The 216,479-nt window shown below is 72.2% G+C and carries 188 protein-coding genes and 2 riboswitches (1 of these 190 cut by a window edge); of the genes, 117 read left to right on the plus strand and 71 right to left on the minus strand.

The window, feature by feature from the left end:
- Nucleotides 1–1,207, minus strand: the 5' portion of a protein-coding gene (gene glnA, locus IF20_RS15560) for a type I glutamate--ammonia ligase (protein WP_052865748.1). It extends 203 nt beyond the left edge of the window; only the first 1,207 of its 1,410 coding nucleotides appear in the window; the start codon lies at nt 1,205–1,207; its stop codon lies off the left edge, out of view.
- Between the two features lie 307 nt (nt 1,208–1,514).
- On the opposite strand from glnA, the gene IF20_RS15565 reads away from it, so the two are divergent.
- Nucleotides 1,515–1,982 carry an RDD family protein gene (locus IF20_RS15565; RefSeq protein ID WP_199896617.1) on the plus strand — a complete coding sequence of 156 codons (468 nt, stop codon included), beginning with the start codon at nt 1,515–1,517 and terminating at the stop codon, nt 1,980–1,982.
- Nucleotides 1,983–2,255: 273 nt separating this feature from the next.
- On the opposite strand, the gene IF20_RS15570 is transcribed toward IF20_RS15565, so the two are convergent.
- The 4 genes from IF20_RS15570 to lipB all read right to left on the minus strand — a co-directional run bounded on the left by IF20_RS15570 (nt 2,256) and on the right by lipB (nt 5,529).
- Nucleotides 2,256–2,954, minus strand: coding sequence for a DUF4191 domain-containing protein (locus IF20_RS15570; RefSeq protein WP_052865749.1), 699 nt, complete (start codon nt 2,952–2,954; stop codon nt 2,256–2,258).
- A 10-nt stretch (nt 2,955–2,964) separates the two neighbouring features.
- The gene (locus IF20_RS15575; protein ID WP_052865750.1) at nt 2,965–3,201 is read right to left on the minus strand and encodes an SCO2195 family GlnR-regulated protein; all 237 of its coding nucleotides are present in this window, start codon (nt 3,199–3,201) and stop codon (nt 2,965–2,967) included.
- 457 nt (nt 3,202–3,658) lie between these two features.
- Nucleotides 3,659–4,609 (minus strand): lipoyl synthase, encoded by a 951-nt coding sequence (gene lipA / locus IF20_RS15580; RefSeq protein WP_052865751.1) that lies wholly within the window; start codon nt 4,607–4,609, stop codon nt 3,659–3,661.
- A 137-nt stretch (nt 4,610–4,746) separates the two neighbouring features.
- Nucleotides 4,747–5,529, minus strand: coding sequence for a lipoyl(octanoyl) transferase LipB (lipB, locus tag IF20_RS15585; protein WP_052865752.1), 783 nt, complete (start codon nt 5,527–5,529; stop codon nt 4,747–4,749).
- Nucleotides 5,530–6,306: 777 nt separating this feature from the next.
- Here lipB and IF20_RS15590 point away from each other — a divergent pair.
- Nucleotides 6,307–7,800: a hypothetical protein gene (locus IF20_RS15590; protein ID WP_052865753.1), complete on the plus strand. Its 1,494-nt coding sequence runs from the start codon at nt 6,307–6,309 to the stop codon at nt 7,798–7,800.
- Nucleotides 7,801–8,299: 499 nt separating this feature from the next.
- On the opposite strand, the gene IF20_RS15595 is transcribed toward IF20_RS15590, so the two are convergent.
- Together IF20_RS15595 and IF20_RS15600 are read right to left on the minus strand one after the other, a co-directional pair.
- Entirely contained in the window at nt 8,300–9,829 is a 1,530-nt protein-coding gene (locus tag IF20_RS15595) for an NAD(P)/FAD-dependent oxidoreductase (RefSeq protein ID WP_052865754.1), read from the minus strand.
- Nucleotides 9,830–10,112: 283 nt separating this feature from the next.
- Nucleotides 10,113–11,024, minus strand: coding sequence for a TIGR01777 family oxidoreductase (locus IF20_RS15600; protein WP_052865755.1), 912 nt, complete (start codon nt 11,022–11,024; stop codon nt 10,113–10,115).
- Nucleotides 11,025–11,062: 38 nt separating this feature from the next.
- Between IF20_RS15600 and IF20_RS15605 the strand changes: the two genes are divergently transcribed.
- On the plus strand, nt 11,063–11,572 hold the full coding sequence (locus IF20_RS15605) for a GNAT family N-acetyltransferase (protein ID WP_199896618.1): 510 nt from the start codon (nt 11,063–11,065) through the stop codon (nt 11,570–11,572).
- Between the two features lie 146 nt (nt 11,573–11,718).
- On the opposite strand, the gene IF20_RS15610 is transcribed toward IF20_RS15605, so the two are convergent.
- Nucleotides 11,719–12,246: a DUF4240 domain-containing protein gene (locus IF20_RS15610; RefSeq protein WP_052865945.1), complete on the minus strand. Its 528-nt coding sequence runs from the start codon at nt 12,244–12,246 to the stop codon at nt 11,719–11,721.
- Between the two features lie 351 nt (nt 12,247–12,597).
- Here IF20_RS15610 and IF20_RS15615 point away from each other — a divergent pair, with 351 nt between their 5' ends.
- Nucleotides 12,598–13,545: an SDR family oxidoreductase gene (locus tag IF20_RS15615; protein WP_052865757.1), complete on the plus strand. Its 948-nt coding sequence runs from the start codon at nt 12,598–12,600 to the stop codon at nt 13,543–13,545.
- A 60-nt stretch (nt 13,546–13,605) separates the two neighbouring features.
- Here the strand turns inward: IF20_RS15615 and IF20_RS15620 are convergent, their stop codons facing one another.
- The 6 genes from IF20_RS15620 to IF20_RS15645 form a co-directional block, all read right to left on the minus strand.
- Nucleotides 13,606–14,670: a helix-turn-helix transcriptional regulator gene (locus IF20_RS15620; RefSeq protein ID WP_110944194.1), complete on the minus strand. Its 1,065-nt coding sequence runs from the start codon at nt 14,668–14,670 to the stop codon at nt 13,606–13,608.
- Nucleotides 14,671–15,122: 452 nt separating this feature from the next.
- Nucleotides 15,123–17,810 (minus strand): pyruvate dehydrogenase (acetyl-transferring), homodimeric type, encoded by a 2,688-nt coding sequence (gene aceE, locus IF20_RS15625; RefSeq protein WP_052865758.1) that lies wholly within the window; start codon nt 17,808–17,810, stop codon nt 15,123–15,125.
- A 241-nt stretch (nt 17,811–18,051) separates the two neighbouring features.
- Nucleotides 18,052–18,675 carry a GntR family transcriptional regulator gene (locus tag IF20_RS15630; RefSeq protein ID WP_052865759.1) on the minus strand — a complete coding sequence of 208 codons (624 nt, stop codon included), beginning with the start codon at nt 18,673–18,675 and terminating at the stop codon, nt 18,052–18,054.
- Between the two features lie 145 nt (nt 18,676–18,820).
- Nucleotides 18,821–20,554 carry a 2-oxoglutarate dehydrogenase, E2 component, dihydrolipoamide succinyltransferase gene (gene sucB / locus IF20_RS15635; protein WP_052865760.1) on the minus strand — a complete coding sequence of 578 codons (1,734 nt, stop codon included), beginning with the start codon at nt 20,552–20,554 and terminating at the stop codon, nt 18,821–18,823.
- Nucleotides 20,555–20,608: 54 nt separating this feature from the next.
- Entirely contained in the window at nt 20,609–21,997 is a 1,389-nt protein-coding gene (lpdA, locus tag IF20_RS15640) for a dihydrolipoyl dehydrogenase (RefSeq protein WP_052865761.1), read from the minus strand.
- Between the two features lie 306 nt (nt 21,998–22,303).
- Nucleotides 22,304–23,833 carry a leucyl aminopeptidase gene (locus tag IF20_RS15645; protein ID WP_052865762.1) on the minus strand — a complete coding sequence of 510 codons (1,530 nt, stop codon included), beginning with the start codon at nt 23,831–23,833 and terminating at the stop codon, nt 22,304–22,306.
- 428 nt (nt 23,834–24,261) lie between these two features.
- On the opposite strand from IF20_RS15645, the gene IF20_RS15650 reads away from it, so the two are divergent.
- Complete coding sequence (locus IF20_RS15650; RefSeq protein WP_052865946.1) at nt 24,262–25,047, plus strand: endo alpha-1,4 polygalactosaminidase; 786 nt, start codon at nt 24,262–24,264, stop codon at nt 25,045–25,047.
- Between the two features lie 45 nt (nt 25,048–25,092).
- Here IF20_RS15650 and IF20_RS15655 read toward each other — a convergent pair whose 3' ends face one another.
- The 5 genes from IF20_RS15655 to IF20_RS15675 all read right to left on the minus strand — a co-directional run bounded on the left by IF20_RS15655 (nt 25,093) and on the right by IF20_RS15675 (nt 29,955).
- Nucleotides 25,093–25,908, minus strand: a complete 816-nt coding sequence (locus IF20_RS15655) for an adenosylcobinamide-GDP ribazoletransferase (protein ID WP_052865763.1) — start codon at nt 25,906–25,908, stop codon at nt 25,093–25,095.
- Nucleotides 25,905–26,666, minus strand: coding sequence for a hypothetical protein (locus IF20_RS39195; protein WP_234426666.1), 762 nt, complete (start codon nt 26,664–26,666; stop codon nt 25,905–25,907). The genes IF20_RS15655 and IF20_RS39195 overlap by 4 nt, the downstream gene beginning before the upstream one ends.
- A 108-nt stretch (nt 26,667–26,774) precedes the next feature.
- Nucleotides 26,775–27,863 carry a nicotinate-nucleotide--dimethylbenzimidazole phosphoribosyltransferase gene (locus IF20_RS15665; RefSeq protein WP_052865764.1) on the minus strand — a complete coding sequence of 363 codons (1,089 nt, stop codon included), beginning with the start codon at nt 27,861–27,863 and terminating at the stop codon, nt 26,775–26,777.
- 187 nt (nt 27,864–28,050) lie between these two features.
- Complete coding sequence (locus IF20_RS15670) at nt 28,051–28,635, minus strand: hypothetical protein (protein ID WP_052865765.1); 585 nt, start codon at nt 28,633–28,635, stop codon at nt 28,051–28,053.
- A 63-nt stretch (nt 28,636–28,698) separates the two neighbouring features.
- The gene (locus IF20_RS15675; RefSeq protein WP_052865766.1) at nt 28,699–29,955 is read right to left on the minus strand and encodes a bifunctional adenosylcobinamide kinase/adenosylcobinamide-phosphate guanylyltransferase; all 1,257 of its coding nucleotides are present in this window, start codon (nt 29,953–29,955) and stop codon (nt 28,699–28,701) included.
- 173 nt (nt 29,956–30,128) lie between these two features.
- Between IF20_RS15675 and IF20_RS15680 the strand changes: the two genes are divergently transcribed.
- Nucleotides 30,129–30,356 (plus strand): hypothetical protein, encoded by a 228-nt coding sequence (locus IF20_RS15680; protein ID WP_052865767.1) that lies wholly within the window; start codon nt 30,129–30,131, stop codon nt 30,354–30,356.
- 205 nt (nt 30,357–30,561) lie between these two features.
- On the opposite strand, the gene IF20_RS15685 is transcribed toward IF20_RS15680, so the two are convergent.
- On the minus strand, nt 30,562–31,305 hold the full coding sequence (locus IF20_RS15685) for a methyltransferase domain-containing protein (RefSeq protein WP_110944227.1): 744 nt from the start codon (nt 31,303–31,305) through the stop codon (nt 30,562–30,564).
- A 50-nt stretch (nt 31,306–31,355) separates the two neighbouring features.
- Nucleotides 31,356–31,955 (minus strand): DUF3043 domain-containing protein, encoded by a 600-nt coding sequence (locus IF20_RS15690; RefSeq protein WP_052865768.1) that lies wholly within the window; start codon nt 31,953–31,955, stop codon nt 31,356–31,358.
- 268 nt (nt 31,956–32,223) lie between these two features.
- On the opposite strand from IF20_RS15690, the gene IF20_RS15695 reads away from it, so the two are divergent.
- From IF20_RS15695 to IF20_RS15715, 5 genes are all read left to right on the plus strand, one after another.
- Entirely contained in the window at nt 32,224–33,009 is a 786-nt protein-coding gene (locus tag IF20_RS15695; protein WP_052865769.1) for a PspA/IM30 family protein, read from the plus strand.
- A 55-nt stretch (nt 33,010–33,064) separates the two neighbouring features.
- Nucleotides 33,065–33,343, plus strand: coding sequence for a PspA-associated protein PspAA (gene pspAA / locus IF20_RS15700; protein ID WP_052865770.1), 279 nt, complete (start codon nt 33,065–33,067; stop codon nt 33,341–33,343).
- 151 nt (nt 33,344–33,494) lie between these two features.
- Nucleotides 33,495–34,784: a sensor histidine kinase gene (locus IF20_RS15705; protein WP_052865771.1), complete on the plus strand. Its 1,290-nt coding sequence runs from the start codon at nt 33,495–33,497 to the stop codon at nt 34,782–34,784.
- A complete protein-coding gene (locus tag IF20_RS15710) occupies nt 34,781–35,458 on the plus strand; it encodes a response regulator (protein WP_052865772.1) in 678 nt (225 codons plus the stop codon). The genes IF20_RS15705 and IF20_RS15710 overlap by 4 nt, the downstream gene beginning before the upstream one ends.
- A 170-nt stretch (nt 35,459–35,628) precedes the next feature.
- The gene (locus tag IF20_RS15715) at nt 35,629–38,787 is read left to right on the plus strand and encodes an efflux RND transporter permease subunit (RefSeq protein WP_052865773.1); all 3,159 of its coding nucleotides are present in this window, start codon (nt 35,629–35,631) and stop codon (nt 38,785–38,787) included.
- A gap of 58 nt (nt 38,788–38,845) precedes the next feature.
- Here the strand turns inward: IF20_RS15715 and nadA are convergent, their stop codons facing one another.
- Nucleotides 38,846–40,054, minus strand: coding sequence for a quinolinate synthase NadA (gene nadA / locus IF20_RS15720; RefSeq protein ID WP_052865774.1), 1,209 nt, complete (start codon nt 40,052–40,054; stop codon nt 38,846–38,848).
- Between the two features lie 313 nt (nt 40,055–40,367).
- Here nadA and erpA point away from each other — a divergent pair, with 313 nt between their 5' ends.
- A complete protein-coding gene (gene erpA, locus IF20_RS15725; protein WP_006606077.1) occupies nt 40,368–40,721 on the plus strand; it encodes an iron-sulfur cluster insertion protein ErpA in 354 nt (117 codons plus the stop codon).
- 109 nt (nt 40,722–40,830) lie between these two features.
- On the opposite strand, the gene IF20_RS15730 is transcribed toward erpA, so the two are convergent.
- Together IF20_RS15730 and IF20_RS15735 are read right to left on the minus strand one after the other, a co-directional pair.
- The gene (locus tag IF20_RS15730; RefSeq protein WP_052865775.1) at nt 40,831–42,465 is read right to left on the minus strand and encodes a hypothetical protein; all 1,635 of its coding nucleotides are present in this window, start codon (nt 42,463–42,465) and stop codon (nt 40,831–40,833) included.
- A 166-nt stretch (nt 42,466–42,631) separates the two neighbouring features.
- Nucleotides 42,632–42,865, minus strand: a complete 234-nt coding sequence (locus tag IF20_RS15735; protein WP_199896631.1) for a hypothetical protein — start codon at nt 42,863–42,865, stop codon at nt 42,632–42,634.
- Nucleotides 42,866–43,006: 141 nt separating this feature from the next.
- Between IF20_RS15735 and IF20_RS15740 the strand changes: the two genes are divergently transcribed.
- Nucleotides 43,007–43,981 carry a carbohydrate kinase family protein gene (locus tag IF20_RS15740; protein ID WP_052865777.1) on the plus strand — a complete coding sequence of 325 codons (975 nt, stop codon included), beginning with the start codon at nt 43,007–43,009 and terminating at the stop codon, nt 43,979–43,981.
- Nucleotides 43,982–43,996: 15 nt separating this feature from the next.
- Here IF20_RS15740 and IF20_RS15745 read toward each other — a convergent pair whose 3' ends face one another.
- Nucleotides 43,997–45,391 carry a cysteine desulfurase/sulfurtransferase TusA family protein gene (locus tag IF20_RS15745; protein ID WP_052865778.1) on the minus strand — a complete coding sequence of 465 codons (1,395 nt, stop codon included), beginning with the start codon at nt 45,389–45,391 and terminating at the stop codon, nt 43,997–43,999.
- A gap of 345 nt (nt 45,392–45,736) precedes the next feature.
- Here IF20_RS15745 and ctaC point away from each other — a divergent pair, with 345 nt between their 5' ends.
- The 4 genes from ctaC to IF20_RS15765 all read left to right on the plus strand — a co-directional run bounded on the left by ctaC (nt 45,737) and on the right by IF20_RS15765 (nt 50,230).
- A complete protein-coding gene (gene ctaC / locus IF20_RS15750; RefSeq protein WP_052865779.1) occupies nt 45,737–46,699 on the plus strand; it encodes an aa3-type cytochrome oxidase subunit II in 963 nt (320 codons plus the stop codon).
- Nucleotides 46,696–48,429: an aa3-type cytochrome oxidase subunit I gene (ctaD, locus tag IF20_RS15755; RefSeq protein ID WP_052865780.1), complete on the plus strand. Its 1,734-nt coding sequence runs from the start codon at nt 46,696–46,698 to the stop codon at nt 48,427–48,429. Before ctaC ends, ctaD begins: the two co-directional genes overlap by 4 nt.
- Nucleotides 48,426–48,824: a cytochrome c oxidase subunit 4 gene (locus IF20_RS15760; RefSeq protein ID WP_052865781.1), complete on the plus strand. Its 399-nt coding sequence runs from the start codon at nt 48,426–48,428 to the stop codon at nt 48,822–48,824. The genes ctaD and IF20_RS15760 overlap by 4 nt, the downstream gene beginning before the upstream one ends.
- A 140-nt stretch (nt 48,825–48,964) precedes the next feature.
- Nucleotides 48,965–50,230, plus strand: coding sequence for a L,D-transpeptidase (locus IF20_RS15765; protein WP_052865782.1), 1,266 nt, complete (start codon nt 48,965–48,967; stop codon nt 50,228–50,230).
- Between the two features lie 82 nt (nt 50,231–50,312).
- Here the strand turns inward: IF20_RS15765 and IF20_RS15770 are convergent, their stop codons facing one another.
- Nucleotides 50,313–50,714 carry a response regulator transcription factor gene (locus IF20_RS15770; protein ID WP_052865783.1) on the minus strand — a complete coding sequence of 134 codons (402 nt, stop codon included), beginning with the start codon at nt 50,712–50,714 and terminating at the stop codon, nt 50,313–50,315.
- A 287-nt stretch (nt 50,715–51,001) separates the two neighbouring features.
- On the opposite strand from IF20_RS15770, the gene ctaE reads away from it, so the two are divergent.
- The 6 genes from ctaE to IF20_RS15800 all read left to right on the plus strand — a co-directional run bounded on the left by ctaE (nt 51,002) and on the right by IF20_RS15800 (nt 58,451).
- Nucleotides 51,002–51,622 carry an aa3-type cytochrome oxidase subunit III gene (ctaE, locus tag IF20_RS15775; protein ID WP_052865784.1) on the plus strand — a complete coding sequence of 207 codons (621 nt, stop codon included), beginning with the start codon at nt 51,002–51,004 and terminating at the stop codon, nt 51,620–51,622.
- An 80-nt stretch (nt 51,623–51,702) separates the two neighbouring features.
- On the plus strand, nt 51,703–52,512 hold the full coding sequence (qcrC, locus tag IF20_RS15780; protein WP_052865785.1) for a cytochrome bc1 complex diheme cytochrome c subunit: 810 nt from the start codon (nt 51,703–51,705) through the stop codon (nt 52,510–52,512).
- Entirely contained in the window at nt 52,509–53,570 is a 1,062-nt protein-coding gene (qcrA, locus tag IF20_RS15785) for a cytochrome bc1 complex Rieske iron-sulfur subunit (protein WP_052865786.1), read from the plus strand. The genes qcrC and qcrA overlap by 4 nt, the downstream gene beginning before the upstream one ends.
- Nucleotides 53,567–55,207, plus strand: coding sequence for a cytochrome bc1 complex cytochrome b subunit (qcrB, locus tag IF20_RS15790; RefSeq protein ID WP_052865787.1), 1,641 nt, complete (start codon nt 53,567–53,569; stop codon nt 55,205–55,207). Before qcrA ends, qcrB begins: the two co-directional genes overlap by 4 nt.
- Nucleotides 55,208–55,365: 158 nt before the next feature.
- Nucleotides 55,366–56,430: an anthranilate phosphoribosyltransferase gene (gene trpD, locus IF20_RS15795; protein WP_052865788.1), complete on the plus strand. Its 1,065-nt coding sequence runs from the start codon at nt 55,366–55,368 to the stop codon at nt 56,428–56,430.
- A 259-nt stretch (nt 56,431–56,689) separates the two neighbouring features.
- Nucleotides 56,690–56,807: riboswitch (SAM riboswitch) on the plus strand.
- A 216-nt stretch (nt 56,808–57,023) separates the two neighbouring features.
- Nucleotides 57,024–58,451, plus strand: coding sequence for an aminotransferase class V-fold PLP-dependent enzyme (locus IF20_RS15800; RefSeq protein WP_052865789.1), 1,428 nt, complete (start codon nt 57,024–57,026; stop codon nt 58,449–58,451).
- A 55-nt stretch (nt 58,452–58,506) separates the two neighbouring features.
- Here IF20_RS15800 and IF20_RS15805 read toward each other — a convergent pair whose 3' ends face one another.
- Together IF20_RS15805 and IF20_RS15810 are read right to left on the minus strand one after the other, a co-directional pair.
- Complete coding sequence (locus tag IF20_RS15805) at nt 58,507–58,788, minus strand: Lrp/AsnC family transcriptional regulator (RefSeq protein ID WP_052865790.1); 282 nt, start codon at nt 58,786–58,788, stop codon at nt 58,507–58,509.
- Nucleotides 58,785–59,534 (minus strand): rhomboid family intramembrane serine protease, encoded by a 750-nt coding sequence (locus IF20_RS15810; RefSeq protein ID WP_199896620.1) that lies wholly within the window; start codon nt 59,532–59,534, stop codon nt 58,785–58,787. The genes IF20_RS15805 and IF20_RS15810 overlap by 4 nt, the downstream gene beginning before the upstream one ends.
- A 191-nt stretch (nt 59,535–59,725) precedes the next feature.
- Between IF20_RS15810 and IF20_RS15815 the strand changes: the two genes are divergently transcribed.
- From IF20_RS15815 to IF20_RS15840, 6 genes are all read left to right on the plus strand, one after another.
- Nucleotides 59,726–59,965, plus strand: coding sequence for a hypothetical protein (locus IF20_RS15815; RefSeq protein WP_030256686.1), 240 nt, complete (start codon nt 59,726–59,728; stop codon nt 59,963–59,965).
- 21 nt (nt 59,966–59,986) lie between these two features.
- Nucleotides 59,987–61,354 (plus strand): NYN domain-containing protein, encoded by a 1,368-nt coding sequence (locus tag IF20_RS15820; RefSeq protein ID WP_234426683.1) that lies wholly within the window; start codon nt 59,987–59,989, stop codon nt 61,352–61,354.
- A 317-nt stretch (nt 61,355–61,671) separates the two neighbouring features.
- Nucleotides 61,672–62,694, plus strand: coding sequence for a C40 family peptidase (locus IF20_RS15825; RefSeq protein WP_052865792.1), 1,023 nt, complete (start codon nt 61,672–61,674; stop codon nt 62,692–62,694).
- 258 nt (nt 62,695–62,952) lie between these two features.
- Nucleotides 62,953–63,996, plus strand: a complete 1,044-nt coding sequence (locus IF20_RS15830) for a C40 family peptidase (RefSeq protein WP_052865793.1) — start codon at nt 62,953–62,955, stop codon at nt 63,994–63,996.
- A 129-nt stretch (nt 63,997–64,125) separates the two neighbouring features.
- Complete coding sequence (locus IF20_RS15835; RefSeq protein WP_234426667.1) at nt 64,126–65,400, plus strand: hypothetical protein; 1,275 nt, start codon at nt 64,126–64,128, stop codon at nt 65,398–65,400.
- A gap of 72 nt (nt 65,401–65,472) precedes the next feature.
- Nucleotides 65,473–66,615 carry a glycosyltransferase family 4 protein gene (locus tag IF20_RS15840; protein ID WP_052865794.1) on the plus strand — a complete coding sequence of 381 codons (1,143 nt, stop codon included), beginning with the start codon at nt 65,473–65,475 and terminating at the stop codon, nt 66,613–66,615.
- Nucleotides 66,616–66,687: 72 nt separating this feature from the next.
- On the opposite strand, the gene IF20_RS15845 is transcribed toward IF20_RS15840, so the two are convergent.
- Nucleotides 66,688–68,481, minus strand: coding sequence for an AMP-dependent synthetase/ligase (locus IF20_RS15845; protein ID WP_052865795.1), 1,794 nt, complete (start codon nt 68,479–68,481; stop codon nt 66,688–66,690).
- A gap of 264 nt (nt 68,482–68,745) precedes the next feature.
- Here IF20_RS15845 and IF20_RS15850 point away from each other — a divergent pair, with 264 nt between their 5' ends.
- The 6 genes from IF20_RS15850 to IF20_RS15875 all read left to right on the plus strand — a co-directional run bounded on the left by IF20_RS15850 (nt 68,746) and on the right by IF20_RS15875 (nt 74,008).
- Complete coding sequence (locus tag IF20_RS15850; protein WP_052865796.1) at nt 68,746–69,507, plus strand: metallophosphoesterase family protein; 762 nt, start codon at nt 68,746–68,748, stop codon at nt 69,505–69,507.
- 197 nt (nt 69,508–69,704) lie between these two features.
- A complete protein-coding gene (locus IF20_RS15855; protein ID WP_052865797.1) occupies nt 69,705–70,175 on the plus strand; it encodes an SRPBCC family protein in 471 nt (156 codons plus the stop codon).
- On the plus strand, nt 70,175–71,377 hold the full coding sequence (locus IF20_RS15860; protein ID WP_052865798.1) for an ArsA family ATPase: 1,203 nt from the start codon (nt 70,175–70,177) through the stop codon (nt 71,375–71,377). Before IF20_RS15855 ends, IF20_RS15860 begins: the two co-directional genes overlap by 1 nt.
- Before the next feature lie 155 nt (nt 71,378–71,532).
- Nucleotides 71,533–72,048, plus strand: a complete 516-nt coding sequence (locus IF20_RS15865; protein WP_052865799.1) for a DUF5304 domain-containing protein — start codon at nt 71,533–71,535, stop codon at nt 72,046–72,048.
- 122 nt (nt 72,049–72,170) lie between these two features.
- Nucleotides 72,171–73,112: an ROK family glucokinase gene (locus IF20_RS15870; protein ID WP_052865800.1), complete on the plus strand. Its 942-nt coding sequence runs from the start codon at nt 72,171–72,173 to the stop codon at nt 73,110–73,112.
- Nucleotides 73,113–73,264: 152 nt separating this feature from the next.
- On the plus strand, nt 73,265–74,008 hold the full coding sequence (locus IF20_RS15875) for an endonuclease/exonuclease/phosphatase family protein (RefSeq protein WP_052865801.1): 744 nt from the start codon (nt 73,265–73,267) through the stop codon (nt 74,006–74,008).
- 30 nt (nt 74,009–74,038) lie between these two features.
- Here IF20_RS15875 and IF20_RS15880 read toward each other — a convergent pair whose 3' ends face one another.
- Both IF20_RS15880 and IF20_RS15885 read right to left on the minus strand, forming a co-directional pair.
- Entirely contained in the window at nt 74,039–74,761 is a 723-nt protein-coding gene (locus IF20_RS15880) for a hypothetical protein (RefSeq protein ID WP_052865802.1), read from the minus strand.
- Complete coding sequence (locus IF20_RS15885) at nt 74,748–75,533, minus strand: alpha/beta hydrolase (protein ID WP_052865803.1); 786 nt, start codon at nt 75,531–75,533, stop codon at nt 74,748–74,750. The genes IF20_RS15880 and IF20_RS15885 overlap by 14 nt, the downstream gene beginning before the upstream one ends.
- A gap of 215 nt (nt 75,534–75,748) precedes the next feature.
- Here IF20_RS15885 and IF20_RS15890 point away from each other — a divergent pair, with 215 nt between their 5' ends.
- From IF20_RS15890 to IF20_RS15910, 5 genes are all read left to right on the plus strand, one after another.
- On the plus strand, nt 75,749–76,477 hold the full coding sequence (locus IF20_RS15890) for a lysophospholipid acyltransferase family protein (protein ID WP_052865804.1): 729 nt from the start codon (nt 75,749–75,751) through the stop codon (nt 76,475–76,477).
- A 138-nt stretch (nt 76,478–76,615) separates the two neighbouring features.
- The gene (gene macS, locus IF20_RS15895; RefSeq protein WP_052865805.1) at nt 76,616–77,932 is read left to right on the plus strand and encodes a MacS family sensor histidine kinase; all 1,317 of its coding nucleotides are present in this window, start codon (nt 76,616–76,618) and stop codon (nt 77,930–77,932) included.
- Nucleotides 77,929–78,600, plus strand: a complete 672-nt coding sequence (locus IF20_RS15900; protein WP_052865806.1) for a response regulator — start codon at nt 77,929–77,931, stop codon at nt 78,598–78,600. The genes macS and IF20_RS15900 overlap by 4 nt, the downstream gene beginning before the upstream one ends.
- Before the next feature lie 169 nt (nt 78,601–78,769).
- Nucleotides 78,770–79,798 (plus strand): 6-phosphofructokinase, encoded by a 1,029-nt coding sequence (locus tag IF20_RS15905; RefSeq protein ID WP_052865807.1) that lies wholly within the window; start codon nt 78,770–78,772, stop codon nt 79,796–79,798.
- Nucleotides 79,799–79,914: 116 nt separating this feature from the next.
- Nucleotides 79,915–80,931, plus strand: a complete 1,017-nt coding sequence (locus tag IF20_RS15910; protein WP_052865951.1) for a 2-hydroxyacid dehydrogenase — start codon at nt 79,915–79,917, stop codon at nt 80,929–80,931.
- Here IF20_RS15910 and IF20_RS15915 read toward each other — a convergent pair.
- Both IF20_RS15915 and IF20_RS40900 read right to left on the minus strand, forming a co-directional pair.
- On the minus strand, nt 80,897–82,777 hold the full coding sequence (locus tag IF20_RS15915; RefSeq protein WP_052865808.1) for an anthranilate synthase family protein: 1,881 nt from the start codon (nt 82,775–82,777) through the stop codon (nt 80,897–80,899). The two genes, IF20_RS15910 and IF20_RS15915, sit on opposite strands and share 35 nt — an antisense overlap.
- Before the next feature lie 107 nt (nt 82,778–82,884).
- On the minus strand, nt 82,885–82,941 hold the full coding sequence (locus IF20_RS40900) for a trp operon leader peptide (RefSeq protein ID WP_110944229.1): 57 nt from the start codon (nt 82,939–82,941) through the stop codon (nt 82,885–82,887).
- A 100-nt stretch (nt 82,942–83,041) separates the two neighbouring features.
- On the opposite strand from IF20_RS40900, the gene IF20_RS15920 reads away from it, so the two are divergent.
- Together IF20_RS15920 and IF20_RS15925 are read left to right on the plus strand one after the other, a co-directional pair.
- Nucleotides 83,042–84,391, plus strand: a complete 1,350-nt coding sequence (locus IF20_RS15920; protein ID WP_052865809.1) for a class II 3-deoxy-7-phosphoheptulonate synthase — start codon at nt 83,042–83,044, stop codon at nt 84,389–84,391.
- Nucleotides 84,392–84,532: 141 nt separating this feature from the next.
- The gene (locus IF20_RS15925) at nt 84,533–84,790 is read left to right on the plus strand and encodes a (2Fe-2S)-binding protein (RefSeq protein WP_052865952.1); all 258 of its coding nucleotides are present in this window, start codon (nt 84,533–84,535) and stop codon (nt 84,788–84,790) included.
- Nucleotides 84,791–84,824: 34 nt separating this feature from the next.
- Here the strand turns inward: IF20_RS15925 and bfr are convergent, their stop codons facing one another.
- The gene (gene bfr / locus IF20_RS15930; RefSeq protein ID WP_052865810.1) at nt 84,825–85,313 is read right to left on the minus strand and encodes a bacterioferritin; all 489 of its coding nucleotides are present in this window, start codon (nt 85,311–85,313) and stop codon (nt 84,825–84,827) included.
- A 156-nt stretch (nt 85,314–85,469) separates the two neighbouring features.
- Between bfr and IF20_RS15935 the strand changes: the two genes are divergently transcribed.
- Nucleotides 85,470–86,093 (plus strand): sulfite oxidase-like oxidoreductase, encoded by a 624-nt coding sequence (locus IF20_RS15935; protein ID WP_052865811.1) that lies wholly within the window; start codon nt 85,470–85,472, stop codon nt 86,091–86,093.
- A 13-nt stretch (nt 86,094–86,106) separates the two neighbouring features.
- Here the strand turns inward: IF20_RS15935 and IF20_RS15940 are convergent, their stop codons facing one another.
- The 5 genes from IF20_RS15940 to thiO all read right to left on the minus strand — a co-directional run bounded on the left by IF20_RS15940 (nt 86,107) and on the right by thiO (nt 91,422).
- Nucleotides 86,107–86,997 (minus strand): deoxyribonuclease IV, encoded by an 891-nt coding sequence (locus IF20_RS15940; RefSeq protein WP_052865812.1) that lies wholly within the window; start codon nt 86,995–86,997, stop codon nt 86,107–86,109.
- Between the two features lie 48 nt (nt 86,998–87,045).
- The gene (pknB, locus tag IF20_RS15945) at nt 87,046–89,031 is read right to left on the minus strand and encodes a Stk1 family PASTA domain-containing Ser/Thr kinase (protein ID WP_052865813.1); all 1,986 of its coding nucleotides are present in this window, start codon (nt 89,029–89,031) and stop codon (nt 87,046–87,048) included.
- 56 nt (nt 89,032–89,087) lie between these two features.
- The gene (locus tag IF20_RS15950; RefSeq protein ID WP_110944196.1) at nt 89,088–89,942 is read right to left on the minus strand and encodes a thiazole synthase; all 855 of its coding nucleotides are present in this window, start codon (nt 89,940–89,942) and stop codon (nt 89,088–89,090) included.
- Nucleotides 89,943–89,950: 8 nt separating this feature from the next.
- Nucleotides 89,951–90,196 (minus strand): sulfur carrier protein ThiS, encoded by a 246-nt coding sequence (gene thiS / locus IF20_RS15955; protein ID WP_199896622.1) that lies wholly within the window; start codon nt 90,194–90,196, stop codon nt 89,951–89,953.
- Nucleotides 90,193–91,422 carry a glycine oxidase ThiO gene (gene thiO, locus IF20_RS15960; protein ID WP_234426668.1) on the minus strand — a complete coding sequence of 410 codons (1,230 nt, stop codon included), beginning with the start codon at nt 91,420–91,422 and terminating at the stop codon, nt 90,193–90,195. The genes thiS and thiO overlap by 4 nt, the downstream gene beginning before the upstream one ends.
- Nucleotides 91,420–91,533: riboswitch (TPP riboswitch) on the minus strand. It overlaps the preceding gene by 3 nt.
- 197 nt (nt 91,534–91,730) lie before the next feature.
- Here thiO and IF20_RS15965 point away from each other — a divergent pair.
- The 5 genes from IF20_RS15965 to IF20_RS15985 all read left to right on the plus strand — a co-directional run bounded on the left by IF20_RS15965 (nt 91,731) and on the right by IF20_RS15985 (nt 96,310).
- The gene (locus IF20_RS15965) at nt 91,731–92,912 is read left to right on the plus strand and encodes an NAD(P)/FAD-dependent oxidoreductase (protein WP_052865955.1); all 1,182 of its coding nucleotides are present in this window, start codon (nt 91,731–91,733) and stop codon (nt 92,910–92,912) included.
- Between the two features lie 87 nt (nt 92,913–92,999).
- On the plus strand, nt 93,000–93,365 hold the full coding sequence (locus IF20_RS15970; protein ID WP_052865815.1) for an Rv2175c family DNA-binding protein: 366 nt from the start codon (nt 93,000–93,002) through the stop codon (nt 93,363–93,365).
- A gap of 82 nt (nt 93,366–93,447) precedes the next feature.
- Nucleotides 93,448–94,098 (plus strand): thiamine phosphate synthase, encoded by a 651-nt coding sequence (gene thiE / locus IF20_RS15975; protein WP_052865816.1) that lies wholly within the window; start codon nt 93,448–93,450, stop codon nt 94,096–94,098.
- Nucleotides 94,099–94,293: 195 nt separating this feature from the next.
- Entirely contained in the window at nt 94,294–95,211 is a 918-nt protein-coding gene (metF, locus tag IF20_RS15980) for a methylenetetrahydrofolate reductase [NAD(P)H] (RefSeq protein WP_052865817.1), read from the plus strand.
- A 34-nt stretch (nt 95,212–95,245) separates the two neighbouring features.
- Nucleotides 95,246–96,310: a hypothetical protein gene (locus tag IF20_RS15985; protein ID WP_052865818.1), complete on the plus strand. Its 1,065-nt coding sequence runs from the start codon at nt 95,246–95,248 to the stop codon at nt 96,308–96,310.
- Nucleotides 96,311–96,365: 55 nt separating this feature from the next.
- Here the strand turns inward: IF20_RS15985 and IF20_RS15990 are convergent, their stop codons facing one another.
- Both IF20_RS15990 and IF20_RS15995 read right to left on the minus strand, forming a co-directional pair.
- Complete coding sequence (locus IF20_RS15990; RefSeq protein ID WP_052865819.1) at nt 96,366–97,910, minus strand: phytoene desaturase family protein; 1,545 nt, start codon at nt 97,908–97,910, stop codon at nt 96,366–96,368.
- Nucleotides 97,911–98,413: 503 nt separating this feature from the next.
- Nucleotides 98,414–99,067: a TetR/AcrR family transcriptional regulator gene (locus IF20_RS15995; RefSeq protein ID WP_052865820.1), complete on the minus strand. Its 654-nt coding sequence runs from the start codon at nt 99,065–99,067 to the stop codon at nt 98,414–98,416.
- Between IF20_RS15995 and IF20_RS40515 the strand changes: the two genes are divergently transcribed.
- Nucleotides 99,066–99,200 carry a hypothetical protein gene (locus IF20_RS40515; protein ID WP_267881133.1) on the plus strand — a complete coding sequence of 45 codons (135 nt, stop codon included), beginning with the start codon at nt 99,066–99,068 and terminating at the stop codon, nt 99,198–99,200. The two genes, IF20_RS15995 and IF20_RS40515, sit on opposite strands and share 2 nt — an antisense overlap.
- On the opposite strand, the gene IF20_RS16000 is transcribed toward IF20_RS40515, so the two are convergent.
- The gene (locus IF20_RS16000; RefSeq protein WP_052865821.1) at nt 99,190–101,400 is read right to left on the minus strand and encodes a YhgE/Pip domain-containing protein; all 2,211 of its coding nucleotides are present in this window, start codon (nt 101,398–101,400) and stop codon (nt 99,190–99,192) included. The genes IF20_RS40515 and IF20_RS16000 overlap by 11 nt on opposite strands.
- Nucleotides 101,372–102,253, minus strand: a complete 882-nt coding sequence (locus IF20_RS16005; RefSeq protein ID WP_052865822.1) for an ATP-binding cassette domain-containing protein — start codon at nt 102,251–102,253, stop codon at nt 101,372–101,374. Before IF20_RS16005 ends, IF20_RS16000 begins: the two co-directional genes overlap by 29 nt.
- Before the next feature lie 196 nt (nt 102,254–102,449).
- Between IF20_RS16005 and IF20_RS16010 the strand changes: the two genes are divergently transcribed.
- The 3 genes from IF20_RS16010 (at nt 102,450) to IF20_RS16020 (ending at nt 105,475) form a co-directional block, all read left to right on the plus strand.
- Nucleotides 102,450–102,941 carry an SAV_6107 family HEPN domain-containing protein gene (locus IF20_RS16010; protein ID WP_052865823.1) on the plus strand — a complete coding sequence of 164 codons (492 nt, stop codon included), beginning with the start codon at nt 102,450–102,452 and terminating at the stop codon, nt 102,939–102,941.
- Nucleotides 102,942–104,015: 1,074 nt separating this feature from the next.
- On the plus strand, nt 104,016–104,771 hold the full coding sequence (locus tag IF20_RS16015) for a methyltransferase (RefSeq protein WP_052865824.1): 756 nt from the start codon (nt 104,016–104,018) through the stop codon (nt 104,769–104,771).
- A gap of 290 nt (nt 104,772–105,061) precedes the next feature.
- On the plus strand, nt 105,062–105,475 hold the full coding sequence (locus tag IF20_RS16020; RefSeq protein WP_052865825.1) for a DUF3040 domain-containing protein: 414 nt from the start codon (nt 105,062–105,064) through the stop codon (nt 105,473–105,475).
- A 289-nt stretch (nt 105,476–105,764) separates the two neighbouring features.
- Here IF20_RS16020 and IF20_RS16025 read toward each other — a convergent pair whose 3' ends face one another.
- From IF20_RS16025 to IF20_RS16040, 4 genes are all read right to left on the minus strand, one after another.
- Nucleotides 105,765–108,356: a transglutaminaseTgpA domain-containing protein gene (locus IF20_RS16025; RefSeq protein WP_052865956.1), complete on the minus strand. Its 2,592-nt coding sequence runs from the start codon at nt 108,354–108,356 to the stop codon at nt 105,765–105,767.
- On the minus strand, nt 108,353–109,930 hold the full coding sequence (locus IF20_RS16030) for a DUF58 domain-containing protein (protein WP_110944199.1): 1,578 nt from the start codon (nt 109,928–109,930) through the stop codon (nt 108,353–108,355). Before IF20_RS16030 ends, IF20_RS16025 begins: the two co-directional genes overlap by 4 nt.
- A complete protein-coding gene (locus IF20_RS16035) occupies nt 109,930–110,928 on the minus strand; it encodes an AAA family ATPase (protein ID WP_052865826.1) in 999 nt (332 codons plus the stop codon). Before IF20_RS16035 ends, IF20_RS16030 begins: the two co-directional genes overlap by 1 nt.
- A gap of 283 nt (nt 110,929–111,211) precedes the next feature.
- The gene (locus IF20_RS16040; protein WP_052865827.1) at nt 111,212–111,769 is read right to left on the minus strand and encodes a beta-class carbonic anhydrase; all 558 of its coding nucleotides are present in this window, start codon (nt 111,767–111,769) and stop codon (nt 111,212–111,214) included.
- A gap of 472 nt (nt 111,770–112,241) precedes the next feature.
- Between IF20_RS16040 and rsmH the strand changes: the two genes are divergently transcribed.
- From rsmH to IF20_RS16120, 16 genes are all read left to right on the plus strand, one after another.
- Entirely contained in the window at nt 112,242–113,204 is a 963-nt protein-coding gene (rsmH, locus tag IF20_RS16045) for a 16S rRNA (cytosine(1402)-N(4))-methyltransferase RsmH (protein ID WP_052865828.1), read from the plus strand.
- Entirely contained in the window at nt 113,201–113,716 is a 516-nt protein-coding gene (locus IF20_RS16050) for a septum formation initiator family protein (protein ID WP_052865829.1), read from the plus strand. Before rsmH ends, IF20_RS16050 begins: the two co-directional genes overlap by 4 nt.
- 69 nt (nt 113,717–113,785) lie before the next feature.
- Nucleotides 113,786–116,017 carry a peptidoglycan D,D-transpeptidase FtsI family protein gene (locus IF20_RS16055; RefSeq protein ID WP_110944200.1) on the plus strand — a complete coding sequence of 744 codons (2,232 nt, stop codon included), beginning with the start codon at nt 113,786–113,788 and terminating at the stop codon, nt 116,015–116,017.
- Between the two features lie 8 nt (nt 116,018–116,025).
- The gene (locus IF20_RS16060; RefSeq protein WP_110944201.1) at nt 116,026–117,726 is read left to right on the plus strand and encodes a UDP-N-acetylmuramoyl-L-alanyl-D-glutamate--2,6-diaminopimelate ligase; all 1,701 of its coding nucleotides are present in this window, start codon (nt 116,026–116,028) and stop codon (nt 117,724–117,726) included.
- Nucleotides 117,727–117,788: 62 nt separating this feature from the next.
- The gene (locus IF20_RS16065) at nt 117,789–119,210 is read left to right on the plus strand and encodes a UDP-N-acetylmuramoyl-tripeptide--D-alanyl-D-alanine ligase (RefSeq protein ID WP_052865831.1); all 1,422 of its coding nucleotides are present in this window, start codon (nt 117,789–117,791) and stop codon (nt 119,208–119,210) included.
- Between the two features lie 5 nt (nt 119,211–119,215).
- On the plus strand, nt 119,216–120,280 hold the full coding sequence (gene mraY, locus IF20_RS16070; RefSeq protein WP_030616760.1) for a phospho-N-acetylmuramoyl-pentapeptide-transferase: 1,065 nt from the start codon (nt 119,216–119,218) through the stop codon (nt 120,278–120,280).
- Nucleotides 120,277–121,704, plus strand: coding sequence for a UDP-N-acetylmuramoyl-L-alanine--D-glutamate ligase (gene murD, locus IF20_RS16075; protein ID WP_052865832.1), 1,428 nt, complete (start codon nt 120,277–120,279; stop codon nt 121,702–121,704). Before mraY ends, murD begins: the two co-directional genes overlap by 4 nt.
- Before the next feature lie 63 nt (nt 121,705–121,767).
- Nucleotides 121,768–123,060, plus strand: a complete 1,293-nt coding sequence (gene ftsW / locus IF20_RS16080; RefSeq protein ID WP_234426669.1) for a putative lipid II flippase FtsW — start codon at nt 121,768–121,770, stop codon at nt 123,058–123,060.
- A gap of 6 nt (nt 123,061–123,066) precedes the next feature.
- Entirely contained in the window at nt 123,067–124,158 is a 1,092-nt protein-coding gene (gene murG / locus IF20_RS16085) for an undecaprenyldiphospho-muramoylpentapeptide beta-N-acetylglucosaminyltransferase (RefSeq protein ID WP_052865834.1), read from the plus strand.
- An 80-nt stretch (nt 124,159–124,238) separates the two neighbouring features.
- Entirely contained in the window at nt 124,239–125,087 is an 849-nt protein-coding gene (locus tag IF20_RS16090) for a cell division protein FtsQ/DivIB (RefSeq protein ID WP_052865835.1), read from the plus strand.
- Nucleotides 125,088–125,371: 284 nt separating this feature from the next.
- On the plus strand, nt 125,372–126,592 hold the full coding sequence (gene ftsZ, locus IF20_RS16095) for a cell division protein FtsZ (RefSeq protein WP_052865836.1): 1,221 nt from the start codon (nt 125,372–125,374) through the stop codon (nt 126,590–126,592).
- Nucleotides 126,593–126,606: 14 nt separating this feature from the next.
- On the plus strand, nt 126,607–127,356 hold the full coding sequence (gene pgeF, locus IF20_RS16100; RefSeq protein WP_052865837.1) for a peptidoglycan editing factor PgeF: 750 nt from the start codon (nt 126,607–126,609) through the stop codon (nt 127,354–127,356).
- A 3-nt stretch (nt 127,357–127,359) separates the two neighbouring features.
- The gene (locus IF20_RS16105; protein ID WP_052865838.1) at nt 127,360–128,079 is read left to right on the plus strand and encodes a YggS family pyridoxal phosphate-dependent enzyme; all 720 of its coding nucleotides are present in this window, start codon (nt 127,360–127,362) and stop codon (nt 128,077–128,079) included.
- Nucleotides 128,080–128,203: 124 nt separating this feature from the next.
- Nucleotides 128,204–128,824 carry a cell division protein SepF gene (locus IF20_RS16110; RefSeq protein WP_052865839.1) on the plus strand — a complete coding sequence of 207 codons (621 nt, stop codon included), beginning with the start codon at nt 128,204–128,206 and terminating at the stop codon, nt 128,822–128,824.
- 64 nt (nt 128,825–128,888) lie between these two features.
- Nucleotides 128,889–129,185, plus strand: coding sequence for a YggT family protein (locus IF20_RS16115; protein ID WP_052865840.1), 297 nt, complete (start codon nt 128,889–128,891; stop codon nt 129,183–129,185).
- A 49-nt stretch (nt 129,186–129,234) separates the two neighbouring features.
- On the plus strand, nt 129,235–130,350 hold the full coding sequence (locus IF20_RS16120) for a DivIVA domain-containing protein (protein ID WP_052865841.1): 1,116 nt from the start codon (nt 129,235–129,237) through the stop codon (nt 130,348–130,350).
- A 282-nt stretch (nt 130,351–130,632) separates the two neighbouring features.
- Here the strand turns inward: IF20_RS16120 and ileS are convergent, their stop codons facing one another.
- Nucleotides 130,633–133,794: an isoleucine--tRNA ligase gene (gene ileS / locus IF20_RS16125; RefSeq protein WP_052865842.1), complete on the minus strand. Its 3,162-nt coding sequence runs from the start codon at nt 133,792–133,794 to the stop codon at nt 130,633–130,635.
- 603 nt (nt 133,795–134,397) lie between these two features.
- Here ileS and IF20_RS37780 point away from each other — a divergent pair.
- The 4 genes from IF20_RS37780 (at nt 134,398) to IF20_RS16150 (ending at nt 138,942) form a co-directional block, all read left to right on the plus strand.
- Complete coding sequence (locus IF20_RS37780; protein WP_110944203.1) at nt 134,398–135,411, plus strand: TraR/DksA C4-type zinc finger protein; 1,014 nt, start codon at nt 134,398–134,400, stop codon at nt 135,409–135,411.
- A 147-nt stretch (nt 135,412–135,558) separates the two neighbouring features.
- Nucleotides 135,559–136,161 carry a signal peptidase II gene (gene lspA / locus IF20_RS16140; protein WP_052865844.1) on the plus strand — a complete coding sequence of 201 codons (603 nt, stop codon included), beginning with the start codon at nt 135,559–135,561 and terminating at the stop codon, nt 136,159–136,161.
- 128 nt (nt 136,162–136,289) lie between these two features.
- Nucleotides 136,290–137,231, plus strand: a complete 942-nt coding sequence (locus IF20_RS16145) for an RluA family pseudouridine synthase (protein ID WP_052865845.1) — start codon at nt 136,290–136,292, stop codon at nt 137,229–137,231.
- Nucleotides 137,232–137,367: 136 nt separating this feature from the next.
- Nucleotides 137,368–138,942 (plus strand): Na+/H+ antiporter, encoded by a 1,575-nt coding sequence (locus IF20_RS16150; RefSeq protein WP_407702514.1) that lies wholly within the window; start codon nt 137,368–137,370, stop codon nt 138,940–138,942.
- Nucleotides 138,943–138,994: 52 nt separating this feature from the next.
- On the opposite strand, the gene IF20_RS16155 is transcribed toward IF20_RS16150, so the two are convergent.
- Nucleotides 138,995–140,074 carry a mechanosensitive ion channel family protein gene (locus IF20_RS16155; protein ID WP_052865847.1) on the minus strand — a complete coding sequence of 360 codons (1,080 nt, stop codon included), beginning with the start codon at nt 140,072–140,074 and terminating at the stop codon, nt 138,995–138,997.
- 55 nt (nt 140,075–140,129) lie between these two features.
- On the opposite strand from IF20_RS16155, the gene IF20_RS16160 reads away from it, so the two are divergent.
- Nucleotides 140,130–140,759 carry a dienelactone hydrolase family protein gene (locus IF20_RS16160; RefSeq protein ID WP_052865848.1) on the plus strand — a complete coding sequence of 210 codons (630 nt, stop codon included), beginning with the start codon at nt 140,130–140,132 and terminating at the stop codon, nt 140,757–140,759.
- A 49-nt stretch (nt 140,760–140,808) separates the two neighbouring features.
- Here the strand turns inward: IF20_RS16160 and IF20_RS16165 are convergent, their stop codons facing one another.
- From IF20_RS16165 to IF20_RS16185, 5 genes are all read right to left on the minus strand, one after another.
- Nucleotides 140,809–142,461: an alkaline phosphatase D family protein gene (locus IF20_RS16165; RefSeq protein ID WP_052865849.1), complete on the minus strand. Its 1,653-nt coding sequence runs from the start codon at nt 142,459–142,461 to the stop codon at nt 140,809–140,811.
- Between the two features lie 125 nt (nt 142,462–142,586).
- Nucleotides 142,587–143,432, minus strand: coding sequence for a thioredoxin domain-containing protein (locus tag IF20_RS16170; protein WP_052865850.1), 846 nt, complete (start codon nt 143,430–143,432; stop codon nt 142,587–142,589).
- Nucleotides 143,433–143,559: 127 nt separating this feature from the next.
- Entirely contained in the window at nt 143,560–144,393 is an 834-nt protein-coding gene (locus IF20_RS16175) for a thioredoxin domain-containing protein (RefSeq protein ID WP_052865851.1), read from the minus strand.
- Between the two features lie 125 nt (nt 144,394–144,518).
- Nucleotides 144,519–145,181, minus strand: a complete 663-nt coding sequence (locus tag IF20_RS16180; RefSeq protein WP_052865852.1) for a hypothetical protein — start codon at nt 145,179–145,181, stop codon at nt 144,519–144,521.
- 89 nt (nt 145,182–145,270) lie between these two features.
- Nucleotides 145,271–146,617 carry a DUF2252 domain-containing protein gene (locus tag IF20_RS16185; RefSeq protein WP_052865853.1) on the minus strand — a complete coding sequence of 449 codons (1,347 nt, stop codon included), beginning with the start codon at nt 146,615–146,617 and terminating at the stop codon, nt 145,271–145,273.
- Nucleotides 146,618–146,797: 180 nt separating this feature from the next.
- Between IF20_RS16185 and dnaE the strand changes: the two genes are divergently transcribed.
- On the plus strand, nt 146,798–150,340 hold the full coding sequence (dnaE, locus tag IF20_RS16190; RefSeq protein ID WP_052865854.1) for a DNA polymerase III subunit alpha: 3,543 nt from the start codon (nt 146,798–146,800) through the stop codon (nt 150,338–150,340).
- Between the two features lie 76 nt (nt 150,341–150,416).
- Here dnaE and IF20_RS39205 read toward each other — a convergent pair whose 3' ends face one another.
- On the minus strand, nt 150,417–150,587 hold the full coding sequence (locus IF20_RS39205; RefSeq protein ID WP_199896623.1) for a hypothetical protein: 171 nt from the start codon (nt 150,585–150,587) through the stop codon (nt 150,417–150,419).
- A 275-nt stretch (nt 150,588–150,862) separates the two neighbouring features.
- On the opposite strand from IF20_RS39205, the gene IF20_RS16195 reads away from it, so the two are divergent.
- From IF20_RS16195 to IF20_RS16210, 4 genes are all read left to right on the plus strand, one after another.
- Entirely contained in the window at nt 150,863–152,194 is a 1,332-nt protein-coding gene (locus tag IF20_RS16195) for an NYN domain-containing protein (RefSeq protein ID WP_052865855.1), read from the plus strand.
- A gap of 115 nt (nt 152,195–152,309) precedes the next feature.
- Complete coding sequence (locus IF20_RS16200; RefSeq protein WP_052865958.1) at nt 152,310–153,284, plus strand: ABC transporter ATP-binding protein; 975 nt, start codon at nt 152,310–152,312, stop codon at nt 153,282–153,284.
- 43 nt (nt 153,285–153,327) lie between these two features.
- A complete protein-coding gene (locus tag IF20_RS16205; RefSeq protein ID WP_407702515.1) occupies nt 153,328–154,146 on the plus strand; it encodes an ABC transporter permease in 819 nt (272 codons plus the stop codon).
- A gap of 77 nt (nt 154,147–154,223) precedes the next feature.
- Nucleotides 154,224–154,919, plus strand: coding sequence for a DUF2567 domain-containing protein (locus IF20_RS16210; protein WP_052865857.1), 696 nt, complete (start codon nt 154,224–154,226; stop codon nt 154,917–154,919).
- A gap of 243 nt (nt 154,920–155,162) precedes the next feature.
- Here IF20_RS16210 and ybaK read toward each other — a convergent pair whose 3' ends face one another.
- The 3 genes from ybaK to IF20_RS16225 all read right to left on the minus strand — a co-directional run bounded on the left by ybaK (nt 155,163) and on the right by IF20_RS16225 (nt 158,126).
- Entirely contained in the window at nt 155,163–155,663 is a 501-nt protein-coding gene (gene ybaK / locus IF20_RS16215; RefSeq protein ID WP_052865858.1) for a Cys-tRNA(Pro) deacylase, read from the minus strand.
- 15 nt (nt 155,664–155,678) lie between these two features.
- Nucleotides 155,679–156,452, minus strand: coding sequence for an LON peptidase substrate-binding domain-containing protein (locus IF20_RS16220; protein WP_052865859.1), 774 nt, complete (start codon nt 156,450–156,452; stop codon nt 155,679–155,681).
- A gap of 75 nt (nt 156,453–156,527) precedes the next feature.
- Nucleotides 156,528–158,126 (minus strand): hypothetical protein, encoded by a 1,599-nt coding sequence (locus tag IF20_RS16225; RefSeq protein ID WP_052865860.1) that lies wholly within the window; start codon nt 158,124–158,126, stop codon nt 156,528–156,530.
- A 214-nt stretch (nt 158,127–158,340) separates the two neighbouring features.
- Between IF20_RS16225 and hisD the strand changes: the two genes are divergently transcribed.
- From hisD to IF20_RS16290, 13 genes are all read left to right on the plus strand, one after another.
- Complete coding sequence (hisD, locus tag IF20_RS16230; RefSeq protein ID WP_052865861.1) at nt 158,341–159,666, plus strand: histidinol dehydrogenase; 1,326 nt, start codon at nt 158,341–158,343, stop codon at nt 159,664–159,666.
- Entirely contained in the window at nt 159,663–160,799 is a 1,137-nt protein-coding gene (locus IF20_RS16235; RefSeq protein WP_052865862.1) for a histidinol-phosphate transaminase, read from the plus strand. Before hisD ends, IF20_RS16235 begins: the two co-directional genes overlap by 4 nt.
- On the plus strand, nt 160,796–161,398 hold the full coding sequence (hisB, locus tag IF20_RS16240; protein ID WP_052865863.1) for an imidazoleglycerol-phosphate dehydratase HisB: 603 nt from the start codon (nt 160,796–160,798) through the stop codon (nt 161,396–161,398). The genes IF20_RS16235 and hisB overlap by 4 nt, the downstream gene beginning before the upstream one ends.
- Nucleotides 161,395–161,559 (plus strand): hypothetical protein, encoded by a 165-nt coding sequence (locus IF20_RS39210; protein WP_052865864.1) that lies wholly within the window; start codon nt 161,395–161,397, stop codon nt 161,557–161,559. The genes hisB and IF20_RS39210 overlap by 4 nt, the downstream gene beginning before the upstream one ends.
- Nucleotides 161,550–162,200, plus strand: a complete 651-nt coding sequence (gene hisH, locus IF20_RS16250; RefSeq protein WP_052865865.1) for an imidazole glycerol phosphate synthase subunit HisH — start codon at nt 161,550–161,552, stop codon at nt 162,198–162,200. The genes IF20_RS39210 and hisH overlap by 10 nt, the downstream gene beginning before the upstream one ends.
- 23 nt (nt 162,201–162,223) lie before the next feature.
- Complete coding sequence (gene priA, locus IF20_RS16255; protein WP_052865866.1) at nt 162,224–162,946, plus strand: bifunctional 1-(5-phosphoribosyl)-5-((5-phosphoribosylamino)methylideneamino)imidazole-4-carboxamide isomerase/phosphoribosylanthranilate isomerase PriA; 723 nt, start codon at nt 162,224–162,226, stop codon at nt 162,944–162,946.
- Nucleotides 162,947–162,959: 13 nt separating this feature from the next.
- Nucleotides 162,960–163,388: a Rid family hydrolase gene (locus IF20_RS16260; protein WP_052865867.1), complete on the plus strand. Its 429-nt coding sequence runs from the start codon at nt 162,960–162,962 to the stop codon at nt 163,386–163,388.
- Nucleotides 163,385–164,155: an imidazole glycerol phosphate synthase subunit HisF gene (gene hisF / locus IF20_RS16265; RefSeq protein ID WP_052865868.1), complete on the plus strand. Its 771-nt coding sequence runs from the start codon at nt 163,385–163,387 to the stop codon at nt 164,153–164,155. The genes IF20_RS16260 and hisF overlap by 4 nt, the downstream gene beginning before the upstream one ends.
- A 100-nt stretch (nt 164,156–164,255) precedes the next feature.
- Nucleotides 164,256–164,474: a hypothetical protein gene (locus IF20_RS16270; RefSeq protein ID WP_052865869.1), complete on the plus strand. Its 219-nt coding sequence runs from the start codon at nt 164,256–164,258 to the stop codon at nt 164,472–164,474.
- Nucleotides 164,471–164,848, plus strand: coding sequence for a hypothetical protein (locus IF20_RS16275; RefSeq protein WP_052865870.1), 378 nt, complete (start codon nt 164,471–164,473; stop codon nt 164,846–164,848). The genes IF20_RS16270 and IF20_RS16275 overlap by 4 nt, the downstream gene beginning before the upstream one ends.
- Nucleotides 164,849–164,887: 39 nt before the next feature.
- Nucleotides 164,888–165,157, plus strand: a complete 270-nt coding sequence (locus IF20_RS40520; RefSeq protein ID WP_052865871.1) for an SH3-like domain-containing protein — start codon at nt 164,888–164,890, stop codon at nt 165,155–165,157.
- Entirely contained in the window at nt 165,150–165,449 is a 300-nt protein-coding gene (locus IF20_RS40525; protein ID WP_052865872.1) for an SH3-like domain-containing protein, read from the plus strand. Before IF20_RS40520 ends, IF20_RS40525 begins: the two co-directional genes overlap by 8 nt.
- Nucleotides 165,446–166,036, plus strand: a complete 591-nt coding sequence (locus IF20_RS16290) for a nitrile hydratase subunit alpha (RefSeq protein WP_052865873.1) — start codon at nt 165,446–165,448, stop codon at nt 166,034–166,036. Before IF20_RS40525 ends, IF20_RS16290 begins: the two co-directional genes overlap by 4 nt.
- Nucleotides 166,037–166,128: 92 nt before the next feature.
- Here IF20_RS16290 and IF20_RS16295 read toward each other — a convergent pair whose 3' ends face one another.
- From IF20_RS16295 to IF20_RS16305, 4 genes are all read right to left on the minus strand, one after another.
- Nucleotides 166,129–166,869, minus strand: a complete 741-nt coding sequence (locus tag IF20_RS16295; RefSeq protein ID WP_052865874.1) for a succinate dehydrogenase/fumarate reductase iron-sulfur subunit — start codon at nt 166,867–166,869, stop codon at nt 166,129–166,131.
- Nucleotides 166,866–168,215: an RNA-guided endonuclease IscB gene (gene iscB / locus IF20_RS37785; RefSeq protein ID WP_234426670.1), complete on the minus strand. Its 1,350-nt coding sequence runs from the start codon at nt 168,213–168,215 to the stop codon at nt 166,866–166,868. Before iscB ends, IF20_RS16295 begins: the two co-directional genes overlap by 4 nt.
- 339 nt (nt 168,216–168,554) lie before the next feature.
- Nucleotides 168,555–170,501 (minus strand): fumarate reductase/succinate dehydrogenase flavoprotein subunit, encoded by a 1,947-nt coding sequence (locus IF20_RS16300; RefSeq protein ID WP_052865875.1) that lies wholly within the window; start codon nt 170,499–170,501, stop codon nt 168,555–168,557.
- Nucleotides 170,502–170,503: 2 nt separating this feature from the next.
- Nucleotides 170,504–171,262, minus strand: coding sequence for a succinate dehydrogenase cytochrome b subunit (locus IF20_RS16305; RefSeq protein ID WP_052865959.1), 759 nt, complete (start codon nt 171,260–171,262; stop codon nt 170,504–170,506).
- 94 nt (nt 171,263–171,356) lie between these two features.
- On the opposite strand from IF20_RS16305, the gene IF20_RS16310 reads away from it, so the two are divergent.
- From IF20_RS16310 to IF20_RS16320, 3 genes are all read left to right on the plus strand, one after another.
- Nucleotides 171,357–172,256 (plus strand): LysR family transcriptional regulator, encoded by a 900-nt coding sequence (locus IF20_RS16310; RefSeq protein ID WP_052865876.1) that lies wholly within the window; start codon nt 171,357–171,359, stop codon nt 172,254–172,256.
- A gap of 245 nt (nt 172,257–172,501) precedes the next feature.
- A complete protein-coding gene (locus tag IF20_RS16315) occupies nt 172,502–173,089 on the plus strand; it encodes a phosphoribosyltransferase family protein (RefSeq protein ID WP_234426671.1) in 588 nt (195 codons plus the stop codon).
- A 296-nt stretch (nt 173,090–173,385) separates the two neighbouring features.
- Nucleotides 173,386–174,303 carry a YggS family pyridoxal phosphate-dependent enzyme gene (locus tag IF20_RS16320; RefSeq protein WP_234426672.1) on the plus strand — a complete coding sequence of 306 codons (918 nt, stop codon included), beginning with the start codon at nt 173,386–173,388 and terminating at the stop codon, nt 174,301–174,303.
- A gap of 86 nt (nt 174,304–174,389) precedes the next feature.
- On the opposite strand, the gene IF20_RS16325 is transcribed toward IF20_RS16320, so the two are convergent.
- Complete coding sequence (locus IF20_RS16325; RefSeq protein ID WP_052865877.1) at nt 174,390–175,022, minus strand: TIGR03085 family metal-binding protein; 633 nt, start codon at nt 175,020–175,022, stop codon at nt 174,390–174,392.
- 220 nt (nt 175,023–175,242) lie between these two features.
- Here IF20_RS16325 and hisI point away from each other — a divergent pair, with 220 nt between their 5' ends.
- The 11 genes from hisI to lgt all read left to right on the plus strand — a co-directional run bounded on the left by hisI (nt 175,243) and on the right by lgt (nt 184,588).
- Nucleotides 175,243–175,653 (plus strand): phosphoribosyl-AMP cyclohydrolase, encoded by a 411-nt coding sequence (gene hisI, locus IF20_RS16330; RefSeq protein ID WP_052865878.1) that lies wholly within the window; start codon nt 175,243–175,245, stop codon nt 175,651–175,653.
- Between the two features lie 78 nt (nt 175,654–175,731).
- Nucleotides 175,732–177,318: an anthranilate synthase component I gene (locus tag IF20_RS16335; protein WP_052865879.1), complete on the plus strand. Its 1,587-nt coding sequence runs from the start codon at nt 175,732–175,734 to the stop codon at nt 177,316–177,318.
- 73 nt (nt 177,319–177,391) lie between these two features.
- On the plus strand, nt 177,392–178,063 hold the full coding sequence (locus IF20_RS16340) for a TIGR02234 family membrane protein (RefSeq protein ID WP_052865880.1): 672 nt from the start codon (nt 177,392–177,394) through the stop codon (nt 178,061–178,063).
- A 120-nt stretch (nt 178,064–178,183) separates the two neighbouring features.
- Nucleotides 178,184–178,420, plus strand: coding sequence for an HGxxPAAW family protein (locus IF20_RS16345; protein ID WP_052865881.1), 237 nt, complete (start codon nt 178,184–178,186; stop codon nt 178,418–178,420).
- A gap of 171 nt (nt 178,421–178,591) precedes the next feature.
- The gene (locus IF20_RS16350; protein ID WP_110944206.1) at nt 178,592–179,044 is read left to right on the plus strand and encodes a DUF2752 domain-containing protein; all 453 of its coding nucleotides are present in this window, start codon (nt 178,592–178,594) and stop codon (nt 179,042–179,044) included.
- A 196-nt stretch (nt 179,045–179,240) separates the two neighbouring features.
- Nucleotides 179,241–180,050, plus strand: a complete 810-nt coding sequence (gene trpC, locus IF20_RS16355) for an indole-3-glycerol phosphate synthase TrpC (RefSeq protein WP_052865883.1) — start codon at nt 179,241–179,243, stop codon at nt 180,048–180,050.
- Between the two features lie 25 nt (nt 180,051–180,075).
- Entirely contained in the window at nt 180,076–180,309 is a 234-nt protein-coding gene (gene trpM, locus IF20_RS16360; RefSeq protein ID WP_052865884.1) for a tryptophan biosynthesis modulator TrpM, read from the plus strand.
- 153 nt (nt 180,310–180,462) lie between these two features.
- Entirely contained in the window at nt 180,463–181,767 is a 1,305-nt protein-coding gene (trpB, locus tag IF20_RS16365; protein WP_052865885.1) for a tryptophan synthase subunit beta, read from the plus strand.
- Entirely contained in the window at nt 181,767–182,591 is an 825-nt protein-coding gene (gene trpA, locus IF20_RS16370; protein WP_052865886.1) for a tryptophan synthase subunit alpha, read from the plus strand. Before trpB ends, trpA begins: the two co-directional genes overlap by 1 nt.
- An 85-nt stretch (nt 182,592–182,676) precedes the next feature.
- Nucleotides 182,677–183,447 (plus strand): DsbA family protein, encoded by a 771-nt coding sequence (locus tag IF20_RS16375; RefSeq protein WP_052865887.1) that lies wholly within the window; start codon nt 182,677–182,679, stop codon nt 183,445–183,447.
- Nucleotides 183,448–183,538: 91 nt separating this feature from the next.
- Entirely contained in the window at nt 183,539–184,588 is a 1,050-nt protein-coding gene (gene lgt / locus IF20_RS16380) for a prolipoprotein diacylglyceryl transferase (RefSeq protein WP_052865888.1), read from the plus strand.
- A 63-nt stretch (nt 184,589–184,651) separates the two neighbouring features.
- Here the strand turns inward: lgt and IF20_RS16385 are convergent, their stop codons facing one another.
- Genes IF20_RS16385 through IF20_RS16400 form a run of 4 tightly spaced genes read right to left on the minus strand, consistent with a single transcriptional unit; the run spans nt 184,652 to nt 189,547 of the window.
- Nucleotides 184,652–186,082 carry an ADP-ribosylglycohydrolase family protein gene (locus IF20_RS16385; RefSeq protein ID WP_052865889.1) on the minus strand — a complete coding sequence of 477 codons (1,431 nt, stop codon included), beginning with the start codon at nt 186,080–186,082 and terminating at the stop codon, nt 184,652–184,654.
- Entirely contained in the window at nt 186,079–187,251 is a 1,173-nt protein-coding gene (locus tag IF20_RS16390) for an ADP-ribosylglycohydrolase family protein (RefSeq protein WP_052865890.1), read from the minus strand. Before IF20_RS16390 ends, IF20_RS16385 begins: the two co-directional genes overlap by 4 nt.
- On the minus strand, nt 187,248–188,492 hold the full coding sequence (locus IF20_RS16395; RefSeq protein WP_052865891.1) for an ADP-ribosylglycohydrolase family protein: 1,245 nt from the start codon (nt 188,490–188,492) through the stop codon (nt 187,248–187,250). The genes IF20_RS16390 and IF20_RS16395 overlap by 4 nt, the downstream gene beginning before the upstream one ends.
- Nucleotides 188,489–189,547, minus strand: coding sequence for an ADP-ribosylglycohydrolase family protein (locus IF20_RS16400; protein ID WP_110944207.1), 1,059 nt, complete (start codon nt 189,545–189,547; stop codon nt 188,489–188,491). The genes IF20_RS16395 and IF20_RS16400 overlap by 4 nt, the downstream gene beginning before the upstream one ends.
- 304 nt (nt 189,548–189,851) lie before the next feature.
- Between IF20_RS16400 and IF20_RS16405 the strand changes: the two genes are divergently transcribed.
- The 4 genes from IF20_RS16405 to IF20_RS16420 all read left to right on the plus strand — a co-directional run bounded on the left by IF20_RS16405 (nt 189,852) and on the right by IF20_RS16420 (nt 197,746).
- The gene (locus IF20_RS16405) at nt 189,852–190,592 is read left to right on the plus strand and encodes a VIT1/CCC1 transporter family protein (RefSeq protein ID WP_407702511.1); all 741 of its coding nucleotides are present in this window, start codon (nt 189,852–189,854) and stop codon (nt 190,590–190,592) included.
- Nucleotides 190,593–190,884: 292 nt separating this feature from the next.
- Complete coding sequence (gene gltB / locus IF20_RS16410; RefSeq protein ID WP_052865892.1) at nt 190,885–195,495, plus strand: glutamate synthase large subunit; 4,611 nt, start codon at nt 190,885–190,887, stop codon at nt 195,493–195,495.
- Nucleotides 195,488–196,948, plus strand: a complete 1,461-nt coding sequence (locus IF20_RS16415; protein ID WP_052865893.1) for a glutamate synthase subunit beta — start codon at nt 195,488–195,490, stop codon at nt 196,946–196,948. The genes gltB and IF20_RS16415 overlap by 8 nt, the downstream gene beginning before the upstream one ends.
- 210 nt (nt 196,949–197,158) lie before the next feature.
- Entirely contained in the window at nt 197,159–197,746 is a 588-nt protein-coding gene (locus tag IF20_RS16420; protein WP_052865894.1) for a Uma2 family endonuclease, read from the plus strand.
- 7 nt (nt 197,747–197,753) lie between these two features.
- On the opposite strand, the gene IF20_RS16425 is transcribed toward IF20_RS16420, so the two are convergent.
- Nucleotides 197,754–198,227, minus strand: a complete 474-nt coding sequence (locus IF20_RS16425) for a PPOX class F420-dependent oxidoreductase (protein ID WP_052865895.1) — start codon at nt 198,225–198,227, stop codon at nt 197,754–197,756.
- 206 nt (nt 198,228–198,433) lie between these two features.
- Between IF20_RS16425 and IF20_RS16430 the strand changes: the two genes are divergently transcribed.
- Complete coding sequence (locus tag IF20_RS16430; protein ID WP_267881134.1) at nt 198,434–200,332, plus strand: propionyl-CoA synthetase; 1,899 nt, start codon at nt 198,434–198,436, stop codon at nt 200,330–200,332.
- A 107-nt stretch (nt 200,333–200,439) separates the two neighbouring features.
- Nucleotides 200,440–201,183, plus strand: a complete 744-nt coding sequence (locus IF20_RS16435; protein WP_052865897.1) for an MBL fold metallo-hydrolase — start codon at nt 200,440–200,442, stop codon at nt 201,181–201,183.
- Between the two features lie 6 nt (nt 201,184–201,189).
- Here IF20_RS16435 and IF20_RS16440 read toward each other — a convergent pair whose 3' ends face one another.
- Entirely contained in the window at nt 201,190–202,065 is an 876-nt protein-coding gene (locus tag IF20_RS16440) for a hypothetical protein (protein WP_052865963.1), read from the minus strand.
- Between the two features lie 303 nt (nt 202,066–202,368).
- On the opposite strand from IF20_RS16440, the gene IF20_RS16445 reads away from it, so the two are divergent.
- The 4 genes from IF20_RS16445 to IF20_RS16460 all read left to right on the plus strand — a co-directional run bounded on the left by IF20_RS16445 (nt 202,369) and on the right by IF20_RS16460 (nt 208,787).
- Complete coding sequence (locus tag IF20_RS16445; protein ID WP_052865898.1) at nt 202,369–203,229, plus strand: S1 family peptidase; 861 nt, start codon at nt 202,369–202,371, stop codon at nt 203,227–203,229.
- A 149-nt stretch (nt 203,230–203,378) separates the two neighbouring features.
- On the plus strand, nt 203,379–206,459 hold the full coding sequence (locus IF20_RS16450) for an endo-alpha-N-acetylgalactosaminidase family protein (protein ID WP_052865899.1): 3,081 nt from the start codon (nt 203,379–203,381) through the stop codon (nt 206,457–206,459).
- 116 nt (nt 206,460–206,575) lie between these two features.
- Complete coding sequence (locus IF20_RS16455; RefSeq protein WP_052865900.1) at nt 206,576–207,769, plus strand: C45 family autoproteolytic acyltransferase/hydolase; 1,194 nt, start codon at nt 206,576–206,578, stop codon at nt 207,767–207,769.
- A gap of 103 nt (nt 207,770–207,872) precedes the next feature.
- Nucleotides 207,873–208,787: a MurR/RpiR family transcriptional regulator gene (locus IF20_RS16460; RefSeq protein ID WP_052865901.1), complete on the plus strand. Its 915-nt coding sequence runs from the start codon at nt 207,873–207,875 to the stop codon at nt 208,785–208,787.
- A gap of 40 nt (nt 208,788–208,827) precedes the next feature.
- On the opposite strand, the gene IF20_RS16465 is transcribed toward IF20_RS16460, so the two are convergent.
- Nucleotides 208,828–210,855, minus strand: coding sequence for a glycoside hydrolase family 35 protein (locus IF20_RS16465; RefSeq protein WP_110944233.1), 2,028 nt, complete (start codon nt 210,853–210,855; stop codon nt 208,828–208,830).
- Nucleotides 210,856–211,152: 297 nt separating this feature from the next.
- Here IF20_RS16465 and IF20_RS16470 point away from each other — a divergent pair, with 297 nt between their 5' ends.
- Nucleotides 211,153–212,043: a helix-turn-helix domain-containing protein gene (locus IF20_RS16470; protein WP_052865902.1), complete on the plus strand. Its 891-nt coding sequence runs from the start codon at nt 211,153–211,155 to the stop codon at nt 212,041–212,043.
- Nucleotides 212,044–212,143: 100 nt separating this feature from the next.
- On the opposite strand, the gene IF20_RS16475 is transcribed toward IF20_RS16470, so the two are convergent.
- Nucleotides 212,144–213,775 (minus strand): MFS transporter, encoded by a 1,632-nt coding sequence (locus tag IF20_RS16475; protein WP_110944208.1) that lies wholly within the window; start codon nt 213,773–213,775, stop codon nt 212,144–212,146.
- Between the two features lie 802 nt (nt 213,776–214,577).
- Here IF20_RS16475 and IF20_RS16480 point away from each other — a divergent pair.
- Nucleotides 214,578–216,182: an aldehyde dehydrogenase gene (locus tag IF20_RS16480; RefSeq protein ID WP_110944209.1), complete on the plus strand. Its 1,605-nt coding sequence runs from the start codon at nt 214,578–214,580 to the stop codon at nt 216,180–216,182.
- Nucleotides 216,183–216,479: the final 297 nt, after the last annotated feature.

Consider the following 216,479-nt stretch of genomic DNA (forward strand, 5'->3'; position numbering starts at 1 on the left):
CCTCGGGAGCCAGCTCGTACAGGTCCTTGTCGATCGGCTCGGCCGGCTCGATCTTGTTCTTCACGCCGTCCAGGCCCGCGAGGAGGAGCGCGGAGAAGGCCAGGTACGGGTTGGAGGACGGGTCCGGCGCGCGGAACTCGACGCGCTTGGCCTTCGGGTTCGAGCCGGTGATCGGGATGCGCATGGCCGCGGAGCGGTTGCGCTGCGAGTACACCAGGTTGACCGGGGCCTCGAAGCCGGGGACCAGGCGGTGGTAGGAGTTCACCGTCGGGTTGGTGAAGGCCAGCAGCGACGGGGCGTGCTTGAGGATGCCGCCGATGTAGTAGCGGGCGGTGTCCGAGAGGCCCGCGTAGCCCTGCTCGTCGTAGAAGAGGGGCTCGCCACCGGACCACAGGGACTGGTGGACGTGCATGCCGGAGCCGTTGTCACCGAAGATCGGCTTGGGCATGAAGGTCGCGGTCTTGCCGTTGCGCCAGGCGACGTTCTTCACGATGTACTTGAAGAGCATCAGGTCGTCGGCCGCGGCGAGCAGCGTGTTGAACTTGTAGTTGATCTCCGCCTGGCCCGCGGTGCCGACCTCGTGGTGCTGGCGCTCGACCTTCAGGCCCTGCTTGTCCAGCTCCAGGGAGATCTCCGCGCGCAGGTCGGCGAAGTGGTCGACCGGCGGGGCGGGGAAGTAGCCGCCCTTGTAGCGGACCTTGTAACCGCGGTTGTTCTCGACCGCGCCGGTGTTCCAGGCGCCCGCCTCGGAGTCGATCTCGTAGACCGAGCGGTTGGCGGAGGTCTCGAAGCGGACCGAGTCGAAGACGTAGAACTCGGCCTCGGGGCCGAAGAACGCGGTGTCGGCGATGCCGGTGGAGGCGAGGTAGGCCTCGGCCTTCTTCGCCACGTTCCGCGGGTCACGGCTGTACTGCTCGCCGGTGATCGGGTCGTGGATGAAGAAGTTCAGGTTCAGGGTCTTGTCCCGGCGGAACGGGTCGACCCGGGCGGTGGAGAGGTCCGCGCGCAGCGCCATGTCGGACTCGTGGATGGCCTGGAACCCGCGGATCGAGGAGCCGTCGAACGCGAGCTCCTCCGTCGGGTCGAACGCCTCCGCCGGCACCGTGAAGTGCTGCATCACACCGGGCAGGTCGCAGAACCGGACGTCGACGAACTTGACGTCCTCATCCGCGATGAACTTCTTGGCCTCGTCGGCGTTCTGGAACATCCAACTCCTCCTAGCCCGGTCACCGGTCGGCGGCTCGGGGTTGCTCCTCGGATCGCGACCATGTGCGGTGGCGCGCTCGCCCGACCTTAGGTAGGCGGGATTTCCCAAGCATGACCCATTTGTTTCGCTCAGGTTAACCGGCGCGCGGTGGCCGCGGCCGGTTGCGGCTTCCGGCCGTGGCCCTTCGTGGCGGCCGTACCACGCACCGGTACGGCCGGGATGTGCCGTACGGCGAGGCGGTCACCGCACCCCGCTCCGGGGCGCCCCGGCCCGCGGGAAATGTATGCGGTCGCAGTACCGTGGACGGGTGGACAACAGGCAAGCAATGGGATCGTGGCTCTCCGGGCCCCGCGCGGCGGCCGAGGACATGGGCATCGACTTCGGTTACCGGGGCCAGCAGCTGGGGCTGCCGGAGCACGGACCCGGCTCGATCGCCCGACCGGGCCGCCGCTTCGTGGCCCTCCTCATCGACTGGGCGCTGTGCATGCTCATCGCGTACGGCCTGCTCAGCGGCGGCAAGGCCAACGCGGCGAGCAACTGGGCCTTGCTGGTCTTCTTCGTCCTGAGCCTGCTCACCGTCGGCACGGTGGGCTTCACTCCCGGGAAGCGGCTGCTGGGCCTGCGGGTCGTCGCCGAGGGCGGCGGCCGGCTCTCGCTGCCGCGGGTGCTGGTGCGGACGATCGCGCTGCTCATCGTCATCCCGGCCGCCATCTGGGACCGCGACGGCCGCGGCCTCCACGACCGCCTGGCCCGGTCGGTACAGGTACGGATCTGAGACGTACGAGTACGACGTACGGGTAGATGTACCGGTGGACGTGACGGTGGACGTACGGGTGCGAGGGGCGAAGGTGCGTCCGCTGTGGCGCGGGCTTCGTCCGCGTGATGCGGGCTTCGTCCGCTGAGACGCGTTCGCGTGTGTCCGCACGTTCGCGCGCGTGGGCACGTTCGCGCGTGTGCGCACGAGAGCGGCCCGGGACCGTGGGGTCCCGGGCCGCAGGCGTGTCGTCAGCTGTGTCGTCACCGTGTCGTCATTAGGACGCCGGAGGCGTCACCGCATCCGGCCGCCCTTCGGCATCCGCATGCCCTTGGGCATCGGCCCCTTCGGCACCGGCATGTTGCTCATCAGGTCGCCGAGCGCCCGCAGCCGGTCGTTGACCGCCGTGACCTCGGAGCCCGGCAGCACGCGCGGCAGCTTCATCAGCGTCGTACGGAGCTTCTTCAGCGGCACCTGGCCCTCGCCGTCACCGACCACGAAGTCGTGGACCGGCGCGTCGGAGACCGTACGGGCCATCCGCTTCTTCTCCGCGGCCAGCAGGCCGCGGAGCCGGTTCGGGTTGCCCTCGCCGACGAGCACGATGCCGGGCTTGCCGACCGCACGGTGCACGACGTCCTGGTTGCGGTTCATCGCGACCGCGGGCGTCACCGACCAGCCTCGGCCGATGTTCTCCAGCACCGCCGCCGCGGCGCCCGGCTGACCCTCCATCTGACCGAAGGCGGCCTTCTCGGCACGCCGGCCGAAGATGATCGCCATCGCCAGGAAGGCCAGCAGGAAGCCCAGGATGCCGGCGTACACGGGGTGGCCGATCAGGAAGCCGATGGCAAGGAGAACGCCGAAAACGACGATGCCCACGCCCGCGACGACAAGACCGACCTTGGAGTCGACCCGACGGGTCATCTTGTAGGTCAGGGCGATCTGCTTGAGCCGCCCGGGGTTCGCAGAGGTGTCTGCGTTTTCCTTCCTCGCCATGTACGGAAGTTTACGTGGCCGAGGTGCTCCGGGTCGCCGCGGCCTCCAGTACGTACTGGGCGGCCCGTCGGTCCTCCGCCCGGCGGCGGTCCTCCAGGACGGCGGTCCAGGCGTTCCGACGGGCGGTGCGCTGCCCGCCTCGCATCAGCAGCGACTCCACGGCGCGCAGCGCGCCGGTGACGGACGGGATCGGCAGAGCAGCCGGGATCGGCAGAGCAGCGGTGTCGCGGACGGGCGCGGCCTGCATGGCGTGAGTCCCCTTCGGGGTGGTGGGAACAACGGGGGTGTGAGCGGTGCGTGCATCCATCGTCACGGAAAGCCTTACGGAACGGTGTTACCAACGGATGACCGCACGGTCAAACGCCCATGAAACGTCGGTGCGGCCCGCACCGCTCCAGCCTGGGAGAAGTGCGGGCCGCACCGTTCGGCGTGTGCCGGGATTCACACCCCCGGGGCCCGAAAAGGCCGCTCGCGAATGCAAAGTTTTTGCGGTTGATCATGCGGATGGGGGACGCCCGAGCGTGATCGACGTGGTGCGACAGCGAGCCGTCCACCATGCGGGCACCGCCCGGGGCTTCCCGATGGTGATCACGTCGAGGGTTCGACGGTGACCGCACAGGGAGTCCGGACGGTGATCAAGCAGGGCCCCGGACGGTGACCGCGCAGGGCCCCGGAGGTGATCACGCCGGGGGCCGGTGGCGCGCTCACACCGCCGGGCGCTCCGCCTCCGCCGCGCGCTTGTCCATCGCCTGCTGGTAGAGCCGGCCGGCCCGGTACGAGGAGCGGACCAGCGGCCCGGACATGACGCCCTTGTAGCCGATCTCCTCCGCCTCTTCCTTCAGCTCGACGAACTCCTGCGGCTTCACCCAGCGGTCCACCGGGTGGTGCCGCACCGTCGGGCGCAGGTACTGGGTGATCGTGATCAGCTCGCAGCCCGCGTCGTGCAGGTCCTGCAGCGCCTCGCTGATCTCCGCACGGGTCTCGCCCATGCCCAGAATCAGGTTCGACTTGGTCACCAGGCCATCCTTGCGGGCCTCGGTGATGACCTTCAGGGAGCGCTCGTAACGGAAGCCGGGACGGATCCGCTTGAAGATCCGCGGCACGGTCTCCACGTTGTGGGCCAGCACCTCGGGGCGCGAGGAGAAGACCTCGGCCAGCTGGTCGGGCTCCGCGTTGAAGTCGGGGATCAGCAGCTCCACGCCCGTGTCGGGCATCAGGCCGTGGATCTGCCGGACGGTCTCGGCGTACAGCCAGGCGCCGCCGTCGTCCAGGTCGTCGCGGGCGACGCCGGTGATCGTGGCGTAGCGCAGGCCCATGGTCTGCACGCTCTCGGCCACGCGGCGGGGCTCGTCGCGGTCCAGCTCCTGCGGCTTGCCGGTGTCGATCTGGCAGAAGTCGCAGCGGCGCGTGCACTGATCACCGCCGATGAGGAAGGTCGCCTCGCGGTCCTCCCAGCATTCGAAGATGTTGGGACAGCCCGCCTCCTGGCAGACCGTGTGCAGGCCCTCGCTCTTCACCAGGCCCTGCAGGTGGTTGTACTCGGGGCCCATTTTCGCCCGGGTCTTGATCCACTCGGGCTTGCGCTCGATGGGGGTCTGGCTGTTCCGGACCTCCAGGCGCAGCATCTTGCGTCCGTCGGGTGCGACAGCGGACACTCCGGCTCCCTAAGCTTCGTTTCTTCGGCGTACCCAGGGTACGCCCGTTGATTCGCACGTCTTTACGTGCTGCGCAACCCGCTACCGCCGGGCTGCATTCCGCCGGGCCCGCTCGTGGGGGACGCCGGCGGGCCGGGTCAGACGGCGCGGGGCAGGAGCTCGGCGTTCTCCAGCACGTCCGCCAGGTGCTTCTCGGCGACCGGCAGCACCTCGTCGATGGTGACCTCGCGGCCCAGCTCGTTCGAGAGCGAGGTCACGCCCGCGTCGCGGATGCCGCACGGGACGATCTTGTCGAACTCGGTGTTGTCCGGGTTCACGTTCAGCGCGAAGCCGTGCATCGTGACGCCCTTCGCCACCCGGATGCCGATCGCGGCGAGCTTGCGGTCCTCGCGGCGCTGTCCGGCGTTGGACGGGGCGTACTCCGGGCCGTTCAGCCGCGGGTCGAACAGCTCGTCGTTCACGCGCGGGTCGAAGTCGAGGTTCAGGCCACCGAGCGCGGCGCGCTGCTCCACGGGGTCGCCCAGGACCCATACGCCGCTGCGGCCCTCGACGCGGGTGGTCTCCACGCCGAACTCCGCCGCCGTGCGGATCAGCGCCTCTTCGAGGCGGCGCACGTGCGCGACCACGTCCACCGGGCGCGGCAGCTTCTGGATCGGATAGCCGACCAGCTGGCCCGGCCCGTGCCAGGTGATCTTCCCGCCGCGGTCCACGTCGATGACGGGGGTGCCGTCCAGGGGGCGCTCGTTCTCGGCCGTACGCCGACCCGCCGTGTATACGGGCGGGTGCTCCAGCAGCAGACACGTGTCCGGAATCTCGTCAGCGAACCGGGCGGCGTGCACCCGGCGCTGCTCCTGCCACGCCGTCTGGTACTCCACGGCGTCGGCGCCGAAGCCCATCCGGACAAAGCGCAGCTCACTCATGGCGGCTCCTCTTATTGCATCCATCGCGCCCGTCACCACTGTACGGCCGTGCCCGAAAAGCACGTCGGGCGGCCGGGTCCGGGACGGTACGGGGGGGGAGACGCGGCGTCCGCACCGTCCCGGCGCAGGGGGACAGGGGCGGCGCTCGTGCCGTCCCTGTGGCGGGTAGCGGGTAGCGGGTAGCGGGTAGCGGGTGGGCGGGTGGCGGGTGCGGCGCTCGCCGTAGCTCTCCGCTCCCGCGTGCACGGCGCTCGCCGCAGCTCCGTTCCCCGCGCGCACGGCGCCCGTCTCGCCGAGAGGCTCCGGGGCGCGCTGCCCCGTGTACCTCTGCGGACGGTCCGGTACGCGTGTGGGTGGACATCGGGCGCTGCGCATACGGGCGGCCGTCCGATGTGCATACGGGGCCGCCGTCCCGTGCGTGCGCGGGCGGGCCGAAGGGGCGACGGAGCCGGGGCCTCAGCGACAGATCGCGCAGGCCGGGCAGTTCGTGCAGGTCGCGCAGGTCGTGCAGGCCGCCAAGGGGAGACCGGGTGGCGGCGTCGGGGGAGGCCGGACGGGGCGTCGGGAGGGAGCACGCACCGGACATCAGGTGTAGACGGCGTGTAGCCGCGTCGGCCTGCGGAGCTGTGCTCACACGATCGGATGAACGCGGATGAATCGTGGCCGGAAGTCAGCCCTGGGCCGCTACATTCACGCCGTTCCAGGAGGGCGAAAGCGCCGGACGGTGTCGACCGGGCCCGGTCGGCGCGGCCCGGAAGGCAGGAGACCGTAAAGCTGATGACGGAACGACCCGACCCAGGCCCACAGCTTGAGGGATCGCCGCAACGCACACCCAACCGCAGACTCGCCGCGCTGATCGCCGAGGCGGGATTCTCCAATGCCGGTCTGGCCCGCCGGGTGGACCAGCTGGGGCTGGAACACGGGCTCGACCTGCGCTACGACAAGACATCGGTGACCAGATGGCTGCGCGGCCAGCAGCCACGCGGCACCACCCCCGCACTGATCGCCGAGGTGTTCACCCGCCGCCTCGGACGCCGGCTGTCGGCGCAGGACCTGGGCCTGGACGCCTGCGCACCCGTGTACGCAGGGCTCGAATTCGCCGCGACCCCCAGCGAGGCGGTCGACATCGTCAGCGGCCTGTGGCGCAAGGACTCCGGCAGCCACGCCGAACTGCGCAAGATCGCCTTCACCCCGGCCGGCCTGGTCGTCCCCAGCCGCGACTGGCTCATCGGCCGCGCCGACGAACGTGTGGCGCGCGGCGAACCGGTCCCCGAGGCGGTGCCGCCCCGCGTCCCCGCACAGATCCGCAGCGGGGTGCCCCGACAGCGCCGCCCCGACCGTGTGGAGCGCCCGGACCCGGCGCACGGCTACCGCGTGTCCGCCGGGGACATCGCCGCCCTGCGCTCCGTCGGCGAGCTGTTCAGAACGCTGGACCACGCCTACGGAGGTGGCCACGCCCGACAGGCCCTCGTGCGCTATCTGGAACACGAGGCCGAGCCCATGCTGCGCGGCTCGTACACCGAGCCCACCGGACGCCGGCTCTTCTCCGCCACCGCCGACCTCACCCGGCTCGCCGGCTGGACCTCGTACGACATCACCGCCCACGGACTCGCGCAGCGCTACTTCGTGCAGGCACTACGGCTCGCCCAGGCGGCCGGCGACCGCGCCTACGGCAGCTACGTCCTGATCACGATGAGTCGGCAGGCGGTCTACCTGGGCCACGGCCGGGAGGCGGTACAGCTCGCCCGCGTGGCCCAGCAGGGCATCGGAAGCGGGCCGCCGCCCCTGGTCCAGGCACTGCTGCACGCCGCCGAGGCCCGCGGCCACGCCGTACTGGGCGAGGTACGCGCCTGCACCGCCTCCCTGGCCCGCGCCGAACGCGCCCTGGAAGCCGCGCGCCCCGGGGACGAGGTGCCGCACTGGGCCCGCCTCTTCGACGAAGCACAGCTCGCGGACGAATTCGGGCATTGCCACCGCGACCTCCAGCAGTACCGCGCGGCCGCACAGCACGCCGAGCGGTCACTGCAGCTCCGCGGTGCCGGCTACGCCCGCAGTCGGCTGCTCTGCCGCATCGTCCTGGCCACCGCCCGGCTCGGCCTCGGCGAATTGGAGCAGGCGTGCACGCTGGGCGCGGAGGCCGCGGTACAGGCCGCGGAGATGCGATCCGTACGGGTGCATGAGTACGTACGGGACTTCGAACGCAGGCTGGAGCCGTACCGGGACGCCGCAGCCGTACGCGGCTACCGGGACAAGGTGACCGCACTGGGCTGAGAGACCCTACGGCCCCGACGGAGACGTACGCAGACGCGCGAAGAGGTGCGAAGAGGTGCGTGGACGTACGAAGACGTACGTGGACGTGCGAAGACGTACGTGGACGTGCGGACAGGTGCGTGGACGTGCGAAAACGCACGGAGACCTGCGGAGACGTGCCAAGACGTACGGAGACATGCCGAGACGTGCGGGGCGGTCGGGGACACCCGGTGACGTGCCGCGCCGGAGGTCCTGGGGAATGGGCCCGTGAGCCCTGGCTGTGGCGGGTCGGGATGCCGCTGGGCCGGGAGGTGACGGGGCCGGGTTGCGACGGGGCCGGGACGGTGATCATGCCGTCCCGGCCCCGCCGTCGTGCGGGTGGGGGCGTGTTCGGGCCGGCGTGGGGGAGCCAGGTGCGTGGGGCGTGGCGGGCTCGGCCGGGTGACTGCCGGAGGGGGCCGGGGCGTGGGCGCGCCGTCGGCCGCCGGACGGCCTGAGTGTCAGGCCCTCCGGCCGGCTCTCAGGCGGCGTCGAACAGGTCGGCGGCGGAGTCGTCCTCCGCCATCGTCATCCCGAAGTCGCCCAGCAGCGCGCGGGCGGCGCGGCGACCGGAACGCAGCGCGCCCTGGACGGTGCCGGTGTCCCGATGGTCGCCGCAGACGTACAGCCCGGCCAGCACGCGTACCGGCCGCAGCGGATCGTGCGGCGCGGGCATGGCCGGCACGGCGTACGGATCGTGGTGCGCTGCCAGCAGCCGCCAGCCGTCGGTGGCGGTGCCGTACAACCGCTCCAACTGCGGGCGGACCGTCTTGTCCAGCGCGCCGGCCGGCAGCGTCGCGGCGGAGCCGAGCACCGCCGTGGTGATCAGCGACCTGCCGGGCGGTGTGCGCGACGGATCGACCGCGCTCGCGACGTAGCTGTACGCCACCGGCCCGTCCGTCGGCAGGAAAAGCGTCGCGTCCTGCGCCTGCGGATAACTCAGGGTGTGGTCGGCGCTGTGGTGCAACATGGTCACGGGATGGAAATCGGGGACCCGCAACCCCGGCAAGAGCTCCGCGGCATCGCGTGCCCCCGTGGCCACGAGCGCGGCGCGGCACCGCAGTTGACGATGATCGGAGGTGGTGACGAGCGTGGTGGAGACGGAGACGGCACGGACGGACGTGCGCACGGTGCCCGGCGGCAGCGAGGCGGCGAGCAGTTCGGGGACGCTCGCCGCGCCTCCCGCCGGAAGACAGAGCCGCCCGGTCGCGAAGGCGTGCAGGGTGAGGGCCGCGCCGAAGCTGGAGCCCTGCAGCGTGGGGTCGCCGAGCAGGGCGGTCAGGAGCGGACGGAGCGCGGCGGCCCGGGGCGAGAGGACGTCCTGCACCGGCTGGTCACGGCCCGGGGTCGCGGCGGACCGCGATGCCCGCTGCGCGCTCGGGGCGGTGCGCAGCGTCTGGTGCCGGGAGGAGCCGAGCGAGGGAAGCCGTGGGGAGCCGAGGCCGAGACCGGGGAGCCGGGGTGCTCCCAGGGACGGCAGCCGGGCGGTGCCGAGTGGCCCCAGCTGCCCGCGCGTGCCGAGCGACCGTATCGGGCCCAGCGGTCCGAGGGCGGGCAGGCGGGATGTGGCGAGTGAGGGGAGACGGGGGTACGGGCTCTGCGGTTCACCGTGTGACGGCAGTCGGGGGCCGGGGAGCGAGGGGATACGGACGCCCGAGCGCGGCACGGGGCGCGCGGAGGCGCGCGCGAGGGCGCGCGCGGTGGCGAGTGCGACCCGTGTGCTCCGTATGGCGCCGATGCGTTGGGCGCGGCGCCCGTTGTGCAGGCAGATACCGGGGGCGAAGGGCCGCAGTGCGAGGTCGTTGAGCGCCGGGGTGCTGCTCAGCTCGGGATAGGAGGTGACCAACAACTGGCTGCCGTGGTCCAGGCGGTAGCCGTCCAGCTCCTCGGTGGTCGCGCGGCCACCGACGCGGTCGGCGGCCTCCAGGACGGCGACCGTGGCGCCGGCGCGGGTGAGGTGGTGCGCGGCGGCCAGACCGGCCACTCCGGCACCGATGATGACGACGTCCACGGTGTCCGGCGGATCGGTCGGTTGGGGCGCCGGTTGCGGTGAGGGGTTTCGGGAAGCGGGGGTGCGCGGCACGTGTCCCTCCCAGGGTCGGCCGGGGTTTCGGCCCACGTCTCATGCCCTTCGCGAGCCTCCCTGATACCCACGCCCGCAGCCGGGCCGACGCACACGGGGTCGCACAACGCCCATGCGCCACGCGCGTGCCAGTGGCAACAACCGGTCTCGGTCGCCGACCTCGGCTTCAGTCTCGGTTCCCGGCCTCAGCTTTCAGTCTCGGTTCCCGACCTCAATCCATCTGGGCCGTCTGGGCCGCCCTGATGGCTGCGGTGATGGTGGGGTGGGTGAAGGTGAAGCCGGAGTCCTGGAGGCGGGTGGGGACGACGCGCTGGCTCTGGAGGACGTCGTCGGCGAACTCGCCGAGGGCCAGGCGGAGGGCAGGGGGCGGGACGGTGAAGAGGGTGGGGCGGCGCAGGACCTTGCCCATGGCGGCCGTCGCCTCGCGGTTGGTGACCGGCTCCGGGGCGGTGAGGTTCACCGGGCCGGACAGCGTGTCGTCGTCGATGAGGCGGCGCAGCGCGCGGACGTGGTCGTGCAGGGAGATGAACGACCAGTACTGGCTGCCGTTCCCGAGCCGGCCGCCGAGCCCCGCCTTGAAGATCGGGAAGAGGCGGCCCCAGGCGCCGCCGGTGCGCGAGACGACCAGGCCGGTGCGGGCGAAGGCGGTACGGATCCCGGCCTCGACGGCCGGTTCCGCCGCGGCCTCCCAGTCGACGCAGACCCCGGCGAGGAACCCGTCGCCGGGCGGGGCGCTCTCGTCCACGCGGCGTGTCCCGGTGTCCCCGTAGTAGCCGATCGCGGTGCCGCACACGAAGGAGCGCGGCGGGGTGTCGAGGGAGGCGAGGGCTTCGGCGATCGCGGCCGTGCCCAGGACCCGGCTGTCGCGGATCTGCTTCTTGTACGCGGCCGTCCACCGGTGGTCCCCGACGCCCGCGCCCGCGAGGTGCACGACGGAGTCGCAGCCCGCGAGCGACGCGGTGTCGACGGTCTGCCGTTCGGGGTCCCACGCCACTTCGTCGGCCGCGCGTGGTGCGCGCCGGACGAGGCGCAGTACCTCGTGCCCGTCTGCGCGCAGTGACCGCTGGAGCGCCGTACCGATGAGACCGGTCGAGCCGGTGATCGCGATCCGCATGGTTCCCATACTGCCCGTGGCGGCGGGCGCGTGGCACAGTGACCCGCATGCCCGAGCTGATCGTACGTACTGCCGTGCCCGCCGACGAGGCAGCGCTGGGGGCACTGGACCGGCGGGTCTGGTCGCCGCTGCACTCCGTCCAGCCGCGGCCGGAACCGCCGTACGATCCGTTCTTCGATGCCTGGCACGTACCGGAGGACTTCCTGGTGGCGGTGACGGTGGCGGATGGGTGGATCGCGGGCTACCTGCGCCTGGCGCGGCCGACGCCGCTGGACTGCAACGCGCATGTGCGGCAGATACAGGGGCTGGCGGTGGACGACCGGGCGCGGGGCCGCGGGGTGGGCCGCGCGCTGCTGGCCGCGGCGTTCGACCGGGCGGTGGCGGAGGGCGCGGAGCGGATGACGCTGCGGGTGTTGGGGCACAACGCGCCGGCCCGGCGGTTGTACGAGTCGGCGGGGTTCCGGGTGGAGGGCGTGCTGCCGGGGGAGTTCCTGCTGGAGGGGCGGTACGTGGACGACGTACTGATGGGGCGGAGCCTGAACGGCACGGACGGCTGAGCCCTGGCCGTCGTGCGGATCGCCCCGGCCATCGTGTTGAGCCCCGGCCACCGTGCTGAGCCTCGATCATCGTGCTGAGCCTCGGTCATCGTGCTGAGCCCCGGTCATCGTGGTGAGCCTCGGATGCCGTCAGGAGGCGCTGAGACTCACCAAGAGCCACCGCGGAACCGTTCCCACAGGGCGGGGAAGCGTTCTTCCAGGGCGGCGTCGTCCTCGAAGTCGATGACGGTGCCCAGGGGCTCCCGAGGCGGGGGCGCGATGCCGAGGTCGGGCATCACGGCGCCGGTGAGGCGCTCGTACGCCTCGTCCGCCGCGTAGCCCAGGTCCTCGGCGTCGCCGTCCTCCTCCTCGTCGAAGTCCGGGAGCAGGTCGGCGAGCCGGTCGGGGTCCTGCAGCGCGCCCTCGAAGACCTCGCGGCCCTGGCCGATCAGCCAGCAGCGGAAGTAGTCGAAGGCGTCGTCGCTCGCGCCGTCCAGCAGGATGGCGGCGGCGGCCCACAGGTCCCAGGAGTAGGCGCGGTTGTACCGGGCCTCGAAGTGCCGGGCGAAGTCGATCACGGCGTCGGGATCGCGCCGCATCAGCCGCTCGACCAGCAGATCGGCCTGCTCCTCGGGGTCGCCCTCGGCGGCCTCGCGGGAGTCGTCGATGAGCTCCCAGAACTCCGTCTCGTCCATCACAGGGTCCAGCATCCAGCCTGCCGCCCGGCGACGCACGCGGAGCGCGGGCATCCGTCCGGGTCGTTACCGACACGGAATTCCACGGAAAACCGGACAGGAGGTGACGGGATGCGGTGAGAAAGTCGCGCCACGCGAAAGAAAGAAGGAGTAGAAGTGGGCGCAAAAGCGACGGGGAGCACCGGCAGGGCGACGGACGACGCGGTAGTCACGAACGGCGCGGTAGTCACGAACGGCGCGGAAGCCACGGACGACGCGGAAGCCACGCAAGCTACGGACGTCGCGACAGCGGCGAAAGCCTCGGAAGCCACGGATGTCGCGGCGGCGAAAGCCACGGGAGCCGCGGGGGCGATGGCGGAACGGGCCGGCAGCGTCACAGGACGGTCCGGGGCGTTGGCCGGCAAGGTGGCGCTGGTCGCCGGGGCCACTCGTGGCGCGGGCCGGGCGATGGCCGTGGAGCTGGGGCGGGCCGGCGCGGTCGTCTACGTCACCGGGCGTACGACACGGGACAGCGTCAGCGAGGTGGGCCGGGCCAGCGAGACGATCGAGGGCACGGCGGAACTGGTCACCGAGGCCGGCGGCACCGGCATCGCCGTACGGGTCGACCACCTGGAGCCGGACCAGGTGCGTGCGCTGGTCGAGCGGATCGAGCGGGATCACGGGCGGCTGGACGTGCTGGTCAACGACCTGTGGGGCGGTGACCGGCACGTCGAGTGGGACAAGAAGGCGTGGGAGCACGACCTCGACAAGGGGCTGCGGGTGCTGCGGCTCGGCGTCGAGAGTCACCTGATCACCAGCCGGTACGCGCTGCCGCTGCTGATCCGGCGGCGCGGCGGGTTGCTCGTGGAGGTCACGGACGGCACGGCCGAGTCCAACCGGGAGTACCGCAAGCCGCTCTACTACGACCTGGCGAAGAGCGCCCCGATCCGGATCGCGCACGACCTCGCGGAGGAGCTGGCGGAGTACGGCTGCACGGCGCTCTGCCTCACGCCGGGGTGGCTGCGTTCGGAGGCCATGCTCGACACGTACTTCAAGGTGACGGAGGAGAGCTGGCGGGACGGTTGCGCGCAGAACCCGCACTTCGCGATCTCGGAGTCGCCGGTGTTCGTGGGGCGTGCGCTGGCCGCCCTGGCCACCGATCCCGACGTGGCGCGGTGGAACGGGCAGTCGCTCTCCAGCGGCGGGCTGGCGGGGGAGTACGGCTTCACGGACGTGGACGGTTCGGCGCCGGACGCCTGGCGGTACATCGAGGAGGTCGAGCGGACCGGAAAGCCGGCGGACGTCACCGGCTACCGCTGACCGGCCGCATGGCCCTGTTCGGCTTGATCGTCCAGCTCGGCCGCACCGGTTCGTTCGGCTTCAGCTCCCGATCGGCCGCACCGGTTCGTTCGGCTTCAGCTCCCGATCGGCCGCACCGCCCTGTCCGGCTTCAGCTTCCTGACCGGCCGCACCGCCGTACAGCTCCGCCATGCGCCGTCCCGCCTCCGCGAACCGTGCGCGTAGCTCCGGCGGGGCGAGGACCTCCGCCTCGGGGCCGAGGCCGAGCAGCTGGGAGCAGGCGACATCGGGGGACTCGACGGCCAGGGTGACCGTGATCCGTCCCTGGTCGTCGGGGCCCGGTGCCGCGTCGAGGGCCTCCTGGGCCGCCACGCGGTCGGTGACGTGCGGCAGCCGGCGGGCGCCGGCCGCGGAGAGCCGTACCGTCACCTCGTCCCGGAGGATCGAGCGGGCGAACTGGGCGGCCCGCTCGGCCCAGAAGGCGGGCAGGTCGAAGTCCGGGTCCCGGACGAAGCGGTCGTCGCCGGGGACGGCGTCGACGAAACGGTCGACGCGATATACGCGGTGGGTACCGCGACCGTCCGTCGCACGCGCCGCGAGGTACCAGACACCCGCCTTCAGGACGAGGCCGTACGGCTCCAGGACGCGGGTGACCTCGGTGCCCTTGCGGTCGTAGCGGGCGGTCAGCACGCGGTCGTCCCAGAGCGCCTCGGCGATCGCGGGCAGCAGCTCGGGCGTGGTCGGTTCCTGGTACCAGCCGGGCGCGTCCAGGTGGAAGCGCTGCGCCGCGCCGGTCGCGGCGTCCCGCAGCTCGGGGAGGAGGGCGGCGGAGACCTTCAGGCGGGCGGCGGAGGCGGCGTCGGCCAGGCCCAGTTCGCGCAGCGCGGCGGGCACCCCGGAGAGGAAGAGGGCCTCGGCCTCGCTGCGGCCCAGACCGGTGAGGCGGGTGCGGTAGCCGCCGACGAGGCGGTAGCCGCCGGTCCGGCCGCGGTCGGCGTAGACGGGGATGCCGGCCTCGGAGAGGGAGAGGACGTCCCGGGCGACCGTGCGCTCGGAGACCTCCAGCTCGCGCGCCAGCTCGGCCCCCGTCATCGAGGGCCGGGACTGGAGCAGCAGCACCATCTTGATCAGCCGGGCAGCACGCATGCGCTCATGATGCCGCCCACCACCGACAGTCAGGACCCACCACAGTCGGGCCCCACCACCGACAGCCGGGCTCCCGCCACCGATACGCACACTCGGGCCGCTCACCACCGACAGCCGGGCCGCTGTCCGTCATCGGCGGAAGCGGTCCGGCTGGAAGAGGTGTCCCGTGCGGAGGTCCGGGCGCGGGTGGTTGCCTCCGCACGGGAGCTGTGGGGCGTACGGGCGCGTGGCCCGTACGCCGAGGGTGGCGCCGGGGCTCCCTCACGGCCCCGGCGCCCACCGGGAGGTACGGTCCCGATGCTGACCGGAGCGCTACGGCCCCGGCGTCCTACGGGTACGGCGCGCAGGCCGTACGGGGGCTACGGCCGACCGGCAGCCGTAGGCAAGTACGACCGACAGGCAGTCGTACGGGGGTACGGCCGACAGGCAGCCGCGCCGCACAGGGATACGGCTCACAGGCCGTACTTCTCGGCGGCCTCCTTGACCGTCTCGGCCTTGACCTCGCCGCGCCGGGAGAGCGCCGCGAGCACCTGGACGACGACGGACTGCGGGTCGACGCCGAAGTAGCGGCGGGCGGCCTCGCGGGTGTCGGAGAGGCCGAAGCCGTCGGTGCCGATGGAGACCCAGTCCTGCTCGACCCAGGGGGCGATCTGGTCGGGCACGGCCCGCATCCAGTCGCTGACCGCGACGACGGGGCCCTCGGCGCCGGCCAGCGCGCGGGTCACGTAGGGCACGCGGTCCTCGCCCCTGAAGCGCGCGGCGTCGCACTCCAGCGCGTCGCGGCGCAGCTCCGTCCAGGACGGCGCGGACCAGACGTCGGCCGCCACGTCCCACTCCTCGGCGAGGATCCGCTGCGCCTCAAGGGCCCAGTGGATCGCCGTACCCGAGGCCAGCAGCTGGGTCTTCGGGGCCTTGTCGGTGGCGCCCTCGGCCTGCTTGAAGCGGTACAGGCCCTTGAGGATGCCCTCCTCCACGCCCTCGGGCATGGCCGGCTGGACCTTGGTCTCGTTGTAGACCGTCAGGTAGTAGAAGACGTCCTCGCCGGCGGGGAATTCGGCCGACCCGCCGTACATGCGGCGCAGGCCTTCCTTGACGATCACCGCGACCTCGTAGGCGAAGGCGGGGTCGTAAGAAATGGCGGCCGGGTTGGTGGAGGCGATGAGGTGGCTGTGGCCGTCGGCGTGCTGCAGGCCCTCACCGGTCATCGTCGTACGGCCGGCGGTCGCGCCGATGACGAAACCGCGGCCGAGCTGGTCGGCGAGCGCCCAGAACTGGTCGGCGGTCCGCTGGAACCCGAACATCGAGTAGAAGATGTAGAACGGGATCATCGGCTCGCCGTGCGTGGCGTAGGCCGTGGCCGCGGCGGTGAAGTCGGCGAGCGCGCCGGCCTCGGTGATGCCCTCGTTCAGGATCTGACCGTTCTTGGCCTCCTTGTAGTACAGGAGCTGGTCACGGTCGACCGGGTCGTAGGTCTGGCCCACGGGGGAGTACAGACCGGCGGACGGGAAGAGGGACTCCATGCCGAAGGTGCGGGCCTCGTCGGGGACGACGGGGACCCAGCGCTTGCCGGTCTCCTTGTCCCGCATCAGGTCCTTGACCAGGCGGACGAACGCCATGGTCGTGGCGATCTCCTGGCTGCCGGAACCCTTCTTGAGCGCGTCGAAGGCCTTGTCCGACGGCGCCGGAAGCGGTTTCGGGGTGACCTTGCGGGCCGGGGCCGGGCCGTCGAGCTCCGCGCGGCGCTTGCGGAGGTACGCCATCTCGGGGGAGTCCTCGGCGGGGCGCCAGTACGGCACCGTGTCGCCCTCCAGCGCGCTGTCCGGGATGGGCAGCTCCAGGAGGTCCCGCATGGCGCGGAACTCCTCGCCGGTCAGCTTCTTCATCTGGTGGTTGGCGTTGCGGGACTCGAAGCCCGCGCCGAGGGTGTAGCCCTTGACGGTCTGCGCCAGGATGACGGTCGGCGCGCCCTTGTGCTCGACGGCGGCCTTGTACGCGGCGTAGACCTTGCGCGGCTCGTGGCCGGCGCGCGAGGTCTGGAACAGCTCGATCAGCTTGGCGTCGGACAGGCCCTGGCCGATGCGCCGCAGGGAGTCGTTCGCGCCGAAGAAGTGGTCGCGGATGTAGGCCGCGTCGCGGGTGGCGTACGTCTGGAACTGCGCGTCCGGGGTCTCCCGGAGGCGGCGGACCAGCGCCCCGTCGGTGTCCTGGGCGAAGACCTCGTCCCAGGCCTGGCCCCAGAGGGACTTGATGACGTTCCAGCCGGCCGCGCGGAACTGGGCCTCCAGCTCCTGCACGATCTTGAAGTTCGGGCGGACCGGGCCGTCCAGGCGCTGCAGGTTGCAGTTGATGACGAAGGTGAGGTTGTCCAGACCCTCGCGGCCGGCCAGCGCCAGCGCTGCGGTCGACTCGGGCTCGTCCATCTCGCCGTCGCCCAGGAACGCCCAGACGTGGGAGTTCGAGGTGTCCTTGATCTCGCGGTGCTCCAGGTAGCGGTTGAAGCGCGCCTGGTAGATCGCGGAGATCGGGCCGAGGCCCATGGAGACGGTGGGGAACTCCCACAGCCAGGGGAGGCGCCGCGGGTGCGGGTAGGAGGGCAGGCCCTCGCCGCCGGCCTCGCGGCGGAAGTGGTCGAGGTGCTCCTCGGTGAGCCGGCCTTCAAGGAAGGCGCGGGCGTAGATGCCGGGGGAGGCGTGGCCCTGGATGTAGAGCTGGTCGCCGGAGCCGTCCCCCTCCTTGCCGCGGAAGAAGTGCTGGAAGCCGGTCTCGTAGAGCCAGGCCGCCGAGGCGAAGGTGGCGATGTGGCCGCCGAGGCCGTCCTTGGAGCCGCGCGTCACCATGGCCGCCGCGTTCCACCGGTTCCAGGCGGTGATGCGGGCCTCCATCGCCTCGTCACCGGGGAACTCCGGCTCGTCGGCGGTGGGGATGGTGTTGACGTACTCGGTCTCCAGCAGGCCGGGGAGGGTGGACCCGTCGGTCTGCGAGGCGTGCTCCAGAGCGCGGCGCATCAGGTAGTCCGCGCGCTGCGGACCCGCTGCCTTGGTGACGGCGTCCAGCGATTCACGCCACTCGGCCGTCTCCTGCGGGTCCCTGTCCGGGAGCTGGTCGAGCTGGCTGTACGCGGGGCGTACGGGATCGGGCATGGGTGGCCCCTTTCCGGACGGAGGGAGGGAGGGTGCGAGGTGGTGCTGGCAGGCAGGGTGTCGCGCCCCGCTGACCGACGATACGCCCCTGATCGATGATCGATCAACGCTCGCAGGCGGAAAAACCCCAGGTCGGCACGGGGTGTCGCCGAATTGGGCACCGCGTGCCAGGCTCAGATGAGCCTCCGGAGGCTCACTCCGGTACGTCCGCCGGACCCCTCCCCGGGTCCCTCCGGCACCCTCAGACGCGAGGTGCGCAGCTCAGGACGTGGGTCCGCAGAATTTCGCCGATCTTGGGGTCGCGCCGCCGGAACGCGTCCACGATCTCCTGGTGGTCCTGGGCGTGCGAGCGCGGGTCGGGCGAGAACCAGCGGATCGACAGCGTCGTCCACACCTCCACGCCCAGCGACTCCCAGGTGTGCAGCAGCACGCCGTTCCGCGCGGCACGGATGATCTCACGGTGGAAGGCCACCGTGTGCCGCACCTGTGCCTCGCCGTCCGCCGCGGCGTCGGCCGTGGTGAGCGCCGCCACCTCGCGCTCCAGGGCCGTGGTGTCGTCCGCCAGCCGGCCGGCCGCCAGCTCCGCCGCGACCTGCTCCAGACCCGCCCGGACGGGATAGCTCTCCTTGAGGTCGGCCGCGGTCAGGTTCCGTACGCGGACGCCCTTGTTCGGGGCCGACTCGATCAACCGCAGGCTCTCCAGCTCGCGCAGGGCCTCCCGTACGGGCGTCTGGCTGACCTCCAGCTCCACCGCGATCCGCCGCTCCACGATCCGCTCACCCGGCTGCCAGCGGCCGCTGACGATCCCCTCCAGGATGTGCTCGCGGATCTGCTCGCGCAGCGAGTGGATGACGGGTGGGGTCATGCGGTGCTCCTTAGCGGCGGACGGGCCGGCGCGCGGGACGGGCAGGCCAACGGTTCATTATCTGCGCGGACGCAACGGGGGACGGCCCCGGTTCGTACGAACCGGGGCCGTCCCCTTCGTCACACCTGCTGACGACCGGGCGGGATCAGAGACCGATCTCGGTCTCGAACTCGGCGGCCTCCAGGATCTGCTTGACCGTGGTCAGGTAGCGGGCGGCGTCGGCGCCGTCCACCAGACGGTGGTCGTAGGAGAGCGACAGGTACGTCATGTGGCGCACAGCGATGGTCTCGCCCAGCTCCGGGTGGTCCACGACCACCGGACGCTTGACGGTGGCACCGATACCCAGGATGGCGACCTGGTTCGGCGGCACGATGACCGTGTCGAACAGCGCACCGCGCGAACCGGTGTTGCTGATCGTGAAGGACGCGCCGGACAGGTCGTCCGGGCTGATCTTGCTCTCGCGGACCTTGCCGGCCAGCTCGGCGGTCTTCTTCGCGATACCCGCGATGTTCAGGTCGCCGGCGCCCTTGATGACCGGGGTCATCAGGCCCTTCTCGTTGTCCACCGCGATTCCGACGTTCTCGGAGTCGAAGTAGGAGATGGTGCCCTCGTCCTCGTTGATCCGGGCGTTGATGACCGGGTGGGCCTTCAGCGCCTGGACGGCGGCCTTGACGAAGAACGGCATCGGGGACAGCTTGACGCCCTCGCGCGCCGCGAAGCCGGCCTTGGCCTTCTCGCGCATCCGCATGATCTTGGTGATGTCCACCTCGACCACGGAGGTCAGCTGCGCCTGGCCGTGCAGGGCCTTCATCATGTTGTCGCCGATGACCTTGCGCATCCGCGGCATCTTGACCGTCTGGCCACGCAGCGGCGAGGCCTCCAGGACCGGAGCCTTCGGCGCGGCGGAGGCGGCCGGGGCGGCAGCAGCCGGGGCAGCGGTCTTCGCGGCCTCGGCGGCGGCGATGACGTCCTGCTTGCGGATGCGGCCACCGACGCCGGTGCCCTGGACCGAACCCAGGTTCACGCCGTTCTCCTGGGCCAGCTTGCGGACCAGGGGGGTGACGTAGGCGCCGTCGGGCTCACCGGCCGGGGCAGCCGGGGCCACCGGGGCGGGCTGGGCGGCCGGAGCCGGAGCCGGAGCGGCCGGCTGCGGGGCCGGAGCGGGGGCCGGGGCCTCCTGCTTCGGCGCCTCCTGCTTCGGGGCCTCCTGCGGGGCGGGCTGCTCGGCGGCGGGCGCCGGAGCCGGAGCGGCCGGGGCCGGCGCGGCGGCCGGGGCGGCACCCTTCTCGCCGATGACGGCGAGCTTGGCGCCGACCTCGGCGGTCTCGTCCTCGCCCACCACGATCTCCAGCAGGGTGCCGGCAGCGGGGGCGGGGATCTCGGTGTCGACCTTGTCCGTCGAGACCTCCAGCAGCGGCTCGTCGGCCTCGACCGACTCGCCGACCTCCTTCAGCCAGCGGGTGACGGTGCCCTCGGTGACCGACTCGCCCAGCGCGGGCAGGACAACGTCGGTGCCCTCGGCGGAGCCGGCGGCGGGAGCCGCGGGGGCCTCGGCGGCCGGGGCCGGAGCGGCCTCGGGCTCGGGCTGCGCGGCGGGGGCCTCGGCGGCGGCCGGGGCCGGAGCCTCGGCAGGCGCGCCCGAGCCGTCGTCGATGATGGCCAGCTCGGCGCCGACCTCGACGGTCTCGTCCTCGGCGACCTTGATGGACGCCAGGACGCCGGCAGCGGGGGCGGGGATCTCGGTGTCGACCTTGTCGGTCGACACCTCCAGCAGGGGCTCGTCGGCCTCGACGCGCTCACCCTCGGCCTTCAGCCAGCGGGTGACGGTGCCCTCGGTGACGCTCTCGCCGAGCGCCGGAAGGGTTACGGAAACCGCCATGGTTCCTGTTGCTCCTAACGAATGGTGCGGATGTGGTCGCGCCCGGACTGGGGGTCAGTCGTGGGAGTGGAGGGGCTTGCCGGCCAGCGCCAGGTGGGCCTCGCCGAGCGCCTCGTTCTGCGTGGGGTGCGCGTGGATGAGCTGCGCAACCTCGGCCGGCAGTGCCTCCCAGTTGTAGACCAGCTGGGCCTCGCCGACCTGCTCGCCCATACGGTCACCGACCATGTGGACGCCGACCACGGCACCGTCCTTGACCTGGACGAGCTTGATCTCGCCCGCGGTCTTGAGGATCTTGCTCTTGCCGTTGCCCGCGAGGTTGTACTTCAGGGCGACGACCTTGTCGGCGCCGTACAGCTCCTTGGCCTTGGCCTCGGTGATACCGACGGAGGCGACCTCCGGGTGGCAGTACGTCACGCGCGGCACGCCGTCGTAGTCGATCGGCACGGTCTTCAGACCGGCCAGCCGCTCCGCCACCAGGATGCCCTCGGCGAAGCCGACGTGCGCGAGCTGGAGCGTGGGAACGAGGTCGCCGACGGCGGAGATGGTCTCCACGTTCGTCCGCATGTACTCGTCGACGAGGACGTAGCCGCGGTCCATGGCGACCCCGGCCTCCTCGTAGCCGAGGCCCTGCGAGACCGGGCCGCGGCCGATCGCGACCAGCAGCACCTCCGCCTCGAAGGTCTTGCCGTCGGCGAGGGTGACCTTCACACCGTTGTCGGTGTACTCGGCCTTCTCGAAGAAGGTGCCGAGGTTGAACTTGATGCCCCGCTTGCGGAAGGCGCGCTCCAGCAGCTTGGAGCTGTTCTCGTCCTCGACCGGGACGAGGTGCTTGAGGCCCTCGATCACGGTGACGTCGGTGCCGAAGGACTTCCACGCCGAGGCGAACTCGACGCCGATGACGCCGCCGCCCAGGATGATCGCGGACTCCGGCACGCGGTCCAGCGTCAGCGCGTGGTCCGAGGAGATGATGCGGTTGCCGTCGATCTCCAGACCCGGCAGCGACTTCGGCACGGAGCCGGTCGCCAGCAGGATGTGGCGGCCCTGGACGCGCTGGCCGTTCACGTCGACGGAGGTGGGGGAGGACAGCCGGCCCTCGCCCTCGATGTAGGTCACCTTGCGGGAGGCGACCAGGCCCTGCAGACCCTTGTACAGGCCCGAGATGACCTCGTCCTTGTACTTGTGGACCCCGGCGATGTCGATGCCCTCGAACGAGGTCTTCACACCGAACTGGGCGGCCTCACGGGCCTGGTCCGCGATCTCACCGGCGTGCAGCAGCGCCTTGGTGGGGATACAGCCGTTGTGCAGGCAGGTCCCGCCGAGCTTGTTCTTCTCGATCAGGGCGACGTCCAGGCCGAGCTGCGCCCCGCGCAGGGCAGCCGCGTAGCCGCCGCTACCGCCTCCGAGAATCACTAGGTCGAAAACGGTGCTGGCGTCGTTCGCCACGTCACGTCCTCCATGCATGGATACGCCGGAGCCGGTCTCCGATGACCGGACGGCGGCTGTTGTTCGGCCGCTTGTCTACTTCGGCCCTGGGTAAGGGGGGCCCTGTCCTGCCAGGCCCCATCTTCGCACTTGTTGAACACGGACGGGACGGCGGGCCGGGCTCCGGGCCCGCCGATCGGCTGCCCGGACCGCGTACCCGGCCGCACGACCGTACGGATTTCGTCGAGAGCGAACAGCGGCGTCCGCGCGCGCGAGAGGCCCCGGGCGCAGCGCCCGGGGCCCCGGAAAAGCTGTCTGCGCCGCAGGTCAGAGCAGGTCGCCCGCCGCGGTGCGCTCGGCCAGCCGGACCAGGGTGCGGACCGCGGAGCCGGTGCCGCCCTTGGGGGTGTAGCCGTACGGCGCGCCCTCGTGGAAGGCCGGGCCCGCGATGTCCAGGTGCGCCCAGGCGATGCCCTCGCCCACGAACTCCTTCAGGAAGACGCCGGCCAGCAGGCCGCCGCCCATCCGCTCGCCGATGTTCTTGAGGTCGGCGACGGGGGAGTCCAGGGTCTTGCGCAGTTCGGCCGGCATCGGCATCGGCCAGGACTCCTCGCCGACCTCTTCCGCGATCTCGTGGATCGAGGTACGGAAGGCGTCGTCGTTGGCCATGATGCCGAAGGTGCGGTTGCCCAGCGCCACGACCATCGCGCCGGTCAGCGTCGCGACGTCGACGATCGCGTCCGGGGCCTCCTCGGAGGCGCGGGTGATCGCGTCGGCCAGCACCAGGCGGCCCTCGGCGTCGGTGTTCAGGACCTCGACGGTCTTGCCGCTGTACATGGTCAGCACGTCGCCGGGGCGGGTGGCCGTGCCGGAGGGCATGTTCTCGGCCAGCGCGAGCCAGCCGGTGACGTTGACCGGGAGGTTCAGCCGCGCCGCGGAGACGACCGCGGCGAACACGGCGGCGGCGCCGCTCATGTCGCACTTCATCGTCTCGTTGTGGCCGGCCGGCTTCAGGGAGATGCCGCCCGAGTCGTAGGTGATGCCCTTGCCGACCAGCGCCAGGTGCTTCTTCGCCTTGGCGTGGGTGTGGCTGATCTTGACGAGGCGGGGCGGGTTCTCCGAGCCCTGGCCGACGCCCATCAGGCCGCCGTAGCCGCCCTTCTTCAGGGCCTTCTCGTCCAGCACCTCGACCTTGAGGCCGTACTCCTTGGCCGCGGCCTGCGCCTCGGCGGCGAAGGTCTTGGGGGTGAGGCCGTTGGAGGGCGTGTTGATCAGGTCGCGGGCGCGGTTGATCTCCGCGGCCACCGCCTGCGCACGCTCGGCCGCGGCCTTGTGGGCCTTGTCGCGCGGCTTGGCGCCCAGGACGGCGACGTCGGCCAGCGGCGCGGACTTGTCGGCCGCACCCTTCTTGGCGTCCCCGTTGCTGCGGTACGCGGTGAAGCTGTACGAGCCCAGGAGCGCGCCCTCGGCGATCGCGGCCACCGCGTCGGCGTCCTCGACCGGCAGCGCGAAGGCGCCCTTCTTGGAACCGGTCAGCGCGCGGGCCGCGGCACCGGCGGCGCGGCGCAGCGCCTCGTTGTCGTAACCCTCGCCCTTGGCCGGAGCCTCGCCCAGGCCGACCGCCAGCACGACCGGCGCCTTGAGTCCGGAGCCGCCCGGGACCTTGGTCACCTCGCCCTCGGCGCCGCTCGCGCCCAGGGTCTCCAGGACGTCGGCCAGCTTGCCGTCGAAGGCCGCGTCCACGGCCTCGGCGCCGGGCGCCAGGACGGGGCCCTTGTCGCCCTTGGCCAGGCCGACGACGACGGCGTCCGCGCGCAGCGTCGCGGCGGAAGAAGTACTGAGGGTCAGTGCAGTCACGGTATTGAAGGTCCTGTTCCGTCCGGGGAATCCATGGGCGCTCGTGGCGCCGCTGGCGCCGAGCCTACGCTCGGGTGCCCTGCCCGGTCCCGCCCGATGCCATACCTTTCCCCGGGCCGACCGGCCGAAATGCGGCCCGTTGCCATGAACTCCGCCGTTTTTACCGTCACTTGGATGACATCGGGGCGGGAAACGGATTCCTGCCGGGGGGCGTGGCGCCGGCCCGGGCAACCGTCCGGTACCGATCACCGTCCCTCAGGACGGACGCGTACCCGCGCGCACGACTGCATCACAGGAAAGTTGAGCACCCCTCAGTGGAACGACCCGCAACCGCCCGAAGACTGTTGTCCCGCCGTCCCCGCCGGCCCGGCCGCACCCGCGTCCGGCGCGGCACCCGCCGGGCGCCCCTCCTGCTCGGCGCGGCGGGCCTGGTGCTCGCCCTCGTCACGGCCTGCGGCACGGCACCGGTCGGGGACGGGGGCGGGGAAGGCGGCACGAAGGACCGGGCGGCGGGGGAGCGGTGGCAGCCGAAACCCGGTACGGACTGGCAGTGGCAGCTGACCGGCCGGCTCGACCGCACCGTCGACGCGCCCGTCTACGACATCGAGGGCTTCGACCACACCAAGGCCACCGTCGCAGGGCTGCACCGCGACGGCCGCAAGGTGATCTGCTACCTCAGCGTCGGCGCCTGGGAGGACTGGCGGCCCGACGCCGAGGACTTCCCGAAGTCCGTCATCGGCCGGTCCAACGGCTGGGAGGGCGAGCGCTGGCTGGACATCCGCCGGACCGACGTGCTGGAGCCGCTGCTCGCGAAGCGCTTCGACATGTGCCGTGACAAGGGCTTCGACGCGATCGAGCCGGACAACGTCGACGGCTACCGCAACCGCTCCGGCTTCCCGCTGACCGCCGCCGACCAGCTGGAATTCAACCGCATGGTGGCCCGCCTCGCGCACGAGCGCGGCATGGCGGTCGGCCTGAAGAACGACCTCGACCAGATCCCGCAGCTGGTGAAGGACTTCGACTTCGCGGTGAACGAGCAGTGCGCCCAGTACGGCGAGTGCGACCGGCTCACCCCGTTCATCCGCGCCGACAAGGCCGTCTTCCACGTCGAGTACGAGCTGTCGCCGGACCGCTTCTGCGCCACGTCCGAGAAGCTGAAGCTCAGCTCGCTGGAGAAGAAGATGGACCTGACGGCCTGGCGGCGCACCTGCTGACCGGCTGACCCGGGCGTCGGCCGGGGGCCGGCGCGGGCACGGCCGTCAGCCGAGGGCCAGGACGACCACGGTCACCAGCCCGGCGGTCTCCGCCAGCCCGCCGAAGACGTCCCCGGTCACCCCGCCGAGCCGCCGCCGGCAGTGCCGCAGCAGCAGCTCGGCGGCGCCCAGGCCGAGCAGCACCGCGACGGCGGTGTGCAGCGCCCCGTACGGCCCGCCGTACGCCCCGAGCCCCGCGGCGGCGGCCACCACGAGCACCAGGACGGCCACGACGGCGGCGACCCGGCCGGGCACCGTCCCGGCGACCGCGGCCCCCAGCCCCTCCGGACGGGCCGCCGGCACGCCGGTGCGGGAGGCGAGCGTGAGGGCCAGCCGGGCGGTGACCGCCCCGGCCACCGCCGCCACCGCGCCCGCCGCCCAGCCGGCCGCGTACAGCTCGGACACGGCGGCGACCTGCGCGAGCAGGGCCAGGAGCAGCACGATCACGCCGAACGGGCCGATGTCGGACTGCTTCATGATGCGCAGCGCGTCCGCCGCCGGCTTGCCGCTGCCCAGCCCGTCGGCGGTGTCCGCCAGCCCGTCCAGATGCAGGCCGCGGGTGAGCGCGGCGGGCACCGCGACCGTGCCGACGGCCGCCAGCAGCGGGCCGCCGCCGAGCAGCAGCAGGACCGTGCCGAGCGCCGCCGCGCACACCCCGACGACCAGCCCGGCGACCGGCGCGCAGAGCATGCCGCCGCGGGCCGTCGCCCGGTCCCAGCGGGTCAGCCGCACGGGCAGCACGGTCAGCGTCCCGAAGGCGAACCGCAGCGCGTCGGCGGCGGTCGGGGGGCCTGCGGGGGGTTCGGTGGGGGCGGTGCTCATCGCGGCAGGCTAACCCGCGGCCAGCGCGCGGCGGCCGCCCGGGCCTCCGCCGCCCCGCAGCCCGCCAGTACCGCCACGATGGCCGCGAGATGCTCCCGGCCCGCGAGGTTGGGCGCGAGGGCGACCTCGGCGACCATCGCGGCCACCACCAGCGCGCCCGTCGTCCACGCCCGGTACCGCCAGCACACCGCCACCGCGAGACCGACCACGGCGGCGGACGGACCGGCGTCGACGACCTGCCCGTCCGCGGCCGGCAGCCCGAACGGGACGTCCGGCCCGAGGGCCACCCCCACGCGTGCGTACAGCGTCCCGGCGAGCGAGGCGGCGTAGGCGATCAGCAGCATCCGGCGCCGCCCCAGTACAACCTCGGCGATGCCGAAGACCACCAGGATCTGGGCCAGCGCGCCCCACACGGGCAGGTCGAGGGCCGGCACGAAGAGCGACAGCGGCGTACGCAGCAGCCCGGTCCACAGCGGCTGGTCCGCGCGTACGGCGCCGAGCTGCTGGACGGCCCGGTAGCCCCAGTGCTGGTGCTGTGCGAACTGGCAGAACGCGGTGAGGGCCAGCGCGGCGAGCGTCATCGGGACAGCGCGCAGCACTCCGGCGCCGAGCGCGGGCCGCAGCGCCGCCAGCAGCGGCCCCCATTCGGCGCGCACGGCGCGTTCGAGGCGATCACGTATGAGCGGGTCGACGGCGCACCACCGGGCGAGGACGTGGGGCGGCACCTCCCCCGCAGGGCGGTACCGGGTCCGCGCCATGCTGCGCCGACCGTAGGACTAGACCGGTCCACGCGGCGGGAGGTTGAGCGGGCCGCTCGTGATCTGCACCTCGGCCCGCCCGGCGGAGCCCGTACCCGTGAGCGGAGGTCAGCCGTCCGTGGCGGCCTGCTCCGGCGCGTCCTCGGCCGCGGGCTCGCGCACCGGCAGCTCCGCCGCCAGCGACGCCGCCGCCTGGGCCAGGGGGAGGGCCAGCAGGGCGCCGGTGCCCTCGCCGGCGGTCACGCCGTGGTCGAGCAGCGGCGTGAGCGCGATCCGGTCCAGCGCCTTGGCCTGCGCGGGCTCGCCACTGGCCTGGCCGGCCAGCCACCAGTCCGGCGCGCGGAACGCGATCCGCTGCGCCACCAGCGCGCACGCCGCGGAGACCACGCCGTCCAGGATCACCGGCGTCCGGCGGACCGCGCTCTGCAGCAGGAAGCCGGTGGCCGCGGTGAGGTCGGCGCCGGCGGTGGCGGCCAGCAGCGCGAGCTGGTCGCCGAGCACCGGACGGGCCCGGCGCAGCGCGTCGCGGATCGCCGCGCACTTGCGCATCCAGGCGAGGTCGTCGATGCCGGCACCGCCGCGCCCGGTGACCACCGAGGCGTCCGTGCCGCACAGCGCGGCGATCAGCGCGCCCGCCGCCGTGGTGCCGCCGACGCTCAGGTCGCCGAGCACGACCAGGTCCGTGCCGGCGTCCGCCTCCTCGTCGGCGATCAGCATGCCCGCACGGAACGCCTGCTCGGCCTCCTCCGCGGTCAGCGCGTCCTCGATGTCGATCCGGCCGGAGCCGCGCCGGACCCGGTGCCGGGTGACGTCCTCGGGCAGCTCGGCGGGGTCGCAGTCCAGTGCCATGTCGACCACGCGCGGCGCGGCGCCGAACCGGCGCGCCAGCACCGCGGCCGGGCTCGTTCCGTCCAGCACGGCGCGCACCAGGTCGGTGGCGCTGCCGGCCGCGCGCCCCGAGACGCCCAGCTCCGCCACCCCGTGGTCGCCCGCGAACAGCACGGTGCGGACCCGGTCCAGGGGTCGGACCGGCACCTGCTGCTGGACGGCGGCCAGCCAGTCGCCCAGCTCGTCGAGGCGGCCCAGCGCGGCCGGCTGCACGAGGCGGCGCTCGCGCCGCTCCTCGGCGTCCCGGCGCCGGCCGCCGTCGGGACGCTCGATCAGGTTCGCGAAGTCATCGAGGTTCAGGGCGCTCATTCGGCGCAGGTTACCGGCAACGCGCCACCTGGCGCGCGGCCGGCCGGGGCACGACCGCGTACGGCCGCCGGGCGGCCCCCGTACGCGGCTGCCCGTACGCCCTGGGGCCGACGGGTGCGAGGTCCGCGGGCGTATGTGCGCGCGGGCGGCCGGGGCGCGACCGTGTACGGCCCGGTGCGGGAGTTGGTCAGCGTCCGAAGCGGAACTCGGTGAGGGCGGGGGCGGCGGCTTCGCGGGCGCCTGGCGGATGCAGGGTCCGGACGCCGGGCCGGTCGTCGACGGCGGCCGCGAGGTGTCGGAGCGGGGCGTCCAGCAGCAGCGTGGAGCCGGGCAGCCGGCGGGCGCACAGCGCGCACAGCTCCTGCAGCCCCTCCGCGGCGGGCGGCGGCCCGAAGGCGAGCACCAGGACCCCGAGGGCGGGGCGGGCGACGGCGGCGGGCCAATGGGGCGCGGTGGCACGCCCGGTGAGGGTGCGCCACCGCGGGCCGTCCGGCAGCAGCATGCGGCGCAGCGCGGCGGTCGCCGGCTCCTCGACGGTCAGCCAGCGCAGCTGCCCGTTGTCCACCCGCCAGAAGCCGGGGTCCAGGCCCTCGCCGAGCGCCACGACCGTGGCCTGCGGGCGGTCGCGCAGGTACCGGCGCACGGCCTCGTCGAACCGGCCGGCGGCCGGGCGCGCGGCCGGGCCGGCGGGGCGGGTGCGCCAGGTCTGCGGGGTGAGCCGGGTGCGCCGGGTGGGGCCCACGGGCGGGGCGCCGTCGGAGGGCGGTTCCATGCCGCCAGATGACGGTACGCGGCGCCGTCCGGCAAGCGGGACACGGGCGGGCGTCCCCGCGCGTCACCCGCGCAGCGTAATGGCCTGGCCCGCGACGACCAGCAGGACGTGCTCGCACTCGGCGGCGAACGCGGCGTTCAGGCGGCCCAGTTCGTCGCGGAAGCGGCGTCCGGCCGGGGTCGCGGGGACCACCCCGGAGCCGACCTCGTTGCTGACCGCGACCAGCGGCCTGCGGGTGGCGCGCACCGCGGCCACCAGCTCGTCCGTCCGCTCCCGCAGCGCCCGTTCGCCGCCGTTCGCCCAGGTCTCGTCGTCCCAGGCACCCACCTCGTCCATGGCGTGCGTGAGCCACAGGGACAGGCAGTCGATCAGCAGCGGGGACGCGGCGCTCTTCTCCGCTCCGGGCCCGTCACCGGCCTCGTCCTCGCCGGCCAGCAGGGGCACCAGGTCGCAGGTCTCCGCGGTCCGCCAGGAGGCCGGGCGGCGCTCGCGATGCGCGGAGACCCGCGCCGCCCACTCCGTGTCGCCGTCCCGCAGCCCGCCGGTCGCGACGTACAGCACGTCGGGGAAGGCGGCGAGCCGCCGCTCGGCCTCGACGGACTTGCCGCTGCGCGCGCCGCCGAGCACCAGCGTCCTGCGCGGCAGGTCGGGCACCGCGTGGTACTCGCCGACCAGCAGCGACGTGCCGTCCGGCACCGCGCGGGCGCCCAGCGCCGCAAGCCGCCGGTGCAGTTCTGCGCCGGGCGGGGTGTCGTGGTCGATGTGCACCGCGAGCACGTCGGTCGTCGCGTCCACGGCGCCGCTCGCCCGCAGCCGGGCCAGCGCGTCGGGCCGCCCGAGCACGTCCAGCACCACCATCTCGTAGGGCCCCTTGCCCTCGGTGGCCCCGGTGACCCCGGCGGCCCCGGCGGGCGCGGCCCCGGGCGGCAGGTACAGCAGCCGCTCGCCGTACGGGCCGCCGATCTCGTACCCGGTGCCCGGTACGTCCACCGCCACCGCCCGCACCCGGTGCCCGTCCAGCAGCGCCAGCTCCCGCCCGTCCGCGACCCGGCCCGGCTGGGGGACGCCGGTGGGGACCTCGACGGCGGGTCCCTCGTGCGGGTGCGTCAGGAGCACTTGCCGCACCCCTGTGAGCGACTGGCCTGCACGGGCCGCGGCGAAGGCGGCCCCCGGGGTGAGGTCGAGGAGCAGGGCGCCGTCCAGGAGCAGTGCGGTGGCCGCCCGCGCCGCGCCGCCCGTGGCGCCGGCGCAGGAGGCGCACGGGCAGCCGGGGCGGGGCAGCCCTTCGGGGGCGCCGGTGCCGAGCAGTGTCAGTTCCACCCGCCGATTTTCTCCTGTCCGTGGCCGCCGGGCGCGCGGGGGGACGTCTCGACACGGCCGTTAGGCTGCTGATCAGTACGACGGGACATGACACCTGAGCGGCAGAACAGGGCATGACCACTGCACGGCACCAGCACGAGCAAGCACGTACCCGGTGGGACCAGGAGGCGGACATGGCGTGGACGTGGCGGTTCGAGAAGGCCGACGGTACCGAGGCCGGTGCGGGGACGGACCCGGAGGACTTCTCCACGCAGGGGGACGCGGAGTCCTGGATCGGCGAGGAGTGGAAGTCGCTCCTGGACTGCGGTGTGGACCAGGTGACCCTCTTCGAGGACGGGGCGAAGGTCTACGGTCCGATGAGCCTGCACGCGGACGAGGGCGCGGAGGCCGCGGAGGCCTGAGCGCCGACACGGCACGGCAGAGGGGCGGTGGGCTTCCGGGCCCGCCGCCCCTCGTCGTCCCCCGTCGTCCCTCGCCGTCCCTCGTCGTCCCTCGGCGCCCCTCGTCGTCCCTCGGCGCCCCTCGTCGTCCCTCGGCGCCCCTCGTCGTCCCTCGTCGTCCCTCGTCGTCCCTCGGCGCCCCTCGGCGCCCCTCGTCGTCGTGTTGTCAGCCGCGTACGCCGCAGACGTGCAGCAGGGCCGCCACCGCACGGTACGGGTCGGTGCGCCCGGCGCGCTCCTCGGCGGCCAGCAGCCGGGTCAGCTCCTCGGCGGGCGGCGGCACCGCGTCGTCGGCCGCGAGGTCGGTGAAGAGCCGTACGCCGTACCAGGCGTGCAGCGGGGCGCCGATCCCGGCGAGGGTGGCGGTGAGCGTCGACAGCCGGTCGGCTCGGGCCGTGAGGCCGAGCCGGTCCTTGTAGCGCGGCGAGTCGAAGGCCTCCGACGCGGTGTCCCAGTCGCCGGAGAGTCCCGGGCGCAGCGCGAGTGCGTCGGCGTTGGGCACCAGGACGGACAGCAGGCCGCCGGGCGCCAGCACCCGGGCGAGCCCGGCCAGCATCGGGTCGGGATCGTCGACGTACATCAGGACGCCGTGGCAGAGCACCACGTCGAAGGTGCCGGCGGGGAAGTGCGCGCCGGTGTCCCGGCCGTCGCCCTCGATCAGCCGGACCCGCTCCTGGATGCCGGCCGGCTCGCCGGCCAGTGAGGTGCGGGCCGCGGCCAGCATCGTGGGGTCGGGCTCCAGGCCGGTGATGTCGTGCCCGGCGCGGGCCAGGCGCAGCGCCTGGGTGCCCTGGCCGAGGCCGACGTCCAGGACGCGCAGCCGCTGGCCCACCGGGAACCGTGCGGAGATCTGCTCCTCCAGTTGGCGGGCGATCAGCTCCTGCCGGACGGTGTTCCGGAGTCCCCCCAGCTTGCCCAGCCAGGGTTCGGCCCCTCCGGCAAAGCCGGAGGAAGCGGTGCTCAGGGCCGCTCTCCCCGCTTGACCTGCGGCTTGGGCAGTCGCAGTCGGCGCATCTGGAGGGTGCGCATCAGGGCGTACGGCTTGACGCCCTTGAGGTTCTCGTTCGGGAAGCGGTCCTTGAGGCGCTTGGTGAGGCCGATCCACACGGCGATCGAGTCCAGCACGATCAGCAGGATCACGACCAGCCACAGGATGAGCGCGATGCTCTGGATCTGCGGCACCCGGACCATGGTCAGCACCAGGATGATCACGGCCACCGGGAGGAAGAACTCCGCGACGCACCAGCGCGAGTCGACGTAGTCGCGCGCGAAACGGCGGACCGGGCCCTTGTCCCGGACCGGGAGGTACCGCTCGTCACCCTTGGCCAGCGCCTCGCGCTGCCTGGCCATGTCGGCGCGGCGGGCCTCCCGCTGGGCCTTGACGGCCTCCTTGCGGTTGGCCGGCGCCGACTGCGCGCGGGCGCGGCGCTGGGACTGCGCCTGACTGCGCTTGGGCGTCGGGCGGCCCTTGGGGGCCTGCGGGTCGCGGGGCTGCTGGGGCTGGTCCGCGGTCACCTTGGAGGTCGCGGCCTGCTCTTCCTTCGAACGGCTTCGGAACACAGGACCCAAGGGTACGCGGTCGCCCTCGGTGGGCCAGAGCCCGAGGGGAACGATCCGGCAACGGCCGGGCGGGGTACATGTACCCCACCTACTCCCTGCGCCTGAGAGAAGGAGCTGCGTGATCGTCCTGCAGGAGGAGCACATCCGGGTCCAAGCAGTGCGGTAATGGAACCGGGGCCCGTACTGTGGGGTCTGTAGATGTGCTGGAGCCGAAGCCCGAAGTAACTCGGTGAGAAGGGGGCGCGCGAGGCCCATGAGCGACGGTGTCATGAAGCGGATGGGGATGATCTTCCGCGCGAAGGCCAACAAGGCCCTGGACCGGGCCGAGGATCCGCGCGAGACCCTCGACTACTCCTACCAGAAGCAGCTGGAGCTGCTCCAGAAGGTGCGCCGCGGCGTCGCGGACGTCGCGACCTCCCGCAAGCGTCTGGAGCTCCAGCTCAACCAGCTCCAGGGCCAGTCGTCCAAGCTGGAGGACCAGGGCCGCAAGGCCCTCGCGCTCGGCCGCGAGGACCTGGCCCGCGAGGCGCTCTCCCGGCGCCAGTCCCTGCAGCAGCAGGTCACCGACCTGGAGACGCAGCACCAGACGCTGCAGGGCGAGGAGGAGAAGCTCACCCTCGCGGCGCAGCGCCTCCAGGCCAAGGTGGACGCCTTCCGTACGAAGAAGGAGACCATCAAGGCCACCTACACCGCGGCCCAGGCGCAGACCCGGATCGGCGAGGCCGTCTCCGGCATCTCCGAGGAGATGGGCGACGTCGGCCTGGCCGTGCAGCGCGCCGAGGACCGGACCGCGCAGATGCAGGCCAGGGCCGGTGCCATCGACGAGCTGCTGGCGTCCGGCGCGCTGGACGACCCGACCGGCATGGCCAAGGACGACATCACGGCCGAGCTGGACCGGATCTCCGGCGGCGGCGACGTCGAGCTGGAGCTGCAGCGCATGAAGGCCGAGCTGGCGGGTGGCAGCGCCGGCGGGCAGCAGGCGATCGAGGGCGGTCAGGGCGGCCAGGCCCAGCAGGCGCCGCAGCAGGACCAGCCGCGCTTCGACAAGCAGTGACCGGCGGACGCGGATAGCCTCATCGGGACGCCGGACCGGACCAGAGGAGACCGTCATGATCGTACGGATCATGGGCGAGGGGCAGGTAAGGGTGGCGGACAGCCACTTCATCGAACTCAACAAGCTGGACGACGAACTGCTCGCCGAGATGGAGCGCGGCGAGCAGGACGCCTTCCGGCGGACCCTGGGCGCGCTGCTCGACGCCGTGCGCCGACTGGGCGAGCCGCTGCCCGAGGACTCCCTGGAGCCCTCCGAACTGATCCTGCCCGGCCCCGACGCCACCCTCGAAGAGGTCCGCGAGATGCTCAGCGACGACGGCCTCATCCCGGGCTGACCCGCCCGGCACACCGGTGATCCGGCCCCGCCCGACGCGGACCGCGACCACCCGGCTTCTTCCAGCAGGCAGCGCCCCGGCACCCGGGCCGCCGTCCGCCGACACCCTCGGCGGGCCGCGGCCGGCGGCCGGGGCGCTACCGTTTCCCCTCGTGACTCCCCTCGCCACCGGACAGGGCCCGCGGCCCGGGCCCGCGCTGCTCGCCCGGCTCCGCGCCCACCCCGTCGCGCTCGACGCGGTCCTGGCGGCGGCCGTCCTCGCGGCCATCCTGATCGGCGCGGCGGCCGGCCCGCACCGCCGGTACTGGCCGCGCTTCGGCGACCGGCCGCTGGAGCCGGCCACCGTCCTCCTCGCCGTCCTGGCCTGCGCCGCGCTGGTGCTCCGCCGCCGCTACCCGCGCAGCGTCCTCGCCGTCACCTGCGCCATGACGCTGACCGAGCTGGTGACCGCCACCAGCCAGCCGCGCGCGCCGATCGCCGCGGCCTCGGTCATCGCGGTCTTCACCGTCGCCTCTCGTACCGACCGCCCCACCACCTGGCGGATCGGCGCGCTCACCGTCCTCGTCCTCACCGCCGCCGCGATGCTCACCGGCAGCCGCCCCTGGTACGCGCAGGAGAACCTGGCGATCTTCGCGTGGACCGGCATGGCGGCCGCGGCCGGCGATGCGGTCCGCAGCCGCCGTGCCTTCGTGGCCGCCATCGAGGAGCGCGCCGAACGCGCCGAACGCACCCGCGAGGAGGAGGCCGGGCGCCGGGTCGCCGAGGAACGCATGCGTATCGCGCGCGAGTTGCACGACGTCGTCGCCCACCACATCGCGCTGGTCAACGTCCAGGCCGGGGTCGCCTCGCACGTCATGGACAGCCGCCCCGACCAGGCCAAGCAGGCCCTCGCGCACGTCCGCGAGGCGTCCCGCTCGGCACTGGAGGAGCTGCGCGCCACCGTCGGCCTGCTGCGCCAGTCCGACGACCCGCAGGCCCCCACCGAACCGGCTCCGGGCCTCGGCGTCCTGGACCAGCTGATCGACGGGTTCGTCCGCGCCGGGCTCCCCGTCGAGCTGGAGCTGCCGCCCGGCAGCCCCGAGGGCCTGCCCGCCTCCGTCGACCTGACCGCGTACCGCATCGTCCAGGAGGCGCTGACCAACGTGCACAAGCACGCGGGGGACGGCGCCCGCGCCACGGTACGGATCGTCCGCTCGGCCGAGGCGCTCACGCTGACGGTGCTCGACGACGGCGGCGGCCGGCCCCCCGCGCCGCGGCCGCGCCCCGGTGACCGGACGGAGCCCGAGGAGCGCACGGACGGCGGCGGGCACGGCCTGATCGGGATGCGGGAGCGGGTGGCCGCGCTGCGCGGCTCGGTGGAGACCGGGCCCCGCCCGGCCGGTGGTTTCAAGGTACGGGTGCGGCTGCCGCTGCAGACCGGACGTACGGGGGAGACGACATGACGATCAAGGTGCTGCTCGCCGACGACCAGGCGCTGCTGCGCAGCGCGTTCAAGGTGCTGGTGGACTCCGAGCCCGGGATGCGGGTGGTGGCCGAGGCGTCGGACGGCGCCGAGGCGTACGAGCTGACCCGCAGCACGGCGCCCGACGTGGTGCTGATGGACATCCGGATGCCCGGCGTGGACGGCCTGGCCGCCACCCGCATGATCAGCGAGGACCCGGAGCTCGCGGACGTACGCGTGGTGATCCTGACGACCTTCGAGGTCGACGACTACGTGGTGCAGGCGCTGCGGGCCGGCGCGAGCGGCTTCCTCGGCAAGGGCGCCGAGCCGGACGAACTGCTCAGCGCCATCCGGGTCGCGGCGGCCGGGGAGGCGCTGCTGTCGCCGGTGGCCACGAAGGGGCTGATCGCGCGGTTCCTGGCGCAGGGCAGCGGGGAGGACGGCGCGGCGGGCCCGGACGCCGAGCGGCTGGCGACGCTGACCGGCCGGGAGCGCGAGGTGCTGGTCCTGGTCGCGGGCGGGCTGTCCAACGACGAGATCGCCGAGCGGCTGTCCGTCAGCCCGCTGACCGTCAAGACGCACGTGAACCGTGCGATGGCCAAGCTGGGCGCCCGGGACCGGGCACAACTGGTGGTCATCGCGTTCCAAACCGGACTCGTCCGCCCGCGGGTGTAGCAGCGGGTGGAGCGGGGCGTACTGCGGACGCGGTACGCCCCGGCCCCGGAAATGGACCTGGGTGCTAGGAAAAACGCGCTCCGCGTGCCGGATGGTGTAAGCGGGCCCGCCATGGGCCGGTGCCGGAAGCGTTCAAGCAGAACTCAGAACAAAAGAGAGAGACCCCACCCATGTTCAGGCTGTCCCGACTCAGCCTCGCACAACGGGGCCTGATAGCACTGATGTCGATCGTGGCGATCGTCTTCGGAGCCATCGCGATCCCACAGTTGAAGCAGCAGCTGCTGCCCTCCATCGATCTGCCCATGGTGTCCGTCGTGGCGCCGTACCAGGGCGCCTCGCCCGACGTCGTCGAGAAGCAGGTCGTCGAACCGCTGGAGGACGGCATCCAGGCGGTCGACGGCATCACCGGCGTGACCTCCACCGCCAGTGAGGGCTCGGCCGTGGTCATGGCCGAGTTCGACTACGGCAACGACTCCAAGACGCTGGTCGCCGACGTCCAGCAGGCCGTCAACCGGGCCCGCGCCAAGCTGCCCGACGACGTCGACCCGCAGGTCGTGTCCGGCGGAACCGACGACCTGCCGACCGCCGTGCTCGCCGTCTCCTCGGACGGCCAGGACCAGCAGGCCCTCGCCGACCGCCTGGACCGCAGCGTCGTCCCGGCCCTGAAGGACATCGACGGCGTCGGCCAGGTCAGCGTCAACGGCGTCCGCGACCGGGTCGTCGCGGTCACCCCCGACGACGCCGAGCTCGCCAAGGCGGGGCTCACCCCGGCGGCGCTCGGCCAGGCCCTCGAAGCGGGCGGCGCCTCCGTACCGGCCGGCTCCTTCGCCGAGGACGGCAAGAGCCGCACCGTCCAGGTCGGCAGCGGCTGGACCTCGCTCCAGCAGATCAAGGACCTCACCGTCTCCCCGGCGGCGGCCGGCGCCGCGGCGGGCAAGGCCGGGGCCGGCGCGCCGGTACGCATCGGCGACATCGCCACGGTGAAGCAGGAGTCGGCCACCCCGACCTCGCTCACCCGCACCAACGGCAAGCCCAGCCTCTCGGTCCAGATCACCATGGACCAGGACGGCAGCGCCGTCGCCATCTCCGACGCCGTCAAGGACAAACTCCCGCAGATCCGCGCCGACCTCGGCAAGGACACGGACGTCACGGTCGTCTCCGACCAGGGCCCGCAGGTCTCCAAGTCCATCGAGTCCCTCACCACCGAGGGCCTGCTCGGCCTGGTCATGGCCGTGATCGTGATCCTGGTCTTCCTGCTCAGCCTGCGCTCGACGCTGGTGACCGCGGTCTCCATCCCGCTGTCCGTCGTCATCACGCTCATCGTGCTGTGGACGGGCGACCTGTCGCTGAACATGCTGACCCTGGGCGCGCTGACCATCGCCATCGGCCGGGTCGTGGACGACTCCATCGTCGTCCTGGAGAACATCAAGCGGCACCTGGGCTACGGCGAGGAGCGCAAGCACGCCATCCTCACCGCGGTCCGCGAGGTGTCCGGCGCGATCACCTCCTCCACCCTCACCACCGTCGCGGTCTTCCTGCCGATCGGCGTGGTCGGCGGCATGGTGGGCGCCCTCTTCGGCGACTTCTCGATCACCGTCACCGTGGCCCTGCTGGCCTCGCTGCTGGTCTCCCTCACCGTCGTCCCCGTCCTCTCGTACTGGTTCCTGCGCGCCCCGAAGGGCGCCGAGGACGGCGACCCGGAGGCGCTCCGCAAAGCCGCCGAGGAGAAGGAGAGCCGCAGCGCCCTGCAGCGGCTGTACGTACCGGTGCTGCGCTTCGCGACCCGGCGCCGGGTCACCAGCCTGGTCATCGCCGTCGTCATCCTCATCGGCACGTTCGGCATGGCCCCGCTGCTGAAGACCAACTTCTTCGACCAGGGCACCCAGGACACCCTCTCCCTCAAGCAGGAGCTGGCGCCCGGCACCAGCCTCGACGCCGCCGACAAGCAGGCGAAGCGGGTGGAGAAGCTGCTCGCGGACACCGACGGCGTGCAGGACTACCAGGTCACCGTCGGCTCCTCGGGCATGATGGCGGCCTTCGGCGGCGGTGCGAGCGCCAACCAGGCGTCGTACCAGGTGAAGCTGGCCGACGCCGAAGACTCCGACCGGGTCGTCGCGGACCTGCGGGCCGGGCTGAAGAAGCTCGGCAAGGACATCGGCGACACCACCGTCTCGGCCGGCCAGTCCTTCGGCAACCAGGACCTGAGCGTGGTCGTGAAGGCCGCCGACGGGGACGTGCTGAAGGACGCCGCCGAGCAGGTACGGAAGAAGGTCGCGGGCCTGGACGACGTCACCGACGTCACCAGCGACCTGGCACAGAGCGTGCCCCGGATCTCCGTCACCGCGAACAGCAAGGCCGCGGCCGCCGGTTACACCCAGGCCACCCTCGGCCAGGCCGTCGCCCAGGCGGTACGCGGCACCACCAGCGGCAAGGCGCTGCTGGACGACGCGGAGCGGGACGTCGTGGTGAAGTCGGCGCACCCGGCCACCACCGAGGCGCAGCTGAAGAAGCTGGCGCTGCCCGGCCCGTCGGGCATGGTGAAGCTCGGGGACATCGCCGACGTGAAGACCGTGGCGGGCCCGGTGCAGATGACCCGCATCGACGGCGCCCGGTCCGCGACGATCACGGCCAAGCCGACCGGTGACAACACCGGCGCGGTCACCACGCAGCTGACGTCCGAGCTGAAGGATCTGGACCTGCCCAAGGGCGCGACCGCAGAGATCGGCGGCGTCTCGGCCGACCAGGACGAGGCGTTCTCCTCGCTGGGCCTGGCCATGCTGGCGGCCATCGCGATCGTCTTCATGCTGCTGGTGGCGACGTTCCGGTCGCTGATCCAGCCGCTGATCCTGCTGGTGTCGATCCCGTTCGCGGCGACCGGCGCGGTCGGCCTGCTGGTCGCCACGGGTACCCCGATGGGCGTCCCGGCGATGATCGGCATGCTGATGCTCATCGGCATCGTGGTCACCAACGCGATCGTGCTGATCGACCTGATCAACCAGTACCGGGCCCAGGGGCACGGCGTGGTCGAGGCGGTCGTCGAGGGCGGCCGCCACCGGCTGCGGCCCATCCTGATGACCGCACTGGCCACGATCATGGCCCTGCTGCCGATGGCCCTCTCGGTCACCGGTGACGGCGGCTTCATCTCCCAGCCGCTGGCGGTCGTCGTGATCGGCGGCCTGATCACCTCCACCCTGCTGACCCTGCTGCTCGTTCCGACGCTCTACGCGATCATCGAGCTGCGCAAGGAGAAGCGGGCCGAGAAGAAGGCGGCCAAGAAGGCCGCGCCTTCGCAGGAGGAGGACCGTACGCCGGAGCCCGCCGGCGTCTGATCCGCACAGCACGTGGGGCCCGTACCGACCTCCGGTACGGGCCCCACGTGTGTGACGGCTACGGCAGCGCCAGCATCCGCTCCAGCGCCAGCTTCGCGAAGTCTTCCGTCTCCTTGTCGACCTCGATGCGGTTGACGACCTTGCCGTCCGCGAGGGACTCCAGGGCCCAGACCAGGTGCGGGAGGTCGATGCGGTTCATGGTGGAGCAGAAGCAGACCGTCTTGTCGAGGAAGACGATCTCCTTGTCCTCGGCGGCGAAGCGGTTGGCCAGCCGGCGGACGAGGTTCAGCTCCGTGCCGATCGCCCACTTCGACCCGGCGGGCGCCGCCTCCAGGGTCTTGATGATCAGCTCCGTGGAGCCCACGTGGTCGGCCGCGGCCACGACCTCGTGCTTGCACTCCGGGTGCACCAGGACGTTCACGCCCGGTATGCGCGCCCGGACGTCCTCGACCGACTCCAGCGAGAAGCGGCCGTGCACCGAGCAGTGCCCGCGCCACAGGATCATCTTCGCGTCCCGCAGCTGCTCGACGGTCAGGCCGCCGTTCGGCTTGTGCGGGTTGTAGACGACGCAGTCGTCCAGCGACATGCCCATGTCGCGCACCGCCGTGTTGCGGCCCAGGTGCTGGTCGGGCAGGAAGAGCACCTTGGTCTGCCGGCGGTCCCCCTGCTCGAAGGCCCACTCCAGGGCCCGCTTCGCATTGGACGACGTGCAGATCGTGCCGCCGTGCTTGCCGGTGAAGGCCTTGATGTCGGCCGAGGAGTTCATGTACGAGACGGGCACGACCTGCTCGGCGATGCCGGCCTCGGTCAGCACGTCCCAGCACTCGGCGACCTGTTCGGCGGTGGCCATGTCGGCCATCGAGCAGCCGGCGGCCAGGTCGGGCAGCACGACCTTCTGGTCGTCCGTGGTCAGGATGTCGGCGGACTCGGCCATGAAGTGCACGCCGCAGAAGACGATGTACTCGGCGTCCGGCCGCGCGGCCGCGTCCCGCGCCAGCTTGAAGGAGTCGCCGGTGACGTCGGCGAACTGGATGACCTCGTCGCGCTGGTAGTGGTGGCCGAGCACGAAGACCTTGTCCCCGAGCTTCTCCTTGGCGGCGCGGGCGCGCTCCACGAGGTCGGGGTCGGAGGGCGCGGGCAGGTCGCCCGGGCACTCCACGCCGCGCTCGCTCTTGGGGTCGGCCTCCCGGCCGAGCAGCAGCAGTGCGAGCGGCGTGGGCTGCACGTCGAGGTCCTGACGGGGCTGGGCGGTGGTCACGACACGCACCCTCTCTGTTTCATCGAAGTACGCGGCGAAGCCGCACCAGTGGGGCCGGTGCTCGCACCGGACGACTTACTTCTCGTCGATATGACGCTATCTATCATAGCCGCTTCACGTCAGTTTGACGATGGGCATTGCGTCGATGTGACGCATCACCCGGGAGGCCGTACCCCGGCAGTCGCTGACCTTCGCGGCAGGGTGTGCGAGCATGAAGAGGGATGGAAAATTCCCCAGAACTTCGAGCCCGCCCGGAATGAATCCGGGGCCCCGTCGGTTACTGCCGAGGGCAAGGGGTCCGTACAACCCGGGAGAGATGTAGATGAGCGTTCAGGACGAGACCACCGTCAGCGACGGCATCATCCTGTCCGACGCGGCCGCGTCGAAGGTCAAGAGCCTGCTGGAGCAGGAAGGCCGGGACGACCTCGCGCTGCGGGTGGCCGTTCAGCCCGGTGGCTGCTCCGGCCTGCGCTACCAGCTCTTCTTCGACGAGCGCTCGCTCGACGGCGACGTCGTGAAGGACTTCGACGGCGTGAAGGTCGTCACCGACCGGATGAGCGCCCCGTACCTGGGTGGTGCCTCCATCGACTTCGTCGACACCATCGAGAAGCAGGGCTTCACGATCGACAACCCCAACGCCACCGGCTCCTGCGCCTGCGGCGACTCCTTCAGCTGAGCCGGCCGGCTCCGGCACACGGAGACAGACGAAGGCGGCGTTCCCCTCGGGGAACGCCGCCTTCGTCATGGCAGCCCGCGGACCTCCGGGGCCCGGCGGCGGCCCGCCGTCACTTCTGCGGCACGGTCTCACCGCTGGAGGCGTCGATGACCTCCCGGCCGTCCAGCGGGGAGTCCAGCGTCACCGTCTCGGTGAACTGCTTGGCGATCTTCACGCAGACCCCGCCCGGCTTCTTCTCCTTGCCGGTGACCTGCGCGGTCACGGCCGTACCCGACTGGTCGGCGCTGGCCGAGTAATCGCTGCACACGCCGCCCCAGAAGCGCAGCGTCAGCTTCTTGCCGTCCTTGGAGACCGCGTACGACTCCAGGCTCTGCGCGCCCTTCTCGCCCTCCTTGCCGCCCTGCGGCGGCTGCGCGGGCCGCTGCGTCGCGGCGTCCCCGGCGTTCCGGTCCACCACGAACTTCGGGTCGACCGCCGGGTGCGCCACCGTCGTACGGGAGTCCTTGCCGCCGGTCGAACCGGGCTGCCGCACCTCGTACATCCACGACGGCACCAGCGCCTGGCTGCCGTTCACGAACTGCACCGACAGGCCGAACCGGGCGCCGGTCACCTCGGCGGGCGAGGGCTTCCCGGGCGCCGGCTCGCACGGCGCGACACCCTTGTCGCCCTTGTCACCCCTGTCGTCGCCCTGCTGGCCTTTCTCGCCTTTCTCGCCCTTGTTCGGCAGCGGTGTGGCGCACTTGTCCTCGCCCCTGCCCGTGCCCCCGGCGGAGCCGGCCCCGCCGTTCAGGTGCTCCAGCGTCTTCGCCGCGCTCAGCACCGGGTACGTGTCGCCCTTGACCGGCCGCGCCAGCTGGCCGCTGCCGCCGACCACCCGGCCGTCCGAGCCGACCTGGAGATCGCTCTGCCAGCCGTACGTGGGCAGGCCGCCGAACACCGGGTTCGCGGAGACGATCCGCACCGCGCCGGACAGCCCGCCGGCGTCCAGCTTCGCGTCCTCCTGGCCGAGCGCGGCGAGCACCGGCTGCACCGCCTGCTTCGCCTTCTCCTGGGACACCGCGCCCTTGCCGCTGCCGTCGTCCTCGGTGCTGGCCTCCCGGCCGCGGTACGAGGGGCAGCCGGGCCCGTCGGAGGAGTGGCCGGTCTTCGCGTCGGCCTCCTTGCCCTTGGGCGCGGCGGGCAGTGCGCAGTTCACGCCGCCCGGCGTGCCGTACTGCGCGAACGTCCACGAGCCGGTGCCGGCCTTGGCGACCTGCAGCACGGGCCCGCGGGAGTCCTTGTCCTGGCCGCCGACCTTCCAGGTGCCGCCCTCGGAGCGGATTTGCCCGGACACGTCCAGGGCCTTGGCGAGCTTGGCCACCGCGGCCTTGCCGACCGGGCCCTGCGGGCGGTAGACGGGGGCGTCGGCCGGGCCGTCCGGCAGGTCGGCGACCGCGCGGTACCCGGCGCCCTGCGGGTTCGGCTCACCCGGCGCGATGCCGCTGTTCCCGCTGTTCCCGCTGTGCGACTGGCCGTAGCCCTCCAGCGCCAGCGGCGGCGGATCGGCCGCAGCGCCGGCGCCGCCCTCGCCGTCCTGGCCGGCAGCGCCCGACGCCCAGTACGCCGCGCCACCGCCGACCAGCAGCACGGCGGCGGCCATCGAGGCGACCACCAGCGGGCCGCGCCCGCGCCGCCCCGGGGTGGTGGGGGTCTCGGTGGAATTCTTCCCGCTGCCGGTGGCAGGGGGAGTGTCCTCGGTGCTCACCGCATCGCTCCTTCGGCTCCGCTGAACAACTGATGCGCCATCCTCCGTGAGGGGGACGCCGATTGGACGGAGCCGGGCCGCGGACGGTTCCGCCCGCGGCCCGAACGGACCGCTGTGGGCCCATGGAAGAGCAAGGGAAGAGCGGTGGAGGAGTGGCTCGCCGTACTCAGTCGCCGTACTCGGACATCCCGTCCAGCAGTTTCGCAGAGGCGGCGGGCACCGTGATCCCCCGGAGCTCGGCGGCCGGCCGGGGCGACGCGTCGTGGAAGCCGTCGGGCCGCCAGTGCGGCGCCATGCGGGCGCAGTCGCCGAGCAGTTGCTCCAGCGAGTCCGGTTCGGTGCCGTCCGGGTGACGGCCGGCGTGGCGATCAGTTGTGACGGGCTTCACATGTGGGGTCATATCCGCACCGTACGCACCCTTCACACCGCGAAAGAAGACCTACTATCGGGTAGTTTCGCCAGGTCGGAAGGGTCGTCCCGAACCGGTAGCGTTGGGTCACGTCCGTCACCGCCCCACGCCTCCCCGCAGGAGCGAATCGCCGTGCGTATCGCAGTCACCGGCTCCATCGCCACCGACCACCTGATGACCTTCCCCGGACGCTTCGCCGACCAGCTGGTCGCCGACCAGCTCCACACGGTCTCCCTCTCCTTCCTGGTCGACCAGCTCGACGTGCGGCGCGGTGGCGTCGCAGCGAACATCTGCTTCGGCATGGGCCAGCTCGGCACCGCGCCGATCCTGGTCGGCGCCGCCGGCAACGACTTCGGCGAGTACCGCGCCTGGCTGGACCGGCACGGCGTGGACACCGCGTCCGTACGGATCTCCGAGGTGCTGCACACCGCCCGCTTCGTGTGCACCACCGACGCCGACCACAACCAGATCGGCTCCTTCTACACCGGCGCCATGAGCGAGGCCCGCCTCATCGAGCTGCAGCACGTCGCCGAGCGCGTGGGCGGCCTGGACCTCGTCCTGATCGGCGCCGACGACCCCGAGGCGATGATCCGGCACACCGAAGAGTGCCGCTCCCGCTCCATCCCCTTCGCCGCGGACTTCTCCCAGCAGATCGCCCGCATGGACGGCGACGACATCCGCACCCTCATGGACGGCGCGGCCTACCTCTTCTCCAACGAGTACGAGAAGGGCCTCATCGAATCCAAGACCGGCTGGACCTCCGAGGAGATCCTCGGCAAGGTCGGCACCCGCGTCACCACCCTCGGGGCCAGCGGCGTCCGCATCGAGCGCACGGGCGAGCCCGTCATCGAGGTCGGCGTGCCCGAGGAGAACGCCAAGGCCGACCCGACCGGCGTCGGCGACGCCTTCCGCGCCGGCTTCCTCTCCGGTCTGGCCTGGGGCGTCTCCCTGGAGCGCGCCGCGCAGGTCGGCTGCATGCTGGCCACCCTCGTCATCGAGACGGTCGGCACCCAGGAGTACGAGCTGCGCCGCAGCCACTTCCTGGACCGCTTCACCAAGGCCTACGGCCACGAGGCCGCCGCCGAGATCCAGCAGTACCTGGACTGAGGCCCGGCCGGCCCCTCAGACGCGGCGCCGCACCACGTACGCGGCGCCGCGCTGCGGGCGCTCCGCGCGTTCCCCCAGGTACTCCTGGCCCTGCGTCCAGCACCACGCGGGGATGTCCAGCGCCGCCACCTCGTCGTCGGACAGCACGGTCACCGTGGTGCCGACCGGGACCTCTGTGATCGCCTTCGCCAGCTCGATCACCGGGACCGGGCAGCGGGCGCCGAGCGCGTCCACGACCACGTCGCCCGACGCGCCCTCCGGGGCCCGTGCCGGCCGCGCAGCCGGCGCGCCCAGCTGCTCCCGCACCCCGGCCACCGCGTCCGGCAGTACCGCCAGGAAGCGGTCCACGTCGGCCTCGTCGGTTCCGGTCGGCAGCGACACCCGTACGTTGCCCTCGGAGAGCACGCCCATCGCCTTCAGGACGTGGCTGGGCGTCAGCGTGCTGGAGGTGCAGGAGGACCCGGAGGAGACGGAGAAGCCCGCCCGGTCCAGCGCGTGCAGCAGCGTCTCCCCGTCGACGTAGAGGCAGGAGAAGGTCACCAGGTGCGGCAGCCGCCGTACCGGATCGCCGACCACCGCCACGTCCGGCACCAGCTCCGGCACCCGGGAGCGGATCCGGTCCACCAGGGCGCGCAGCCGCACCGCTTCGGCCACCGCCTCCGCCCGTACGGCGCGCAGCGACGCGGCCGCCGCCACGATTGCCGGGACGTTCTCGAAGCCGGGCGCCCGGCCTGCCTCGCGTTCGTCGGCCGGGCCCGCGGGCGCGAAGCGGGTGCCCTTGCGGACCGCCAGCAGGCCGACCCCGGCCGGGCCGCCCCACTTGTGCGCGCTGCCCGTCAGCAGTGACCAGGGGCCCTCCACCGCGCCCCAGGCGAGCGACTGGGCGGCGTCCACCAGCAGCGGTACGCCCGCCGCGCGGCACGCCTCGGCGGCCTCGGCCACCGGCTGTTCGGTGCCCACCTCGTGGTTGGCCGACTGCAGGACGGCCAGCGCGGTGTCCGGGGTGAGCGCGGCGGCGAACTCCCCGGCGCCGACCCGGCCCGCACGGTCGCAGCCCACCACGGCCACGGTGCCGCCGGCCGCCGCGTGCGCCTCCGCCGCATGCAGTACGGAAGAGTGTTCGACGGCGGAGTGGACCAGTCGGGTGCCGACACGCCGACGGCCGGCCAGCGCGCCCGCCACGCCCGTATGCACGGCGCGCGTGCCCGACGGGGTGAAGACCAGCTCGTCGGGGCGGCAGCCGACCGCCTCCGCCGCGGTCTCGCGCGCGGCGTCCAGCAGCAGCCGGGCGCGCCGCCCTTCCCGGTACAGCCGGGCCGGGTCGGCCCACCCCTCGTCGAGCGCGGCGCGCAGGGCCTCGCGGGCGACCGGGTGCAGGGGAGCGGAGGACGCGGCATCGAAGTAGGGCACGGCGAAACGCTAACGCGTGCGGGCCGCGGCTCTTCCGGGTGCACCGGGCCGCGGCCCTTCTGGTGCACCGGGCCGGAGCGGGAGCGCCCGGCCGGCGGGCAGGGCGTCAGATGCCGGACGGAAGCGGTGAATCCGGTTGTTCGAGGGGCCCAGTGGGAGGGCTGAGCCACCCCTTCGGGGGGTGACGCGCCGCGTTGGGCACCCTCCCCGCGCGACGCCAAATAGCGTCCAGTAGGGTTTGGTCCGCATAAACATCCAAACCCCTGCCCGTGACGGGCCGGCGACCGACCAGCTGAGACGGCCGCAGCCGGTTTTCTGCGGGCGAGACTCTCGGGAAGGCGCTACGTGAGTCCCAACGGCTCCGACCGCTCGTCGCGGCGCCCGATGCGGCGGAAGCTGCCGCAGGTGCTGGCTGCGGGCCTGGTCCTGGCGACCGCGACCGGTTGCACATACAAGGACTTCCCCCGCCTCGGCATGCCAACGCCCGTCACGGACGAGGCGCCGCGGATCCTCTCCCTTTGGCAGGGCTCCTGGGCCGCCGCCCTCGCAACGGGCGTGCTGGTGTGGGGCCTGATCATCTGGAGCTGGATCTTCCACCGCCGCAGCCGGACCAAGGTGGAGGTCCCTGCACAGACCCGGTACAACATGCCGATCGAGGCGTTGTACACCATCGTCCCGTTCATCATCATCGCGGTGCTCTTCTACTTCACCGCGCGTGATGAGAACGAACTCCTCAAGACTTCCAAGAAGCCGGACCACGTCGTGAACGTGGTGGGCTTCCAGTGGAGCTGGGCGTTCAACTACATGGAGGACGTGGACGGCAACAAGTCGACCACGAACATCGACTCCAAGGAACTCTCCGCGATCCCGGACAAGTGGAAGAAGTCGGCTCCTCAGGGTGCCGAGGGCGTCTACGACCAGGGCACGCCGGGCGAGCGGAACCCGCAGAACGGCAACCCCGGCCCCACGCTGTGGCTGCCGAAGGGCGAGACCGTCCAGTTCATCCTGACCTCGCGTGATGTCATCCACTCCTTCTGGGTGGTGCCGTTCCTGATGAAGCAGGACGTCATCCCGGGTCACACCAATGTCTTCGAGGTGACTCCGAACAAGGAGGGCACCTTCATGGGCAAGTGCGCCGAGCTCTGCGGCGTTGACCACTCCCGGATGCTCTTCAACGTCAAGGTCGTGTCTCCCGAGCGGTACCAGGAGCACCTGAAGGACCTGGCGAAGAAGGGCCAGAACGGTTACCTGCCGGCCGGTATCGAGCAGACCGACCACGCCAGGAACGCGGAGACGAAGAACAAGTGAGCATCCTCAACGAACCTCAGGGTGCCGCCGCCGCATCGGCCACGGCAGCACCACCCGTACGCAGGAAGCAACCCGGCAACGTCGTGGTGAAGTGGCTGACGACCACCGACCACAAGACGATCGGCACGCTCTATCTGGTGACGTCGTTCGCCTTCTTCTGCATCGGCGGCCTGATGGCGCTCTTCATGCGCGCCGAGCTGGCCCGTCCGGGTACGCAGATCATGTCGAACGAGCAGTTCAACCAGGCGTTCACGATGCACGGCACGATCATGCTGCTGATGTTCGCGACGCCGCTGTTCTCCGGGTTCGCGAACTGGATCATGCCGCTGCAGATCGGCGCGCCCGACGTGGCGTTCCCGCGGCTGAACATGTTCGCGTACTGGCTGTACCTCTTCGGCTCGCTGATCGCGGTGGCCGGCTTCCTCACCCCCCAGGGTGCGGCCGACTTCGGCTGGTTCGCCTACTCCCCGCTGTCGGACGCGGTCCGCTCGCCGGGCGTCGGCGCCGACATGTGGATCATGGGTCTGGCCTTCTCCGGCTTCGGCACGATCCTCGGCTCGGTCAACTTCATCACCACGATCATCTGCATGCGTGCCCCCGGCATGACGATGTTCCGCATGCCGATCTTCACCTGGAACGTCCTGCTGACCGGTGTGCTGGTCCTGCTGGCCTTCCCGGTGCTGGCGGCCGCGCTGTTCGCCCTGGAGGCGGACCGTAAGTTCGGTGCGCATGTGTTCGATGCCGCAAATGGCGGCGCATTGCTCTGGCAGCACCTCTTCTGGTTCTTCGGACACCCAGAGGTGTACATCATCGCGCTGCCGTTCTTCGGCATCATTTCCGAGGTCATTCCGGTCTTCTCGCGCAAGCCGATGTTCGGTTACATCGGTCTGATCGCGGCGACCATTTCGATCGCGGGTCTGTCGGTGACCGTGTGGGCGCACCACATGTACGTCACGGGCGGCGTACTGCTGCCGTTCTTCTCCTTCATGACGTTCCTCATCGCGGTTCCGACCGGTGTGAAGTTCTTCAACTGGATCGGCACGATGTGGAAGGGCTCGCTGTCCTTCGAGACCCCGATGCTGTGGGCGGTCGGCTTCCTGATCACCTTCACCTTCGGTGGTCTGACCGGCGTCATCCTGGCCTCGCCGCCGCTGGACTTCCACATCTCCGACTCGTACTTCGTCGTGGCGCACTTCCACTACGTCGTCTTCGGTACGGTCGTCTTCGCGATGTTCGCCGGCTTCCACTTCTGGTGGCCGAAGTTCACCGGCAAGATGCTGGACGAGCGGCTCGGCAAGATCACGTTCTGGACGCTGTTCATCGGCTTCCACGGCACCTTCCTGGTCCAGCACTGGCTGGGCGCCGAGGGCATGCCGCGTCGTTACGCCGACTACCTGGCGGCCGACGGCTTCACCGCCCTGAACACGATCTCGACGATCAGCTCCTTCCTGCTGGGCCTGTCGATACTGCCGTTCATGTACAACGTCTGGAAGACGGCCAAGTACGGCAAGAAGATCGAGGTCGACGACCCGTGGGGCTACGGCCGCTCGCTGGAGTGGGCGACCTCCTGCCCGCCGCCGCGGCACAACTTCCTCACGCTGCCGCGCATCCGCTCGGAATCCCCGGCGTTCGACCTGCACCACCCTGAGATCGCCGCTCTCGACGCGCTCGAGAACGACGAGCAGAAGGACACGGCGCTCATGGGCGGCAAGAAGGAGGCCGGCAAGTGAAGATCCAGGGCAAGATGTTCATCTGGCTCTCCGCCTTCGTCCTCGCCATGGCGATCGTCTACGGCGTCTGGTCGAAGGAGCCGGCGGGCACCACCGCGCTGTTCCTCGCCTTCGGTCTGTGCATCATGATCGGCTACTACCTGGCCTTCACGGCCCGGCGGGTCGACGCGGGCGCACAGGACCGCAAGGACGCGGACGTCGCGGACGACGCCGGCGAGGTGGGCTTCTTCAGCCCGCACAGCTGGCAGCCGCTCTCGCTGGGCATCGGCGGTGCGTTCGCCTTCCTGGGCGTCGTCTTCGGCTGGTGGCTGCTGTACTTCTCCGCCCCGATCATCCTCGTCGGCCTGTTCGGCTGGGTGTTCGAGTACTACCGGGGCGAGAACCGCACGCAGTAAGCGCGGCTTCGCACGGGCGCGTCGGGCCCGGTCACTCCTTGGAGTGGCCGGGCCCGACCCATTTGCAGTCCTTCAACGCGCCGCACCGGCGTGGCGCTTCCTATTTTGTGGTTATGAGCCATATGCCACGATCCCGGACGGTGCTCAGCTCAGCCCTCCTGCTGCTGCCCCTGGCGGCGGGGGTCACCGGGTGCGGCGGGGCGTCGTCGGATCCGCTCGCCGCCCAGCCCTACGACGCGGCCGGCCAGATCGCGGCCAACGCCCCGGCGGGCGAGCAGAAGGCCGATCCGGACGAGCCGCTGGAAGTCACCACCAAGGGCGACGAGGCGAGGATCACCGACGTCACCGCCACGGACGCCGCCGGCCGCTACATCCGCGGCCGCCTGACCGCCGACGGCACCCGCTGGCACAGCACCGTGCCGCTCGCCGCCGGCACCCGCTACACCGTGCGCGTCAGCACCGAGGACGGCGACGGCAAACCCGGCCGCAAGGTCCTGCACACGGAGACCAGGGGCAACGGGGACCGGCGGCTGCGGGTGACCTTCGGGCCCGACAGCGGCACGTACGGCGTCGGCCAGCCGCTCACCGCCGAACTCAGCCGCCCGGTGCACGGCGAGCGGGCCAAGGCGCTCGTGGAAGGCGCCCTGAAGGTCGACAGCAGCCCGCGCGTCGTGGGCTCCTGGCACTGGGCGGACGACAAGACCCTGCACTACCGCCCGCGTTCGTACTGGCCCACGCACGCCACCGTCGAGGCGTACAGCAACCTCCAGGGACTGAAGATCTCCAAGGGGCTGTACGGCGGGCCCGGCAAGCCCGTGAAGATCCGCACTGCCGACCGGGTCGAGGCGCTCACGGACGCCGCGGCCCACCGGATGACCGTCCGGCGCAACGGCAAGGTGATCAAAACCCTGCCCGTCACCACCGGCAAGCCCGGCTTCGACACCCGCAACGGCATCAAGGTCGTGCTGGGCAAGGAGGCCTTCGTCCGGATGAACAGCAACACCGTGGGCATCGCGCGGGGGAGCTCGGAGTCCTACAACCTGCCGGTCCACTGGGCCACCCGGGTGACGTGGAGCGGCGAATACGTGCACGCGGCCCCGTGGTCCGTCGGGTCGCAGGGCGCGGCCAACGTCAGCCACGGCTGCACCGGCATGTCCACCGCCGACGCCCGCTGGTTCTTCCAGCACGTACGGGTCGGCGACATCGTGCAGGTCGTGCACAGCAAGGGCGATCGGATGTCGCCGTTCGACAACGGGTTCGGCGACTGGAACATGCCCTGGGACAAGTGGCGCGCCGGCAGCGCCGTCAGCGCCGGCAGCGCCGTCGATGGCCGCACGAGCGGCGCGGACGGCGGCGAGAAGGCCGCGGGGCCCGCCCCGGCCGCCCGGCTGCGCCCGGGGGTCTGAGAAGCCCGCAGAACGGCGCACAGCGCCCCGCCCGGACTCTCACGCCCGGGCGGGGCGCTGTGCGCCGTGCGGCCGGTGTCGCTCAGGCCTGGGCGAGCTGACGGTGGCGCAGCAGCCCCGCCAGCGCGTCGGCGAACGCCACCGGGTCGATCGGATGGGTCACCGCGGCGTCGGCCCGGCTCCACGTCGCCAGCCAGGAGTCCTGGGGGCGCCCGATCAACAGCAGCACCGGCGGGCAGCGGAAGATCTCGTCCTTGATCTGCCGGCACACGCCCATGCCGCCGGCCGGCGCGGTCTCGCCGTCCAGGACGCAGGCGTCGATGCCGCCCTGCTCCAGAGCCGCGAGGACGGCCGGCAGTGTCGCGCACTCCACAATCTCCACCTGCGGCACGTCGGCGGCGGGGCGCCGGCCGGCCGCGAGGCGTACCTGCTCGCGGGTGCCCGAGTCGTCGCTGTAGACCAGCACCGTGGCAGTCGCCTGCATCGTTCCTCCACGCTTTTGGGGGAGCACCGTTCACGGGAGCACCGCGGGGGCCCGTCCCGTTCAGCGGATGCTACTGCCCGGACGGCCCTCCGCAGGAGGGTTCGTACCGGAAGAAGATCTGCCCGACGGCCCGTCAGGACTGGTCGGGGCGGGGGCGGCAGGGGGCTGCGGAACGTGTGCTTCCCCCCTTCGGAGGACCCTCCCGCTGGACCGTACGGGCTGGGCACGCCCCCTTGACACACCGAACGGCACCCCCCGGAGTGAGCGCAAGATAAGCGACCGACATAATGTCGGTCGTGGCGACAGCAACAGCAGTAGAAACCGGGCACGCGCACCCGTCGGTCAATCGGCCGAACCTCACCAGCGTCGGAACCATCATCTGGCTGAGTTCCGAGCTGATGTTCTTCGCGGCCCTCTTCGCGATGTACTTCACCCTCCGATCGGTGACCGGAGCTGATTACTGGAAGGAATCCGCCGATGCGCTGAATCTTCCGTTCTCCGCGACGAACACCACGATCCTGGTGCTCAGCTCCCTGACGTGCCAGCTCGGTGTTTTTGCGGCCGAGCGCGGCGACGTCAAGAAGCTGCGGGCCTGGTTCGTGATCACCTTCATCATGGGTGCGATCTTCATCGGCGGTCAGGTCTACGAGTACACGGAGCTGGTCAAGCACGAGGGTCTCTCGCTCTCGTCCGGACCGTACGGCTCGGTGTTCTACCTGACCACCGGCTTCCACGGACTGCACGTGACAGGCGGTCTGATCGCCTTCCTGCTGGTCCTGGGCAGGACGTACGCGGCCAAGAGGTTCACCCACGAACAGGCCACCGCGGCCATCGTCGTGTCGTACTACTGGCACTTCGTCGATGTCGTCTGGATCGGCCTCTTCGCCACGATCTACCTGATCCGGTAACAGGTCCCGGTCCGGACCCGCTTTCGGATACAGACACAGCCAAAGCATCGACGCAGAAGATCCTGACACCGGGGTAATCCGTGAAAAAGCTCTCCGCACGACGGCGCCATCCGCTGGCGGCGCTCGTCGTCCTACTCTTCGCGCTGGCGGTCACTGGGGGGCTGTACGCCGCGTTCGCGCCGGCGGACAAGGCTCAGGCCGATGACACCGCCCAGTCTCTTGCCATCAAGGAGGGCAAGAAGCTCTTCGCCGTGGGCTGCGCCAGCTGCCACGGCACCGGCGGTCAGGGCACCTCCGACGGCCCGAGCCTGGTCGGCGTGGGCGCTGCCGCCGTCGACTTCCAGGTCGGCACCGGCCGCATGCCGGCGCAGCAGCCCGGCGCCCAGGTCCCGCGGAAGAAGAACATCTACAACCAGGCCGAGATCGACCAGCTGGCGGCGTACGTCGCGTCGCTCGGCGCCGGTCCGTCCGTGCCCGCCAAGACCGACTACAGCAAGGACGGGGCCGACATCGGCAAGGGCGGTGAGCTCTTCCGTACGAACTGTGCCCAGTGCCACAACTTCACCGGTAAGGGCGGCGCCCTGACCAACGGCAAGTTCGCACCGTCGCTCGACGGCGTGGACCCGAAGCACATCTACGAGGCCATGGAGACCGGCCCGCAGAACATGCCTTCGTTCGGTGACGGCTCCCTCTCCAAGGCCAACAAGAAGGACATCGTCGCGTACCTCGGTGAGGTCAACGGCGACAAGACCGCGAGCCCCGGCGGCATGGACCTCGGCGGTCTCGGCCCGGTCAGCGAGGGCCTCTTCGGTTACATCTTCGGCCTGGGCGCGCTGGTCGCGGTCGCCATCTGGGTCGCAGCCCGGACAGCGAAGGCCAAGAAGTCATGAGTGAGACTGGACGACACGCAGACGTGCCAGAAGAAAACCTGCCCAGTGAGCGCGACGGCGCCCACGGTGACGTGGCGACGAAGGCCAACCCCTTCGCCGACCCAGGCCTGCCCCCCCACGAGCACCGCATCCAGGACATCGACGAGCGGGCGGCCAAGCGCTCCGAGCGCACTGTTGCGCTGCTCTTCGTGGTGTCCATGCTCGCGACGATCGGCTTCATCGCCTCGTACGTGATCTTCCCGATCGACAAGATCGTCTACGTCTGGCCGCTCGGCCACATCAGCGCGCTGAACTTCGCGCTGGGCCTGACGCTCGGCGTGGCGCTCTTCTGCATCGGCGCCGGCGCGGTCCACTGGGCCCGCACGCTGATGTCGGACGTGGAGGTCGCCCAGGAGCGGCACCCGATCGAGGCCGAGCCCGAGGTCAAGGCCAAGGTCATGGCCGACTTCCGGGAAGGCGCGGCGGAGTCCGGCATGGGCCGCCGCAAGCTGATCCGCAACACCATGTTCGGCGCGCTGGCCCTGGTGCCGCTCTCCGGTGTGGTGCTGCTGCGCGACCTCGGTCCGCTGCCGGAGAAGAAGCTCCGCACCACGGGCTGGAAGAAGGGCGTCCGCCTGGTCAACCAGTCCACGAACCTCCCGCTGCGTCCCGAGGACATCGCGGTCGGCTCCCTGACGTTCGCCAAGCCCGAGGGCCTGGAGGAGCACGACGAGGAGTTCAACCAGAAGATCGCCAAGGACGCCCTGATGCTCGTGCGGATCCAGCCGCAGAACATCAAGGACAAGCAGGAACTTGAGTGGTCGCACGAGGGCATCGTGGCGTACTCGAAGATCTGCACCCACGTGGGCTGCCCGATCTCCCTGTACGAGCAGCAGACGCACCACGTGCTCTGCCCCTGCCACCAGTCCACCTTCGACCTTTCCGACGGTGGCCGCGTGATCTTCGGCCCGGCGGGCCACGCCCTGCCGCAGCTGCACATCACGGTGAAGGACGGCTACCTCGAAGCCGTCAGCGACTTCGCGGAGCCCGTCGGCCCGAGCTTCTGGGAGCGCGGATGAGTAACGAAAACGGCGCGACCAACGCGCGCCGCGGCCAGGCGCCGCGGGGCGAGCGGATCGCCGACTGGGCGGACGGCCGGCTGGGCATCTACAGCCTCGCCAAGTCCAACATGCGGAAGATCTTCCCGGACCACTGGTCCTTCATGCTGGGTGAGATCTGCCTCTACAGCTTCATCATCATCATCCTGACCGGCGTCTACCTGACGCTGTTCTTCCACCCGAGCATGGCCGAGGTCGTCTACCACGGCAGCTACGTGCCCATGCACGGCATCCGGATGACGCAGGCCTTCGAGTCGACGCTGCACATCAGCTTCGACGTCCGCGGCGGTCTGCTGATCCGGCAGATCCACCACTGGGCCGCGCTGGTGTTCGTCGCCGGCATGATGGTCCACATGATGCGGGTGTTCTTCACCGGCGCCTTCCGCAAGCCGCGCGAGGTCAACTGGCTGTTCGGCTTCCTGCTGCTGGTGCTCGGCATGTTCACCGGCTTCACCGGCTACTCGCTCCCGGACGACCTGCTGTCCGGTACCGGTGTCCGGTTCATCGAGGGTGTCATCCTGGCGATGCCGCTGGTCGGCTCGTACCTGCAGATGTTCATCTTCGGCGGGGAGTTCCCCGGCCACGACATCATTCCGCGGTTCTTCTCGGTGCACGTGCTGCTGCTGCCGGGCATCATGCTCGGCCTGCTGGTGGCACACCTGATCCTGGTCTTCTACCACAAGCACACCCAGTTCCCGGGTGCCGGCAAGACGGAGAAGAACGTCGTCGGCATGCCGCTGCTGCCGGTCTACATGGCCAAGGCCGGAGGCTTCTTCTTCCTGGTCTTCGGTGTGATCTCGGTGATCGCCGCGATCGCGAGCATCAACCCGGTGTGGGCCATCGGCCCGTACCGCCCGGACCAGGTGTCCACCGGCGCCCAGCCCGACTGGTACATGGGCTTCGCCGAGGGTCTGGTCCGTGTCATGCCCGGCTGGGAGTGGGACATCGCCGGTCACTACACCGTCAACTTCGGTGTGCTGATCCCGATCATCATCTTCCCGCTGGTCCTGGCGGCCATCGCGGTCTACCCGTTCATCGAGTCCTGGGTCACCGGCGACAAGCGTGAGCACCACCTGCTGGACCGCCCGCGCAACGCCCCGACCCGTACCGGCTTCGGTGTGGCCTGGCTGATCGCCTACTTCGTCATGCTGATCGGTGGCGGTAACGACCTGTGGGCCACGCACTTCCACCTGTCGATCAACTCGATCACCTGGTTCGTCCGGATCGCGTTCTTCGTCGGCCCGGTGCTCGGCTTCATCGTGACCAAGCGGATCTGCATGGGTCTGCAGCGGCGCGACCGCGACAAGGTGCTGCACGGACGCGAGTCCGGCATCATCAAGCGGCTGCCGCACGGTGAGTTCATCGAGGTGCACGAGCCGCTCGGCCAGGAGCAGCTGCACGCCCTCACCTCGCACGAGCAGCCCAAGCCGCTGGAGATCGGCCCCGAGGTCGACGAGAACGGTGTCGAGCGCAAGGTCTCGCGCTCGCAGAAGCTGCGCGCCAAGCTCTCCAAGGGCTTCTACGGCGAGGACAACTACATTCCGAAGCCGACGGTGGAGGAGTACGAGGAGATCACCAGCGGCCACGGCCACCACTGATCTCCGCGGGGAAGCGGTGCCCGCACCGTGACCCCGAGCACGTAGCAAAGAACGCCACCCAGAGGGCCCTGTCCGAGCACCGGACGGGGCCCTCCGGCGTATCCCCGGGCCCGATAGGCTCGCCACGAAGCAGTTGACGTGAACCAGGAGTGTGGACCATGAACGTTGTGACCCCGGATGGCGGCGGCAGCGTGGCGGCCCGCACCTGGCCGGGCGTGCTGAACGCCCTCCTGGAAGGCCGGGACCTCTCCGCCGACTCCACCGAGTGGGCGATGGACCGGATGATGCGCGGCGAGGCCAGCGACGCGCAGATCGCCGGCTTCGCGGTGGCGCTGCGGGCCAAGGGCGAGACCGTCGCGGAGATCTCCGGACTGGTCCGCGCGATGTACGAGCACGCCAACCTCATCGAGGTGCCGGGCCCCGGCGTGGACATCGTCGGCACCGGCGGCGACGGCGCGAAGACCGTCAACATCTCCACGATGTCCTCGATCGTGGTGGCCGGCACGGGCGCGAAGGTCGTCAAGCACGGCAACCGCGCCGCGTCCTCGGCCAGCGGCGCCTCCGACGTCCTGGAGAAGCTGGGCGTGAACCTGGACCTGACCCCGCGGCGGGTGGTGGAGGTCGCCGAGGAGGCGGGCATCACCTTCTGCTTCGCGGTGAAGTTCCACCCGGCGCTGCGGCACGTGGGCGCCGCGCGCGGCCAGCTGGGCATCCGGACCGTCTTCAACTTCCTGGGCCCGCTCACCAACCCGGCCCGGGTCCGGGCCCAGGCGGTCGGCGTCGCCGACGCCAGGATGGCGCCCATCGTGGCCGGCGTCTTCGCCGAGCGCGGCCACTCCTCGCTGGTCTTCCGCGGCGACGACGGCCTCGACGAGCTGACGACGACGACCACCTCCCGGGTCTGGGTGGTGCGCGACGGCGCGGTCCGCGAGGAGTCCTTCGACCCGCGGGACGTCGGCCTGGACCTGGTCCCCGTGGAGGCGCTGCGCGGCGCGGACGCCTCCTACAACGCGGACGTCGCCCGCCGCCTGCTGGCCGGCGAGACGGGCCCCGTACGGGACGCGGTCCTGCTGAACTCCGCGGCGGCGCTGGTCGCCCTGGAGCCGACGGATGCGCCGCTCGCCGAGCAGATCGCGGGCGGCATCGCCCGCGCCGCGGAGTCCATCGACTCGGGCACGGCGCGGGCGGTCCTGGAGCGGTGGGTGGCAGCCTCCCACGCGTAGCGCATCCCGCGTCCTCCGTGGCGAGCCCCGTGCGGCCGCCCTGGGACCGACGCGCCGTCGTGCCGCTCGCGCAGTTCCCCGCGCCCCTTCAGGGGCGCGGGGCGTGTCGATGTGCGGCTCCGCCGCGTGAGCGCGCCGAGCCACCGAGGCGCCGCACCCGGCAACGGAGTGAACGGCCCGCCCCGGATGCCGGGCGCGCGTCCGTCATACGGACACCCCTTGCCCCGTGGCCGCGATCATGTGGCAAGATGCTCCCCAAGGTCACGAGCGACAGCGATACAGGCCCCGGCCCGCTGTCCGGCAACCCTCCGTCCGTGGCGGGGTGCCCCGGGTGATGACCAGGTCGCAGGCAGCGAGGTCTGCGGCAAGCGCGGATCCCTCGCCAGGGATCCTGGTTGTCGAGGGAGCTCTTCCGTGATGCAGCGAATGCGCTAGGGCCGCGCGGCCCCTTTTCCACACCCCGCCTGAGGCGCCCCTTTCTCCGTGTGCTTCTTCCGTGTGCGCGGCGCCCGCGGGTTCCTTCCACGCCCCGTGCGTGTCATTCGACTGCTCCGTACGTCTCGTACGGTGCTACGCCTTCGGGAGACTCCGCCATGTCCGTGTGCCCTGACACCGCCCTCGCCACCACCGACACTGCCGCCACCGCCGACACCGCCGACGTCGACCCCGCCTGCACCGCCGCCGCGCCGCTCCCCGTGCTCGGCCGCGACGTGCGCGTCCCGCTCGTCACCGGCGGCGAGGTCACCTACGCCGCGCTGGACTACGCCGCCAGCGCCCCGGCCCTGCAGCGGGTGTGGGACGACGTGGCCGCGTACGCGCCGTACTACGGCAGCGTGCACCGAGGCGCCGGTTACCTCTCCCAGCTCTCCACCGACCTCTTCGAGAACAGCCGGAAGACGGTCGCGGAGTTCCTGGGCTGCCGCGAGGCGGACCAGGTGGTCTTCACCCGGTCCACGACCGACTCGCTCAACCTGCTGGCGGGCGTGCTCCCCGCGGACACCCGGGTGTTCGTCTTCGAGACCGAGCACCACGCGTCGCTGCTGCCCTGGGAGCAGCGGAGCGACCTGACCGTCACCTACCTCGACGCGCCCGGCACTCCGCAGCAGGCGGTCGACACCCTGGAGAAGGCGCTGGCCACTCGTGAGCCCTACGGCCCGGCCCTGGTGTGCGTGACGGGCGCGTCGAACGTGACCGGCGAGCTGTGGCCGGTGCGGGAACTGGCGGCCGCGGCGCATGCGCACGGCGCGCGGATCGTCCTGGACGCCGCTCAGCTGGCCCCGCACCACCCCGTCGACATCGCCGACCTGGACGTGGACTGGGTCGCCTTCTCCGGCCACAAGCTCTACGCGCCCTTCGGCGCCGGCGTGCTGGCCGGGCGCGCCGACTGGCTGCAGACGGCCGAGCCGTACCTGGCCGGCGGCGGCGCCAGCCGCACGGTCGCGCGCCGCGAGGACGGGGGAGTGGCGGTCGAGTGGCACACCACGGCGGCCCGCCACGAGGCCGGCTCCCCGAACGTGATCGGCGTCTACGCGATCGCCTCGGCCTGCAAGGCGCTGACCGAGGCCGGCTTCGACACGCTGGTCGCGCGGGAGCGGGAGCTGATCGCGAAGGTGCGGGCCGGGCTGGCCGAGGTGCCCGAGGTGAAGGTGCTCTCGCTCTTCGGCGACGACGCCGACCGGGTGGGCGTGCTGTCCTTCGTCGTCGAGGGCTGGAACAGCTCGCACTTCGCGGCCGCGCTGTCGGCCGAGTACGGCATCGGCGTACGCGACGGCCTCTTCTGCGCCCACCCGCTGGTGCGGACCCTGCTGGGCAGCGACCCGCAGGACCCGGGTGCCTGCGGTGCACCCGAAGGCCGGGGGACGTCGCTGAACGCCATCCGGGTGAGCTTCGGGGCGGGCACGCCCGATGAGCACGTGGAGCGGTTCGTGCGGGCGGTCGCGGAGCTCGTCACCGATGGCGCGCGGTGGTCCTACCGGACCGAGGAGGGGCGCTGCGTCCCGGACCGCGGCGCGGCGGTCTGAGACCGCGGACGACGGGTGGCGGGGTCCCTTCGGGGCCCCGCCGCGGCGTTGCGTGTCAGGCGTCCAGCCCGATCGCGAACGCCGCTTCCAGGTCGTGCTGGGAGTACGTGCGGAACGCGATGTGGGTCTCGGTGGAGGCCACGCCCGGGACCTTGCTGATCCGGCCGGGGATGACGTCGGCCAGCTCGTCGTGGTCGGCCACCCGGACCATCGCGATCAGGTCGTGCGCGCCGGTGACCGAGTAGACCTCGCTGACCCCGTCGAGCGCCGCGATCTTCTCGGCGATCTCCGGGATCTGGTCCACGCTGGTCTTGATGAGCACGATCGAAGTGATCACGGTTGGCTCTCTCCCTCGGTCGGCCGTTCTGTGGGCTCCACCCTACCGGGGAGCCCCGGCGCGGCCTGCGGTGGAGCGTCCGGTGCGCGGTGGCGCACCCAGGCGTGGACGAAGCCCAGCAGGAAGCCCACGACGTGGGCCAGGTAGGCGACGCCGGGACCGTTGACCGCGCGCTGCGCCGCCAGCCACTGCAGCACGAACCAGAAGATCAGCACCGCCCAGGCCGGGAAGCGCAGCGGCAGGAAGAAGAGGAACGGGAAGAGGCTGGTCACCCGCGCGCGGGGAAAGAGGTAGAGGAAGGCGCCGAGTACGCCGGAGATCGATCCGGACGCGCCGACCAGGGTCTGGCCCGATTCGGCGTGCGCCGCCGCGTAGCCCAGCAGGGCCACGTATCCGGTCAGGACGTAGAAGAGCAGGAAGTGCAGCCGGCCCATCCTGGCCTCGGCCATCCCCCCGAAGACATAGAGGAAGAGCATGTTGCCCAGCAGGTGCAGCCAGCTGCCGTGCACGAAGAGCGCGGTGAGCGGGGTGAGCAGCGCCTTCGGGTCACCGCTCCACAGGTCGCGCGGGATGACGCCCCACCGGGCGAAGTACGCGCTCTGCGCCTGCAGGAGCGATTCCCCCGTGCCGTGTATGCCGTTGAGCCCCGAGGCCGGGCCGATGACGAAGACCACGCAGCAGATGCCGATCAGGACGTTGGTCATACGGGAGAACACGGTTCGCAGGGACGGGATCGAGGCCGACATGAAGTGATCATGCCGTAATAGCCACAAAGGGGACAGAGTGCCTCGCCGTGTTCCGGCACCCGGGCGCGCACGGCGCCGGGCCGCCGCCAGGCCGTAGGGTTACGGGCAGTACTTTCCGTACTTCCGCAGTTCGACGGCGCACCGCGTGAACCCGCTCAACCGCACGACGCTTGACGAAAGAGGACGACACAATGGCTGTTCCCCTGCCGACGGCCGAAACCCGGTGGCGCTGCACGCTGTGCGGCAACCTCACGCGTTTCGACGTGACCCGCCAGTCCAAGGTGGTGGAGTACGTCCACCTCGACCTGGCCGGCGAGCCCAAGGTCGAGGAGCGCGAGGTGCTCAGTGAGAGCATCGAGTCCGTCCGCTGCCGCTGGTGCAACGCGGTCGACCAGATCGAGCTGGTGGACCGGCCCGGCGCGGACGCCTGAGATCGGAGCGGTGCAGCAGTGGTGGAGCGTCCAGCGGGGCATGAGGGGGAAGAGCGCGACCCGGAGGCCGGTGCGGCCGACGAAGTGCTCGACCGGCCCCTGCCCGAGGGCGTGAGGCGCCGTGTCGTGGCGCTCACCGCGGAGTCCTTCGGCGGCCTGACGGTCGCCGAACTTCCACCGCCGCTGCGCCAGTATGCGCGCTTCACGCCGTCCCGGCGGATGAAGTTCGCCGGCAACGCCATGGCCGCGGCCCTGGAGAGCGACCCGGTCTTCCGGCAACGGATCGCGGCCCGGCTCCGCGAGACCCAGCAGGAGCTGGCCGAAGCGCTCCAGCAGGGCACCCCGCCCGCCGCCGCCGACCCGCAGGACGTCGCGGCGGCGGCGTACGTGCTGCGCCCGCCGGGCTGGGTGAAGCTGGTCGCCGCCGCGGGCGAGGAGGTCCGGCGCGCCGACGAGCAGCGGGCCGACGAGGAGACCGAGCGGGAGCTCGCCCGGCTGCGGGAGGAGCTGGCCGAGGCGCGGGCGGCGTCCCGTGCGGAGGCCGACAAGGCGAGAGGCGACCTCGAAACGGCACGCAAGGAGAACGACGCGCTCCAGCGCAAGCTGCGCAGCGCGCTCAGCGACGTCAAGCGCGCCCAGGCCGCGGCGCGCAAGGCGGAGGCCGAGACCGAGTCGCTGCGCTCGGCGGCGGCCACGGAGAAGGCGGCCACCGACAGCGAGATGCGGCGGCTGAAGGCCCGGGTCGCGGAGGCGGAGGCGGCGCTCGAAGCCGGCCGGCGCGCCGCGCGCGAGGGGCGCAGCGTGGAGGACATGCGCCTGCGGCTGCTCCTGGACACCGTCCTGGACGCGGCCCAGGGGCTGCGCAGAGAACTGGCGCTGCCGCCCGCCAACGTCCACCCCGCCGACACCGTCGACGCGGTGGAGCCGGGCCGGATGACGCCCAAGGACGTCGCCACCCGCGCGCTGTCCGAGACGGACCCGGCGCTGCTCGACCAGCTCCTGGCGCTGCCCCAGGCGCACCTGGTGGTGGACGGCTACAACGTCACCAAGACCGGCTATCCGACGATGCCGCTGGACAAGCAGCGGCTGCGGCTGCTGGGCGGGCTGGCCGTCCTCGCCGCGCAGACCGGCGCCGAGATGACGTGTGTCTTCGACGGCGCCGAGCTGGCCGCACCGGTACTGCTCGCCCCACCGCGGGGCGTTCGGGTTCTATTTAGCAAACCGGGCGTAACGGCTGATGAGTTGATTCGTCAGCTCGTACGTGCCGAACCGCCCGGCCGTCCCGTCGTGGTGGTTTCCACCGACCGGGAAGTGGCCGACGGAGTGGCGAAGGCGGGCGCCCGCCCCGTCGCATCGGCCCTGCTCCTCAAGCGACTTGCCCGCACCTGAAGGCGTACCGACCGCCCCGTACGCCGTGTGGGATGGAACACTCCGATTGCCTCTTCTTCGGTGCCTGAGCGTCAATTACCTGCTACGCGCGGTGCGCTATTGGTAAAGGATGCTCGTGTGGCCAAGTTTTTTCCCGTGAAGATTTGAAGCGATCACAACTCGGTTACTAAGGTCAGGCCTCGAACCTTCATGCAGTTGATCATCCAACCGGGATGAACAGTGAAGGAACCGCCGAGTCCGCGGCGTTCACGCGGAGCCGGGGACCCAGCTCCCCCCACCACCCGGTAGGCGGCTGAAGGAAGAAGGAGCTCGCCCCCGTGGCGTCCCACCGTCGACCCAAGCAGCCGAGCCGCACGCGCGTCACCGTGTTCACCGCGACCGCCGCAGCGGCTGTCGCCCTCTCCTCCCAGGCCGCCCAGGCCGCGCCGAAGCCGACCAAGGAAGAAGTCAAGTCCGAGGTCGACAAGCTCTACGAGCAGGCGGAGCAGGCCACCGAGAAGTACAACGGGGCCAAGGAGGACCAGCAGAAGCTGCAGAAGGAGGTCGACCGCCTCCAGGACAAGGTCGCCCGTGGCCAGGAGGAGCTGAACAAGCTCCGCAAGGGCATAGGCACCGTGGCGTCGGGCCAGTACCGCAGCGGCAGCATCGACCCCTCGGTGCAGTTGTTCCTCTCCGGTGATCCGGACACCTACCTGGAAAAGGCCTCCACGCTCGACCAGTTGAGCGGTAAGCAGGCCTCCCAGCTGAAGACCATCGCGGACAAGCAGCGCACCCTGGCCCAGGAGCGCGAAGAGGCTGCCGGCAAGATCAAGGACCTCGCCGACACCCGCAAGGCGCTGGGTGACAAGAAGGACGAGATCCAGGGCAAGCTCGCCAAGGCGCAGAAGCTGCTCAACTCCCTCACCGCCAAGGAGCGCGCGGCGCTCCAGGCGAAGGAGGAGCGCGCCAACCGCGCCAACAGCCGCGTCGACCTGGGCAGCGCCGTCCCCAGCTCGCAGCGGGCCGCCGCCGCGCTCGCCGCCGCCAAGACGAAGATCGGCTCGCCGTACGTCTGGGGCGCCACCGGCCCGTCCTCCTTCGACTGCTCGGGCCTGACCTCCTGGGCGTACCAGCAGGCCGGCCAGTCGCTGCCGCGCACCTCCCAGCAGCAGGCGACCGCCGGCACCCAGATCGGCCGCGACCAGCTCAAGCCCGGCGACCTGGTGCTCTTCTACAGCGACCTGCACCACATCGGCCTGTACGCGGGCAACGGCCAGGTGCTGCACGCGCCCAAGCCGGGTGCCGCGGTGCGCTTCGAGTCGATGGACAACATGCCCTTCATGTACGGCGTTCGCGTCTGACGCCGGGTGACCGCGGCCGGGCCCGACACGCCGGAACCATCCGGACGCGCCGCCCGATCGGGGGAATTGCGGCAGCCGCCGCTGACTTACCGCCTCGCCGGTGACCTGCAACGTCACCGGCGAGGCGGCTTTTTGTGCGGGCCCGGAGGTCGTTGGCCGGGGTGTACCGCCGCCGTTACTGTCTGCCTCCGCAGTCGCCGGTCACCGACCGCCCGCCCCGGGCGGCAGGGGCTGCACGGGAAGGGAGTGCGGCCTCACGTGGCGTCCCACCGCCGTTCCTCGCCGTCGGGTCCGCAGGGCCCGGCACGGATCACGCTGATGTCGGCAGCCGCCGCGGCCGCCGCCGCCGCGCTGACCGCGGTCCCCGCGACCGCCGACCCCGGCACCGGCCGGTCCGCCGGGCGCGCGGAGCTCACCGCGCGGGTCGACGCGCTCTACGCCCAGGCCGAGCGGGCCACCGAGAAGTTCAACGGCGCCAAGGAGCGGACCGCCGAACTGCGCGATGAGGTGGCCAGGTTGCAGGACCGCACGGCCCGGGCCCAGGAGCGGGTCAACCGGCTGCGCGGCCGGCTCGGCGCGATGGCCGCCGCCCAGTACCGCGCGGGCGGCGTGGACCCCTCGCTCGTCCTGATGCTCTCCGCCCACCCGGCGGACTACCTCGACAAGGCGCAGATGCTCCGCCGGATCGGCACCGCCCAGGTGGGGCGGCTGAGCCGGCTGGTGGACGCCGAGCGGGTGCTGGACCGGCAGCGCGGGGCCGCCGCCGGCCGGCTGATCCGGCTGGAGGAGGCCCGCCGGGCCGTGGCCCGCCAGAAGCACGCGGTCGAGCGCAAGCTCTCCGCGGCCCGGCGGCTGCTCGACGCGATGCCCGCGCGGGACCGGAAGGCGTACGCGCGTGCCTCGCGCTCGACACGGTACGGCTCGCTCCCGGAGCTGACCGGGCCGGCGGGCGTCTCCGGCCGCTCCTCGCTGGCGGTGGCCGCCGCGCGGTCCGCGGTCGGCGCGCCGTACGCCTGGGGCGCGTCCGGCCCGCGGTCCTTCGACTGCTCCGGGCTGATGCAGTGGGCGTACGCCCGGGCCGGCGTCTCGCTGCCGCGCACCTCGCAGCAGCAGCGGTACGCCGGCCGGCAGGTGCCGCTCTCCCAGGCCCGCCCCGGCGACCTCGTCGTCTACCGCTCCGACGCCAGCCACGTCGGGATGTACGTCGGCAACGGCCAGGTCGTCCACGCCCCGCACCCGGGCGCCCAGGTGCGCTACGACCCGGTCGACATGATGCCGGTCTCCGGAGTGACCCGCGTCTGACCGCGGCCGCCGCGTCGCCCTGCCCCGCCGCCCCGCCACGGCCGGTCAGGCGTGCGCCCGGTTGCCCGATCCGGTGACCGGCGGCCGGATGTTGCCCGTGGGTATCCGCTCACGCATACGATTTGCCGCGTGGCGGAAAAGCAGCGGCCGTACCGGCGGCAGACGGCGGCGACCTGGGCGGCGGGCGGCCTGGCCCTGCTGCTGGCGGTGCTCACGGGCTGCGGGGGCCGGGCCACCGGGCGGACCGACCCCGCGACCGTGCAGCACGTACTGGACGCCCGCGCGGCCGCCGTACGGGACCGGGACGCGGGCGCCTTCCTCGCCTCCGTGGACCCGGCCGCCGACGGCTTCCGTGCCCGGCAGCGGCGGATGTTCGCGAACCTGCGCGGCGTACCGCTCGCCGACTGGCGCTACCGCCTCGTGCGGACCGGCGCCTTCCCGCTCCCCGCTACGGCGGGCGGCGGCCCCCGGATCGCCGCCGAGGTCCGGCTGCGGTACCGCCTCACCGGCTACGACACCGAGCCCGTCACCGCCGTCCAGTACCTCACCCTCACCCGGCGCGACGGCCACTGGCGGATCAGCTCGGACGCCGACGGCGCGGCCGACGGCAAGCACACGGCACGCCAGTTGTGGGACCAGGGCCGGGTACAGGTGGAGCGCGGCGAGCACAGCCTGGTGCTGGGCACCGGGCAGACCCGGGCCCGCCTGCGCGAGCTGGCCCACCGCGCGGACGAGGCGGTGCCGGCCGTCGCCGACGCCTGGCCGGGGCGCTGGTCGCGCGAGGTGGTGGTCGAGGCGCCGGACTCGGTGCGCCGCATGGCCGAACTGCTGGGCTCCCCGGACGACTCCGCGTACGAGGGGATAGCGGCCGTCACCACGGGCGAGGCGGGCGCCTCGGCCCGGGCCCCCGCGGACCGCGTGATCGTGAACCCGCGCGCCTACGGGGAGCTGAGCGCGCTCGGCCGGCGGATCGTCCTCACCCACGAGACGACGCACGTCGCCACCCGTACCGCGACGACGGCCACCACCCCGCTCTGGCTCTCCGAGGGGTTCGCCGACTGGACCGCGTACCGCAACGCGCGCCGCACGCCGCGGGCCGCGGCGCCCGAGCTGACCCGCGCGGTGGCCGCCGGCCGGCTGCCGGACCGGCTGCCGACCACCGCGGACTTCGGCTTCGACGCGGGCGCCGACCGGCTGAACCGCGCGTACGAGGGCGGCTGGCTGGCCTGCCGCATGATCGCCGACACCTGGGGCGAGGACCGCCTGGTCTCCTTCTACCGGGCGATGAGCGCGGCGTCGAACGGCCCGGAGGCCCTGGACCACACCTTCCACGAGGAACTGCACCTCTCGACGGCGCAGTTCACCGAGCGCTGGCGGACGTACGTGGCCCATGTCCTCGGCTGACCGCCGGGCGCCGTGAGGCGCGCGGGACCGTCGTGCGCCCGTGCGCTCACGTGCCCGGTACTGTCGGCCCCGATGGACAAGACCCTGATCGTCACGAACGACTTCCCGCCCCGCCCCGGCGGCATCCAGGCCTTCCTGCACAGCATGGCGCTGCGCCTGGACCCGGAGCAGGTCGTCGTCTACGCCTCGACCTGGAAGCGCACCGCGGACGGCCGCGCGGCCACGGCGGCCTTCGACGCCGAGCAGCCGTACCCCGTCGTCCGGGACCGCACCACGATGCTGCTGCCCACCCCGCGGGTGACCCGGCGCGCCGTGGAACTGCTGCGGGAACACGGCTGTACGTCGGTGTGGTTCGGCGCGGCGGCGCCGCTCGGCCTGATGGCGCCCGCGCTGCGCAAGGCGGGCGCGCGCCGGATCGTGGCCACCACCCACGGCCACGAGGCGGGCTGGGCGCAGTTGCCGGGCTCGCGCGACCTGCTGCGGCGGATCGGCGAGTCCACCGACACGATCACCTACCTCGGCGAGTACACCCGCTCCCGGATCGCGCGGGCGCTGACCCCCGCGGCCGCCGGGCGCATGGCACAACTGCCGCCCGGCGTGGACGAGAAGACCTTCCACCCCGGCTCGGGCGGCGACGAGGTGCGGGCCCGGCTGGGGCTCGCGGACCGCCCGGTGGTGGTGTGCGTCTCGCGCCTCGTGCCGCGCAAGGGCCAGGACACCCTGATCGAGGCCCTGCCGCGGATCCGCGCCGAGGTCCCGGACGCGGCGCTGCTGATCGTCGGCGGGGGCCCGTACGAGAAGGACCTGCGCGCGCTCGCCGAGGCCCGTGGCGTCCGCGACGCCGTCCACTTCACCGGCGCCGTCCCGTGGGAGGAACTGCCCGCGCACTACGGCGCGGGGGACGTCTTCGCCATGCCCTGCCGCACCCGGCGCGGCGGCCTGGACGTGGAGGGCCTGGGCATCGTCTACCTGGAGGCGTCCGCCACCGGCCTGCCGGTCGTCGCGGGCGACTCCGGCGGCGCCCCGGACGCGGTCCTGGAGGGCGAGACCGGCTGGGTGGTCCCCGGCGGCGCCCCGGCGGCCGCCGCCGACCGGATCGTGCCCCTGCTCCAGGACCCGGCGCTGCGCCGCCGCATGGGCGAGCGCGGCCGGGCCTGGGTGGAGGAGAAGTGGCGCTGGGACCTGCTGGCCGAACGCCTGCGGGAGCTGCTCTGACGCCCCTCGGGGACGCACGGAACCGGCCGGGCCCTCTGCGGGGCCCGGCCGGCTCCGTCGTGCCGGGGTCGCTCAGCCGCGGTACAGCGCCTCGATGTCCTCGGCGAAGTCCTTCGCGACGACGTTGCGCTTGAGCTTCAGGGACGGGGTGACGTGCCCCGACTCCTCGGTGAACTGGGTCGGCAGGACGCGGAACTTCCGGACCGACTCGGCGCGCGAGACCGCCGCGTTGCCGTCGTCCACCGCGCGCTGGACGGCGGCCAGCAGCTCGGGGTCCTCGGTGAGCTCCTCGGCGCTCTTGCCCACCTTGCCGTGCTCGGTGGCCCAGCGCGGCAGGAACTCCTCGTCGAGGGTGATCAGCGCGCCGACGAAGGGGCGGCCGTCGCCGACGACCATGCACTCGGCGACCAGCGCGTGCGCCCGGATGCGGTCCTCGATGACGGCGGGCGCAACGTTCTTGCCGCCGGCCGTCACCAGGATCTCCTTCTTGCGCCCGGTGATGGCCAGGTAGCCGTCCTCGTCCAGGGTGCCGAGGTCACCGGTGTGGAACCAGCCGTCGGACAGCGCGTCGGCGGTGGCCTGCTCGTTGTTCCAGTACGTCGTGAAGAGGTGCTCGCCGTGCAGCAGGACCTCGCCGTCGTCGGCGATGCGGACGACCGAGCCGGGCAGCGGCTGGCCGACCGTGCCGATCTTCTGCCGGTCCCAGGGGTTGAACGCGGTCGCCGCGCAGGACTCGGTGAGGCCGTAACCCTCCAGGACCGTGAAGCCGATGCCGCGGTAGAAGTGGCCCAGCCGCTCGCCCAGCGGCGCGCCGCCGGAGATCGCGTGCGTGGCCCGGCCGCCGAGGACGGACCGCAGCTTGGAGTAGACGACCCGGTCGAACACCTTGTGCTTCAGCTTCAGGGCCATCGAGGGGCCCGCCGCGGTGTCCAGCGCGCGGCTGTAGGCGATCGCGGTGTCCGCGGCCTTGTCGAAGATCTTGCCCTTGCCGTCGGCCTGCGCCTTGGCCCGCGCGGTGTTGTAGACCTTCTCGAAGACGCGCGGTACGCCGAGCACCATCGTCGGCTTGAAGGCGGCCAGTTCGTCGGTGAGGTGTTTGATGTCCGCGACATGGCCGAGCTTGATGGGGGCCATCACGGAGGCGACCTCGACCAGCCGCCCGAAGACGTGCGCGACCGGGAGGAAGAGGAGGACGGAGGAGTCGCCGGTACGGAAGAGGGGCCGCAGCCGCTCGACGATGTTGCCGCACTCGGCGAAGAACGCGCGGTGGCTGAGGACGCAGCCCTTGGGGCGGCCCGTCGTGCCGGAGGTGTAGACGATGGTGGCGGGGGAGTCGGCGTCGGCGAGGGCGCTGCGCGCGTCCACCTCGTCGTCGGGCATCCCGTCGCCCGCGGCGTGCAGCCGGGCTATCGCGTCCCGCTCGATCTGCCAGATGTTGGCCAGCGCCGGCAGCCGGTCGCGTACCGACTCCACCGCGGCCTCGTGCCCGGGCGTCTCCACGACGCAGGCCACCGCGCCGGAGTCGCCCAGTATCCACTGGATCTGCTCGGGCGAGCTGGTCTCGTAGACGGGGACGGTGACCGCGCCCGCGCTCCAGATGGCGAAGTCCAGCAGCGTCCACTCGTACCGCGTGCGGGACATCAGGCCGATGCGGTCGCCCGGCCGGACGCCGGAGGCGATGAGGCCCTTCGCCGCGGCACGCACCTCGGCGAGGAACGTGGCGGCGGTGACGTCCTGCCACTGGCCGGCGACCTTGCGGCCGATGACCGCGACATCGGGGTGCTGCGCGGCATTCCGGCGGATGAGATCCGTCAGATTGCCGTCCGCGGGGACCTCGTACAAGGCCGGAAGGCTGAACTCGCGCAAGACTGCTGCTCCTCGGTGGCCGCCGGCGTCACCACGCGGTGCGTCAGGCCGGCTGCGGTCCATGATCAGGCAGGGGGGATCGGACTGCCCGGACGTTACCCATCGGTATGCCTTCGGGGATAGGGGGTCCCGCCCAGATGTTTTATGCGTCACACATGTCCGGACGGCTGCTCCGCAGCGTAGTCGAGGTGTTCGGTGACTCGGAAGTAACCGCAGGTGGGCGCGGTCTCCCCGCGCCAGCTCAGGGGGCCTAATCTGAGCCGTATGCGCGTACATGTGGTCAGTGACGTACACGGCAACAGCAGGGACCTCGCCGCCGCCGGCGACGGCGCCGACGCCCTGGTCTGCCTCGGTGACCTGGTCCTCTTCCTGGACTACGCCGACCACTCGCGCGGCATCTTCCCCGACCTCTTCGGCACCGAGAACGCCGACCGGCTGGTCGAGCTGCGCACGGCGCGCCGCTTCGAGGAGGCCCGCGAGCTGGGCGCGAAGCTGTGGGCCGGGCGGGACAAGGACGCCGCCATCGAGGGCGCGGTGCGCAAGCAGTACGCCGAGATGTTCGCCGCGTTCCCCACTCCGACGTACGCCACCTACGGCAATGTCGATGTGCCCCGCCTTTGGCCGGAGTTCGCGGGTCCCGGCACCACCGTCCTGGACGGCGAGCGGGTGGAGATAGGCGGTCGGGTCTTCGGGTTCGTGGGCGGCGGCCTGCGCACCGCGATGCGCACCCCCTTCGAGATCAGCGACGAGGAGTACGCCGCGAAGATCGAGGCCGTGGGCGAGGTGGACGTGCTGTGCACCCACATCCCGCCGGACGTCGCCGACCTCTGCTACGACACCGTCGCCCGCCGCTTCGAACGCGGCAGCCGCGCCCTCCTCGAGGCCATCCACCGCACCCGGCCGCGCTACTCCCTCTTCGGCCACGTCCATCAACCTCTCGTCCAGCGCATGCGGATCGGCCGGACGGAATGCATCAATGTCGGGCATTTCAACGCCACTGGGGCGCCGTTCGCGCTGGAGTGGTGACCCGCCGGCGCCCGCCGGTACCCACCGCGCCCGCCGGTACCCGTGCCGTCCCGCGTCGCGCCCGCGGCCCGCGGGTCGGGGCGGCCCCCGCCGCGCGGTAGCCTTCAGCAGCAGGGTCGGCCCCGGTTCCCGCACCGTCGGCCCCGGCCCCCACGAGTCGGCGTACCGGCAGGAATCGGCATGGAGGAGTCACGGCGATGGCCGAACACACCAGCTCTAGCATCACGATCGAGGCGGCGCCCGCCGATGTGATGGGAGTGATCGCCGACTTCGACCGCTATCCGGAATGGACCGGAGAGGTCAAGGAGGCCGAGGTGCTGGAGAAGGACGACCAGGGCCGCGCCCGGCAGGTCCGGCTGGTGCTGGACGCCGGCGCGATCAAGGACGACCACACCCTCGCCTACACCTGGACCGGCGAGCACGAGGTCAGCTGGTCGCTCGTGAAGTCCCAGATGCTGCGCGCCCTGGACGGCTCCTACCGCCTCGCGCCGGTGGCCGGCGGCAAGCACACCGAGGTCACCTACCAGCTCACCGTCGACGTCAAGATCCCGATGCTCGGCATGATCAAGCGGAAGGCCGAGAAGGTCATCATCGACCGCGCGCTCGCCGGCCTGAAGAACCGTGTCGAGGGCGGCGCCACGGGCTCCGACGAGGCCGCGCGCCCCTGATGACACGCACGGTCCTCGTCACCGGTCCCGGCGGCGCGGGCCGCACCACCGTCGCCGCCGCCACCGCCCTCGCGGCGGCCCGGCGGCAGCAGCGCACCTTGTTCCTCACCCTGGAGAGCGGCGTCCCCGAAGCGGTGCTCGGCACGCCGCTCTCCGGGGAGCCCGTCGCGCCGGCGCCCGGCCTCACCGCCGCCCGCGTCGACACCGCCGAACACTTCCGCCGCGAGTTCCTGGGCTTCCAGGAGCGCGCCGCCGCCGCGTTCGACCTGCTCGGCGCGACCCCGCTGGACGAGGACGAGCTCATCGAACTCCCCGGCGCGGAGATCTTCGCGCTGCTGCACGCGCTGCGCGCCGCCCACGAGGCCGGCAGCTGGGACCTGGTCGTCGTCGACCTGCCGCCCGCCGACCGGGCCGTCCGGCTGCTGGCCCTGCCCGAGCAGGCCCGCCGCGGGCTGCGCCGGCTGCTGCCCGCCGAACGCCAGGCGGCCCGCGCGCTCCGCCCGGTGCTCGCCCAGCTCGCCGGCGTGCCGATGCCCGCGCAGAAGGTGTACGAGACCGCCGCGCGCTGGGAGAACGAGCTGGCCGCCGTCCAGGCGGTCATCGAGGCCCCCGGCACGACCGTGCGGCTGGTCGTCGAGCCGGGCCCGGCGGGCGCGGCCGACCTGCGCGCCACCCGCGCCGGCCTGGCCCTCTTCGGCCACCGCCTGGACGCCGTGGTCGCCAACCGGCTGCTGCCCGTGGGCTCCGCCGACCCCTTCCTGGCCGGGCTCTCCGGCCGGCAGCAGGTCGCGCTCAAGGCGCTGCGGGAGGAGTTCGCCGGGGTACCGGTGCACGAGGTGCCGCACCTGGGCCGCGACCCGCAGGGACAAGAGGAGCTGGCCGGGCTGCTCGACGGGGTGCCGGACGAGGACCCGGGGGAGAGCGCGGCGGCCGACACCGCCGACACCGCCGGGACCGTGGAGGACCGCCTCGCCACGGACGGGCTGCTGGTCTGGCGGCTGCCGCTGCCCGGCGCCACCCGCGACGCGCTCGGCCTGGTCCGGCGCGGCGACGAACTGATCGTCACGGTCGGCCCGTTCCGGCGCATCCGCACGCTCCCGTCCGTCCTGCGCCGCTGCACCGTCTCCGGCGCCGGGTTGCGCGACGGCGCGCTGCACGTCCGCTTCACCCCCGACCCGGACCTGTGGCCCCGCGACCGGTGACCGCAGGCGGCCGGCCCTGCCGAACGCCGGTGGGCACGCGGGGCAGCCGTACGCGGGAAAGCCGTGCAGGTCCGGGCTGAGGGGCGTGCGGGTACCGCCATTCCGGTAACGTCGAAAGCACCCGCCCTCCGACGTACCGCCGCCAGGAGCCCGTCATGACCGATGACACCGAGCGCCCCGCCGACCACACCTCCCGGGCGGACGACGACGCCTGGGAGCAGGCCTGCGCCGAGGACCTGGCGGCGGAGCGCGCCCGCCGCCGCGCCGAGCACGGCCGGCAGCCCGGCAGCGCCGCCGAGGAGCTGCGCAAGCTCGCCGAGGCGGTCGGCGACCGCCTCGCGGGCATCCAGCTGCCCGGCGCGGTCGGCGGGGTGGCCGCCAAGGGCGCGGTCAACCACCTCCTCCAGCAGGCCAAGGCCGCCGTCGAGCCGGTCATCGAGCGCAACCCCGAGGTCTTCGACCACCTCGCGGCGGCCGGCTCCGAGCTGCTCGCCGCCTACCGCTCCGCCGTCGAGGCGGGCGAGCGCCGCTGGACCCGCGACGCCGCCGGCGGCCGGGACGCCACGGCCCGCGGCCCGCACGCGGACCCCGCGGAGGGCACCGACGGCGGGCCGCGCGGCGACGACGGCCCGGCGGGCACGTCCGGCAGCGAGCGGATCGACCTCGACTGAGGCCCTGCCGGGCCGGCCGCGCAACGGCAGGAGTCCGGCTGATGATCCTTCGGCCTCCGGTCGCCCCCCGGCTCCGGTACGGTTGTCCGTTGGCGGGGTACGACCGGAAAACTGAGGGACACATGGGACTCACCATCGGCGTCGACATCGGCGGCACGAAAATCGCGGCCGGCGTGGTCGACGAAGAGGGCACGATCCTTGAGACGTGCAAGGTGCCGACCCCGCCGACCTCCGAGGCGCTGACCGAGGCCATCGCCGACGCGGTCCGCACCGTCGGCGCGGACCACCAGGTGGAGGCCGTGGGCATCGGCGCCGCCGGCTACGTCGACGAGAAGCGTGCCACGGTGCTCTTCGCCCCGAACATCAACTGGCGCCACGAGCCGCTCAAGGACAACGTCGAGCAGCGCGTCGGCCTGCCGGTCGTCGTGGAGAACGACGCCAACGCCGCGGCCTGGGGCGAGTACAAGTTCGGCGCCGGCCAGGGCCACAGCGATGTCATCTGCATCACGCTCGGCACGGGCCTCGGCGGCGGCATCATCATCGGCAACAAGCTGCGCCGCGGCCGCTTCGGTGTCGCCGCGGAGTTCGGCCACATCCGGGTCGTGCCCGACGGCCTGCTGTGCGGCTGCGGCAGCCAGGGCTGCTGGGAGCAGTACGCCTCCGGCCGCGCCCTCCTGCGCTACGCCCGGCAGCGCGCCTTCGCCACCCCGGAGAACGCCGAGATCCTGCTCGGCCTGGGCGACGGCACCTCCGAGGGCATCGAGGGCCGGCACGTCAGCGAGGCCGCCCGGCAGGGCTGCCCGGTCGCCGTCGACTCCTTCCGCGAGCTGGCCCGCTGGGCCGGCGCCGGCCTGGCCGATCTCGCCTCGCTCTTCGACCCCTCCGCCTTCATCGTCGGCGGCGGCGTCTCCGACGAGGGCGAACTGGTCCTGGACCCGATCCGCAAGTCCTTCCGGCGCTGGCTGGTCGGCAACCAGTGGCGGCCGCACGCGCAGGTCCTCGCCGCCCAGCTCGGCGGCAAGGCCGGCCTCGTCGGCGCCGCCGACCTGGCCCGCCAGGGATAGGAAGCGCTCGCGCCCGAGGCCGCAAGGGGCAGTGCCCGGGCGGTCGCGTGCGCCGCTGCTGCCCGCCGCGCCTTCCGGGGCGTGGCGGGCAGTGCTCTACTCTGAGCCCGCGCGATCACCGGCCCCCGGCGAGAGGACCTGGCACCTTGAGCATGTTCCCCGAGTCCCGTACCGAGTCCGGCGGATCGGCCGTCGTCCGGGTGCTCAGCTACAACATCCGCTCGATGCGGGACGACCGGGCGGCGCTCGCCAGGGTGATCCGGGCCTGCGCCCCCGACGTCGCGCTCATCCAGGAGGCGCCGCGCTTCTTCCGCTGGCGGAAGGCGGCGGCGGCCCTGGCCCGGGAGTCGGACCTGGTGTACGCCACGGGCGGCGCGACGGCCTGCGGCCCGATGATCCTCACCTCGCTCCGCGCCCACGTGGAGCGCGCCGAGGACGTCCTGCTGCCCAAGACGCCCGGCCTGCACCGGCGCGGCTTCGCGACCGCGGTGCTGCGCATCGGGGGGAGCCGGCTCGGCGTGCTCAGCGCGCACCTGAGCCTGAGCGCGGCGGAGCGGTACGAGCAGGCGGGGTTGCTCCTGGAGCGGCTCACGCTGCTGGATGTGGAGCACGCGGTGGCCGGTGGTGACGTCAACGACCGGCCCAAGGGCCGCAGCTTCCGGCGGCTGGCCGGGTCGCTGACGGACGCCTGGGAGGCCGCGCCGTGGGGCGGCGAGTACACCTCCACCCCGCACGATCCGCACCAGCGCATCGACGGGGTGTTCGCCACCTCCGGCATCGAGGTCCTCGCCTGCGGCGTGCCGATCGACCTGCCCGGTGTCACGGAGGCCGACCTGCTGGCCGCATCCGATCACCTGCCGGTGCTGGCGGCGCTGCGGGTGCCGGCCGCTTCCTGAGCGGCCGGCCGCGGGCGGCGCCCGGCATCCTCAGACGACCGCGCCGCCCCCGGGCCGGGGCTCGTCGTCATCGTCGCTCTTCATACGGGCGACCAGCGTCGCGAAGCCGCCCAGGAAACCGCCGATGCCCAGCGTGGTGATCCACCACGTCACCGGCTGCTGGAAGACCATCACCAGGATGAGCAGCAGCGGGCCGCCGAGCAGCGCGATCCACGCAAACTTGGTCGTCACGTCGGCCTGCGGCAGCGGCGGTGGCTCGGGCGGGGTGAAGTGCCCCTCGTCGTCCTCGTCGAAGTCCTCGTCGGAGGGCTCGGCGGCCGACCAGTCGCGCGGCCCGACGCCCGGCGCGAACACCACGAAGCTGCCGGGCCGGTCGCCGGAGCCGCCGCCGGGCCGGTCGCCGGCACCGTTCTCCGGCCGCTCGGCGGGCGGCGCGTCGCCCGCGGCCTCCTCGGCGCCCGGCCGGGTCTCGGCCGCCGCCTCCAGCCCGGCGCCCGAGCCCTTCTCCGGCTCCGTGCCCAGCGGTCCGTCCGGCTTCTCCACCGGGCCCTTGTCCAGCCCCAGCTCCTTCTCCCAGTTCGCCAGGCCCTTCTCCAGGTCCAGCTCGGTCACCGGGCGATCCGCGTCCCCGGACATCGGCGCGGACGGCCGGTCCTCGGGCGCGGGGAAGGCCGGCTCCTCCCCGTAGGAGGCCACGATCTCGGCCCAGGCGGCGTCCTCGTCGAGAGGATCGCGCGGGTCACGCTCCCCCACTGGTGGTCGTCCCCTCCCTCTTCACGGCCGGTGCGAGGCGCGCGATGAAGTCGTAGGTGTCCTCGAAGATCTGCGCCGCGTCGTGGTCCAGGGTCGCGACGTGGTAGCTGCGCTCCAGCAGCTTCTGCCGCAGGTCCTTGGACGAGACCCGGCTCATGATGCGTTCGGAGTCGGCCGGCGGCACGACGTGGTCCTGCGGGCTGGTCATCACCAGCAGCGGCTGGGTGACCTGCGGCAGCTCGGCGTCGACCAGCCGGAAGAACTGGCGCACGGAGTGCGCGGCGTGCAGTGGGACCCGGTCGTAGCCGGTCTCCATGGCGTTCGCCTGGCAGATGTCGCTGGTCAGGCCCTTGGTGCTGCGGACGAGGTGGCGCAGCACGGGCAGCAGCGGGGCGGCCGCGTCGTGCACCTTGTTCGCGGGGTTCACCACGACCAGGCCGCTGATCGCGTCGCCGTGCCGCGCGGCGAGCCGCAGCGTCAGCGCGCCGCCCATGGACAGGCCGCAGACGAAGACCTGGTCGCAGCGGGCGGTCAGGTCGCGCAGCTCCCGGTCGACCTCGGCGTACCAGTCCTGCCAGGTGGTGATCTGGAGGTCCTGCCAGCGGGTGCCGTGCCCGGGTAGCAGCGGCAGCGAGACGGTGAGGCCGCGCGCCGCGAGGTACTCGGCCCAGGGACGGACGGACTGCGGGGAGCCGGTGAAGCCGTGGCAGACGAGGACGCCGACCTGCCCGCCTTCATGGCGGAACGGCTCGGCCCCGGGAAGGAGCGGCACCGAAGGACTCCGTTCGGTAAAGAGGAAGCGCCGGCCTGCGGCGAGAGCTGGTAACTGCAGGGTACGCAAAGCTCAGCCGCCCGGATAGGTCCGCAGGGCGGGGGTGTGCCGTGCGGGCGCGGCCGCGGTGCCATGCACGGTGAGAGGGGCGGGGCACCGGCCGGGTTAAGGTCTTTGCGTCAGACACAGAAGGAGTGGCGTTGATCTACGGCGCAATGAAGTTTTCCATCGGCAACTCGCTGAAGCTGGCGTTCCGGCCCTGGGTCGAGGGCCTGGAGAACATCCCCGCCGAGGGCCCGGCGATCCTGGCGAGCAACCACCTGTCGTTCTCCGACTCCTTCTTCCTGCCCGCGGTGCTCGACCGGAAGGTCACCTTCATCGCCAAGGCCGAGTACTTCACCTCGCCCGGCGTCAAGGGCAAGCTGACGGCCGCGTTCTTCAAGGGCGTCGGCCAGCTCCCGGTGGACCGTAGCGGCGGGCGCGGCGCGGGCGAGGCGGCGATCAAGAGCGGCATCGAGGTGCTGGAGCGCGGCGAGCTGTTCGGGATCTACCCCGAGGGCACCCGCTCGCCCGACGGCCGGCTCTACCGGGGCAAGCCCGGCGGCCTGGCCCGGGTGGCGCTGGCCACCGGCGCGCCGGTGATCCCCGTGGCGATGATCGACACGGAGAAGGTGCAGCCGCCCGGCAAGGTGGTGCCGAAGATGATCCGGCCCGGCATCCGCATCGGGAAGCCGCTGGACTTCAGCCGGTACCACGGCATGGAGGGCGACCGCTTCATCCTGCGGTCGGTCACCGACGAGGTCATGTACGAAATCATGAAGCTGTCGGGCCAGGAGTACGTCGACATCTACGCGACGGCGGCCAAGCGGCAGATCGCCGAGGCCGCCAAGAAGCAGGCCGAGGCGGAGAAGGCGGCGAAGAAGTCCGGGCCCGGCGACCGGTAGCCCGGCGAGGGGGGCCAGATGACATCGGAGGACCGGATACCCGCGATGGCGGGGCCGGCGAGCACTGCGGCGGACCCGGCGCGGGGGGCCGCGCCGCCCGGGGCCACGGCGCGTACCCGGCAGCAGCGGGTGCTGCGAATGTCCGTCGAACTCCCGCTGTGGCGGGCGTTGACGGGGTACCGCGTGCTCACCCTGGTCTACGCCGTGGTGATCTTCTCGCTCAACTACACCGAGTACGCGCACCCGTTGGGCGGTGCCGCGTACATGGCGGCGCTCACCCTGTGGATGGTGCTGACCTGGCGGTGCACCACTTCCGCCGAGCGCTGCACCCGCCGCTTCCTCTTCGGCGACCTCGCCTTCGCGGTCGCCGGCATCCTGCTGACCCCGCTCGTCGACACCCACGCGCGGATAGCGGGCGGCGCGCCCACGCTGCCGTCGATATGGACGGCCGGCGCGGCGCTGGGCTTCGCGATCAAGGGCGGCTGGCGCTGGGCAGCGGGCGCCTCGTCGGTGGTGGCGGTCGCCAACCTCGTGGAACGCCAGGAGTTCGCCCGGGACACCGTGCACAACGTGCTGCTGGTGTGGGTGGCGAGCGTGGCCATCGGTTACGTCGTCGAGGTGGCCAGGGCGAGTGAGCGCACCCTCGCGCGCGCCCTGCAGATCGAGGCGGCCACCCGCGAACGCGAGCGGCTGGCCCGGGACATCCACGACAGCGTGCTCCAGGTGCTGGCCATGGTGCAGCGGCGCGGCGCCGCGCTCGGCGGTGAGGCGGCGGAGCTGGGCCGGATGGCGGGCGAGCAGGAGGTCGCGCTGCGCACGCTGGTCTCCAGCGGGCTGGTGCCGGCGCGGCGGCCCGCGCCGTCCAAGGAAGCCGCGGCCGCGGCACAGGGGGACGGTGCGGACGCGGCGTACGGAGACGGTGCGGACGCGGCGTACGAGGACGGTCAGGCCGACGGGCCTTCGTACCGCGACAACGGGCCTTCGTACGGCGACAACTGCGTGCCCGAGGGGGAGGAGTTCTCCGACGAGCCGTGCGACGTGCGGGCGTTGCTCGCGCCGCACGCGGGCGCCGGGGTGACCTTCTCCGAGCCGGGTGCCCCGGTGCTGCTCCCGGCGGCCCGCGCCGCGGAGCTGGCCGCGGCTGTCAGTGCCGCGTTGGACAATGTGCGGGTGCACGCGGGCGACGGGGCGCACGCGTGGATCCTGGTCGAGGACGAGCCGGAGGCGGTGATCGTGACGGTGCGGGACGACGGTCCGGGCATCCCGGAGGGCCGGCTCGCCGACGCCGAGCGCGAGGGCCGGCTCGGGGTCGCGCTGTCCATCCGCGGACGGCTGCGAGACCTCGGCGGCAGCGCCGAGTGGATCTCCGTCCCGGACCAGGGCACGGAAGTGGAGCTGACGGTGCCCAAGGGCGGTGTGCCCGAGGGCGGACGACGGGGGAAGGCAGGCGCATGAGCGAACAGCCGGGCGTGAGGGTCATGGTGGTCGACGACCACCCGATGTGGCGGGACGCGGTGGCCAGGGACCTGGCGGAGGCCGGGTTCGACGTGGTGGCGACCGCGGGCGACGGGCCGCAGGCGGTCCGCAGAGCGCAGGCCGCCGCGCCCGACGTGCTGGTCCTCGACCTCAACCTCCCCGGCCTGCCCGGCGTCGAGGTCTGCCGCGAGCTGGTCGGCGGCAACCCCCGGCTGCGGGTCCTGGTGCTGTCCGCGAGCGGCGAGCACGCGGACGTACTGGAGGCCGTGAAGTCCGGCGCGACGGGCTATCTCGTGAAGTCCGCGAGCACGGCGGAGCTGATCGAGGCGGTCCGCTCCACCGCCGTCGGCGACCCGGTGTTCACGCCCGGCCTGGCCGGCCTGGTGCTGGGGGAGTACCGCCGGCTGGCGACCGAGCCGGCCCCGGCCACCGAGGACGAGCCGGGCGCGCCGCGGCTGACCGAGCGCGAGACCGAGGTGCTGCGCCTGGTCGCCAAGGGCCTCTCGTACAAGCAGATCGCCGAGCGGCTGGTCATCTCGCACCGCACGGTGCAGAACCACGTCCAGAACACCCTCGGCAAGCTCCAACTGCACAACAGGGTCGAGCTGGTCCGGTACGCGATCGAGCGCGGGCTGGACACGCCCTGACGGCGGCGGCCGGCGTCCCGCCCCGTCGGGGACCGCTCGTACGAGTGAACGGCCGCGCCCCGGTACCCCGGAAAATCACCGGATTCCGCCCCTCATCCCCCTCCTGAGTGACCTGGATCACCATTAGCGTGACCCGCGTCGGTCCATCACGGGACGAAGGGACGTAGCGATGCGGGTCGGAGTGCTTACCGGTGGCGGCGACTGCCCCGGTCTGAACGCGGTCATCCGGGCGGTGGTCCGCAAGGGCACCCAGGAGTACGAGTACGACTTCGTGGGCTTCCGGGACGGCTGGCGCGGGCCGCTGGAGGGCGACACGGTACCGCTGGACATCCCGGCGGTCCGCGGCATCCTCCCGCGCGGCGGCACCATCCTGGGGTCCTCGCGCACCAACCCCTTCAAGCAGGAGGACGGGGTCCGGCGGATCCGGGAGAACCTCGCCAAGAACGAGGTGGACGCGCTGGTCGCGATCGGCGGCGAGGACACCCTCGGCGTCGCCGCGCGCCTGTCGGGCGAGCACGGCATCCCGTGCGTGGGCGTCCCCAAGACCATCGACAACGACCTCTCGGCCACCGACTACACCTTCGGCTTCGACACCGCCGTCGGCGTCGCCACCGAGGCCATCGACCGGCTGCACACCACCGCCGAGTCGCACATGCGCGTCCTCGTCGTGGAGGTCATGGGGCGGCACGCGGGCTGGATCGCGCTCCACTCCGGCCTGGCCGGCGGCGCCAACGTGATCCTCATTCCCGAGCAGCGGTTCGACATCGAGCAGGTCTGCGACTGGGTGGAGTCCCGCTTCAAGGTCCGCTACGCGCCCATCGTGGTCGTCGCCGAGGGCGCCATGCCCAAGGACGGCCCGATGGTCCTGAAGGACGACACCACCGACTCCTTCGGGCACGTCCGGCTCTCGGGCGTGGGGGAGTGGCTGGCCAAGGAGATCGAGCGGCGTACGGGCAAGGAGGCGCGCACGACCGTACTGGGCCACACCCAGCGCGGCGGCACGCCCAGCGCGTTCGACCGCTGGCTGGCCACCCGCTTCGGGCTGCACGCCATCGACGCCGTGCGCGACGGCGACTTCGGAAAGATGGTCGCGCTGCGCGGCACGGACATCGTCCGGGTGCCGATCGCCGAGGCCACCGCGAAGCTGAAGACGGTGGACCCGAAGCTGTACTCCGAGGCCGGGGTCTTCTTCGGCTGACGCGGCGGCGCGCCCCCGCGGCGCGCCGTCCGCTCCGTGCGGCGGTGACGGGCGGTGGGCCGTATATTCGGCGCATCGCCCGTACGACCGTGAAGCGGTACAAGTGGGAGCGCAGTGTGGAGATCGTGGCCTTCGGGGTGCAGACGGACGAGCGCGCGCTGCTGGAGCGCGCCTTCGACGGCCGTCACCAGGTCCGCAGCCTCGACGTCTTCCTCAACAGCGACACCGCGCCCATCGCGGCCGGCTACGAGGTCGTCAGCACCGCCGTCAACGACGAGCTGACCGCCGGGGTGCTCCAGGAGCTAGCGGTGGGCGGCACGAAGATGATCGCCCAGCGCTCCACCGGCTACAACAACATCGACCTGCGGGCCGCAGCCGACCTCGGCCTCACCGTCGCCCGGGTGTCCGCCTACTCCCCGTACTCCGTCGCCGAGTTCGCCTGGGGGCTCGCGCTGGCGGTGAACCGGCGGATCGTACGCGCCGCCAACCGCACCCGGAACTTCGACTTCCGGCTGGACGGCCTGATGGGCCGGGACCTGCGCGGCCGCACCGTCGGCGTGATCGGCACCGGCAGGATCGGCGAGGCGTTCGCGCGGATCGCGCACGGCTTCGGCATGCGGCTGCTCGGCTGGGACATCGCCGAGAACCCGGCCTGCACCGAACTGGGCATGACCTACGTGGACCGGCGGCGGCTGTTCACCGAGTCCGACCTGATCAGCCTGCACGTGCCCCTGCTGGAGGACACCCGGCACCTGGTCGACGCCCCGGCGCTGGCGGCGATGAAGGACGACGCGATCCTGATCAACTCCAGCCGCGGCGGCCTCGTGGACACCGCGGCCCTCGTGGAGACGCTCAAGGCCGGCCGGCTCTTCGGCGTCGGCCTGGACGTCTACGAGGAGGAGGCCGGGCTGTTCTTCTTCGACAAGTCGCTCGAAGTCGTCGAGGACGACACCCTCGCCCGCCTGATGACGTTCGGGAACGTCCTGGTCACCTCGCACCAGGCGTACTTCACCGAGGAAGCGGTCGGCCAGATCGTCGCCACGACGGTCGCCAACATCGCGGACCATCTGGCCGGCCGCTCCAACGCCAACTTCCTCGTCACACCAGCACAGCAGCCAGCAGCTGAGAGGTGAGCGCGGCCCCGTCCAGCGTCAGCACCGACTCCGGGTGGAACTGGACCCCCGCGAAGCCCGGGCCGCGCAGCGCGTGCACGTCCCCGCTCCCCGGGTCCCGGCTCAGCTCCACGCGGTGCATGGCCAGCTCCTCGACGGCGCTCTCGTCGCAGCGCGCGGTGTAGGTGTTGTAGAACCCGACCGTCTCCTCGCGCCCGAAGAAGTCGATCCGCTCCTGCGCCCCCTGGAAGGGCACGTCCTTCCGGACGATCTCCAGGCCGAGCACCGCGGCGATCAGCTCATGCCCCAGGCAGACCCCGAGCAGGCCGTGCTTGTGTTCCCGCAGCAGCTCGGCCGCCAGCCCGCGCAGCATCCGCATCTTCGGGTCGGTCAGGTCGGCGGGGTTGCCGGGCCCCGGGCCCAGCACGATCGGGCCCTCGTGCGCCAGCGCCGTCTCCCGCAGCCCCGGCTCGTCGTACCGCCGTACGGTCACCTCCAGCCCCGAGGTGCGCAGCAGGTGCGCCAGCATCGCGGTGAAGGTGTCCTCGGCGTCGATCACCAGCGCGTGGCCCTCCAGCGCCGCGGTCGGCGCGGTGGTCTGCATCCGCAGCCAGAACGGCGCGAGGTCCGCGCGGCGCGCGTCCAGCGCGGCCCGCACCCGCGGATCCTCCGCCAGCCGCGGCGGCCCGGCGTCCGCGCGACGGGCCGGCGCCTCCCGCACGCCCAGCGCGGTGAGCACCCCGGCGGCCTTGGCGTGCGTCTCGGCCACCTCGCCCGCCGGGTCCGAGCCGCGTACCAGCGTCGCGCCGACCGACACCCGCAGCTCCCCGTCCGCGCCGATGTCCGCGGTGCGGATCAGGATCGGCGAGTCCAGCGTCTGCGCGCCGGCCTCCCCCTCCCGCCCATCGCTCCCGGCGTTCCGCCCGATCAGCGCCAGCGCGCCCGCGTAGTAACCGCGCCCGCCGGGCTCGTACCGCTCGATGACCCGGCAGGCGTTCTGCACGGGCGAGCCGGTGACGGTCGCCGCGAACATCGTCTCCTTGAGCACCTCGCGGACGTCCAGGGTGGAGCGGCCGCGCAGCTCGTACTCGGTGTGCGCGAGGTGCGCCATCTCCTTCAGGCGGGGGCCGATCACCACGCCGCCCTTGTCGCCGACCGTGCACATCATCTTGAGCTCCTCGTCGACGACCATCGAGAGCTCCTCGATCTCCTTGCCGTCGGCGAGGAAGTCCAGCAGGTCGTCGGCGGTGGGGCCGCCGGCCGGGTAGCGGTAGGTCCCGCTGATCGGATTCATGACCACCGTGCCGCCGCTCATGCGCACGTGCACCTCGGGGCTCGCGCCGACCAGGGTGCGCTCGCCGGTGTGCACCACGAAGGTCCAGTACGCGCCGCGCTCCGTGGCCAGCAGCCGTCGGAAGAGGGCCAACGCGTCGGCCCGTCCGAAGCCCGGGATCTTGCCCCGGAAGGTCCGCCGGATGACGAAGTTCGCGCCCTCGCCCCGGCCGATCTCCTGGTCCAGCACCCGCCCGACGATCCCGGCGTACTCCTCGTCGGTCACGTCGAAGGCACCGCCCGTGACCGCGACCGCGTGGTCGGGCAGCTGCGCCAGTGCCTCCGCGAGCGGCAGCTCGTACCGCTCCTCGGGGACCAGCGCCGCCAGCGGCGTGCCGTCGTCGCGCACGTCGAAGCCGCGCTCCCGGATCTGCCGGAAGGGCACCATGGCCAGGCCCTCGGGGAGGTCGGCGAGCCGTTCGTACGTGGCGACCGGGCCGGTGAGCACCTCGACCGTGTCGTGGTCGCGGCCGGGGGTGCGGCGGCGCAGCAGGGCAAAGGGCCGGTCGTCGGCGAGCAGCTCGGCAAGGTCCATGATCGCGTCCTTCTCTCACTCAGGGGCTGGGGAGAGGGGCGGGCCGGAGCCGGAAAGACCGAAGGCCGCCCCTCGGGCGGCCTTCGCAGTCGGTGTGTGCGCGCGAATCAGTGGGCCGCCGGATGAGCGGTCCACCACCAGGTCATGGTTGTCTGCGCGAACATGGCCAGCACCCTACCCGATGGTCCGGTGAGTGCTGTGGGGCCTGTCTCATAGTGCGGTCGGCGTACTGGACGGGTGCGAAGACCCCGTAATGTTGACGGGGTGACCGTGAACGCTGAAATCCACGCCGGTGGCCACACCTGGCGAGACCTGCCCGCGGCGCAGCAGCCTGACTGGCCGGACCAAGAGGCTCTGCGCGATGTGATCGCGGAGCTCGAGTCCTATCCGCCGCTCGTCTTCGCGGGCGAGTGCGACCAGCTGCGCGAGCGCCTGGGAGCCGTCGCCCGTGGTGAGGCGTTCCTGCTGCAGGGCGGCGACTGCGCCGAGGCGTTCGACGCGGTGTCGGCCGAGCACATCCGCAACAAGCTCAAGACGCTGCTCCAGATGGGCGCCGTCCTCACCTACGCCGGATCCGTGCCCGTCGTGAAGGTCGGCCGGATCGCCGGCCAGTACAGCAAGCCGCGCTCCAAGCCGACCGAGACCCGCGACGGCGTGACCCTGCCGACGTACCGCGGCGACTCCGTCAACGGTTTCGAGTTCACCGAGGCGGCCCGTATCCCGGACCCGCAGCGGCTGAAGCGGATGTACCACGCGTCCGCCGCCACGCTGAACCTGGTCCGCGCCTTCACCACCGGCGGCTACGCCGACCTGCGCCAGGTGCACGCCTGGAACCAGGACTTCGTGAAGTCCTCGCCCTCGGGCCAGCGCTACGAGGCGCTGGCGCGCGAGATCGACCGGGCGCTGAACTTCATGAACGCCTGCGGGGTGGACCCGGAGGAGTTCAAGACCGTCGAGTTCTACGCCTCGCACGAGGCGCTGGTGCTGGACTACGAGACGGCGCTGACCCGTACGGACTCCCGTACCGGCAAGCTGTACGACGTCTCCGGCCACATGCTGTGGATCGGCGAGCGGACCCGGCAGCTGGACCACGCGCACATCGAGTTCGCCGCCCAGGTGCGCAACCCGATCGGCGTGAAGCTCGGCCCGACGACCACGCCCGAGGACGCCCTGGCGCTGATCGACCGGCTGGACCCGGACCGCGAGCCGGGCCGGCTGACCTTCATCACCCGGATGGGCGCCGACAAGATCCGCGACAAGCTCCCCGAGCTGGTGGAGAAGGTCACCGCCTCGGGTGCGCAGGTCGCGTGGATCACCGACCCGATGCACGGCAACACCTACGAGGCGGCCTCCGGCCACAAGACGCGCCGCTTCGACGACGTGCTGGACGAGGTCAAGGGCTTCTTCGAGGTCCACAAGGCGCTCGGCACGCACCCGGGCGGCATCCACGTGGAGCTGACCGGTGACGACGTCACGGAGTGCGTGGGCGGCGGCGACGAAATCTTCGTCGACGATCTGCACCAGCGGTACGAGACGGCCTGCGACCCCCGGCTGAACCGCAGCCAGTCGCTGGACCTGGCATTCCTGGTCGCGGAGATGTACCGGGACCAGTAGACGGGCGCGTAGACGCGAAGTGGGGCGCGGATCCTGTGATCCGCGCCCCACTGCGTTGTTAAGCGCCCGCCATGACGGGTAAGGTAAGGGTAACCTCACTCAAGATCATCCGAAGCTACGGGAAGGACGGGGGTGACCAGCGTGTACGTCTGCTCGTGCTTCGGAATCACTGAGGAAAAGGTGCGCGAACATGCGGACACCGGCGCCTGCACGCCGCGCCAGATAGCCTCCGCCTGCAAGGCCGGCACCGACTGCGGCGGCTGCGTGAAGCGCATCCAGGCCCTGCTGGGCCGCGGCGCCTGCCCCCGCCGGGAGCTGGCCGACAAGGGTGCCCCCGCGCTGGAGAAGCTGCCCGATCAGGGCGCCCCGGCGCCGACGGAGCTGCCCGAAGCCGCCTAGCGGCCCGTCGGGCGACGAAGCCGCCCGTGCCCCGTCACGCCTCGTCCGGCGCGGTCTGCTCGATCACCGTGGACAGGTAGAGCGCCTCGCCGAGCTTCTCGATCAGCTCCAGCTGGGTGTCCAGGTAGTCGATGTGGTGCTCCTCGTCGGCGAGGATCGACTCGAAGACGTTGGCGGACGTGATGTCGCCCTTGTTCCGCATCACCTCGATGCCGCGCCGCAGCCGGTCGATGGCCTCGACCTCGACCTGCCGGTCGGCCTGGAACATCTCGGTCACCGTCTGCCCGACGCGGACGTGGAAGAGCCGCTGGTAATTGGGCAGGCCGTCCAGGAGCAGAATGCGGTCGGTGAGCACCTCCGCGTGCCGCATCTCGTCGAAGGACTCCGCGCGCGTGTACTTGGCGAGCTTGGTCCAGCCCTTGTGATCCTGCAGCTTGGCATGCAGGAAGTACTGGTTGATCGCGGTCAGCTCGGCGGTCAGCTGCTCGTTCAGGAACTCGATGACCTCGGGATCTCCCTGCATGACTGCAAGGCTCCTTCCACACGTCGACTGGACAGGTGCCGGGCATCCTTGCACCGGCGCGCACGGGGCGTCCAGTAAGTGCACGCTTAGTGGGAGTTGCCCGAATCGGCCCCTCCCTGGTCATCAGCACCCCTTCCGGTCTGACACCATGGAGACATGGGTCAGCCGGATAGCCGCGAAGAGGAGCTTCCTCAGCTGCCTCCGGGGCAGCGACTGCAGCGCGGATGGCCGGTCACGCACTACGGCCCCGTCCCCAAGTTCCGCCCCGAGCGCTGGGAATTCCGGGTGTTCGGCGCCACGGCCGACGGTGACAAGCACTGCTGGACGCACGAGGAATTCACCTCGCTGCCGTATGCCACCGTCGTCGCCGACATGCACTGCGTGACGAAGTTCAGCATGCTGGGCGCCGAATGGGGCGGAGTGTTGACGCGCACGGTGCTCGACCTGGCGCCGCCGGCCCCCGACGTCACCCATGTGATGGTCTGGGCCGAGTACGGATTCAGCTCGAACCTGCCGCTGGCGGACTTCGCCGGCGAGCGCTGCCTCTTCGCCAGCCACCGGGACGGCGAACTGCTCACCGCCGAGCACGGCTTCCCCGTACGGCTCGTCGTACCGCACCTGTACGCCTGGAAGGGCCCGAAGTGGGTCCGCGGCATCGAGTACATGACGGCCGACCGCCGCGGCTTCTGGGAGGAGCGCGGCTACCACAACCTCGGTGACCCGTGGCGCGAGCAGCGCTACTCCTACCAGGAGGAACCGGGCGACGGCCCGGAGCTCTGACCGGCGGTGCCGGTCACGCGCCGGCGGCCGCCCGCAGCCCCTTCAGCCGGGCCACGTCCGCCGCGTGGCCCTCCTTGCCGCCCGGCGTCTCGATCACCAGCGGCACGCCCGCGGTCGCCGGGTGCCGGAACAGCTCCTCGAACGGCTCGGCGCCGATGTGGCCGGAGCCGATGTTCTCGTGCCGGTCCTTGTGCGCCCCTGCCACGTCCTTGGAGTCGTTGGCGTGGATCAGCCGCAGCCGGCCCTCGCCGGCCACCTCCACCAGCTCGTCCAGCAGCGCCTTCGTGCCGCCCGGCGCCGCCATGTCGTGCCCGGCGGCGAACGCGTGGCAGGTGTCCAGGCACAGCCCCGCCTTCGGGTGCCGGTCCAGCGCGTCCAGGTAGGGGCCCAGGTCCTCCGCCAGTGAGCACAGCGAGGCGCCCTGCCCGGCGGTCGACTCCAGCAGCAGCCACGGGTCGTCGTCGTGCGTCAGCTCCTCCAGCAGCGGCAGCATGTGCTCCCTGACCTGCGCCAATGCCGTCTCCCGCGCGCGCCCGCCGGTCGCCGAGCCGGTGTGCACCACCACGCCGAGCGCCCCGATCTCCCGGCCGCGACGCAGCGAGTGCCGCAGCGACTCCACGGACTTCTCGACCGTCGCCGGGGTGTGCGAACCGAAGTTGATCAGGTACGGCGCGTGCACGTACGCCGGGATCCCGCGCTCCGCGCAGGCCGTGCGGAACGCCTCGTCCTGCATCGGGTTGCCGGGCGGCGTGGCCCAGCCGCGCGGGTTGGCGACGAAGACCTGGACGGCCTCGCCGTCGATCTCCTGGGCGTACGGGATGCCGACCTTGGCGAGACCGCCGGCCACCGGGACGTGGCTGCCGATCGGATTGCGCTCACGGGCGCGCTGCGGGGAAGTGCTCACCCGTCAAGGGTGCCAGGCGGCCCGCCACCCGTGGGTGTCAGGTACGCCTCACAGCTTGCTGTCCAGCGTGATCGTGATGGTGCTGCCCTTGGGGGCGGTGTCGCCCGCGTCGACGGACTGGCTGTCGACCGTGTCCGACGGGAAGAGGAACGGCTTCTTCACCTCGACCTCGAAGCCCGCGTCCTCCAGGGTCTGCTTCGCGTCCGTGACCTTCTCGCCCGCGACGTCCGGCACCTCGACCATCTGCGGACCCTTGGACAGCGTGAGCGTCACCGTGTCGCCCTCGCCCAGCGTCTTCCCCTCGCCCGGGGACTGCCGCGCGACCGCGCCCTCGTCCTCGGGCGAGTACACCGGCTGCTCGGCGATCTTCACCCGGAAGCCGGCCTCGCGCAGCTCGCCCGCCGCGTCCGACCGGTCGTCGCCGACCACGTCCGGCACGTCGATCGCACGCCCCCGGCTGACGGTCAGCGCCACCGCCGTCCCGGGCCGCCGCTTCGCCCCCGCGGCCGGGTCCGTCCGGATCACCGAGCCCTTGGCCACCTCGTTGCTGAACGCCTTGCGCTCGGTGCTCGGGGTCAGCCCCCGGTCCCGCAGCTTGCGCCGCGCGTCGGCGACCGGGGTGCCGGACAGATCCGGCACGGAGACGATGTCGGGGCCCTTGGAGAGCGTGATCGTGACGGTGCCGGTGCCCCGGATGCGCTTGCCGTTCTCCGGATCGGTGGAGATCACGTGCCCGCGCTCCACGGTGGAGCTGTAGGCGTGCGCCACCTTCACGTCCAGCCCGGCGTCGTGCAGCGTCCGCTCGGCCTTGGGCTGCGTCATGTCCAGCACCGAGGGCACGGCCGTGAACTGGCCGGTGGTGACGTACCAGACGCCCGTGCCGAGCAGCAGGGCGGCCAGCACCGCGAGTACCACGGTCAGCGTCCTGCGGCGCGGCCGCCGGGCGGTCTCCGCGCCCCGCGCGCCACTCGCCGTGGGCAGCCGGTCCGTACGCGCGTCCGCGCCGGCCGCCACCGGCACCTCCAGCCGGCTGGTGTGCCCCGCCGCGTCGTCGTCGGCGGCGTCCTCCGTGCCGGGCAGCGAGAGCTGCACCGCGGCGGCGCGCTGGATCACGCTCGTCCGGTCCTCCGAGCCCGCCGTGTCGGACGCCGGCTTCGCCCCCGGTGGCACCGCGTCCAGCTGCTCCTCGGAGAGCGCCGCGCGGGCGTTTCTGGCCAGCGCGAGCAGCGTCACCGCGTCCTGCGGGCGTACCTCGGGATTGCGCGCGGTCGCCTCGACCACCAGGTCGTCCAGCTCGGGCGGCAGCCCCGGCACGAGCCCGGACGGCGGCGGCACGTCCTCGTGGAGATGCTGGTAGAGCACCTGGGCCGCGGTGCCACCGTCGTGCGGCTTGCTGCCCGTGAGCATCTCGTACAGCGTCACGCCGCAGGCGTAGACGTCCGCGCGGGTGTCCGCGCTGCCGTCCTCGATCTGCTCGGGCGCGAGGTAGGCGACGGTGCCCAGGACCGTGCCGGTGGAGGCCGTGGTGTGCGTGTCGACCGCCCGGACCAGCCCGAAGTCGGCGACCTTGACCCGGCCGTCGTCCCCGATCAGGACGTTCTCCGGCTTCATGTCGCGGTGGATCATGCCGGCCCGGTGGGCGGAGCCCAGCGCCGCCAGGATCGGCTCCAGGACGTCCAGCGCGGCGCGCGGCTGCAGGGCGCCCCGCTCGCGCAGCACGTCCCGCAGGGTGCACCCCGCGACGTACTCCATCGCGAGGTACACGTACGAACCGTCCGCGCCCTGGTCGAACACGCCGACCACGTTCGGGTGCGACAGCCGGGCGACCGACTTCGCCTCCCGGATGAAGCGCTCGACGAACGAGGCGTCCGCGACCAGGGACGGGTGCATCACCTTCAGGGCGAGCACCCGGTCCAGCCGGGTGTCGACGGCGCGGTAGACCGTCGCCATCCCGCCGGCGGCGATCCGCGCCTCTACGCGGTAGCGGCCGTCGAGCAGCTGTCCGACCAGGGGGTCCTGAAGGGTGGTGTCCACGGCAGACGAGTCTACGAGCAGCCACGGACAGCCCTCACTCCCCTGGCGCAGATCGTTCAGAAGGCGGGCCGCTCCGGGTCCAGCTCGGCCAGTCCCGCGGTCGGCGAGGACGCCTCGGCGAAGTGCCGGCGCGGGATGCGGCCCGCCCGGTACGCCAGCCGGCCCGCCTCGACCGCGTGCCGCATGGCGTGCGCCATCAGGGCCGGCTCCTGCGCCCTGGTCACCGCCGAGGCCAGCATCACCGCGGCACAGCCCAGCTCCATGGCCTGCGCGGCGTCCGAGGCGGTGCCGGCGCCGGCGTCGAGGATGACCGGCACCCCGGCCCGCTCGGTGATCAGCTGGAAGTTGTGCGGGTTGCGGATGCCGAGCCCGGAGCCGATGGGGGAGCCCAGCGGCATGATCGCCGCGCAGCCCACGTCCTCCAGCTTCCGCGCCAGTACCGGGTCGTCGTTGGTGTACGGCAGGACCGTGAACCCGTCGTCGACCAGCGTCTCGGCCGCGTCCAGCAGCTCCACCGGGTCCGGCAGCAGGGTCCGCTCGTCGGCGACGACCTCCAGCTTCACCCAGTCCGTGCCGAGCGCCTCGCGGGCCAGCCGGGCGGTGAGCACGGCCTCGCCGGCGGTGTAGCAGCCCGCGGTGTTCGGCAGTGTCCGGATGCCGTGCCTGTTCAGTACGGAGAGCACCGAACCCTGCACCGTCGGGTCCAGCCTGCGCATCGCCACAGTGGTCAGCTCGGTGCCCGAGGCGAGCAGCGAGCGCTCCATGATGTCCAGGCTCGGCGCGCCGCCGGTCCCCATGATCAGCCGCGACCGGAAGGGCGTACCGGCGATGACCAGCGGGTCCGCAGCGGGGGAGGCGTCGGGCGCCGCCCCGGCGAGGGTCGTCTCTTCGAGGGTGTGCGTATCGGTCATGTGTAGCGTCAGCCTCCTTGTACCGCGGTGAGCACCTCGACGCGGTCCCCGGCGCCGAGCGGGGTCGCCGGCCACTGACCGCGCGGCACGACCTCCTCGTTGACGGCCGCGGCGACCCCGCCGGCCGCGCTGGTCAGCGTCGCCACCAGCCGGTCGAGCGGCAGTCCTGCGGGGATCTCGCGGGGCTCGCCGTTCACGGAGACGGTCACGGGGGCCGGCCCGGAAGCGGCTTCGGGTGCCTGCTGGAGGGTCATGCGGTCTGCTCCTGAAGTGCGGCGCGCGTCGGCGCAGAGGAGGGGGCGGCGGCTGTCGTGGGCCCGAAGCGCAGCGGCGTGAAGGGCCGCGCCTCCTCGGGCAGCTCGCCGGTGGTCAGCGCGTGGGCCATGACGTCACCGGTCACCGGGGTGAGCAGCACGCCGTTGCGGAAGTGGCCGGTGGCCATCAGCAGGCCGGGCAGCGCGCTGGGCCCGAGGAGCGGGGCGTTGTCGGGCGATCCGGGGCGCAGCCCGGCGATCGTCTCGGTCAGCGGCAGCTCGGTGATGCCCGGCACCAGTTCGTGCGCGTCGCGCAGCAGCTCGTAGACGCCGCCCGCGGTCACCGTGGTGTCCCAGCCCAGCTCCTCACTGGTGGCGCCGACGACCAGGTCGCCGTTCTCCCGCGGCACCAGGTAGAGCGGGCCGCCGCGCACCACGGCACGCACGGTGCGGGACAGGAACGGGCCGTACGCGGCGGGGATCCGCAGCCGCAGCACCTGGCCCTTGACCGGCCGGACCGGTGGCCGCACGTGCTCCGGCACCCCGGCCAGCAGTCCGCTGAAGCTGCCGGCGGCCAGGACGACCTGCCCGGCGGGCAGCGGCGTGCCGTCCGCCAGCTCGACACCCGTGGCCCGCCCGTCGGCGATCGTGAGCCGCTCGGCCCGCTCCCGTACGAACGCCACCCCGGCCCGCTCACAGGCCGTCAGAAGGGCCGTCGCGAGCCGCCGCGGGTCGATCTGGTGGTCACCGTCCACCCGGAGCCCGCCCCGCACGCCCGGCGCCAGCATCGGTTCGAGCTTCCGGCACTCGCGGCCGGTCAGCCACTCCGAGTCCAGACCGCAGCGGCGCTGCAGCGCGTGCAGCTCGCGCAGGTGGGCCCGGTCGTCGGCGTCCAGCGCCACGGCGAGCGTGCCGCACCGCCGGTACCCGAGGTCCTGGCCGGCGGCCTCGGCCAGCTCGGCGGCGAACGCCGGGTAGCGCGCGGCGGAGTCGAGATTCAGCCCCAGGAGCGTTTCTTCGCCGTAATGCAGCTCGGTGACGGCGGCCAGCATGCCGGCCGCCACGCGCGCCGCGCCGCCGCCCGGCTCCGGATCCACGACCGTCGTGCGCAGGCCCCGCTGGGCCGCGCGCCAGGCCGTCACGAGCCCCGCCAGACCGCCCCCGACGATCACCGCATCGGGGTGCCCGGCAGCCGTTCCCGGCGACATACGTGCAGGTGGATGCATGAGTGTCCAGCCCCTCCCTTCGCCGGCATGACCCGGATCAGGTTCGTACGGTCGGAGGCCGCCGCAGCCTCCCTCTCAGCCCGGTGCGTCCGGGCTCCCGCGAGTACAAGTGCCGTCAGAGTAGTACGCGTTCCCGACGCGTCGTAAGGGTGCTCTGCGCGGCCGGACCGTGACCCTGTGTCAGAGATCTCGTCGCGCGGTGCTGAGTCCCTCGAAGGACCGCGTCCTAGAGTGATCGAGTGAGCCAGCAGAGCAAGTACTCGCGGACCCCCGACCGCTCGCGCCGCGTCGTCATCGCCGGCGCGGGGATGGCGGGCGTACAGACCGCCGTTGCCCTGCGCGAACAGGGCTGGCGCGGCACCATCACCCTGCTCGGCGCCGAACCCCACCCGCCCTACGACCGGCCGCCGCTCTCCAAGGCGGTGCTGCTCGGCAAGGCGGACGGCTCGGCCTTCGACGTCGACTTCGCCTCCCTCGGCATCGACCTGGAACTCGGCCGCCGGGTCACCGGACTCGCCGCCGACGCCCACGAAGTGCTGACGGACACCGGCCCCGTCCCGTACGACCGGCTGGTCCTCGCCACGGGGGCCGAGGCCGTCACCCTCCCGGGCAGCGAGGGCGTCCCCGGCGTCCACGTGCTGCGCACCCTGGACGACGCCGAGCGGCTGCGCCCGGTGCTCGCGGCGCAGCAGCGCGTCGTGGTGGTCGGCGCCGGCTGGATCGGCGCGGAGTTCGCCACCGCGGCACGCGAGGCCGGCTGCGCGGTCACCGTCGTGGAGGCGGCGGACCGCCCGCTGGCCGGCGCGCTGCCCGAGGAGGTCGCAGCGCACATGGCCCGCTGGTACGCCGACGCGGGCGCCACGCTGCGTACGGGCACCAGGGTCGCCGCGGTGAAGGAGGGCGCCGTCGTGCTCGCCGACGGCACGGCGCTGCCCGCGGACGCCGTGGTGATCGGCATCGGGTCGCGGTGCGCGACGGACTGGCTGGCCGGCTCGGGCGTCGAGCTGTGCGAGGACCGCTCCGTACGGGCCGACGAGCGGCTGCGCACCTCCGTGCCGGACGTGTACGCGGTCGGCGACTGTGCCTCCTTCCCGTCCGCGCGCTACGGGCGTCGCCTCCTCGTGCACCACTGGGACAACGCCCTTCAGGGGCCGCGCACGGTCGCCACGAACCTCACCCGGTGCGAGGCGGAGGGCGCGGTGTACGACCCCGTGCCCTACTTCTGGTCGGAGCAGTTCGGCCGCTTCGTGCAGTGCGCCGGGTACAGCCCGGTCGCCGACGAGCTGATCTGGCGCGGCGACCCGGAGAGCGCGGCGTGGACGGCCCTGTGGCTGCGGGAGGGCGCGCTGGTGGCCCTGCTGGCGGTGGGCAGGCCGCGCGATCTGGCGCAGGGGCGCAAGCTCATCGAGCGCGGCGCCCTGCTCGACCGGGCCCGTGCCGCCGACGCCTCGGTGCCCCTGAAGTCGGCTGCGCTGCCCGGGCTCCAGTGACCGGCCGGCCGCCTCGTGTGGCCGGTGGTGTGCACCGATGGCGATGCCCGGCTACCGACTGTCAGTGGGGGATGGCACGCTTGGGGTGTGACCGAGATTGACGCAAAGATCGATGGACTGGTTTCCGCCTGGCTCACCCTCCCCGACATCGCCGAGGCGTTCGGCGTCGAGGTGACGCGGGTCCGGCAGCTGGTCAAGGAGGGCCAGCTGATCGCGGTGCGCCGCGGTGAGAACCGGGCCCTCCATGTGCCGGCCGAGTTCATCAAGGACGGAAAGGTCGTCAAGGGCCTGGTGGGGACGCTGACGCTCCTCCGGGACGACGGCTTCACCGACGAAGAGATGCTGGAGTGGCTGTTCACCGCCGACGAGACCCTGCCGGGTACGCCGGCGCAGGCGCTGCGGGAGAATCGCGGCACGGAGGTGAAGCGCCGGGCGCAGGCGCTCGCCGTCTGACACACCCGTCACCATCGCCGTAACCGCAGGGCGTACGGACCGGCAGATCCGGTCCGTACGCCCGTACTGGGGGGAACACCCGATGAGCACCGCACGACAGGCCCTGTCCGACGCCCGGCTCTACCTCTGCACGGGGGCCCGCAAGGAGCAGGGCGATCTGCCGCAGTTCCTGGACGCCGTGCTCTCCTCGGGTGTGGACATCGTGCAGCTGCGCGACAAGGGCATGGAGGCCGGCGAGGAGCTGACCCACCTGGAGGTTTTCGCCGACGCCTGCAAGCGGCACGGCAAGCTGCTCGCGGTCAACGACCGCGCGGACGTCGCGCACGCCATCGGCTCCGACGTGCTCCACCTCGGCCAGGGCGACCTGCCCGTCCCGGCAGCGCGCGCCGTCCTCGGCGACGACGTGCTCATAGGCCGCTCCACCCACGCCGAGGCGGAGGTCGACGCCGCCCTCACCGCTCCGGGCGTGGACTACTTCTGCACGGGCCCCTGCTGGCCCACCCCCACCAAGCCCGGGCGGCACGCCCCCGGCCTGGACCTCGTGCGGTACGCCGCCGCGCGGCGCCCCGCCCGCCCCTGGTTCGCCATCGGCGGCATCGACGCGGGCAATCTGGACGAGGTGCTGGCGGCAGGCGCCCGCCGCGTCGTGGTGGTCCGCGCGCTCACCGAGGCCGAGGACCCCGGCGCCGCCGCGGCCGAGCTGGCGCGGCGGATCCGCGCGTACGACGCCTGACGCGCACCGGTCTGTCGCCCACCCGGCCTGACGCACACCCGGGGTGACGTGGCGCGCACAGGCGCCGTCACGGCGCGCGGGCGGTGAGCAGTGGTCTGACGTGAAGTGTCCGACTGGTGAACAGGAGCCCGGCAAACCGGGGCATACCGCAGCGCGTGGTTGGGGGGCTGCCAGGCCGGTGGTTAACCTGCCGGTATGGCCCTAGGTACCCCTTCCACCAGGACTGACCGCGCACGCACGGTGCGTGAACTGCTCGCTGAGGGCAAACGGTCCTATTCCTTCGAGTTCGCCGCCCCCAAGACCGAGAAGGGCGAGCGGACCCTGTGGAAGGCCATTCGCCGGATCGAGGCCGTGGCGCCGACCTTCGTATCGGTGACCTATGGCGCGGGCGGCACCTCCCGTGAGGGCACCGTCCGCGCGACCGAGCGGATCGCCACGGACACCACGCTCACCCCGGTCGCCCACCTGACCGCGGTCAACCACTCCATCGCCGACCTGCGGAACATCATCGGCCAGTACGCCGGCGCCGGTATCCGCAACATGCTCGCGCTGCGCGGTGACCCGCCCGGCGACCCGATGGGCGAGTGGGTGCGCCATCCCGAGGGCATCGCGTACGCCGCCGACCTGGTCCGCCTGATCAAGGAGTCCGGCGACTTCTGCGTCGGCGTCGCGGCCTTCCCCGAGATGCACCCGCGCTCCACCGACTGGGACACCGACATCCGGCACTTCGTGGACAAGTGCCGTGCGGGCGCCGACTTCGCGATCACCCAGATGTTCTTCTACCCGGAGGACTATCTGCGCCTTCGTGACCGGGTGGCCGCCGCCGGTTGCGAAACGCCGATCATCCCGGAGATCATGCCGGTCACGAACGTCCGGCAGATCGAGCGGTTCGCGCAGCTCAGCAATGCGGCCTTCCCGCCCGAACTGGCGGATCGCATCCTTGCGGTCAAGGACGATCCCGCGGCGGTACGCTCCATTGGCATCGAGTACGCCACGGAGCTGTGTGCACGCTTGACCGCCGAGGACATTCCCGGGTTGCACTTCATTACCCTGAACCACTCCACGGCGACGCTGGAAATCTACGAGAATCTGGGTCTGCACCAGCAGACCTGACCACGTGCCCGCAGCGGCGGAAACAGGGGCGTACATGGGCTGGACGATCCTCTACATCGCGTTCGGCATCGTGGCGCTCTGGCTGCTGAGCGAGGTCCTGCTCCAGTACAAGGCCCGGCTGCGCTGGCGGCTGCTCGCCTTCGCCGGGTTCCTCGGCGTCGTCGTCGGCGTGGTCCTGCCGTCGATCGTGGTCATCGCGATCGGCGCCGCGGCCTTCGCCGTGGGCCAGACCTACGTCACGCTCTCCTTCCGCCGCGGCTTCACGATGGGCTGGGCGCTCGCCGCGGGGAGACCGAAGGTGAGCAGCCGCCGCCGGCGCGGCGGCGGCCGGGGCGGGGCCGGCGCGGCGCCGGACGCCTCCGTGCCGCAGACCGGCCCGGACACGGGCGACGGCGGTGCGGGGCTGCAGGAGGCCGCGGCGGATCACGGTGGCGACGCCGACGAGGCGCGCGGCGAATACGACGCACCCGCGGGCTACGCCCCGGACGCGGCCGCCGCGCCGTACGCGGACGCCTACGACGCCCGCCCGGACGGCTACGCCGATCCGTACGCCGACGCCACCCAGGTCGCGCCGGTCTTCGCCCCGGAGCCGATGCCCGACGAGACCGGCCAGTACGGCATATACAGCACCGACGCCCGGCCCGGTCAGCAGCCGCAGGATCCGTACGGCGGCTACTACGAGCCGGCCGCCGCCCACGACGGCCACGCCGACCCGTACGGCGGCTACGGCAACGGTCACGGCGGCTACGGCCACGGTGGCTACGGCGACCACGGCGGCTACGCCGATCCGTACGCGCAGCAGGACCCCTACGGCGGTGCGTACGACCCCTACGCGCAGGCCGGCCCGTACGCGCCCGCCGACCCCTACGGCGGGTACGACCCGTACGGACACGGCGGCCAGGTCCCGCAGCAGTACGGCGCGGGCTATGACAGTCAGCACTACGGAGCGGGCCCCGAGACCCCGCCCGGCGGCGTCTGGGTGCCCCAGCAGCGCGGGACGGACGAACAGCCTCCGCACCAGCCCGAATACCAGCCGGAGCACCAGGGCTACGGCTACCCGCCCCAGCAGGGGTACGACGGCCAGCAGTACCGCTACTGACCGCAGCGGCCGCCCCCGGCACGACTGCGCCGCCCCCGCTGCCGTGGCGTTGCCGCTACTCCGAGCCGTGCCAGTCGTCGCCGTGCACGACGAGGCCCGCGACCAGCGCGCCGGACATGCCCGCATGGGCCAGGCCGCCGCCGGGATGGGACCAGCCACCGGCCGTGTAGAGCCCCGGTATCCGCGTGCGGTTGGCGGGGACGAGCGCTCGGCCGTCCAGGCCGGCCAGCGCGGGGCCGGGCACCGCGCCGCCCGCCGCGCCCGTGTCGGCGGCCGTGTCCGCCGGCGTCCGTATCTCGCGCCACAGGATCCGGTCCCGCAGCCCGGGCACCGCGGCGTCGGCCGCCGCGACCACCCGGTCCGCGAACCCCTCGGCCACCCCGTCCGCCGTCCAGTCGACCCCGCCGGTGCCGCCCGTCGCGTGCGCGGGGACCGTGACCGTCAGCGTCACCGCTTCGTGGCCGTCGTCGGGCCGCTGGGCCGGGTCGTCGGGGCGCAGCACCGTCACCGTGGGCGACTGCGGCAGCCCGCCGCCGTCCCCGAAGACGGCCGTCAGCTCCGCTGCACGGTCGGCGGCGTGCACGACCGTACGGTGCACCGCGTCCGGCGCACGGCCCCCGCGCAGTGCCAGCAGCACGCTGAACCGCCCGCTCGGCGGCGTCGACGGCGGCAGCACGTCACCGGCGCCGCGGACCTGCCCGGCGGCACCGGGGGAGTCGGCGGTCAGCCCGGCCAGCGTCCACGGGTCGACGCCCGCGACCACCACGTCGGCCTCCTCGATCCGCCCGTCCGCCAGCTCGATGCCGGCCGCCCGGCCGTCCTTGCGGACCAGTCGCCGCACCTCGGCGCCGAAGGCGAACTCCACCTTGCGGGCCAGGCACCGCTCGTACAGCGCGGTGGCCAGCGCGCGCATGCCGCCGCTCACGTACCACGTGCCGAAGGTCTGCTCCATGTACGGCAGGACCGTGGCGCTCGCGGGGGCGGCGCGGGGGTCGAAGCCGTACGCCAGCGCGTGGCTCTCCAGGAGCGCGACCAGCCGTGGGTCCTTCAGCTCCAGGGCCGCGACCTCGGCGAGGGTGCGCGCCGGGCGCCGCTTGAGCAGGCCCTTGCGCCCCACGGCGGGATAGGGCTCGCGCCCGAGCACCTGCCAGTCGGACCACAGCGGCTCCTCCAGCAGCGGCCGCCGGGTCCGGTCCCAGGCCTCCCGCGCCCGGCCGAGCAGCTCGCTCCAGCGCTCGCCGGCGCCCGCTCCCAGCGCGCGGTCCAGCGCTTCGATGACCCCGGCCCGCGAGGCGTTCGGCAGGGTGACGTCCGTGCCGTCCGGGAAGACGTGGCGGGCGGCCGGGTCGACCTGCACCAGGTCGACGACGCTCTCCAGCGGCTCCTTGCCGGTCTTGAGGAAGAGGTCGCGCTGCACGGCCGGCAGATGCAGCAGCCCGGGGCCGGTGTCGAAGCCGAAACCGGCGCGCTCGAACCGCCGCAGCGAGCCGCCGTAGGTCTCGCCGCGCTCCCACACCGCCACCCGGTGGCCCGCGACGGCCAGCCGGGCAGCGGTCGCCATCGCGCCCGTCCCGGCGCCGATCACCGCAATCCGTGCCATGTCCGTGACTTTATCGGCGACCACTGACAACGCCGCCGGGCGGCCTCCCGCGCCGGGGTCCGGGCACGAAAAAGCGCGCTGCCCTGGCGCGGATCGTTCCCCCTTCGATCCGACCAGGACAGCGCGTCCCCCGTGCTTCCCCCGTTTTCTCCGGGTTTCCCCGGAGCCCCCGTGCTCCCCGGGTTTCCCCGGGGCCCCCGTGCTTTCCCCCGTGCACTTCGGGTCTCCCCGAAGTCCCCCGTGCTCCGCGTTTCTCCGGGTTTCCCCGGAGCCCCGTGGAGCGTGGAGCCCCGTCCCCCGTGACCCCCGTGGAGCCCCGTTTCCCCCGTGGCTCCCCCTGCCACGTCGGGGAGGCCGTACCGTTCCGCCGCCCCGTGTCGGCGGTCCCGGTGCCGGCTTCCCCTCCGTGGCTTCCACTCTCCCGTCCACGCAGGTCGCGGCCCATCCGCGTACCTACTCATCTCGCTCACTGAGTACGGGTACTCAGGGCTGGGTGCTCATCCTCAGGACGGGCCCGGGGCGGTCACGGCGCTTGCTCCGCCCTCGCCCTGATGGCCGCTCACCCGTCCTTGGAGGAGCCGGGAGAGCGCCGCGTGCACGTCGTCGATCGACCGGTCCGGCTGGAAGGACTGCCAGTCCAGTGCGGCCACCAGCACCATTCCGAAGAGCGCGGAGGCGGTCAGCGGGATGTCGATCTCCTCGCTCAGCTCGCCGGCGGCCACCGCCTCGCGGATGACCTCGGCGACGACGGAGACGGCCCGCTCCCGCACCATCATCAAGGTGGTGTTCCACGTGCGGTTCGTGCGCCACAGCTCGGCCACGTAGAGCTGGGTGAGCGCCGGGTACTGCGAGATGAAGTACAGCCCCGCGTGGATCATCGCGTCCAGCGCGTCGACCCGGGAGCCGCCGCGCTCCGCCACCTCGTCGGCGGCCTCCTGGAGCGAGCCGGCCAGCATCTCCACGCCGTGCCGCAGCAGCTCTTCGAAGAGCACGTTCTTGCTCGCGAAGTTGTAGTAGACGGTGCCCTTCGCGACGCCCGCCCGCTCGGCGATCTCGTCCACCGTGGTGGAGGAGAAACCCTGTTCGGCGATGAGTGTCACCGCGGCCTCGAAGAGCTTGCGCCGGGTCGCCTCACGACGCGTGTTGGAGCTGTCCATGGAGGCGATTGTGCCCGGTGCGGGCGGCACCGCGGCGCCCGCCCACACGGGACGTGACGCGGTGGTGACCCGCCGGGTCCCGGACGTCGCCGCCCGGGACCCGGACGCCGCGGTGCGCGCGCTCACAGGCTGAGCTCCGGGTGCAGGTCCTTCATCCGTACGACCTGCCGGCCGCGCGCGGTCCACGTGGTGAGCGCGAGCGCGCCCACGGTGAAGAGCGCCAGCACGATGCTGCCCTGCCACACGGGGGTGAGGTCACCGCCCGTGATGAGGCGGCGCAGGCCCCCGACGATGTACGTCATCGGCAGGTACGGGTGGAGCGCGTTGAAGAACCCGGGACTGGTCTGCACGGGGTACGTACCGCCCGCCGAGGTCAGCTGGAGCATCAGCAGTGCCAGGACCAGGATCCGGCCCGCCGCGCCGAACTGCGCGTTCAGCCACTGCACGATCGCCGAGAAGCAGGCCGTGGCCAGGACCAGGAACCCGATCGTGCCCGCCGCGTGCATCATCTCCAGGCCCAGCCCGAAGTGCAGCACGGACATCAGGGCCGCGATCTGCAGCACCCCGATGGCGAACACCGGGAGCCAGCCCGACACCGCGGTCCGCCAGGCGCTCGCGCCGGCCGCCAGCGCACGCCGGTTCAGCGGCTGGATCAGCATGTAGGCGACCATCGCGCCGACCCAGAGGGACAGCGGGATGAAGTACGGCGCGAAGCCGGTGCCGTAGTTGGGCGCCTTGTGGGCCGAGTCCGAGGCGAGCTGTACGGGGTCGGACATCACGTTCGTCCGCGTGTCCCGCTGGTCCTTGTCGTAGTCCGGGATCTTCTTGACGCCGTCCTGGAGCCCGCCGGCCAGCTTCGAGGAGCCGTCCGAGAGCTTGAACATGCCGCCGTTGAGGGTGTCGGCGCCGTTCTTGAGCTTGCCCACGCCCTCGTCGAGGTCGCCGGCGCCGGTCTGCAGCCTGCCCAGACCGCTGTCCAGGTCGCTGCCGCCCTTCTTGGCGGTACCGGTGCCCTTGTGCAGGTCGCCGGCTCCCGTGGCCAGCTTGTCGGCGCCGGTGGCCACCGAGTGCGCGCCCTTGTTGAGCGCGTTGATCTGCTTGACGGCGGCGTCCAGGTCCGTGCCCAGCGTAGGACCGTGATCGGCCAGGGTCTGGGCCAGCTTGTGCAGCGTGCCGAGGTCCTTGTTCAGCTGGGCGAGGTTCTTCTCGTTCTTGACCAGCCCGCTGACCTCCTCGGCCTTGTCGGCCGCCGCGTCGGACTTGTCGCGCATGTCCTTGAGCGTGGTGCAGGACGGGTCGCGCTCGGTCAGGGCCTTCTCGCAGCGCAGCTTGTAGAAGGTCGCCACCTGGTCGGCCAGCGCACGGGAGGTCGTGGCGCCGTCCGCCGCGGCCTGCGGGAGCTTGTCGAGGTTGTCCCGTACGGCCTGCGAACCGTCGGCCACGAGGCGCGCGGCCTCGCCGATCTCCTTGCCGTGCGCGCGCACGAAGGGGCCGTACTCCTTGTTCGCCGCGTTGACCTTGTCGGCGAGCTGCTGGGTGCCGTCGGCCACCCGGCCCGCGCCCGTGGAGAGCTTGCCCGCTCCCGTGTCGAGCTTGCCGGCCCCGGAGTCCAGGTCCTTCAGGCCGTTCGCCAGGTCGTGGCTGCCCTTCTTGGCGGTGTCCACGCCGTCGGCCAGGTCGCCGCTGCCCTTCTTGGCGGTGTCCAGACCGTCCTTCAGGTCACCGGTGCCCTTCTTGGCCTTCCCGATGCCGCCCTTCAGCTCGGAGGCGCCGTCGGCCGCCTCCTTGGTCTTGTCGTGCAGGTCGGAGAAGGACACGAAGATCTTGTCGAGGAAGCTGCGGGAGGACTTCGCGGAGGCCGCGGAGCGCACCTCGGAAAAGACCGACCGGGAGATCTGCCCGACGATGTAGTTGTTCGCGTCGTTCGTGCGGACCTTCAGCTCGCCGGTCACCGGGTGGTCGCCGGAGCTGGACGCGATCCGCTTGCTGAAGTCGTCGGGGACGGTCAGCGACAGGTAGTACGCGCCGGACTCCAGCCCCTTGGAGGCGTCGGCGGCGCTGACGGGGTGCCAGTCGAAGGTGTCGCTCTCCTTGAGCCCGTCGACCAGGTCGTCACCGGCGTTGACCTGCTGGCCGTCGGCCGAGGCGCCCCGGTCGGAGTTGACCAGCGCGACCGGGATCTTGTCCAGGCGCGAGTAAGGGTCCCAGAAGGACCACAGGTAGAGCGCCCCGTAGAGCAGTGGCAGCAACAGCAGGGCCACCAGCGCCGCGCGCGGCAGCTTCCCCCTGCCGAACCGCTTGAGCTCAAGCGCGGCCAGCTTCGGCGAGCGCATCCGCCGCCCCCTCCTCGTTCTTCGTGCTCGTCTCGGTGCCCGTTCCGGGTGCCGCCTCGGCCCCCGGCTTCTCCGCCCCGCGCTCCGGGCCTTCGGGCTCGTCCGGCCCGGTCGTCGAGGCCTCGGTGGCCTCTTCGGTTCGCGGCTTCTCCGGGCGGCGTGCCGTGGAGACCACGAGCGCGTCCCCGGGCGCCTGGCTGCACACCGCCAGCACCGTCGTGCCGGCCGCCGCCAGCCCGCGGAGCATCGCCCAGGCCTGCTTCCGCTCCTCGTCCGACAGCTTCATGTCGGTGTCGTCGACGGCGAGCAGCCGCGGCGAGCCGATGAGGGCCAGCGCGACGGACAGCCGCAGCGCCTCCAGCCGCTCCAGGTCCCGTACGGAGGTCCGTACGCCCTTGGGCAGCGTCTCCGGGTCGAGCCCGGCGGCCTCCAGTGCGGCGTCGATCCGGCCCCGGGCCTCGGCCCGGCGCTCGCGGCGCGGGCGCAGCAGTGCGCGTACGGGGCCGCCGAAGCGGCGCTGCAGCAGGGCGCGTTCGTGCAGGTGCTCGGCGACCGTGAAGGCCGGGTCGAGCTCGGCGACGCCGGGGACATGGGCGAGTGCCGTGACCGCCCGTACGGCGGCCATCTTCTTCGGCAGTGACAGGCCGGCCACCCGGGCCTTGCCCGCGGCGGTCTTCATGCGTCCGGTGAGCGCGAGCAGCAGACACGTACGGCCCGAGCCGGACGGCCCCTCGATCGCGATCAGCGCGCCGGGCTCGGCCGTGAAGTCGACGTCCTGGAACGCCCAGCCGCGAGGTCCCCTGACCCCGAGTCCTTGGGCCTTGACCGCCGCCCCGTGCGGGGTGCTGTCCACGTTCCCTCCCTCTTGAACTGACCAGTCAGTTCAAAAAGTATGCCGCACGATGCCGGGGTGTATGCAAGTCGGCCGGGGTTTCCCTGGCGTGATCTCGGCTACAGGGGAGAAAGAGCAGGTCAGGCCGATTGTCAGTGGGGTGCCTCACGATGGTGTGAGCGGTTCCGAGCCGTTATGCGACGACAGGAGGTTCGTCATGGCAACTCGTCCCCAAGGGGCAGGTTCAGCTGCGTACGGTCCCCCGAGCGATGTCCATCCCGTTCTGCGCCGGACGGGCGCCCCGCCCGCCGCCCTCGACCTGCTCGCCAAGGCCCAGCGCGGGCTGGCCGAGGCCGCCTCCCTGGAAACCCCCAACGAGCGCTACGCGACCGCCCACCTCGCCGCGCTGCGCGGCGCGGCCGCCGTCCTCGCCGTACGGGGCCGCCCCGAGCCCACCCTCCGCCGCCGCCAGCGCATCCGCAGCGCCTGGGAGGTGCTGCCGGAGGTCGCGCCCGAATTAGCCGAGTGGAGCGCCCTGTTCGCGGCCGGCGCCGAGCGCCGCGCCCGCGCGGAGGCCGGCATACCGGGGGCGGCCGGTCCCCGCGAGGCCGACGACCTCCTCCGCGCCGTCGCCCACTTCCTCCGCCTCATAGAACGCCTCCTGGCCCTCCAGCCCCTGCTCCCGCCGCCGCGTTCCCGCGCGGGATGACGACCGGCTGCCGGGACCGACGGGTGCGGGCCGCGCGGGCGGCGCGGCGGCGCGGTGCCCTGACCGGGAAGCGGGGACCCGCGGATGCCGGGCGCTGTCCCCGCCTGCCGGGCGCATCCGGTGCATTCTGCGCCGCGCGATTCCGGGCCTGCCGCCGTGCGATTCCCGGCCTGCCGCCGTCCCGACTCCCGGCCCGCTGCCGTCCGGATGCCGTTGCCGCTCGCCGGCCGCTCTGCATCCGCCCCTCTGCTGCCGGCCCTTACCACGAGATCTGAGCCACCGGTCCGGCCCCGTCCGGACCGCGGTGCCGCCAGGCCACGCCCCGGTCGCGCCGCCGGCCCTTCTGCCGCCGGTTCTTCTGTCGCCGGTTCTTCTGCTGCGGGTTCTTCTGCTCTCCCTTTCCGCAATCCGCCGAGTTCCCGTCCGCGGGCGCTCCTTTTCTCGGCCTCTCGACTTCTCGGGCCGACCGACTTCTCGGGCCGACCGACTTCTCGGGCCGCTCGACTTCTCCGCGCGACTTCTCGGTCCGACCGACTCCTCGGGTCGGTGGACTTCTTGAGTGGACTTCTTGAAGGGCCGGCGGACAACTTGAACCGGCTGTCTTTTCGGTCCGGCTGACTTCTCACCCGGCTGACTTCTCGGCCCGGGGGTGGGCGGCTTCCTTGCGCGGGTCGCGGGGAGCGCCTTTCCTCGCCTCGGGCGGGCGGCGGCCCGCTTTTCCGTGGCGGTCGGCGGAATTCCCTCTCGGGCCCGTTGAGGCGCGCCGGGGGCGGGCCGGGGCGGGCCGGTCGGCACGGACCGCGGAGTGCGCCAACGAGGTGTGGCGGCTGGTACGCGTACGCCGGCTGGTTCGTGTACGGCGGGGGCGGGTCGGGTACGGCCGGGCCGGATCGGGAACAGCCGGGGGCCGGTTCGCGCAGGGCGCGGCGGGTACGCGCCGAAGCGGCCGGTCCCGGAAAGGCCGGGAGCGGGCTTCCGGCGCGGTTCGGCAGTGCTCGGTCGTGGTGGAGGCGGCGCGACCCCATAGGGTGGGAGGCGCCTCATCAGTACATGTCCCGCGAGGAGCCACCCGCCGTGTCTGACCCGCTGCGCCCGCGCGCATCCCTCCGTACCGCCGTGGTCTGGGAGGTCCTGCAGGACGCCTTGGAGCGCCGGGCCAAGGCCGCTGGGCGTGCCGCCCTCGACGTCCTGGACACCGGCGGCGGCACCGGCAACTTCGCCGTGCCCGTCGCCCGGCTCGGCCACCGCGTCACCGTGGTCGACCCCAGCCCCAACGCCCTGTTCGCCCTGGAGCGCCGGGCCGCCGAGGAGGGCGTGGCCGACCGGGTCCGCGCCGTCCAGGGGGACGCGCACGGCCTCTTCGACGTCGTCGAGCGCGGCGGTTACGACGCGGTGCTCTGCCACGGCGTCCTGGAGTACGTCGACGACCCCGCCGAGGGCATCCGCAACGCCGTGGCGGCGCTGCGCCCCGCCGGCACGCTGAGCCTGCTCGCCGCCGGCCTGGGCGGCGCGGTGCTGGCCCGCGCCCTCGCCGGCCACTTCACGGAGGCGCAGCGCGCCCTGAGCGACCCCGCGGGCCGCTGGGGCGACGGCGACCCGGTGCCCCGCCGCTTCACCGCGGAGCAGCTCACCGACCTGGTCACCCGTACCGGCCTGGCCGTCGGTGCGGTGCACGGCGTACGGGTCTTCGCCGACCTGGTCCCCGGGGTGCTCGTGGACACCGAGCCGGGCGCCATGGAAGCCCTCCTCAAGCTGGAGGCCGCGGCCGCCGAGCTGCCTGCTTTCCACTCCGTCGCCACCCAGCTGCACGTCCTCGCCGACCGGGGCTGACGGCCCGCGGCACCTGTGCCGGCCGGCCGTCAGCCCCGGTCGGACACCGGTCGGCGGGTGCAGTCGGCCACAGGCCCCCCGATCAGCCGCTTCGCCCCGTATGATCGGAGGTACAACGTCCGGCATGGCGTGAGGGCGGTTGGGGAATGCAGGGTGCATCACCACCGGCCACCATGGTGGCGCGGACAGTGAATTGGCGTAGAGGGGCGGGTTTCACGGGGGCGATTCCCTGCCTATCCTGAAAGGGTCGCACCCGGTCGCCCCCCGCGACCGACGAGTAGGAGGACTCCGTGCCGCTCTCGGAGCACGAGCAGCGCATGCTCGAGCAAATGGAGCGAGCGCTGTACGCCGAAGATCCGAAGTTCGCGACAGCGCTTGAAGGAAGTGGGCTGCGTACGTACACCCGGCGACGGGTCTACCAAGCGGTCGTGGGCTTCCTGGTAGGTATCGCGCTCCTCATGGCCGGAATGGTCGCACAGCAGATCTGGATCAGCGTGGTGGGCTTCCTCGTGATGCTCGGCTGCGCGGTCCTGGCCGTCACCAGCTGGCGTAAGGCGCCCAAGCCGGGTGAGCAGCAGGCCGGAGCGGGGGCCGCCCGCGGCGGCGGAAGCGGGCAGTCCCGCCGTACGTCCCGGTCGCGGCGCTCGATGATGGACCGCATCGAAGAACGTTGGCAGCGTCGCAGGGACGAACAGGGCCACTGAGCCCAGCCGTCCCCGGCCGGCCGGTGGAGCACGTCCGCGTGCCGCCGGCCGCCTGCGATACGACGATGCCGGTCGCCCGCGGCGCCTCTCGTCCTCCTGGCGCCCGCTGCCGCCGGCCTCCGCGTTCCGCCCGGTCTGCCAAGGGTGTGGGTCGCCCCCTGACTTCAAAGGGGCGACCCACACCCTTTGCCGTGTGCCGTGTGCCCTGTGTCGTATGGCGTATCGCCGTCTCCCGTCCCGCCCGTCGCGACGCGCCCCTCTCCGCGCACCGCGACCGGGAAGACCACCCCTACCGGGCCGCCGATCGGCCCGGTACCGCCGTGCGGAGGCGTCCCAGGACGGCGGAGGCGCGGGCCGAGGCGGACCACAGGAGGCGGACGGCGGAGGGCGGGGCGAGGAGGGCGCGCAGGCGTTGGCCTCGGGAGGCGGCGGCGTGCAGGCCGGCCCGGACTCGGCGTACGTCCTCGGCCAGGCCCGGTGCGGCCTCGGGATGCGGTGCGTAGAGGGCTTGCTCCACCGCGCCGGCGACCCGGTGGGCCGCCTCCGCCGCCGGGCCCGTCAGTTCGCCGACCCGTACGATCCGCTCGGCCGCCTTCCGCGGCGTCAGCGCGTCGTCCGGGACGATGCCGTAGTCCCAGCCCGAGTCCACCAGCTCCCGCCAGGGGCCGAGCACCACCCGGCGGGCATCGGCGCCGCCGGTCCGGGAACCGGGGACGCCCGCGCGGGGATCGGCGACGCCTGCCCCGGACTCGGCGTGGCCTGCCCGGGAGAGGCTCGACCGGGGTGGGCCTCCGGCGCCGTGCCCGGAGTGCGCGGGGGACCGCCGATGTCCGGGGCCGGAGGCCGGTGGAGCGGCGCCGGAGTCCGGCGGGCCGGCACCCGGGGGAGCGGCGCGGTCGCGGGCGAGACGGCGGGCGCGGCTCCGAATGCGCCACAGGAGCGGTACGGCGGGCAGCAGCAGGACCAGCAGCACGGCGAGCGCGCCGGCCGCCAGGGTCCCCGGTGCCGGCCCGTCGTCGGCCGGGCCGCCCCCGGACGCCCCGGGCACCGCCCCGCACTCGGCCACCCGGCGCTGGTCCGGCGGGCAGGTCCCGCCGTCCGTGGACGGCTCGGCGGGCCGCGGCGCGGCGGTCCGGCCCGGTAGCGGTTCGGCGCGGCCCGGGTCCTCCTCGGCAGGCGCGTCCGCGGTGACCGTGTAGTCCGGCACGCTGCCCCGGCTGGGCGTCGGCTCGAAGCGCGTCCAGCCGACGCCTTCGAAGTACAGCTCGGGCCAGGCGTGCGCGTCCCTCAGACCGACCGAGTACGAGCCGTCGGCCCGTCTGCCGCCCGGCGTGAAGCCGACCGCCACCCGGGCGGGGATGCCCAGCGTGCGGGCCATCGCCGCCATCGAGAAGGCGAAGTGCACGCAGAAGCCCTGCTTCTGCTCCAGGAAGCGGGTGATCGCCTGGGTGCCGCTGCCCGCCCGGACCTCGGTGTTGTACGTGAAGCCGCCCCGCAGCGCGAACCAGTCCTGCAGCCGGACCGCCTTGGCGTAGTCCGAGCGGGCGCCCCGCGTCACCCGTTGCGCCGTCCGCTCGACCACCGGGGGCAGTGAGTCGGGCACGCGGGTGTACTCGCGCCGCAGGGCGGGACGTGGCCGCGGCGCGTCGGCCAGCTGCCGGGCCGTCGGGCGCACGATCAGGCTCTCCACCTGGTAGCGGACCCCACGGGTGTTCTGGCCGCGGTCGCCGACCAGGGTGCGACCCTCCGGCTCGAAACGCCAACGGCCCGGTATGTCGACCCGGGAGGCGGGATAGGGCAGCGGGAGCCAGTTTTGTGCGTACCACCGGGCGGCGGACACCGAGGTGTTCACCGCGGTGGTGTCCACGTCCGGGGCCAGGCCCGGCGGGTCGGGCAGCCGGTCCGGTACGTCCACGACCGTGCGCTGCGACGGCTTCCAGGCCGCCCCGTCGAACTGGTCCAGGGCGACGATGCGCAGGTACAGGTCGCGGGTGTCGGGGGTGGTCGTGCGGTAGTTCAGGACCTCGCGATCCTCGGGCTGGTTGAGGCTGTCCTGGAGGGACACCAGGGGATTCACCGCGGAGATCGTGCCGCCGGCGCCCCCGGCCCCGCCGCGGGCGCTCATGTCCAGCAGCCCACCGCTCAGCGAGGGCAGTGCGGCCGGCACGATCAGGGCGATGCCCAGGGCGAGGGCGCCGATCCGGCGGCCCGTGCGGACCGGGGCCGGGGTGGCTCCACCGGGCGGTACGGGCGCGGTGGCGTACGGGCGGCCCGCGGTCGTCGGGCCGCCGCCGAACACCCTGCCCCACCGGGACAGCCGGTCGCGGCCCTCGGCGAGCAGCAGCAGAAGATATCCGGCGGCCGCCACCAGGAACCACAGCCAGCCCGCGCCGTTCTTGGACAGCCCGGCGGCGACGGAGTACAGCGCGAGCAGCGGCAGCCCGGCGGGCGCCGCGCTGCGGTACGTCACGGCGAGCGCGTCCACGATCAGGCCTATCAGCACGACGCCGCCGACCAGCAGCAGCCGGATGCCGGTGGTGACCGGGGCCGGGATGGCGTACCGGCCGACGTCGGAGGTGCCCTCCTGGAGGAGTTGGCCGAACTCCCGGAAGGCGTCGGGGCCCGGCAGCACGCCGGCGACCGCCTGGCCGCGGGTGAACAGCACGGTGAGCAGCAGCAGACCGATGAGAGCCTGGGCGGCGACGGTCAGCGGGCGGGCCAGCGGGACCCGGCGGGCCAGCGCGCCGGCCGTGATCACCAGCGCGAGCAGGATCGTCGCCTGGAACACCCAGCCGATCGGCTCCACCAGCGGCAGCAGCGCGCACGCGGCGCTGAGCGTCGCCACCATCGCGCACACCGCGAGCCGCGCACGGCCGCTCATCGCTCCGCCCCCTTCCAGCCGGCGGCCCGAGGCGGCGCCTCCGGCCCGTACGCCGCACCCGGCCCGTACGAACCGCCGGGCCTGTACGCCGCCCCCGGCCCGTACGCCGCACCCGGCCCGTACGCCGCACCCGCCGGGCCGCCGGCCGTTGCCGCGCCGGGGGAGCCCTGCGGCGTCGTCCGCGGTGTGCGGGCGGGGTCGGCCAGCCGCCACAGGGCCGGCAGGGTGTCCCGCGGGGTCACCGGGAGGGCCGTCCAGCCCGCGTCGCCCAGCAGGCGCAGCCGGTCGGCGAGGGGGAGTGGTGCGGGCGCCGCTTCGGGGCCGGCCGCCGCCGCGCCGCCCCAGGCGTCGCCGTCCAGCACGAAGGCCACGGCCGACCCGCTGCGTCGGCGCAGCCGCCCCGCCAGCGCGGTCTGCTCCTCGTCCAGGTCGCCGAAGAAGGCGATCAGCAGGCCTTCGTCGCCGCCGCGCAACACCTCGTACGCGCGGGACAGGCCGGGCTCCTCGGAATGCTCGACGACGGCCAGCGTGTCCAGCAGCAGCCCCGCCGCGTCGGCCGCGCCGCCGGAGAAGCCGCCCGCGCCGTCCGTACCGGGCACGGAGCTGCCGGTGTCGGTCAGCAGACGCACCGAGAAGTCGTGCTCCAGCAGATGCATTCCGATCGAGGCGGCGCCCGCGACCGCCCACTCGAACGGGGAGTCCGGGCCGGACCCCCGATGGGCCGCGCCACGGGTGTCCAGCAGGATCGTGCAGCGGGCCTGCTGGGGCTGCTCCTCGCGGCGGACCATCAGCTCGCCGTGGCGCGCGGTGGAGCGCCAGTGCACCCGGCGCAGGTCGTCGCCGTGGCGGTAGCCGCGGGGGATCACGTCGTCGTCGCCCGCCAGGGCCAGCGCGCGGTGCCGCCCGTCGCCGTACCCGGAGGCCTCGCCGGCCAGCCGCACCGGGGGCAGCGGCTCGACCCGGGGGACCACCGTGAGGACGTCCTGCGCGCTGAACGAGCGGGTCAGCTCGCACATGCCGAACGGGTCGGACAGGCGCAGCTGCAGGGGCCCGAGGGGATAGCGGCCGCGCAGGTCCGAGCGGACGCGGTAGGACAGCTCCCGGCGGCCGCCCGCCTCCACCCGGTCCAGGACGAAGCGCGGTCGCGGCCCGAGGACGTACGGCACCTGATCCTGGAGCATCAGGACGCCGGTCGGCAGCCGGGAGACGTTCTCGACGCGCAGCCGGACCCGGGTCTCGGCGGCTGCCGTGACCCGCGCGGGGGAGAGGGTGCGGCCGCCCGCCACCCGATGGCGGGTGCGGTGCAGCACGGCCGCGCAGACGAGCGGGAGCGAGGCCAGGAGCAGCCCGACCCGGAGCAGGTCGGCCTGGCCCAGGACGTACGAGCACACCGCCGCGGCGACGCCGGCCGCGAGGAACGACCGCCCGCGCGTCGACAGTCCGCTCAGCGCGGCCCGCAGCCCGTCTCCGGCCGGCAGACCCGAGGGCGCGGGGCCGCCGCTCTCCGCTGCGCCGGGCCGCCCGTACCCCCGGCCGGCCGCCGGCCCCTCGGTCCCCCCGCTCGCGCCCGGCATCAGTAACTCCGCGAGGCCGGGGGCCACTGCGCCGCGGGGTCGGGGACCGGGGTGTGGTGCAGGATCTCCAGGACCACCTGCTCGGCGGAGCGGCGGTTCAGCTGGGCCTGCGCGGTGGGCAGCAGGCGGTGCGCCAGGACCGCGACGGCCAGCGACTGGAGGTCGTCCGGGAGGACGTACTCCCGTCCGGCGAGGGCGGCCGCGGCCTTCGCCGCCCGCAGCAGATGGAGCGTCGCCCGCGGAGAGGCGCCGAGCCGCAGGTCGGGGTGGCTGCGCGTGGCGGAGATCAGCTCGACGGCGTATCTGCGCACCGGCTCCGCGACGTGCACCGTCCGCACCGCCTCGACCATCTTCACGATCTCGTGCGCGTGCGCGACGGGCTGGATGTCGTCCAGCGGGGACGTGTCGCCGTGCACGTCCAGCATCTGCAGCTCGGCCTCGGGGCCGGGGTAGCCGATGGACACGCGGGCCAGGAAGCGGTCCCGCTGCGCCTCGGGGAGGGGGTAGGTGCCCTCCATCTCCAGGGGGTTCTGCGTGGCGACCACCATGAAGGGGCTCGGCAGGGCGTACGTCCGGCCGTCCATGGTGACCTGGCGCTCCTCCATGGCCTCCAGGAGCGCTGACTGGGTCTTGGGGGAGGCGCGATTGATCTCGTCGCCGATGACGATCTGGGCGAAGACGGCGCCCGGCTTGAATTCGAAGTCGCGCCGGTGCTGGTCGAAGATGCTGACTCCGGTGATGTCCGAGGGCAGCAGGTCGGGGGTGAACTGGATGCGGCGCACCGAGCAGTCGACGGACCGGGCGAGCGCCTTGGCCAGCATGGTCTTGCCGACACCCGGTACGTCCTCGATGAGGAGGTGGCCCTCGGCGAGCAGCACGGTCAGCGCGAGGCGCACGACCTCGGGCTTGCCCTCGATCACACCCTCCACCGACCGGCGGACACGCGCGGCTGCGGCGGTCAGATCTCTGAGGCTCGCTGGCTCGTCATAGGTCGTCACCCGGTCCTCCTCGGCCCTTGCCCGCGCTCGCGTGGAGCGGGCTTCCCCTGTTTCGGGGCCGACGCCTTTCCTGGTCCGGCCCACCCCGGTGCGACACCGTCCCCGGCCCGGCCGGACACGACGTCACGTAGGCATTCTTGCCGCCCGCGCGGCTTCGCGTCATGGGCTGTGGATAACTCGGGACCGCGGACGCCGGCCGCCGGGCAGGTCGGTGGCCGGAACGCGCGTTCGCCGGTACGTCGTCGACGTACCGGCGAACGGTGGAACGTATGGGGGTGCCGCGTCAGTGCTGCGGATCGATCTCGCGCAGCAGGCCCGTCTTCACGTCGAAGACGAAGCCGCGTACGTCGTCCGTGTGGAGCAGGAAGGGCGACGTACGGACGCGCTGCATCGACTGGCGTACGTCGGCGTCCAGGTCCTTGAACGCCTCGACGGCCCAGTTCGGCCGCTGTCCGACTTCCTCGGCCAGTTCATGGCGGAAGTCCTCGGTCAGGGTCTGCATGCCGCAGTTGGTGTGGTGGATGAGCACCACCGAGCGGGTGCCCAGCGCACGCTGGCTGATGGTCAGGGAACGGATGATGTCATCGGTGACCACACCGCCCGCGTTGCGGATGGTGTGGCAGTCGCCGAGCTCCAGGCCCAGCGCTTCATGGAGATCGAGCCGGGCGTCCATGCAGGCCACGACGGCGACCTTCAGTACGGGACGGGCGTCCATGCCGGGGTCCGTGAAATCGGCGGCATATCGGGCATTGGCCTCGACGAGGCGGTCGGTGACGGAGCTGCCGGAGGAGGCGGCTGCGTTGTCGGACGGGGACGGTGCCTGCGACTCGGATATCGACATAGCCATAAAAGTAATGGCTACCGTGCCGGAGCGCCGCTCGTGAGGACGGGCATAGCGGGTCAACGGGCCATTCCTGTGAGGTAACCCACAAGAATGGCCGGCCTTCCCCTGTACGAGTGAAAGTCCCTCCTTCCCAACGCCCGGACGGCGGCGTTCCGCAGCCCCCCGGCGACCGCTTCAGGACGCGCCCGACCAGTTGGTTGACCGAAGGGATGAGTGGACTAAAGTGACGCGAAGTGGGAGGCGTGAGACTCTCCTTGGATCCCGAACTCCCGCGCGCGGGGAACCGCACGTGCGGTTCGGTCTCCTCCCGCTCCACCGGCCATCCGGCGGCTCTTCCCCGTCGGCGGACGGCCGCTTCCCCTTCAGAGCGGGCGGGGACCAAGCAGCACGTGCGGCCTCCGTCCGCCAACGGCAGGTGGGCACCTTCCCCGCGGGGGCGGTATCCGCCGCCCTCCTCATCGGAAGGCGCATGAACAGCAGCAACACCCGCCACGTCCCCGTCATGCTCCAGCGCTGTCTGGACATGCTCGCCCCGTCGCTCGCGGAGCCCGGTGCGGTCGTCGTCGACTGCACGCTCGGACTGGGGGGACACAGCGAGGCGCTGCTGTCGACGTTCCCCGCGGCGCGCCTGATCGGCCTGGACCGCGACCCGTCGGCCCTGAAGCTCGCGGGGGAGCGGCTGGCCCCCTTCGGGGACCGCGCGACCCTCGTGCACGCCGTCTACGACGAGCTGCCGGAGGTGCTGGCCCGGCTGTCCGTGCCGCGCGTCCAGGGCGTCCTGTTCGACCTGGGCGTCTCCTCGATGCAGCTGGACGAGGCCGACCGCGGCTTCGCGTACGCCCAGGACGCCCCGCTGGACATGCGGATGGACCAGACGACCGGCATGAGCGCGGCCGAGGTCCTCAACACCTACCCGCCGGGCGAGCTGGTCCGCATCCTGCGGGCCTACGGCGAGGAGAAGCAGGCCAAGCGGATCGTCTCGGCGATCGTGCGGGAGCGCGAGAAGGAGCCGTTCACGAACAGCGCGCGGCTGGTCGAGCTGATCCGGGACGCCCTCCCGCAGGCCGCCAAGCGCACCGGCGGCAACCCCGCCAAGCGGACGTTCCAGGCGCTGCGCATCGAGGTCAACGGCGAGCTGTCGGTCCTCGAACGCGCCGTGCCGAACGCGGTGCAGGCCCTCGCCGTCGGCGGCCGGATCGCCGTCCTGTCCTACCACTCGCTCGAAGACCGGCTGGTCAAGCAGGTGTTCGCGGCGGGTGCCGCCAACACCGCACCGCCCGGGCTGCCGGTCGTGCCGGAGCAGTACCAGCCGCGTCTGAAGCTGCTGACCCGGGGCGCCGAGCTGCCCACGGAGGCGGAGATCGAGGAGAACCGCAGGGCGGCGCCGGCCCGGCTGCGCGGCGCCGAACGCATCCGGGAGGACCACGCGTGACCGGACCCGGGCGGCTTCGCGGTACGGGGGGCGGGCGGCTGGCCGCCCTGATCCCCTCCGGTACGAGCACGGCGGCGCGCACGCCCTTCGTGCTGCTGGTCGTGGTGCTGCTCGGGTCCGGCCTGATCACCCTGCTGCTGCTCAACTCGGCACTCAATCAGGGCTCCTTCGAGCTGAGCAGGCTGGAGAAGCGCACCACCGAGCTGACGGACGAACAGCAGGCCCTCCAGCAGGAGGTGGACGGCTACTCGGCGCCCGGCGCCCTGGAGAAGCGCGCCCGCGAGCTGGGCATGGTGCCCGGCGGCACCCCGGCCTTCCTGAACCCGGACGGCACCGTGCGCGGCGTGCCCTCCGAGGCCACGGGGCAGCCGGCCTTGATGGGAGCACGGCAGAGCCTCCCGCCGGCCCTCTCCGGGACGCCCACGCCGTCCGGTACGCCCTCGGACGCGCCGTCCGGGAGTCCGGCCGGCACCGCCTCCCCGAGGTCCGTCCCGACGGCCTCCGGCGGGTGACCCCGTGACGCAGGACGCCGCGTACGCGGACGCACCGCCCGCAGACCGGACGCAGACCGAGGGGGAGCAGTGAGCGAACCGAGGGACCCCAGGGACCCGGAGAACCGGCGGGAGCAGCGCGCCCGCCGGGGCCCCGCGCGGCCCGCCGGCGCCGCACCGCGCCGGGTCCCGCGCCCCGCGTCGGGCGGCGCGTCGGGCCGTGGCGCGGCCGGCCGGGGAGGCGGTCGCTCCGCCGTCGGCGGTGCGGCCGGTGACGGCCGCGGCGTCCCCCGCCCGGCGGACCGGCGCCCGTCCGCCGCAAAGCGCCCCTCGGACGCCCGACGCGAGCCGAAGCGTGCCCCGTCCGCCGGTCGGTCCGCCGACGGCCGCCCGGCCGCGCAGAAGCGCGCCGCCGCGCAGCAGCGCCCCGCCGCCAAGAAGCGCGCCGCGGCGCCGCGACCGCCCCGCCCCCGTGGCGCGGCGCCGGCCGCCATCCGGCTCGGCAGCCCCCGCCCGCGGCTCCGCCTGGTGGCCGTGGCGCTGACGCTGGTCATGCTGGTCTTCGCGGTGCGGCTCTTCCAGGTGCAGGCGGTGAACGCCGACACGTATGCGGCCAAGGCCAACGTCAACCGGTACGTACCGGTCACGCTCGCCGCCGAGCGGGGCGCGATCACCGACCGGGACGGCGTGGACCTGGCCACCAGCGTGGACGCGTACGACATCACCGCCGACCCCAGCCTGCTGGCGCCCGGCAAGATCAAGATCGATGACGCGCCCCGGAAGGCGGCCGCGCTGCTCGCGCCGATCCTCGGCGAGCCGCAGAAGGAACTGGCCGAAAAGCTCTCCAAGTCCCACTCCCGCTACGTCCTCCTCGCGCGCCGCCGGAGCCCCCAGGTCTGGAAGCAGATCAAGGACCTGCGGACCGCGCTGGACGCCAAGGCGCAGGCCGCGCCCAAGAGCGACCCGCGCCCCAACGTCCTGCTCGGGATCTTCGCCGACGCGCACAGCAAGCGGGTCTACCCGAACAAGGAGCTGGCCTCCGGAGTGCTCGGCTTCATGAACTCCGACGGCAAGGGCGCGGGCGGCCTGGAGGCGATGCTGGACAAGAAGCTGGCGGGCAAGGACGGCAAGCTCGTGTACGCCCAGTCGGGCGGCCGGCGGGTGCCCACCGCCGACACCCAGGAGCACCCCGCGGTGCCCGGTACGGACGTCGAACTGACCCTGAACCGGGACATCCAGTGGGCCGCGCAGCAGGCCATCACCCAGCAGGTCGAGAAGTCCGAGGCGGACCGCGGCTACGTCGTCGTCCAGGACACCAGGACCGGCGAGATCCTGGCGCTGGCGAACGCCCCCGCCTTCGACCCGAACGACATCTCCCGCTCCGACGCCGACGCGCTCGGCAACGCCGCCCTGAGCGATGCTTTCGAGCCAGGTTCGACCAGCAAGCTGATGTCGCTGGCGGCGGTGCTGGAGGAGGGCGCCGCGACCCCGTCCACGCACGTCACGGTCCCGAACCGGCTGCACCGCGGCGACCGGCTCTTCGCCGACGACATCGACCACCCGACCTGGCACCTCACGCTCAACGGAGTGCTCGCCAAGTCCAGCAACATCGGCACGATCCTGTCCGTCGCACAGCTGGGCAAGACCCAGCGCGAGGCGAACCAGGTGCTCTACTCGTACCTGCACAAGTTCGGCATCGGGCAGCCGACCGGGCTGGGCTTCCCCGGTGAGACCGCGGGCATCCTTGCCGAGCCGCAGGACTGGAGCACCTCGCAGCAGTACACGATCCCCTTCGGGCAGGGGCTCTCGCTCAACGCCGTGCAGGCCGCCTCCGTGTACTCCACGATCGCCAACGGCGGCGAACGGATCGCGCCCACGCTCGTCCGCGGCACGAAGGGCCCCGACGGGCGGTACGTCGCCGCGCCCAAGCCGAAGAAGACCCGCGTGGTGAGCCCGAAGACCGCGAAGACGCTCGCCCGGATGCTCGAATCGGTGGTCGACGACGAGGAGGGCACCGGCTCCGCCGCGAAGATCCCCGGCTACCGGGTCGGCGGCAAGACCGGCACCTCCAACCGGGTGGATCCGAAGACCGGCCGGTACCACGGCTACACGGCCTCCTTCGCCGGCTTCGCGCCCGCCGACAAGCCCCGCATCACCGTCTATTGCGCCGTACAGAATCCGACCAAGGGCAGCTACTTCGGCGGCCAGGTCTGCGGCCCGATCTACAAGCGGGTCATGCAGTTCGCGCTGAAGACGCTCCAGGTGCCGCCGACCGGTGCCGAGGCGCCGCGGCTGCCGGTCGCCTTCGAGCCGGGCGAATGAGGTGAGGCGTGATGACCATCACTCCGGACGCGGGGAACCGCCCACGACCGCGTCCCTCACTTCGCCCGGAGGCCCATGGGCCCGGTACGCTCACCGCCGTGTCACATGCTGATCAGTCCCCCAATGCCCAGCAGGACGGCCCCGGCAAACACCCCGGCCCGCCCCGCCCCGAGCACGTCCGCCCGATCCCCCTGGCGGACCTGGCGCACCAGCTGGGCACGGCCGCGCCGACGGCGGAGGCCGCGGTCACCGGCATCACGCACGATTCCCGCGCGGTACGCCCCGGTGACATCTACGCCGCACTGCCCGGCGCCCGCTACCACGGCGCCGACTTCGCCGCGCAGGCCGTCGAGCTGGGCGCCGCCGCGATCCTGACCGACCCCGCCGGTACCGAGCGGGCCGCCGCGACGGGCCTGCCGGTCCTCACGGTCGACAACCCGCGGGCCCGGATGGGCGCGCTGGCGGTGTCGATCTACGGCGACCCGGGCGCCGAGCTGCTGCAGATCGGCATCACGGGCACCTCGGGCAAGACCACCACCGCGTACCTGATCGACGGCGGACTGCGGGCCGCGGCCGAGAAGTCGGGCGGCGGCCTGACCGGGCTGATCGGCACGGTCGAGTCGCGCATCGGCGACGAGCGGCTGAAGTCCGAGCGGACCACGCCCGAAGCCACCGACCTGCAGGCGCTCTTCGCGGTGATGCGCGAGCGCGGCGTCCGGTCGGTCGCCATGGAGGTCTCCAGCCACGCCCTCGTGCTCGGCCGGGTCGACGGCTGCGTGTTCGACGTGGCGGTCTTCAACAACCTCAGCCCGGAACACATGGAGTTCCACACGGGCATGGAGGACTACTTCCAGGCCAAGGCGCAGCTGTTCACCAAGGCCCGCTCCCGGCTGGGCGTGGTGAACTTCGACGACGAGTACGGCCGCCGGCTCATCGAGGGCGAGTCCGAGGTGCCGGTCACCTCGTTCTCCGCCGAGGGCCACCCGGACGCCCACTGGCGCGCCGCCGACGTCGAGGTCGGCGCGCTGGGCTCGACGTTCACCGTGCACGGCCCGGACGGCGTGACCGTGCAGGCCGCGTCCCCGATCGCCGGACCGTTCAACGTCGCCAACTCGCTGGCCGCCATCGTGGCGCTCGTGGTGGCCGGCGTGGACCCGCAGACCGCCGCCGACGGCGTGGCCGCCGTGCCGGGCGTGCCCGGCCGCCTGGAGCGGGTGGACGCGGGCCAGGACTACCTCGCCGTGGTCGACTACGCGCACAAGACGGACGCTGTCGAATCGGTCCTGCGCGCGCTGCGCAAGGTCACCGAGGGCAAGATCCACGCGGTGCTCGGCTGCGGCGGCGACCGCGACCGCACCAAGCGCATGCCGATGGGTGCCGCGGTCGCCCGACTCGCCGACACCGCCGTGCTCACCAGCGACAACCCACGCGGTGAGGACCCCCTCGCGATCCTCGCCACCATGCTCGCGGGCGCCGCCGACGTGCCGTCCCACGAGCGCGGCACGGTACTGGTCGAGGAGGACCGGGCCGCCGCCATCGCCGCCGCGGTCGCCCGTGCGAAGCCCGGCGACACCGTCATCGTCGCCGGCAAGGGCCACGAGCAGGGCCAGGACATCGCCGGGGTGGTACGCACCTTCGACGACCGCCAGGTACTGCGTGAGGCCATCGAGAGCTCACTGAAGTCGCTCCACCACGATCACCAGGGATGACACACCGCCATGCGCGCACAACCCCCATCTCGGCATCTCCTGTCCCCGGCCGGAGGTGACCTGTGATCTCCCTGTCCCTCGCCGAGGTCGCCGACATCGTCGGCGGGCGGCCGCACGACATACCGGATGACTCGGTCGTGGTCACCGGGCCCGCCGTGCTCGACTCGCGGGCGGTGACCAACGGCGCGTTGTTCGCCGCGTTCGCGGGCGAGCGGGTCGACGGACACGACTACGCGGCCCAGGCCGTGGCATCCGGCGCGGCGGTCGTACTGGCCGCCCGCCCCGTCGGCGTGCCCGCGATCGTCGTCGACGACGTCGTGGCGGCGCTCGGCGCGCTGGCCCGCGAGGTCGTCCGGCGGCTGGGCGTGGACGTCGTCGCCCTCACCGGCTCCGCGGGCAAGACCAGCACCAAGGACCTCATCGCACAGCTGCTGCAGCGCAGCGGCCCGACGGTGTGGCCCGAGGGCAACCTCAACAACGAGATCGGTCTGCCGCTGACCGCGCTGCGGGCCGAGCCGGGCACCCGGCACCTCGTCCTGGAGATGGGTGCCCGCGGCGTCGGCCACATCCGCTACCTCACCGAACTGACCCCGCCGCGCATCGGGCTGGTCCTGAACGTGGGCAGCGCGCACATCGGCGAGTTCGGCGGCCGCGAGAAGATCGCGGAAGCCAAGGGCGAGCTGGTCGAGTCGCTGCCCGACGCGAGTGAGGGCGGCATCGCGATCCTCAACGCCGACGACTCGTACGTCCGTGCGATGGAGTCGCGCACCAAGGCCCGCGTGGTCTTCTTCGGCGAGTCCCCCGAAGCCGACATCCGTGCCGAGAACGTCCGGCTCACCGAGGACGGTCGCCCCGCCTTCACGCTTCACACACCCTCCGGGTGCAGCGACGTGACCCTGCGGCTGTACGGTGAGCACCACGTGTCGAACGCGCTCGCCGCGGCCGCCGTCGCCCATGAGTCGGGCATGCCCGCAGACGAGATCGCGTCCGCGCTCTCCGAGGCAGGCACGCTCTCCCGCTGGCGCATGGAGGTCACCGAGCGCGCGGACGGCGTGACGGTCGTCAACGACGCCTACAACGCGAATCCCGAGTCCATGCGGGCTGCGCTGCGCGCACTCGCGTCGATGGGCAAGGGGCGGCGTACGTGGGCGGTGCTCGGTCAGATGGCCGAGCTCGGCGAGGACGCACTCGCCGAGCACGACGCGGTCGGGCGGCTCGCCGTCCGGCTCAACGTCAGCAAGCTCGTGGCAGTAGGGGGGCGGGAAGCCGCCTGGCTGCAAATGGGCGCTTATAACGAGGGTTCGTGGGGTGAGGAGTCGGTGCACGTGTCCGACGCACGGGCGGCGGTCGACCTGCTGCGCAGTGAGCTGCAGCCGGGAGACGTGGTGCTGGTGAAGGCGTCCAGGTCGGAGGGGCTGGAGCGGGTCGCGTCCGCATTGCTGGACGAGGGCAACGCCGCTGAGGGCGGGGCCGTCGCCCGATGAACACGATGAAGCAGATCCTCTTCTCCGGAATGATCGGGCTCTTCCTGACCCTGATCGGCACCCCGCTGCTGATCAAGCTGCTGGCCCGCAAGGGCTACGGGCAGTTCATCCGCGACGACGGACCGCGGGACCACCACAGCAAGCGCGGTACGCCCACCATGGGTGGCATCGCCTTCATCCTGGCCACGATCATCGCGTACGCGCTGACCAAGGTGATCACGAGCAGCGACCCCACCTTCTCCGGTGTGCTGGTGCTGTTCCTGATGGCCGGCATGGGCCTGGTGGGCTTCCTCGACGACTACATCAAGATCGTCAAGCAGCGTTCGCTGGGCCTGCGGGCCAAGGCCAAGATGGCGGGCCAGTTGATCGTCGGCATCGCCTTCGCCGTGCTCTCCCTGCAGTTCGCGGATCTGCGCGGGCAGACGCCGGCCTCGGACCGGCTCTCCTTCACGCAGGACTTCGGCTGGCAGATCGGCCCCGTGATCTTCGTGATCTGGGCGCTGTTCATGATCCTGGCGATGTCCAACGGCGTGAACCTCACCGACGGCCTCGACGGCCTGGCCACCGGCGCCTCGGTGATGGTCTTCGGCGCGTACACGTTCATCGGCATCTGGCAGTACCAGGAGTCCTGCGCCAACCAGATCACCGCAGGCCCCGGCTGCTACGAGGTGCGCGACCCGCTCGACCTCGCGGTCGTCGCCTCCGCCCTGATGGGTGCCTGCTTCGGCTTCCTGTGGTGGAACACCTCGCCCGCGAAGATCTTCATGGGTGACACCGGCTCGCTCGCCCTCGGCGGCGCGCTCGCCGGCCTGGCGATCTGCTCCCGCACGGAGCTGCTCCTCGCCATCCTCGGCGGCCTCTTCGTCCTGATCACCATGTCGGTGGTCATCCAGGTCGGCTCCTTCCGGCTCACCGGCAAGCGGGTCTTCCGGATGGCGCCACTGCAGCACCACTTCGAACTGAAGGGGTGGTCCGAAGTCCTTGTCGTGGTCCGGTTCTGGATCATCCAGGGCATGTGCGTGATCGTCGGCCTCGGCATCTTCTACGGCGGCTGGCAGGCGGCGAAGTGAGCACGGACGAGTTCGCCGGACAGCGGATCACCGTCGCCGGCCTGGGCGTGAGCGGCATCAGTGCCGCGCGCGCCCTGGCCGGGCTCGGCGCGACCGTCACCGTCGTGGACGGCGGCGACGGCGAGAAGCAGCGGGCGACGGCGGAGGAGCTGGCGCAGGCCGGCATCGAGGTCCGCCTCGGCGATGGCGAGACGCTCCCCGAGGGCACCGACCTCGTCGTCACCTCGCCCGGCTGGAAGCCCACCAGCCCCCTCTTCGCGGCCGCCGCGGAAGCGGGCGTGGACGTCATCGGGGACGTGGAGGTCGCCTGGCGGCTCCGTGCATCCCGGTCGGGAAAACCAGCCGCCCCCTGGCTCGCCATCACCGGCACCAACGGCAAGACGACCACCACGCAGATGCTGGCGTCGATCCTGGCCGCCGAGGGGCTGCGCACCGCGGCCGTCGGCAACATCGGGACGCCCATCATCGACGTGGTGCTGGAGGGCGAGTACGACGTGCTCGCCGTCGAGCTCTCCAGCTACCAGCTGCACTGGGCGCCCTCGCTGCGTGCCCACTCCGCCGCGGTGCTGAACCTCGCCCCCGACCACCTCGACTGGCACGGCTCCATGGAGGCGTACGCCGCCGACAAGGGCCGGATCTACGAGGGCAACACCGTCGCCTGCGTCTACAACGTCGCCGACAAGGCCACCGAGGACCTGGTCCGCGAGGCCGACGTCGAGGAGGGCTGCCGCGCGATCGGCTTCACCCTCGGCACCCCGGGCCCCGGCCAGGTGGGCGTCGTGGACGACATCCTGGTGGACCGCGCGTTCGTCGAGAACCGGCAGAAGCAGGCCCAGGAGCTGGCGCAGATCTCGGACGTCAACCCGCCTGCCCCGCACAACATCGCCAACGCGCTCGCCGCCGCCGCGCTCGCACGCGCGTTCGGTGTCCGGCCCGCCTCCGTACGCGAGGGCCTGCGCAACTTCCACCCCGACGCGCACCGCATCCAGCACGTCGCGGACGTCGACGGCGTCGCCTACGTGGACGACTCCAAGGCCACCAACACCCACGCCACCGAGGCGTCGTTGGCCGCCTACGAGCACATCGTCTGGATCGCCGGCGGGCTCGCCAAGGGCGCGACCTTCGACGAGCTGGTGCAGAAGTCGGCGGAGCGGCTGCGCGGCGCCGTCCTCATCGGCCGGGACCGTGCGCTGATCCGCGAAGCGCTGGCGCGACACGCCCCGGATGTGCCGGTCGTCGACCTCGACCGGACCGACACTGGGGCGATGTCCGAGGCGGTACGGGAAGCCCAGCGGCTGGCCCGACCGGGCGATACGGTCCTGCTGGCACCGGCCTGCGCCTCGATGGACATGTACCTGAACTACAACAAGCGGGGCGACGCCTTCGCCGAAGCGGTCCGCGGGCTGGCCGCGCAGGACCAGTAGGGCCGTGCGTCCCCGCCCGCGTCGTGGACGCGCGGCGCAGCGCACACTGTGGAGGGGACGAGGATGACGGCCCTACCGGGCAAGCCGAGGACCGTCGGTCCGGCCGGGCCGCGGGCCTTCTACACCCGCCTGAAGCGGGCCTGGGACCGGCCGCTGACGGCGTACTACATCGTCCTCGGCGGCAGCCTGCTGATCACGGTGCTCGGCCTGGTCATGGTCTACTCCGCCTCGCAGATCAAGGCCCTGCAGTCCGGGCTGGCACCGTCGTACTTCTTCCGCAAGCAACTGCTGGCGGCGGTGCTCGGCGGCGGGCTGATGGTCCTCGCGACCAAGCTGCCCGTCCGCGCCCACCGGGCGCTGGCGTACCCGCTGATGGCCGGCTCGGTCTTCCTGATGTGCCTGGTCCAGGTGCCGGGGATAGGGGTCGCGGTCAACGGCAACCAGAACTGGATCTCGCTGGGCGGGCCCTTCCAGCTCCAGCCCAGCGAGTTCGGCAAGCTGGCCCTGGTCCTCTGGGGCGCCGACCTGCTCGCCCGCAAGCAGGAGCGGCGGCTGCTGGCCCAGTGGAAGCACCTGCTCGTACCGCTGATTCCGGCCGCGTTCCTGCTCCTCGGGCTCATCATGCTCGGCGGCGACATGGGCACCGCGATCATTCTCACGGCGATCCTTTTCGGACTGCTGTGGCTCGCCGGGGCGCCCACCCGACTCTTCGTCGGGGTGCTGGCGGCGGCCGGCGCGATCGGGGCGCTGCTCATCAAGACGAGCGCCAACCGGATGTCCCGGCTCGCGTGCATCGGCGCGACCGACCCCGGCCCCGGCGACCAGTGCTGGCAGGCCGTGCACGGGATATACGCTCTCGCGTCCGGCGGATTCTTCGGATCCGGCCTCGGCGCGAGTATGGAAAAATGGGGTGAACTCCCTGAACCGCACACCGACTTCATCTTCGCCATCACCGGGGAGGAACTGGGACTGGCGGGGACGCTGTCGGTGCTCGCCCTCTTCGCGGCTCTAGGCTATGCGGGTATCCGCGTGGCCGGACGCACGGAGGATCCCTTCGTACGGTACGCCGCGGGTGGCGTGACCACCTGGATCACGGCCCAGGCCGTGGTCAACATCGGTGCGGTGCTCGGCCTGCTGCCGATCGCCGGTGTCCCGCTCCCGCTGTTCTCCTACGGAGGCTCCGCCCTGCTGCCGACGATGTTCGCCGTCGGACTCCTGATCGCCTTCGCGCGTGACGAGCCCGCGGCGCGGGCGGCGCTTGCCATGCGGCAGCCGGTATTCGCGAGAATGCCGGCTGGGGTGAGACGGAAGACGATGAGACGGCGCGTCAAGAAGCGGCCGTCCGGAGAGCGGTGAATTTCGGTGCATGTCGTACTCGCCGGTGGGGGGACCGCCGGCCACATCGAGCCCGCGCTCGCCCTCGCGGATGCCCTGCGGAGGCAGGACCCGACCGTGGGGATCACGGCACTGGGCACGGAACGCGGACTTGAGACCCGGCTGGTACCGGAGCGCGGCTACGAACTGGGGCTGATCCCGGCCGTTCCGCTGCCGCGCAAGCCCACCCCCGAGCTGATCACCGTCCCCGGGCGGCTGCGCGGCACCATCAAGGCCGCCGAGCAGATCCTGGAGCGTACGAAGGCGGACTGCGTCGTCGGCTTCGGCGGCTACGTCGCGCTGCCCGGGTACCTGGCCGCCAAGCGGCTCGGCGTGCCGATCGTCGTGCACGAGGCGAACGCCCGCCCCGGCCTGGCCAACAAGATCGGGTCGCGGTACGCCAAGTTCGTCGCCGTCTCCACCCCGGACAGCAAGCTGCGCGAGGCCCGCTACGTGGGCATCCCGCTGCGCCGCACGATCGCGACCCTGGACCGGGCCGCGGTGCGTCCGGAGGCGCGCGCCGCCTTCGGCCTGGACCCGAACCTCCCGACGCTGCTGGTCTCCGGCGGCTCGCAGGGCGCCCGCCGGCTGAACGAGGTCATCCAGGCCGCGGTGCCCGCCTTCCAGCGCGCCGGCATCCAGGTGCTGCACGCGGTCGGCCCGAAGAACGAACTGCCGCAGGTCGACAACATGCCCGGGATGCCGCCGTACGTCCCGGTACCGTACGTGGACCGGATGGACCTCGCGTACGCCGCGGCCGACATGATGCTCTGCCGCGCGGGCGCGATGACGGTCGCCGAGCTGTCCGCCGTCGGGCTGCCCGCCGCGTACGTCCCGCTGCCCATCGGCAACGGCGAGCAGCGGCTGAACGCCCAGCCGGTGGTCAACGCCGGCGGCGGCCTGCTGGTCGACGACGCGCAGCTGTCCCCCGAGTGGGTGCAGGGCAACGTCCTGCCGGTGCTGTCGGACCCGCACCGGCTGTACGAGATGTCCCGCGCGGCCGCCGAATTCGGCCGCAGAGACGCCGACGAACTGCTCGTCGGCATGGTCTACGAAGCGATCGCCTCCCGCCGCGGCTGAGGCGGCCGGAGGAGAACGGCGAGTGAGCCGAAGGGGCTCCGGCGCCCCGGAGGGGAGCCGAGCCAAGGAAAGGAGCGCGCGTGGCCGGACCGACGACTGCCCGCCGTGGCGAGCGCCATGGAGCGCCGGCCGGCCCGTCCGCCGACTCCGATGCGTCCGAGGAGCGGCGCGGCTCGCGGCTCCCCCGACTGCGGTCGCCGCAGTCGGGGGCGGGCCGCCCCGGCCGCCCGCGTCGCCGTACCCTCATCGCCGGCACGGTCCTCATAGCGCTGCTGGGCGGCTTCGGTACCTGGGCGCTGTACGGCTCGGACTGGCTCCGCGCGGAGCATGTGCAGGTGCACGGGACAGATGTCCTGACGGAGCGTGAGGTGCGGGCCGCGGCCGACGTACCCCTGGGGGCGCCCCTCGCCTCCGTGGACACGGACGGCATCACCGCGCGGCTCGGTGACCGGCTCCGCCGCATCAAGTCGGTCGATGTGACCCGCTCCTGGCCGGACACGGTCGCCCTGACCGTGACGGAACGGCAGCCCGTCCTCGTCGTCCAAAAGGGCGGAAAGTTTATTGAAGTGGATGACCGAGGCGTACGGTTCGCCACGGTCGGTACCGCGCCCCGCGCGGTGCCCCGGCTGGAAATGGACGCGGCGGATTCGCCGAGCCTGCGCCGTTTCGGTATCCCTGCACTGAACCGCGCGGCGGTGCAGGTCGCCACCGCGCTTCCCGATACCGTCGGCAAGGACGTGCGCGTCATCCGCGTACGTTCGTACGACTCGATCACCCTGGAGCTGACCGGCGGACGCCGGGTCGAGTGGGGCAGCGAGGAACACGGCACAGAAAAAGCCAAGGTACTCGGTGCGCTGCTGAAAGCGGCGCGTGATGCGCGCCACTTCGACGTGAGCGTCCCCAGTGCGCCCGCCGCGTCCGGTAGTTGACGTACGTACGCGCAGGCCAGCACCCTGGATGGCTACCACTACGGGTGATCACATAGGGTGAAAAGAAAAACGGGAGGTTCGGCGTGTTCGTTGAACGTGCGCCGCTTGTCGACTTAGTGTCTCGTTCCGAAGGGACTTCGGAAACCGAGGAACACAGGCACTGGTAACCCTAAACTTCAACGTTAGGGTTCGGGTCGGCAATACGGACCGTCCCATCGGCATCAGTCGTTGCCCGCAGCACATGTGAGGCACCGACACGTAACTCGAGGCGAGAGGCCTTCGACGTGGCAGCACCGCAGAACTACCTCGCAGTCATCAAGGTCGTCGGCATCGGCGGCGGTGGCGTGAACGCCATCAACCGGATGATCGAGGTCGGGCTCAAGGGCGTCGAGTTCATCGCGATCAACACCGATGCGCAGGCGTTGCTGATGAGCGACGCCGACGTCAAGCTCGACGTCGGCCGTGAGATGACGCGTGGCCTCGGCGCCGGCGCCAACCCGGACGTGGGCCGCAAGGCGGCCGAGGACCACCGCGAGGAGATCGAGGAGGTCCTCAAGGGGGCCGACATGGTCTTCGTGACCGCGGGCGAGGGCGGCGGCACCGGTACGGGCGGCGCGCCCGTGGTCGCCAACATCGCGCGCTCTCTGGGCGCCCTGACGATCGGTGTGGTCACCCGGCCGTTCACCTTCGAGGGACGCCGCCGCGCCAACCAGGCCGAGGACGGCATCGCGCAGCTGCGCGAAGAGGTCGACACGCTCATCGTGATCCCGAACGACCGGCTGCTGTCCATCTCGGACCGCCAGGTAAGTGTTCTTGACGCGTTCAAGTCCGCCGACCAGGTGCTGCTGTCCGGTGTCCAGGGCATCACCGACCTGATCACCACCCCGGGTCTGATCAACCTCGACTTCGCCGACGTGAAGTCCGTGATGTCCGAGGCCGGCTCGGCCCTCATGGGCATCGGCTCCGCGCGCGGCGACGACCGCGCGGTGGCCGCGGCCGAGATGGCGATCTCCTCGCCGCTGCTGGAGGCGTCCATCGACGGCGCCCGCGGCGTACTGCTCTCCATCTCCGGCGGCTCCGACCTCGGTCTTTTCGAGATCAACGAGGCGGCCCAGCTGGTCAGCGAGGCGGCCCACCCCGAGGCCAACATCATCTTCGGTGCGGTCATCGACGACGCGCTGGGCGACGAGGTCCGCGTGACGGTCATCGCCGCGGGCTTCGACGGCGGTCAGCCGCCGGCCCGCCGCGAGAACGTGATCAGCTCTTCCTCCGGCAAGCGCGAGGAGCCGGCGGCCCCGGCGAGCCGTCCGGCCGCGCCCCCGGAGCCCCGCCCGGCCTTCGGCGGCCTCGGCTCCGTCCCGGTGCGGGACGAGGAGCCGGCCCCGGCCGAGCCCGCGCCCGTCAACGAGGCGCCGGCGCCCCCGGTCACGCCGCAGGTCCCCCCGGCCCGTCCGTACACGGACACCACGGCCGAGGAGCTGGACGTCCCGGACTTCCTGAAGTAGCCGAAGACGCAGCAGTGATAGGACAGCAGCACTCTGTGCTGACGGACGACGCGAGCGGCGCGCACTTCGCCTTCACCGACCGGTGGGGCGGGGTGAGCGCCGCTCCGTATGCCGAGCTCAATCTCGGCGGCGCCGTGGGCGACGACCCGCAGGCGGTACGGACCAATCGCGAACTGGCGGCCAAGGGCCTCGGGCTGGATCCGGCCGATGTGGTCTGGATGAACCAGGTGCACGGGCGCGACGTGGCCGTGGTGGACGGGCCGTGGCAGGACGGAACCGACGTGCCCTGCGTGGACGCGGTCGTGACGGCCCGTCGGGGCCTCGCCCTCGCCGTTCTCACCGCCGACTGCACCCCCGTTCTTCTCGCCGACCCGGTCGCCGGGGTGGCGGGCGCCGCGCACGCCGGGCGTCCGGGCCTGGTCGCCGGAGTGGTGCCGGCCACCGTCGAGGTGATGACCGCGCTGGGGGCCGACCCCACGCGGATCACGGCCCGCACCGGCCCCGCGGTCTGCGGCGGGTGCTACGAAGTGCCGGAGGCGATGCGCGCCGACGTGGCCGCCGTGGTGCCCGAGGCGTACGCGACCACCACCTGGGGGACCCCGGCGGTCGACGTGGTGGCCGGGGTGGCCGCCCAACTCGCCCGGTGCGGCGTGCGGATGCGTGAACATTCCCACATCTGCACGCTGGAGTCGGCGGATCATTTCTCCTACCGGCGCGACCGCACGACGGGGCGGCTCGCGAGCTACGTATGGCTGGACGGCTGAGCTGTGACGGACCGTAGAACGGAACTGGCCGACAACCTGGCCCGGGTGGAGGACCGTATCTCCGCCGCTTGTGCCAAAGCCGGTCGTAATCGTGACGATGTCACCCTGATTGTGGTCACAAAGACATACCCAGCCTCCGATGTCCGTATCCTTTCGGAATTGGGCATCCGGCACGTCGCGGAGAATCGGGACCAGGATGCGGCCCCCAAGGCAGCCGCTTGCTCCGATTTGCCCCTTACTTGGCATTTCGTCGGTCAATTGCAGACAAATAAAGTCCGGTCTGTCACTGGATACGCGGATATCGTGCAGTCCGTGGACCGGGTCAAGCTCGTCACCGCGCTCTCCAAGGAAGCGGTGCGTGCCGGACGCGAGCTGAACTGCCTGATCCAGGTGGCGCTCGACGCCGAGTCGGACGCGCGCGGCGACCGTGGCGGCGTGGGCCCGGGCGGGGTCGCGGCACTGGCCGACGCGGTGGCGGCGGCCGAGGGGCTGCGGCTGGGCGGCCTGATGACGGTCGCCCCGCTGGCCGGGCCGTTCGCGCGCCGCCAACGTGCGGCTTTCGACCGGCTGATGGAAATCTCATCCGGCCTGCGCGCGAGTCATCCTGCTGCGAAAATGGTCTCAGCGGGAATGAGTTCGGATCTCGAGGACGCGGTGGCCGCCGGTGCGACACATGTACGCGTCGGCACTGCGGTACTCGGAGTCCGACCACGGCTCGGGTAACGTCGCGAAGCAAGTCGGACCACAGCACAAAATATGGTCATTACCGTCAAAAGACGGGCAGGCCGAGTGGATCCAAGGCGACCGGTGACGGAGCCGATCCACCACAGAGCGGAGGACGCAGAGAATGGCCGGCGCGATGCGCAAGATGGCGGTCTACCTCGGCCTCGTGGAGGACGATGGGTACGACGGCCGGGGCTTCGACCCCGACGACGACTTCGAGCCCGAACTCGACCCGGAGCCCGAGCCCGAGAGGCGGCAGCAGCACCAGCCGCCCACCGAGGCACGCCCCGAACGGGACGAACCGGTGCGAGTCGTTCAGCCGCCGGCGCAACGTGAGTCCTCGCCGCCGGCCGCGGAAAACGGACGACCCGCCCGAATCGCCCCCGTGGCGTCCATCACACCCGAACGTCCAAATCTGGAGAAGAACGCACCGGTGATCATGCCCAAGGTTGTGTCCGAGCGGGAGCCCTACCGCATCACCACGCTGCACCCCCGGACCTACAACGAGGCCCGTACCATCGGGGAACACTTCCGTGAGGGCACTCCGGTGATCATGAATCTGACGGAGATGGACGACACGGACGCGAAGCGACTTGTCGACTTTGCCGCCGGGTTGGTGTTCGGTTTGCACGGCAGCATCGAGCGGGTGACACAGAAGGTGTTCCTGCTGTCTCCTGCTAACGTCGATGTCACGGCGGAGGACAAGGCCCGTATCGCAGAGGGCGGGTTCTTCAACCAGAGCTGAGACGCAACACCGGGCACACCGAGGCCGTAGGGCCGACACAGGCAAGGGGAGAGGGAAGCGCGAGATGGGCATCGCACTGCAGGTGATCTATATCGCGCTGTACTGCTTCCTCATTGTGTTGATCTTCCGGCTGGTGATGGACTACGTCTTCCAGTTCGCCCGTTCATGGCAACCCGGCAAGGCGATGGTGGTCGTACTGGAGGCCACTTACACTGTGACTGATCCGCCACTCAAGCTTCTGCGGCGTGTCATACCGCCGCTGCGTCTCGGGGGCGTGGCGCTCGACCTGTCCTTCTTCGTACTGATGATCATCGTCTACATCCTGATCACCGTCGTGAGCAACGTCGTGAGCAAGTTGTGAACGATACGGTCTTGCCGATTGCCGACGACTACGTTGAGGTGAAGAAGAGATGCCGTTGACCCCCGAGGACGTGCGGAACAAGCAGTTCACGACCGTCCGCCTCCGAGAAGGCTATGACGAGGACGAGGTCGATGCCTTCCTCGATGAGGTCGAAGCCGAACTGACCCGTCTGCTCCGGGAGAACGAGGACCTGCGCGCCAAGCTGGCCGCGGCGACCCGTGCTGCCGCGCAGAACCAGCAGCAGCAGGGGATGCGCAAGCAGCAGCAGGAGCAGGACGGCCCGCCGCAGCAGCAGCGGCCCGGTGCCCCCGTGCCCGCCGCCATATCAGGTCCGCAGCCGGTCCCGCCCGGCCAGCAGCAGGGGATGGGTGGCCCGCCCCAGCTGCCCGGCGGCGCACCGCAGCTGCCCGCAGGTCCCGGTGGCCACGGCCCCGGTCCGCAGGGTCCGCACGGCGGCCAGATGGGCCCCGGCGGCCCCATGGGTGGTCCGATGGGCGGCCCCGGCGGTGGCCCGCAGCTGCCGCAGCCGGGTCAGGGCGGCCCGGGTGGTGACAGCGCCGCTCGCGTGCTGTCGCTGGCACAGCAGACCGCCGACCAGGCGATCGCGGAGGCCCGTTCCGAGGCCAACAAGATCGTCGGCGAGGCGCGCAGCCGCGCCGAGGGCCTGGAGCGGGACGCCCGCGCCAAGGCCGACGCGCTGGAGCGGGACGCGCAGGAGAAGCACCGCGTCGCGATGGGCTCCCTGGAGTCCGCCCGCGCCACGCTGGAGCGCAAGGTCGAGGACCTGCGTGGCTTCGAGCGCGAGTACCGCACGCGCCTGAAGTCGTACCTGGAGAGCCAGCTGCGTCAGCTGGAGAACCAGTCCGACGACTCGCTCGCCCCGCCGCGGACCCCGGCCGCAGCTTCGCTGCCGGCCTCCCCGTCGATGGCGTCGGCCGGTGCCGGTTCCATGGGCGGCGGCTCCAGCCACACCATGGGCGGCAACCAGTCCATGGGCGGCCACGGCGGCTCCAACGGCAGCAACGCCCCGTCGTACGGCGGTCAGCAGCAGATGTCGCCGGCCATGACACAGCCGATGGCGCCGGTGCGGCCGCAGGGTCAGCAGCAGATGCAGCAGGCGCCTTCGCCGATGCGTGGGTTCCTCATCGACGAGGACGACAACTAGGCGCTGTCGCGCCGGGTGGCCGACGTTGGGCGGCACCGGCGCGGTGGGCACAGTCGGCAATCAGGGCCGGGCCCCTGGGGATCTCCCCGGGGGCCCGGCCCTTTTCGCCTTCGGCGTGGGCGATGAGCGCCGTGGGCGCTGAGGTCGACGGCGGGCTGCACCGACGTTGGGGTTGCTCGCGCAGTTCCCCGCGCCCCTCACGGGGCGCATGCCGAGGCCCCCGGTTCGCTCGAACCGGGGGCCTCGGTGTGTCGTTCGTAGGGGCCGGGTCGGCCCGTACGGTTACGCCTTGCGCAGGCGGAAGGTGAGCGCCAGGGCCTCGTCGGTGAACGGCTCGCCGTACGCCTCGTCCGCGTCACCGGCGGCGAAGTCCGTCGCCAGGACCTCGTCGGCGATCAGGGCCGCGTGGTCGGCCAGGGCCGTGCGGACCTCCTCGTCGGTGGACTGCCAGCGCAGGGCGATCCGGTCCGCGACGTCCAGGCCGCTGTTCTTGCGGGCCTCCTGGATGAGGCGGATGGCGTCGCGGGCCAGACCGGCGCGACGCAGCTCCGGGGTGATCTCCAGGTCCAGGGCGACCGTGGCGCCGGAGTCGGACGCCACGGACCAGCCCTCGCGCGGGGTCTCGGTGATGATGACCTCGTCGGGGGCCAGGGTGACCGTCTCGCCGTCGACCTCGACCGAGGCCGTGCCCTCGCGCAGGGCGAGGGAGAGCGCGGCGGCGTCGGCGTTCGCGATGGCCTTGGCGACCGCCTGAACGCCCTTGCCGAATCGCTTGCCCAGTGCACGGAAGTTGGCCTTGGCCGTGGTGTCGACCAGCGAGCCGCCGCCCGCCGGTCCGGCGGAGGACTCAGCGAGGGAGGCCAGCGAGCTGACGTTCAGCTCCTCGGTGATCTGCGTACGCAGGTCGTCGGAGAGGTTCTCGAAGCCGGCCGCGGCGACCAGCGCGCGGGACAGCGGCTGGCGGGTCTTCACGCCGGACTCGGCGCGGGTGGCGCGGCCCAGCTCGACCAGGCGGCGGACCAGGACCATCTGCGCGGAGAGCGTCGGGTCGATCGCCGAGCGGTCCGCCACCGGCCAGGAGGAGAGGTGGACGGAGTCCGGCGCGTCCGGGGTGACCGGCACGACCAGGTCCTGCCAGACCCGCTCGGTGATGAAGGGGGTCAGGGGGGCCATGAGGCGGGTGACCGTCTCGACGACCTCGTGGAGGGTGCGCAGCGCGGCCGCGTCGCCCTGCCAGAAGCGGCGGCGCGAGCGGCGTACGTACCAGTTGGAGAGGTCGTCGACGAAGGCGGACAGCAGCTTGCCGGCGCGCTGGGTGTCGTACGCCTCCAGCGCCTCCGTCACGCCCTCGACCAGCGTGTTCAGCTCGCCGAGCAGCCAGCGGTCCAGGATCGGACGGTCCGCGGGGGCCGGGTCGGACGCGGTGGGCGCCCAGCCGGCCGTACGGGCGTACAGGGCCTGGAAGGCGACGGTGTTCCAGTAGGTGAGAAGGGTCTTGCGGACCACTTCCTGGATCGTGCCGTGGCCGACGCGGCGCGCGGCCCAGGGGGAGCCGCCGGCCGCCATGAACCACCGGACCGCGTCGGCGCCGTGCTGGTCCATCAGCGGGATCGGCTGGAGGATGTTGCCCAGGTGCTTGGACATCTTCCGGCCGTCCTCGGCCAGGATGTGGCCCAGGCAGACGACGTTCTCGTAGGAGGACTTGTCGAAGACGAGCGTGCCGACCGCCATCAGCGTGTAGAACCAGCCGCGGGTCTGGTCGATGGCCTCGGAGATGAACTGCGCCGGGTAGCGCTTCTCGAAGATCTCCTTGTTGCGGTACGGGTAGCCCCACTGCGCGAAGGGCATCGAGCCCGAGTCGTACCAGGCGTCGATGACCTCGGGGACGCGTACGGCCTCCGCCGAGCAGCCCTCGTGGGAGCAGGTGAAGGTGACGTCGTCGATGAACGGGCGGTGCGGGTCCAGGCCCGTCTGGTCGGTGCCGGTCAGCTCCGACAGCTCGGCGAGCGAGCCGACGCAGGTGAGGTGGTCCTCCGCGCAGCGCCAGATGGGCAGCGGGGTGCCCCAGTAGCGGTTCCGGGAGAGCGCCCAGTCGATGTTGTTGTTCAGCCAGTCTCCGAAACGGCCGTGCTTGACCGAATCCGGGTACCAGTTGGTGTTCTCGTTCTCCCGCAGCAGCGCGTCCTTGATCGCGGTGGTGCGGATGTACCAGGACGGCTGGGCGTAGTACAGCAGCGCCGTGTGGCAGCGCCAGCAGTGCGGGTAGCTGTGCTCGTAGGCGACGTGCCGGAAGAGCAGGCCGCGCGCGTCCAGGTCGGCGACCAGCGCCTCGTCGGCCTTCTTGAAGAACTGCCCGCCGACCAGGGCGAGGCCCTCCTCGAAGGTGCCGTCGGGGCGGACGGGGTTGATGACCGGCAGGTCGTAGCTCTTGCAGGTCTTGAGGTCGTCCTCACCGAAGGCGGGCGCCTGGTGGACCAGGCCCGTGCCGTCCTCGGTGGTGACGTACTCGGCGTTGACGACGAAGTTGGCGCCTTCGAGCTCGACCAGGCCGAACGGGCGCTCGTACGCCCAGCGCTCCATCTCGCGCCCGGTGAAGGTCTGCCCCGTGGTCGTCCAGCCCTCGCCGAGCGCCTTCTCGACCAGCTGCTCGGCGACGACCAGCTGCTCGCTGCCGTCGGTGGCGACGACGTACGTGACGTCGGGGTGCGCGGCGACGGCGGTGTTGGAGACCAGCGTCCAGGGCGTGGTCGTCCAGATCAGCAGCTTCGCCTCGCCGGCCAGCGGGCCGGAGGTCAGCGGCAGGCGGACGTAGACCGAGGGGTCGACGACCGTCTCGTAGCCCTGGGCCAGCTCGTGGTCCGAGAGGCCGGTGCCGCAGCGGGGGCACCAGGGGGCGACGCGGTGGTCCTGGACCAGCAGGCCCTTCTTGAAGATCTCCTTCAGCGACCACCACACCGACTCGATGTACTCGGGGTTCATCGTGCGGTACGCGTCGTCGAGGTCGACCCAGTAGCCCATCCGGGTGGTGAGCTCGGCGAAGGCGTCGGTGTGGCGGGTCACCGACTCGCGGCACTTGGCGTTGAACTCGGCGATGCCGTACGCCTCGATGTCCTTCTTGCCGTTGAAGCCCAGCTCCTTCTCCACGGCGAGCTCCACGGGCAGGCCGTGGCAGTCCCAGCCGGCCTTCCGGCCGACGTGGTAGCCCTGCATGGTGCGGAAGCGGGGGAAGACGTCCTTGAAGACGCGGGCTTCGATGTGGTGTGCGCCCGGCATGCCGTTCGCCGTGGGCGGGCCCTCGTAGAACACCCACTCCGGGCGGCCCTCGGACTGCTCAAGGGTGCGCGCGAAGACCTTCTGCTCCTGCCAGAAGTCGAGCACGGCGTGCTCGAGGGCAGGCAGGTCCACCTGCGCGGGCACCTGGTTGTACTGGGGTGTGGAACTCATCGGGGGCTTCCTCCGGCGGACACCGCTTGCGTTCTCCGACCGGAGGGACGAGAGCCGGCTGCTCCCGCGGTACCACCCTCCTTGGCCGAAGCGGAACTCCTCGGCCCCCTCATTGGGATCGCGATGCCGGGTCTACTGACACCCAGGGGTCCTGGGGCGTTCTTCCGGCGGCTCCGGGGTGATGTTCACGTCGCGCACACCCCCGGGCTCCCACCGTCCCCGGGTCGCTCTTGGCTGCGTGCGGCGCTACTCGTCCCATCCACGCTTTTCGCACCGCCCAGTGTACGGGGCGCGGGCCGCGGTGGCCGACCGCTTTTCCCGCTGCGCCGACCGAGGTACCGGTGACCGGAACCTTGACCCGAATGCCGATACGCAACGCGACGGAATACCGCAGGCGTACGGCATCACCCCGCCACGCTGGGGGTCGCCCGATCACTGCCGGATTACGGGGCGGGGAGCGGGGCACAACGGTTGCAGACCGGACTCCCGGGGCGGGGGTCGGACGGTGGAGGGCGGTGCGTCCCGTTGCCGCGTGCTGTGAGTCGATTTATCGTTCCGGTCACGATTCGCGAGCATGATCACATACGTGAAGGGATCGCGGCCATGGTGGCGAAAGAGACCGCCGCGCACGACAGCACGGCGGGGACCGGGCAGGCCGTGCCGGACGGCGGGTCGCCCGCCGAGGAGGCCGCGGCGGAGCGGACGGCGACCGGCAACCCACCCGCCGGTGAGGACGTGGCGGAGCCCGGTACGGGGCCGCCCGTGAGACGGAGCGCGACGAAGAAGACCGCGACCGGGAACCCTCCGCCCGAGGAGACCGTTTCCGGTGCGGCGCCCGCGAAGCGGACGGCGGCCGGCGGTACGGCGAAGAAGACGGCTGCCAAGAAGACGGCTGCCAAGAAGACGGCGGGTAGGAAGGCGACGGCGAAGAAGACGGCCGCGGGGGACGCCCCCGCGAAGAAGACCGCCACGAAGGAGACCGCGGCGGGACGGACAGCGGCAGCGGAGACCGCGGCGGAGGACGCCGCGGCCGACACGACCGCCAGCAGGAGCACGGCCAGGAAGGCTGCACCGCCACAGGAGGCGGTGCCCGCGAAGAAGACGGGAGCCAAGACGGTGGTGGCGAAGAAGACTCCGGGCGGGGCCCCGGCCGCTGCGGTGGACGACAGTGAGCAGACGGCCGCCGCGACGGCCCTGCCCAAGGCGCGTACCGGCCCGGCGACCGCCGCCGAGCTGCCCGTACGGCCGGGTGAGGACCCGTGGTCGGAGGCCGAGGCCGAGGAGGCCCGGTCGCTGCTGCGGGACGAGGAGGACCGGCTGCGCAACGAGATCCGGTCCTCCGAGGACGCCATTGCAGGCCTGATGCGGGACTCCAGCGACAGCACGGGCGACGAGGCCGACACGGGATCGAAGAACATCACGCGAGAGCACGAGATGGCGCTGGCCTCGAACGCCCGCGAGATGCTGCTGCAGACCGAACGGGCGCTGGAGCGGCTGGACGCGGGCACGTACGGGCTCTGCGAGAACTGCGGCAAGGCGATCGGCAAGGCCCGGATGCAGGCCTTCCCGCGGGCCACGCTCTGCGTGGAGTGCAAGCAGAAGACCGAGCGCCGCTAGGGGCCGGGCCGGGGCACCCGTGCCCCGGCCTTGCGCCCGTACCGCTACGGGTACCCGTACCGACCTACGGCCGACCCCCGTGCCGTACTCTCGAACCTCAGCCAGGCGCGGCCTGGCCGGGGAAACGACGGGCCGAGGGACTCACACGTGGCAGAGGCGGAGCGCATCACCGGTACGCCGGAATCCGGGCCGGAGCCCGGGCAGGGGGACGGCGGAGAGGCCGGGCAGGCCGCGGCGGAAGCAGGCGCCACGGCGGCGCCGCGCAAGCGGCGGCGGATCACCGCGCTGCTGGTCGTCGCGCTGATCGTGTACCTGCTGGACCTCGGCAGCAAGCTGCTGGTGGTGGCGAAGCTGGAGCACCACGCGCCGGTCCAGGTGATCGGCACGCTGTTGCAGTTCGAGGTGATCCGCAACCGCGGTGCCGCCTTCAGCATGGGCGAGGCGCTGACCATCTTCCTGACCCTGATCGCCGTCGCGGTGATCGTGGTGATCTTCCGGGTCGCCCGCAAGCTCTACAGCCTGCCCTGGGCCATCGCGCTCGGCCTGCTGCTGGGCGGCGCATTCGGCAACCTCACCGACCGGCTCTTCCGCTCGCCGGGCGTCTTCCAGGGCGCGGTCGTCGACTTCATCGCCCCCGCGCACTTCGCGGTCTTCAACCTCGCCGACTCCGGGATCGTGTGCGGCGGCATCCTGATCGTGCTGCTCTCCTTCCGCGGCCTGGACCCGGACGGCACCCTCCACAAGGACTGACGCCGGTTCCGGACGGTGCGGAGTTTCCGGACGGTGTGGAGCGTCGGTCGGCACCGGTTCGGGGAGGGTTTTCCACAGGCGGGGGCGGGGCCGACGGGAGTGTCCGCGGGGACTGCCATACTCGAGGGGTGAGCACGATTCCCGAGATCCGCACCCTGCCCGTACCGGACGGCCTGGAGGGCGAGCGCGTCGACGCCGCGCTGGCCCGCATGTTCGGCTTCTCCCGTACGAAGGCGGCAGAGCTGGCCGCCGCCGGCAAGGTCCGGGTGGACGGGGCCGAGGTGATGAAGTCCGAGCGGGTGCACGGCGGCGCCTGGCTCGAAGTGGAGATGCCGCAGGCCGCGGCGCCGGTGGAGATCGTCGCCGAGCCCGTGGAGGGCATGGAGATCGTCCATGACGACGACGACATCGTCGTGATCATGAAGCCGGTCGGCGTGGCGGCCCACCCCAGCCCGGGGTGGAACGGCACCACGGTGATCGGCGGCCTGGCCGCCGCCGGATACCGCATCTCGACCTCCGGTGCCGCCGAGCGCCAGGGCATCGTGCACCGCCTGGACGTCGGCACGTCGGGCCTGATGGTCGTGGCGAAGTCGGAGCGGGCGTACACCTCCCTGAAGCGCCAGTTCAAGGAGCGCGTCCCGGAGAAGAAGTACAACGCGCTGGTCCAGGGCCACCCGGACCCGATGAGCGGCACGATCGACGCGCCCATCGGCCGCCATCCGCAGCACGACTACAAGTGGGCGGTCACCGCCGACGGCAAGCCGTCCGTCACGCACTACGACCTGATCGAGGCGTTCCGCGCGGCCAGCCTGCTGGACATCAAGCTGGAGACCGGGCGTACGCACCAGATCCGCGTGCACATGTCGGCGCACCGCCACCCCTGCGTCGGCGACCTCACCTACGGCGCCGACCCCACCCTCGCCAAGCGCCTCGGCATCACCCGCCAGTGGCTGCACGCCGTGCGGCTGGGCTTCGAGCATCCCGCGGACGGCCGCTGGGTGGAGTTCGAGAGCGAGTACCCCGAGGACCTTCAGCGCGCCCTGGACCGGGTGCGGGCCGAGAGCGCCTGAGGCCGGCGGCCGTCCCCGTACGGCCGCTTCCGCCGGGCCCGCCGACGGGCGTTTCCCGGACTTCATGGCAGGCTTGATCAGTGATCGACTGATTTCGAAGCTCCGGAGCGTGCCTGCCGTGGACCAGCTGGCCCTGATGTTCGTCCTGCTGCTGGGGGCCGTGCTCATGGTCCCGCTCGGCGACCGGCTGGGTCTGCCGTCTCCGGTGCTGATGACCCTGGCGGGCGCCGTGCTGGCCCTGCTGCCGTTCGTCCCGAACGTCGAGGTGCCGCCGGAGTTCATCCTCCCGCTGCTGCTGCCGCCCCTGCTGTACGCGGCGGTGCAGCGCACCTCCTGGCGCCAGTTCACCGCCAACATCAGGCCGATCTTCCTGCTCGCGGTGGCGCTGGTCTTCGCGACCACCGCCGCCGTCGCGGCCGTCGCGCACAGCGTCGTCCCCGGCCTGCCGGTGGCTGCGGCGGTGGCGCTCGGCGCGCTGGTGGCACCGCCGGACCCGGTCGCCGCGACCGCGGTCGCCGGCAAGCTCGGGCTGCCCCGCCGCCTGGTGTCGATCCTGGAGGGCGAGGGCCTCTTCAACGACGTCACCGCGATCGTGCTGTACCACGTGGCGCTGGCCGCCGCGGTCTCCGGCGAGTTCTCCGCGCCGTCCGCGGTCGGCCAGCTGCTGCTCTCGGCCGTGGTGGCGATAGCGGTCGGCGTGGTGCTCGGCTGGCTGGCCAACAAGCTGATGGAGGTCGTCGACGACGCGACGCTGCAGGTCGGACTGACGCTGCTGGTGCCGTTCGTGGCGTATGTGCTCGCCGAGGAGCTGCACGGCTCGGGCGTGCTCTCGGTGCTCACCGCGGCGCTCTTCCTCGCGCACTACGCCGCCGACGCCGACGACGTGATGGGCCGGCTCGCCGGACACACGTTCTGGGAGGTCGTCGACACCCTGGTCACCGGCGTCGCCTTCGGCCTGATCGGCCTGGAGCTGCACAACATCTTCGGCACCGCGTCCGGACACTGGAAGCAGCTGCTGGGCGCCTGCGGCGCGGTCATCGGCGTCGTGGTGGGCCTGCGGCTGCTGTGGCTGCTGCCCGCCGCGTGGCTGGCCCAGCGGCTGCACCGGCACAGCATCGCGGAGGAGATCCCCACCAGCTGGCGGGAGACCATCGTCATGTGGTGGTCCGGGATGCGCGGGGTGGCGTCGGTGGCGCTGGCGCTGGCCATTCCGTTCGAGGTCGACGGCGGCAAGGCGTTCCCGGCCCGCGACGAGATCCTCTTCATCGCCTTCGCGGTGGTGCTGGCCACCCTCGTGGTGCAGGGCCTGACGCTGCCCTTCCTCGTCAAGAAGCTGGGGGTGCGGGCCGACACGGACGCCGAGGACGCGCTGGAGCGCGAGCTCGCCGTCCGTGTGGTCAAGGCCTCCAAGCGGCGGCTGAAGGAGATCGTGGCGGAGGAGGAGCTGTCCGACGAGGTCGTCGAGCGGCTGTCCCGGAGCACGTACGAGATGGGCGCCCGCATCTCGCCGGACATCGTGGACGACGAGCGGCGCGAGGGCTACGACAAGCGCATCGCGCGCGTGAAGAAGGTCCAGCGCATCCAGGGCGAGCTGCTGTCGGCCGCGCGCCACGAGGTGCTCTCGGCGCGGTCCGAGCCCGGCTCGGACCCGGAGGTCGTGGACCGGGTGCTCCGCCACCTCGACGTCCGCAGCCTGCGCACACCGTCCTGACCGAGCCCGCTGAAACGCTCCTTCTGCCGCGTCCGCCGAGCCCGCTGAAACGCTACTTCTCCAGCGTGGGCCCGGTCCGCCCCTCGGCGGACTCCAGCGTGGGCGCGGGCGCGGTCGAGACGCGCGGCAGCGCGTACGGGTGCGCGTCCCGCAGCCACGTGATCATCTGTTCGCGCACCTCGCAGCGGACCGTCCAGATCGCGTCCGCGTCCCGGGCGGTCACCAGCGCGCGCACCTCGATGGTGGTGGGCGTGGTGTCGGTGACCACCAGGGTCTGCGCCCGGCCGTCCCAGGCGTCGGAGTTCTTGAGGATCTCCTGCAGCTTCTCGCGCATCTCCTCCACGGGCGCACGATGGTCGAGCTGGAAGAAGACGGTGCCGGTCATCTGCGCCCCGCCGCGCGACCAGTTCTCGAACGGATTGCTGGTGAAGTAGGAGACCGGCATGGTGATCCGGCGCTCGTCCCAGGTCCGTACGGTCAGGAAGGTGAGGGTGATCTCCTCGACCGTGCCCCACTCGCCGTCGACCACGACCGTGTCGCCGATCCGCACCATGTCGCCGAAGGCGATCTGCAGGCCGGCGAAGAGGTTGCCCAGCGTGGACTGGGCGGCGACACCGGCGACGATGCCCAGCACGCCGGCCGAGGCGAGCATCGAGGTGCCCACGGTGCGCATCTCCGGGAAGGTCAGCAGCATCGCGGCCACGGCGACGACGGTGACCACCGCGGTGACCACCCGCTGGATCAGCGTGACCTGGGTGCGCACCCGGCGGACGCGGGCGGCGTCGCGGGCGCCCGCCGCGTACCTGGAGTACGAGGACTCCACGATCGCGGCCGAGACCCGGATCGCCAGCCAGGCGGTGGCGGCGATCAGGATCAGCGACAGCAACTGGCCGATGCCGGCGCTGTGCTCGTCGATGATCTTCAGCTCGGTGCGGTCGAACGTCCCGCGCAAAAGCGCCGTCAGGAGCACCACCTGGAGCGGGATCCGGCAGCGCCGCAGCAGACCCCACAACGGGGTGTCCGGGCGCGCGGCATCGGCCCGGCGCATCGCCAGGTCGGCCGCCCACCCCAGGGCGAGCGTGAGGGCGACGGAGCCGCCCACGACGATCAGCGGACGCAGTACGTCCTCCATGGACACGTGATCCCTCCTGGTCGGAGTCCGCTTCCTGTCGACCGTAACTGGCACGATGGGAGGAGTGCGATCCATCGACAGGGAAGTGAAACCAGTGACCGGCTCCGCGGCTCCTCAAACCGTCATTCTGTTCCATTCTGTGTACGGGCTGCGGCCGGCCGTACAGGCCGGGGCCGAGCGGCTGCGTGCCGCGGGCCACGAAGTGATCGTTCCCGACCTGTTCGACGGGCGTACCGCCGACACCATCGAGGACGGCATCGCGATCAAGGACGAGCTCGGCAAGGACGAGCTGCTGCGGCGCGCGGTGGTGGCCGCGGCCCCGTACTCCGAGCGCGGGCTGGTCTACGCGGGCCTGTCCTTCGGTGGTTCCGTGGCGCAGAACCTCGCGCTGGCCGACGCGAAGGCGCGCGGCCTGCTGCTGCTCCACGGCACCTCCGACATCGCCGACGACGCGGCCGTGGACGACCTGCCGGTGCAGCTGCACGTGGCCGACCCGGATCCCTTCGAGCCGCACGACTGGCTGAACGCCTGGTACCTCCGCATGCAGCGGGCCGGCGCCGACGTGGAGGTCTACCGCTACCCCGGCGCCGGGCACCTCTTCACCGACGACGGGCTGCCGGACCACGACAAGGAGGCCGCCGAGAGCGCCTGGCAGGTGGGGCTGGGCTTCCTCGCGAGCCTGTAGCCCCAAGCCCCACAGGCCGGGCGCCGCCCGGCGGCCGGACGGAGTCCGCTCAGGCCACCGGCCCGTCGGCCCGCTCCACGCGCTGGGTGCCGCTCAGCGTGCGGTACGAGCGCTGCCACGACGACGTGGCGTCCGGGTCCGCCTTGTCGGAGACGGCGTAGTAGTCCATCTGCGTGCGCTCGGCCGTGACGTCGAGGACGCCGTAGCCGTGGCTGTCCATGTCCACCCATTTCACGTGGCGGTTGGCGGCCCGGACCGCGGCGGCGGCGGGCAGCGACAGGGTGTGCGGGGCGACGTGCAGGGTGTCGTCGAGGTTGTCGGAGGTCACCGAGGTGACGACGAACTCGGTGGCCACCGGCGCCTGGCCCGGGTACGTCGCGGCCTTCAGCGGCACGTCGTTGGCCCAGGCCATGTGGATGTCGCCGGTGAGGAAGACGGTGTTGCCGATGGACCGGTCGCTGAGGTGCGTCAGCAGCTCGCGCCGGTCGTCGGTGTAGCCGTCCCACTGGTCGGTGTTGATCGCCAGCCCCTCCTTGGGCAGGCCCAGCACCTCGGCGAGCGGCTCCAGCAGGTGCGCGGGCACGGAGCCGAACGCCACCTGCGAGATCATCACGGAGGTGCCGACCAGCCGCCAGGCCGTCGCGGACCGCGTGAGCCCCGCCTTCAGCCAGTCCAGCTGGGCCCGCCCGGTGATCGTGCGGCCGGGGTCGTCGGCCTTCCCGCTGCCGATCGGCGCCTGCTCGTCGCGGAAGCTGCGCAGGTCCAGCAGGTGCAGGTCGGCGAGCGTGCCGAACTGCAGACGGCGGTAGGTGGTGCCGGCGGTGGACGGGCGTACCGGCATCCACTCGAAGTACGCCTGCTTGGCCGCGGCCATCCGCGCCGCCCAGTCGCCCTCGGTGCCCGGCGTGTGGTTCTCCGCGCCGCCCTGCCAGGCGTTGTCGGCGAACTCGTGGTCGTCCCACATCGCGATCACCGGGTGCGCGGCGTGCATCGCCTGCGCGTCCGGGTCGGTCTTGTGGGCGCCGTGGCGTATCCGGTAGTCGGCGAGGGAGATGATCTCGTGGCCCGGCTGGTGCGGCCGGACCACGTACTTCAGGGCCGGGTACTCGCCGGTCTTGTACTCGTAGAGGTAGTCCCCGAGGTGCAGCACCGCGTCCAGGTCGGTGCGGGCCGCGAGGTGCCGGTACGGCGAGAAGTATCCGGACTCCCAGTTGGCGCAGGAGACCACGCCGAAGCGGACGCCGGTCACCGCGGAGCCCGCGGCGGGCGCGGTGCGGGTGCGGCCCACGGGGGAGTGGACGCCGAGCGCGGTGAAGCGGAAGAAGTAGGTGGTGGCGGGCGAGAGGCCCCGTACGTCCGCCTTGACGGTGTGGTCGGTGGCCGCCGAGGTGGTCGCGGTTCCCCGCGCGACCACCTCGGTGAAGCCCTTGTCGGTGGCCACCTGCCAGTCCACCGCGGTGGCCGGGCCCCTGCCGGAGCCCGGCAGCGCGTCGGCGGTGGGGGTGAGGCGGGTCCACAGCAGGATGCCGTCGGGCAGCGGGTCGCCGGAGGCGATGCCGTGCTGGAAGGGGGCCGCCTCGGTGGCACTGCCGGTCCGTTCGGCGGCGCGCGCGGTGGCGGCGGTGCCGAGGGGCAGCAGGGCGGCGGTGGCGGCTACGGCCGTGACGGCGGTACGGCGCGAGATCTGGTCATGATCGGTCACGGCCGATCACCCTACTGGCTGGTAAGTGACCTGAGGGGTACGGATTCCATCGAATTCATGAACCCGTGCCCCCGGTCACCGCGGCGGGCGCCCCCGACGGCGGCCGGGGCGCCGCGCCCCGGGCGTCACTTCTGCGCCGGGCCGAACTCCTTGTCGATCATCTTCTTGAAGTTGGCCTGCGCGAGCTTGTTGTACTGCGCCTGCGTCATCTGCTGCTGCGGGATCGGCGCCATCTCCAGCTTCTTGTCGCCGTGCATGAAGGTCGGGGTGCCCTTGACGCCCTTGCGGCCGAACAGCCCGGCCATTTCCATCGCCCAGCGGTCGTACGTGCCGTCCTTGACCGCCCGCTCGAACTTCGCGTCGCCCTTCAGCTCCGGCACCTGGTCGGCGACCTTCAGCAGCGCGGAGTCCTTGGCGTAGGTGTCCGTGCTCTCCTCGGGGTGGTTCTTCAGCGAGTACAGCGCCTCCTTGTAGTGGAGGAACGCCTCGGGGCTCTTGTTCAGCGCGGCGCCCAGCGCGCTCAGCGCGTTCTTGGAGCCCTCGCCGCCGCCCATGTCGTCGATGAACGCGTACATCGTGTAGCGGACCTTGTAGCGGCCGTCGTCGATGTCCTTGAGCAGCACCTTGCCGGTGGACTGCTCGAAGGCCGCGCACGCCGGGCAGCGGACGTCCTCGAACACCTCCAGGGTGTCCTTGGCGTTCTTGTCGCCGATGAGGATCTCGGTGCCGTTCTTGCCCTGCGTGTGCGCGGGCTGCACCAGCTTCGCCTCTTTGGCGGCCTCCCAGCCGGTGGGCTGGTTGGCCTTCATCACGGCGTAGCCGATGCCGCCGGCGATCACCAGGACGCCGAGCACGCCACCGGCCACGACGAGCTGGCGGCGGAGCCTCGCGCGCTTCTTCTCCCGCTCCCGTTCCGCGCGGATGCGCTCCCGGGCTGCGGACTTGGCGGCCTGGCTGTTGCGGTTGCTCATGCGGTCCCCTCCATGGCGGGGAGTCTGCCACGGGGGCCGGCCGGCGCGGGGTCAAGATTCGGCAACGGCCGGCGGACGTACGGGACGAATGCCGCCCGTCCGTCCACCGGTCGCCGCCGGGGCCCCGTTACTTCTTGAGGTTCTTCGCCACCAGGGAGTTGAAGACGGCGGGCGTCGACGGGGCGCTCTGCCCGTCGGGGGAGAGCAGCTTGTCGTTCAGCTTGATCGTCGGCGTGCTCCGGATGTCCTTCGCCTTGTTGAACGCGTCGGACATCGTCAGCGCCCAGCGGTCGTACGTGCCGTCCTTCAGGGCCTTCTGGAACGCCTTGTCGCCCTTCAGCTCCGGCACCGTGTCCGCGACCTCGATCAGGTAGGCGTCGTCGGCGAACTTGTCCGGGCCGGTCTCCTCCGGGTGGTACTTCTTCGAGTACAGCGCGTACTTGTACTTGAGGAACGCCTCGGGGCTCTTGTTCAGGGCGGCGCCCAGGGCGCTCACCGCGTTCTTGGAGCCGGTGCCCTGCAGGTTGTCGTCGAGGAAGGTGCCGAGGTGGAAGGTGGCCTTGTACTTGCCGTCGGCGACGTCCTTCTCGACGATGTCGCCCACGTTCTGCTCGAAGTTGGCGCAGCCGGGGCAGCGCGGGTCCTCGTACAGCGAGAGCGTGTTCTTCGCGTCCTTCTCGCCGATGGTGACGGTCGTGCCGTCGCTGCCGGTGGTGTGCGCGGGCTTGACCAGCTTGGCGTTCTTGGCCTTGGCCCAGGTGTCCTCCGGGCTGCCGTCGCCGCCACCGCCGGACTTGGCCACGGCCAGCCCGATGCCGCCGGCGATGGCCAGCACCACGACGATCGCGCCGCCGACCGTCAGCTGACGGCGCACCTTGTCCTTCTTGGCCTGCCGCTCGCGCTCGGCGCGCAGCCGCTCACGCGCTGCCTGCTTGTTGGCCTGGCTGTTGCGGTTGCTCATGATCGGGTTGCTCCTGGGGTCTGCTGTGCCGGGGCGGCGCCGGAGACGGCGTGCCGTGCCCCGTACGGGGATACGGAAGGGGACCGGTGGCCCGCGGAGCAGAGACCTGTGGTGGGCGCAGGTGCTCAGGCCGCGAGCGAGCAGGAGGGCGGTCCCCGGCGTACGACGCAGTGCACGAGCAGGGGGAGGGAGCGCGGGGGAGCGGTGGCCGGCACGGGCGGTACGGCCCGGCGGCGCGGGGCGCGGCCGGCGCCGAGCACCGCGACGGCGATCAGCAGCGGCCGCAGCGCGAAGACGGCCAGCGCGCCCGGCAGCCGGGCCAGCGCCGCCTCGCCGCGGCGCAGCCAGGCGGCGGCCAGCAGCCCGACGGCGACGTGCGTGGCGAGCAGCAGCAGCCAGGTCGCCGCGGGGGCCGGCTGGTGCCCGGCGGCCCGGGCCAGCGGGGTGCCGACGTCGCCGCCGCGGCAGAGCAGGTCCACGCCGAGCGAGCGGAGCGGGCCGGCGACGGGGCCGCCGGCCGCGCCGTAACAGGCGTGCTGGCCGATGCTGAAGACCGTGTCGGCGGTCAGCTCCAGCGGCACCAGCAGGGCCGCGATCGGCCCGAAGCGCCGCTCCCGGCCGGCCAGCGCGTACGCGAGCACGAAGACGGCGGCGGCGAGCGCGGCCACCGTCGTCAGCGGCAACGGCATCCGGGAGAGCAGCACATGGGAGGCGGCGGACAGCGTCACGCACAGCGCTGTGAAGAGCGCCGCACGCAGTGCCCTCAGGTGTGCTGCCGACATGTCCATCGAATTCGAGTCTGCCATGGGCCGGGATAAGCGCCGCTTAAGGGGGTTCTGTGAATCGGGGCGGGGCCCCGCCGGGGCGGCCCCGTGGATCACAGGCCCGGTATGCGGCCGTTGCGGAAGAGGTCGACGAAGATCTGGTGGTCGCGGCGGGCCCGGGAGCCGTAGCCGTGCGCGAAGTCGACCAGCAGCTGCGCGAAGCCCTCCTCGTCGGCGGCGATGGCCGCGTCGATCGCGCGCTCCGTGGAGAACGGCACGAGCGAGTGGCCGCTCTCGTCGTCCGCCGCCGCGTGCATCGCGGCCGTCGCCCGGCCCAGGTCGGCGACGACCGCCGCGATCTCCTCGATCTCGTCGATGTCGGACCAGTCCAGGTCCACGGCGTACGGCGAGACCTCGGCGACCAGCTGGCCGCGCCGGCTTCCGTCCTCTTCGATCTCCGTCCAGCCCAGCCACGGGTCGGCGTGCGCCTGCAGCGCGCGCTGGGAGATCACCGTGCGGTGTCCCTCGTGCTGGAAGTAGGCGCGCACCGCGGGGTCGGTGATGTGCCGGGAGACCGCCGGGGTCTGCGCCTGCTTCATGTAGATCACGACGTCGTTCTCCAGGGCGTCGCTGTTGCCCTCCAGCAGGATGTTGTACGAGGGCAGGCCGGCCGAGCCGATGCCGATGCCGCGCCGCCCCACCACGTCCTTGACGCGGTAGGAGTCCGGGCGGGCGAGGCTGGCCTCCGGCAGCGTCTCCAGATAGCCGTCGAACGCCGCGAGGACCTTGTAGCGCGTCGCCGCGTCCAGCTCGATGGCGCCGCCGCCGGGGGAGAAGCGCCGCTCGAACTCGCGGATCTCCGTCATCGAGTCCAGCAGGCCGAAGCGGGTGCGCGCGCGGGCGTCGCGCAGCGCGTCCAGCAGCGGGCCCTGGGCGGTGTCCAGGGTGAAGGGCTGGACCTCGTCGCCCTTGGCGCCCGTGGCCAGCGCGTGGATGCGCTCCCGGTAGGCGGCGGCGTAGGTGCGCACCAGGTCGGTGATCTGCTTGTCACTGAGCGCCTTGGCGTACCCGATGAGCGCCACGGAGGCGGCGAAGCGCTTGAGGTCCCAGGTGAAGGGGCCGACGTAGGCCTCGTCGAAGTCGTTGACGTTGAAGATCAGCCGGCCGGTGGCGTCCATGTACGTGCCGAAGTTCTCCGCGTGCAGATCGCCGTGGATCCACACCCGGGAGGTCCGCTCGTCCAGGTACGGGCCGGTGTCCTTGCCCGCCTCCAGGTCCTTGTAGAACAGGCAGGCCGTGCCGCGGTAGAAGGCGAAGGCGGAGGCGGCCATCTTGCGGAACTTCACGCGGAAGGCCGCGGGGTCGGCGGCGAGCAGCTCTCCGAAGGCGGTGTCGAAGACGGCGAGTATCTCGTCGCCGCGCTGGGCGGCGTCCTGCGCCGGGGCGTGCTGGGTCGACATCGCTGGTTGCCTCCTGGGGCCCGTGCGGGGGCCATCTGTTTTCGGACGGATGCTCTGTGACTGACAACGCGCGAGGCTACCTGCGCGTGCCCGGGGAGGGGCTCGATTGTCAGCTCGGAGTCGTAGACTTCCAGACCGTCTCCCCTTCCTGTCACGAGTCGTTCCCGGAGGTCCTCCGCCGTGGCCAAGCCGCCGTTCACGCACCTGCACGTTCACACCCAGTACTCGCTGCTGGACGGTGCCGCGCGGCTCAAGGACATGTTCAAGGCCGCCAATGAAATGGGCATGACGCACGTCGCCATGTCCGACCACGGCAACCTGCACGGCGCCTACGACTTCTTCCACTCGGCGCAGAAGGCGGGTGTCACGCCGATCATCGGCATCGAGGCGTACGTCGCCCCGGAGTCCCGGCGGACCAAGCGCAAGATCCAGTGGGGCCAGCCGCACCAGAAGCGCGACGACGTCTCCGGTTCCGGTGGTTACACCCACAAGACGATCTGGGCGGCGAACAAGACCGGTCTGCACAACCTCTTCAAGCTCTCCTCCGACGCCTACGCCGAGGGCTGGCTGCAGAAGTGGCCGCGGATGGACAAGGAGACCATCTCCCAGTGGTCCGAGGGGCTGATCGCGTCCACCGGCTGCCCCTCCGGTGAGCTGCAGACCCGGCTCCGCCTCGGTCAGTACGAGGAGGCCAAGAAGGCGGCGGCCGAGTACCAGGACATCTTCGGCAAGGACCGGTACTTCCTGGAGCTGATGGACCACGGCATCGAGATCGAGCGCCGGGTGCGCGAGGACCTGCTGAAGATCGGCAAGGAGCTCGGCATCCCCCCGCTGGTCACGAACGACTCGCACTACACCTACTCGCACGAGGCGAGCGCGCACGACGCCCTGCTCTGCATCCAGACCGGCAAGAACCTCTCGGACCCCGACCGCTTCCGCTTCGACGGCACCGGCTACTACCTCAAGTCCACGGAGGAGATGTACGCCATCGACTCCTCCGAGGCGTGGCAGCAGGGCTGCGACAACACCCGGCTGATCGCCGACATGATCGACACCACCGGGATGTTCGAGAAGCGCGACCTGATGCCGAAGTTCGACATCCCCGAGGGCTACACCGAGGTGACCTGGTTCAAGGAGGAGGTCCGCCGGGGCATGGCGCGCCGCTTCCCGAACGGCGTCCCCGAGGACCGGCAGCGGCAGGCCGAGTACGAGATGGACATCATCCTGCAGATGGGGTTCCCGGGGTACTTCCTGGTCGTCGCGGACTTCATCATGTGGGCGAAGAACAACGGCATCGCGGTGGGCCCGGGCCGTGGCTCCGCGGCCGGCTCGATCGTCGCGTACGCCATGGGCATCACTGACCTCGACCCGATCGAGCACGGGCTGATCTTCGAGCGGTTCCTGAACCCCGAGCGTGTCTCCATGCCCGATGTCGACATCGACTTCGACGAGCGTCGGCGCGTCGAAGTGATCCGGTACGTCACCGAGAAGTACGGCGCCGACAAGGTCGCCATGATCGGCACGTACGGCAAGATCAAGGCGAAGAACGCGATCAAGGACTCGGCCCGTGTGCTGGGCTACCCGTACGCGATGGGTGACCGGCTCACCAAGGCGATGCCCGCCGACGTCCTCGGCAAGGGCATCGACCTGGACGGCATCACCAACCCGGAGCACCCGCGCTACAGCGAGGCCGGCGAGATCCGGTCGATGTACGAGAACGAGCCGGACGTGAAGAAGGTCATCGACACCGCCAAGGGTGTGGAGGGCCTGGTCCGGCAGATGGGTGTGCACGCGGCCGGCGTGATCATGTCCAGCGAGCCGATCGTGGACCACGCCCCGCTGTGGACGCGGCACACGGACGGCGTGACGATCACGCAGTGGGACTACCCGCAGTGCGAGTCGCTCGGCCTGCTGAAGATGGACTTCCTGGGCCTGCGCAACCTCACCATCATGGACGACGCCCGCAAGATGGTGGAGGCCAACAAGGGCGTCAAGCTGGACCTCCTGGAAATCCCGCTGGACGACCCCAAGACGTATGAGCTGCTCTGCCGGGGCGACACGCTCGGCGTCTTCCAGTTCGACGGCGGCCCGATGCGTTCGCTGCTGCGCCAGATGCAGCCCGACAACTTCGAGGACATTTCCGCCGTCTCGGCCCTGTACCGGCCGGGCCCGATGGGCATGAACTCCCACACCAACTACGCGGAGCGGAAGAACGGCCGCCAGGAGATCACGCCGATCCACCCGGAGCTGGAGGAGCCGCTCAAGGAGGTCCTGGGCCTCACCTACGGCCTGATCGTCTACCAGGAGCAGGTCCAGAAGGCCGCCCAGATCGTCGCCGGGTACTCGCTCGGCGAGGCGGACGTCCTCCGCCGAGTCATGGGCAAGAAGAAGCCCGAGGAGCTGGAGAAGAACTTCGTCCTCTTCCAGGCGGGCGCCCGGAAGAACGGCTTCTCGGACGAGGCCATCCAGGCGCTGTGGGACGTGCTGGTCCCGTTCGCCGGCTACGCGTTCAACAAGGCGCACTCCTCCGCGTACGGCCTGGTCACGTACTGGACCGCGTACCTCAAGGCGAACTACCCGGCCGAGTACATGTCCGCGCTGCTCACCTCGGTGCGCGACGACAAGGACAAGTCGGCGGTCTATCTGAACGAGTGCCGCAAGATGGGCATCAAGGTCCTCCCGCCGAACGTCAACGAGTCCGAGCCGAACTTCGCGGCCCAGGGCGACGACGTGATCCTCTTCGGCCTCTCCGCGGTCCGCAACGTCGGCACGAACGTCGTCGAGGCGATCATCCGCGCCCGCAAGGCCAAGGGGAAGTTCTCCTCCTTCCCGGACTACCTCGACAAGGTCGAGGCGGTGGTCTGCAACAAGCGCACCACCGAGTCGCTGATCAAGGCCGGCGCGTTCGACGAGCTGGGCCACACCCGCAAGGGCCTGATGGCGCACTACGAGACGATGATCGACAACGTCGTGCAGGTGAAGCGCAAGGAGGCCGAGGGGCAGTTCGACCTCTTCGGCGGGATGGGCGACGACGCCGACGACGGCGGCCCCGGCTTCGGCCTGGACGTGGAGTTCTCCGACGTCGAGTGGGACAAGACCTACCTGCTCGCGCAGGAGCGGGAGATGCTGGGTCTGTACGTCTCCGACCACCCGCTGTTCGGTCTTGAGCACGTACTGTCCGACAAGGCGGACGCCGCGATCGCGCAGCTCACCGGCGGCGACTACTCCGACGGCTCCATCGTCACCATCGGCGGCATCATCTCGGGCCTCCAGCGGAAGATGACCAAGCAGGGCAACGCCTGGGCGATCGCCACCGTCGAGGACCTGGCGGGCTCCATCGACTGCATGTTCTTCCCGGCGACCTACCAGCTCGTCTCCACCCAGCTCGTCGAGGACGCGATCGTCTTCGTCAAGGGCCGGCTCGACAAGCGCGAGGACATCCCCCGCCTGGTCGCCATGGAGATGATGATCCCCGACCTCACGGACGCCGGCACGAACGCGCCCCTGACGATCACCATCCCAACGCTCAAGGTCACCCCGCCGCTGGTCGAGAAGCTCGGCGACGTGCTGAACCAGCACCGCGGCTCCACGGAGGTGCGGATCAAGCTCCAGGGCACGCGGAAGACGACCGTGCTACGCCTGGACAAGCACCGGGTCACCGCCGACCCCTCGCTCTTCGGCGACCTGAAGGTGCTGCTCGGCGCCTCCTGCCTGGCCGGCTGACCGGCCGCACGCCTCGCGCACGGAAGGGGCGCGCCCGGGAGACTCCCGGGCGCGCCCCTTCCGCCACGGCGCCGCGTCAGTTGTGCCCGAAGCGGCGCTCCCGGTGCTTGCGGGCGACGTCGCCCGGGTTCGCTTCGACCGCCGACTTCGCCTGTGCCTCCATCGCGGACTGCTGGGCCTGTTGCTGTCCGCGCTCGGCCTGGGCAGCTGCCTTCTGGTTACGGTCACGGTTCTTGTTCTTGGCCATGATCGTGCCTCCTGAGGGGGAACCCCGGTATCGGGGTCGAAGTCAGAGTTACATGCCGGGCATAAGGCTGCATTCTGGACAATTCTCTTGGGTGAGCCGGAGTGTCGGAGGCGGGATCCGGGCGCCGGCGGCGTAAAGCGCCACGCCGATGATCGAGTTCCGGCAGATAACCCCCGCCCGGTCGGGCAGACTCGAAGAAAGCCGAAGACACCTCAGCCATCAGGCCGAGCCGGGGGGCGACCGGACTGCAGGACCTCAAGGGAAGAGGGTGCAACGTGGATCGCTGCGTCGTCCTGGTGGACGCCGGATACTTGCTCGGCGCCGCCGCGAGCCTGCTGGCCGGCGAGCCCGCCCGGTCCCGGATCACCGTCGACCACGCCGCCCTCATCCAGGGCCTGCGGGAGCGCGCGGAGGCCGACACCGAACGGCAGCTGCTGCGCATCTACTGGTTCGACGGCGCCCCCGACCGGGTGCCCCAGCCCGAGCACCGCAGGCTGCGCGTGATGCCCCGGGTCACCGTACGGCTGGGCGCCCTGACCCGCAGCGACGGCCGCTGGGCACAGAAGGGCGTGGACGCGGCGATGCACGCCGAGCTGACCGAACTGGCCAGGAACCGCGCCTGCTCCGACATCGTTCTGGTCACCGGCGACGGCGACCTGCTGCCCGGCCTGATGTCGGCCAAGGAGCACGGCGTCGCCGTCCACCTCTGGGCCGTCCAGGCCGCCGACGGGGACTACAACCAGTCCGAGGACCTGGTCGCCGAGGCCGACGAACGCCGGGTCCTGGACCGCGCCTGGATCACCCGCGCCGTCCGCGCCAAGGACATCAGCGGGGTCTGCCCGCCGGCTTCCGTACCGCGCACCGAGATCGCCGCGATCCTCTCCGCGCCGCTCCCGGAGTCCGCCGTCGCCGCGGCGGCCGCCGCCTCCGCGGCCGACCGGGACGCCGGGGACCGCACCGAACGCAACGGCACCGCCCGCCCGGGGCCGGTCCCGCGCTCCGGGGCGCCCGACGGCGTCGCGGCCGCTGCCCCGGCCGGCGCCGACGGCACCTGCACGGTGGACCGGGACGCCGAGGCGGCGGCCGCCGGTGCGGCCGGCAAGGGCGTCCCCACCCCCAAGGACCTGGCGGGCCTCGGCAAGAACCACCCGACGCCGCCCGCCGGCACGCCGGTGCCCGCCGCCGCGACGCTGCGCTGGTCCTCCGACAAGGGCTGGATGGAGCGCACCGGCGGCCCGGTCGGCGAGCCCCCGGAGACCGCCTCGCTGCCCACCCTCGCCCAGCTGACCAGCGCCGAGCAGCGCTGGGCCGACCGCGAGGAGGACATCACCGCGGTCGGCGGCGACCCCTTCGAGGTCGGCCAGGTCTTCGCGCGCCGCTGGACCGAACGGCTCGCCGACACCGCACACCTCCAGCAGCTCTCCACGGAGTACCCGCGCATCCCGCACCGCATCGACGGCGAGCTGCTGCGCTACGCCGCCCGGTTCGGGCTGCTCGCGCACAAGGACGACCAGATCGACGAGCACGACCGGTACGCCATCCGGGCCGGGTTCTGGCGCGAGGTGGACCTGCGGACGGCCGCCGAGCACGCCCCGGCGGCCGACTGATCGGCGGCCGGGGCGGCCGCCCCGCGGACGGCGGACCCGGAGCGGGCGCGTACCCTCGTTCCTCGTGAGGACGGGCACACAGACGGGCACACGACGGGCCGCGGACGGCGGCACCGTGGTGGCCGTGCGGGATCTGGTCAAGACGTATCCCGCGGTGCGCGGGCGCCGCGGCGCCCCTGACGTACCCGCGGTACGCGCCAGTGACTCCATCGCCCTGGACATCCGGCGCGGCGAGATCTTCGGCCTGCTCGGCCCCAACGGCGCCGGCAAGTCCACCCTGGTACGCCAGCTCACGGGCCTGCTGCGCCCGGACTCCGGCAGCGTGACCGTGCTGGGCCACGACCTCGTGCGCCACCCCGAGCGCGCCGCCCGGCTGCTGGCCTACCTCGGCCAGGAGTCCACCGCGCTGGACGAGATGACCGTCTCGCTCGCCGTGGAGACCACCGGCCGGCTGCGCGGGCTGGACACCCGGACCGCGCGCGCCGAGCGGGACGCCGTCCTCGACGAGCTGGGCCTGGCCGGGATCGCCGGGCGCCCGCTGAAGAAGCTCTCCGGCGGGCAGCGGCGGCTGGCCTGCTTCGCCACCGTCCTCGTGGGCGAGCGCCCGCTGCTCGTCCTGGACGAGCCGACGACCGGCATGGACCCCGTCGCCCGGCGCGCCGTGTGGTCCGCCGTGGACCGGCGGCGCGCCGAGCGCGGGGCCACCGTCCTGCTCGTCACCCACAACGTCATCGAGGCGGAGACCGTGCTGGACCGGGTCGCGGTGATCGACCGCGGCCGGGTCATCGCCTGCGACACGCCCGGCGGCCTGAAGGAGATGGTGGGCGAGGAGGTGCGCGTGGAGCTGGTCTGGCGCGACCGCCCGCCGCTGGACGTGCCCGAGGTCGCCCGGCTCGGCGAGCACGCGCGCCAGGGCGGCCGGCGCTGGACGCTGCGGATGGCGCCGGACGAGGCGCGCGCCGCGGTGGCCGCGGTCACCGGCGGCCCCGCCTTCGCCGCGCTGGACGATTTCACCCTCGCCACGCCCAGCCTGGAGGATGTCTACCTCGCCCTGGGCGGGCGGACTGAGGAAGGCTTGGTGAAGGCGTGAGGGCGGCCCGGCCGGAACGGAAGAGGAGCGGCGCGGCGTGACAGTGGTTCCTGCGGAGGCGGTGACCGGCGAGCGGGCCGGCACCGGGTCCCGCGACGTCCCGGCGGCGGCCGAACTGGCGCCGCGCGCCCGGCTGCGCCCGGCGCTGGCCGCCGTCTACCGCGCGCAGCTCTCCCGGGCCCGGGTGGCCCGCATCCCGCTGCTGTTCGTCGCCACGTTCCAGTCCGTCGGGATCATGATCCTGATGCGCGGCGTGGCGGACGGCCCCGACGAGGCCCGGGCCGTGGTCGCCGGGTCCAGCGTGCTGGTCGTGGCGTTCGTGGCGCTGAACCTGCTCGCGCAGTACTTCGGCCAGCTGCGGGCCGGCGGCGGCCTGGACCACTACGCCACGCTGCCCGTGCCGCCCGCCGCCGTGGTACTGGGCGCCGCCGCCGCGTACGCCTCCTTCACCGTCCCCGGCGCCGTGGTCACCGCGGTGGCCGGCAGCGTCCTCTTCCAACTGCCGCTGGCCAACCTCTGGGTGCTCGTCGCCGTCATCCCGCTCTCCGGCGCGGCCCTGTCGGGCCTGGGGGCGGCGCTCGGGCTGCTCGCGCCCCGCCAGGAGCTGGCCACGCTCCTCGGTCAGCTGGGCATGTCGGCGGCGCTGCTGCTGGGCGTGCTGCCCGCCGACCGGCTGCCCGCCCTCATCGCGTACGCGCGTGACCTGCTGCCCTCCACGTACGGCGTGGAGGCGCTGGCGCACAGCTTCGACGCGCACCCGAACTGGCTGCTGATCCTGCTCGACCTGGGCGTGTGCGCGGCGGTCGGCGTGCTCTCGCTGTCCGTGGCGACCTGGGCGTACCGCCGGGCGGCCGTACGGTGACCGGGCGGAGCGGGGCGACCGGCCCCGAGGAGCGTCCTGCCGCCGGTGGGAGAGCCGGGACCTGGCACGATGGCGGGGTGAGTGCACCGCTGACCCCGCCCGACCGTCCGTCGAACCAGCAGCCGGGGGACACCCGAGACCCGTGGCCCCGGCCCGCGACCGAGGAGGACCACGTGCCGACGTCCCCGCAGGAGTACGGCGGGTCCGACGCCCGCCCCCTTGACGGGGACGGCGGACCGGGCCTGCGCGGCGAGCTGCGCGAGGCCGTGCTGATCGTGCTGGTCACGACGGTGTGCGGGGCGCTGCTCGGGGTGTTGTGGGCCTGGCTGGCGCCGCATGTGCCGCTGATCTCGGACGGCAAGGCCGTCTACCTGAAGAACGCCGAGGGCGAGGAGTCGATCGGCGCGGACGGCACGTTCCTGCTGCTCGGCTTCGCGCTGGGCGTGGTGAGCGCCGCGGTCGTCTTCCTGTGGCGGCGGCGCGGCGGCGTGCCGCTGGTGGTGGCGCTGGTGGTCGGCGGCCTGCTGGCCTCGGTGCTCGCCTGGCGGCTCGGGATGCTGCTGGGCCCCGAGCAGGACGTGGTCGCGCACGCCAAGGCGGCCGGCAAGGGCGTCGCCTTCGACGCGCCGCTGCGGCTCCAGGCCAAGGGCGCGCTGCTGGCCTGGCCGATCGGGGCGGTGCTGGTGAACCTCCTGCTGACCGGCGCTTTCGGTCCGCGCGACCCGGAGCCGTTCGTCCCGGACTGGCACGCGCCGCAGCCGCCCAGGGACTGACGTACCGGGTGACCCGCGCCACGCGCGCCGGTCACCCGGGGGGTCGGCGTGCCGGCCTCGACCGCCGTTCTCGGGCGGCTACGCCGGCCGGCGGCCGTGGTTCGCGCGGCCCTTCTTGATGCGCCACTTGCGTTTGCGGGTCTTCTTCGACACAGGGACCTCCTCGGTCGGTCCCTACGGGTACTAGTCGCGCCCGCCGAGGGCGTAAAGGGGGCTCGTCGGTCAGACCCGGCCGATCGGAGGTCAGGCCCGGCCGATCGGGGCGAAGACCGCGTCGGTGAGGGCGGCCAGGTCCGCGGGGGACAGCTCGATCTCCAGGCCGCGGCGGCCCGCCGAGACGCAGACGACCGGCAGCTTCTCGGCCGAGGCGTCCAGGACCGTGCGGAGCTTCTTGCGCTGGCCCAAGGGGGAGATGCCGCCGCGTACGTAACCGGTGGTGCGCTCCGCGAGCGCCGGGTCGGCCATCGTGGCGCGCTTGCCGCCCACCGCCGCGGCCAGCGCCTTGAGGTCCAGCGAGCCGGAGACGGGCACGACGGCCACGGTGAGCATGCCGTCGACGTCCGCCACGAGCGTCTTGAAGACCTGGTCGGGGGAGACGCCCAGCGCCTCGGCCGCCTCCTCGCCGTACGAGGGGGCCGCCGGGTCGTGCACGTAGGCGTGCGTGGTGAAGGGGACGCCCGCGCGGGTCAGGGCCACCGTCGCCGGGGTGCCGCCCTGTGTGCCGTTCTTGGACTTCTTCGCCAACGCCTCGGCCTCGTGTCAGTTGGGGTGGGTCTGCTGCCGGGTGAGGTCCACGGCCGGCAGCGACGGGAGCTTACCGATCACCGCGGTCTCCTGGCGCAGCATTTTCAGCTCCTGGGCCAGCCGGTTGGCGGTGTCCGGCGCCTCCAGCAGCTGCTGCTTGCGGGGGACGTCCAGGACGGTCGCCGCCGCCACCAGGTACGAGAGGACGGCCGGATCGTCCGGCAGCTCCTGGGAGCTGGTCACCGTGCGCTCGTTCGCCCAGGCCAGCTTCTTCTGGTACGTGCGGAACGCCCGCTCCACGCCGGTGGCGAGCGCGCCCGCGCCGTCGCCTTCCGCCTCCTCCAACGGCTCGATCTCGCCGGTGAGGTAGGGCCCGGAGGCATCGACGGAGAGCAGTCGGAAGCGGGTGGTGCCGGTGGTCAGCACCTCGAAGGCGGTGTTCTCGTCGCTGCCCTCGGGGGCCGGGCCCGCCGCCGTGCTCTTCTCCTGGATCGTCGCCGCGTCCGCGATGCAGCCGACCGGGTGGAAGGCGCGCATGGGGTCGTCACCGAAGCCGGCGGCCGCGCCCCGGTCGGGGACGGCGGTGGTGTCGGGCATGCCCGGGGCGGTCGCCGCGACCTCCCGCCCGTCGCGGATCGCGACGACTCCGAAGCGGCGCTCGTCCTCCGGGAGGTCGAGCAGGTCCCGCATCAGTGCGCGGTACCGCGCCTCGAACACGTTCAGCGGGAGCACGAGTCCCGGGAACAGCACCGAGTTCAGCGGGAAGAGCGGTAGGCGCACGGAGGTCACAGCCCGTAAGCCTAAATGGTCGGCGGCGCCCCGGGAGGGGCCGGGCGTCACAGGAGTGTTTCCCGGCCCCGCGGACTACTGGCGCCGCAGCAGCCGGGAGGCGCCGGCGGCGACCGTGGTGGCCAGCACCCAGCCCGCCAGGATCATCAGCGCGGCGGCCCACTGGGAGCCGCCCTCGGGCCGCCAGTAACTGTCCTGGTTGAGGTCGATGACCGGCAGCAGGAGGTCCAGGGAGTACAGGTACGGGTTCCACAGCGGCGTCTCGCCGGGCTTGAGGGCGTGCGGCGGGTTCTGCGAGAAGAAGACCGTGCCCACCGCCCACAGGACGGCCATCCACACGGCGGCGCGGCCGGGCCGGTACCCGTAGGCCACCGTCCAGTCCTGCAGGAAGCCCCAGGCCTTGCCGGCCAGGGGCAGCGTCTCCCGGCGTCTGCGCTGCTTGGCGAGGAGGACCTCGCGCGCGTCGGCGTCCTCGCCGCTGCTGCGGAGCGCGGCGGCGAGCATCTCGTACGGCTCGGGGGCGTACTCCGGGGTGGCCGCCGCCACCCACTGCAGGCGCAGCGAGAGCGGGAAGTGGCCGCGGGGGATCAGCGTCTCGTAGGCGAAGCCGGCCATCCACAGGCCCCCCAGCCCCGGCCAGCTGGTCGACTTGTCGACCAGGTTGACCACTCTCGCGCCGGAGAGGATGACCCGGCCGCGCTGCGGGCGCTCGCCGAGGAAGCGCAGCTCGGGGGTCTGGATGCGGCGCATCGACAGTTCCTGGTCGGACTCCAGGACGAAGCGGGCCTGGTCCAGGTCGACGGCGTCGCCGAAGCGGCCGTCGTCCAGCCGCATGCCGCCCTCGCACTCGAAGCGCTGCATGCGGGTGCCGCGCGCCGGGGTGGCGGTGATGCCGTACGGGGGAGTGGCGCTGCCGGCGACCGAGCCGGTGAGCCCGGCGGCGGTGAGGTAGAGGGTGCGCTCGACGGTGAGCTGCGGGGCGTTCAGCGCCCGGCGGCCGTAGGGATTGCTCAGCCGGCTGCCGCGCAGGCTCAGCGACACGCCGACGGTCGCGCCGCGCAGCGTCAGCTCGCCGTAGGACTCCATCATCTCGGCCTGCAGGTCCTGGGCCACGGTCAGGCCGTCGGCGGTGATGGACCGGCCACGCCGGTCCTTGTGCACCACGGCTTGGTTCAGCATGAGGTCCGTGCCGATGTGCGCGTCGGTGAGCCGGATGCCGTTCTGCACGACACAGCGCGGCAGGTGCAGGTCACCCTCGGTGTGCAGGCGGGCGGCCTCCAGCCGGGGGATGGCGCAGTTCACCATCCGCAGCGTCGTGAAGCGGCTCTCGGGGAGCGTGACCTCGCGTTCGAAGCGGCAGTCGCGCAGTTCCACAAATGGCTCGATCGTGCCCCCCGCGAGGTCGAGGGAGTCGGTGATGAACGCGCCGGTGAGCTTCAGCGCGGAGACCCGGCCGGGCTGGGCCGGCGGGCCGTCCAGGAGGAGCAGCGCGACGATCCGGGCACGTACCGTGCGCTCGGCGCCCCACGTGTGGCGGCCGTGCGGATCGTTGCGCGCCGGGTCGTCGGTGCGCAGATCGCACGTGCTGCCGTTGCGGAACGCCTGCCACAGGGCCCATTCCGCCGGGCTCAGGTCCAGATCGGACGGCGCGTCGCCGTCGGCGGAGTCGGTCACCGCGGCATCCCCCTCTCGTTCCCGGCCACGCCGTCCGGGCGTCGCCGTCTCTTCTTGCGTACCGGGCGTCTCATGCGTCCCGCCGCGCCCCCTCGGCACCCCATTCCCGCTGGGCGACCGGGTGAACGCCAGTGGTCAGAATCACCCCGTGCAGTGCGTATCACCGATTGATACGGGCGGCGGACACCGGCAGCACGTCTGAGACACTGGAGGGGTGATCTCCCGAATCGATCTGCGCGGTGACGCCCTCCCCGAGGGCGGCGCCCTGCGCGACCTGCTGCCCCGTGCCGAGTTCGACGTGGAAGCCGCCCTGGAGAAGGTGCGGCCCATCTGCGAGGACGTGCGCCATCGTGGCACGGCTGCGCTGATCGAGTACGCCCATCGGTTCGACCGGGTCGAGATCGAGCAGGTACGCGTGCCCGCCGAGGCGCTGCGGACCGCGCTGGCCGAGCTGGATCCGGCGGTCCGGGCCGCGCTGGAGGAGTCCGTCAAGCGTGCCCGCACCGTCCACCGCGAGCAGCGGCGGACGGATGTGACGACGAAGGTCGTGCCCGGCGGCACCGTCACCGAGCGGTGGGTGCCCGTCGAGCGCGTCGGGTTGTATGTGCCCGGTGGCCGCTCGGTCTACCCCTCGTCCGTGGTGATGAACGTCGTCCCGGCCCAGGAGGCCGGCGTCGAGTCGCTGGCCGTCGCCTCGCCGCCGCAGGCCGACTTCGGCGGCCTGCCGCACCCCACCATCCTGGCCACTTGCGCCCTGCTCGGTGTGGACGAGGTCTATGCGGCCGGTGGCGCCCAGGCCGTCGCGATGTTCGCGTACGGCACCGAGGACTGCCTGCCGGTGAACCTGGTGACGGGCCCCGGCAACATCTACGTCGCCGCCGCCAAGCGCCTGCTCAAGGGCCGCATCGGCATCGACTCCGAGGCCGGCCCCACCGAGATCGCGATCCTCGCCGACGACACCGCGGACCCGGCGCACGTCGCGGCCGACCTGATCAGCCAGGCCGAGCACGACCCGATGGCCGCCGCCGTCCTGGTCACGGACTCCACGGACCTGGCCGAGCGGGTCGAGAAGGAGCTGGCGCCGCAGGTCCGCGCGACCCGGCACATCGAGGACCGCATCATCCCGGCGCTGGCCGGCCGGCAGTCCGCGATCGTGCTGGTCGACGGCCTGGACGAGGGCCTGAAGGTGGTGGACGCCTACGGCGCCGAGCACCTGGAGATCCAGACCGCGGACGCCGCCGCGGTGGCCGCGCGGATCCGCAACGCCGGCGCGATCTTCGTCGGCCCGTACGCCCCGGTCTCCCTCGGCGACTACTGCGCGGGTTCCAACCACGTCCTGCCCACCGGCGGCTGCGCGTGCCACTCCTCGGGGCTGTCCGTGCAGTCGTTCCTGCGCGGCATCCATGTCGTGGACTACACCCGCGACGCACTGGCCGAGGTCGCCCACCACGTGGTGACCCTCGCCGAGGCCGAGGACCTCCCGGCACACGGCGCGGCCATCAAGGCAAGGTTCGACTGGAAGGTCCCGCAGTCCAAGTGACCAGGAACCCCTCTTCGTCCCCTTGGGACGAGCTCCCCATCAGGGACGAGCTGCGCGGCAAGTCCCCGTACGGCGCTCCGCAGCTGGACGTGCCCGTACGCCTGAACACCAACGAGAACCCCTACCCGCTCCCCGAACCGCTGGTGCAGCGGATCGCCGAGCGGGTCACCGAGGCGGCGCGCGACCTCAACCGCTACCCGGACCGCGACGCGGTCGAGCTGCGCACGGAGCTGGCCCGGTACCTCTCCCGCACCGGCGGCCACGAGGTCACCACGGACCAGGTCTGGGCCGCCAACGGCTCCAACGAGGTCATCCAGCAGCTGCTGCAGACCTTCGGCGGCCCCGGCCGCTCGGCCATCGGCTTCGAGCCCTCGTACTCCATGCACGGCCTGATCTCGCGCGGCACGGGCACGGAGTGGATCTCCGGCCCGCGCAACGACGACTTCACCATCGACGTCGAGGCCGCGGAGAAGGCCATCGCCGAGCGCAAGCCGGACGTGGTCTTCATCTGCTCGCCGAACAACCCCACCGGCACGGCCGTGGCAGCGGAAACGGTTCTGGCGCTGTACGAGGCGGCGCAGGCGGCCAAGGCGGACACCGCCGGCGCGCTCGTGGTCATCGACGAGGCGTACGGCGAGTTCAGCCACGGCCCCTCGCTGCTGCCGCTGATCGAGAACCGGCCGAACCTGGTCGTCTCCCGGACGATGTCCAAGGCGTTCGGCGCCGCCGGGCTGCGCCTCGGTTACCTCGCCGCCGACCCGGCCGTCGTCGACGCCGTGCAGCTGGTGCGCCTGCCGTACCACCTCTCCTCGGTCACCCAGGCCACCGCGCTCGCGGCCCTGGAGTACACCGACACCCTGCTGAAGTACGTCGAGCAGCTGAAGACCGAGCGGGACCGCATCGTCGACGAGCTGCGCGCGATCGGCTGCGAGGTCGTCGACTCCGACGCCAACTTCGTGCAGTTCGGCAGGTTCGACGACCAGCACGCGGCCTGGCAGGCCATCCTCGACCAGGGCGTCCTGGTCCGTGACAACGGAGTGCCGGGCTGGCTGCGGGTATCCGCCGGCACCCCGGCCGAGAACGACGCGTTCCTCGATGCGGTGCGCGCGATCATGAAGGAGACAGGCGCATGACTCGCGAGGGTCGCACGGGGCGCATTGAGCGCAAGACCAAGGAGACCTCCGTCCTCGTCGAGATCGACCTCGACGGCACCGGACAGGTCGACGTCTCGACCGGCGTGGGCTTCTACGACCACATGCTCGACCAGCTCGGCCGGCACGGTCTGTTCGACCTCACCGTGAAGACCGACGGCGACCTGCACATCGACACCCACCACACCATCGAGGACACCGCCCTCGCGCTGGGCGCCGCCTTCAAGCAGGCCCTCGGCGACAAGGTGGGCATCTACCGGTTCGGCAACTGCACCGTCCCGCTGGACGAGTCGCTCGCCCAGGTCACCGTGGACCTCTCGGGCCGCCCGTACCTGATCCACACCGAGCCCGAGAACATCGCGCCGATGATCGGCACCTACGACACGACGATGACCCGGCACATCCTGGAGTCCTTCGTCGCGCAGGCGCAGATCGCCCTGCACGTCCACGTGCCGTACGGGCGCAACGCCCACCACATCGTGGAGTGCCAGTTCAAGGCGCTCGCCCGGGCGCTGCGGTACGCCTCCGAGCGGGACCCGCGCGCGGCCGGCATCCTGCCCTCCACGAAGGGCGCCCTGTGAACGGTCTGTCGACGGTCTTCATCCTCCTGGGCCTCTTCCTCCTCGGCGGGGTCTACTCCTTCTGGAAGCAGAAGCTGCCCAAGAGCGTGATCGTGCTGCTCGCCATCGGCTCGGTGCTCTGCCTGGCCGCCGGCGTCGTGCGGCTGGAGGTCTGGAATTGAGCACGTCCCCTAAGAAAGTGGTCGTCTTCGACTACGGCTTCGGCAACATCCGGTCCGCCGAGCGGGCGCTGGCCCACGTCGGCGCCGAGGTCGAGGTGACCCGCGACTACGACACCGCCATGAACGCCGACGGGCTGCTGGTCCCCGGCGTCGGCGCCTTCGCGTCCTGCATGAAGGGCCTGCGCGAGGCCCGCGGCGACTGGGTCGTCGGCCGCCGGCTGGCCGGCGGGCGCCCCGTCATGGGCATCTGCGTCGGCATGCAGATCCTCTTCGGCCGCGGCATCGAGCACGGCGAGGAGACCGAGGGCCTGGACGAGTGGCCCGGCACGGTCGGCCCGCTCAAGGCCGACATCGTGCCGCACATGGGCTGGAACACCGTCGAGTCGCCGGCGGACTCGCAGCTCTTCGCGGGCCTGGACGCCGACGCGCGCTTCTACTTCGTGCACTCCTACGCCGTGCACGACTGGGAACTGGAGGTCACCAACCCCAGCATGCGCGCCCCGCGGGTCACCTGGGCCACGCACGGCGAGCCCTTCGTGGCCGCCGTGGAGAACGGCCCGCTGTGGGCCACCCAGTTCCACCCCGAGAAGTCCGGCGACGCCGGCGCCCAGCTCCTGTCCAACTGGATCGAAACCCTGTGAGTGCTGAGAGTCCTGTGAGTGCTGTGAACAAGCTCGAACTGCTGCCCGCCGTCGACGTCCGCGACGGCCAGGCCGTCCGCCTCGTGCACGGCGAGTCCGGCTCCGAGACCTCCTACGGCGACCCGCTGCAGGCCGCGCTGGCCTGGCAGCAGTCGGGCGCCGAGTGGCTGCACCTGGTCGACCTGGACGCCGCGTTCGGCACCGGCGACAACCGCGCGCAGATCGCCGAGGTCGCCCGCTCCATGGACATCAAGGTCGAGCTGTCCGGCGGCATCCGCGACGACGACTCGCTGGCCGCGGCGCTCGCCACCGGCTGCGAGCGTGTCAACATCGGCACCGCGGCCCTGGAGAACCCCGAGTGGGTCGCCAAGATCATCGCCGAGCACGGCGACAAGATCGCGGTCGGCCTGGACGTACGCGGCACGACCCTGCGCGGCCGCGGCTGGACCCGCGACGGCGGCGACCTCTACGAGACGCTGGCCCGGCTGGACGCCGAGGGCTGCGCCCGGTACGTCGTCACCGACATCAACAAGGACGGCACCCTCCAGGGCCCCAACCTGGAGCTGCTGAAGAACGTCTGCGCCGCCACCGACCGGCCCGTCGTCGCCTCCGGCGGCGTCTCCTCCCTGGATGACCTGCGGGCCATCGCCACGCTGGTCCCGGAGGGCGTCGAGGGCGCCATCGTCGGCAAGGCCCTGTACGCCAAGGCGTTCACCCTGGAAGAGGCCCTGGAGGCCACCCGATAACGGAGGCAGTGCGATGAGCGGTGTACGGCGCGTACCCGGTGAGGGCCCCTGGGAAGAGGTCTTCGGCGCGGCACGCGCCGTCGCCGCCGGGGACCGGGTCCTGGTCTCCGGCACGACCCCGTTCGACGGCACGGTGCTGTACGGCGAGGGCGACCCCTACGAGCAGACCCGGGTCGCCTGCACCCGCGCCGTCGACGCCCTCACGGAGTTCGGCCTCGACGCCACCTCCGTGATCCGCACCCGGCTGTACCTCGCGCACGCCCGCGACATCGACGAGGCGGCCCGCGCCCACCAGGAGCTCTTCGGCGCGGTCCGCCCCGCTACGACCGTCGTCGTGGTCTCGGGCTTCGTCGACCCCCGCATCCTGGTCCAAGTAGAACTGGAAGCCTTCGCAGGCCCCGAAGGCCTCCGAGCACCCATCGAAGGAGCCCGACCCTCATGACCCTCGCGGTCCGAGTCATCCCCTGCCTGGACGTGGACAACGGCCGGGTCGTCAAGGGCGTGAACTTCCAGAACCTCCGCGACGCCGGCGACCCCGTCGAGATGGCCAAGGTCTACGGCGAGGAGGGCGCGGACGAACTCACCTTCCTCGACATCACCGCCTCCTCCGGCAACCGCGAGACCACCTACGACGTGGTCCGCCGCACCGCCGAGCAGGTCTTCATCCCGCTCACCGTCGGCGGCGGCGTCCGCACCCCCGAAGACGTCGACAAGCTCCTGCGCGCGGGCGCGGACAAGGTCGGCGTCAACACCGCGGCGATCGCCCGCCCCGACCTGATCCGCGAGATCGCCGAACGCTTCGGCCGCCAGGTCCTCGTCCTCTCCGTCGACGCCCGCCGCACCCCCGAGGGCACCACCACCCCCTCCGGCTTCGAGGTCACCACTCATGGCGGCCGCCGCGGCACCGGCATCGACGCGGTCGAGTGGGCCCACCGCGCCGCCGACCTCGGCGCCGGCGAGATCCTCCTCAACTCCATGGACGCCGACGGCACCAAGGACGGCTACGACACCGAGATGATCGCCGCCGTCCGCAAGCACGTCACCATCCCGGTCATCGCCTCCGGCGGCGCCGGCAAGCTCACCGACTTCCCCCCGGCCATCGACGCCGGCGCCGACGCGGTCCTCGCCGCCTCCGTCTTCCACTTCGGCGACCTCCGCATCGGCGAGGTCAAGAACACCCTGCGGGGGGCGGGGCACCCGGTGCGCTGAGCGGCTCGGGGCGGGGCGCACGACGCGCCCCGCACCTCGGATTCACCCTTGGTAGTGAACGTGGTAGTGATCATGGTGGCGAGCTGTCTAGTCTGACGACATGCCTGGAATCACGATCGAGTTCACCGAAGAAGAGCTGGCCGAGCTGCGCGCCGAGGCCAAGGAGCAGGGCGTCGCGATCAAGCGGCTGGCCCACGACATACTGGCCGAGGACGTCGTGCGGAGGCGGCAGAAGCAGCGCTTCGTCGAGGGCGCGGTGAAGAAGGCGTTCGAGTACAAGGCCGAGTTCGAGCTCGCCTTCCCGGAGGGCCAGCGGTGATCCTCTACGTCGACGCCGGCTGGATCCTCAACGTCCAGATCGAGGTATCGCCGGAGAACACTCCGGTCCGGGACTGGGGAGCCCTGCACTGCATGGCCGAGCGCCACCGGTACGAACGCTTCGCGGGCGAGCCGTACTACGAGGAGGCGGCCACGCGTGCCGCGACCTTCCTGCACACGGCGCTGCTCCTGCAGCCGTTCTCCGAGTACAACGCCGTGATCGGAGCGGCCTGCGCCGACACCTACCTGGAGGACTCGGGCGAGCGCATCGCCCCGCCGCCCCGGGGGATGGTGCAGCTGGTCAGCGACATCCGCAGCGGGGCGGCGGATCTGTTGGAGACGGCGCTGCGGCTCCGGGACTGGAAGGCCAAGTAAGACTGGCCGCCCGTCCGCGTGGCTCCTAGGCTCGCTCTCATGAGCCGAGTCAACGACGTGGGTGGGCAGAGCGGGTTCGGTCCGCTGGAGATCGAGGCGGACGAGCCCCCGTTCCACGCGGACTGGGAAGCGCGGGTCTACGCGCTCAACACGGCGCTGGTGCGGAGCGGGGTCTACACGCTGGACGAGTTCCGCGACGCCGTGGAGCGGATGGCGCCCGCCGAGTACCTGGCGGCCTCGTACTACGAGCGCTGGCTGCACGCCATCGAGACGCTGGTCGCCGAGCGGAAGGTGCTCGGCGATGGGTGAGCCGCAGGCCGCCTTCGCGGCCGGACAGCGGGTGCGCGTACGGGCCGTGGACCCCGTCGGGCACACCCGCGTACCGCGCTACATCCGCGGGCACACCGGACGGGTCGTCGAGGCACAGGGGCGGTGGCCGCTCGCCGACGACCGGGCGGCCGGAGCCGCCGAGCCGCGCGTGGAGACCGTCTACACCGTCGCCTTCCCGGCCCGGGAGCTGTGGGGCGGCGACGGCGCGCACGAGGTGACGGTGGACCTGTGGGAGTCCTACCTGGATCGAGCAGCGGAGGATCGGGCATGAGCGGGGAACACGCGAGCAGCACGGTGGCGGTCCGGGTCCGGCGCCTGGAGGAGCGGCTGATCGAGGCCGGGGTGGTCGGGGACGATCAGCTGGACGCGATCCTGACCGGGGTGCTGAACGGCGCCTCGCCGGTCAACGGCGCACGAATCGTCGCGCGGGCCTGGACGGACGCCGGCTTCCGCGAACGGCTGCTGGCGGATGCCAACGCCGCGCTGCCGGAGGTCGGCCTCTCGATGGCCGGCGGCATCCAGGAGCAGCGGCTGAAGGTCGTGGAGAACACGGCGGAGCAGCACAACGTCCTCGTCTGCACGCTCTGTTCGTGCTACCCGATCGGGCTGCTGGGGCCCTCGCCGTCCTGGTACAAGAGCGAGGCGTACCGGTCCCGCGTGGTGCGCGACCCGCGGTCGGTGCTGGCGGAATTCGGGCTGACGCTCGGCGACGGCGTCCGCATCACCGTGTGGGACTCCAGTGCGGAGAGCCGGTACATGGTGCTGCCGCGGCGGCCCGACGGCACGGATGACCTGGGCGAGGAAGCGCTCGCCCGGCTGGTCACCCGGGAGGGTCTCATCGGGACCGCCGCGGTCTGAGACGCCGCGGCTGCGGAGCGTCGGTTGCTGCCGCGGCGCCGGTCTGTCGGGTCCGGACTTCCGGAGGCCGTGGGAGCCCGAACCCGGGTCCGTCACCCCTTCCGGGCCGCCCGCACGAACTCGCGGTTCATCTTGGTGATGCTGAACAGCGGGATGCCCTTCGGACAGGCCGTCGCGCACTCGCCGGTGTTCGTGCAGCCGCCGAAGCCCTCGTCGTCCATCCGCCCGACCATGTCCAGGACCCGGGACTCGCGCTCCGGAGCGCCCTGCGGCAGGGAGTTGAGGTGGACGACCTTGGCGGAGGTGAAGAGCATCGCCGAGCCGTTCGGGCAGGCCGCGACGCACGCGCCGCAGCCGATGCACTCGGCGTGCTCGAACGCGGTGTCGGCGGCCGGCTTCGGCACCGGCGTGGCGTGCGCCTCGGGCGCGCTGCCGGTCGGGGCCGTGATGTAGCCGCCGGCCCCGATGATCCGGTCGAACGCCGTACGGTCCACGACCAGGTCCTTGACGACGGGGAACGCCGAGGCGCGCCACGGCTCGATGTCGATCGTGTCGCCGTCGTCGAAGTGCCGCATGTGCAGCTGGCAGGTGGTGGTCCGCTCCGGCCCGTGCGCCTCGCCGTTGATGACCATGCCGCACGCGCCGCAGATGCCCTCGCGGCAGTCGTGGTCGAACGCGACCGGCTCGTCGCCGGAGAGGATCAGCTCCTCGTTCAACGTGTCGAGCATCTCCAGGAAGGACATCTCGGGAGAGATGTCCCGCACGTCGTACTCGGTCATGCGGCCCGCGTCGTCGGGGCCCGACTGGCGCCAGATGCGCAGGGTGAGGTTCATCGGAATCTCCTTGCATACGATCCCTCGGCTTCCGACGGCGGAGGAATTGCAGCTTCGAGGCGGGTGGTGTAGCCGTAACCGTCTGCGCGTTGGAGCAGGCGGAAATGTGTATGACGAATGCCTTGGACGAGTCCGTGGCGAGTGCGGACGTTGAAATTCCCGCTGCTGCGTACCGCGACCCGGCCGGTGTGGGTTCCAGCCTTCTTGCCACGGGGCACCACGGCCCTGGCCAGGTCCCCGGTGGCGTAGCCGTGGACTCTCTTGTTCCGAGGAAGGCGCAGGCGGGGGAAGCCGTGCTTGTCGCTGCGGGTCCGGGCGTACGTTCCGCGTCCCGTTGCCGTCACGGCCAGGACAGCGGCCGAGTACTGAACAACTCCGTCCAAGGCGCCCACGCACAGCGCGTCGAGCGTATGGGTCTTGGGGAGGCCTGCGTGCGTTCGATTCCATTTGGTACGCACGCCGGAAGCACTGCATACCGCGGGAAAGCGTGCGGTGAAGGACCGCCACAGTGCCCAGTTGGTGGTGTTGGCCGCGGCGGTGTCCCGTAGCGATGCCTCGGCTTGGACGAGAACTTTCGCCAACGCTTCGGGGCGGGCTGCCAGGAATTCCTCCACGGGACGCTTCCCCTTGGCCTGATTACATGGAATGCAGGCCAGAACGAGGTTGGCCACTCGGTCGGATCCGCCCCGCGATCGAGGGTGGAGATGCTCGATGTTGAGCGGTACAGCGCGAGTGCCGCAGTAGGCGCAGGCGCGGTCCCACTTCACTCGGAGGTACTCACGGATTTCGAGGCTTTGAAGCATGCCCCTCTGATGGTCCACCGGGCCCTCGGCGCTGAGGACGTGGGTATCGAAGGCGACTTTCTCCATGTACACCACGGTGACCGGGGCCCAGCGAGCCAGTCGGCTTCCCCAGGACACCACGGTGTCCACGCGATGCCGCAGCGACGGCGCCAGCCATCCCTTCGGCCGGGAGCGGTTGAGGAAGCGGGGCGCGCGGTAACGCGTGTTCCGGCTGCGTCGCGAACGTCGGCAGGCAGCGCGCTGAGCGAGTTTGTCCCGGATCTGTCCGCCTCGATGGGTCAGTTCGATCGCGTAAAGGCCGCGACGGACGTCGCCTTCCTTCGTATGGACGGTGCTGAAGACGGAAATACCGGTCTGCCGGGAGCCGGGATCGACACCCAACTGGACGCCCTCGACCGTTGATAGGTCGACGTGCCGGTCCTTGACGCGGATGACGAACGGAGTGTGCCGATGCACCACGGCTCGACCTTCTCCGAGAAGGCGACGAGCCCGTGCCGGAGTGGTGGGCTGTAGCGGTTTGCCGTGCCTGTCGAGGACGAACACGGCGGGATGGGCCTTACGGCCCTGCTCCCGGACCGGTCGGTCCGGGGTGACGCGCCCTGCGGCAGGTGCACTGCAGGACGTCTCCCCTCGCACATGTTCCACGCCGGATGCCGCACGATGTTGCATTGTGCGGCGTTCGCGCCCCGTTTCGTTCCTGTTCCCGGGAGTGTCTGCTGACGCGAATTCGAGAGCGAGCTGCTGAGGAAGCACAGCCCGGTCGGTCTGCTGTCCTGCGTGGAACGTAGCCATCGAGGTCACCTCCTTTTCGGTGATGGCTGGTGCTGGTAACGGCGAATTCTCCGCGAGTGCCGAGAACTTGCGCATTGAGCGAGGAACCCGTTACGCGTAGCTCCGCTGAGTAGGATGAACATACTCAAATTCGAGGTGTTCTTTGTGGAGAATGGGCGATTCACCCGAACCGGTGAACTCCCAGGCCGCCGCGTAGGAGAATTCCTTGTCGCGGCGTTCGGCCTCGCCGCCTTCGGTCTGGCTCTCCTCGCGGAAGTGGCCGCCGCAGGACTCGGCGCGGTGCAGGGCGTCCAGGCACATCAGCTCGGCGAGTTCGAAGTAGTCGGCGATGCGGTTGGCCTTCTCCAGGGACTGGTTGAGGTCCTGGCCGGAGCCCGGGACCTTGATGCGGCGCCAGAACTCCTCGCGGAGGGACGGGATGCGGTCCAGGGCTTTGCGGAGCCCGGTCTCGGTGCGGGCCATGCCGCACTCCTCCCAGAGGAGTTCGCCGAGCTCGCGGTGGAAGGAGTCCGGGGTGCGGTCGCCGTTGTTGGAGAGAAGGCGGTAGAGGCGGTCGGTGACCGAGCCGACGGCTTCGGTGACCGCTGGGTGGTCGGCCGGGACCTCGTCGTGCGGGTGGCGGGCGAGGTAGTCGTTGATGGTGGCGGGGAGGACGAAGTAGCCGTCGGAGAGGCCCTGCATGAGGGCGGAGGCGCCGAGGCGGTTCGCGCCGTGGTCGGAGAAGTTGGCCTCGCCGATGGCGAAGAGGCCGGGGACGGTGGTCTGGAGGTCGTAGTCGACCCAGAGGCCGCCCATCGTGTAGTGGATGGCCGGGTAGATGCGCATGGGCGTGGTGTACGGGTCCTCCGCCGTGATGCGCGCGTACATGTCGAAGAGGTTGCCGTACTTCTCCTCGACCGCCTTCCGGCCCATCCGGGCGATGGCGTCGGCGAAGTCCAGGTAGACGCCCTGCCCGCCCGGGCCGACGCCGCGGCCCTCGTCGCAGACGTTCTTCGCGGCGCGCGAGGCGATGTCGCGCGGCACGAGGTTGCCGAAGGCGGGGTAGATGCGCTCCAGGTAGTAGTCGCGTTCGGATTCGGGGATCTCGTGCGGTGGGCGGGTGTCGCCCTTGGCCTTGGGGACCCAGATGCGGCCGTCGTTGCGGAGGGACTCCGACATCAGCGTCAGCTTGGACTGGTGGTCGCCGGAGCGCGGGATGCAGGTGGGGTGGATCTGGGTGAAGCAGGGGTTGGCGAAGTACGCGCCGCGCCGGTGCGCCCGCCAGATCGCGGTGGCGTTGGAGTTCTTGGCGTTGGTGGAGAGGTAGAAGACGTTGCCGTAGCCGCCGGAGGCCAGGACGACCGCGTCGGCGAAGTAGGTGTCGATGCGGCCGGTGAGCAGGTCGCGCGCGACGATGCCGCGGGCCCGGCCGTCGACCACGATCAGGTCCAGCATCTCGGTGCGCGGGTGCATCTCCACGGTGCCGGCCGCGATCTGCCGGGACAGCGCCTGGTACGCGCCGAGCAGCAGCTGCTGACCCGTCTGGCCGCGGGCGTAGAAGGTGCGGGAGACCTGGACGCCGCCGAAGGAGCGGGTGTCGAGCAGGCCGCCGTACTCGCGGGCGAAGGGCACGCCCTGGGCCACGCACTGGTCGATGATCTCCACCGAGATCTGGGCCAGGCGGTGGACGTTGGACTCGCGGGCGCGGAAGTCGCCGCCCTTGACCGTGTCGAAGAAGAGGCGGTGGACGGAGTCGCCGTCGTTGCGGTAGTTCTTCGCCGCGTTGATACCGCCCTGCGCGGCGATGGAGTGGGCCCGGCGCGGCGAGTCCTGGTAGCAGAACTGCACGACGTGGTAGCCCTGTTCGGCCAGGGTGGCGCCGGCCGCGCCGCCGGCCAGCCCGGTGCCGACGACGATGACGGTGTGCTTGCGCCGGTTGGCGGGGTTGACCAGCTTCGCCTCGAAGCGGCGGCGGTCCCAGCGCTCGTTGATCGGCCCTTCCGGGGCCTTGGTGTCGACGACCGGCGCGCCGACCTCGTACTCCTCGTACGTGCTCATCTTCAGCTCACTACTCCGGTCATCACGGATACGGGGACGGCGAGGAAGCCGACGGTGAGGACCAGCGCCAGGAGGTTGGCGACGGCCTTCAGTGTCCGGTCGCGAGTCGGGCGGTTGGCGCCCAGGGTCTGCGCCGCGCTCCAGAAGCCGTGCCGGATGTGCAGGCCGAGCGCGAGCATCGCGACGATGTAGATGACGTTGCCGTACCAGGTGGAGAAGGTGGCGACGACATTGGCGTACGGGTGTCCGGCAGCGGCGTGCGGGTTCACCGTCAGGGTCGTCAGGTCCAGGATGTGCCAGACGATGAACAGGCCCAGGATGACCCCGCCCCAGCGCATGGTGCGGGTGGCGTAGGAGGCGCGCTTCTTGAACAGGACCTGCGGCGCGAAGCGCCTCCGTGAGGGGCGGCGGCCGGGCGACGGGTGGGCGTATTTCGTCGGGCGCGCGGCGATGTCGCGGCGGCTGAGCTGGTACGCGGCGACCGCGTGCACGATGACCGCGGCGAGCAGCACGATCCGGGCGATCCACAGGAACCACTCGTGGTGCAGGAAGGGTTCGCCGATGGTGCGCAGCCAGTGGGCGTATCCGTCGAACTCGACGGCCCCGAAGAAGATCTTGAGGTTCCCCAGCATGTGGGCGACCAGATACAGCAGCATCACGATGCCGCTGACGGCCATCGCCGTCTTCTTGCCGACGGTCGAGTGCCACAGGATGCCCGCATAGGAGGACGGCCGTCGGTCCGTCCGGGTGTCCACTGCCATGGGCACGACGGTAAGGACGCCGTCAGCCATCAGTCCAAGACATGGTGGAGCTCATCTCCATAGGCAATGGCTATCGACGCACTATCGTGGCCGCATGCAGCTCCAGCAGCTCCGGTATTTCGTGGCCGTCGCCGACGCTCGGCACTTCACCCGCGCCGCCGAGCGGGAACACGTCGCCCAGCCCTCCCTCTCCCAGCAGATCCGCGCGCTGGAGCGGGAGCTGGGTGCCGAGCTGTTCCACCGGGCGCGCGGCCACATCACGCTCACCGACGCCGGCGAGACGCTGCTGCCGTTCGCCCGCCGCATCCTCGCCGACGCCGACACCGCGCGACGCGAGGTGCAGGAGGTGGCCGGGCTGCGCCGCGGCCGGCTGCGCCTCGGCGCCCCGCCCAGCCTCTGCGCCTCCGTCGTCCCCGACGTGCTGCGCGCCTTCCACGACCGCTACCCGGGCGTCGACCTCCAGGTCCACGAGTCCGGCTCGCAGGACCTGGTACGCGTACTGGCCGCCGGCGAACTGGACCTCGCCCTGGTCATCACCCCGCTCCCGGTGCAGGCCCCCGCGCTGACCACCGCCGAGCTGCTGCGCGAGGAGCTGGTCGTGATCTCCGCGCCGGACGCCCCGCCCCCGGTGCGCCGCACGCACATCCGCGTGGACGACCTGCGCGACCGCCCGTTGGTGATGTTCCGGCGCGGCTACGACCTGCGCGAATTCACCGTTGCCGCGTGCCGGACGGCCGGTTTCGAGCCGGTGTTCACGGTGGAGGGCGGCGAGATGGACGCCGTCCTCGGCTTCGTGCGGGCCGGGTTGGGCATCGCCGTCGTCCCCAGCATGGTCGCCGAGCGCGCCGGGCTGCGCGCCACCCCGTTCGCCGCGCCCGGCCTGCACCGCAACATCTCCGTCGCGCACCGCGCCGACGTCTCACCGCCCCGCGCGGCCCGCGAACTCCAGCGGATCCTCGTCCGCCATCTGGCGCCCGAGGCCGCGGACGACTGACCTCGCCCCCGCCGACACGGCCGTGAAGGGGCGCTTTCCGGCCAGCGCGTCGCGATATTGCCGTACGGCGGCAGGGGCGGCCCTGCCTGGTGGCGGACGGCCACGCGATGCGTACGGACCCTTCGCGCGTTCCGCGACCGGCGGTTTTCACGCGCGATTCCGGAATGCCATTGCCCGTCCCGCTGCCGCCGGTGTACCAATGCTTCACTTGCCGTCCGGTATCACGCTAGGCGGCATACGGGGGAATGGACGGGGGAAACATCACCATGCTGCTCGAAGAGGTCTACACGGGCGCACCCACCGTAAAATCAGGAAGCCATCCGACCACCGTGAACGAATTCACGGACCAGTCGCCCGCGCTACGCCCGGAAGTCCTTGCCGAAGCCGTCGGCCGCATGCTCGCGCTGGGGAAATTCGACGCCGACAAGATTCTTGTCGAGGAGGACAAGGGCGCCGTTCTCGGCGGGGCGCTCTCGCTCGCCGCCGGACTGCCGCTCGCGGTCGCCCGCTGGTACGCCTACGACCTCGGCGGCCGGTCCGTCCCGGTGCCCGTCGACGGCGCGCGCTGCCGGGGCACGTTGTACGTCAACGGCATCGAGCCGGGCGACCGGCTGACCCTCGTCGACGACACGATCAGCACCGGCACCACCCTGATCAGCCTGATCGAGGCGGTCCGGGCGGCCGGCGCCGAGGTGGAGGAGGTCGTGGTGGCGGTGGAGCAGTCGGCCGACGGCGGGCGGCGGAAGGTCGCCGAACGCTTCGGCATCGCGGTCAGGTCCGTCATCCGGATCACCGTCGACGAGCGGACCGGACGCGCCGTCGTCCTGCCCTGACGCCCGCTCGTCCGACGCGGGTCCGGCAATTCCTTTTCCCGGCTTCCGTCGACACCGTACGTACCACGGAGAAATGTCGAAACGGGAGTCGCGCGGACATTCAGCACGTGCGACTCCCGCGATTCCGCCGGAAATCATCACGACCGGATCGATCACCGTGACCGGGCCGTTCACCGTGACCGGATCGATCGCCATGACCGGACTTTCCCGTTCCCGCCCGGCGCGGTGTTCTCCCGGGACGGCCGGTTCGCGCAGTACGCCACCGACGACGTGCCGTACGAGACCGAAGGGGCGGAATGACCGCCATGAACGAGGAACAGACCACCGAATTCAGCACAGCATCCGAGCCCGGTGCCGTACCCGAGCGCACCGTCGCACCCGATGGCCGTCCCGCGCCCCAGGACGCGGCGTCGGACAGCCATCGTCCGGAGCCGCCACCGGATCCGGAGCCGAGGCCGGAGCCGGCTCCGTTCCCCGATGCCGCGGCGCGGCTGGCCGCCCTCAGGAGCCGGCTGGACGAGGCGTGCCGGCGCGCCGGGCGCCCCCTCGGCTCCGTGACGCTCGTCGCGGTCAGCAAGTACCGCTCGCGGGACGCCGTCACCGCCGCGCTGGACGCGGGCCAGCGCGATTTCGCGGAGAGCCGGGTGCTGGAGGCCCGCGTCAAGTGGCCGCAGCTGCGCGCCCGTCACCCGGGCGTCCGGCTGCATCTCGTGGGCCCGCTGCGGACCGACAGGACGACGGCGGCCGTCCTCGGCTTCGACGCCCTGCACAGCATCGACCGCACACCCCTGGCCGCGGCGCTCGCCGCCGCGATGGCCCGCACCGGCCGCAGGCCCGACTGCTATGTCCATGTCGACACCGGCGACACGGCGCAGCGGGCCGGCGTGCCGCTGGACGGTGCCGACGCCTTCCTCAAGGAGTGCCGGGAGGTGTACGGGCTGCCCGTCGTCGGCCTGATGTGCCTGCCGCCGGTCGGCCAGGACCCGCGCCCGCACTTCCGGGTGCTCCGCTCGCTCGCCGCCGCGCACGGCCTGGCCGGGCTGAGCATGGGCATGAGCGACGACTTCGAGGCGGCGGTGGCGGAGGGCGCGACCGTCATCCGGGTGGGCCGGGCGCTCTTCGGGCCCCGGCCGCGGCGCCCCAGGGACCGGGCCGACGCCGGGCCGGACGGGACGGGTGGGACGGACGGGCCGGACACCCGGCCGCCGGCCTGATCCCGGCCCGAGCGCCCCGGCCCGAGCACCTTCGTCCCGAGCACCTCAGCCCCGAGCGCCCTCTCCGGGGCGCTCGCCGTCCGGGGCTACAGCCCCAGCTGGGCCTCCTGTGCGCGGGCCACCGCCTCCTTGTCGCCGTCCAGCTCGACCTTCGTGGCGTCCTGCCGCCCGAACAGGAACAGCGTCAGCTCGCCCGGCTCGCCGGTGACGGTCACCACCGGCGTGCCGCGGTGCGCCACCGCGGTCCGGCCGTCCGGGCGGCGCAGCACCAGGCCCACCGGGGACTTGCGCCCCAGCACCCGGGCCATCCGCTCGATCCGGGACCACAGGGCGTCGGCGAAGCCGGAGCTCAGCTCGCGCGGCGTCCAGTCCGGCTGGGCCCGCCGCACGTCCTCGGCGTGCACGAAGAACTCCACGGTGTTCGACGCCTCGTCGATCTGCTTGAGGGCGAACGGCGAGACGCGCGGCGGCCCCGTCCGGATCAGCCGGATCAGCTCTTCGTACGGCTTGGCGGCGTACTCGATCCGCACCCGCTCCATCCGGGACGCCAGCGGCTTGAGCACCAGGCCGCCGGCCGCGTCCGCGCGCCGCTCGCGCACCACCACGTGGGCCGCCAGGTCGCGCGCGGTCCAGCCCTCGCACAGCGTCGGTGCCTCGGGCCCCACGCTCTCCAACAGATCGGCGAGCAGAAGTCGTTCACGCTTGGCATGGGTCGACATGGCCTCACCCTACGGCCCGGCCCGCCGCCCGTGCCACGGCGCCGCGCGGTCCCTTCCGCACCCTTCGTCACCCCTGGACGAGGATCACCGCCATCACCACCACGGCCGCCGCGAAGACCGCGCACAGCACGATCGTCGCCACCTTGGCCGCACGGTCGTCGTCCGGGGGCGGATACCGGTCGTTCATGCCCGCATGATGCCGCACGGCACAATGGAAGGCATGAGCAGCAGCCCCGCCACCCCGTCCCCCCAGCCCGCGGCCGATCAGGCAGGCGCCCCCGCCGGCACCGCCCTGGACCCGGCCGTCGCCGCTCGGCTCAAGCGCACCCCCGACGGGCTGGTCCCGGCCATCGCCCAGCAGTACGACACCGGCGAGGTGCTGATGCTCGGGTGGATGGACGACGAGGCCCTGCACCGCACCCTGACCACCGGCCGCTGCACCTACTGGAGCCGCAGCCGCCAGGAGTACTGGGTCAAGGGCGACACCTCCGGGCACGTCCAGCACGTGAAGTCGGTGGCCCTGGACTGCGACGCGGACACCGTCCTGGTCAAGGTGGACCAGGTCGGCGCGGCCTGCCACACCGGCGCGCGGACCTGCTTCGACGAGGACGTGCTGCTCGCCGGGGACTGACCCTCCGGCGCCCGCGGCGTCGATCAGCAGGCGGACATGCCCGGACCCGGCGGCTGATCGCTACTAGGATCCGCTCACATGACCACGGGAACCACCGGCACCGCCACTCCGGACCTCGAAAACTTCCGCACGCTCGCGAAGGACCGCCGGGTCATCCCGGTCACCCGGCGGCTCCTCGCGGACGGCGACACCCCGGTGGGCCTGTACCGCAAGCTCGCGGCGGAACGCCCCGGCACCTTCCTCCTGGAGTCCGCCGAGAACGGCCGCAGCTGGTCCCGCTACTCCTTCATCGGCGTGCGCAGCGCCGCCACCCTCACCGCCCGCGACGGGCAGGCGCACTGGCTCGGCACCCCGCCGGTCGGCGTGCCCACCGAGGGCGACCCGCTCGCCGCGCTGCGCGAGACCGTCGAGACGCTGCACACCCCGCGTGACCTCATCGAGGGCCAGGGCCTGCCGCCGTTCACCGGTGGCATGGTCGGCTACCTCGGGTACGACATCGTGCGCCGCCTGGAGAAGATCGGCGACTCCACCGCGGACGAGCTGCGGCTGCCCGAGCTGACCATGCTGCTCACCTCGGACCTGGCGGTCCTGGACCACTGGAACGGCACGGTCCTGCTGATCGCCAACGCCATCAACCACAACGACCTGGACACCGGCGTCGACGAGGCGTACGCGGACGCCGTGGCCCGGCTGGACACCATGGCGTACGACCTGAGCCGCCCGGCCCCCTCGAACGCCGCCGCGCTGCCGGCCTCCGAGGTTCCCGCGTACACCGCGAAGTGGGGTGGGGAAGCCCACCCGTCGCCCGACCACCACCCCTCATCGAGCCGCTCCGCGGCGCCGTCTTTCCTCGATGCGGTCGAGGACATCAAGGAGCGCATCCGGGCCGGCGAGGCCTTCCAGGTCGTGCCCTCGCAGCGCTTCGAGACGCCGTGCACGGCCTCCGCGCTGGACGTCTACCGGGTGCTGCGGGCCACCAACCCCAGCCCGTACATGTACCTCTTCCGCTTCGAGGGCGGCGACGGCCTGCCCTTCGATGTCGTCGGCTCCAGCCCCGAGGCGCTGGTCAAGGTCGAGGACGGGCAGGCGATGCTGCACCCGATCGCCGGCACCCGGCCGCGCGGCGGCACCCCGCAGCTGGACCAGGCCCTCGCCGACGAGCTGCTCGCCGACCCCAAGGAGCGCGCCGAGCACCTGATGCTGGTCGACCTGGGCCGCAACGACCTCGGCCGGGTCTGCGAGCCCGGCAGCGTCGAGGTGGTGGACTTCATGTCCATCGAGCGCTACAGCCACGTCATGCACATCGTGTCCACGGTCACCGGCAAGGTCGCCGACGGCCGCACCGCCTTCGATGTGCTGACCGCCTGCTTCCCCGCGGGCACGCTCTCCGGCGCCCCGAAGCCGCGCGCCCTGCAGATCATCGAGGAGCTGGAGCCCACCCGGCGCGGCGTCTACGGGGGCTGCGTGGGCTACCTGGACTTCGCCGGCGACTCCGACACCGCCATCGCGATCCGTACCGCCCTGCTCCGCGACGGCACGGCGTACGTGCAGGCCGGCGCGGGCATCGTCGCCGACTCCGACCCGGACGCCGAGGACCAGGAGTGCCGCAACAAGGCGGCGGCGGTCCTCCGCGCGGTCGACACGGCGAACCACCTGAGCAGCTGACACGCGGCCCGGCCGGGGGCCGCGTGCACCCCGGCCGCGCGGGCACCCGGCGGCGTGCGGGATAGTGGAAGACGTGAGTGCCGTACCCCCGCCCCGCACCGACGCCGCCGAGGCCGAGGCCGCCGCCCCCGCCGCCAAGAGCGGCACGGGTGCGCGCAAGCCCCTCGCCCTCGCGCTCCTCCTCGGAGCGCTCGGCGCCGCCCTGGCCCTGCTCTCCTCCGGCCGCACCTGGGCCACCGCCACCGCCGTGGTCGCCCAGGGCGAGCTGCCGCAGAAGGCGTCGGGCCAGGACATCACCGGCGTGCCCGGCGCGCTCGCCGTGGTCGGGCTCGCCGCGCTGGTCGCGGTCTTCGCCGTGCGCGGCGCGGGCCGCGTCGCCGTCTCCGCGCTGCTGGCGCTCAGCGGCGCCGGCACGGTCGCCGGGGCCCTCCTCGGCACCGCCGACACCGCCGCGCTGAAGGCCAAGGCCGCCACCGCCACCGGCATGAGCGGCGCCGGCGTCCACCACGTGGCGTACACCGCCTGGCCCTGGGGGGCGGCGGGCGGCGGCGCGCTGCTGCTGATCGCGGGGCTGCTGGCGCTGGTGTACGGGCGGCGCTGGCCCGCGATGTCCGGTCGCTACGAGCGCGCGGCGGGTGGCCCCCGAGGCGCCCGCGGGCCGCGCCGGGCCGCGGCGGAGCCGGACCTGGACCGCCCGGAGGAGATCTGGAAGTCGCTGGACCGGGGCGAGGACCCCACCGCCTAGAAGGCGGCCGTCACCGGTCCGTACCGACCCGATGGCGGGCCCACCCCGCACATCAGGGACAATGGTTCCGAGCGAACGCCGCGCCCCGACCCAGGCGCGAGAAAGCAACGAGGAGCACTCATGTCGAGCAATGGCCACGGCCACGGACACACCCCGGCTGCCTGGACCGGCGTCATCATTTCGTTCATCGGCTTCTGTGTCGCGGGCGCTGCCACGGTGCTGGCCGCCGTGCCCGTCTTCTGGGCCGGCATCGTCCTCATCCTGGCCGGCGCGGTCGTCGGCGGCATCATGCACGTCATGGGCCTGGGTTCCGCGCCGAAGCGCGCCAAGGGCACCCCGCAGGCACAGCAGAGCTGACCTTCCGGCGGCCGGACACCGGTCCGGCCCCGGCCCGGTTCCGTCGCGACCCACGGCTCGACGCAGGCGCGGCTTCCCGGCCGATCCGCACGCCCCGCGCTCCTGGCGCGGAGTGGCCCGTGCGGCGGCAGGGAGGCTGCGCCTTCGCGCGTACCGGGGGAGAATCGGACCGTGACGGAACCCGTGGCACGTACCCCGGACGGCCCGGCCCCTGTGGCCCGCCGCGGCGCCGTACGCCGCCTGGCGGCCCCGCTGGGCGCCCTCACGGCGGTCCTGGCGGCCTTCGCGTACGTCGGTGCCGTCGACCCCAACGAGGCCGGCCACTACCCCGTCTGTCCGCTCCTGCGGCTCACCGGCCTCTACTGCCCGGCCTGCGGCGGGCTGCGCAGCGCCCACGCGGTCGCGCACGGTGATCTGGGCGCCGCGCTCGGCGCCAACGCCCTGGCAGTGCTCGGTTACCTGGCGTTCGCGGTGTTCTGGGCCCTGTGGCTGGTGCGGGCCGGTCGCGGGCTGCCGACCGCCGGGCCGCGCCCGAGGCCCGTCCACTGGTGGCTGATCGGCGGTGTCGTGCTGCTCTTCACAGTGGCGCGCAACCTTCCCGTCGGATCGGCGCTCGCCCCGTGAGGGACGCTTTCCCGCCGCTTCCGACGGGCGCCGAAGCGGCCGGTATGTGCCGCTATCTGTCCATGTTGTGGGACCGAAGGCGGCCGGATGCGGGGCTGGTGCCCCTGGCCGGATACCATCGGAGTGCCTGTTGGGAGCGCACCGCGCCCCCGCGGGTGACAGATTTCCTCCACCGCTCTAGAAGGAGGCCGCTCGCGTGAGTGTGCTCGACGAGATCATCGACGGAGTCCGCGCCGACCTCGCCGAGCGACAGGCGCGCGTCAGCCTCGACGAGCTGAAGGAGCGGGCGAAGAAGGCCGCCCCCGCCAAGGACGGCGTGGCCGCGCTCAAGGGCGACGGCATCCGGGTGATCTGCGAGGTCAAGCGCTCCAGCCCGTCCAAGGGTGCGCTGGCCGCCATCGCCGACCCGGCCGGGCTCGCCGCGGACTACGAAGCGGGCGGCGCGGCCGTCATCTCCGTCCTCACCGAGCAGCGCCGCTTCGGCGGCTCGCTGGCCGACCTCGAAGCCGTCCGGGCCAAGGTCGACATCCCGATCCTGCGCAAGGACTTCATCGTCAGCGCCTACCAGCTGTGGGAGGCCCGCGCGTACGGCGCCGACCTGGCGCTGCTGATCGTGGCCGCGCTGGAGCAGGAGGCGCTGGTCTCGCTCATCGAGCGGGCCGAGTCGATCGGGCTGACCCCGCTGGTCGAGGCGCACGACGAGGAAGAGGTCGAGCGCGCGGTGGCCGCCGGGGCGAAGATCATCGGCGTGAACACCCGCGACCTGAAGACCCTCAAGGTCGACCGCGGCAATTTCGGCCGGGTCGCCCCGGAGATCCCCGACCACATCGTGAAGGTCGCCGAGTCCGGCGTCCGCGGGCCGCACGACCTCATCGCGTACGCCAACGAGGGCGCCGACGCCGTGCTCGTCGGCGAGTCGCTGGTCACCGGCAAGGACCCGAAGACCGCCGTCGCCGACCTCGTCGCGGCCGGCTCCCACCCCGCCATCCGGCACGGCCGGGACTGACGGGCCCCGGAAGAAGCAGCCTCCCGTGACCGCCGCCACCCGCACCCAGCAGCCGCGCCCGGGCCACCGCCCGGCCGCGGCCGGCGCCGCGCGCCTGCCGCACGCGGCGTTGGGGCGCGGGTGCAGGCCGCGCGGGTGCCGCGCCCCTGCGCGGCGCGTCCACGGACGGCGCGTCCGCTACCACATCGGCGCCGAGCCGGGCCAGATCAACGGCCGCCGATGGCCCCGCCCCGCGCCGCGCGCGGGCGCCCACGCCTAGACCGGATTCGACGCCCGTACGAACTGTCCGTACGGGTGCTCCGGTGGAGTGTGACACCCGGGCCCGCGCCGCGCGCACGTAGCTTGATGCCCGTATTTCGCTACATCGAGATGTCCGGGGCGTACGCGTGCGCCCCGGTGAGGAGTACGTCGGATGTCGTCTGACTTCTTCATTCCGGACCCCGAGGGTCACCTCCCCAGCACCGAGGGCTACTTCGGCGCCTTCGGCGGGAAGTTCATTCCCGAGGCGCTGGTCGCCGCGGTCGACGAGGTCGCCGAGGAGTACGAGAAGGCCAAGGCCGACCCCGAGTTCGCCCGCGAGCTCGACGACCTGATGGTCAACTACACCGGGCGGCCCAGCGCCCTCACCGAGGTGCCGCGGTTCGCCGAGCACGCCGGCGGTGCCCGGATCTTCCTCAAGCGCGAGGACCTGAACCACACCGGCTCGCACAAGATCAACAACGTGCTGGGGCAGGCGCTGCTCACCAAGCGCATGGGCAAGACCCGCGTCATCGCCGAGACCGGCGCGGGCCAGCACGGCGTCGCCACCGCCACCGCCTGCGCCCTCTTCGGCCTCGAATGCACCATCTACATGGGCGAGATCGACACCCAGCGGCAGGCGCTCAACGTCGCCCGCATGCGGATGCTGGGCGCCGAGGTCATCGCCGTGAAGTCCGGCAGCCGCACGCTGAAGGACGCGATCAACGAGGCGTTCCGCGACTGGGTCGCCAACGTCGACCGCACCCACTACCTCTTCGGTACGGTCGCGGGCCCGCACCCCTTCCCGGCCCTGGTGCGCGACTTCCACCGGGTCATCGGCGTCGAGGCCCGCCGGCAGATCATCGAGCGCGCCGGGCGGCTGCCCGACGCCGCGGTGGCCTGCGTCGGCGGCGGCTCCAACGCCATCGGCCTCTTCCACGCCTTCCTGCCCGACGAGAGCGTCCGCCTGATCGGCTGCGAGCCGGGCGGCCACGGCGTCGAGAGCGGCGAGCACGCGGCGACCCTCACCGAGGGCACGCCGGGCATCCTGCACGGCTCCCGCTCCTACGTCCTGCAGGACGAGGACGGCCAGATCACCGAGCCGTACTCGATCTCCGCGGGCCTGGACTACCCGGGCATCGGCCCCGAGCACTCCTACCTCAAGGACGCCGGGCGCGCCGAGTACCGCGCCGTCACCGACGACGCCGCCATGCAGGCACTGCGGCTGCTCTCCGAGACCGAGGGCATCATCCCCGCCATCGAGAGCGCGCACGCGCTGGCCGGCGCCCTGGAGCTCGGCCGCGAGCTGGGCAAGGACGGCCTGATCGTGGTCAACCTCTCCGGCCGCGGCGACAAGGACATGGACACCGCCGCACGGTACTTCGGGCTGTACGACGCCCCCGCCGACGACGCCGTCGAGGCGGACGACACCGACGCCACGGACACCGCGCTCGGCGCGCACCAGGAGGGGACGAAGTGATGGCGGGCAACCTCGAACTGCTCAGCTCGGTACTGGCCGGCGCGAAGGCCGAGGGCCGCGCGGCCCTGGTCGGCTACCTCCCGGCCGGCTTCCCGACCGTGGACGGCGGCATCCGTGCCGTCACCGCCATGATCGAGGGCGGCTGCGACGTGGTCGAGGTCGGCCTGCCGCACAGCGACCCGGTCCTGGACGGCCCGGTCATCCAGACCGCCGACGACATCGCGCTGCGCGGCGGCGTGAAGATCGTCGACGTGATCCGCACGGTCCGCGAGGCGCACGCAGCCACCGGCGCCCCCGTGCTGTGCATGACGTACTGGAACCCGGTCGACGCCTACGGCGTGGAGCGGTTCGCCGCCGACCTGGCCGCGGCCGGCGGCGCGGGCTGCATCCTGCCGGACCTGCCGGTCGAGGAGTCCGAGGTGTGGCGGAAGGCCGCCGAGCAGCACGGCCTGGCCACGGTCTTCGTGGTCGCGCCGAGCAGCAAGGACGCGCGCCTTGCCAAGATCACCGCGGCCGGTTCCGGCTTCGTGTACGCGGCGTCGCTCATGGGCGTCACCGGCACCCGGGAGTCCGTCGGCCGGGAGGCCCAGGACCTGGTGGAGCGCACCCGCGCCACCCCGGCGGCCCGGCGTGGCCTCCCCGTCTGCGTGGGCCTGGGCGTCTCCAACGCCGAGCAGGCCGCCGAGGTCGCGCAGTTCGCCGACGGCGTCATCGTCGGCTCGGCGTTCGTGAAGCAGCTGCTGGCGCACGAGGGCGACCTGGAGGCCGGGCTCGCGGGCGTACGGGAGCTGGCCGGGGACCTGGCCAAGGGCGTACGGGCGTAAAGCCGGTATCGCCGAGGTCCCTCGATAGGGCGAAATAGGGGGCGGAGGGGCGCAGTGGCGTCCCTCCGCCTCGTTTTTCCGCAGTGTGAGCCAGAAAACCCGAGCCGAAGGCAGCGCGCGCGAGCGCCTGCAGGCACAGCGCGACAAGGAAAAGGCCCGCGCCCGGCGCGGCAGGCAGGCGAAGGTCGCCGCGGTGGTGGTGGCGGTGCTGGCGGTGGCCGCCGGCATCGCGATCTGGGCGACCTCCACGGGCGGCGACAAGAACACGCCGATCGCGGCGCCGAAGGGCGCCACCGGCGGGGACAAGCCGATGGTGACCGTCGGCAGGAAGAGCGCGCCGTCCACGCTCCAGGTGTGGGAGGACTTCCGCTGCCCCGCCTGCAAGCAGTTCGAGACGGGCTTCCGCTCGACCGTCCATGAGCTGCAGGACGGCGGACAGCTGCGGACCGACTACCACCTCGCCCTGCTCATCGACGGCAACATGGGCGGCAAGGGCTCGCTGAACGCCGGTAATGCGGCGCTGTGCGCACAGGACGCCGGGAAGTTCCGCGACTACCACGATGTCCTGTTCACCAACCAGCCGGGCGAGCAGCAGGACCGCTATAAGGACAAGAACTACTTGATCGAACTGGCGGGGAAGGTGCCGGGCCTGGTGACGCAGGACTTCCGCTCCTGCGTGCACGACGGGAAGTACAACGGTTTCGTGCAGAAGTCGCACGAGGCGTTCCAGAGCGGCGGCTTCCAGGGCACCCCGACCGTCAAGCTCAACGGGAAGGACCTCCTCGGCGACCAGGGCGCGCACATGACCCCGCAGAAGCTGAAGCAGATGGTGCTGGACGCGAACAAGAAGAAGTAGGGCGGAGAGGTGCCGCCGGAGGGGTCGTTACTGAGCCGTTGCGGGGTGGGTTGCCGCCCGGCCCGCTCGGCGCGGTAGCGTCAGGGCTGCCATGGACCTCGCATTCATTCCCAGCCCGTCGACCGGCGTCGTGCATCTCGGCCCGATCCCGCTGCGCGGCTACGCATTCTGCATCATCATCGGCGTCTTCATCGCCGTCTGGCTCGGCAACAAGCGCTGGGTGCAGCGCGGTGGCCTGAGCGGGACGGTCGCCGACATCGCCGTGTGGGCGGTGCCGTTCGGCCTGGTCGGAGGGCGGCTCTACCACGTCATCACGACGTATGAGCCGTACTTCGGCAAGGGCGGCGACCCGATCAAGGCGTTCTACGTCTGGGAGGGCGGCCTCGGCATCTGGGGCGCGATCGCGCTCGGCGCGGTCGGCGCCTGGATCGGCTGCCGCCGCCGGGGCATCCCGCTGCCGGCGTACGCGGATGCGGTGGCGCCGGGCATCGCGCTGGCGCAGGCGATGGGCCGCTGGGGCAACTGGTTCAACCAGGAGCTGTACGGCCGGCCGACGGACGTGCCGTGGGCGCTGAAGATCACCTCGGACCCGGCGATCGGCCGCGTGGGCGGCACGTACCACCCGACGTTCCTGTACGAGTCGCTGTGGTGCATCGGCGTCGCGATCCTGGTCATCTGGGCCGACCGGCGCTTCAAGCTGGGACACGGCCGGGCGTTCGCGCTGTACGTCGCCTCGTACTGCGCGGGCCGGGCGTGGATCGAGTACATGCGGGTCGACGAGGCGCACCACATCCTGGGCCTGCGGCTGAACGTCTGGACGGCGCTGATCGTGTTCGTCCTGGCGCTGGTCTACATGGTGCTGTCGGCGAAGCGGTCCCCCGGCCGGGAGGCCGTGGTGGAGCCGGCGGCGGTGGAGCAGGAGACCGCCGACACGGAGACCGCCGAGGCGGAGAACACTGAAGCGGGGAACGCCGACGCGGAGGGCTCCGACGCGGCTGCCACCGCCTCGAAGAACGACGCCTCGAAGAACGCCCCCTCGGAGAACGACGCTTCCAAGGCCGCGGGCCCGGAGGACTCCGAGGACACGGCGGGGGCCGGTGCGGCGGACAGTCCCGCCGGAGCCGGGAAGAAGAAGGCCTGACCGCGTCACGCGGTGCGGTGCAGCGGGCCGTGGTCCCTTCGGGGGCCGCGGCCCGCTGCCGTGTCACCCGAGGACCGCGTCCGCCGGCTCCGGGGCCATGGCGCCGGCACCCATGACCGCCAGGGCCGCCGTCTCGCGGGCCAGCGCGTCGAAGCCGATGCCGTCCAGGCCGCCGACCGAGGTGGTCAGCCGGTTGGCGAGCGGTGCCGTCCAGCGGGCGGGCAGGGCGTCCGGCGCACCGGCCAGCAGACCGGTCAGCGAACCGGCCGTGGCGCCGTTGGAGTCGGTGTCCCAGCCGCCGGAGACGGCGCGGCAGACCGACCCGGTGAAGTCGCCGTCGGCGTGGGTGAGCGCCGCGGCCAGCAGGGCCGCGTTGGGCAGTACGTGCACCCAGTGGTGCCAGCCGTAGGCGGCGTGCAGCCGGTCCACGACGGACTCGAAGCCGCCGGGCGTGGCGTCGGGCGCCTCCCGGGCCGCGGCGATCCCGAAGCGCACGGCCCGCGCGAGCCGGGAGCGGGGCGGCACGACGGCGAGCCCGGCCGTCAGGCACCGGTGCACGTCGGCGGTGCCGCCCGCGGCGGCGGCCAGCGCGCCGGCCGCGAACATCGCCCCGTACACGCCGTTGGCGGTGTGGGTCAGCACCGCGTCGCGCCAGGCGGCAGCGGCGGCCCCGGCCGGATCGCCCGGGTGCGTCCAGCCGTGCACGTCGGCGCGGATCAGGGCGCCGATCCACTCGCGGAAGGGGTTCCGGAAGCGGGCGGTGTCCGGCGGCTCGATGCCGTCCAGGAGGTTGCGGTACGCGATGCGTTCGGCGGTGAACGTACGGCCCGCCGGCAGCTCCTCCAGCCAGAGGCGGGCGAGGTCGGCGGTGGTGAAGCCGGGGCCGTGGCGGCGGAGCAGGAGCAGTCCCAGGAGGGGGTGGTTCAGGTCGTCGTCCTCGGGCATGCCGTCGATGTTCTCGGCGAGCGAGGTGGTGCGGCTGCGGCGGTTCCACGGGTACCGCGCCGCGGTCGTGGGGTCCAGGCCCGCTTCGGTGAACCAGGTGTGCAGCGGCCAGTTGGCGGTCGACCGGGCGATCTCCCGGATGCCGGCCAGCGGCAGCTTCTCCACCGGCTTGCCGAGCAGGCAGCCGGCGGCGCGGCCCAGCCAGGCGGCCTCCAGGCGGGGGAGCAGGCCGGCGGCGACGGGGCCGGGCGGGGGCCCGGGGGCCGCGGCCCGGATCGCGGCCAGGTCGGTGGGTTCGTCGGCGGCCGTGGGGCAGGGCAGGGTGGCCAGGTCGTCCAGGAGGGCGGTGGCCAGCGCGCGGAGCCGGGGGGACGCCGGCGCGGGGGAGGCGCCGGACCGGTCGGGGGCCGGGGGGCCGCCGGCGGTGAGCCAGCGGCGGCGGATGACGGTGGCGTCCCGGCCGTCCTCGGCGGCCTGGCGCAGTTCGTGGCCGATCAGGTCCTCCGGCTGGACCCAGGTCACCCGCAGCGGGGCCGGCGGATACGTCATCGGCCCTCCGCGAGCGTGGCGAACGCGGCTTCGTGGGCGCGGCGGCGGGCCAGGTCGCGGCGGTGGATCTCGTGGGCCACGGCGGTCAGCGCGGCCGCCGGCCCCCGCAGGTCCAGCCGGCTGGCCTCGGAGACGGCCGCGGTCCACTCCGCGGGCACGGGCCGGCCGAGCGCGCCGACCAGGGCGCCGCACATGGTGGCGATGGAGTCGCAGTCGCGGCCGTAGTTGACGGCGCCGAGGACCGTCTCGCGGTAGTCGCCGCCGCCGATGAGCAACAGGCCCAGTGCGAGGGGGAGTTCCTCGATGGAGTGCAGCCGTGAGGGGCGCCGGGCGCCCAGCGAGGGCCGGCGGTATTCGGGTCCCACCGTGTCGAACGGCGAGACCGCGCCCCGCAGTTGTGGCAGCGCGGGCTCGTACTCGTCGTATTTCACGGCTACTTCGCACACCGCCTCGATCGCGGTGCGGGTGCCGTCCTTCGCGAGGGCGAGGGCGGTGTCGACCACGGACGCGGGGGTGGCGCCGGGGGCGCAGGCCGCGGCCACCGCGGCGGCGAGGACGCCGGCCGCCTCCCGCCCGTACGAGGACTGGTGCGCGCCCGCGACGTCCAGCGCCTCGGCGTAAGCACCGCGCGGATTCCCGGCGTTGACCAGACCGACCGGGGCCATGTACATCGCGGCGCCGCAGTTGACGATGTTGCCGACGCCGGCCTCGCGCGGGTCGACGTGCCCGTAGTGCAGCCGGGTGACGAGCCATTTCTCGGCGAGGAACACCCGCTGCAGGGGCAGTGCTTCGGCCTCCAGCTCGGGGATCCAGCGGACCTCGGTCATCAGGTCGGGGACCAGGTGGTCGGCCACGGCGTACGCGTCGAGGTGGTCGCGGACCTTCTCGTACACCCGGATCAGCGCGTGGGTCATGAGGGTGTCGTCGGTGACGTGGCCGTCGCCCTTGTGGTACGGCGCGAGGGGGCGGGCGGTCCGCCAGTCCTCGTGCCAGGGGCCTACGAGGGAGCGGACCGGGCCGCCGTGCCGCTCCCGGATCTGCTCCGGGCTCCAGCCCTCGACCGGCCCGCCGAGCGCGTCGCCCACGGCGGCCCCGGCCAGGGCGCCGGCCGTGCGGTCGGCGAGGCTCGGGCACGCCGTGGTGGTGGGTGGTGCCGCGGTGTCGGTCATGGCCGGTCGGGTCCTTTCGCCGGGGGCGTCTGCGGAGTGGTCAGTTCGGTGCCGGCGAGCAGCTCGGCCAGCTCGACCAGGTCGGTGCCGGCCAGCCGGGGCAGCGCGCAGCCGGAGAGCGTGCGGCAGGTGTCGCGCCAGGCGGCCGGCAGCGCGGCGGCGCCGCCGAGGGCACCGGTCAGGGCGCCGGTGAGGGCGGGGGCCGAGTCGGCGACGCGGGAGAGGCAGGCGGCGGCGGGCACCGCCTCGGCGGTCCGGCCACCGCCCGCGAGGGCCAGCGCGAGGGCGACCGGCACGGTCTCGGCGGCGGCGATGCCGTAGCTGTAGACGTGGTCGACGATCTCGTGTTCCAGGGTGGGGACCAGCGCGAACGCGGCGCCGGGGCAGCCGTCGGCGGTGGCCTCGGCCAGCCGTACGGCGTGCAGGGCGTTGCGGCGGATCTCGGTGCCCTCGGGGAGCTGGCCGAGGGCGGCTTCGACGCACGTGGTGACGTCGGCGCCGCCGAGCGCGGCGGCGACCGCTGCGGCCATCGCGCGGGCGCCGTGCACGCCGTCGCCGTCCTGGGTGTACCGGGCGTCGAACTCGGCGAGGCCAGCGGCGGCCACCGGGTCGCCGGGGTGGACCACGGCGAGTACGGCGGCGCGTACGCAGGCCGCGTCGTCGAAGAAGTGCGGGTTGTCGTGGCCGGTGGCGGGAGGCCGGAGCCCGGCGGCGAGGTTGCCGAGGCCGGCGCGTACGGAGATCCGGGCGCGCAGCGGCAGTACGGCCGACTCCACCTCCGGGGCGCGGTCGGCGGCGGCCGCGACCTCGCAGGCCAGCGCGTTCCAGGCGAGGTCGAGGGCGGCCCGCATCCGGCGGTCCCGGCCGAGGTCGGAGAGGAAGGCGCCGGCCGCGGTGAGCACGGAGCCGGCGGTGAAGGCGGCCCATTCGGCGTCGTCGGAGGGGCCGAGGCGGAGCGGTTCGGGGGGCTGGTTGAGGGCGATGGGAACGGGGAGCGTGGTGGTGGCGTTCTGTTCGGCGAAGGTGTCCAGCTCGCGGGTGAGGCGGCGGGTCCACTCGGGCATGCGGGCGGCGCGGTGCCGGCTCGCCGGCCAGCCTGCGGCGTCTCCGGCGGCGAGGCCGAGGAGGAGCCCCTCGATGCGGTCACCGCTGGCGCGGGCGGGTTCCGGAGGCGGCGCGTGCCGGGCCGCGGTGGTGGCGCGCGGAGCCATCGCGGTGGGTGCGGGGGAGGTGGTGCTCATGCCGGGGTGCCCGTCGTGGGGACGTCCGCGGTGAGCAGGTCCGCGATGTCCAGGACGTGGTAGCCGGCCATGGAGGGCAGGCAGCGGCCGCGTACCGGACCGATGACCCGGGCCCAGTCCTCGGGGACGGCGGCGAAGCCGCCCAGCGCGCCGGCCAGCGCCCCGGCGACCGCCGCCGTGGTGTCGGCGTCCCGGCCCATGTTGACGGCGGTCAGCACCGCGCCGCGGAAGTCGCCGGCCGCCGCGGCGAACGCGCCGAAGGCCAGCCCGACCGCCTCGGGCGCCAGGTCGGTCCAGGGGTAGCCGCCGACGACGACGGCGGAGCGTACGGCGCGTTCGGTGCCGAGGCGGGTGATGCCGGGGTCCAGCCGGGAGCGCTGGGCTGCGGCCACGGCGCGGCGCAGCGAGCGGGCCGTCCAGGAGTCCTCGGGGACGACGGAGAGCGCGGCGGCGATCACCGCGTCGGTGGTCCGGGCGACCATCGCGGCGGCGACCCCGGCGGCGACGGCCTGGCCGCCGTAGATGCCTTCGCCGTCGTGGCTGACGGTGCCGTCCACCGCGACCAGGCGGGCGGCCTCGGCCGGCCGGCCCGCCGCGTGTACGCCGAAGGGCGCGGCCCGCATCGCCAGTCCGTCGCTCCAGGCATGCCGGTGCTGGGCGGAAATCGGGGCCGCGAGCCCGCGGCGGAGGTTCTCCAGGGTGCCGCGCTCGCTGAACCCGGCGCCGCGGAAGGGGCCTTCGTCCAGGTCGGCGATCCACTGGTGCCAGGCGGCCTCGACGTGCGCGACGGTGAGCGCCGCGCCGTGTTCGGCCAGCAGCAGCCCGGAGAAGATGGCGTATTCGGTGTCGTCGGTGCCCGCCGGGTCCTCCGCGACGAAGCCCTCGATGCGGCCCCACCGGCGACGGATCTGCGAGGGCTTCATGTTCTCGGCGGGGGCGCCGAGCGCGTCGCCGACGGCGAGGCCCAGCAGGGAGCCGCGGGCCCGGTCGCGCGGATCGGCGGGGCGGTCACCCGGGGTGACGGGGGCGGGCGAGGGGGCGTGCGATGTGCTCATGTGCGTGCCTTCCGCCGACCGGTCCCGGAGCCGTACGCGTGGGAGGGATCGTAGGGCCGCTTTGCCGCGAATGGGGGGACATCGCGTCGGATCGGAGCGATGTCGCGATGGCCGGATCCCGGCTGCCGACGAAGGGGGCTGTGAGCCGGATCACGCACTGATCGTCTCGGTAAAGCCGCAGGTCAGAGCGGTAAGTACGGCCTTCCTTGCTAGCGCAAGGGGATGTGCGCGGCATAACTTCGAGGTGTTCCAGGGGGAAGTGCCGCTCATCGGCCCACACCTCGCGAGGGAGGAAGAGGCCCTTATGTCCGTCATAGATGTCATGGACGCGTCGGCTCCTACGCACATTGCCCACCGTGACAACCACACCCACCGCGACGTGAACGGTGGCTGGCTCCGCCCCGCGGTGTTCGGCGCGATGGACGGACTGGTGTCCAACCTCGCCCTGATGACAGGGGTGGCCGGCGGCTCGGTGTCGCAGCAGACGCTCGTCATCACGGGCCTGGCCGGCCTGGCCGCCGGCGCCTTCTCGATGGCCGCCGGTGAGTACACCTCGGTCGCCTCGCAGCGTGAGCTGGTCCAGGCGGAACTGGACGTCGAGCGCCGCGAGCTGCGCAAGCACCCCAAGGACGAGCAGGCGGAGCTGGCCGCCCTGTACGAGTCGCGCGGGGTGGAGCCGGCGCTCGCCCGCGAGGTCGCGGCGCAGCTCTCCAAGGACCCGGAGCAGGCGCTGGAGATCCACGCCCGCGAGGAGTTGGGCGTGGATCCGTCGGACCTGCCCTCCCCGATCGTCGCCGCCGTTTCCTCGTTCGGTTCCTTCGCGCTGGGTGCGCTGCTGCCGGTGTTGCCGTACCTTCTGGGTGCCTCCGCGTTGTGGCCCGCCGTGGTCCTGGCGTTGCTCGGACTCTTCGGCTGCGGCGCGGTGGTGGCTCGGGTGACGGCGCGCTCGTGGTGGTACAGCGGGTTGCGCCAGTTGGCTCTCGGTGGCGCCGCCGCAGGTGTGACGTACGTCCTGGGCACGCTGTTCGGAACCGCCGTAGGGTGACTTCCTATGCGTGCAGGCGCATAATTAACGTGTTACCTCGCGGTTTCAGAAAATGACCAGCGGGCATAAGGCACTGACGCCGGAGGCAACGTCGCTTGCCGGCGACCCGCGCTGTCGGACGATGCTCTGTCCCACTGCGTTCTCGATCCACCGCCCTGAGCGGTGTCCGCATGCTGGAAGCCTCTATCCGATTCGCGAGATCGAGGTCATCCTGTAACCTGCACGCAAAATTCGCGGAGGGCCAACGTCGTCCCTCGGCACTGCACATGCCACGACGACGTTGGGAGAGCCGATGCGTTCCGCGTCCACGCACTCCGCGACCACCGGCAGCGCCACCAGCGCCGCCTGGTCGCCCATGGACGGGCGCCCCGCCCAGCAGGGGATGTACGACCCGCGCAACGAGCACGACGCCTGCGGCGTCGGCTTCGTCGCGACCCTCACCGGTGAGGCGAGCCACGCGCTGGTCGAGCAGGCCCTGACTGTCCTGCGGAACCTCGAACACCGCGGCGCCACCGGCTCCGAGCCCGACTCCGGCGACGGCGCGGGCATCCTGCTCCAGATTCCCGACGCCTTCCTGCGCGAGAACGTCTCGTTCGAGCTGCCCGAGGCCGGCGCGTACGCCGCGGGCATCGCCTTCCTCCCCTCGGACGCCGAGGAGGCCCAGACCGCCGTCTCGAAGATCGAGACGATCGCGTCCGAGGAGGGCCTGAACGTCCTCGGCTGGCGCGTCGTCCCCGTCGCCCCGCAGCTGCTCGGCAACGGCGCCCGCGCCACCATGCCCGCCTTCTCCCAGCTCTTCGTGGCCGACGGTGAGAACACCGGCCTGGCGCTGGACCGCAAGGCGTTCGCGCTGCGCAAGCGCGCCGAGCGCGAGGCCGGCGTCTACTTCCCGTCGCTCTCCGCCCGGACGATCGTCTACAAGGGCATGCTCACCACCGGGCAGCTGGAGCCGTTCTTCCCGGACCTGAGCGACCGCCGCTTCGCCACCGCCATCGCGCTGGTCCACTCGCGGTTCTCCACCAACACCTTCCCGAGCTGGCCGCTGGCCCACCCGTACCGCTTCGTCGCGCACAACGGCGAGATCAACACGGTCAAGGGCAACCGCAACTGGATGCGGGCCCGCGAGTCCCAGCTCTCCAGCAAGCTCTTCGGCGAGGCCACCGAGACGCTGGAGCGCCTGTTCCCCGTCTGCACGCCGGACGCCTCCGACTCCGCGTCCTTCGACGAGGTCCTGGAGCTGCTCCACCTCGGCGGCCGCTCGCTGCCGCACTCCGTGCTGATGATGGTCCCGGAGGCGTGGGAGAACTCCACCTCCATGGACCCGGCCCGGCGCGCCTTCTACCAGTACCACTCCACGATGATGGAGCCCTGGGACGGCCCGGCCTGCGTCACCTTCACCGACGGCACCCAGGTCGGCGCGGTCCTGGACCGCAACGGCCTGCGCCCCGGCCGCTACTGGGTCACCGACGACGGCCTGGTCGTGCTCTCCTCCGAGGTCGGCGTCCTGGACATCGACCCCGGCAAGGTCGTCCGCAAGGGCCGCCTGCAGCCCGGCCGGATGTTCCTCGTGGACACCGCCGAGCACCGCATCATCGAGGACGACGAGATCAAGGGCGCCCTCGCCGCCGAGCACCCCTACGCGGAGTGGCTGGAGGCCGGCGAGATCGAGCTGGAGGACCTCCCCGAGCGCGAGCACATCGTGCACACCCACGCCTCGGTCACCCGCCGCCAGCAGACCTTCGGCTACACCGAGGAGGAGCTGCGCGTCCTCCTCGCGCCGATGGCCAAGACCGGCGCCGAGCCGATCGGTTCGATGGGCACCGACTCGCCGATCGCCGCGCTCTCCGAGCGTCCCCGGCTGCTCTTCGACTACTTCACCCAGCTGTTCGCGCAGGTCACCAACCCGCCGCTGGACGCCATCCGCGAGGAACTGGTCACCTCGCTGATCTCCTCGCTGGGCCCGCAGGGCAACCTCCTGGAGCCCACCGCGGCCTCCTGCCGCAGCGTCACCCTGCCCTTCCCGGTGATCGACAACGATGAGCTGGCCAAGCTCATCCACATCAACGCCGACGGCGACATGCCGGGGATGACGGCCGTGACCCTCTCCGGCCTGTACCGCGTCAGCGGCGGCGGTGACGCACTCGCGGCCCGGATCGACGAGATCTGCGCCGAGGCCGAGGCCGCCATCGAGGACGGCGCGCGCCTGATCGTGCTGTCCGACCGGCACTCCGACGCCGAGCACGCGCCGATCCCGTCGCTGCTGCTCACCTCCGCCGTCCACCACCACCTCATCCGCACGAAGCAGCGCACCCAGGTGGGTCTGCTCGTCGAGGCCGGTGACGTCCGCGAGGTCCACCACGTCGCGCTGCTGATCGGCTACGGCGCCGCCGCGGTCAACCCGTACCTGGCCATGGAGTCCGTCGAGGACCTGGTCCGCGCCGGCACCTTCCTGCCCGGCATCGAGGCCGAGACCGCCATCAAGCACCTGATCAAGGCGCTCGGCAAGGGCGTCCTGAAGGTCATGTCCAAGATGGGCATCTCCACCGTCGCCTCCTACCGCGGCGCGCAGGTCTTCGAGGCCGTCGGCCTGGACGAGGCCTTCGTCGACAAGTACTTCCACGGCACCGCCACCAAGATCGGCGGCGCGGGCCTGGACGTCGTCGCCAAGGAGGTCGCCCAGCGGCACGCCAAGGCGTACCCGGCCTCCGGCATCGCCCCGGCGCACCGCGCGCTGGACATCGGCGGCGAGTACCAGTGGCGCCGCGAGGGCGAGCCGCACCTGTTCGACCCGGAGACCGTCTTCCGCCTGCAGCACTCCGCGCGCTCGGGCAAGTACGAGATCTTCAAGAAGTACACCGAGCGCGTCAACGAGCAGTCCGAGCGCCTGATGACGCTGCGCGGCCTGTTCGGCTTCAAGTCCGACCGCCCCTCGATCCCGATCGAGGAGGTCGAGCCGGTCAGCGAGATCGTCAAGCGGTTCTCCACCGGCGCCATGTCGTACGGCTCCATCTCGCAGGAGGCGCACGAGACCCTCGCCATCGCCATGAACCAGCTGGGCGGCAAGTCCAACACCGGTGAGGGCGGCGAGGACCCGGAGCGCCTGTACGACCCGGCGCGTCGCTCGTCCATCAAGCAGGTCGCCTCCGGCCGCTTCGGTGTCACGTCCGAGTACCTGGTCAACTCCGACGACATCCAGATCAAGATGGCCCAGGGCGCCAAGCCCGGCGAGGGCGGCCAGCTGCCCGGCCACAAGGTCTACCCGTGGGTCGCCAAGACGCGTCACTCGACGCCGGGCGTGGGCCTGATCTCCCCGCCGCCGCACCACGACATCTACTCCATCGAGGACCTGGCCCAGCTGATCCACGACCTGAAGAACGCGAACCCGCAGGCGCGGATTCACGTGAAGCTGGTCTCCGAGGTCGGCGTCGGCACGGTCGCCGCGGGTGTCTCCAAGGCGCACGCGGACGTCGTCCTCATCTCCGGCCACGACGGCGGTACGGGCGCCTCGCCGCTCACCTCGCTCAAGCACGCCGGTGGTCCCTGGGAGCTCGGCCTCGCCGAGACCCAGCAGACGCTGCTCCTCAACGGCCTGCGCGACCGCATCGTCGTGCAGACCGACGGTCAGCTGAAGACCGGCCGCGACGTGGTCATCGCCGCCCTGCTGGGCGCCGAGGAGTACGGCTTCGCGACCGCCCCGCTGGTGGTCTCCGGCTGCGTCATGATGCGCGTCTGCCACCTGGACACCTGCCCGGTCGGCATCGCCACCCAGAACCCGACGCTGCGCGAGCGGTTCAGCGGCAAGGCCGAGTACGTCGTCAACTTCTTCCAGTTCATCGCGGAGGAGGTCCGTGAGCTCCTCGCCGAGCTGGGCTTCCGCAGCCTGGAGGAGGCCGTCGGCCACGCCGAGCTGCTGGACACCACCCGCGCGGTGAACCACTGGAAGGCGCAGGGCCTGGACCTGGCCCCGCTGCTGCACGTGCCGGAGCTGCCCGAGGGCGCCGTGCGCCACCAGATCACCGTGCAGGACCACGGCCTGGAGAAGGCGCTGGACAACCAGCTCATCAAGCTGGCCGCCGACGCGCTGAACGCGGACACCGCGGAGCAGGCCGAGCCCGTCCGGGCGCAGGTCGCCATCCGCAACATCAACCGCACGGTCGGCACCATGCTGGGCCACGAGGTGACGAAGAAGTTCGGCGGCGCGGGCCTGCCCGACGACACCATCGACATCACCTTCACCGGCTCGGCCGGCCAGTCCTTCGGCGCCTTCCTGCCGAAGGGGGTCACCCTCCGCCTGGAGGGCGACGCCAACGACTACGTCGGCAAGGGCCTGTCCGGCGGCCGCGTCATCGTCCGCCCGGACCGCGGCGCCGACCACCTGGCCGAGTACTCCACCATCGCGGGCAACACCCTCGCCTACGGCGCCACCGGCGGCGAGCTGTACCTGCGCGGCAAGGTCGGCGAGCGCTTCTGCGTCCGCAACTCCGGCGCCACGGTGGTCTCCGAGGGCGTGGGCGACCACGGCTGCGAGTACATGACCGGCGGCAACGCGGTCGTCCTGGGCGAGACGGGCCGCAACTTCGCGGCCGGTATGTCCGGCGGCTTCGCGTACGTCATCGACCTCGACCCGGCCAACGTCAACAAGGAGATGACCGCGGCGGTCAACCCCTTGAACGACACCGACAAGCAGTGGCTGCACGACGTGGTGCGCCGCCACCAGGAGGAGACCGGCTCCACCGTCGCCGAGAAGCTCCTCGCCGACTGGGATGCCGCGGCCGCGCGCTTCAGCAAGGTCATCCCGCCCACGTACCAGGCAGTGCTCGCCGCCAAGGAAGCCGCCGAGCAGGCCGGACTCTCCGAGTCCGAGACCCACGAGAAGATGATGGAGGCGGCGACCAATGGCTGACCCCAAGGGCTTCCTGAACCACGACCGCGAGGTCGCCAAGACCCGTCCCGTCGAGGAGCGCGTCAAGGACTGGAACGAGGTCTACCAGCCCGGCTCCCTGCTGCCGATCATCAGCAAGCAGGCGTCGCGCTGCATGGACTGCGGCATCCCGTTCTGCCACAACGGCTGCCCGCTGGGGAACCTCATCCCCGAGTGGAACGACTACGCCTACCGCGAGGACTGGGAGGCCGCGAGCGAGCGGCTGCACGCGACCAACAACTTCCCGGAGTTCACCGGTCGCCTCTGCCCCGCGCCGTGCGAGGCCGCCTGCGTGCTGGGCATCAACCAGCCGCCGGTGACCATCAAGAACGTCGAGGTCTCCATCATCGACAAGGCGTGGGACAACGGGGACGTCACCCCGCAGCCGCCCGAGCGCCTGTCCGGCAAGACCGTCGCCGTCATCGGCTCCGGCCCGGCCGGCCTCGCCGCCGCCCAGCAGCTGACCCGCGCGGGTCACACCGTCGCCGTCTACGAGCGCGCGGACCGTATCGGTGGCCTCCTCCGCTACGGCATCCCCGAGTTCAAGATGGAGAAGCGGCACATCAACCGCCGCATCGAGCAGATGCGCGCGGAGGGCACCAAGTTCCGCACCGAGACGGAGATCGGCCGCGACATCGACGCGGCGAAGCTGCGCCGCCGGTACGACGCCGTGGTGATCGCCGCGGGCTCGACCACCTCCCGCGACCTGCCGGCGCCCGGCCGGGACCTCAAGGGCATCCACTTCGCGATGGAGTACCTCCCGCTCGCGAACAAGGTGCAGGAGGGCGACCTGACGGTCTCCCCGATCTCCGCCGAGGGCAAGCACGTCGTCGTCATCGGCGGCGGTGACACCGGCGCCGACTGCGTCGGCACCGCCCACCGCCAGGGCGCGCTCTCCGTCACCCAGCTGGAGATCATGCCCAAGCCGGGCGAGGAGCGGAACGCCAACCAGCCCTGGCCGACGTTCCCGATGCTCTACAAGGTCACCTCCGCGCACGAGGAGGGCGGCGAGCGGATCTACTCCGTGAACACCACCCACTTCGAGGGCGACGAGGACGGCAACGTCCAGGCGCTGCACCTGGTCGAGGTGGAGTTCAAGGACGGCAAGCTGGAGCAGAAGCCCGGCACCGAACGCCGCATCCCCGCCCAGCTGGTCACCCTCGCCATGGGCTTCACCGGCACCGACAAGGAGAACGGCCTGGTCGAGCAGTTCGGCCTGGAGCTGGACGAGCGCGGCAACATCGCCCGCAACGCCGACTTCGAGACCAACGTCCCCGGCGTGTTCGTCGCCGGTGACGCCGGCCGCGGCCAGTCGCTCATCGTGTGGGCCATCGCCGAGGGCCGCTCCGCGGCCAAGGGCGTGGACCGCTTCCTGACCGGCGCGTCCGCCCTGCCGGCCCCCATCAAGCCGACGGACCGCGCACTGGCGGTGTGACGCCGGTACCGGCCTGACGGCCCCCAGATGTCCCGTACAACGGAGTACGGAACAACGCGGCGCCTGCCCCTTCCCCGACCGGTGAGGGCAGGCGCCGCACTGTGTTTTCGGGGTTCTCGGGCGCGTTTCACTCGATCGTGGAAATGATCGCCTATCGTGGATTCGGAGGCTGCTGCTCTCCATACGCTGTGCCTGAAAGGGAGGCGCGCGATGACCCTGACGCATCACGAGACGGCCGAGGACATGTCGCCGATCGACGACCCGCACGATCTGCTGCGCTTCCTGGAAGATCTCCCCGAGCTCGATCAGCTGAAGATCGAGCTCATCGACGGAAAGATCGTTATGCAGGCGTCGGCAGCCCCGTTTCACAATCAGATCGTCATGAAGCTCGGTATGCAGTTCGAGTCGCACGGCTGGACAGCGTTGCCGGATCAGGCCCTGATTTCCCCCATTTCCTCGTTCGAGCCGAAGGCGGACCTCACGGTCACCACGCCTGAGGCGATGGCCGACAACGCCAACCCGTTCCCCGCCGACCGTGTCGCCCTCGTAGTGGAGATCGTTTCCAGCGACAAGGACGTCGACTACATCAAGAAGCGTTTCTGGTACGGCATGAGCGAGATCCCGCTCTACCTCGTGATCGACCCGAACATCGGCACGTGCTCACTGCACTCGCAGCCGCACACCAACGGCTATCGGACCGTCACCACATTGGAGTTCGGCGAGCCGGTGGAGCTGCCCGAGCCGTTCGGCTTCGCCGTCGACACCTCCGCCTTCAAGCTCTACCCGCCGAAACCCTGAGGCCGCCTCAGCCCTCGTCCTCCACCAGCCGCGCCGGGAAGCCGCCCGTGGCGATCGGGCCCCAGCGGCGGGGCGTGATGCGGATGATCGACTTGCCCTGCTTGAGCATGGCCGCGCGGTACTCGTCCCAGTCCGGGTGCTCGCCGGAGATGTTGCGGAAGTACTCCACCAGCGGCTCGACCGAGTCCGGCGCGTCGATGACCTCGGCCTCGCCGTCGACCTGCACCCACGGGCCGTTCCACTCGTCGGACAGCACGATGACGCTGACGGACGGCGCGCGGCGCGCGTTGCGGACCTTGGCGCGCTCCGGGTACGTCGAGATCACGATCCGGCCCGAGTCGTCCACACCGCAGGTCAGCGGCGAGCCCTGAGGGGTGCCGTCCGACCGGCGGGTCAGCAGGATGGCGCGGTGCCGCGGGCGGACGAACTCCAGCAGTTCGGGCAGTTCGACGGTCTTGTTGGTGGCGATGGAAGGGCTCATACCCCGGAGCCTAGGCGCTGGAGTGCGCTCGAAGCCCCACCGCCGCGACCCGCACGGCGAGGACACCCCGCGGTGGCGCCCCGACAGCCGGTGCGCCCCTCTTCCTCCGGCGCCCCGTACGGGACACAGTGGACGCCCCGAGGACCGACCGGGACGCCGCGCGGCGGGCGACGGACGCCTGCGCGGCCGGCCGGCCGACACGAGAGGTGAGGGCAAGGATGCGTGCATACCGCGCGGCGCACGAACAGAGCATCAGCGATCCCGACGGCTTCTGGGGAGCCGCGGCCAAGGCGGTGACCTGGACGAAGGAGCCCACCCGCGTCCTGGACGCGGACCGCCCGCCCTTCTACCGCTGGTTCCCCGACGGCGAGCTCAACACCTGCCACAACGCCCTGGACCGGCACGTCGCCGCCGGCCACGGCGACCGCACCGCGCTGATCCACGACAGCCCCGTCACCGGCACCCGGCAGCGCTACACCTACGCCGAACTCCTGGACCGCACGGCCCGATTCGCCGGCGTCCTGCGCTCGCTCGGGGTCGGCAGAGGCGACCGCGTCGTCCTCTACCTGCCGATGGTCCCGCAGGCCGTCATCGCCATGCTGGCCTGCGCCCGCCTCGGCGCCGTGCACTCCGTCGTCTTCGGCGGCTTCGCCCCGAGGGAACTCGCCGTCCGCATCGACGACGCCAAGCCCAAGGTCGTCGTCTCCGCGTCCTGCGGCATCGAAGGCAAGCGCGTCCTCCCGTACAAGCCGATGCTCGACGAGGCGCTGCGCCTCGCCGACCACGCGCCCGACCACTGCGTCATCGTGCAGCGCTCCCAGGAACGCGCCGACCTCACCGCGCGCGACCTGGACTGGGAGGAGGCCATGGCCGCCGCCGCACCCGCCGACTGCGTCCCCGTCGCCGCCACCGACCCGCTCTACATCCTCTACACCTCCGGTACCACAGGGCGCCCCAAGGGAGTCGTCCGCGACAACGGCGGCCACGCCGTCGCCCTCACCTGGAGCATGGCCAACGTCTTCGGCATCGGCCCCGGCGACGTCTGGTGGACCGCCTCCGACGTCGGCTGGGTCGTCGGCCACTCCTACATCGTCTACGCCCCGCTGCTGACCGGCGCCACCACCGTCCTGTACGAGGGCAAGCCCGTCGGCACCCCGGACGCGGGTGCCTTCTGGCGGGTGATCGCCGAGCACCGCGTCAAGGCGCTGTTCACCGCGCCCACCGCGCTGCGCGCCGTCCGCAAGGAGGATCCGGAGGCGGCCCTCCTCGCCGACCACGACACCGGTTCGCTGCGCACGCTGTTCATGGCGGGGGAGCGGCTGGACCCGGGCACGTACCACTGGGCGAGCCGGGTGCTGGACGTACCGGTGATCGACAACTGGTGGCAGACCGAGACCGGCTGGCCGATCGCCGCCAACCTGCGCGGACTGGACCCGATGCCGGTCAAGCCCGGCTCGCCGACCGTGCCGGTGCCCGGCTACGACCTGCGGGTCCTGAACGAGAACGGCGAGCCGTGCGGCCCCGGCCAGGACGGCGCGGTGGCGCTGAAGCTGCCGCTGCCGCCGGGCTCGCTGCCCACCCTCTGGAACGACGACGAGCGGTACGTGTCCTCCTACCTCTCGCGGTTCCCCGGCCACTACGCGACCGGCGACGGCGGCTACGTCGACGAGGACGGCTACGTCTTCATCATGGGCCGCACCGACGACGTGATCAACGTGGCCGGGCACCGGCTCTCCTCCGGCGCGATGGAGGCCGTCCTCGCCGGCCACCCGGCGGTCTCGGAGTGCGCGGTCATCGGCGTGGCCGACGCGCTCAAGGGCCAGGTGCCACGGGCCCTGGTGGTCCTCAAGGCCGGCGTCACCGACGACCACGCGCAGGTGGCCGCCGAACTGGTGCGGTCCGTACGCCGCGAGATCGGCGCCGTCGCCGCCCTGAAAGAGGCCGTGATCGTGCCCGCGCTGCCCAAGACCCGCTCCGGCAAGATCCTGCGCCGCAGCATGCGCGCCCTGGCCGACGGCGTGGACGAGCCGGTCCCCGCCACCGTCGAGGACCCCGCCGTCCTGGAGGCCCTGCGCCCGGTCCTCCGCCCCGAGCGCCAGGACTGACCCCTCCGCGCATACCGGCCCCCGCGCCCTTGAGGGGCCGGTACGCGCCGGGTGAACGCCCGTCGTGAACAGGGGGCTTCGGCGTGGCGCCCGCTTAAGGTCGCCACATGGAACCCATACAGCTCACCCCTTCGATATGGCAGTTCCCCTTCCCCGTGGGCCACGTGTACGCCGTCCGGCTGCCGGCCGGCGACCCCGCGGGGCGGCCCGGATACGCCCTGGTGGACACCGGCGTCCCGGGCTCCGCGCCGGCCGTCCTCGCGGCACTGGCCGAACTCGGGGCGCGCCCGGACGACGTTCGGCAGATCGTGCTGACCCACTCGCACCTCGACCACATCGGATCCGCCGCCGACCTCGTGGCGGCCACCGGCGCCACGGTGCTGGCCGGCGCGCCCGACGCCCCGGTCATCCGCGGCGAGGCGCCCGAGCCGCCGCCGGTCCCCACCGCCGCCGAGCAGGTGCTGCACGAACAGGTCATGGCGGGCCTGGCGGCCGCCGGGGTGGGAGCGCCGTGCCCCGTCGCGGTCGACACCGAACTGCACGACGGCGATCAGATGGAAGGGTGGGGCGAGCCGGTGCACGTGCACGCCGCACCCGGCCACACCGCCGGCTCCATCGCCCTGCACCTCCCCGAGTCGGGGGTCCTCTTCCCCGGCGACATCATCGGCCAGGGGGAGGGGCGGGTGGTGCTGGGCCCCTTCAGCGTCGACCGCGAGCAGGCCATCGCCTCCTTCCGCAAGCTGGCCTCGCTCACGCCGCTGGAGACGGTGTGCGTCCCGCACGGCGAGCCGGTGGTCGGGGGCGCGGCGGCGGTGCTCCGGGCCGCCACGCCGGAGAAGGACTGGTTGTGACCACCGCTACGTGTCGCACTCCAGCTCCGTGCGGCACAGCGCGCAGCGGGCCCGGACCGGGCCGCGTACCGGCAGTCGGATGCGCTGGTGGCAGACCGGGCACGGGAAGCTGACGCGCAACGGCCCCGGCCCGTCGAAGACGTACCCGGCGTCCGGCGGCGGGCCGGGGGAGCGGTGCGGCACGCGCGCACCACGCCGGTCCCTGGCGTACCGCCACCGTCCGGACCGGCCGGCGGCGGCCAGCGGCGGCTGCCGGGTGTCGCGCAGCGCCTGCTGCCGGCCCGCCCGGTAGGCGTCGTACGCCTGCGGGCTGGTGAACCACGTCGCGGGGTCCTCGGCGAAGAACAGGGCCCGCTTGGCGAGCACGTACCCGAACTCCTCGGGGGTGAGGTAGCCCAGCTTCTGCGAGGCGGTGCCGTGCTCCCGGTAGGCGTCCAGCAGCAGCCAGCCGGCGCCCAGGTAGGCGGTCGCGGTGTCGGTGAGGATCTCGTTGGCGTGCGTGCCGGGGAAGGACAGGCCCAGGCGGTGCAGGTAGATGTGCATCACCTCGTGGGCGAGGGCCGCGGCGATGTCCTCCCGGTGGCTGCCGAAGCGTTCGTTGAGCTCGATGAAGTACTCGGGGCCCGCGGTCAGTTCGACGTGCGCGGCGTGCCGCATCGTCCGGAAGGAGACGATCATCCGGGCGTCCGGCAGCCGCAGGTGCGCCAGCATCGTGCGGGCCACCCGCTGCACGCCCAGATGCAGGTCCTCGTCGGCGCCGAACGCCGCGTCGGCGGGCGGCACGGACGTGTCGAAGGTGCGCACGGTGTCGTAGGACAGGCGCTTGTAGAGCGCGGTGACGGCCGAGCGGACCGTTTCCAGGTGCGGGTAGCCGTGCACGATCTCGCTGCCGGGACGGGTGCGGCCGGCCGCACCGTCCGGGCTTCCGGGGCCGCCCGGACGCCCGGTGCCTCGCACTGCCACCCCACCACTCTACGAGTCGACACGACCGGGCGGTATGGGGCGTACTGCCCCCGGGTACAACGGAATTGAGCGGTTGGATGCCCTTGTCACTCTTGTCTCTCGTTCCACATAATCGCAGGGCGCTTCGCGGGCTCACCCCCACTGGGTCCGGACGCCTTTCCGTGCGCCGCCGTTGTTCCTCACCTGTTCCGCCCGGCGGCGGACACCGGCTCCGGTGTTGGCATGGGCTCGTCAGTGACAGCTGTCATCGGCGCGCAACCCCCCACGAAAGGAAGCCCGTTGAGCTACCTGAAGCACTTCAAGAGAGCCGCAGCCGTCGGAGCCGTGGCGCTCGCGGCCGTCAGCCTCCAACCCGGTACCGCCGGCGCCGCGCCCGCAGGGGACGGCGGCAACCACACGAAGGTCGTCGGCGGCACCCGCGCCCAACAGGGCGAGTTCCCGTTCATGGTCCGGCTGTCCATGGGCTGCGGCGGCGCGCTGTACGCCAAGGACATCGTGCTGACCGCCGCACACTGCGTGGACGGCAGCGGACCCGACACCTCCGTCACGGCCACCGCCGGCGTCGTGGACCTCAAGGACCCCAAGGCCGTGAAGGTCAAGTCCACCAAAATCCTCCAGGCGCCCGGTTACAACGGCAAGGGCAAGGACTGGGCCCTGATCAAGCTCGCCAAGCCGATCAAGAACATCCCCACCTTGAAGATCGCGGAGAGCGACAAGTTCAACAACGGCGACTTCACCATAGCCGGGTGGGGCGCCGACAAGGAGGGCGGTCAGCAGCAGCGCTACCTGCTCAAGGCCCAGGTACCGTTCGTCGACGACGCCACCTGCGAGAAGGCCTACGGCACAGACCTGACCCCCGGCGACGAGATCTGCGCCGGCAAGCTGGACACCGGCGGCGTGGACACCTGCCAGGGTGACTCCGGCGGCCCGATGTTCCGCAAGGACGACGGCGGCCGGTGGATCCAGGTCGGCATCGTCAGCTGGGGCGAGGGCTGCGCACGTCCCGGCAAGCCCGGCGTCTACACCGAGGTGAGCGCCTTCGCCGCGGACATCAAGAAGGGCGCGGGCCGGCTCGGCGGCTGACGCGCCGACGACCGGGGCGGTGCGGTACGGCACGCGGCCGCACCGCCCCGTTAGTCCAACACCTGTCCCTCCTTTGTCCATGGGCGCACCCGCCGCACGGGCAGCACGCTGTCCGCGACAGGACCGCCGTGCGAAGGAGGACAGTGCGCGTGAACGGACACACAGGTGACGGGCAAGGACCCAGCCGCAGGACCGTCGTCGCCGGCACCGCCCTCGCCGCCCTAGGCACCGCCCTGCCCCTCGGCAGCGGCACCGCGCACGCGGCCCCCCGGGCAGGCGAGGCCGTACTCCGCTCCGACCGCCTCCAGGTCCGCGTCGACACCGCCTTCCCCCGCGTCCTCGCCTACACCGACACCGCCACCGGCGCCGTCCTGCACGGCCAGGCCGAGCCCGTCACCGAGGTCGTCATCGACGGCACGGCGCACACCCCGAAGGTCACCGCACGGCCGGCGCACGACCGCATCGCCTACACCCTCGCCTTCGACGGCGGCACCGAGATCGGCGTCGAGATCGCGGCCGAGGGATGGCAGGTCCACTGGCGGGTCACGAAGATCGCCGACACCGCCGCGCTCCGCGTCGGCACCCTCCAGATCCCCGCCCTCGCATTGCTCAGTGTGCGCAGCGACCAGCCCGGCGCCACGCTCCTCGCCGCCCGCATCGAACTGGACAAGGCCAAGAGCGGCGACACCCTCGTCCGGGTCACCGACGACACCCCCGCCGACGCCGCGCCACTGGGCTGTGCGTACGCCGTGGTCGCCACCGACGAACTGGCCGCCGCGCTGGAGACCAACACCGTCTACGACAAGCCAGCCACCGCCACCACCTGGGAGAACGGCCGGCTCTGGCGGCAGACCGTACAGCGGGACGGCTATGTCGAGGCGCGCCTCGCGTGCGGCCAGTGGACGCACCGCGCGGCCACCGCACCCGTCACCGACACCGAGCCGCTGCCCTACGCCACCGTGATCCTCACCCGCGACCGCAACGGCGACGGCCGCGTCGACTGGCAGGACGCGGCCATCGCGCTGCGCGACATCATGGTGATGCCGCTGGGCGCCGACGAGCAGCACCTCCGCGTCGTCCCGCACATCCCCTTCAACTTCGCCAGCCAGGCCACCAACCCGTTCCTCGCCACCCTCGACCACGTCAAGCGGATCTCCCTCGCGACGGACGGGCTACGCCAGTTCACCCTCCTCAAGGGCTACCAGTCCGAGGGCCACGACTCCGCACACCCCGACTACGGCGGCAACCACAACACCCGCGCCGGCGGCCTCGACGACCTCAACACCCTGGTCCGCACGGGCAAGAAGTGGAACAGCGACTTCGCCGTACATGTGAACGCCACCGAGTCCTACCCCGTCGCGCACGCCTTCTCCGAGACCCTGGTCGACAAGACCGACGAACAGTGGGACTGGCTGGACCAGTCCTACCGCATCGACGCCCGCCGCGACCTGGTCTCCGGCGACATCGCCGCCCGCTTCCAGCGGCTCCGCGACGAGACCGACCCGGCCCTGAACACCCTCTACATCGACGTCTTCCGCGAGTCCGGCTGGAACTCCGACCGCCTCCAGCGCCACCTGCGCGACCAGGGCTGGCTGGTGACCACCGAGTGGGGCCACGGCCTGGAACGCTCGTCCCTCTGGTCGCACTGGGCGAACGAGACCGACTACGGCGGCGACACCTCCCGCGGCATCAACAGCAAGCTCATCCGCTTCCTGCGCAACCACCACAAGGACGTCTTCGCCGACAAGTGGCCGACGCTCCTCGGCGCCCCCCGCATGGGCAACTTCGAGGGCTGGGTCGGCAAGACCGACTGGCACGCCTTCTACGAGATCATCTGGCGGGACGCGCTGCCCGCCAAGTACCTCCAGGCGTACCCGATCAAGACCTGGACCGACCACGAGATCACCTTCGAGGGCCCCACCCGCACGACCGTCACCGACGCCGACGGCGGCAAGCGCCGCATCACCACCGACGGACGGCTCGTCTACGACGACGGCACCTACCTGCTGCCCTGGGAACCCCGCCGCGCCACCGACCCGCAGAAGCTCTACCACTACCACCCCCGCGGCGGCACCACGGCCTGGACGCTGCCGCGCGGCTGGCGCACCGGCACGGTGTACCTGTACCGCCTCACCGACCAGGGCCGCGCCGACGAGCAGCGGCTGCCCGTCAAGGGCGGCAAGGTCACGATCGAGGCCGCCGCGGGCGTCCCCTACGTCGTCCACCGGCGGCGGGCCGCGCCGCAGGAGGCACCCGGCTGGGGCGAGGGCACGCCGCTGGCCGACCCCGGCTTCCACTCGGGAAGCCTGGACGGCTGGCAGGTGAGCGGCCCCGCGACGGTCCGCGCCAGCGCGCTCGGCGACGACGAACTGGTCGTCGGCGCCGGCGCCGCGACCACGGTGGCCCGCCGCCTGCACCGCCTCGCACCCGGCACGTACGCGGCATCCGTCCAGGTCGAGGTCGGCGAGCGGGCGGGCGAACGGCGCCGCGCCGAACTCGCGGTCCGCACGGCCGACGGGATCACCGCGGTCAACTGGACCGAGACCTCCACGGCCGGCAACTTCGTCGCCGCCGACCGCAAGCACGGCACCCGCTTCCAGCGCATGTTCACCCGCTTCACGGTCCCGGAGGGCGGCGGCCCGGTGACGCTGTCCCTGAAGGCGGCGGCCGGACGGGCCCGCGTCCGCTTCGACAACGTACGCGTCGTGCCCGCCTCGCACATGACGAAGCCCGGCACCCTGGCGTACGAGGACTTCGAGCACGTACCGCAGGGCTGGGGCGTCTTCGTCAAGGGCGACGCGGGCGGCGCGACCGACCCGCGCACCCACATCGCCCAGCGCCACGCGCCCTACACCCAGCGCGGCTGGAACGGGAAGGCGATCGACGACGTCATCGACGGCAGCCAGTCCCTGAAGTCCCGCGGCGAGAACAAGGGCGTGGTCTACCGGACCGTGCCGCACACCGTCCGCTTCGCCCCCGGCCGCCGCTACCGGGTCACCTTCCGGTACGAGAACGAGAAGGCCGACCAGTACGCCTGGATCACCGCGGTCGACGACCCGGCGACCCGGGAACTGACCCGCGTACCGCTGCCCGTGGCCACCCGGCCCACCGTCCACTCCTACGAGTTCACCGCCCCCGAGAAGGGCGAGGCCTGGGTGGGGCTCCGCAAGACCGGGGACGACGGGACGGCGGAATACGTCCTGGACGGGTTCGAGGTACGGGAGGTGTGAGGGCCGGGGCGAAGCGAGTCGCGGCAGGGCGATGAAGGTGGTGCAATCAGAGTTGCGTAGAGTGTTCACATTGCAATTCTGTTGACGTTTCGAGAGCGTGGAAGGCGGACGGCGCGATGGGTGCGGAGGTCCAGGAGCAGGAGCTCGCCGGACTGCGGTGGCTGGTCCTCACCGGAGAACGGTCCGCCGTCTTCCGCACCCTCGGCGACACCACCCGCGCCGACATCCACGCCGTCCAGGACGCCCTGCCCGAGCGCGAAGCACTCCGCGCCCGAACCGCCGACGGCCCCGGCCGTGCACGCCTCGCACGCCTGCTGCACCGCACCGAGACGCACTGGCCCGTCCAGGTCGCCGAACTCCGCGACCTGGCCACCGGCGCCGGCCTGCCCTTCGACGACCTGCTCCGCGCCAACCTCCGCGGCGACCTCGGCACCGACGACGGCACCGGCTGCACCGACCTCGGCTGGCGCCGCACCCGCTCCCGCGTCGCCCACAACGAGGACGGCGCCCCCGCCCTCGACGGCCGGCTCATGCTCCTCACCCTGCGCATCGACGGCGAAGCCCCGGTCACCGTCCAGTGGTACCCGGGCTTCCTGCCCGCCAACACCTTCACCGCCACCGGCCACGGCCTCGTCTGGGGCATCAACCACATCCAGGTCGCCGCCCCGGCCGACGCACCCGGCCGCCACTTCGTCGCCCGCGCCATGCAGCAGGCCCGCACCCTCGACGAAGCCCTCCACCACCTCAGCACCCACGCCGGCGCCGGCGGCTTCGCCTACACCCTCGGCGAAGCCGCCACCGGCCGCGTCGCGGTCGTCGAGAGCGCCGCCGGCCGCACCGCCGCCCACGAAGTCGGAACGGGCGCACCGCTCCAGTGGCACACCAACCACCTCCGCCGCCTGCCCGCCGCCCTGGATGCCCCCGCCAACACTCTTGGTGACCTCCCCGGCGAGAGCCCGGTGGCTTCCCCTGGCGAGAGCCCGGTGGCTTCTGGCGAGAGCCCGGTGGCCGGACCGGCGACGCAGGCCGCCCGCAGCCTCGGCCAGTACGAGGAGAGCGTCGCCCGCGGCACCGCCCTCGACCGGCTCCCCCTCCCCGACACCGAACCCGACGCCGACTGGTTCCTCCAGGTCCTCACCGGCGCACCCCTCCCGCACGGCGTGCACCGCACCGCCGCCGGCACCGACCCCCTGATGACCCTCTGCACCGCCGTCGCCGACCTCACCGAGGACCGGATCACCGTACGCGGCCCGGACGGCCGCACCGCCGAGCTACCCCTGTCGTCCTACGCACGCGGCGAGACGAGCTGAGCGGTCACCACCGCTCCACCGCTCCACCGCTCCGCTGCTCCATCGCTCCGCTGCTCCATCGCTCCGCTGCTCCACCGCTTCACCGCCTGCAAGAATCGACGCCATGGCCCCCGCACCGTCGCACCCCCCGCACCCACCGCAGACCTACGGCGAACTCGTCGCCGCACTGCAGCGCCGCGCGGACACCCTGACCCGCTCCCAGCGCCTCCTGGCCGACCGGCTGCTCGCCGACCCCGAAGGCGTCGCCTTCATGACCGTCTCCGAACTCGCCTCGGCCGTCGGCGTCAACGAAGCCACCGTCGTCCGCTTCGCCGCGGGCCTCGGCCTCGACGGCTACCCGGGCCTCACCCGCCTCTGCCGCGCGCACCTCCGCGAACAGGCCCAGCTGCTCCGCCGCTACGACAACCTCGAACAGCTCGGCACCGACGACGGCGACCTCCTGGAACGCTCCGTCGCCCTGGACCGCGCCAACATCGCCCGCACCTTCGCCCGCATCCCCCAGGACACCTGGGACGCCGCGGTACGGGCTCTGGCCGAGGCGCCCCGCGTCCACGTCATGGGCCTCCGCAAATGCCACGCCCCCGCCTACCTCCTCGGCTACCTGCTGCGCATGCTCCGCGAAGAGGTCGCCACCGTGACGCCGGGCACCGGCACCCTCACCGACGACCTGCGCCGGGTCCGCGCGGGCGACTGCTTCGTCGCCGTCTCCATCCACCGCTACAGCGCCCAGACCGTACGCGCCGCCGCCTGGGCGCACGACCGCGGCGCCCACTGCATCGCCCTCACCGACAACCCGTCCTCCCCGCTCGCCGCCACCGCACAGCAGACCTTCTACGTGGACGCCGCCGGCCCCTCCGTCCTCCGCTCGGTCACCGCCTTCACCTCCCTGGTGCAGGCCCTGTCGGCCGGCGTCGCCCAGCTCCGCGGCCACGAAGTACGCGCCACCCTCCTCCAGGAGGAAGAGCTGATGGCCGAGTTCGGCGTGTACGCGGGAGAGGAGCGACCGGGGGCGGGATGAGGCGCCGCTCGCGGTGTGGTGACATGTGGACGGTGCGCCCTCAGGGCACCAGACGGGGTGCCTCGACGGAGGGCCCGTCCGTCCCCGGTCCGTCCGTACCCCGTCCGCTCGTGCCCGGGGCGGCTCCCTCCAGCTCCAGCACCAGCACCTCGTTCGCGCCCTCTCGCAAGCACGGCCCCGGCACGTACAGCGACCGCTGCGGCCCCGCCGACCAGTACCGACCCAGCGGGAAACCGCCCACCCACACGAACCCCCGCGTCCAACCCGGCAGTTCGAACATCGCGTCCCCGACACCGCCCGCCGGCACCACTACCGTCCCGCGGTGCAGACCCCGCGCTCCGGCACGCGGCGCCTCGAAGGCCAGCCTCGCGACCGCCGCCGCGTCCTCGACGGCGTCCAGCCGCAGCCCTTGGGCCCGTACGCCGTGCAGGTACTGCCGTTCGTGCAGCACCCCGCCCGTGATCCCCTTCGCCTCACCCAGCCGCGGCCCGTAATTGACCCGCCCCGACGACTCCACCCAGAGCTCCACCTCCGCCGGCCCCGCGACCGGACCGAGCACCGCCTCCTCGGTGTCCAGTACGGGCCCCGGCGCCCCGTCCACGAACGTCACCGCCCGGTCCCGCAACCCCCGGACCCGCAGCTCGTACGGCGCACGCGGCCCCGGCACCGACAGCCGGTACCGGACCACCCCGCGGTCCACGTCCAGTTCCTCGAACGTCGGCGGCGCCCCGGACCACACCTCGGGCCCGCCCAACCCGTCCAGTACCGCATCCATCGGCGCCCACCCCGTCAGCCGCACCTCCGCCGCAGCGGCCAGCACCGGCTGCGGCGCGGGTGGCGCCGGCACCGGCCCCTCCGCATACGGCGCCAGCACCTCCCGGAACCGCCAGAACTTCGTCGTCGGCCGGCCTCGCTCGTCCACGGGCGCGTCGTAGTCGTACGACGTCACCGTCGGCAGCAGCGCGCCGTCCTGCAGCGCACCGGCCCGGTTCGCCCCCGCCCAGCCGCCGAAACTCGTCCCGCCGTGCGCCATGTAGATGTTCACCGACGCACCGCACTCCAGGATCTCGGCCAGCGCCGCCGCGGCATCCGCCGCATCCCGTACGCCCCCCTCCCCGGCTTCCCCGGCCTCCGCGGTCTCTCCGGCTTCCGCGGCCTTCCCGGCCTGTCCTGCCACCGTGGCTTCCGCGGCCTTCCCGGCCTGTCCTGCCACCGTGGCCTCCGCGTCCTCCCCGCCCGGGCCCGTGTGCCAGTGGGAGAACCAGCCGCACCAGAACTCCATGCACATCAACGGCCCATCCGGCCGGTGCCGGCGCAACGTCGCGAACGCCTCCCGCGCCCCCGACCCGAAATTCACCGTCGCCGTCAGCCCCGGCACGCTCCCGCCCGTGAGCATGTGATCCTCCGGCCCGTCGGAGGTGAACAGCGGCACCGTCACCCCCAACGCCCGCAACCGGTCCGCCAGGTGGGCCAGATACCCCGCGTCCGACCCGTAGGAGCCGTACTCGTTCTCCACCTGCACCATGATCACGGGGCCGCCGCGGTCACACTGCCGCGGCACGACCTGCGGCAACACCGCCGCCAACCACCCGTCCACCGCCCGCAGATACCCCGGATCACGCGTCCGCACCCGCCGCCCCAGCGGCCCCGTCACCCAGTGCGGCAGCCCGCCGTTCTCCCACTCGGCACAGATGTACGGCCCCGGGCGGACGATCGCCAACAGCCCCGCCCGCCCGACGGCGTCCAGGAAACGGCCGAGCACCGCCAGCTCCCGGAACACACCGGGACGCGGCTCGTGCAGATTCCACGGCACGTACGTCTCCACGCAGTTCAGGCCCATCGCCCGCAACATCGCCAGCCGGTGGTCCCAGTACCCCTCGTGCACCCGGAAGTAGTGCAGGGCCCCCGACAGCAGCCGCACCGGCCGCCCGTCCAGCTCGAACTCCCCCTCCCCGACGACGAACCGCCGCCCCGCCGCCCGCCGCTCCGCATCCCCGGCCGTGTCCGCCACCGTGCCGCCCTTCCCCTCGCCCTCGCCGTGCCCCGACCCGCCGGGCCCCAGCCCCATCCCGAGCCCCGTCCCGAGATCCGTCCCGAGATCCGTCCCGTTCAGCACACCCTCTGGCGGTACGGCGGGTCCATGGACAAAGATCGGCATTGTTTGGACGGAGTTCGGACGGAGCACTCGCGCAACGCCAGCAGAACGCCTGCGGAGCACCCGCGCGACGGAGTTCCGTACGGCCCGTACGATCCGTACGGTCCATACGGAAGGACAGAGGACAGCCCGGAAAGGTGGCCTGGAGGCCTGGAACGGCAACCGGGTTCGGCGACCCGGGGAAGGCCGTGGCGAACGGGAGGAGCCCGCGTGTACCACACCTGGATGCGCTACTTCACGCCGAGCCCGGTCCACCACCGGCTCGGCCTCGTCTGCCTCGGCGTCGGCCTCCAGCACGGCACCCTGCCCGCCGTCGGCCCCCGCACCCTCGACCACCACGTCGCCGTCGTCATCCACGCGGGCAGCGGCTGGTACGCCACCCCCGACGGCGCCCGGCACCCGGTCACCGCCCCCGCCCTCCTCTGGCTCACGCCCGGCACCCCGCACCACTACGGCGCCGACCCCGACAGCGGCTGGGACGAAAGCTTCGTCGACTTCACCGGCCCGGCCGCCACCACCTACACCGAACTCGGCTACATAGAACCCGCACCGGGCCGGCCCCTCGTCCCCCTCGCCGACACCGCCGCCGCCCGCGCCGCCATCAGCCGCATCGCCCGCGCGGCCCGCCGCGGCAACCCCCTCCTGGAAGTCGAAACCTCCGCCGCCGTCCACGAACTGCTCGTCGCCCTCCGCCGCGCCCGCGCCGACACCGACGTAGACGGCGCCCCCGTTCTCCAGGCCCTCGCCCGCGACGCCTTCCTGCCGCTGTCCGTCGCCGAACACGCAGCGCGCCACGGCATGAGCCCCGCCGAACTCCGCACCGCCGTACGCCGCGGCGCCGGCTGCAGCCCCAAGGACTACCTCCTCGGCATCCGCCTCGGCCGCGCCAAGGAACTGCTCGCCGCCACCGAACTGCCGGTCGCCGCCGTGGCCCGCCGCGTCGGCTACGACGACCCGGCGTACTTCAGCCGCCTGTTCACCCGCAGAGTCGGCACCGCACCGGTGCACTTCCGCCGCCAACAGGGCCGCGCCGTACCGGGCGGCTGGTCCACTCGCATCCCCGACCCCGACAACCCCCCACTGGTCAGCGGAACGGGGTGAGCGGTAGCGCAGTACCGCGGTACCGCAACGCCGCAGCACCGTGGTACCGCATCGCCGCAGCACCGCGGTACCACAGCACCGCAGAGGCTTGCAGGGGTTCTCAGGGTGAGATCTTTTCGAGCGGCTGGTCGGTGGTCTCCTCGGCGAAGAACGCGGCGGCCAGCGCACCGACGAGGGCGACCCCGCCCAGCGTCAGAAAGACCGCGGAAACCTCCCCGCCGCCCGCGTAGATCGCACCGACCAGGACCGGGCCGAGGATCACCCCGAGCCGGTTGAGCGCCCCGCCGACGCTGCATCCCAGCGCCCGCATGCGCGTCGGGTACAGCTCGGGCGTGTACAGGTACAGACAGATGTTGGACCCGAAGAAGCAGACTGCGGCGAGCGATGTCCACACCAGTACCTGCACCGGCGTACGGGCACCGAGCGCGGCCAGCACGATCAGCAGGGCGGCCGCGCCACCGAGGAAGACCGCGAAGACCTTGCGCCGACCGATCACGTCGACCGTGAGCGCGACCAGCAGACACCCGAGGAAACCGGCGACCGAGGTGACGGTGGAGTACAGGAGCGAGTCGGAGAGCGACAGCCCGTACTGCTTGCCGTAGATCGTCGGCAGCCAGGACGTGATCCCGTAGTTCACGAAATAGCCGGTGAACCACAGCGTCCCGATGACCAGTGTCCGGCGCCGGTACCGACCGGTGAACAGGCCCTTCACGCCGGTCGCGGCGGCTTCGGCGGGGGTTGCGGGGGTTGTGGGATCGGTGGCCCGGCCGCTTCGGGCGGAGCGCCCGGGGGGCGAAGCCGATGTCGATACTCCGGCGCCGCCCGGCCCCGGCGTTCCGGTGGCGGTGGAGGTGGGCGCGGCGCCCGGCTCCGGTGCTCCGGTGGTGGTGGAGGCAGGCCTGGCGGCCGGTTCCGGCGTTCCGGTGGCGGTGGTGGGTGCGGCCGCCGGTTCCGGTGTTGCGGTGCGGGCGGGATCCGGGGTGCCGGTGAGGGCGGGGACCGGCGGCAGCGGGGCTCCGGTCGCCGCGACGACCTTCGCCTCGATCAGGTCCATCGTCGCCGCGGCCTCCCGCAACCGGCCGCGGTCGGCGAGCCACCGCGGCGACTCGGGAACGGTGCGCTGCACCAGTACACACAGCAGCCCCGGCACGGCGGCCACGACGTACATCCACCGCCAGCCCAGCGCCGGCACGATCCACGCCGCCGCCAGCGCACCCAGGGTGAGCCCGGCGGGAAAGACGAGCTCGTACAGCAGCACGAAGCGACCGCGCTTGAAGCTGCGGGTGATCTCGCTGATGAACGTCGCGGCGACCGGCACCTCACCCCCGATCGCCAGCCCCTGCACGAAGCGCAGCAGCATGAACGGCGACGCCGACGGACTCGCGGCCAGCGCGAGCGAGGCCAGCCCGGACACGCCGATGCAGATCGCGATGATCTTCACGCGCCCGATGCGGTCCGCCATCCGTCCCGAGAAGAGGGCGCCGATCAGCATGCCCAGGGAGCCGATGGTGAGGACGGCGGTGGCGTCGCCGTCCGTAAGGTGCCACTCCTGGCGTAGCTCCGGCATGGCGTACGCGATCAGCAACTGATCGAAGGCTTCGAAGAAGGTCACCACGCCGATGACGATGCGGACGGTGACGTGCCAGCGGGACAGGGGGAGACGTTCGAACCGAGCAGCGATGCCGGCGCGTAGGGCGTCGGTGTCACGGCCCGGTGATGCGTCGAGACTCATCCGGGTTTCCTCCATACCCGCACAGGGCGCGGGCGAGGGACAGGGGGGAGGTGAGAGGGGGAAGGGGCGCGCGATGTCATCCGGGGCGCTGGGGAAGTCCCGTACGACCCGACGTACGTAAGCACCTAAGCACGTAAGCGCCAAGTTTCTTAGGGCTTAAGTTCTATCGACACACAGGGTGTGCGCGTCAAGGGGTCCGGCGCCGCCAAATTTTTCCGCGGTGACTCTTGCGGGGCAGATATTTAAGCCCTTAGATTTCTGGCACTGAGAGACCCGGAAGGCGACGAGAACCCAAGCCGCCGCAACCGCAAGGCAGTCACCACCTCACCGACGCCCCACCGACCCTGCCCCACCCTCAGCCGCCTCCAGCCGCATCCCTCACGCCGCCCGTGCCACCAGCACACCTTCTGCGCAAGTTCCGCACCTCCCGGCCCTGCCCGGTCCTGCAGTGCCCTGCCATGCCCTGCTCTCGACCGTTGCCTCCGACCCTGCTCTTGGCCGTTGCCTCCGCCCCCGCTCTTGGCCGTCGTCCCCGACCCTGCTCTTGACTGTCGTCTCCGTCCTGCCGGCGACGCGCCCGGCCCACCCGTCTCTGTCGCCTCCCGTCCGCCCGCCTGTGCCGTGCCCCCTCCGCCCGCCGAGCCACGCACCACCAACGCCTGGGAACCCACCGATGCCTTCGACTCCAGAACCCGCGCCCCCCGCCACACCACCCACCCCGAAGCATGAGGCCCCCCTCGCGAACAACGAGGCCCAGAAGGACGCGGCCCGAAAGGTCGCGGCCCGAAAGGTCGCGGCCCCGATGGGCGAGACCCCCCTTCCAGGGAACGAGGCCACGAAGGCCGAAGTTCTCCCTCCGGGGAACAAGGTCCCGAAGGGCGAGGCCCCCTCCTTCGAAGACGACGCTCCGAAGAACGAAGTCGTCCCCCTCCCCGAGGACAAGGTGCTGGTCGCGGGGGAGTGGCGTCCCGGTCGTGGCGACACGATCACCACCATCGATCCGGCGACCGGCAACACCCTCACCACCCTCCGCGGTGCCTCACTCGCCGACGTCGGCGAAGCCGCAGAGCGCGCCGCGCGGGCCGCCGCCGACCCGGCCTGGCGCGACCTGCCGCCGCACGAACGCGCCCGCCTGCTCCACCGCATCGCCGCCCTCATCGAGGAGGCGGCCGACGACCTCTCCGCCCTGCAGACCGCCGACACCGGCAAGTCCCGTACCGAGACGCGGGCACTGGTGCACAGCGCCGCCGGCACCTTCCGCTACATCGCCGCAGCCCTGGAAACCGCCGAGGACGCCCTCACCCCCGCCCGCGGCCCGTACGTCACGATGAGCACCCACGAACCGATCGGCGTCATCGGCGCCATTACCCCGTGGAACTCGCCCATCGCCAGCGACGCCCAGAAACTCGCCCCGGCCCTCGCCGCGGGCAACGCCGTACTCCTCAAGCCCGCCGAGTGGACCCCCCTGGTCTCCCTCGCCCTGGGCCGCATCATCCACCGCGCCCTGATCGAGCACGACCTGCCCACCGGCCTGCTCTCCGTACTCCCCGGCCCCGGCCGCGTCATCGGCGACGCCATCGTCCGTCACCCGGTGGTCGGCAAGGTCACCTTCACCGGCGGCACCCGCACCGGCCGCACCCTCGCCCACGCCGCCGCCGACAAACTGATGCCGGTCTCCCTCGAACTCGGCGGCAAGTCACCTACCGTCGTCCTGGAGGACGCCGACCTCGAACAGGCCCTTGCTGGCGTGATGTTCGGCATCTTCTCCTCCAGCGGCCAGAGCTGCATCGCCGGCTCCCGCCTCTTCATCGCCCGCCCCCTGTACGACCACTTCCTCGCCGAACTCGTCGCCCGTACCCGGAAACTCCGCATCGGCCCCGGCACCGACCCGGCCACCCAGGTCGCACCCCTGGTCCACCACAAACATCGGGACGCCGTCGCGGCCTACGTCGACCTCGCCCGCGAGGAAGGCGCCCGCGTCCTGTGCGGCGGCGCCGTACCCGAAGGCGAGCAGTACCGCGACGGCGCGTACTACCTGCCCACCGTCCTGGACGGCCTGCCCAACTCCGCCCGCACCTGCCAGGAAGAGATCTTCGGCCCGGTCCTGGTCGCCCTCCCCTTCGACGACGAGGACGACCTGGTCACCCAGGCCAATGACAGCGTCTACGGACTGGCCTGCGGCCTGTGGACCAAGGATGCCGCCCGCGCCTGGCGCCTCGCCCGCCGCATCGAAGCCGGCACCGTCTGGATCAACACGTACAAGCAATTCAGCATCTCCACCCCCTTCGGCGGCATGAAGGACAGCGGCCTGGGCCGCGAAAAGGGCCGCGACGGCATCCGAGCCCACCAACGCCAGAAGTCCCTCTACTGGAACACCTCCCCCGACCCCCACCCCTGGGCAACCTGACCCCCATCCCGCGGCCGATCTTCACGCCATCACATGACACCAGGCCCCTCGACGCCACCCGAAGCACCGGAGCCCAGAGGCCGGAGGCCCGGAGCTCGAGGCCCGGAGCTCGAGGCCCGGAGCTCGAGGCCCGGAGCTCGAGGCCCGGAGCCCGAGGCCCGGAGCCCGAGGCCCTGAGCTCGGAGCCCGGAGCCCGGAGCCCGGAGGTTTCGGTCTCAATCAGAGGCCTGCGGTCTCCCGAACTTCCCCCCGGGGGGCCTCCCCCCCCGGCCCCCGCCCCACCCGCCTCCTCCACCC

This window comes from Streptomyces niger, from assembly GCF_000718305.1.
GTDB classification, from domain to species: Bacteria; Actinomycetota; Actinomycetes; order Streptomycetales; family Streptomycetaceae; genus Streptomyces; species Streptomyces niger.

Bases quoted from the DNA above. Each gene is read 5' to 3' on its own strand.
- IF20_RS15615 (WP_052865757.1), top strand. From the start codon at position 12,598: ATGGCGGAACGGGCCGGCAGCGTCACAGGACGGTCCGGGGCGTTGGCC.
- IF20_RS15715 (WP_052865773.1), top strand. From the start codon at position 35,629: ATGTTCAGGCTGTCCCGACTCAGCCTCGCACAACGGGGCCTGATAGCA.
- IF20_RS16415 (WP_052865893.1), top strand. From the start codon at position 195,488: ATGGCTGACCCCAAGGGCTTCCTGAACCACGACCGCGAGGTCGCCAAG.
- aceE (WP_052865758.1), bottom strand. From the start codon at position 17,810: ATGCCCGATCCCGTACGCCCCGCGTACAGCCAGCTCGACCAGCTCCCG.
- IF20_RS15630 (WP_052865759.1), bottom strand. From the start codon at position 18,675: ATGACCCCACCCGTCATCCACTCGCTGCGCGAGCAGATCCGCGAGCAC.
- IF20_RS16180 (WP_052865852.1), bottom strand. From the start codon at position 145,181: ATGGACATGTCGGCAGCACACCTGAGGGCACTGCGTGCGGCGCTCTTC.
- IF20_RS40520 (WP_052865871.1), top strand. From the start codon at position 164,888: ATGAGCCGAGTCAACGACGTGGGTGGGCAGAGCGGGTTCGGTCCGCTG.
- IF20_RS15815 (WP_030256686.1), top strand. From the start codon at position 59,726: ATGGCTGTTCCCCTGCCGACGGCCGAAACCCGGTGGCGCTGCACGCTG.
- trpB (WP_052865885.1), top strand. From the start codon at position 180,463: ATGTCGTCTGACTTCTTCATTCCGGACCCCGAGGGTCACCTCCCCAGC.
- IF20_RS16170 (WP_052865850.1), bottom strand. From the start codon at position 143,432: ATGAGCAACCGCAACAGCCAGGCCGCCAAGTCCGCAGCCCGGGAGCGC.
- IF20_RS16025 (WP_052865956.1), bottom strand. From the start codon at position 108,356: ATGAGCGGCCGTGCGCGGCTCGCGGTGTGCGCGATGGTGGCGACGCTC.
- IF20_RS15875 (WP_052865801.1), top strand. From the start codon at position 73,265: ATGTTCCCCGAGTCCCGTACCGAGTCCGGCGGATCGGCCGTCGTCCGG.
- pspAA (WP_052865770.1), top strand. From the start codon at position 33,065: ATGATCGTACGGATCATGGGCGAGGGGCAGGTAAGGGTGGCGGACAGC.
- IF20_RS16460 (WP_052865901.1), top strand. From the start codon at position 207,873: ATGGCCCCCGCACCGTCGCACCCCCCGCACCCACCGCAGACCTACGGC.
- IF20_RS15860 (WP_052865798.1), top strand. From the start codon at position 70,175: ATGACACGCACGGTCCTCGTCACCGGTCCCGGCGGCGCGGGCCGCACC.
- IF20_RS16310 (WP_052865876.1), top strand. From the start codon at position 171,357: ATGCAGCTCCAGCAGCTCCGGTATTTCGTGGCCGTCGCCGACGCTCGG.
- IF20_RS15800 (WP_052865789.1), top strand. From the start codon at position 57,024: ATGTCCGTGTGCCCTGACACCGCCCTCGCCACCACCGACACTGCCGCC.
- IF20_RS16160 (WP_052865848.1), top strand. From the start codon at position 140,130: ATGGGAGGAGTGCGATCCATCGACAGGGAAGTGAAACCAGTGACCGGC.
- IF20_RS15990 (WP_052865819.1), bottom strand. From the start codon at position 97,910: ATGGCACGGATTGCGGTGATCGGCGCCGGGACGGGCGCGATGGCGACC.
- IF20_RS15965 (WP_052865955.1), top strand. From the start codon at position 91,731: ATGGCGGGCGTACAGACCGCCGTTGCCCTGCGCGAACAGGGCTGGCGC.
- macS (WP_052865805.1), top strand. From the start codon at position 76,616: ATGTCCGTCGAACTCCCGCTGTGGCGGGCGTTGACGGGGTACCGCGTG.
- IF20_RS16155 (WP_052865847.1), bottom strand. From the start codon at position 140,074: ATGGAGGACGTACTGCGTCCGCTGATCGTCGTGGGCGGCTCCGTCGCC.
- IF20_RS15900 (WP_052865806.1), top strand. From the start codon at position 77,929: ATGAGCGAACAGCCGGGCGTGAGGGTCATGGTGGTCGACGACCACCCG.
- IF20_RS15680 (WP_052865767.1), top strand. From the start codon at position 30,129: ATGGCGTGGACGTGGCGGTTCGAGAAGGCCGACGGTACCGAGGCCGGT.
- IF20_RS16405 (WP_407702511.1), top strand. From the start codon at position 189,852: ATGTCCGTCATAGATGTCATGGACGCGTCGGCTCCTACGCACATTGCC.
- IF20_RS40515 (WP_267881133.1), top strand. From the start codon at position 99,066: ATGGAGGCGATTGTGCCCGGTGCGGGCGGCACCGCGGCGCCCGCCCAC.
- IF20_RS16480 (WP_110944209.1), top strand. From the start codon at position 214,578: ATGGGCGAGACCCCCCTTCCAGGGAACGAGGCCACGAAGGCCGAAGTT.
- IF20_RS16320 (WP_234426672.1), top strand. From the start codon at position 173,386: ATGACCGCCATGAACGAGGAACAGACCACCGAATTCAGCACAGCATCC.
- hisB (WP_052865863.1), top strand. From the start codon at position 160,796: ATGACTCGCGAGGGTCGCACGGGGCGCATTGAGCGCAAGACCAAGGAG.
- IF20_RS39195 (WP_234426666.1), bottom strand. From the start codon at position 26,666: ATGGCGCGGACCCGGTACCGCCCTGCGGGGGAGGTGCCGCCCCACGTC.
- IF20_RS16295 (WP_052865874.1), bottom strand. From the start codon at position 166,869: ATGAACCTCACCCTGCGCATCTGGCGCCAGTCGGGCCCCGACGACGCG.
- IF20_RS16270 (WP_052865869.1), top strand. From the start codon at position 164,256: ATGCCTGGAATCACGATCGAGTTCACCGAAGAAGAGCTGGCCGAGCTG.
- IF20_RS15915 (WP_052865808.1), bottom strand. From the start codon at position 82,777: ATGGACCTTGCCGAGCTGCTCGCCGACGACCGGCCCTTTGCCCTGCTG.
- IF20_RS16385 (WP_052865889.1), bottom strand. From the start codon at position 186,082: ATGACGTATCCGCCGGCCCCGCTGCGGGTGACCTGGGTCCAGCCGGAG.
- IF20_RS15995 (WP_052865820.1), bottom strand. From the start codon at position 99,067: ATGGACAGCTCCAACACGCGTCGTGAGGCGACCCGGCGCAAGCTCTTC.
- thiE (WP_052865816.1), top strand. From the start codon at position 93,448: ATGAGCACCGCACGACAGGCCCTGTCCGACGCCCGGCTCTACCTCTGC.
- IF20_RS16040 (WP_052865827.1), bottom strand. From the start codon at position 111,769: ATGTCGATATCCGAGTCGCAGGCACCGTCCCCGTCCGACAACGCAGCC.
- ileS (WP_052865842.1), bottom strand. From the start codon at position 133,794: ATGAGTTCCACACCCCAGTACAACCAGGTGCCCGCGCAGGTGGACCTG.
- IF20_RS16420 (WP_052865894.1), top strand. From the start codon at position 197,159: ATGACCCTGACGCATCACGAGACGGCCGAGGACATGTCGCCGATCGAC.
- IF20_RS15600 (WP_052865755.1), bottom strand. From the start codon at position 11,024: ATGGGAACCATGCGGATCGCGATCACCGGCTCGACCGGTCTCATCGGT.
- IF20_RS16000 (WP_052865821.1), bottom strand. From the start codon at position 101,400: ATGCGCTCGCCGAAGCTGGCCGCGCTTGAGCTCAAGCGGTTCGGCAGG.
- IF20_RS15665 (WP_052865764.1), bottom strand. From the start codon at position 27,863: ATGAGCGCCCTGAACCTCGATGACTTCGCGAACCTGATCGAGCGTCCC.
- IF20_RS15865 (WP_052865799.1), top strand. From the start codon at position 71,533: ATGACCGATGACACCGAGCGCCCCGCCGACCACACCTCCCGGGCGGAC.
- IF20_RS15610 (WP_052865945.1), bottom strand. From the start codon at position 12,246: ATGGACGAGACGGAGTTCTGGGAGCTCATCGACGACTCCCGCGAGGCC.
- IF20_RS15935 (WP_052865811.1), top strand. From the start codon at position 85,470: ATGGGTCAGCCGGATAGCCGCGAAGAGGAGCTTCCTCAGCTGCCTCCG.
- IF20_RS16185 (WP_052865853.1), bottom strand. From the start codon at position 146,617: ATGTCGACCCAGCACGCCCCGGCGCAGGACGCCGCCCAGCGCGGCGAC.
- mraY (WP_030616760.1), top strand. From the start codon at position 119,216: ATGAAGCAGATCCTCTTCTCCGGAATGATCGGGCTCTTCCTGACCCTG.
- ftsW (WP_234426669.1), top strand. From the start codon at position 121,768: ATGACGGCCCTACCGGGCAAGCCGAGGACCGTCGGTCCGGCCGGGCCG.
- trpA (WP_052865886.1), top strand. From the start codon at position 181,767: ATGGCGGGCAACCTCGAACTGCTCAGCTCGGTACTGGCCGGCGCGAAG.
- rsmH (WP_052865828.1), top strand. From the start codon at position 112,242: ATGAACAGCAGCAACACCCGCCACGTCCCCGTCATGCTCCAGCGCTGT.
- hisF (WP_052865868.1), top strand. From the start codon at position 163,385: ATGACCCTCGCGGTCCGAGTCATCCCCTGCCTGGACGTGGACAACGGC.
- IF20_RS15890 (WP_052865804.1), top strand. From the start codon at position 75,749: ATGAAGTTTTCCATCGGCAACTCGCTGAAGCTGGCGTTCCGGCCCTGG.
- IF20_RS16465 (WP_110944233.1), bottom strand. From the start codon at position 210,855: ATGGGGCTGGGGCCCGGCGGGTCGGGGCACGGCGAGGGCGAGGGGAAG.
- IF20_RS16110 (WP_052865839.1), top strand. From the start codon at position 128,204: ATGGCCGGCGCGATGCGCAAGATGGCGGTCTACCTCGGCCTCGTGGAG.
- IF20_RS15710 (WP_052865772.1), top strand. From the start codon at position 34,781: ATGACGATCAAGGTGCTGCTCGCCGACGACCAGGCGCTGCTGCGCAGC.
- IF20_RS16120 (WP_052865841.1), top strand. From the start codon at position 129,235: ATGCCGTTGACCCCCGAGGACGTGCGGAACAAGCAGTTCACGACCGTC.
- IF20_RS15855 (WP_052865797.1), top strand. From the start codon at position 69,705: ATGGCCGAACACACCAGCTCTAGCATCACGATCGAGGCGGCGCCCGCC.
- IF20_RS15840 (WP_052865794.1), top strand. From the start codon at position 65,473: ATGGACAAGACCCTGATCGTCACGAACGACTTCCCGCCCCGCCCCGGC.
- IF20_RS15770 (WP_052865783.1), bottom strand. From the start codon at position 50,714: ATGCAGGCGACTGCCACGGTGCTGGTCTACAGCGACGACTCGGGCACC.
- IF20_RS16305 (WP_052865959.1), bottom strand. From the start codon at position 171,262: ATGGCAGTGGACACCCGGACGGACCGACGGCCGTCCTCCTATGCGGGC.
- IF20_RS15670 (WP_052865765.1), bottom strand. From the start codon at position 28,635: ATGGAACCGCCCTCCGACGGCGCCCCGCCCGTGGGCCCCACCCGGCGC.
- IF20_RS16400 (WP_110944207.1), bottom strand. From the start codon at position 189,547: ATGAGCACATCGCACGCCCCCTCGCCCGCCCCCGTCACCCCGGGTGAC.
- thiO (WP_234426668.1), bottom strand. From the start codon at position 91,422: ATGCATCCACCTGCACGTATGTCGCCGGGAACGGCTGCCGGGCACCCC.
- IF20_RS16290 (WP_052865873.1), top strand. From the start codon at position 165,446: ATGAGCGGGGAACACGCGAGCAGCACGGTGGCGGTCCGGGTCCGGCGC.
- IF20_RS16455 (WP_052865900.1), top strand. From the start codon at position 206,576: ATGGGTGCGGAGGTCCAGGAGCAGGAGCTCGCCGGACTGCGGTGGCTG.
- IF20_RS15570 (WP_052865749.1), bottom strand. From the start codon at position 2,954: ATGGCGAGGAAGGAAAACGCAGACACCTCTGCGAACCCCGGGCGGCTC.
- gltB (WP_052865892.1), top strand. From the start codon at position 190,885: ATGCGTTCCGCGTCCACGCACTCCGCGACCACCGGCAGCGCCACCAGC.
- IF20_RS16315 (WP_234426671.1), top strand. From the start codon at position 172,502: ATGGACGGGGGAAACATCACCATGCTGCTCGAAGAGGTCTACACGGGC.
- IF20_RS15605 (WP_199896618.1), top strand. From the start codon at position 11,063: ATGCCCGAGCTGATCGTACGTACTGCCGTGCCCGCCGACGAGGCAGCG.
- IF20_RS16425 (WP_052865895.1), bottom strand. From the start codon at position 198,227: ATGAGCCCTTCCATCGCCACCAACAAGACCGTCGAACTGCCCGAACTG.
- IF20_RS16260 (WP_052865867.1), top strand. From the start codon at position 162,960: ATGAGCGGTGTACGGCGCGTACCCGGTGAGGGCCCCTGGGAAGAGGTC.
- IF20_RS16175 (WP_052865851.1), bottom strand. From the start codon at position 144,393: ATGAGCAACCGCAACAGCCAGGCCAACAAGCAGGCAGCGCGTGAGCGG.
- IF20_RS16395 (WP_052865891.1), bottom strand. From the start codon at position 188,492: ATGAGCACCACCTCCCCCGCACCCACCGCGATGGCTCCGCGCGCCACC.
- IF20_RS16390 (WP_052865890.1), bottom strand. From the start codon at position 187,251: ATGACCGACACCGCGGCACCACCCACCACCACGGCGTGCCCGAGCCTC.
- IF20_RS16435 (WP_052865897.1), top strand. From the start codon at position 200,440: ATGGAACCCATACAGCTCACCCCTTCGATATGGCAGTTCCCCTTCCCC.
- qcrA (WP_052865786.1), top strand. From the start codon at position 52,509: ATGAGTGAGACTGGACGACACGCAGACGTGCCAGAAGAAAACCTGCCC.
- IF20_RS15905 (WP_052865807.1), top strand. From the start codon at position 78,770: ATGCGGGTCGGAGTGCTTACCGGTGGCGGCGACTGCCCCGGTCTGAAC.
- IF20_RS16030 (WP_110944199.1), bottom strand. From the start codon at position 109,930: ATGCCGGGCGCGAGCGGGGGGACCGAGGGGCCGGCGGCCGGCCGGGGG.
- IF20_RS37780 (WP_110944203.1), top strand. From the start codon at position 134,398: ATGGTGGCGAAAGAGACCGCCGCGCACGACAGCACGGCGGGGACCGGG.
- IF20_RS16300 (WP_052865875.1), bottom strand. From the start codon at position 170,501: ATGAGCACGTACGAGGAGTACGAGGTCGGCGCGCCGGTCGTCGACACC.
- IF20_RS15850 (WP_052865796.1), top strand. From the start codon at position 68,746: ATGCGCGTACATGTGGTCAGTGACGTACACGGCAACAGCAGGGACCTC.
- IF20_RS15620 (WP_110944194.1), bottom strand. From the start codon at position 14,670: ATGCGTGCTGCCCGGCTGATCAAGATGGTGCTGCTGCTCCAGTCCCGG.
- IF20_RS15575 (WP_052865750.1), bottom strand. From the start codon at position 3,201: ATGCAGGCCGCGCCCGTCCGCGACACCGCTGCTCTGCCGATCCCGGCT.
- IF20_RS40525 (WP_052865872.1), top strand. From the start codon at position 165,150: ATGGGTGAGCCGCAGGCCGCCTTCGCGGCCGGACAGCGGGTGCGCGTA.
- qcrB (WP_052865787.1), top strand. From the start codon at position 53,567: ATGAGTAACGAAAACGGCGCGACCAACGCGCGCCGCGGCCAGGCGCCG.
- thiS (WP_199896622.1), bottom strand. From the start codon at position 90,196: ATGACCCTCCAGCAGGCACCCGAAGCCGCTTCCGGGCCGGCCCCCGTG.
- IF20_RS15735 (WP_199896631.1), bottom strand. From the start codon at position 42,865: ATGACCCCACATGTGAAGCCCGTCACAACTGATCGCCACGCCGGCCGT.
- IF20_RS15590 (WP_052865753.1), top strand. From the start codon at position 6,307: ATGACGGAACGACCCGACCCAGGCCCACAGCTTGAGGGATCGCCGCAA.
- IF20_RS15810 (WP_199896620.1), bottom strand. From the start codon at position 59,534: ATGTCGGCCTCGATCCCGTCCCTGCGAACCGTGTTCTCCCGTATGACC.
- trpD (WP_052865788.1), top strand. From the start codon at position 55,366: ATGAACGTTGTGACCCCGGATGGCGGCGGCAGCGTGGCGGCCCGCACC.
- hisI (WP_052865878.1), top strand. From the start codon at position 175,243: ATGAGCAGCAGCCCCGCCACCCCGTCCCCCCAGCCCGCGGCCGATCAG.
- IF20_RS15985 (WP_052865818.1), top strand. From the start codon at position 95,246: ATGGGCTGGACGATCCTCTACATCGCGTTCGGCATCGTGGCGCTCTGG.
- lipB (WP_052865752.1), bottom strand. From the start codon at position 5,529: ATGAGTGAGCTGCGCTTTGTCCGGATGGGCTTCGGCGCCGACGCCGTG.
- IF20_RS16445 (WP_052865898.1), top strand. From the start codon at position 202,369: ATGGGCTCGTCAGTGACAGCTGTCATCGGCGCGCAACCCCCCACGAAA.
- IF20_RS16115 (WP_052865840.1), top strand. From the start codon at position 128,889: ATGGGCATCGCACTGCAGGTGATCTATATCGCGCTGTACTGCTTCCTC.
- IF20_RS16345 (WP_052865881.1), top strand. From the start codon at position 178,184: ATGTCGAGCAATGGCCACGGCCACGGACACACCCCGGCTGCCTGGACC.
- lgt (WP_052865888.1), top strand. From the start codon at position 183,539: ATGGACCTCGCATTCATTCCCAGCCCGTCGACCGGCGTCGTGCATCTC.
- IF20_RS16325 (WP_052865877.1), bottom strand. From the start codon at position 175,022: ATGTCGACCCATGCCAAGCGTGAACGACTTCTGCTCGCCGATCTGTTG.
- ctaE (WP_052865784.1), top strand. From the start codon at position 51,002: ATGTCGGTCGTGGCGACAGCAACAGCAGTAGAAACCGGGCACGCGCAC.
- sucB (WP_052865760.1), bottom strand. From the start codon at position 20,554: ATGGCGGTTTCCGTAACCCTTCCGGCGCTCGGCGAGAGCGTCACCGAG.
- IF20_RS16335 (WP_052865879.1), top strand. From the start codon at position 175,732: ATGACCACGGGAACCACCGGCACCGCCACTCCGGACCTCGAAAACTTC.
- IF20_RS15655 (WP_052865763.1), bottom strand. From the start codon at position 25,908: ATGAGCACCGCCCCCACCGAACCCCCCGCAGGCCCCCCGACCGCCGCC.
- IF20_RS15950 (WP_110944196.1), bottom strand. From the start codon at position 89,942: ATGACCGATACGCACACCCTCGAAGAGACGACCCTCGCCGGGGCGGCG.
- IF20_RS15695 (WP_052865769.1), top strand. From the start codon at position 32,224: ATGAAGCGGATGGGGATGATCTTCCGCGCGAAGGCCAACAAGGCCCTG.
- IF20_RS16150 (WP_407702514.1), top strand. From the start codon at position 137,368: ATGTTCGTCCTGCTGCTGGGGGCCGTGCTCATGGTCCCGCTCGGCGAC.
- bfr (WP_052865810.1), bottom strand. From the start codon at position 85,313: ATGCAGGGAGATCCCGAGGTCATCGAGTTCCTGAACGAGCAGCTGACC.
- erpA (WP_006606077.1), top strand. From the start codon at position 40,368: ATGAGCGTTCAGGACGAGACCACCGTCAGCGACGGCATCATCCTGTCC.
- metF (WP_052865817.1), top strand. From the start codon at position 94,294: ATGGCCCTAGGTACCCCTTCCACCAGGACTGACCGCGCACGCACGGTG.
- IF20_RS15870 (WP_052865800.1), top strand. From the start codon at position 72,171: ATGGGACTCACCATCGGCGTCGACATCGGCGGCACGAAAATCGCGGCC.
- IF20_RS39205 (WP_199896623.1), bottom strand. From the start codon at position 150,587: ATGGCCAAGAACAAGAACCGTGACCGTAACCAGAAGGCAGCTGCCCAG.
- IF20_RS16475 (WP_110944208.1), bottom strand. From the start codon at position 213,775: ATGAGTCTCGACGCATCACCGGGCCGTGACACCGACGCCCTACGCGCC.
- IF20_RS16010 (WP_052865823.1), top strand. From the start codon at position 102,450: ATGGCAACTCGTCCCCAAGGGGCAGGTTCAGCTGCGTACGGTCCCCCG.